This window comes from Alloalcanivorax marinus, from assembly GCF_016785095.1.
Lineage (GTDB): Bacteria > Pseudomonadota > Gammaproteobacteria > Pseudomonadales > Alcanivoracaceae > Alloalcanivorax > Alloalcanivorax marinus_A.
Genome location: NZ_JAEKJB010000010.1, coordinates 1 through 230686 on the forward strand (window position 1 = coordinate 1; position 230686 = coordinate 230686).

The following is a 230686-nucleotide window of genomic DNA, read 5'->3' on the forward strand; positions in this document are numbered from 1 at the left end:
AACAGCCCGGTGGTCCGATCTACGGCACAGGTTCAAGGACCTCAGGAGCGACTCGGGTTGCCACCGGGCTGACAGGGGATGGTAGCTAATCATCTCCCTGCGGAGAGACACAAGGAGCGACTTCAGTCGCGATCCCCCCTTTTTCCTCTCACCCCGACACCAAAAACCCCTCGAAGTCCGCGCCACAATCCGTTAGGCTGCATCGCCTTTCCTCCCCCTCGTGTTTTCGGAATTTCCCACCCTATGGATTTTGCTTCCCTCGGTTTATCCGAACCCCTGCTGCGTGCCGTGGCCGAACAGGGTTATGACCAGCCTTCCCCGATCCAGGCCCAGGCGATCCCCGCCGTGCTGGAGGGCCGCGACGTGATGGCCGCCGCCCAGACCGGCACCGGCAAGACCGCCGGCTTCACCCTGCCGCTGCTGCAGCTGCTGGACGGTGGACGGCGCGCGCCCCGTCAGGCCCGCGCCCTGGTGCTCACCCCGACCCGGGAGCTGGCCGCCCAGGTTGGCGACAGCGTCGCCACCTACGGTCGCCACCTGAACAGCCGCTCCACGGTGGTGTTCGGCGGCGTCGGCATCAACCCGCAAATCCAGGCCCTGAAAGGCGGCGTGGACGTGCTGGTGGCCACCCCGGGCCGGCTGCTGGACCTGCACCAGCAGGGCGCGGTGCGCTTCGATGATCTGGAAATCCTGGTCCTGGACGAAGCCGACCGCATGCTCGACATGGGCTTTATCCATGACATCCGCAAGGTGCTGCGGCTGCTGCCGGCCCAGCGCCAGACGCTGATGTTCTCGGCCACCTTCTCCAACGACATCCGCGCCCTGGCCAAGACCCTGGTGCGCGATCCGGTGGAGGTGGACGTCAGCCCGCGCAACAGCACCGCCGAGCGGGTACTGCAGTGGATCGTGCCGGTGGACAAGAACCGCAAGGCGCCGCTGCTGGTCAAGCTGATCACCGACGGCGGCTGGTTCCAGGTGCTGGTGTTCACCCGCACCAAGCACGGTGCCAACAAGCTCGCCAAGCAGCTCAACGCCCAGGGCATCGAGGCGGCGGCGATCCACGGCAACAAGAGCCAGAGCGCCCGTACCCGGGCCCTGGCGGACTTCAAGAGCGGTGATGTGCGCGCCCTGGTGGCCACCGACATCGCCGCCCGAGGCCTGGACATCGACCAGTTGCCCCAGGTGGTCAACTTCGATCTGCCCAACGTGCCCGAGGACTACGTGCACCGCATCGGCCGCACCGGCCGCGCCGGCGCCTCCGGCCAGGCGGTGTCCCTGGTCAGCGCCGATGAGAGCAAGCAGTTGTTCGATATCGAAAAAGTGATCAGCCGGCCCCTGGAACGGCGTCCCCAGGAAGGCTTCGAACCGGAAGAGAAGCTGCCGGAGAAAGGCGCCGGCGGCGGTCGCTCCTCCGGTGGCGCCGGCCGGAGCCGCAATAACGGCGGCGGCAACCGCGCCCGGGGCGGCGGCGGTGGCGGCGGCAATGGCCGCAACAGCGCTGGCGGTGGGGGCGGCAACGGTCGCGGCCGGGGCAACGGCGGTGGCCGCGCCCAGGGCGGCGGCAATACCAATGGTGGCAATGGTGGCAATGGTGGCAATGGTGGCAATGGCGGCAACGCGGGCGACAACGGCAACAACAATGGCAACGGCACCCGCCGTCGTCGCCGTCGCCGCCCGGCCGCCAACACCGCCTCCTGACCCCCTTCCCCCCTTTTTTCGGTTCACGGCGGCTTCCCGGGACACTTCCCTTGGGAACGCCGCCCGGCCGCTCCTGCCGCAAGGGCCGCCGCCCCGGCGGCCCGATTCGCGACCATGGTCTACTGGCATGACGTTCCCCTCCCTGCTTGCATGAGAGGGTGGCGCCCCCGTGTACACAGGGCGCCGGCACGCAGAACAACAATCATGCAAGGAGCGGGAAATGCGCTATCGGAATGCCTTCGACAAGGCCCGCCAGGAGCCGGATGCCTTCTGGGCCGAACAGGCCCGTGAACTGGCCTGGTACCGGCCCCCGGAACGGATTCTGGAGACCCTCGACGACGGCACCCACCGCTGGTTCGGCGACGGCGAGCTGAACACCAGCTATCTGGCCCTGGACCACCAGATCGAACAAGGGCGCGGCGAGCAGACCGCGCTGATTTACGATTCCCCGGTCACCGGCACTGGCCGCCGCTTCACGTTCCTGGAGCTGCGCGACCGGGTAGCGGAGCTGGCCGGTGCCCTGCGCCGCCTGGGCGTGGGCCGGGGCGACGGCGTGGTGATCTATCTGCCGATGGTGCCGGAGGCGGCCATCGCCATGCTCGCCTGCGCCCGCATCGGCGCGGTGCACTCGGTGGTATTCGGCGGCTTCGCCGCCCATGAGCTGGCGATCCGCATCGACGACGCCCGCCCCAAGGTGATCCTTACCGCCTCCTGCGGCATCGAAATCGACCGGGTGATCGACTACACCGCCCTGGTACGCGGCGCCCTGGACAAGGCCACCCATACGGTGGAACACGTGCTGGTGCTACAGCGCGAACAGGGCCCGGCGGATCTGCAAGCCCTGGGGTTCGAGGACTGGCACGCGGTGGTGGACGGCAGCGAACCGGCGGACCCGGTGCCCCTGGCCGCCAGCGACCCGCTCTACATCATGTACACCTCCGGCACCACCGGTAAGCCCAAGGGCATCGTCCGCGACAATGGCGGCCATGCCGTGGCCCAGCTCTACGCCCTGCGCGAGATCTACGGCATGCAACCCGGGGAGGTGTGGTGGGGCTGCTCCGACGTGGGCTGGGTGGTGGGTCACTCGTTCATCGTCTACGCGCCGCTGATCGGCGGCTGCACCACGGTACTCTACGAGGGCAAGCCGGTGCGCACCCCGGACGCGGGCGCCTACTGGCGGGTGGTGGCCGAGCACGGCGTCAATGGCCTGTTCGCGGCGCCCACCGCATTCCGGGCGATCCGCAAGGAGGACCCGGATGGCGAGCTGTTCCGACGCCACGACGTATCCAGCCTCAAGCACCTGTTCGTGGCCGGCGAGAAGCTGGATGGCCCCACCTACCAATGGCTCAGCGAACTCACCGGCCGCCCGGTCTACGACCACTGGTGGCAGACCGAAACCGGCTGGCCGGTGACCGCGCCGCTGACCCGCCACGGCGAGGCGGAGGTGCGCGCCGGCTCCACCAACCGGGCGGTGCCCGGCTACGAGGTGATGGTGCTGGACCCGGAAACCGGCGAGCCGCTGCCGGCGGACACCGAAGGCGCCATCGCCCTGCGTCTGCCATTGCCACCGGGCTGCGCCCAGACCCTGTGGAACGACCACGACCGCTACCTGGCCGCCTACCTGAACACCTATCCGGGCTACTACCATACCGGCGACGGCGGCTACCTGGACGCGGACGGTTTCGTGCACATCATGGGCCGCACCGACGACGTGATTAACGTGTCCGGCCACCGGCTTTCCACCGGCGTCATGGAGGAGCACATCGCCACCCACCCGGCGGTGGCGGAATCCGCCGTGGTGGGTATGCACGACGAACTGTGCGGCGAGGTGCCGGTGGGGCTGGTGGTGCTCAAGGACGGTGCCGACATCGCCCCGGACCAACTGGAACGGGAGCTGGTGGCGCTGATCCGCGAACAGGTCGGCGCGGTGGCCCGCTTCCGCCGGGCGCTGGTGGTCAAACGCCTGCCCAAGACCCGCTCCGGCAAGACCCTGCGGGCGGCCCTGCGCAAGATGGTCAACGGCCAGGACTTCCCGCTGCCGTCCACCATCGACGACCCGGCGATCCTGGATGAAATCGCCGCCACGCTGATCAATGACGGCCTGGTGGACAAGCCCGGCCGCCCGGCCTGACACGGGAGAGCGACATGGCTTTGAAACAAGGGGTGGCCACCCTGGTGGCCGCCGCCGAGGCGCGCATCGAACGGATCAGCGCCGAGCAGGCCCGGGATCTGCTGGACGACCCGGGCGTGCGCTTCGTGGATATCCGCGACGTGCGCGAGCTCAGGCGCGAGGGCACCCTGCCCGGCGCCCTGCACGCGCCCCGGGGCATGCTGGAATTCTGGGTCGACCCGGATTCGCCCTACCACAAACCCGATTTCGCCAGCGGCCAGCGCTTCGTGCTGTTCTGCGCTCTGGGCCAGCGCTCGGCCCTGGCCGCCGCCCAGCTCCAGGACATGGGATTCGGGCCGGTGTGCGATATCGAGGGCGGGTTCAAGGCCTGGCGGGAGACCGGTGGGGAGGTGGAGGAACCAGGGGGTTAAGGCGGAACCTCGTTACCCGGGCCCGGTTGGCGCGGTGCCTTCGGCGATCGCGACCGGAGTCGCTCCTACGAACAAGACGGCAGGAGCGACTTCAGTCGCGATCCTGTGTCACTCCGCCGGGCGCCGGCGGCAATCCTGGCGCACTTCCTCCAATCCGTCGCGGGCGATCAAGCCTTTCTGGAACGCGTGCTGCGCCATCTCCAGGCTGTCCTTGGCGAGAATCATCTCGCAACCGCCGGCGGCGGCGCGCTCGGCCAGCGCCTGGATGGCCTCGTCCCGGGCGCTGCCCCGGTGCACATGGCGGATGTAGATGGCGCGGATGCGATCCGGGTATTGCTCCACCAGCTCGGCGTAAACTTCCGGATCGCGCTGGCCACTGTCGCCGATCAGCACGAACGGAACCTGGTCGTAAAGCGCCAGCATACGGCGGATCAGCATCGCCTTGTGGTCCTTGGCGCGGATCGGCAGCGGCCGCTGCAGGGTCACGCCCCATTCGCGCAGGAACAGAATCGGGCCATGGGGAATGCGGTTAAGGTGGAAGAACTCCTCGAGCACGTCGTAGATGCTCCAGGGCCCCCGTGACACGTACAGCATGGGCCGGCGGCGCTCGCCGGTGTCGCCGTGAAAGAGCGCGCGATAAAAGGCGGATACGCCGGGGAAGGCGGTGCGGTGGCGGGCCTTGAGCACGAACAGCTGATACATCATGGTCAGCTTGCTGGCCACGCCGGTGTAGATCACGGTGTCGTCGATATCGCTGATCACGGCGTGGTCCAGACCCCGGGGCGGGATGTAGATGTCGGCGCTGGCCTCCACGGGCTCGCGCTCACCCTCGCGCCGCCCCGGGTGCAGGCGCAACCGCGCCTGCTGCCAGAAGGCCTGGTCCGGCCAATCCTCGTCCACGTCCAGGGTGACATGGAAATAACCGTCCCGGTCGGTGATCACATCCACGCTGGCGGCGCCCACGGTCACCGTGAGGCGGGCATCGCGCACCCCCCAGCGCACCGTGCGGCGAACGATGTTGACGATGTCGTCCAGGGGGCCTTCCTTGAGGTTCAGACCGATGCCCGGCTGGCGGAACACCCGCCCGATCAGGAACACCGAGCGCCGCGAGCCATAGCCCCGATAGGTCTGGATCACCCGCCCGCCACGGCGCCCGCCGCGCCGCGCCGGGCGCGCCAGGAAGCGCAACATCTTACGCAGGCCACGATACAGTTTTCGCGGGGTGGGCAGGTTCATCGTTACCTATACGATCGGCGGCTCACCGGCCAGGCCCGGGCCGCGCTCGATGTCCGAAGTGAATACTTCCAGGTTCTGCGCCACTTCACGCACTTCCTCGAAGCGGGCGATGTGGTAGAGCGCCTCGCCTTCGTTGACCAGCGGCAGGTTGTTGCGCCCCACCAGAATGCCGGCGCAGGGCGATTCGATGTTGACGTCCTCACCGCCGAACGGGCTGGAGATACGCCCGATCAACTGGCCCTTGCGCAACCAGGCACCCAGCGCCACCAATGGCAGGAACACGCCATCACGCTCCGCGCGCACCCAGCTGGAAGCGCGCGCGATGTTCGGCTCCAGGGGGGCCCGGGTACGGCGAGTGCCGGTCATGCGCAGATAATGCATGACATTGAGCACGCCCTTGACGCCGGCGCGGATGCAGCTCTCGTCGAAGCGCAGCGCCTCGCCGGCCTCATAGGTAACCACGGGGATACCCTGGGCCTCCGCCACCTCGCGCAGGGTGCCCTCGCCGAGCACCGAATTGATCACCACCGGCACGCCAAAGGCGGCGGCCATGGCGGCGGTGTCGTCGTTGGATAAATCGGCGCGAATCTGCGGCAAATTGGCGCGGTGGATGGCGCCGGTGTGCAGATCCACGGCGTGGGTGGCCCGGTCCAGCACCTGGGTCTTGAACTGCCAGGCCATGCGCGCACCCAGGCTGCCGGTCTCCGAGCCCGGGAAGCAGCGGTTCAGATCGCGGCGGTCGGGCAGATAGCGGGTCTTGTGGATGAATCCGAACACGTTCACCACCGGCACCGCCAGCACCGTGCCGGACAGGCGGCGCAGGGCCGAGTGGCGCAGCAGACGACGGATAATCTCCACGCCGTTGAGCTCGTCGCCGTGGATGGCGGCACTGACCAGCAGCACCGGCCCCGGGCGGCGGCCATGAATCACATGGATCGGTACGTTCAGGGGCGTCTGGGTGTAAAGCTGCGCCAGCGGCAGCTCCACCTTGGCGCGGGTGCCCGGCTGCACGGTGACGCCGTTGATCTCGAACGGGGCCACCTTGTCGTCACGGCTCAACCCTTGGCTCCCTTGGTCTGGGTGCGATTGGGCCGCGCGTTGGTCTCGATGAACTTGATCATCATGCCGGCCACGTCCTTGTTGGTGGCCGCCTCGATGCCTTCCAGCCCCGGCGAGGAATTCACCTCCATCACCAGCGGGCCGTGGTTGGAGCGCAGGATGTCCACGCCGGCCACGTTAAGGCCCATGATGCGCGCCGCGCGCACGGCGGTGGCGCGCTCTTCCGGGGTGATGCGGATCAGGCTGGCGCTGCCGCCCCGGTGCAGGTTGGAACGGAACTCACCGGGCAGCGCCTGGCGTTTCATGGCGGCGATCACCTTGCCGCCGACCACGAAGCAGCGAATGTCGGCGCCACCGGCTTCCTTGATGTATTCCTGCACCATCACCGACACGTTCAGGCCCATGAACGCCTCGATCACCGATTCCGCCGCCTTGCGGGTTTCCGCCAGCACCACGCCGATGCCCTGGGTGCCTTCCAGCATCTTGATCACCAGGGGCGCGCCACCGACCATGTTGATCAGGTCGGGAATGTCGTCCGGGGAGTGGGCGAAACCGGTCACCGGCAGGCCCACCCCCTTGCGCGACAGCAACTGCAGCGAACGCAGCTTGTCCCGGGAACGGGAAATGGCCACCGATTCATTGACCGGAAACACCCCCATCATCTCGAACTGCCGCAGCACGGCGGTACCGTACTGGGTGATGGAGGCGCCGATACGGGGAATCACCGCGTCGAAGCCTTCCAGTACCTCGCCCTTGAAGTGAATCTCGGGCTTGTGCGACACCATGCTCATGTAACAGCGCAGGGTGTCGATCACGTGCATGTCGTGGCCAAGATCCTGCCCCGCCTGCACCATGCGGCGGGTGGAATAGAGGTGTTTGTTCCGGGACAGAATCGCAATCTTCATGGTTGACGCTCGTTGCCGCCGAGTAAAAAGGATGCCTGGGGATGCACCACCAGTTGCTCCATGGCGGTGCGCCCCAACAGCATGCGGAATTTCATGGTTTCCCGATCGGTGAGGGTGATCTCCGCCGGCCAGCGCCGCCCGCCCATTGCCAGCAGCGTGCGGATCACCGGTCGCTCCTCGCGGTGGCCACCGGAATCGGACACCACTCGCCGGTCGAGCAGCGGTGCCTCGCATTCACGGACTTCATCGGAGTCCTGAAACGGGTGGATGCGAAAGCGAATCCATTCGCGACCGTCCCGTTCAAAGCTGCCGACCTCGAAAGCGTGCAGCGCGGAGGTCCGCGCGCCGGTGTCCACTTTCACTTTGATGGCCTTGATACCCAGGTCCGGGAGGCTGGCCCATTCGCGCCAGCCCACGGTGGTTTTATTCATCCGGGGGTTCCTGTTCCCTGCTTTGGCTTACCGGCAGCCTACACAGGGAGCCAGGCCGGCGCTAGCCGCAACGCGCGGCGGGCCGACGGAAGCGATGGATCGCGGTGGGACCACCGCGACCCGACCACCGCCGCGTCAGGACAGCTTGCGGCCGTTCTTGGCGGCGATGCGCAAACGCAGAGCATTGAGCTTGATGAAGCCTTCCGCGTCCTTCTGATCGTAGGCGCCGGCATCGTCCTCGAAGGTGGCGATGGAGGCGTCGAACAGACTGTCATTGTCGGAGCGGCGACCCACCACCGTGGCGGCGCCCTTGTACAACTTCATGCGCACTTCACCGTTGACGTTGTCCTGGGTGGCGTCGATCAGTTTCTGCAACGCCAGGCGCTCCGGGCTCCACCAGTAGCCGTTGTAGATCAGCTCGGCGTACTTGGGCATCACCGAATCCTTCAGGTGGGCGGATTCCCGGTCCAGGGTCAGCGACTCGATGGCGCGATGCGCGGGCAGCATGATGGTGCCGCCGGGGGTTTCATAGCAGCCCCGGGATTTCATGCCCACATAACGGTTCTCGACGATGTCGAGACGACCGATACCGTTGTCGCCGGCCAGCTTGTTGAGCTTGCTCAGCACGTCGGCGGGGCTCAGACGCTCCCCGTCGATGGCGACGATATCGCCCTTTTCATAGGTCAGGGTGATGTAGGTGGGCGCGTCCGGAGCCGCTTCCGGGCTCACGCTCCAGCGCCACATGTCCTCTTCCGGCTCCCACCAGGGATCTTCCAGGTTGCCGCCCTCATAGGAGATGTGCAGCAGGTTGGCGTCCATGGAGTACGGGGACTTTTTCTTCTTGCCGGTGAAATCCACGGGGATCTGGTGGTCCTCGCAGAACTGCATCAGCTTCTCGCGGGAATTCAGGTCCCATTCGCGCCACGGGGCGATCACCTGGATGCCCGGGGCCAGGGCATAGGCGCCCAGCTCGAAGCGCACCTGGTCGTTGCCCTTGCCGGTGGCGCCGTGGGAAATGGCGTCGGCGCCGGTTTCCTCGGCGATTTCCACCAGCCGCTTGGCGATCAGCGGGCGGGCGATGGAGGTGCCCAGCAGATACTCGCCTTCGTAGAGGGTGTTGGCGCGGAACATCGGGTACACATAGTCGCGCACGAACTCCTCGCGCAGGTCCTCGATGTAGATTTCCTTCACGCCCATGGCCTCGGCCTTGGCGCGGGCGGGCTCCACTTCCTCGCCCTGACCGATGTCGGCGGTGAAGGTAACCACCTCGCAGTCATAGGTTTCCTGCAACCACTTGACGATCACGGAGGTATCCAGGCCTCCGGAATAGGCCAGCACCACCTTCTTGATATCCGACATGCCACACTCCACGGACTGATGTTACGAAAGCCGCGTATTGTACCCGCCGGGGTCCGCCGCCGTCACCTGTCCCGGGGGGCGGTTATGGGGTAGCATGAGCGCCGCTTTGATGGGAGATGGCATGAGCGACAAGCACCCTTCCCTGGCCTTGCGGTTCCGGGGATTCCTGCCCGTGGTGGTGGATGTGGAAACCGGCGGCTTCGATGCCCGCAACGACGCGCTGCTGGAAATCGCCGCGGTGTTGCTGGACATGGACGCCCGCGGTTACCTGCGACCGTCCACCCGGGTGCACTTCCACGTGGACCCGTTTCCGGGCGCCAACATCGAACAGGCGGCCCTGGATTTCACCGGCATTGATCCGAACAACCCGCTGCGCGGCGCCGTGGACGAGGACACCGCCCTGAAGGGCGTGTTCGCGCCGGTACGCAAGGCGGTCAAGCAGCATGGCTGCAACCGGGCGGTGCTGGTGGGCCACAACAGCTTCTTCGATCAGGGCTTCCTGAACGCGGCGGCGGAACGCACCGACGTGAAGCGCAATCCGTTTCACCCGTTCTCCAGTTTCGATACCGCCACCCTGGCCGGCCTGGTGTACGGTCAGACGGTGCTGGCCAAGGCCTGCGAGGCGGCGAGCATTCCCTTCAGCCAGCGCGACGCCCATTCGGCGCTGTACGACGCCACCCGCACCGCCGAGCTGTTCTGCTCGATGGTCAACCGGTTCCGGGATCTGGGCGGCTGGCCGCCGCCGCCGGCCGCCGACATGCCCCCCACCCTGGCCAACGCCCTGGATTAAGGACAAAAAAAGGCGCCGGATCGGCGCCTTTTTCGTGGGCGGGGGCGGGAAGACGGTTCAGGCGTCGCCTTCCACCGCCGCGCCGTCCACCAGTTCCTTGAGCTGACCGGACCGGAACATCTCCATCACGATGTCGCAGCCACCCACCAGCTCGCCGTTGATCCACAGCTGCGGGAAAGTCGGCCAATTGGCGAATTCCTTCAGGTTCTGCCGGATCTCCGGGGCTTCCAGAATGTTCACGTAGGCAAACGGTTTGCCCACGTTGGACATGGCTTCCACCACCTGGGCGGAGAAACCGCACTGGGGAAACTGGGGGGTGCCTTTCATGTACAGCAGCACCGGGTTCTTCGCGATCTGGTCCTTGATGACCTGAATCACATCCTCCATAGGAAACCTCTGAGCAATCTGTGTGAGGACCGCGAGTATAGCACCCGTGGCCGCGTTGCATCAGGGTGGGGGCACCACGCCGGCCTTTCAAGAGCCGCGCCGCTCAGCGCGCCACCCGGTACCCGCCGCCCCCCGGTGACGCCAGCGACAAGCGGTCACCGGGACCCGCCTCCGCGCTGTACTTGGGCGGCAGGCTCTCACCGTTAAGACGATTCTCGCCGGCGGCGCCGGGCTCGCCCCCCGCCAGCCCCCAGGGCCGGTGGCGGCGGCGCTCGGTGAGCAAGGTGAAGCGCGCTGGCGCCAGGAACTCCAGCACCCGCTCGATGCCGTCGCCGCCGCGATGCAGGCCAGCGCCGCCACTGCCGCGCCGCAGCGCGTAACGCAGCACCCGCAAGGGGTAATGCGCCTCCAGGCTTTCAATCGGTGTGTTCAGGGTGTTGGTCATGTGGCTGTGCACCGCCGACAGGCCGTCACCGGCGGCATGGGCCCCCATGCCGCCGGCCATGGTCTCGTAGTAATCCCAGGGACACTCACCGCCCGCTCCCATGGCCAGATTGTTCATGGTGCCCTGGCTGGCCGCCGGAATCGCCTCCGGCAGCGCCTCCGCCAGGGCGCCCAGTACCACGTCGACGATACGCGAGCTGGTTTCCACGTTGCCGGCGGCCACGGCACCGGGGCGGCGGGCATTGACCAGGCTGCCTTCCGGCGCCGTCAGGGTGAGCGGCCGGAACAGCCCGGCGCAGGACGGCGCGTCATCGGGCAGCAGGCAGCGGAAGCAGTACCAGGCCGCCGCCGCCGCCACCGACAGCGGGCAGTTGATGTTGCCGGCCACCTGGTCGGCGGTACCGGTGAAATCCAGATGGGCGCGGTCGCCGTCCACGGTCAGGGTGACCGCGATGACGATGTCCTCCTGGCCCTGGCCGTCGTCGTCCATCCAGTCGCGAAAGCGGTAGCTGCCGTCGGCGAGATCGGCGAGACGCTGGCGCATGCGCCGCTCACCGTAATCGTTGAGCGCCGCCAGCGCCCGCTCCAGGGCCACCGGACCTCGCTCGGCGATCAGCTCCGCCAGCCGTCGGGCGCCGGCCTGGCAGGCACTGGCCTGGGCGGCGAAATCGGCGAACCGGGGCACCGACAGGGGCGGCGTGGTGGTGGCCGGGTCCGGTGCCAGCCCGGCCAGTTGCTGGCACAGGGGCAGTTGCCACTGGCCGGCGCGCTTGAGCCATTGGGGCGCGATCACCAGCCCTTCCTCTTCCAGAGTCCTCGACACCGGCATGGAGCCGGGGCTGTGGGCGCCAATGTTGGCGTGGTGGGCACGGGTCACGGTAAAGGCGCGCGGGGCATCGTCCACGAACACCGGCGCCACCACGGTGACATCCGGCAGATGGGTTCCCCCCAGGTAAGGGTCATTGACCACCAGCAGATCGCCGGGCCGCCAGTCGCGGCCGTCCACCAGATCGGCCATGGCGTAGGCCATGGAACCCAGGTGCACGGGGATGTGCGCGGCCTGGGCGCAGAGACCTCCGTCGGCGTCGAAAATAGCGCAGGAGAAATCCAGACGGTCCTTGATGTTCGGAGACAGGGCGCTGGCGCGCAGCAGCGCGCCCATTTCGTCGCAAATGCCGGCCAGGCGGTTAGCGAAAATGCTCAGTTGAATCGGGTCCATGGGGAGCCTCCGTCGCGATCCGGCCAATTGCGTCATATCCCGCGCGCCAGTATTATCCACAATCCACCCGGCAGCCAAGGCTGCCGTTTTTCGTTTGGTGAGAAACAAATGAGCGAGCAGTTTCTGATCCCCACCTACGCCCGTCAGCCGGTCGCCTTCGAGCGCGGCGAGGGAGTATGGCTTTATGACCAGGCCGGCGAGCGTTATCTCGACGCGGTATCCGGCATCGCGGTGTGCAACCTGGGTCACGCCCACCCGGCGGTGACCCGCGCCCTGGCCGACCAGGCCGGACGCCTGGTGCACACCTCCAACCTGTACCGCATCCCGGTTCAGGAAGCCCTGGCCGAGCGTCTTTGCCGCCTGAGCGGCATGGAGAAGGTGTTCTTCTCCAACTCCGGCGCCGAGGCCAACGAGGCGGCGATCAAACTGGCGCGCCTGCACGGTCACCGCCGTGGCGTGGACAAGCCGGTGGTGCTGGTGATGGAAAACAGCTTCCACGGCCGGACCCTGGCGACCCTGTCCGCCACCGGCAACGCCAAGGTGAAGGAAGGCTTCGAACCGCTGGTGGAGGGCTTCCGCGCCCTGCCCTATGGTGATCTCGAGGCGCTGGACCGGGCCCTGGCGGAACCCGACGTGGTGGCGGTGCTGGCCGAGCCGATCCAGGGTGAAGGCGGCGTGCGCCTGCCCGAAGACGGTTTCCTGCCGGCCCTGCGCGAACGCTGCGACCGGCATGGCCTGCTGCTCATGCTCGATGAAATCCAGACCGGCAACGGCCGTACCGGCACCTACTTCGCCTGCCAGGCCCAGGGAGTCACGCCGGACGTGCTGACCACCGCCAAGGGGCTCGGCAACGGCTTCCCGATCGGCGCCTGCCTGGTGGCCGGCGCCGCCACCGAGCTGTTCGGTCCGGGCAGCCACGGCAGTACCTTCGGCGGCAATCCGCTGGGCTGCGCCACCGCCCTGGCGGTGGTGGATGCCCTGGAAGCGGTGATTCCGGACGTGGCGGCCAAGGGTGAGCGGCTGCGCGCCGCCCTGCGCGAGGGCCTCGCCGACCTGCCCATGGTCACCGAGGTACGTGGCCGTGGCCTGATCATCGGCATCCAGCTCGACCGTCCGTGCGTGGAGCTGGTGGGCCGGGCCCGGGAAGCCGGGCTGCTGATCAATGTCACCGCCGGTTCCGTGGTGCGTCTGCTGCCGCCACTGATCATCGACGACCAGGAACTACGCTTCCTCGCCGACACCCTGACCCGGGTGATCCACGATTTCGCCCGCGACCAGGAGGGCTCATGAGTACCCGTCACTTCCTTACCCTGATGGACCTGACGCCCAAGGAACTGGGTTACCTGATCCAGCGTGCCGTGGAACTGAAAACCATGCTGCACACCGGCCAGTTCCACGAGCCGCTGCGCGGCAAGACGCTGGGCATGATTTTCGAGAAATCCTCCACCCGTACCCGGGTGTCCTTCGAAGTGGCGATGACCCAGTTCGGCGGCGCCAGCGTGTTCCTGTCGCCCCGTGACACCCAGCTCGGTCGCGGTGAACCGGTGGAGGACTCCGCCCGGGTGCTCTCGCGCATGGTCGACGTGGTGATGATCCGTACCTTCGATCACGCCACCGTGGAAACCTTCGCCGGCTATTCCCGGGTGCCGGTGATCAATGCCCTCACCGACCAGTTTCACCCCTGCCAGTTGCTCGCCGACATGCAGACCTACGTGGAGCATCGCGGCGCCATCGAGGGCCGCAAGGTGGCCTGGATCGGCGACGGCAACAACATGTGCGCGAGCTACATCAATGCCGCCGAGCAGTTCGGTTTCGAGCTGGTGGTGTCCTGCCCGGAAGGCTTCGAGCCACCGCCGGAACTGGTGGCGGAATTCGCCCACCGGGTGACCCTGGAACCGGACCCGGCCAAGGCCGTGGCCGGCGCCCACCTGGTTTCCACTGACGTGTGGGCCTCCATGGGCCAGGAACAGGAACAGGCGGAACGGGCGCGGCGCTTCGCCGACTATCAGGTGAGCCCGGCGCTCATGGACCACGCCGATCCCGAGGCGTTGTTCATGCACTGCCTGCCCGCCCACCGTGGCGAGGAAATCAGCCACGACATGCTGGATGATCCCCGTTCCGTGGTCTGGGACCAGGCGGAGAACCGGCTGCACGCCCAGAAGGCGCTGCTGGAGTTTCTGGTCGCCGGTCAGAATTAGGAAGGCCTACGACCGCTCTTCGCGGCAAACCCGATCGCGGCCGCCGCTCTTGGCCAGATAGAGCGCGCGGTCGGCCCGGGCCAGCAACTGATCGATGCTTTCCCCTTCCCGGTAGCAGGCCACGCCCGCGGACAGACTCACCTTGGGCGGCCCGTTGAGCGCCCGGAAACTCCGCTCGCCCCAGCGCCGCCGCAGGCGCTCGGCGACCAGTTCGGCGCCGTCCAGGTCGCTCTGCGGCAGCACCAGAATGAACTCCTCGCCTCCCAGCCGGGCCAGATAGTCCCCTTCACGCAGATCCGCCAGCGCGTGTTCGGCGAAATCCCGCAGTACCCGGTCGCCCCAGCCATGGCCGAAGGCATCATTGATCGCCTTGAAGTGATCCAGGTCCACGTAGCACACCGAAAAGGGGTAGATGCCGCTGTCCGCCAGCCCTTTCTGGCGCTCCAGCACCTCCATGATATGGCGCCGGTTGAACAGGCCGGTAAGATCATCGCGGATGGCCAGATCACGGACCTGTTCCAGCGCGTCGGCCAGCGCCAGGTTCTTCACCGCCAACCGTCGTCTCAATCCGTTCACGCCACTGCCGGTGACCGCGAAACTCAGGCTCACCAGGGTGAACACCAGCCATTGCAGCGCCTCCAGCACCGGGCTCATGCGCACGCCGTGATACCACCAGGCCAGCGCCAGCATGGCGGCGTACCCGAGGCCGGCAAGCAACGCCAGCACCAGCAGCGCGCCAGCGCCAAGCCGGAAAGAAACCAGCAACAGCAACGGGAAAAAAAGCATCAGGGCACTAATGCGTGCCTCGTCCAACCCGAAGGCGGTAACCAGGAAGGCGGCCAACAGCAGCAGCGCCATGGGAAAGGACAGACTCGGCTCCGACCACTGCGCGGTCGCCCCGCTTTCCACCAGGGCAAGATACGGTGCCGCCACGGCGACCAGCACCGCCAGCATTCCCAGCAGCACCCGGGGGTCCAGACTCAGCGCGCCCAGCCAACACAACAGCACCGTCAGCAATGCGTGCAGGCCGGCCACCGCCACCAGGGCGCGCCCATGGCGGCTGAGCAGACGCTGCTCATTGACGGTAAGCCGGCCAACCCGGCGCCAATCCCCCGCCTTCATGGCGGCCCCGCCATCACGATCCGGTCGCGACCGCCGGTCTTGGCCTGGTAAAGCAGCCGGTCGGCCCGGGCCAGCACCTGATCCGGGCTCTCCGTCGCCGCCGCCACCGTAAGCCCCACGGACGCGGTGACTTCCAGAGCCGGCGCCGCCATGAAGCGCTGGGCACGCAACGCCGTCATCAGGCCTTCCACCGTGGTCCTGGCCTGGTCCAGATCGAGCACCGGCAACACCAGCAGAAACTCTTCCCCGCCCAGGCGCGCGGCGATATCCTTTTCACCCAGGTAGCGGCGGGTGAGATCGGCGAATCGCATCAATACCCGATCTCCGAACAGGTGGCCGTGGCGGTCGTTGATGCGTTTGAAGTGATCCAGGTCGACGAACGCCACCGCCAGCAGGAAGGCCCCCCGGCGCGCCTGGCCACAGCTTTTGGCCAGCAGCTCCATGGCATGGCGGCGCGAATACAGGCCGGTGAGTTCATCCTTCACCGCCAGATCCTGAATCCGCTCCAGCAGGTCGGTAAGCTGGCCGTTACGCTGGCGCAGACGCAGGCGGATGGTGGATATCTCGCTGGCCAGCAACACCATGGCCAGGGTGGTGAAAGCGAACAGCAGCCACTGACTCCAGGCGGCGGCGGGCCGGGTCAGATCGCCCTGCAGGCGCAAGGTCAGCAGCACCAGGCCATAGCCGGCCACGGCGATGGCGGCGGCCCGCGCCACGGCGCGGCGCCGCACCCGGAACACGCCCTGATGCAACACCGCGAAAAAGAAGGTCATCACCGCCAGTTGGGCCTGCTCCACGAATCCCACCGAAAGAAGCAGCGCCAGGGTGGACCAGATCATCAGGGGTTCGGTCAGGGAGGGGTCGTTCAAACGGCGGTTGGCACCGGCCTGGGCAAAGGCGAGCAGCGCCAGATGGCCGCCCCAGATGACCGCGAACAGACGCCAGAAGGCGGGTTCGCCGCCCCGGAAAAGGCCCCATTGCAGCGTCAGCCAGCACACCAGGGTGTGCGCCGCGCCGCCCGCCAGCAAGGCGAACGCCAGCCGGCGCAGGTAGAATTCCTGGCGCCGGTCAGGCGCCGTGCAGCGCCATCCGCGCATACGCTCCTTCCCCCAAGGCCATGATGCAACGAACCGGCGTTCAACGCATGCGTCCCCGCCGGCGACGACGAGCGTCTCCCGGGGAGAAGGATGATGGATCGACAAGACACCGGCGATTGCCACCGATGATAATTAAAAATGTGCATCAAATCACATTTTTGGTCGGGAATTCACCGCCGACTATCCGAACACACACGCTGCACCGCTTCGCACCAGCCCCGGTAACGACGCTCGCGCTCGACCTCTTCAAGAGCCGGCTCGAACGCGCGCTCGCGCTGCCAGTGCTCGGCCACCGCCGACAGATCATCGAACCAGCCCACTCCCAGACCGGCCAGGTAAGCGGCGCCCAGGGCGGTGGTTTCGGTGACCCGGGGGCGGTCCACACGCACGCCGAGCACATCGGCCAGGGTCTGCCCAAGCCAGTTGTTGACCACCATGCCGCCGTCCACGCGCAGGGCGGTGGGCCGGCGGCCACAGTCCGCCGCCATGGCCTCGAGAAGATCCCGGGACTGGTAGCAAACCGCTTCCAGGCCGGCGGTAACCACCTCGGCGATGCCGGTGTCCCGGGTCAGCCCGAGCAGGGCGCCGCGGGCGTGGGGGTCCCACCAAGGCGCGCCCAGGCCGGTAAAGGCCGGCACCAGGTATACGCCGCCGGCGGACCCCACCCGGCGCGCCAGGGCCTCGGTCTCGCTGGCGTGGGAAATCAGGTTGAGACCGTCGCGCAGCCACTGAATAGCGGCGCCGGCCACGAAGATGGAACCTTCCAGCGCATAGGTGGTACGACCATTGAGCCGATAGCCGACGGTGGTCAGCAGGCGGTTGTCCGAATGCACCGCTTGCCCGGTGTTCATGACCATGAAGCAGCCGGTGCCATAGGTGCTCTTCACCATGCCCGGTTCGAAGCAGGCCTGGCCGACCAGCGCCGCCTGCTGGTCGCCGGCGATGCCCGCCACCGGCACCGGCGCGCCCAGCAGGCCGGTGTCGGTACGACCGAATTCACCGGCGCTGTCGCCCACCTCCGGTAGCAGCGAAGCGGGGATCTGGAACAGCGCCAGCAGGTCCGGGTCCCAACGCTGCTCGTGGATATTGAACAGCAGGGTGCGCGAGGCGTTGGTGGCGTCGGTGGCGTGCACCCGCCCCCCGGTGAGCTTCCACAACAACCAGCAGTCGATGGTGCCGAACGCCAGTTCGCCGGCTTCGGCGCGCCGCCGGGCACCGTCCACGTTGTCGAGCAACCAGCCCAGCTTGGTGGCGGAAAAATAAGGGTCCAGCAGCAGGCCGGTGCGCTCGCGTACCCGGTCCTCGTGGCCGGCCTCCTTGAGCTTCTGGCATTGGTCGGCGGTGCGCCGATCCTGCCAGACAATGGCGCGGGCCAGGGGCTCGCCGGTGCGCCGGTCCCACAGCACCGTGGTCTCGCGCTGGTTGGTGATGCCGATGCCGGCCAGGTCGGCGGCTTCCACCGCCGCGTTTCGCAACGCCTGGCGACACAGCGCCAGGACATCGTTCCAGATCTCCGTGGCATCGTGCTCGACCCAGCCGTCGCGGGGGAAATGCTGGCGGAATTCCTTCTGCGCCTGGCCCACGGCTTCGCCGTCACGGTCGAACACGATGGCGCGGGAACTGGTGGTGCCCTGGTCGATGGCGAGAAGATACGATGGCATGTTCACACTTCCTTTCATGGTCCGGCTTGCCAATCGCGGCGAAGGCCGCTCCTGCCGTTTTGTTATAGGCCGCGGCGGCGGCCGAGTACGTGCTGTTTTTGCTGGTGCCGGGGCAGAATGACACGAAAGCGGGCGCCACCCCATTCGCTTTCGGAAACCTGGATCGCGCCACCGTGCCAATCGACGATGCGTTTGACGATGGACAGCCCCAGGCCGTAGCCGCCACTGGCCCGGTGGCGGCTTTTATCAAGCCGGGCGAACGGCTTGAAGACCCGCTCGCGCTGGTGCTCGGGGATACCCTTGCCGTCATCGTCCACATCCAGCACCACCTGATCGCCCTCCTCGCTCAGGGTCATGCGCACGCGGCTGCTGGCATAGCGCAGGGCATTGGTGACCAGGTTCTGCAGAATACGGTGCAGGTAGCGGGGGTCGCCGTCCAGGGTCAGATCGGTGGCGCCGGCCACCTCCACGGCGATGTCACCGCGAATGTCCTCCAGTTCGGCGGCCAGTTGCTCGCAGATATCACGCACCATCACCGGCTGGAATTCGATGTTGGGAGTGCCCTCCTCCAGGCGCGCGTAGGTGAGGATCTCATCGATCAGGCGGTCGAGCTGGTCGATGTCCTTGTCCAGGGCATTGAGCTTGCCGCGGCGCTCTTCGGCGGATTCGCAGTCCGCCAGCATTTCCAAACCGAAACGCAGCCTCGCCACCGGCGTGCGCAGTTCATGGGATACCGCCCGTGTCAGCTCCCTCTGGGCTTCGATCAGACGCCGGATGTGGGCGGTCATGCCATTGAAGGTGGCGGCCACCTGACCGATGGGGTCGTTACCGGGAATATCCGCGTAGGCACCGAGATCACCGCTGCCCAGGCGTTTCACCGCCCGGTCCAGGCGGCGCAGGCGGGTTTGCAGGGGACGCACCTGAAGGTAGGTGGACACCGCCACCAGTAACAGCGCCAGCACACCGGCGATGCTCAGCAACTGCCAGGGAAACTGATCGAACAGATGCAGCGGGCCCATCACCAGCACGCGCGGATCGGTGGCGCCGTCGTCCACCGGCATCAGCACACGCACGCCGGCGTCACGGCGGGTGCTGTCGGACAACGACAACACCACCTCGTCGCGCCCCAGCCGGCGGCGTTGCTCGCCATCCAGCTCCAGGGAGGATTGCCGCTGTATCACGAGCGGATAACCGAACTGCCGGTTGAGCTCGACCAGCACCTCGTCCCAGCGGGCCCGGGGCTGGTCGCGCAGGTGGTCGAGCACCAGGCGGGCGGTGGCGCGGGCCTGCTGCTCGGACAGGCGGCTCAGGCGCGCGCGCAGATAGAGGTCGGCGTCGGGCAGCGGATACAGCACGGTGACGGCGTTGCCATCCGGCTCGCCGCGCAGCACCACGCGCTGCTCGTCCAGATGCAGGGCTTCCCGGTAGGACAATTCGAGGCTGCTACCGGTGCGCACCTCCACCGGCGCGCCGAATAACCGGGTCAGTTCCAGGGAACGGGCCTCGCGACCGGGCTGGTCCAGGCCCCGGTAGCTGTCCGCCATCAGGTGGAAAGTGCCCTTGGCCATGCGCTCGCGGTACAGCAGGGAACGGTAGTCGTTGACCAGATCCACGCCGGCCCAGGTGAGCGCGCCGATGATCAGCAGCGCGACCAGGATGCCGCCGTAGATGCGGACGAAGATACTGTTCAATTAGCCGGAGCTCATTTCCTTGACGAACAGATAGCCCTTGGAACGCACCGTCTTGATACGCTTGGGGTTCTCCGGATCGTCGCCCACCTTGGGGCGGATGCGGGAAATACGCACATCGATGGAACGGTCCTGGCCGTCGTACTGGATGCCGCGCAACTTTTCGAAGATGGTCTCCCGGGACAGCACGGTGCCGGCGTTGGACGCCAGCAGCCAGAGCAGATCGTACTCGGCGCTAGTGAGGTCCACGGACTCGCCGCGCAGGGTCACCTCGCGGGCGGAGTTGTCGATCACCAGAACACCGAACTCCAGCCGTGACGGCGAGCTGTCGCGCTCGCTGTCGGTTTCCACCCGGCGCAACAGGGCCCGGATACGCGCCAGCAACACCCGTGGCTTGACCGGCTTGGCGACGTAGTCGTCGGCGCCCATCTCCAGCCCCAGCACCTGATCCATGTCGTCGGTGCGGGCGGTGAGCATGAGGATGGGATTCTTGTAGCCGCCGCGCACCTCCCGGCACACGGTGAGGCCGTCGGCGCCGGGCAGCATCAGATCCAGCACCACCAGGTCCGGCTGCTCGGAACGGATGCGGCGGATGGCTTCCTCGCCGTCACTCACCACGGTGACATCAAGACCGTTGGATTGCAGATATTCACAGGTGAGATCGGCGAGACGCTCGTCATCTTCGACGATCATGATCGTCGGCGGGTTATCCTGCACGGTGGTCATCCCGTCCTTGTCCTTTTTGGTTGTTGAGCCGTTCGCATTCTTTTATACGCATACCGGTGCGCGCGGGCAACCGCGCGTGGTGCCGGGCGGCGGCACAATATATAGGGTTTCGGCGCCGGGCCCAAGCACCCCGGGTTTTTGCTCACAAAGACCCACATTCCCCTCACAGATTATCCACAGGATTTCCCCAGCGGGAGGCATTGCAAAAACGCGGCCTCACCTATAAATTGTAGCCTTATCGGGCAGCGACCCCAAGATATTGGGTTTTCAGGCCACTTTCCGGACGGACGGCCCCTCGCTTTACCTTCCCCGGAAAACCCAGCCGGATCAGCCATTTACGGCCCCCGAGGGACCAGAAAAGGCGCCAGGCCCGACCCACGCAGCAGCATACTGAACACTATATATGGTGTTCGCGCCGCCGGAGCGCATCCCCGGCCCCCGCCATCCCGTCCGGTGACCGGCGGCGCGAACCCGAAGCGAACGGCACACAACGCGAACAGTACTCAACACAGACAGCACACAACGCACCGATATCGAACGGAGAGGGCATCATGCAAACGGATATGAATCGTGATCAGGCCGCCTCCGGCGTTCCCGCCGGCGACGACGCGCAGCAGGACGTCACCACCACCGCGCCCGGCCAACTGCGCGTGATCAAGCGCAATGGCAAGGTGGTCTCCTACGACGACGATAAGATCACCGTCGCCATCACCAAGGCGTTCCTGGCCGTGGAAGGCGGTACCGCCGCCGCCAGCTCGCGCATCCACGAAACCGTGGAGCGCCTTACCGAGCAGGTCTCCGCCACCTTCAAGCGCCGCATGCCCTCCGGTGGCACCATCCACATCGAGGAAATCCAGGACCAGGTGGAACTGGCGCTGATGCGCAACGGCGAGCACAAAGTGGCCCGCGACTACGTACTCTACCGTGAGGAGCAGTCCCGCAAACGCGCCGAACGGGAGCGCGAGCTGCCGGAGCCCAAGCATAAGGTGGACATGTCCGTCACCATGGAGGACGGCAGCCGCGCGCCGCTCGACATGGCGCGCCTGGAGCACCTGATCCGCGAGGCCTGCAGCGGCCTGGAAGAGGTCTATCCGGACAAGATCATCGCCGAAACCGTCAAGAACCTGTACGACGGCGTCTCCATCAAGGACGTCAACACCTCCATGGTGATGACCGCCCGCACCATGATCGAGATGGAGCCCAACTATTCCCAGGTCACCGCCCGGCTGCTGATGGACAAGATCCGCGCCGAGGCCCTGCAATACCTGGGCGTGGCCGAGCGCGCCAACCAGGAAGAGATGGAAGACCTCTACGCCAAGGCGCTGGCCGCCTACGTGGAGAAAGGCATCGAGTTCGAACTGCTGAGCCCGGAACTGGCCGAATTCGACCTCAACAAGCTGGGCGCCGCCATCGACGGCAAGCGCGACCTGCAGTTCTCCTACCTGGGCCTGCAGACCCTCTACGACCGCTACTTCATCCACCACAACGAGACCCGCATCGAGCTGCCGCAGTGCTTCTTCATGCGCGTGGCCATGGGCCTGGCGGTGCGCGAGGAGCAGCGCGAGGAACGGGCCATCGAGTTCTACAATCTGCTCTCCAGCTTCGACTACATGAGCTCCACGCCGACCCTGTTCAACGCCGGCACCCTGCGTCCGCAGCTGTCCAGCTGCTACCTGACCACGGTGCCCGATGACCTGTCCGGCATTTACAGCGCCATCCACGACAACGCCATGCTCAGTAAATTCGCCGGCGGCCTGGGCAACGACTGGACTCCGGTGCGCGCGCTGGGTGCCTACATTAAAGGCACCAACGGCAAATCCCAGGGCGTGGTGCCGTTCCTGAAGGTGGTCAACGACACCGCCGTGGCGGTCAACCAGGGCGGCAAGCGCAAGGGCGCGGTCTGTGCCTACCTGGAAACCTGGCACATGGACATCGAGGAATTCATCGAGCTGCGCAAGAACACCGGTGACGACCGCCGCCGTACCCACGACATGAACTCCGCCAACTGGATTCCGGACCTGTTCATGAAGCGGGTGATCAACGAGCAGGACTGGACCCTGTTCAGCCCCAACGACGTGCCGGACCTGCACGACCTCTACGGCGAAGCGTTCGAGAAGCGCTACGAAGAGTACGAGGCGATGACCCGCGACGGCCGCATGAAGCTCTACAAGCGTCTGCCCGCCATCAATCTGTGGCGCAAGATGCTCTCCATGCTGTTCGAAACCGGCCACCCCTGGTTCACCTTCAAGGACCCGTGCAACCTGCGCAGCCCGCAGCAGCACGTGGGCGTGGTGCACTCTTCCAACCTGTGCACCGAGATCACCCTGAACACCAGCGAGGACGAAATCGCGGTGTGCAACCTGGGCTCCGTGAATCTGGCCCAGCACATCGTTGACGGCAAGCTGGACCGCGACAAGCTGGCCAGCACGGTGAAAACCGCGGTGCGCATGCTCGACAACGTCATCGACATCAACTACTACAGCGTGCCCCAGGCGGAACGTTCCAACATGAAGCACCGCCCCGTGGGCCTGGGCATCATGGGCTTCCAGGACGCGCTTTATAAGCAGGGCTACAGCTACGCCTCCCGGGAAGCGGTGGACTTCGCCGACCAGTCCATGGAAGCGGTCAGCTACTACGCCATCCAGGCGTCCGCCAAACTGGCCGAGGAACGTGGCGCCTACCAGACCTTCGAGGGTTCCCTGTGGAGCCAGGGCGTGCTGCCGATCGATTCCATCGACATCCTGGTCAAGCAGCGTGGCGAGGACTACTGCCAGGTGGATCGTAGCCAGACCCTGGATTGGGACAGCCTGCGCGAGACCGCCCGGAAAGGCATGCGCAACTCCAACGTGATGGCGATCGCGCCCACCGCCACCATCGCCAACATCACCGGCGTATCGCAGTCCATCGAGCCCACCTACCAGAACCTGTACGTGAAATCGAACCTGTCCGGCGAATTCACCGTGGTCAACCCGTACCTGGTGAACGCGCTCAAGGAACGCGGTCTGTGGGACAACGTGATGGTCAACGACCTCAAGTACTACGACGGCTCAGTACTGCCCATCGAGCGGGTGCCCGCGGACCTGAAAGAGCGCTTCCGCACCGCCTTCGAGATCGAGCCGCGCTGGATGGTGGAAGCCGCCAGCCGCCGCCAGAAATGGATCGACCAGGCGCAGTCCCTGAACCTGTACATCGCCGAGGCCAACGGCAAGAAGCTGGACGTCACCTACAAGATGGCCTGGCTGCTGGGTCTGAAGACCACCTATTACCTGCGCGCCATCGGCGCCACCCAGGCCGAGAAGTCCACCATCAATGACGGCAAGCTCAATCGCGTTTCTTCCGGTGCCGAGGGTGGCGCGGCCGCCGCCAACGGCGCCGAGGCTTCCGGCGGTGATTTCAGCCAGGCCGCGGACGTGCCGCAGGCCTGTTCCATCGACGACCCGGACTGCGAGGCCTGCCAATAAAAGACGCAAGCACGCTTACACGCCGGCACGCATCACGCCTTTTCGCGTGCCAGCGTGAAGCGTGTTGCGTGCAAGCGGCTTCTTTAAAGAATGCACCATCCGTGACGCCAAGGCGCCACCCTGAAAGAATGGAGAGAGACATGCTGAGCTGGGATGATTTTCATGCGCAAGAGACGCCGAACGCCAAGCAGCCCGGTGGCGCCGGGTCAACGCCGGCGCAATCTGCGCCGGTATCTGAGGAAGCGGCATCTGCACCTCAAGCACCGGCAGCGGGAAGTGGTGCGCATGCAGGAGATGACCGAGGAGCGCAAGCGCACCCTGGACACGAAGAGCTGCGCGGACGAACCGACACAGCGGTGACCGACGCCGTGCTGCGCGCCCAACAGGCCGTGGCCAAGATGGACGACGCCGAGGGCGTGGCGGAGCTGGAAGGCGCCGCCGGCCGCGTGCAGGTCGACGACAAGCGCATGATCAATTGCCGCGCCGACCTCAACCAGCTGGTGCCCTTCAAGTACGACTGGGCCTGGCAAAAATACCTGGACGGCTGCGCCAACCACTGGATGCCCCAGGAAATCAACATGAACGCCGACCTGGCGCTGTGGAAGAAGGAAGGTGGCCTCACCGAGGACGAGCGCCGCATCGTCAAGCGCAACCTGGGCTTCTTCTCCACCGCCGATTCCCTGGTCGCCAACAACCTGGTGCTCGCCACCTACCGGCTGATCACCAACCCGGAGTGTCGCCAGTACATCCTGCGCCAGGCGTTCGAGGAGGCGATCCACACCCACGCCTACCAGTACTGCATTGAGTCCCTGGGCATGGACGAAGGCGAGATCTTCAACATGTACCGGGAAATCCCCTCGGTGGCCAAGAAGGCGCAATGGGGCATCGAGTACACCCGTGAGATCTCCGACCCGTCGTTCACCACCGGCACCGTGGAAACCGACAAGGCGCTGCTCAAGAACCTGATCGCGTTCTACTGCGTGCTGGAAGGGGTGTTCTTCTATTGCGGCTTCACCCAGATCCTGTCCATGGGCCGCCGCAACAAGATGACCGGCGTGGCCGAGCAGTTCCAGTACATCCTGCGCGACGAGTCCATGCACGTGAACTTCGGCGTCGACGTGATCAACCAGATCAAACTGGAAAACCCGCACCTGTGGGACCAGGAAATGCGCGACAAGGTCACCCAGATGATCCTGGAAGGCACCGAGCTGGAAATCCAATACGCCCGCGACACCATGCCGCGCGGCGTACTGGGCATGAACGCCTCGATGATGGAAGAGTACCTGCAGTTCATCGCCAACCGTCGTCTCACCCAGTTGGGCCTGCCCGAGCAGTTCAAGGGCGTCACCAACCCGTTCCCCTGGATGAGCGAGATCATGGACCTGCGGAAAGAGAAGAACTTCTTCGAAACCCGCGTCACCGAGTACCAGGTGGGCGGCGCCCTGTCCTGGGATTGAGTGCCGGCTCCATGGGGCGGGGTTTGTCCCCGCCCCCGTCCTTTGGCACCATAGTAAGGACCATTCACGGAGGCCGCATGAGCGATCAAGACCACGACGATTTCCAGGAGGAAGCCCGGGACCTTATCTCCGCCATCGAGCAGGTCGAGGAAACCCTGGCGATGATGACCACCGTGGTGAGCCAGCTCAAGGAGCAGGTCACCGCCCACATCGACGGCGATGAAGACACCGTGGAAATGAGCGCCGAGGAATTCCTGGAACAGTGCGAGAACATCGAGGGCACCTGGCACTGAGGATCGCCCCGACCAATACCACGCATCAGTATTCACCATACCCGCCCGCGCCATCGACGCGTTATAGTACCCCCCAGCATGACGATCCCCGCCAATCGAAGAATGAAGGGCGCGCGAACCGCGTGCCGGTAAGGAGAGCCTGAATGAAAGCTTCGGATTTGTTCGTCAGGGCCCTGGAAGCGGAAGGCGTGGAATACGTCTTCGCCATCCCCGGCGAGGAAAACCTGGATTTGCTGGAAGCCCTGCGCGGCTCCCGTTCCATCCAGCTGGTGATCACCCGTCACGAACAGGCCGCCGGCTTCATGGCCGCCACCTACGGCCGGCTCACCGGCAAGGCCTGCGCCTGCCTGTCCACCCTGGGCCCCGGCGCCACCAACTTCGTGACCGCCGCCGCCTACGCCCAACTGGGCGCCATGCCGATGGTGATGATCACCGGACAGAAACCGATCAAGTCCAGCAAGCAGGGGCAGTTTCAGATCATCGACGTGGTCGACATGATGCGCCCGCTGACCAAGTTCACCAAGACCGTGGTCAGCGGCGACACCATCCCCGCCCGGGTGCGCGAAGCATTCCGGCTGGCCCAGGAGGAGCGCCCCGGCGCCACCCACCTGGAGCTGCCCGAGGACATCGCCCGGGAGCATTCCACCATGCCGGTGCTGGAGCCGAGCCTGACGCGCCGTCCGATCGCCGAGGACAAGGCCATCTGCCGCGCCGTGGAGGCCATCAAGGGCGCCCGCAAGCCGCTCATCGTGGTGGGCGCCGGCGCCAACCGCAAGCTCACCAGCAAGATGCTGCGCCAGTTCATCGAAAAACTCGGCATCCCCGCCATCACCACCCAGATGGGCAAGGGCGTGGTGGACGAGACCGGCGCCCACTTCCTGGGCAACACCGCGCTCTCCGACGGTGACTTCGTGCACCGCGCCATCGACGCCGCCGACCTGATCATCAACGTCGGCCACGACGTGGTGGAGAAACCGCCCTTCTTCATGCAACCCGGCGGCGCCGAAGTGGTGCACATCAACTTCAACTCCGCCCAGGTGGACCCGGTCTACTTCCCGCAGATCGAGGTGGTGGGCGACATCGCCAACAGCCTGTGGCAGCTCAAGGAACGCCTGGCCCCCCAGGAGCACTGGAGCTTCGCCGATTTCCACCGGGTCCGTGACGCCCTGCAGAAACACATCGCCGAGGGCGCCCGCGACGATCGCTTCCCAATCCTGCCCCAGCGGCTGGTGCGCGAGATTCGCCGGGTCATGCCCAGCGACGGCATCATCGCCCTCGACAACGGCATGTACAAAATCTGGTTCGCGCGCAACTATCCGGCCACCCACCCCAACACCGTGCTGCTGGACAACGCCCTGGCCAGCATGGGCGCCGGCCTGCCTTCGGCCATGGCCGCCAAGATGGTGCACCCGGAACGCCGGGTGATGGCGGTATGCGGCGACGGCGGTTTCATGATGAACTCCCAGGAGTTGGAAACCGCCGTGCGCCTGAATCTGGATCTGGTGATCCTGATCCTGCGCGACGACGGCTACGGCATGATCAAGTGGAAGCAGAAGCAGATGGATTTCCACGACTTCGGCCTGGACTTCCACAACCCGGACTTCGTCGCCTACGCCAAGGCCTACGGCGCCCAGGGGCACCGCGTGGAAAGCACCGGCGACCTGGTGCCCAAGGTGGAGGAGTGCTACGCCACCGGCGGCGTGCACGTGGTCGACGTGGCGGTGGACTACAGCATGAACGACCGTATCCTCAACCAGGAAATCCGCGAGCTCAGCAGCAAGGTCTGAGCCCGCCGGCCCGCCCGCGCGTGACGCTGCCTCGCGGCGTTTCCGCGCGCCGCCGCATTACATTACAGTAGGCCCATTGAGATAACGGGGACCTTTCCATGTGGCGGGATCACTATGCGCGCCTGGCGCGCTACAACCATTGGCAGAACGGCCAGGTCCTGAACGCCTGCGCCACCCTCGACGACGGTGAGCGCAAGGCGGAACGCGGGCTGTTCTTCCATTCCATCCACGGTACCCTGAACCACCTGCTGCTCACCGACCGCCTGTGGCTGGGCCGCTTCACCGGCAGTCCGTTCGCGGTGGAAAGCCTGGCCCAGGAGCTGTACGGCGACTTCCACACCCTGTGCCAGGAGCGCAACCGCACCGACCGGGATCTGGCCGACTACGTAGCCACCCTGGAAGAACCGGGTCTGGACGACGACCTCCACTATCTGACCTCCACCGGTTCGCCGCGCACCCTTCCCCTGCGCCTGTGCCTGACGCACCTGTTCAACCATCAGACCCACCACCGGGGCCAGCTCACCGCCGCGCTCAGCCAGCTCGGTCGGGACTTCGGCACCACGGATCTGATCTTCATGCCCGACGACGTTCAACCATGACCGATACCCTGACCCTGGTGGTGATCCTGCTCGCCACGGCGGTGTTCGCCGTGGTGGTGTTCCGCCGCCTGCATTTGCCCCCCATCCTCGCCTACCTGGGCGCCGGCGTGCTCGCCGGCCCCGGCGGCTTCGGCTGGGTAGGCGACACCTCCGGCATGCGTCACCTGGCGGAGTTCGGCATCGTCTTCCTGCTGTTCTCCCTGGGTCTGGAATTTTCCATCCCACGGCTGCTGGCTCTGCGCCGGGTAGTGTTCGGCGCCGGGCCGCTGCAACTGGTGCTCACCGCCGTGCCGGTGGCGGCGGTGTTATGGCTGGTGGGCTTGTCGCCGGCGGTGGCCCTGATCGGCGGCGGCGCCTTCGCGCTCTCCTCCACCGCCATCGTGATCCGCGATCTGATCACCCGGGGCGCGGTGAACACCGGCTACGGGCGCGCCACCACCGGTGTACTGCTGTTCCAGGACCTGGCGGCGGTGATCATGCTGGTGCTGCTGCCGGTGCTCGCCGATCCCAGCGCCGGCGACCCGCTGATCACCGCCAGCGCCACCCTGGGCAAGGCGGTGCTGTTGTTCGCCGGCATCTATGTGATCGGCAAATGGGTGCTGCCCCGGGCCCTGGAGGAAACCGGCCGCGCCCGTTCCGACGAAGTGTTCGTGATGACCGCCCTGCTGCTGGCGCTGCTGGCCGCCTGGGTGACCCACGCCCTGGGGCTGTCCATGGCCCTGGGCGCCTTCCTGGCCGGCATGATGCTCGGCGAGAGCCACTTCCGCCATCAGATCGAGGCGGACATCCGCCCGTTCCGGGACCTGCTGCTGGGGCTGTTCTTCATGGGCGTGGGCATGCTCATCTCGCCGGCCCTGTTCGCCCAGTACTGGCACTGGATTCTGATCGGCGCGGCCTTGCTGATGGTGTGCAAGCTGGTGCTGATCGCCGGGCTGCTGCGGGTGCTCGGCGAGCGCAAGGAGACCGCCCTGCGCACCGGCATCCTGCTCGCCCAGGGCGGCGAGTTCGGCTTCGTGCTGGTGGCTCTGGCGGTGACCCACGACCTGATCACCAATGAGCAGGCCGGCGTGCTGGTGTCCATCACCGTGCTCACCATGGCCGCCACCCCCGCCCTGCTGGAACACAGCGGCACCCTGACCCGCCGTTTGCTGCGCCAGTGGGAGAAGGAACCGGACACCCCGTCCGTGGACGAAGACACCCACGGCCATGTGCTGCTGTGCGGCTATGGCCGCGTGGGCCAGAACCTGATGCGCTACCTGCACCGCTTCCATCACCAGGCGGTGGCCATCGACACCGACCTGGTGCGCATCCAGGAAGCCAGCCAGGCCGGCGAGCGAATCCTGTTCGGCGACGCCACCCGCAAGGAGATTCTGGAACGGGCCGGCATCCACCGGGCCAGCCTGCTGGTGGTGACCTTCGACGATCCACGCCAGGCGGAACGCATTCTGCATACCGCCCACCAGCTTTGTCCGGATCTGCGCGTGCTGGTGCGCACCCGGGACGACACCCATCTGGACGATCTGCTCGGCGCCGGCGCCGCCGAGGTCGTGCCGGAGGTGCTGGAAGCCTCGCTGATGCTGGTGGCCCATGCCCTGATGATGCTCGACACACCGTTTGGCAAGGTGCTGGCCATGCTGCGTCAGAGCCGCCGTGAGCGTTACAAGCTGCTGCGCGGCTACTACCACGGTGAGTCCCTGCCCACCGCCGACAGCGCCGGCAATCCCTACCGGCTGCTGCACGCGGTCACGGTGAGCGGCCAGGCGGCCTGCATCGGCAAGCGCCTCGATCAGCTCGACCTCAAGGAGGGCAAGGTGGAGGTGCAGTCCCTGCGCCGCGATGACCGCAGCCTGGACTACCCCGCCGGCGACACCGAGCTGCGCGACGGCGACATCCTGATCCTCTATGGTCCCCTGGAAGCCGTGGAAGCCGCCGAGGAGAAACTGCTCGGCGGCTAGAGCGCATCGCGACTGAAGTCGCTCCTACATACCGACCTTGTAGGAGCATACCGACCTTGTAGGAGCGACTTCAGTCGCGATAACCGCCGCCAATCACCACCCTGAAGCGGAGCGCCGGGCCCGCTCCGGCGTGCGCCCGGTCCACTGGCGGTAGGCCCGGCTGAAAGCACTGTGCTCCGAGTAACCCAACAGCAGGGCGATCTCCCCCAGGGTCAGGGACCGGTCCGCCAGGTACTGGTCGGCGAGCTGTTCCCGGGTACGGTCGAGCAGCATTTGCCAGCTCAGGGCCCGCCCCGCCAGGCGCCGCTGCAAGGTGCGCGGCGACACATGCAGGCGCTCGGCCACCCGCCTGAGGCTTACCCGCCCCTCCGGCAACAACCCCACCAGGGTGCGCTGCAGGGCCCGGTCGAAATCATCGGAATCCGGCAGGGCCCGCAGCAACGCCCGGGCCTGATGATCAAGCAACGCCCGGGAGGCGGCATCGCTGCGTGGCAGGCTCAGGCCGAGGAACGACAGCGGAAAACTCACGCTGGTATGGCCCGCGCCGAACGCCACCGGGCAGCCAAGGAATTCCCGGTATGCCCGCCGCACGCCGGCGTCCGGCGCCGCGAACACGAAACTCACCCGCAGCGGCACCAGACGCCGCTCCAGCAGGCGGCGTATGAAAGTGATCATCGCCGCCACCGACACGCTGTCCGCCAGTTCGCCCACCGCTACCGCCGCCGGCCAGCGCATCGTCATGCGGTCCGCGCCGGCCTCCACCTCCACCAGATCCCGACCATAGAACAGGCTCTCGTAACGCTGGTAGGCCAGCATCACCTCGCCCAGGGTCTGGCAGGTCAGGGTCAGATAACCCAGCACGCCCACATGACGCGGCTGCACCAGGGCACCGATCGCCAGGCCTGGCGCCGGCAGCTCCGGGCGCAGCGCCACCGCCCGCGCCAGCAACTCGCGCCACAGCGGTAACGCCACGATGTCCGCCGGGCCCCGGCTATCCAGTATCGAGCGCAATTCCGGCGCCGGCAGATTTTCCTTGTCCAGCCAGTCGGTGAGCAGTTGCACCCAGGCCCCGGTAACCCGCATGGACGTGGCCATGGCGCTTCCCCATGAATGATGGTGAATGGTAATGATGGCATGAATTGTCAAAAACACGGCGTCATTCGTCAATACACCCCTTAGCGTCGCCCGCACAATGGAGGCTCAGCGACCTGGAGACAGAATCGATGCCCCTGATGGAAATGTTCCACGATGTCTGGCGCGACAGTGGCCTGGAGAGCCTGTGGCTGACTCTGTCGCCCTGGCTGGCGCTGGACGAACGACAGATGATCTTCGTCGTCGCGACGCCAGTCTTTATTGGCGTATTCCTGTGGGAATACCTGAAGATCCGCCACGACCCGGCGCGGGTGGAACCGCGGGAATCGCTGCGTAATTTTCTGCTCGGCGCCGGCTACCAGACCACCGAGTTGCTGTTCGCCGGCGTGATTTCCTTTCCGGTGTTCGCCCTCGCCTACCATTACCGGCTGCTGGATATCCCGCTCAACTGGGCCACCGGCGCCCTGCTCTGGGTACTCACCGACTTCTGTTTCTACTGGTTCCATCGTGGTTCCCACCGGGTGCGCTGGCTGTGGGCCGCCCATGTCACCCACCATTCCTCCGAACGCATGAACTTCTCCACCGCCATGCGCCAGAACGCCACCAACATCTTCAACGGCGGCTGGCTGGTCTATGTGCCGTTGGCCCTCATCGGCTTCAATCCGGTGTGGATCGGCGTCTGTTATGCCCTGTCCCTGGTCTACCAGTTCTTTATTCACACCACCCTGGTGGGCCGCCTGCATCCGTGGATCGAGTGGCTCTTCAATACTCCCAGCCACCACCGCGTGCACCATGCCCGCAACCCGGACTACATCGACCGTAACTACGGCGGCGTCTTCATCGTCTTTGACCGCCTGTTCGGCACCTTCACCGAAGAACGGGACGATGAACCGGTGGAGTACGGCATCACCCGCCCGGTGTACAGCCACAGCCTGATCGTCAACTGGTGCCATGAATACCGGGATATGTTTCGCGACATGGCCCAACGCGGCTCGCCGGGCCAGCGGCTCAAACATTTATGGAAGCCGCCGGAGTGGCGCCGGGACGGAAACCGGTGACGGGTTACAAAACAAAACCAATCAAAACATTTACCCCTCAAGAGGCCTGAAACGCCCGTGCCATGGGCGTTTCCCCCGTTGCACAGCAACGCCATCCATAGCCGGGCCGGATTGTTGAGAAAAACTGTCATATTCGAATCATGACCGCGCCGTAGCGTGCCGCCAGATTTTCCATATCGAGGCAGGTCATGAAACGACGCGAATTCCTCACCCGTTCCGCCACCGCCGGGCTGTCCCTGGGCGTGTTGTCCGCCTGCGGGGGCGGCGGCTCCAACTCCTCGGACAACGGCGATACCGGCCAGCCCGGCAACGGCACACCGAACGCTCCGGAGATGCCCGCCTATGACGGCCCGGACCCGTTCCAGCATGGCGTCGCCAGCGGCGATCCGCTGGCCAATCAGGTGATCCTCTGGACCCGGATCAGCGCCGCCAATCTGGACGAAATCCCGGTCATCGTGGAGGTGGCCCGGGACCCGGCCTTTACCACGCCGGTGTACCAGGGCGTCGGCTACGCGCGCTCCCAGAACGATTTCACCGTCAAGCTGGACCCGCTGCTGCCGGACCCGGAGACCACCTATTTCTACCGCTTCCGCAGCCTTGGCTTCACCAGCCCGGTGGGACGCACCCGCACCGCCCCGGCCCCCGGCGCCCGGGTCGATCACCTGCGCCTGGCGGTGATGTCCTGTTCCAACCTGCCCTATGGCTGGTTCAACGCCTACGGCCGGGTGGCGCGGCGCGCCGATCTGGACGCCGTGCTGCACCTGGGCGACTACATCTATGAATACGCCCAGGGGGAATACAACGACCCGGACCTGGCGGCGCTGCGCCCGGTGGACCCGCCCAACGAGATCATCACGCTGGAGGACTACCGCCGTCGCTATGCGTGCTATCGCCGCGACCCGGACCTGCAAGAGTGCCACCGGCAGCACCCCTTCATCTGTGTCTGGGACGACCACGAGATCGCCAACGACGCCTGGATGAACGGCGCCGAGAACCACAACGAAGGCGAAGGCGACTTCGCCGACCGCAAGCGCGCGGCGGTGCGCGCCTACTACGAATGGATGCCCATTCGCATGGGCTTCCCGGACCGGGACATGCGCATCTACCGGCGCTTCGACTATGGCGACCTGCTCACCCTGGTGATGCTCGATACCCGTCTGATCGGTCGCGACCAGCAAGTCAGCAGCCCTTCGGCGGCCCGCGACCGGAACCGCCAGTTGCTCGGCCAGGACCAGCGCGAATGGCTGTTCGAACAACTGGAATATTCCCGGGGACGCGGCGCCCGCTGGCATGTGATCGGCCAGCAGGTGATGCTCTCGCCGCTTACCCTGGGCACCCTGCCGGACATGCCCAACTGGGACCTGGGCGGCGGCGCCCAGCTCAACTACGACCAATGGGACGGTTACGAAACCAGCCGCCGCGCCCTGCTCGGCCGCATCGAGGCCATGGCCCTGGACAACACCGTGGTGCTCACCGGCGACATCCACAGTTCCTGGGCCATGGACGTAAGCACCGACCCGGGCAACGCCCTGGTCTACAACCGCTTCACCGGCGAGGGCTCCCTGGCGGTGGAGTTCGTGACCCCGGCGGTGACCTCGCCAGCGGCGCCCACCAAGGGGCTCTCCGACCTGGCCCGCGCCGCCCTGGTGCCGCTCAATCCGCATCTGAAATGGGTGGACCTGTTCCGCCGTGGCTATCTGGTCCTCGACCTCACCGGTGAACATTGCAAAGCCGACTGGTTCCACCTCAACACGGTCAGCGAACCGGACGACAGCGAGTTCTTCGCCCGCTCCTACCTGACCCGCGATGGCCAGAACCATGTGGAGCGGGCTTCCCAACCCAGCGCTCCGAAACCCGACGCGCCGCCGCTGGCGCCTTCAACCCAAGGGATCAAGCCATGAGCCTGAAACGACGTGACTTTATTCGTAACCTGTTGATCGGCGGCGCCAGCGTACCGGTACTCAGCGCCTGCGGCGGCGGCGGCGGAGGTGGCGGCGACGACCAAGGCGCCACGCCGGGGGGCGGCGAGGAAACCGGCAACACGCCGGATACTCCGGAGGCACCCCGCACGCTGCGTTTTATCGCCGTCGGCGACACCGGCAGTGGCGGCCAGGGCCAGTATCAGGTGGCCGCCGCCATGGAAGCGGTGGTGGCCGAGCGCGGCTGCGACCTGGTGCTGCTCACCGGCGACAACATCTACGAGGCCGGCGTCACCGCCGTGGACGACCCCCAGTTTCTGGAAAAATTCGAGTATCCCTACCAGAACCTGGATCTGCCATTCTTCCTCTGCCTGGGCAATCACGATTGCGCCAGCACCGTGTTCGGCGGCGGCTCGGACAATCAGCGCGGTGATTACCAGGTCATGTACCACTACAGCCGCGACCGCTATTCCAACAAGTGGCACATGCCGGCCCGCTTCTACAGCCAGGCCTTCGACACCTCACGGGAAACGCCCTTTCTGGAACTGTTCGTGGTGGACTCCAACCCGCTCACCAGCTTCTATCTGGACCACGACGAGAACTTCAACTGGAGCAACTACGGCTACCCGCAACAAACCTGGATGAAGCGCGCCGTCGGCAAAAGCCAGGCCCACTGGAAGATCGCCATGACCCATGTGCCCTACCGCTCCAATGGCAAGCACGGCAACGCCGGCGACCTGGACGCCCACCTGCGCTGGATGTTCAATAACCCGGACGCCGATGGCCTGCGCTACAAGGCTTTTCTGGAGGAATGCTTCGCCGACCGGGCCGACCTGTTGCTCACCGGCCACGACCATTCCCTGCAATGGCTGCAACCGGCGCAAGCCATGGGCCGCACCGAACTGATCGTGTCCGGCGCCGGCGCCAAGACCGACGACTTCAAGGACGCCAACCGCAACCCGGTGCGCTACCAGAACGACAGCGACTACGGTTTCGTCTGGGTGGAACTGAACGAGGACAGCATGACCACGGTGTTCTACCAGGTCTCCCCGGATGACGGCAGCGTGCGCATCGGCCACCAGGAAACCCGCGCCAAGCCGGTCACCGCCGATGTTCTGGAACCGGCCTGAGTGGGGGAACCGACCTGAACGGCGAGCCGGCGGCTCAGGCCGCCGGCAACAACAACAACGACAGCGCCGGCACCGCCACCAGCAACACGATGCGCACCAGGTCCGCGCCCAGGAAAGGCACGATGCCACGGCTGACCGCCCCCAGGGAGGTGCGTTCGCTGAACTTCTGCACGATGAACAGATTCATGCCCATGGGCGGGGTAATCAGTCCGATCTCCACCACCATCAAGGCGATGATGCCGAACCAGATGGAAATCTGTGTCTGGGTAAGGTCGAAGAACGGCAGCCCCACCACGATCGGATAGAAAATCGGCACGGTAAGCAGAATCATGGACAGGGAATCCATCACGCAGCCCAGCAGCAGGTAGATCACCAGGATCGAACACAGCACCGCGAACGGCGCCATGCCGCTGGCCTGCACCCAGTTCGCCAGTTCCACCGGCATGCGGCTGAGCGCCAGGCCGCTGTTCAGCAGGTCGGCGCCGATCACCACCAGATAGATCATGGCGGATGCCTCGGCGGTACCGATCAGGCTTTTCACCAGGCCCTCTCCACGCATGCCGCCACGTACCACGGCGAACAGACCGCAGGCGCCGGCGCCGATGGAAGCCGCCTCGGTGAGGTTGGCCCAGCCGCCATAGATGCCGAAGATCACCACCAGGAACACCAGCAGCACCGGCGACACTTCCGCCAGGGCGCGCAGACGCGTGCCCCAGGCCGCCTTGGGGATACGCGGCGCGTCGCGCATGGTGCGCATGGCCACCAGGCGGATCACGATCAAATAACCGAGCATGGCCACCAGGCCGGGGATGATGGCCGCCACGAACAGCTTGCCGATGGATTCCTGGGTGAGCACCGCGTAGACGATCAGTGGCACCGAAGGCGGGATCAGAATACCGAGGGTACCGCCGGCGGCGATGGTGCCGGCCGCCAGCCTGCTTGGGTAGTGGTGTTTCTCCAGCTCCGGCAGCGCCACCTGGCTCATGGTGGCGGCGGTGGCCAGGGACGAGCCGCAGATGGCGCCAAAGCCGGCGCAGGCGCCGGCGGCGGACATCGCCAGCCCGCCCCGCCAGTGGCCGATGAACGCCGAGGCGGCGCGGAACAGGGCCCGGGACAAGCCGCCGTGGATGGCGAACTGCCCCATCAGCACGAACAACGGAATCACCGCCAGGTCGTAATCGGACACCCGCGCGTAGACCAGATTGTTGATGGTGAACAACAGGGCGTTGAGGTTGCCATGGTTGACCAGCACGTAACAGAGAATGCCCGCCAGGAACATGCCGATGCCCACGTGCACGCGCAGAGCCAGCAAGCCCATCAGCACCGCCAGCACCAGCAGGCCGGTTTGCATGCCGCTCATGGTCTGATCTCCCGCGCCGCCCGGTACAGCCCGCAAAGCGCAAGCAGCGCCAGGCTCGGCACCATCAGCCCCTGAGGCCACCACAGCGGCACGCCAAGCATGGTGGAGGTGGAACCGTAATCCTGGCTGTTCTGCATCAGCAGAAAGGTGCGCCAGCCCATCAACGCCGCCACCGCCGCCAACAGCAGATGGCCGATGGCCAGCAGCCCCCGGTTCACCGGCGCCGGCAGAAAGCCCGCTATCAGATCCACGCGAATATGGTTGTCGGTCATCTCGCACAGGGGCAGAAAAGCCGTCACCGCCACGGCGATGGCCATTTGCAGCATTTCAATGTCACCGGGGATCGGCGCGGAAAACAGCTTGCGCCCCACCAGTGACACCAGCGACATGACAATCAGCACCAGGACGATGGCGCCACCGGCCAGGGCGAACCCCAGCGACAACCGACGCAGAATAACGCCCGCCATTGTTCACTCCGCTCACAGGGAGGCGCGCTTCAGCGCGCCAGTTCCGGGGTGTGTTGCTTGACCGTTTTCTGAAGGCCGTCGAACAGGGCCTGGCGGTCCAGGCCGCCGTCGTCGTTGCCCACCCAGTCATCGACCACGCTTTGCGAGGCCTGAACCATGGCCCGATAGGCGGCGTCGTCCAGGGTAACGATGGTGTGCTTGTCGTCGGCGGCGATGCGGTTTTTCACCTGATCGATGGCCTGATCCCAGGCCTTGCCGAAGCGCACGGTAAGCGCCTCGCCACTGTACTCGTCGACGATCTTTTTCAGGTCGTCCGGCAAGCCCTGGTAGCGCTGCTGGTTCATCAGCATGGCCAGGGTGGTCACCGTGGTGGTGGCCTGATCCGGTGCCGTTTGCATGTGATGGAAGGTGGTTTCGTCCAGCTTGGTGGGCGGTACCACTTCCCATACCGCCAGGGCGCCGTCGATCACCCCCTTGGACAAGGTGTCGGCGATTTGCGACGGCGGCATGCTCACCGGCGTGGCGCCCACGGAGGTGAGAAAGCGGGATGCCAGCCGGGTGGAAGCGCGAATCCGCAGGCCCTTCACATCATCCAGGTTGCTCACCGGCTTCTTCGCGGTGTGCAGGGTGCCGCCGCCATCGCTGTACACCGCCAGCACCTTGTAGTCCTTGAAATCATCCTTGGCGTAGGTCGTGGAATAGTCCCAGATGATGCGGCTGGCGGTCTCGCCACCGGCCGGCAAAACGAACGGCAATTCCAGCGCCTCGCTGCGCGGGAAACGGCCGGCGGAGTAACCCAGCGCTGTCCACACCACGTCCACCACGCCGTTGCGCGCCATGTCCGCCAATTGTCCCGGCGTACCGCCGAGCTGCATGGAGGGATAGATCTCGCATTGGATGCGACCGTCCGACGCCGCCTTCATGTCCTCGCACCAGGGTTCGATCACGTTCTGCTGGGCGTTGGAGTTGGCCGGCAGGAAATGCTCGATACGCAGAGTAACGGTGTCGTCGGCGTGGGCACCGGTCAGCCCCAGGGTCAGGCTCAGGGCGGTGCCGGCAATCCAGAGGGGGAGGTTTCTTATGCTTGCTTTCATGATGACCTCGTCTGTCTTTGCTTGTTGTTCTTGATGGCGACGCCCATGCCGGGCACGCCGCAATCCATTAATTTGTTAATGAATACTAAACAGCCTCCGAGCGGCCGGTCAATGCGCCGGCATGAATAAAATCGTTTCCTTCCCGGGTAGGTATACATTCGCGCACCCCGCCGTTGAAAAGTGCAATTTTTCCCTCGGAAAACACCTGGGACTCCCCTCTTCTCTCGCCGATGATGAAAAAAGCAACGCAAACAACGGTTCATCACGGTCGCCTCCGTGGCTTGGAGATTGCGTAGGAGCGACTTCAGTCGCGATGAAGCTGGCAAGGCCGATCAGAAAAACAAAGGAGAAATCCCAGTGCAGTTCCATCATCACGGTTACGTTTCCAGCGACCCCCGCGTCGAGGACGCCGCCGGCACCGGCATCGACCGTCCCGCGGACCTGCCCGAGCACGTCGACGTGCTGATCGTCGGCAGCGGCCCGGCGGGCATGATCGCCGCCGCGCAACTGGCTAAATACCCGAACGTCACCACCCGCATTGTCGAGCGCCGCCCGGGCCGCCTGAAACTGGGCCAGGCCGACGGCATCCAGGCACGCAGCGTGGAGACTTTCCAGGCATTCGGCTTCGCCGGGCGCATCACCGACGAGGCCTACCGGATCACGGAAATGGCGTTCTGGTCCCCGGACCCGGCCAACCCGGACAACATCACCCGCGCCTCGGTGGCGCTGGATGACGGCACCGGCGAGATCAGCGAATTCCCTCATCTGATCGTTAATCAGGCCCGGGTTCTGGATTACTTCGCCGAATTCGCCCGCAACGCCCCGGCGCGCATCACGCCGGACTACGGTCTGGAGTTTGTCGGCCTGGACATCGACCGGGCCGCCGAATACCCGGTCACCGTGACCCTGCGGCATGTGAGCGGCGAACGGGAAGGCGAGGAACGCACCGTGCGCGCCAAATACGTGGTCGGCTGCGACGGCGCCCACAGCAAGGTGCGCGAGGCCATTGGCCGCCAGCACGTGGGCAAGGTGGCCAACCACGCCTGGGGCGTGATGGACGTACTCGCCACCACCGACTTCCCGGACATCCGCACCAAATGCGCGATCCAGTCCGCCAGCGGCGGCAGTATCCTGCACATTCCCCGCGAAGGCGGCCATTTGTTCCGCATGTACGTGGACCTGGGCGAGGTGTCCGCCGACGACAACCGTCAGGTGCGCCAGACCACCCTGGAGACCACCGTGGCCAAGGCCAACCGCATCCTCCATCCCTACACGCTGGAGGTGAAGGACTGTGCCTGGTACACGGTCTACGAGGTGGGCCACCGGGTCACCGACAAGTTCGACGACGTGGACCCGGGTGACGAGGGCCGGCATGCGCCGCGCGTCTTTATCGCCGGCGACGCCTGCCATACCCACAGTGCCAAGGCCGGCCAGGGCATGAACGTCTCCATGCAGGACGGCTGGAACATCGCCTGGAAATTGGGTCAGGTGCTGTCCGGCCAGGCGCCGGCGGAACTGCTGGCCACCTATTCCGAGGAACGCCAGGAGGTGGCCCAGAACCTGATCGACTTCGACCGCGAGTGGTCGAGCCTGATGGCCAGGCCCACCGAGGACTTCGAGGACCCCAAGGAACTGGCGGACTTCTATGTGAAAACCGCGGAATTTCCCGCCGGCTTCATGACCGAGTACCGCCCCTCCATGATCACCGGCGACACCCGCCACCAGTCACTGGCCACCGGTTTCCCGGTGGGCAAGCGCTTTAAATCGGCGCCGGTGATGCGGGTCTGCGACGGCAACGATGTGCACCTGGGCCACCACGCCACCGCTGACGGCCGCTGGCGGATCTATGCCTTCGCCGACGCCGGCGCCGAACGGCTGAACGACTGGGCGGAATGGGTGCTCAACGCCGCCGCCTCGCCGGTGGCGCGCTTTACCCCGGACGGCGCCGATCTGGACAGCCTGTTCGACATCAAGGTGATCTATCAGCAACCCCACGGCGAAGTGGAGTTCGGCCCGTCCATTCCGCCGCTGTTCCAACCCCGGGTGGGCCCCTTCCAGCTCACCGACTACGAAAAGGTTTACGCCATCGACCCGGAGCGCGACATCTTCGAGGCGCGCGGCGTCGACCGTGGCGGCGCCGTGATCGTGGTGCGCCCGGACCACTATGTGTCCCAGGTGCTGCCGTTCGAGGCGGTGGATGAACTGGCGGCGTTCTTCGAGGCCAATACCCGACGCCCGGGCTGAGACGATCAGCCGCGCCGGTTGTGGCGGCGATAGCGCCCCGGCGTCATGCCCGTCTCACGGGTGAAGAAGCGGGAAAAGTAGGCCGGATCGTTGAAACCCAGGCGGTAGCCGATCTCGTTGATGGAAGCGGTGGTGAAGATCAGCAGCCGCCGCGCCTCCTGGACCCGCCGGTCGAACACCAGCCGCTTGCTGGGCTTGCCGGCGGTGCGCCGGCAGATCTCGTTAAGCCGGTTCTCGGTGATATCCAGGGCCTCGGCATACTGGGAGAGCGTCCAATGATGCGCGTGGTGGTCCTCGATCAGCATCTGGAAACGCTGAAACACCGCCAGGTCCTCATGGCGGGCCGGCTGCGACGGCAACGCACTGGAGGACAACCGGAACAGACGGATGAAGATCAGCCGCGCCAGGCTGCGCACCGCCACTTCACGCCCGGGGCCGTCGCTGGCGGCTTCGTCGCCGAGCGCGTCGAACAACCGCTCCAGGCGCTCCAGTTCGGCGTGCCGGTGCGGTTCCAATTGCGCGCGGGCCACGCACAGCGGCCGCACTTCGGTGGGATCGGCGAGATCACCACTTTCCTCCAGCAGGCTCCAAACCAGCTGCTGGCGCACGGTGAGCACGTGGCCGTCGGCGTCCGCCTGGGTCACGAAAGCATGGGTCACCGTGGGCGGCGTAAGAAAGAACAGGGGCCCGTGCTGGTGATGCTGGCGTTCGTCCAGGTAGACGCGCACCAAACCGCTTTTGACGAAGTGCACCTGGAAAAAACGATCGTGGCGATGGGCCGGCATGTTGCGGCCAAAGAAATCCGCCATCGGTCCCAGGGCGTCGTAGTGCACCTCGGCATCGGCGTAGCGCTGGTCGTACACCTGGCCGATGTTGATGTTGGGAATCGGTTCATTGTTCTTCATAGGGCTCTCCGGAACCCAGCATAACCGATCGCGCCGGCCGCTTGAATTCATTAACATCTTAATGTACAAAATCCAGCAAAGAACAAACAGGAGTTCCCATGCGCCACGCTCTCGTGGAAATCAACGGCGACCCGGTCGCCGTCACGGTCGACGACGATGGCCTGCGTCGCGCCAACGGCGACCTGGTCGGCACCGACCGCCTGCGCTGGCTGCCGCCGGTGTCCGGCACCATGTTCGGCATCGCTCTCAATGACCGGGCCTTGCTGGAGTCCCACCTGGACAGCTTCAACCATCCCCCCTACGAAAAGCCGCCGACAAGACCGGTGCTGTTCATCAAGACTCCGAACACCCGTAACGGACATCAACGGGCAGTGTCGCGGCCCGCCGGAGAGCGTCTGCAACCGGGCCCATCCCTGGGCGTGGTGATCGGTAAAAGCGCCAGCCGCGTCCGCGAAACGGATGCCCTGGATTACGTGGCCGGCTACACCGTGGTCAACGAGTTCAGCCTGCCGGAGGACAGCTACTACCGGCCAGCGGTGAAGGCCAAATGCCGGGACGGCTTCTGCCCGCTGGGCCCCTGGGTAACCAGCGCCGACGAAGTGGGCGACCCGGCTGGCCTGGCCGTGCGGCTGTCCGTTAACGGCGAACTCAAACAGGAAGGCAATACCGCCAATTTCGTGCGCCCGGTGGCGCGCCTGATCGCCGAGCTCAGCGAATTCATGACCCTGCACGAAGGCGACGTGCTGATCGCCGGCGTGCCGGCGGGCCGTGTGGACGTCCAGCCCGGCGACGAAGTGGCGGTGGAAATCGACCGGGTCGGCACTCTGGTGTCGTTCGTGACGGAAGAAGGCGCCCCCCGGGAAGGAGACCGCTCATGAAACACGCTCGCATCCGGCATAACGGCGAAGTGCTCGACGTCACCGTCAACGACGACGGCGATATCCTGCTGGCCGACGGCACGCCGCTCGACGCCGGCCAGGTGACCTGGCTGCCGCCGGCCACCGGCACCATGTTCGCCCTGGGCCTCAACTACGCCGACCACGCCGCCGAACTGAGCTTCAAATCGGCACCCAAGGAACCCCTGGTGTTCGTCAAGGCGCCCAACGCCTACACCGGCCACGACGGTTACAGCTGGCGCCCGGACAACGTGGATTACATGCACTACGAGTGCGAGCTGGTGGCGGTGATCGGCAAGACCGCGCGTAACGTCAGCCGCGCCGACGCCCTGGAGTACGTGGCCGGCTACACCCTGTGCAACGACTACGCCATCCGCGACTACCTGGAAAATTACTACCGGCCCAACCTGCGCGTGAAAAACCGTGACAGCACCACCCCGGTGGGCCCCTGGATCATCGACAGGAGCCAGGTTCCGGAGCCCAACAACCTGACCCTGCGCACCTACATCAACGGCGAACTGAAACAGGAAGGCAGCACCGCCGACATGATTTTCGACGTGCCCTTCCTGATCGAATACCTGTCCGGCTTCATGACCCTGCAGCCCGGCGACATGATCGCCACCGGCACGCCCAAGGGCATGGCGGACGTGCAACCCGGCGACGTGGTGGACGTGGAGATCGAGGGCATTGGTCGGCTGCGCAACACCATGCTCAGCGAAAGTGAATTCTTCAAGAACGCGAAGGAGCAGTCATCGTGATCAAGCATTGGATTAACGGCCGGGAAGTGGAAAGCCCGGAAACGTTCGACAACATCAACCCGGCCACCGGCGAAGTGATCGGCCCGGTGGCCAGCGGCACCGAGAAGGAAGTCAACGAAGCGGTGGCCGCCGCCAAGGCCGCCTTTCCCGGCTGGGCCAACACCCCGGCCAAGGAACGGGCCCGGCTGATGCGCCGCCTCGGCGAGCTGATCGACGAAAACGTGCCGCGCCTGGCGGAACTGGAGACCCTGGATACCGGCCTGCCGATCCACCAGACCAGGAACGTGCTGATCCCCCGCGCCTCGCACAACTTCAACTTTTTCGCCGAAGTCTGCACGCGCATGAACGGCCACACCTACCCGGTGGATGACCAGATGCTCAACTACACCCTGCACCAGCCGGTGGGAGTGTGCGCATTGGTGTCGCCGTGGAACGTGCCGTTCATGACCGCCACCTGGAAGACCGCCCCCTGCCTGGCACTGGGCAACACCGCCGTGCTCAAGATGTCCGAGCTGTCGCCGATGACCGCCGCCGAGCTGGGCAAGTTGACCAAGGAGGCGGGCATCCCGGACGGCGTGTTCAACGTGATTCAGGGTTACGGGTCCACCGCCGGCGACGCCCTGGTGCGCCACCCGGACGTGCGCGCCGTGTCCTTCACCGGCGGCACCGCCACCGGCCGCAAGATCGTTCAGAACGGCGGCATGAAGAAATACTCCATGGAACTGGGCGGCAAGTCGCCGGTGCTGGTGTTCGAGGACGCGGATCTGGATCGCGCCCTGGACGCCGCCCTGTTCACCATCTTCTCGCTGAACGGCGAGCGCTGCACCGCCGGTAGCCGCATCTTCATTCAGGAAAGCGTCTACGACGAGTTCGTGAAGAAGTTCGCCGAACGGGCCAAAAAACTGAAGGTGGGCGATCCGGAAAACCCGGACACGCAGGTGGGCTCCATGATCACCGGGCAGCACTACGAAAAAGTCACCGGCTACATCCGCATCGGCATCGAGGAAGGCGCCAAACTGGTGGCCGGTGGCCTGGAGCGTCCCGAGGGTTTGCCCGACCGGGTCGCCAACGGCCAGTTCATCCAGCCCACGGTGTTCGCCGACGTGGACAACAAAATGCGCATTTGCCAGGAGGAAATCTTCGGCCCGGTGGTGTGCCTGGGCAGGTTCACCGACGAGGCCCACGCCCTGGAACTGGCCAACGACGTGCAGTACGGCCTGGCCTCCTACGTCTGGACCGAGAACCTGGCCAAGGCCCACCGGGTGGCGCGCGGCATCGAGGCGGGCATGGTGTTCATCAACAGCCAGAACGTGCGCGACCTGCGCCAGCCGTTCGGTGGCATCAAACAATCCGGCACCGGCCGCGAGGGCGGTGAATACAGCTTCGAGGTGTTCACCGAGGTGAAGAACGTCTGCGTCGCCATGGGCCACCATCACATTCCGCGCTGGGGCGTCTGACCCCGGCACGGCGATAAGGAGAAAAACAATGGGAGAGGTCGTTCTCGCCGCCAAGATCTGCCACGTGCCGTCCATGTATCTGTCCGAACTGCCGGGGCCCCATCAGGGGTGCCGGCAGGCGGCCATCGACGGCCACAAGGAAATCGGCCGCCGCGCCCGCGAGCTGGGCGCCGACACCGCCCTGGTGTTCGACGTGCACTGGCTGGTCAACAGCGGCTACCACATCAATTGCGGTGAACGGTTCGAGGGCATCTACACCAGCAACGAGCTGCCGCACTTCATCAAGGACATGCACTACCAGTACGACGGCGCCCCGGACCTGGGCGAACTCATCGCCGAGCAGGCCAACGCCGCCGACGTGCGCACCCGGGCCCACAATATTCCCAGCCTGCACCTGGAGTACGGCACCCTGGTGCCGATGCGCTACATGCACATGGACGTGCCCCGGGAACAGCATTTGAAGGTGGTGTCGGTGGCGTCCTGGTGCGCCTGGCACCGGCTGGAGGACAGCTTCACCTTCGGCGCCGCCGTGCGCCGCGCCATCGAGGCCAGCGACCGCAAGGTGGCGGTGCTGGCGTCCGGCTCCCTGTCGCACCGCTTCTCCGACGACCGGCTGGCCGACCAGAACCTGCACAAATGGAGCCGCGAGTTCGACCGGCAGATGGATCTGCGCGTGGTGGAGCTGTGGAAGCAGGGCCGCTTCAAGGAATTCTGCGCCATGCTGCCGGACTACGCCGAACACTGTTACGGCGAGGGCGGCATGCACGACACCGCCATGCTGCTGGGGCTGCTTGGCGGCGAGGACTACGACCGGCCGGTGGAAGTGCTCACCGATCTGTACGCCAGCTCCGGCACCGGGCAGATCAACGCCGTCTTTCCGCTGCCCTGGTGAACCCATCGCGGCTAAAGCCGCTCCTACGAGGCTCTGTATATCGCTGTAGGAGCGGCCGGGCGGCGTTCCGCTTTAGCCACGATACCGCCGCGATCATCATTCAAGGAGAACTCTCATGCCCCATTTCATCGCCGAATACAGCGCCAACCTGGAAGACGAAACGGACTTCCCCGCCCTGTTCGAAACCGTGCACCGGGTGCTCGGTGAGTCCGGCGTATTCCCGCTGGGCGGCATCCGCAGCCGCGCCATCCGCCACGATACCTACCGCATCGCCGACGGCGAGCACGACTACGCCTTCGTCCATATGAGCCTGAAGGTGGGCAGTGGCCGCGACCTGGAAACCCGCAAAGCGGTCGCCGAAACCCTGTTCGAGGCGATCAAGGCCCACTTCGCGCCGCTGCAGGAAAAACGCCTGCTGGCGGTGTCCTTCGAGATGACCGAGCTGGACCCGGATCTCAACTTCAAACACAACAACATCCACGCCTTTCTCAAGGGGGAGCGCTGATGCTCGACGATGCTTTCATCCGCCAGGCCGCGCAACGGCTCGACGACGCCGAGCGGCAACGCACGCAGGTCCGCCAGTTCTCCCTGGACCATCCGGACATCACCATCGAGGACGCCTACGCCATCCAGCGCGCCTGGGTGGAAAAGAAAATCGCCGATGGCCGTAAGCTGATCGGCCACAAGATCGGCCTCACGTCACGGGCCATGCAGGTATCGTCGAACATCAGCGAGCCGGATTACGGCGCCCTGCTCGATGACATGCTGTTCGACGAGGGCACCGACATTCCCATCGATCGCTTTATCGTGCCACGCCTGGAGGTGGAACTGGCGTTCATCCTCGGCAAGCCGCTCAAGGGACCGAACTGCACCATCTTCGATGTGTTCGACGCCACCGAGTACGTGATTCCGGCGCTGGAAATCATTGATGCGCGCATCCAGCAGGTGGACGAGGAAAGCGGCGTCACCCGCAAGGTGTTCGACACCATATCCGACAACGCCGCCAACGCCGGCGTGGTGATGGGCGGCCGCCCGATCCGGCCCATGGACCTGGACCTGCGCCGGGTTTCCGCGATCCTCTACCGCAACGGCGTGATCGAGGAATCCGGCGTTGCCGCCGCCGTGCTCAACCACCCGGCCAAGGGCGTGGCCTGGCTGGCCAACCGCCTGGCACCCTACGATGTGGGCCTGGAAGCGGGCCAGCTGATCCTGGGCGGTTCCTTCACCCGGCCTGTGGCGGTGCGCCCCGGCGACACCTTCCACGTGGATTACGACGACCTGGGCGCCATCGCCTGCCGGTTCGTCTAAGGACAGACAGATGGAAATGCCCGTAAACACCTTCAAACAGGCGCTCGCCCAGGGTCGCCCGCAAATCGGCCTGTGGCTGGGGCTGTGCGACGCCTATTGCGCGGAGCTGGCCGCCAACGCCGGCTTCGACTGGCTGCTGATGGACGGCGAGCACGCGCCCAACGACCTGCGCACCCTGCTGGCGCAACTCCAGGCGGTGGCGCCCTACCCGGCCCAGCCGGTACTGCGCCCGCCGGTGGGCGACACCGCCTTGATCAAGCAGTACCTGGACATCGGCGCCCAGACCCTGCTGGTGCCCATGGTGGACAGCGCCGACCAGGCCCGCGGGCTGGTGCGTGCCATGCGCTACCCGCCGGGCGGCGTGCGCGGCGTGGGCAGCGCCCTGGCCCGGGCATCGCGCTGGAACAGCGTGCCCGGCTACCTGGACCAGGCCGATGATCAGATGTGCCTGCTGGTGCAGATCGAGAGCTCCGAGGCCCTGAACAACCTGGACGAGATCGCCGCCGTGGACGGCGTGGACGGGGTCTTCATCGGGCCGGCGGACCTGAGCGCCTCCCTGGGGCACCGGGGCAACCCGGCGCACCCGGATGTGCAGGCCGCCATCGAGGACGCCATCGCCCGTATACGCCGGGCCGGCAAGGCCGCCGGCATTCTCAACGCCAACCGGGACCTGGCAAGGCGCTACCTGGAACTGGGCTGCCTGTTCGTGGCGGTGGGCGTGGACACCAGCCTGCTGATGGGCGCCCTCAAGGGCCTGGCCGCCGAATTCAAGGGCGACGCCGCCCCGGCCCCCGCCGGCCCCTCCGTTTACTGACCGGCGCCCGACGTCATCAAGGAATCGCCATGACCGACTCTCCCCTGGCCCTGGCCGACACCGGCCTGTTGCGCGACCAGGCCTGTATCGACGGCCAATGGCTCGACGCCGACGGCGGCGCCCGTTTCCCGGTGCGCGACCCGGCGGACCAGAGCCTGATCATCGAGGTGGCGGACGCCGGCGCCACGGACACCGACCGCGCCATCGACGCCGCCGCCCGCGCTCTGCCCGCCTGGCGCCAACGGCCCGCCAAGGAACGTTCGCGGCTGCTGCGCCGCTGGTTCGATCTGATGGTCGAGCACAAGGAAGACCTGGCCCGGCTGCTGAGCCGCGAACAGGGCAAGCCGCTGGCGGAAAGCCGGGGCGAGATCGACTACGCCGCCAGCTTCATCGAATGGTTCGCCGAGGAAGCCAAGCGCGTCAACGGCGAGTTGCTGGCCGGCGACCGACCCGGGCGGCGACTGGTCACCCTGAAACAGCCGGTGGGCGTGGTGGCGGCCATCACCCCCTGGAATTTCCCCTGTGCCATGGTCACCCGCAAGGCCGGCCCGGCCCTGGCGGCGGGCTGCACCCTGGTGCTCAAGCCGGACCCAGAAACGCCGCTGTCGGCGCTGGCCCTGGCCGAGCTGGCGCGGCGCGCCGGCCTGCCCGCCGGGGTGTTCAATGTGGTGCCGGGGCGTGACGCCGCCGCCATCGGCGCCCGCCTCACCGGAGACCGGCGGGTGCGCAAGCTGTCGTTCACCGGCTCCACGGCGGTGGGCAAACTGCTCATGGCGCAATGCGCCGACACGGTGAAAAAACTGAGCCTGGAACTGGGCGGCAACGCGCCCTTCATCGTGTTCGACGACGCCAACCTGGACGCCGCCGTGGACGGCGCCCTGGCGTCGAAATTCCGCAACAGCGGCCAGACCTGCGTGTGCACCAACCGCTTTCTGGTGCAGGACGGCATCCACGATGCTTTCTGCGAAAAGCTGGCGCGGGCGGTGGCCGCGCTCAAGGTGGGCCCGGCCAGCGACGCCCACGCGCAACAGGGCCCGCTGATCCACGCCGGCGCGCTCACCAAGGTGCGCGCCCATGTGGACGACGCCATTCAGGGCGGCGCCCGGCTGCTGTGCGGCGGCGGCCCCCACGAACTGGGCGGCGGCTTTTTCCAACCCACGGTGCTCAGCGAAGTGACGCCGGCCATGCACGTGGCCCGGGAGGAAACCTTCGGCCCCCTGGCGCCGGTGTTCCGTTTCCACGACGAAGCGGAAGCCGTGGCCCTGGCCAACGACACCCCTTCGGGCCTGGCGGCCTATCTTTACAGCGGCGATCCGGGGCGTGCCTGGCGGGTGGCGGAGGCGCTGGAATATGGCATGGTCGGCGTCAACGAAGGTATCATCTCGACCGAACTGGCCCCCTTCGGCGGCATCAAGGAATCCGGGTTGGGCCGCGAAGGCTCGCGCCACGGCATCGATGATTATCTGGAATTGAAGTATCTGTGCGTGGCGGACCCGTGAGCCGCCGCGCCGTACCCAAGGAGCATTCCGTACGCATGGCCAAACCCACGCCTTCTTTGACCGTGGCCCTGCTTCAGGCCCGCGAGGCCGCCATGGGCTTTTTCCGCCCGCTGCTCAACGAGCACGGCCTCACCGAACAGCAATGGCGCGTGATCCGCATTCTCAAGGAAGTGCCCGAGCACCAGCTGGAAAGCCGGGAACTGGCGGAGATCGCCTGCATCCTGCGGCCCAGCCTCACCGGCGTGCTGGTGCGCCTGGAGAAAACCGGCTACGTGAAACGCTGGAAGCCGGCCAACGATCAACGCCGCCTGTGCGTGTCGCTCACCGAGCAAGGCCATCGGCTGTTCGACGCCATGAGCGGCGACATGCACAAGCAATACCGCCGCATCAAACGCCAGCTCGGCGCCGACAACTACAAAACCCTAATGGGCCTGCTCGACCAGCTGCAACGCGTGGAGCCCTAGCGGCTCCTGGTGGCCCGCTAGGGCTCCACGGCGGTCGCCTTGCGCTTGGCGCGCAAGCGCAGGTTGAGCATCTCGACGCCGAAGCTAAACGCCATGGCGAAGTAGATGTAGCCCTTGGGAATGTGGAATTCCAGGCCGTCGGCGATCAGCGCCGTGCCCACCAGCACCAGGAACGACAGCGCCAGCATCTTCAGGGTCGGGTGCTCGGTGATGAAGCGGCCGATGGCGTTGGCGAACACCATCATGAAGCCCACCGCGATGATCACCGCGATCACCATCACTTCCAGGTGATTGGCCATGCCCACGGCGGTGATCACCGAGTCCAGCGAGAACACCATGTCCAGCACCGCGATCTGAATCAGGATCACCATGAACGAGGCGCCGGCCTTCGCCTTGGCGAGCTGCGGGGCCTCGCCGGCGTCCTCGATGGAATGGTGGATCTCCAGCACCGATTTGGCGAGCAGGAACAGCCCGCCCAGGATCAGCACCAGATCGCGCCCGGAGATGCCCTGGCCGAGCACGGTGAACAGATCGGCGGTGAGTTTGGTGAGCCAGGCCAGGGAGGCCAGCAACAGCAGCCGCATCACCATGGCCATGGACAGGCCGATAAGGCGCGCCTTGGGGCGCTGCTTCTCCGGCAGCCGGTCCACCAGAATCGACAGAAAGATGATGTTGTCGATGCCCAGCACGATCTCGAGCGCGGTCAGGGTGGCCAGGGCGATCCACGCCTCCGGCGAAGTGATCCATTCCAGCATGGCTTACTCCAATAGCGACCCGGCGAGCCGGGCGGCGACATCACGGTCCAGGTAGGCCAGCCGCACCCGGCGCTTGGCCAGGCCGCCACCGGCGGTGTCGATTTCCAACTCGGTCATGCGGTAGCGCCGGTCGAACGGATTGCGGGCCAGGCGCACGGTCTGAATACGATTGCGCGGCACCACCGCCAGCCGGCGCCACAGCCAGCCCCGGTGGAACAGCAGCAGGTCCGGGGTCAGCGCCCAGCGGGTATAGCGAGCATAAAGATGGCCGTGCAACAGGGCCACCGGCAGGCCGGCGGGCAGCACCGCCAGCCCCGGCCAGCCCCACCACCACAGCGCCGGCGGCAGGCTCAACAGCGCCCAGCACCACAGCCACAGGCGGGTGAGGCGCCGGCGGGTACGCGAGGACAAAGGCCGCCAGTCCGGGGCGGCGCGATCCAGGCCCGGCAGCGCCCGGTCGATCAGGCCACTCACCTGATCCGGGCGGCAGATCGGCGCCAGCGGCCGGGCGCCGCCGCTCTGGCCCGGCTCCGCGGCGCCGCCGGCCAGATCCACCTGCAGCATCACGCGCCGGAACAGGCGGTGCAGCGGCGTGGCCAGCTGGTGCACCACCTGGATGCGGGGCACCCGCAGGGTCACCGTGCGACGGGTGAACAGGCCATGGCGGGCCCGCAGGTCATCGCCGTCCCGATCCAGGGTGTAATCGTGGTACTGCACCAGGGCGGTGATCACCGACAGCAGCTTGGCGACCACCAGCACGCCGACCAGGGTAGCCAGCACCAGAAAAATCTTCAGCGCCAGGCCGAGCTGATTCACGTAGGCCACCCCGGCATCGCGCAGCGCGGGGCCAAACAGCCGCTCCAGGGTCTCCACCCCGGCCACCTGGAACAGCGAACCAATCACCGCCCCCAGCCAGAACAGGTTGCGGTTGTCGATCAGCCCCATGAGGATCAGTTCACTGACCGGCAGCCGCAGCAGCGGCGAGGCAACCGCGTCAGCGGACGGATCATCTTCGTGCTCCTGGCGCTCCTCGTCACCCAGGGCCCGGCGGCGGGCGAACACCGCCTCGCTCAATGCCCGGGCGCCGGCCACCGACAACACCCGGATGGTGGCCTCCGCGCCACCGCCGCTGGAAGTCTCCACCTTGACGTCGGCCACGCCCAGCAAGCGGTGTAATATGGTGCGCTCGGTATCGATGTTCTCAATGCGCCGGTAGTCGATCTGGCGCAGGTTGCGGAACACCAGCCCCTCGCGGATCAGCAGCCCGTCCGGGCCGTAATCGTAGCGATACACCCACTGGTGCCAGAGCCCGGCCAGAGGGCCGAGCAACAGCAGCGGCACCAGCATCCACAAGGCGCCCCCCCACTCGGCGCCCAGGGCGGCGGCGATGCCCAGGGGGATCAAGGCACCCAGCCCACCGACCAGGTGGAACACCCAGCTCAGCGGATGCAGGCGCTGTTCCGGCACCGGGTGGCCGTTCTCATACCGCATCGCCATCGCCCTCGCGGAGCAGCCTTTCACGCAGCGCCAGGGCGGTGTCGTGCTCCAGGCCCGGCAAGGTGGTCACGGTGAAACGGCTACCGGCGGTGTACAAACGCAGGGTGGCCACGCCGAAGACACGCTGCAGCGGTCCCTGGCTGACATCGGAATGCTGCACCCGCACCCGGGGCACGGTAATGCGGTGGCGCCACAGCAGCCCCCGCTCCACGCTCAGGCCCCGTTCATCCAGACAATACCGCAGGCGCCGGTACCAGGCCTCCGGCAACCACCAGCCCAGCGCCGCCAGCACCAACAGCGCCACCAGCCAGGCGATCAACGCCGCCATGGCCAGGGCGCCGCCGGCCAGCAGCGGCGCGAACAACGCCGCCAGCGCCAGCAACGCCACCGCGATCGCGACCAGCGACTGCACTCGCCATACCGCCACGGTGCCCGGATGCACGGCCTCGAACCGCATCGTGTTTCCCCCTTGTTCCACAAAAGCCCCATTACAACGGATTCCTCAATCCCCGGCCAACTGTTCCTTGCGCAGCTCTTCCATGAGGTCACGCAGGCGCCGCCGCTGGCGCCGGCTGGCCAGGCGTTTGCTGTCCCAGGTGTCCGGCACCAGCAGATGGCCCCGCTTGGTTTCGTGGATCAGGAAGCGCCGCTCCACGCCGATCGGAAGATCGTCGGAACCGTAGATCGCCACCACCTGGACGGTCAGGGCCCGGGCCCGCACGATGCGCTCGTCGCCGTCACCCGCTTCCAGGGACACGCCCCGGGCCCGGCAGACCCGCTCGATGACATCCCCGAAAGCGCCGATATGCAGGAATTCGCCGGGCGCCAACGGCCCCTGCCGGGTGCTGTCGCGTAATGAATCCGGGGCCGTGCCGTGACGCTGCTGGCGGTCTTCGTCGCCCTGCTCGTAATCCTGTTCCAACTCGGTGACGTCGGCGCGCAACACTCCCCGGTCGGTTTCCAGCCACGCCACGATGTGCTCCACGAACACCGATTCCGCGCTCATGTTGCTGATCAGGCACAGGGCGTTGACGCTGCGATGCTTGCCCCGGTTGATGACAATGCGCGGCCGCCGCTGGCGGCGGTAGCTCTGGTACAGCAACTGAGCATAGACCAGCCAGATCAGCAGGGTGCCGAAGCTGATCATCACGCTCAGTACTTTCTGGTGTTGTGAAATCCAGTCGAACATGGGTTCCCTCCTCGCTATTTGCGCGCAGCCTAACGCGGCTCACCGGGCCACTTTGCGAAAAGGTGTAAAACCGCGCCGTCCAGGCAGGTCGCCGGCGGGCGCCGCCAGGCCACGGCGGACCTGGCCGCGGCATCGACCGGGACCATCGCGGCGATAGGCGCGACGGCCCGCCGGGCTGGTTCATGTGCCCGCCATAAGGGCGTACTATCATGGAGTTACAACCCCCCAAGCGAACGACTCGCCAACTAAGGAGGTGCGCAGTGACACGGATTGGCCAGGACACCCTGAACAGCGCCAAGACCCTGGACGTCGGCGGCAAGACCTATCATTACTTCGATCTTAACGCCGTCGCCGACAAGGGCTGGGGTGATCTCAGCAAGCTTCCCTTTACCCTCAAGGTTCTTCTCGAAAACCTGCTCCGCCACGAAGACGGCGACACCGTCACCGCCGAGGATATCGAGGCGCTGGTGCGATGGCCCGAGAAGCGCGCCTCCGACCGGGAGATCAACTACCGCCCGGCCCGCGTGCTGATGCAGGACTTCACCGGCGTGCCCGGCGTGGTGGATCTGGCGGCCATGCGCGACGCCATCGCCAAGGCCGGCGGCGACCCGGAGCGGATCAATCCGCTGGCGCCGGTGGATCTGGTCATCGACCACTCGGTGATGGTGGACAAGTTCGGCAACCCGCAGGCGTTCGAGCAGAACGTGGAGAAGGAATACGAGCGTAACAAGGAGCGCTATCAGTTCCTGCGCTGGGGTCAGAAAGCCTTCAATAACTTCCGCGTGGTGCCACCGGGCACCGGCATCTGCCACCAGGTGAACCTGGAGTACCTGGGCCGCGGTGTGTGGTCCAGCGACACCGACGACGGCAAGACCTTCGCCTACCCCGACACCCTGGTGGGCACCGACTCCCACACCACCATGATCAACGGCCTGGGCGTGCTCGGCTGGGGCGTGGGTGGCATCGAGGCGGAAGCGGCCATGCTCGGCCAGCCTGTGGCGATGCTGATCCCCGAAGTAGTGGGCTTCAAGATGACCGGCAAGCTGCGCGAGGGCGTCACCGCCACCGACCTGGTGCTTACCGTCACCGAAATGCTCCGCCAGCGCGGCGTGGTCGGCAAGTTCGTGGAATTCTTCGGCGAGGGCCTGGCGGATCTGAGCCTGGCGGACCGCGCCACCATGGGCAACATGTCGCCGGAATTCGGCTCCACCTGCGCCTTCTTCCCCATCGACGAACGCACCATCGAATACCTGGAACTCACCGGTCGGCCCAAGCAGGACATCGCGCTGGTGGAAGCCTACTGTAAACAGCAGGGGCTGTGGCGCTACAACGACAGCCCGGAACCGGCTTTCAGCGACACCCTGGAGCTGGACCTGGGCGAGGTGGTTCCCAGCCTGGCCGGCCCCAAACGGCCCCAGGACCGGGTGCCGCTCACCGGCATCAAGCAGACCATTACCGACATCATCACCGAGCAGCTGGACAAGGACGACAGCGAAATCGCCAAGCTTGAGGGCGAAGGCGGCCAGACCGCCGTGGGCAACCACGAACCGAGCTCCGGCGTGGAGGTGACCATGGACGGCCAGACCTTCCATCTCGACCATGGCGACGTGGTGATCGCCGCCATCACCTCCTGCACCAACACCTCCAACCCCAGCGTCATGCTGGCCGCCGGCCTGGTGGCCAAAAAGGCGGTGGAGAAGGGACTGACCCGCAAACCCTGGGTAAAAACCTCCCTGGCACCGGGCTCCAAGGTGGTCACCGACTACCTGGCCAAGGCCGGTCTGCAGGAGTACCTGGACCAGATCGGCTATGACCTGGTGGGCTACGGCTGTACCACCTGCATCGGCAATTCCGGGCCGCTGCCCGACGAAATCGACAAGGCCATCGCCGAGGGCGACCTCACCGTGGCCTCGGTGCTGTCCGGCAACCGTAACTTCGAGGGCCGGATTCACCAGAGCGTGCGTACCAACTGGCTGGCCTCGCCGCCGCTGGTAGTGGCCTTCGCCCTGGCCGGCACCGTGCGCATCAACATGGACAAGGACCCGATCGGCCGCGACAAGGACGGCAACGAGGTCTATCTGAAGGATCTGTGGCCCTCCAGCAAGGAAATCCAGGATGCCATGGTGGCGGTGAACACGGAGATGTTCAGTAAAGAATACGCCAGTGTGTTCGACGGCGACGAGACCTGGAAAAGCCTGCCGATTCCGGAATCCAAAACCTACGAATGGAATTCGAAATCCACCTACATCCAGAACCCACCGTTCTTCGATGGCCTCACCGAGGAAGTGGACGACGTGGAACCGGTGAAGAGCGCTCGCATCCTGGCGATGCTGGGCGATTCCATTACCACCGACCACATCTCCCCGGCCGGCGCCATCAAGGCGGACAGCCCCGCCGGGCATTACCTGCAGGGCCACGACGTGGAGCCCATCGACTTCAACTCCTACGGCTCCCGGCGCGGCAACCACGAGGTGATGATGCGCGGCACCTTCGCCAATATCCGCATTCGCAACGAAATGACGCCGGACATCGAGGGCGGCTACACCAAGCACCTGCCCGGCGGCGAGGAAATGCCCATCTACGGCGCCGCCATGCGCTACCAGAAAGACGGCATTCCCACCGTGGTGGTGGCCGGCAAGGAATACGGCACCGGCTCGAGCCGCGACTGGGCCGCCAAGGGCACCCGCCTGCTGGGAGTGCGTGCGGTGATCGCCGAGAGCTACGAGCGCATTCACCGCTCCAACCTGATCGGCATGGGCGTGCTGCCGCTGCAGTTCCCCGAGGGCACCACCCGCAAAACCCTGAACCTGGACGGTAGCGAGGAAGTGGACATCCCCAACCTGGGCAACGACCTCAAACCCGGCCAGGAAATCGAGGTGGTGTTCCGCAAGGAAGGCGGCAAGGAAGAGCGGGTGAACTGCATCAGCCGGCTGGACACCGGTGCCGAGGTCACCTACTTCAAGAACGGTGGCATCCTTCACTATGTGCTGCGGCAGATGATGGAGGGCTGATCCCTCTTCTCACCCCACCCGCAACGACAAGGGGCGCTCCGGCGCCCCTTTTTTCATGGTTCATCGCGCTTTGGCGGAAAACCCGCGAAAGCGCTATCCGGGGCCCATACAGCTCCGCTTCCTTTAAGCGCCAGAGCCGCGCGAGACAAGCCACCCCGCCCGATCCACCTTTGCGCAAGCCGCATAAATCTTGCCGTCTTGGCGAATTTGTTTGGTGGTTTCCCCGACTTTTAAGGACCCTTCAAAACGGGAGCCGGATTCGCTCTGACTTTATATAAAGAGCGAAAACCCTCTTTCCAGGGGGTGCTCTGCATTAATGACCCTGATTTCCAGTATTGCGTTAAAGCAATAAAAAAGGACAAGGACGGAAGTCGGAATCATGAATCAGCCCATGAAAAGAGCACCCCGCGTGCACTCCTTTTTGTACATCTATCGTAATCACACCGGCGAGTTCTGGTGGTGCGCGGTCCCCTGGCTGGACGGCCACGGCCGCCGCCGGCAACGGCGCCGCTCCTTCCGCGACCGCCGCTACGGCAGCAAGGCGGCGGCCCTGGAGCAGGCCCGCCAATGGCGCGACCAAGCCATCCAGGACCCGGCGGTACGCGCCGCCATGGGCGACCGTCGCCCGTTGATGCTGTACGCCAGCGACGACCAGGACGACCCGGCGGAAAATACCCGCAATCCCTTCGGCCTGGTGGGCGTCACCGTGACCTTCCGCGACAAGCCCCTCGGCGGCAACTTCTCGGTAACCGCCAACCGGGGCCGCAAGCGATGGTTTTCGATTCGCCGCTACGGCGGCTTCGGCGCCTTCAAACGCGCGGTGATTCAGCGCTGCCAATGGGTCGGCGCGCCGGTGCCCGACGACCAGGAATTGCGCCAACGCTACCAGCATTGGGCGAACCGCAACCGCCATGTCCTGCGCCGTTACGGACTCGACCCCTGAGCCGCCCCCTCCAGTAGCAGCGTCTCCAGCGCCCGTTCCCCCTCCCCCGGCGAGCGCCGCCGGTGACGCAGAAGATACAGCGGCCGGCGCAGCTCCGCGCCGGCCCCTGGCACCCGCGCCAGACGACCGTCTTCGAGAGCCCGGGCGGCGGCGATCAGGCTCACGTAGCCCACCCCGGCGCCGGCCAGCAACGCCTGGCGCACCGCCTCCCCGGCCCCCAGTTGCAGCAGGCGCTCGGCGGGCGGAAACGCCTCGCCCAGGCGCGCCTCGATCACCGCCCGGGTTCCCGAGCCCGGTTCGCGCATGACCCAGGGCCAGGATGCCGGATCCGGCCCCAGGACCGCCGCCAGCGACGGAGCCGCCACCCGCACCAGGGTGTCATCCCGCCAGCGCCGTACCGCCAGCAGGCGATGGGACACCGGCCCCTCCACCAGCGCCAGTTCGGTTTCCAGGGCCAGCAGGCGGGCCACGGCGGTGCGTGTGTTGACCACGTCCAGCCGCACCCGGGCCGCCGGGTGGCGGGCCCGGAAATCGGCCAGCAAGGGAGGCAGATAGTAATTGCCCAGTGTATGGGTGGCCGATAGCTCCACTTCCAACTCCGGCGTTTCGAACAGACGCTCACAGCGAGCCGCCTGCTCCAGCAGGGCACGGGCTTCCGGTCGCAGGCGCCGCCCCGCCGCGTTCAGGTGCAGCCCCCGCCCGACCCGGTCGAACAGGCGCTCGCCCAACCGATCCTCAAGCTGGGCCAGTGCCTGGCTTACCGCCGGCTGGGTCAGGGCAACCTGGCGGGCGGCGGCGGCGACGCTGCCGCTATCGGCCACGGCGAGAAACAGGCGCCACTGGCGCAAGGTGGTGTCATTCATAAGTTTATTTTAGTTATATCTTTATATTTATTAAATATATTTAAGCCGATCACATTGCCATAGTGGCTTCGAATCCATCACGGAGCCCGACCATGCTGACCCAGGCCCTTCCCCGTCGCCCCGACTGGCCGTTCGTTGCGTTGATCCTGGCCTGCGGGATGGCCGGGATGGGCCTGGCGGCCACGCCCCTGGCCCACGCCTGGGGGCTGGGAGCACTGGCCCTGGCGCTGCTGATCGGCCTGCTGGTGGCGCAGCCCCTGCCGGCACCGTGGCGTGAACGGGCCATTCCGGCCCTGGCCCTGTTCAAGGGCCCGGTGCTGAAAACCGCCATCGTGCTTTACGGGCTGCGCATTCCGCTGGACGCGGTGGCCCGGCTCGGCCCCGGAGTGTTGCTGCTGGACGCGCTGCAGATCCTGGCCAGCCTGCTGCTGGCCGCCTGGCTGGGGCCACTGCTGTTCCGCATGCCACGCAACGCCGCCCTGCTGATCGGTGTCGGCAACGGCATCTGTGGGGCCGCCGCGGTGCTGGCCGCCGAGCCGATACTGCGTGGCCGTGACCGGGACGGCGCCATGGCGGTGGCGGCGGTGGTGGTGTTCGGCACCCTCAACATGCTGTTGCTGCCGGTGATGTTCCATCACTGGCCCGGGTTGTTCGGCGACCCCGCCGACTATGCCCTGTTCACCGGTGCCACCGTGCAGGAGGTGGCCCAGGTGCTGGTGGCGGCCCAGGCCATGTCGCCGGCGCTGCTGGACACTGCCCTGCTGGTGAAGATGGCCCGGGTGATGATGCTGGCGCCGGTACTGATGGGCCTGGCGCTGATGCTACGCGGCGGCGCTGCCGGCGCCACCGCCCGCCGGGTTCCGGTGCCGCCGTTCGCCCTGCTGTTCGCGCTGGCCATGGTGGTCAACGGCTTGATCGGGCTGCCGGACGCCCTGCGCCCGGCCCTGGCCAGCCTGGACAATCTCCTGCTCACCCTGGCCATGGCCGGGCTGGGACTGAGCACCCACCTGAGCCTGCTGCGCCAGGCGGGCTGGCGCCCGCTGGCCCTGGGTGCCCTGCTGTGGGCCATGCTGCTGGCCGTGGCCGGCGCCGCCCTGAGCACCGGCCTGATCTAACGCCGACGACGGGCGGCACTGTCCGGGCACCGAACCTCTGCTAGACTCGACGTTTTAGCCCTGGGGGAAGTCTTCCATGCGTTTGCTCTGGCCATTGCTGCTGATCGCCCTGGCCGCGCCCGCCCTGGGCGCTGAATCCCGGGACGAGGGAGCCACCCGGGCGGCGGCGGAGGAAGCCGGCGACGCCGCCCGCCGCGAGCAGGCGGAACTGCGCGACCGCGCCGAGGCCCTGCGCGAACAGCAGGCCACCACCGACGCCCTGCTGGAAAAACAGGAGGCTTACCTGAAAGCCCTGGAACGCCAGGTGGAGGCCCTGAAACAACAGCGGCGGGACGGCGCCTCATGATCCGCGCCCTGTGGCGGTGGCTTACCGGCGCCACCGCGCCGACCGAGCCAACCCCGGCGAGCCGGGCCGCCGAGCCGGCCAGCGCGCCGGCGCCCGCCGATGCCCCCGATGCCCCCGATGTCGACGATGCCGACGATTCACCCGACGCGCCGGCGGCCCTGCCCGGACTGCCCTTCCTGATCCGCCCCTTCGAGCCCGCCGACGGTCCCGCTCTGGTGGCGGTGTTTCAGGCCGCCGTGCACACCACCGCCGCCGACCACTACGACGCCAACCAACGGGCCGCCTGGGCCGCCGGCGCCGACACCCCCGGTTTCCAGGAAGCGCTCGCGGACGGTCTGACCATGGTGGCGGAATGGGATGGCCGGCCCGCCGCCTTCGCGCAATTGGTGGAACGGCGCGTCACCTTCGTCTACGTGCATCCGGAAGCAGCCCGCCTGGGCATCGCCACCCTGCTCTATCATCATCTGGAGGACGAAGCCCGGATACGGGGGCTCGACGAATTGGTGACCGAGGCGAGCCTGGTGGCGCGGGATTTCTTCACCTTCCTCGGGTTCGAGGTGGACGGCGAGGAAAGCGTGCAACGGCGCGGCGTCTCTCTGCCCCGCTGGCGCATGCGCAAGCGCCTGGCCTGAAACTTCGCCGGCCTCCCGCGCGACTCCGCATGTTGCGGGGGGCGGTTGGATCACGCGGTAGGAGCGAAAACGCGATGAACAAAAAAAACCGCCCGGGGGAGGGCGGTATAAGGGGTAAGAATCAGCGCTATGAGTTCTTACACGAGAGGAAATCTCAGAGTTTCACGGTCAGCTTCGCGACCTGCTCACCCTGGTAACGGGCCAGGGACAATTCCTTGGCACTGGGCTGACGGCTGCCGTCCGGCCCGGCCAGGGTACCCGCCCCGTAGGGCGAGGCACCGTGGGTTTCGCTAATATCGTTCTGCTCCTGGCCCGGGTCCGCGTAACCCAGCGGCACCAGGATGAAGCCGTGGTGGGCCAGGGTCAGCCAGGTGGAAATAATGGTGGTTTCCTTGCCGCCACCGGTGCCGGTGGAAGTAAATACGCTGGCCACCTTGCCGGCCAGAGCCCCCTGGGCCCACAGACCGCCGGTCTGATCCCAAAAGGTGCGCATCTGACCGCTCATGTTGCCAAAACGGGTGGGCGTACCGACGATCACGGCGTCGTAATCCTTGAGTTCCTGCGGACTGGCTTCCGGAGCGTTTTGGTCGGTCTTGCCGCCGGCCGCCTTGAACGCGTCCTCGGGCATGGTTTCCGGCACCCGCTTGATGGTCACTTCCACGCCGTCCACGCCACGGGCGCCCTCGGCCACGGCGTCCGCCAGTGACTCGATGTGTCCGTACATGGAGTAATACAGCACCAGAATCCGTTTCATCGCTCTAAGCCTCGTCCATTTCCGAAAGAGATTAGAACTGTACAGATAAAGCTGGTGTGAAGGGACGAGGGTGAGAAGAACGGATTGATCGGATTTTTTTATAGATCCGCCCGCACCAGCCCGGGATCGCCCTCGGCGAACAGATGGCGCAGGGCGGCGTTCTGTACACGCCGACCATGACGTTGCTGCCAGCGACGCGCCCCCGGCAGGTAACGCAGTAGCATATGGCCGACGAAACGCGGCACCAGGGTGGCGAGCGGAAACCAGGGGCCAACGTTGTCCGGCAGGCCGAGCTGACGCATTTTCTCCCGGTTCAGGAAATAGCGGGTGACGCTCAAGTGCCTCCAGTAGGCCCAGCGCCGGCGCGCCCCGGCCCAGCGCGGGAACGATTGCGACAACGGCTCCCGGGACAGAGCCCGGCCCAGTTCCTGGCTGGTCCAGTCCGGGCGGCTCTGGGTCATCATGGCATGGTGCAACAACACGATGCCATCCCGCTCCCGCTCCACCAGCCAGCGTTCGTCCACGCCCATCAGCCAGCCGGCGTATTTCCACAGGTGCATGACCGCCCGGGATTCCCGCGCCGTCACCGGAATCCCCATCTTGCGCAGCCCGCCCAGCATCACCACGCAGAAGCCCAGATAGGTGGCGGCCATATCCACCTGGTTGAGCGGCAGGCCCCAACGGGCATGCTCCCACTCGTCGCGACGATCCAGGTTACGCCGCACCAGCCCATGCACCATGCGCACATGCAGCGTGCCCCGATACCCTTCCCCACCGGCCAACAGGCCGCCCTCCTCGGTGCAATCGATCCACCATTTTCCAGTCTCCGCCACCCGCCGGGCGGTGCCCTGGCTGAGCGCGCCGGTGAGCACCAGGGACTGGTTGAAGCCGGACAGCAAATAGCCGCCCATCAGCGCCAGATCACGCAGCACGTAAGGCGCGGCCATGCCGGTGGATTGAATGAAACGGGCACCTTCGTCCACCAGGGCCGGGTCCAGCCAGGACGGTGCCGCCACCCGGTCCATGAACGCCTTCAACGGGGCCGGACAATCCGGCACCGCCTCCACGCCCTCGCGCACCGCCGTTTCGAACAGGGGGCGCGCCCGGGCCGGGCCATACTCGTACATCCATTCGATCAGGGCATCCATGGCCGGGTCGCCCACCCACAGATCGTCCAGCGCGGTCTGGTATTCCTCGCGGCTGGGCGCCAGTTCCCGGCCCAGAAGACGGCGCAGCCAGGCCGGAGTCGGCGTGGCGGTCTTTTCGAACGGTCGCGCCCGGGTCGGGGCGGATACTGGCACGGAACAGGTGGTCGAGGGGGCCGGTGCGTTCATGGGGCTCTCCTGGTGGCTTTGGCCTGGTGGCTTTGGCGGGCACTTGCTCATGATCGCACCTTAATGCGAATATCTATTCGCGTTCAATTCGCGTTTCGAGGCCCCATGCGTAAACAGCCACGGCAAAAACGTTCCCGGGAAATGGTGAAAGCCCTGGTGGAAGCCACCGGTCAGTGCATCCAGCGCCACGGCCTGGACGACACCACCACGGCGCGTATCGCCGAACAGGCCGGCGTCAGCGTCGGTTCGCTGTACCAGTACTTCGGCGACAAGGACGCCCTGATCGCGGCACTGCTGGACCGCCTCGCCGAGGACATCGCCGCCGGCCTGCGGCGGCTGCCGCTGATGGCGGTCACCGACCTGGGCGAGATGGTGCACCGCTCGATCCGCTTCGGCTTCTCGGTGCTGCGCTCCCGGGACGGGCTCTATCTGGAGCTGGTGCGCAACTGGCATCGGCTGCCCACCAACCGGGTGGTGGACCTGCTGCAGCAGCATTTCATGGAACTGTCGCGGCTGTATTTTCTGCGCCACTATCGGGATTATCCAATCGAGAACCTGGAGGTGCGCGTGTTCATCGTCACCAACAGCGTGCTGTTCACCATGGTGCGCCACGTCAGCCAGGGCGATCTGATCGATGAAGAAGAGCTGGCCCGGGAACTGACGCGCATGGTGGCCGGGTACCTGGGACAACCCCCGCAAGGTGACCCGCCGTGAGCCCGGATCTGGCGCTTACCTACTGCCGCATGATCGCCGACACCCTGGAGACCAATGACGCCGGGCGGACCATTCTGCTCGAAGGCACCGGCATCAACGCGGCCACTCTGGAGCAAGGCGAGGGTTTCATCGACTGGCCCGGTGCACGCCGGCTGATCGCCAATGCCCTGGCCCTGTCGCCACGGCCGGACCTGGCCCTGCGCACTGGCCTGCGCGCCCTGCCCGCCATGCATGGCCCCATGGGCATGGCGGCCATGGCCAGCGCCACCCTGCGCGACGCCATGCTGCTGTTCGCGCGCTTTAACAACACCCGCACCCGGGTGTTCAGCACTCATCTGGAAGAAGACCGGGAGGCCATTACCCTGCGGCTGGATTTCATCGAGCCCCAGGACTACGCGGTGCGCTTTCTCACCGAATCGGCGCTGGCCTCCGCCTTTGCCTGCCATATCGTGCTGCGTGGCCGCCCCATCAAGGACGGCGCCGTGCATTTCAACTATCCGCCGCCGGAGCACGCCGTCCTGTATCGGGAAGCGTTCGCCGGCATCCGGGTGCAATTCGACGCCCCCCGCGTGGCGTTGACCTTGCCTGCTCACTACGGTGACGAGCCGGTGCCCAGCCACGACCGGGATTTGCTGTGGATGGCGGTGCGCCAGTGCGAGGCCCGCCAGGAAGCACTGCGCCGGCACGGCTCGTTCAGCGACCAGGTGCTGGCGCGGCTACGCGCCGAACCGGAACCGGACCTGGTGGCGGTGGCCGGGACGCTGCACGTCAGCCCGCGCACTCTGATCCGCCGGCTCAAGGCCGAGGGCACCCGTTTCCAGGCCCTGCGCGACCGCACCCGGGCGCAACGGGCCGCCGAACTGCTGGGCCTGCCCCACTACACCGTGGCGGCGGTGGCCCGGGAGTTGGGTTATACCGATGTGGCCAGTTTCCGACGCGCCTTCCGGCGCTGGTATGGCACCCACCCCAGCGACTTCCGCCGTTCCTGAACCCGCGCTGTCACTTTTTATCCCCCTGTTGGCAATTTCCGTGTCTGCCCGTCGTCGCCTTCCTGGTAAACACTGTGTGCACGTAACGAGGCGGAGACCCGTGATGTACAGCGACGCGACCGACACCCTGGAAAAACAACGGCTGGCCCGGCTGCGGCTGTCCCCCACCCTGGCCTGGCCCACGGTGGCGATTCTGATCGGCAGCGTGGCCACCATCGCCGCCAGTTGGGTGCTGACCATGAACCATCTCTGGCCGCTGTGGGTGGGCATGGTGGTCAACGGCGTGGCCGGCTACGCCTTGTTCACCCCGGCCCATGAGGCGATTCACCGCTGCGCCGCGCGCAGCCCGAAAATGAACGACTTCCTGCTGGCGGCGGCCACCTTCGTGGCGGTGCCCTTCGGCCGGGGCCGGTTATTCCGGCTGCTGCACATGCGCCATCACCGCTTCGCCAACGAGGAGAACGACCCGGACCACTGGATGGCCCGCAGCCTCTGGACCATGCCGCTGTGGGGCCTGTGGCCCTACTTCTACGTGATCTTTTTCCTGCGTGATCCAAACCGGGTGCCGGGCCTGAAGGTGTCCGAGGTGGTCCGTGAAATGCTGGTGGCCGGCGCCATCATCGCCGCGCTCTGGGTATGGGCGCCGTTCTATATGCTCACGCTGTGGCTGATCCCCACTTACCTGGCGTTCTTTCTCATGTGTCTGGTATTCATGGTGCTGCCCCACTACCCGCACACCGGCCGCCAGGACCAGGACCCGAACCGCACCGCCCTGATGCGCATAGGCCAGGAATGGTGGCTCACGCCGGTGCTGATGTATCAGAACTACCACCTGATGCATCACCTGTACCCGACCATTCCGTTCTACCGCTACGGCAAGGCCTGGAAGGCGCGGGAAGCGCACCACCGGGCGCACTCCGGCGCCATGATCGTCGGCCCCTTCGACCTGGGCCCGCGTACCCGACCGCGGGCATGACTGGTACAGTGGTCGGATTCCATTGCAAGGAACCGACCATGGCCAACCAAACCGACGCCCCCCAGCAGTTGGCGGTGTTGATCGACGCCGACAACGCAGCGCCGGCGATTGTCGAGGGGCTGTTCGAGGAAATCGCCAAGTACGGCACCGCCACCGTGAAACGCATCTACGGCGACTGGACCAAGCCCAACCTGGGCGGCTGGAAGCAGGTGCTGCTGGATTACTCGATTCAGCCGGTGCAGCAGTTCGCCTACACCACCGGCAAGAACGCCACCGACAGCTCGCTGATCATCGACGCCATGGATCTGCTTTATACCCGGGCACTGGATGGCTTCTGCCTGGTCAGCAGCGACAGCGACTTCACCCGCCTGGCGGCGCGGCTGCGGGAAGGCGGGCTGATCGTCTATGGCTTCGGCGAGCGCAAAACGCCGAAGCCCCTGGTGGCCGCCTGTGACAAGTTCATCTATACGGAAATCCTGCGCGCCGACCACGACGGCGGCGAAGCCGCCGGTAGCGACGGCAAGCCCGCCGGCAAGGAACAGGCCGCCACCGGCGGCAATCAGGAAAAACCGCCGCTGAAACTGATCACCCGGGTGATCGACGATATCGCCGACGAGGAAGACTGGGTGCACCTGGGCGCGCTTGGGCAGAACATCAACAAGCGCCGACCGGAGTTCGACACACGGTTGTATGGCTTCAAGAAGCTTAGCGACCTGCTGCGCGCCTACCCGAAGCAGTTCGAGGTAGCGCCGGTGGGCGGCGGCAACAACGCCCTGAGGGTCAAAAACGTGCGCAAAAGCGGCGGCAAGAGCGGTTAGCGGCAGGCGCCGGCGTGCCGGCGCCCGACCGGTTCAGTCCCGCGGGGGGCGGCGCATTTTGCAGGTGGTGGGCATGGCCACGTCCTCGGCGGGAATCAGCGCCACCTTGGCGAAATTGTAATCGGTGCCTTCGGCGCCATAGGGCATGTCGCCCTTCATCACCGACAGCACCATCGGTTGCTGAATCTGGTGGTCATCCTTACGCATGGTGTAGGTACCCGTATCCATGTCCACGGACAGGCCCTCCATGGCGAAAGCGATGTCCACCGGGTCCACGCTGCCGGTCTCATCGGCGGCTTTCTTGAGCATCTCCATCATCGTGGTCAGACGCGGGTAGAACAGGAAATAATCCCAATCGGTTTGCTGGTACATATCCTTCTGGCGCTGGCCGATTTCCGGGTCCTCGGTATCGCCGTAATAGGCGTAGATTTCATAGATCCTGTCCACGCCGCGATCGCCGACCTGGGTCACGGTGCCTGGGCTGCCCGCGTAATAGGTCAGGAACGGCGCGTCGATGCCGAAGTCCGCCAGCGTCTTGGCCAGCAACACCATGTCCTGCCCCCAGTTACCACTGATGATCGCGTCCGCGCCGGAGGCCTTGATCTTGGAGGCGTAGGGAGTGAAATCCTTGACCTTGGCCAGCGGATGGAAATCGTTGCCGACGATTTCAATGTCGGGGCGCTTTTCCTTGAGCATTTCGCGGGCCATGGACGACACCGAATGACCAAAACTGTAGTCCTGGTTGATCAGATACACCTTCTTGATGTCCTTCTGATCCTTGATCCAGTTGGTCAGGGCATTCATCTTCATGTCGGAGCCGGCATCGAAGCGGAAATGCCAGAACGAACAGCGTTCGTTGGTGAGCACCGGGTCCACCGCGCCATGATTCAGATACAGCATCTCCTCGCCGGGATTGCGGCGGTTGTGTTTATCGATCGCCGAGATCAGCGCCGACCCCACCGATGAGCCGTTGCCCTGCACGATATAACGGATGCCGTCGTCCGCCGCCTTTTGCAACTGCACCAGGCTTTCCTGGGGGCTGACCTTGTTATCCAAACCGACAATGCGGAACGGATGGCCATCCATGCCGCCTTCGGCGTTAAGACGTTCCGCCTCGAACTTCATATGCGCCACCAGCGGCAGCCCCACGCCGGCCATCGGCCCGGTCAGCGGATCGATAATGGCGATGGTGACCGGTTCCTTGTCGGCGGGCGCGGCGTGACCTGGAGCGATAAACAAAAACGAAAGGAAAATAGCGGTGACCGTGGCTTTCCACGGTGTTTTCTCTGCGAACATGGCTCTCTCCCGAGTTGTTATATTATTGATCGAAACCACATACCCTGGAGTATGTGCACAGGAGAAACGCCGTGTCCAGTAGGGAGATCACGGCTGAAACGCAACGCCGCGGTGGGCCTAACGCACCAGCCAGAGACTCAGAGCGGGAATATAGGTGATCGCCAGCAGTGCCACGATCAGCACCAGCATGAACGGAATGGTGGCGGCGAACAGCTCGGTGATCGACTTGCGGAACCGGTAACTGGCGATGAAGAGGTTCATGCCCACCGGTGGCGTGATGTAGCCGATCTGCATGTTGGCCACGAAGATAATGCCCAGGTGCATCGGATCGATGCCATAGCGCAGCGCCACCGGCAGGATCAGCGGCACCATGATCACCAGGGCGGCGAAAATATCCAGCATGGCGCCGAGCACCAGCAACAGAATGTTCAGCAGAATCAGGAAGGCGATCTTGCCATGCACATGGGTCTGGATGAACTGGAACAGTTGCTCGGGCACCTCGGCGTACACCAGGTAATCGGCGAACGCCTGGGCCACCGCCAGAATCAGCAGGATGCCACCCACCATCACCATGGCTTCGCGGGTAATGCCCGGCAGCCGCCGCAGGGGAATCTCCCGGTACAGCCACACTTCCGCGATCAGCACGTAAAGCGCGGTCACCGCCGCCGCCTCGCTGACCACCAATACGCCGGAAAACACGCCGCCCAGCACCACCAGTGGCAACGGCAGTTCCCAGCGCGCGTCCCATAGGGCGGCACGCAGTTCCCGGCCACTGAACGCCTGGCGCGGCACCGCGGTGGCGCCCCCGGCGTCGCCGGCCCGGGTCGCCCACAGGCAATACAGGTACAGCAGCACCACCATCAGCAACGCCGGACCCACGCCGGCCAGATAAAGATCGACGATCTCCACCGGCGGCATGGCCAGTTGCTGGGAGAGCTGCTGGGCGATGATGCCGTAGATCAGCAGCGGCACCGAGGGCACCAGCAACAGCCCCAGGCTGCCGGAGGAAGTCACCAGCCCCAGGCTGAAGCGTTGCGGGTAGCCGGCCTTCACCAGCGCCGGCAGCAGCAAGGCGCCCAGCGCCACGATGGTCACCCCGGAGCCACCGGTAAGAGCGGTGAAGAAGGCGCAGGCGATCAGCGCCACGAACGCCATGCCGCCGGGCATCCAGCCAAACGCCGCCTGGCTGAGACGCATCAATCGATCGGCGGTGCGGGATTCGCTGAGCAGAAAGCCAGCGAAGGTGAACAGCGGCAGCGCCATCAGTACCACCGAATCCGCCAGCTGATAGATATCGATGTGCAGCACCGCCAGCGGCGAGCCCAGCGCATAAAAACCGAGAGCGGCGGCGCCCAGCAGCACCGCGAACAGGGGCGCGCCGAGCAGCGCCAGCAAAATCAGGATCAGGGCACCGGCCAGGATCATGCCACCGGCTCCCGCATGCGCGGCCGGCGGCCCACCAGGCCCAGGCCGAACAGAATCAGATAACGCAGCGCCATCACCGAGAAGCCGAGGGGAATCACCGCCTGCAGCAACCAGCTGGGGATGCCGGCGAAGGCGGCGCCGCCGAACTGGCGTTCCTCGATCACGAAGCCCAGGCCATACCAGGCGGTGAGCAGGCAGATGCCGGCGGTGAACAGATCCACCAGGCCGGTGATCCAGGGCAGCAGACGCTCGGGCAGGAAGTTGGCGGCCAGGTCGATGCGGATGTGTTCATCCTTGCGCGACGCGATCATGGCGCCCAGCAGGCCAATCCACAAAACCGCGTTGCGCAGCAGTGGATCGGCCCACACCAGGCTGGTGCCGACCAGATTGCGCAGCACGATCTGCGCCACCGCCAGGGCCACCATCATCAGCACCACGAAGACAATCAGGCCGTCCTCGAAACGGTGAATCCAGCCCAGCAGGCGTCGCATCAGGAGCCGCTGTTCCGGTAGGCCTCGAGAATGGCGTGCAGCCGGTCAAGCATGTCCTGGCTGAGCTGGCCGTCCCGCACCAGCTTTTGCGTGGCCTTGTCGGCGTAGCGCTTCCACTCCGCGCGTTGCTCGTCATCGGGCGACACCAGCTCCAGCCCCTGGTTGCGCACCGCCTTGAAGGCGGCCTTGTTCTGCTCGCGGCTATCCTTGTCGATGCCTTCGAAGGCACCTTCCAACACCCGGCGCACGACCTTCTGATCGGCCTCGGAGAGCCGCTCGAAGTGGCGCTTCTGAATCGCCAGCAAGCCATAGGTGTAAAGCAGCGGCAGGTCGGTGATGTAGTTGACCCGGGAGTACCACTGCAGGGTCAGAGCCGCCACCGGCGGCGCCGCGTAGGCATCGATGGCACCGGTTTGCAAGGAGGTGAGCACGCTGCCGATATTCAGCACGATGGGCGACAAATCCAGCGTGGCGGCGGCGTTGGCCGAGGCGCTGTCGCCGGACGGCAGCCACAGTTTCTGGGCACGCAGGTCGTCCAGGCCACGCACCGGCTTGTCGGACATGATGTAGGCGAAACCACCGTCCACCAGCCCGAAGCTGACCCAGCCGTTGTCCTCCAGCCCCTGCTTGATCAGCGGGTCCAGCTTCTCGCGGGCGGCATCCACCTCGGCGTAATTGTTGAACGTCAGCGGCACATTGAGGATCTGGCTGTCCCGGTAGTAACGGGCGAAAGCACCGCCCTGGGCCATCTGTCCGTGCAACTGGCCAACGCGGATCTTGCGCTGCACCGCCTGGTCATCGCCCATCACGCCACCGGGGTAGATTTTCAGCGATACCCGGCCATCGGTTTCCTGCTCAATGGTGTCACCGGCCTGCTTGAGCGCCTTGACCACGGCGGTGCCGTCCGGATACAGCGTGGAAATTTTCAGGGTAGTGGCGAAGGCCAGCATCGGCATCAGAGCCAGCAGGGCCACGGCGGTTCTCAACATCATTGTCTCCTAGAAATACTCGTCGGCGCTGTCCAGCAGCCGACGCGCCTCGCGCTTGGCGTAGGCATTCTGCAAGGTGAGGTCGGCCACGTCCACGTCGGCGTCCAGCACCTGGCGCAGTTGCCGGTCGTGCAGTTCGCGGTCGAATACCAGGCGCGCGTAGTGCTCGGCGTAGAACACCCGGGCCAGCAGGTTGTCGCCGTCGGACAACGCAATGGCACGCAGGAAGTGCTCGCGGGCCTGCTCCGGCTGACCGCCCAGGGTGGCTGGCAGCAGGCTGTTGAGCACCCCCAGGTACATGTGTGCCTGGCCGTGCTGATAGCCTTCGTCCAGGACCACCACCCGCTCCATGAGCAGGCGCACCCGGGACAGCTCGGCCACCGCGTTCCAATCGTCGGAGTGGGTCTGGATGTAGCCGGCCCAGGCGGCGCCCAGGGTGAACAGCGCCGGCACGTCTCCCTTGTCGGCCCCGGCTACCAGGGTCTCCAGCGCCGGCACGTCCATCTCCCGGGCCCGGCAGTAGGCGTGATCGTGGGCGCAAGCGGCGCGCAGACCATAGTCCAGGGCCTTGGCATTGAGGCGGGCGGCCCGTCGCGGATCGTCCACGAACAGACCGGCGTAGGCACCGTAGAGGTCGGCGCCGGTGGCGAGCAGGGATTCACGCTCCGGCCAGTTGACGATCAGGCCGTCGATCATCAGCAGATAACTGGGCAGACCCGCTTCCACCGTGGCCAGATCGCCGTTCTGGCGCACACCCTGACCCAGACTGTCGCCGACCCGGGCCAGGCCACAGCCCTGCAGAGCAAGGGTCAGGCCAGCCAGCGCCGCGATGGCAATTGTCCGTTGCTTCAAACCTCTCTCCATTCGTTGCGCGCCCTGTCGCGGCTTCAGCCGCGACCCCACGTCAGCGGCGATAATAGCGCATGCGACGGTACAAACCGACCAGCACGCCGAGCGCGCCGCCACTGAGCAAACCGGTCAGGTGGGCGGTGTTGGCGACCACGCCGGACAGGCCCACGTAGCAGATCACCAGCCAGACCAGCATCAATACCACAATCTCCTTGCGCAATTGATACCCGGCCGCCGGATTGACCTTGCCATACAGCCACAGATAGCCCAGCAGGCCATACACCACACCGGACAGACCACCAAAACGCGGGCCCGTATCGAGGTACTGCGCGAAGTTGGAAATCGCCGCCACCACCAGGGTGATGGCCAGCAGTTGAAGGCTGGACTGGAAACGCTCGATCAGGCGCCCCAGGTCGCACCACCACAGCAGGTTGAAGATGATGTGCAACACCGAGAAGTGCAGCAGCATGGGCGTCAGCAGCCGCCAGGGCTGGGCCGCCAGCCCCTGCACCGTGTCCGGGAACATCAGCGCTTCGTAGAGCCCCGGCCCGATCACATAGGGAGAAAGAAAGATCAGCACGCAGGCAATCAGCCCGGTGCGGGTCACCGGCCCCAGGCTGGCGAACCAGCCACCGGAGAACACCCGCTCCCGGGGCAGCCCGGTGACCGGTTCGCTGGCCTGCCAGGCGTCATCCTGCCACTTGCCGGCCAGCGGGTTATTAAGAAACTCACGGGCCAGTTCCCGGGCCTCGTCCTGGCGGGCGGCGTCGAGGAGAAACAGGGTGTAGTGCCCGTCCCGTTCCTCGGTGCGCGTGTCGATGCCGCGCCGCGCCAACAGGTCGGCCAGACGTTTAGCCAGGGAGGCGTTATTGATACGGACCAGTTCCCGCATGGGTTTCCTCGTTGTGAATCGCGGCTCCAGCCGCTCCTACGGGTTGGGTACGGCGCGCGGAGGGAATGCCTTCGGTCGCGACGCTCACTCAAGCTCCTCGGCCAGCGCGTCCACCCGCTCCCAGAAGCAAGGCCACTGCCCGCCGCAGCTTAGCAGTATTTTCTGGAAGTCCCCCACCAGGCCGTAATAATCATGGACTCCGTTAAGGCGGGCATTGTTCAGCGTGCCCTCGAAGAACCCGCCGTAGGCGTCCAGGCCCGGCACCGCCTCGGCACGGGCACGGAAGGCGCGGCGCAATTCCTCGATCAGGGCCGCCTTGCGTGCCGCCATGGTGTCCGGGGGCAGCTCCCCGGCGTACAGGGCGGCCAGTTTATCGCGGGTATCACCCACCAGATCCAGGAACGCATCCCTGGCACGGTCCCGGCGCCGCCAGCGGTCCAGATCCACGGTCAGGTCATGGTGGGCCAGATAACGCAGAGTGCCCTCCCTGGCCACCATGGTGGCCAGGGATTCGTTGAAGCGGGTATGGTCGGCGATGTACAGGCGCCGGTGTACCAGTTCGTGGAGCAGCAGTTCCACCAGCGCCGGACCGGAGCGATTGATCATGGGCGTGGTCAGAGGATCGTCGAACCAGCCCAGGGTGGAATAGGCGATGGCGCCGCCCACATAGGTATCCCACCCCTCGCCGGCCAGTTTGTCGGCTTCCTCGCGGGCCGCCTGTTCCTGAAAATAACCGCGATAGCTGAGGCACCCGACGAACGGAAAGCACCAGGTCTTCGGCTCGAAGGAAAAACGCGGCGCCGCCATCACGTTCCACACCACCGCATCGCGATCCAGGTGAACATAGCCGCGGTACACCCCATCGGCGGGCAGTGCCATGTCGCGGTCGGCGAAGCGCAATACGTCCTCGGCCAGGATCAGTTGTTGGCGCACCGGAGCCGGCGTGTCCGGATCGGCCACCACCCGCTCCACCGGCTCGCGCTGATGCATCAGGCTGAAATGCCCCTTCACCGCCTGGCCGTAGTAGCCAAGCTGGCAACCGGATAAAAGCAGATACAAGATGCAGGCTACAGGGTACAGCGTGAGGCGCCTGCCGGCATGACGGAGAGCAGCGCCCCCCGCGCTGCCGGCCCCGCGAGCGCGGGCACGGCTTTTGGCGCGGCACGGCACGATACCCGCTGTATCCTTTATCCTGAATCCTGTCTCCATCTTTACGCCCGGGACATGAATTTCCGTTCCGCGGTATTGATGCGCACCTTCTCGCCTTCCTGCAGGTACTCCGGCACCTGCACCACCAGGCCGGTTTCCAGGGTGGCGGGCTTGGTGCGGGCGCTGGCCGAGGCCGCCTTCATGGCCGGCGCCGTTTCGGTGATGGTGAGCACCACCGAGGCGGGCAGCTCCAGGCCGATGACCGTTTCACCCACGCGCAGGGCCAGCAGGCCGTCGCCATCCTCGGTGATGAAGGCCAGTTCGTCGGCGATGTCGTCACCCTTGATCGGGTACTGGGAGAAATCCTCATCGTCCATGAACACATAGTCGTCGCCGTCGAGGTAGGAGAAATGCACCGGTCGGCGCACCAGCGACACCGTGGGGACATCGTCGTCGCCTTTGAAGCGCTCTTCGAATTTGGAGCCACCGCCTACCTGTTGCGCGCGTACCCGGTAGAGGGTGGCGGCGCCCCGGGCGGAGGGGGATTGGACATCGATCTGGCGGATCACGAACAGGCCGCCGTTGTGCTCGATCACATCGGCTTTCTTCAAGTCACTGGCTCGGGTCACGGGCCTTCCTCATGGTGGACGAAACGGGGCTCATGGTAGCAAAAAAACGGTTCGTCGCGATTCGGGCGTGGCGCGGGTTTCAACCGAGGCCGGCGATGATCTGTTCGCGGGCCAGGCGGGCCCGTTCGCGGGGTTCGGCGGCGGGCACCGGCGGGCCGAAGGTGAGGTCCACGACGATGCGTTCGCGGCCCAGCAGGCGCCACAGATGGTGGTGCAGTTCATCATCGTCGATGAAGGCCAGGGCCGGGTCCGCCCGCCCGACGGCGTCCCGGTAACGCAGCGCCACCGTCTGCACCGGCATGCCCTCGGCGGCGGCGAACAGCTGGGGGAAGAAACGACGCACGCTTGCGCCGTCCGTGGTGGTGCCTTCCGGGAACACCAGGATGGCGCGCCCAAGGCCAAGGTGCTCGCGGATTTCCCCGGCCTTGAGCCGGGATTCACCGGCGCCGCGACGAATGAACAGGGTGCCCACGGAACGCGCCAGCCAGCCGATCACCGGCCACCGCGCCACCTCCGCCTTGGACAGAAAGTGGCAGGGCCGGGCCGCCGCGATCACCGGGATATCCAGCCAGGAGACGTGGTTGGCCACCAGGAACAGCGGGCCACCACGCAGCGCCCCATGGACGCGCAGTTCGACGCCCATGATCGCCAGCAAGCGCAGGCACCAGCGCTGCTTGGCAAGCAGGATCTCCGGTCGATGAGGGTCGCGGGCGGCGCGCCGCCAGGCCGCCTCCACCACCCCGGCGATCAGATGGCCGACAATGCGTACGGCCCGCCACAGACGGCGGGCCAGTATCAGCGGGCGGCCTTGCGCCGCGCCCTCCAGGGACCAGTCCCGTTCGTTCATACCATCGCGACCGCGCGCTCCGCCACCCCGGCCTGGCCGGTCTGCAGAAAGTGCTGCACATAGCGGGCCGGCAGGCGGTCCACCTCCATCAGGATGAAGTAATCCAGGCAATTGAATGCCGGGTCCCAGCATGGCTCGCCACACACCCGGGCGCCCATGCGCAAATATGCCTTCAGTAGCGGCGGCATCCTAACCTTGGCGGCCACCGCGTCGCCGGGCATCGGCGCCAGCCGGCAGCGGGGTGTGACCCGCAACCCGGCGGGCGCCAGATGGTCCTCGCGAATACGCTGGTCAATGGCCGCCACGTTGTAGTCCTCGCCGAGGGCAATGCTGGCGCAGCCGATCAGATAGCGCACCTCGTTCTCGAGCATGTAGCGGGCCAACCGGGCCCACAGTACCGTGATCACGGCCCCGCCGCGATGGTCCGGGTGAATGCAGGTGCGACCGATTTCCGCCACGCCGCCAGAGAGCGTGTCCACCAACGGCATGTGGAACTCACTGGCGGAATAGAAACCGCCGGTGCGCGCCACCCGGTCACCGGGTAGCACGCGGGTGTAACCGACCAGCTCGCCGGTGCGGTTGTCACGCACCACCAGGTGCAGGCAATGGCGGTCGAAACGGTCCCGGTCCAGGCCGAAGGGGGCGCTGAAACTGGCGCCGTACTCCTGGGAAAAAATCCGGTAACGCAACCGTTGCACCTTGAGGATCTCCCGCCGCGACCGGGTAAAGTAGGCACTGAAGCGACTGCCCTCCTCCGCGTCCCTGGGCCGGTTTCTGGGTCGGAACGGCGGACGCAGGGCTTTGATCCTTCCAGCGGCTTGCGCAAGCATAACGGGCTCCCAACATTATTTTCCGGCCAGTCTGGGAGCCGCCGGTTGCCGCGCGGTGACAAAAACATGACCATCCCGCGACAGCCTGGGAGCCTTTGGAAGCACCTCGCGCCTCCGGGCTTACGGGCGGGCCCACGATCAGGACGCCCTTTTGGGAAGGAATAAAAATGAGAGATGAAGCCGCGGCGGAGCCGCGCTACCCGCAACCGGTCAGAATGCAGCCCGGCGAAACCCGCTACTGGTGCGCCTGCGGGCACAGCGACGCGGCGCCCTTCTGCACCGATGAGCGCTGCCCGGCAAGCGACCGGGTGCCTTACAGTGCCACCAAGGAAGAGATCGTGCTGTTTTGCGGGTGTGGCGCCACCAGCCGCCCGCCCCATTGCGACGGCGCCCATGTCGGCCTGAAAAAAAGAACGCCCTGGTGGCGGCGCTGGCGTTAAACCAGCTCTGAGTAACGCTTTAAAACCGATTAAAATCCATATCCGGAACGGGCCGGACAACCGGCTTTCCCTTTATGTTCAAACCTGAATGGGTTGTATTTCACCCGGTAGGGTGTGTCGATGTTAGTCGCGGCGGCGGCGTGGCCGCCCGCGGCCCCGGTTACTGACACGATGGCCGGTCAGGGCTTCCACCTCATCGGTGAAGCCGGGGTCGCCGGTGAGCTGATTGCGCTCCACGGCATCGTGAATCAAAGCCGTTTCCGAAGCCTTGGGAGTCTGTTGCGCGTAACGTTCATAGATAATACGGCGATGCAGCTCATCGTCCGCCAGAGCCAGGTAATCCGGGTCCAGATCCAGAATCGGCTTGGCACCCCGCTGCATGCGCTCCGAGTAGCTGCTCCAGGGATACCACTCCACGCTCCGGGCCCTGCCTAGACGCACCGGCAGTTGCTCCAGATACCGATCACAGGCCAACAGCCAGCTCGGTTGAACCGGGCTGGAACGATAACGGCTTTCCCACAGGGTGCCGCGCCGCTCCTCACGCCGGTTGCGATGCCGGGTCATGCGGGCCGCCAGTGATTTCATGAAACTCCCAAGAGCCCCTTCGTCGGGCCCGGGATTAATCAGCAAGTGAACTTCTTCGGGCAACAAACACCATGCGTAAACATCAACCCCGAAACTATGTTTTAGTTCTTTTACGTCCGCCAGATATTTAAGGTAGTCCTCTTCTTCCTTGAATACAGCCTGGCGATTATGGCCCCGGTGAAGTATATGGTGGGGGTAACCCGGAAGAACAACGCGCCTCTTCCTCGGCATGCTATCCCTCTAATAACGCTTTATTATTGGACGATAGTCTAGCCGCAAAACCCTGCGAAATAAATTAGTTACAGCACTTTTAAAATATGTCCGTCCCCTTTTTCTGATTAACATGTTGCTCACGCAAAAAGGGGACGTAACTAATATCTAATAAACCTTCTTTTAATCACCAAATCTGATACCGAGGCCATTGACTCGCCACAATGTGTACATGTGTTTATTTTTCTTCCAGGGTTTGCTGAAAGAACCGCAGTACCCGTCGCCAGCTATCCTCGGCGGCGTTCGGCTCATGGTAGGCGCGAAGGGGGCTGTAGCCGGACAGGCGCTTGAAAACAAAGGTCTGGTGATCATTCATGAAGGAGTGGCCCGCGTCGGGATAGGTTTTGACATCGTGGGGCACACCCAGCTCGGAGAGGTGCCGGGCCAGGCGTTCACCGTGCCCGCCATAAACCAGATCCTGTTTCCCCCAACCGCCCACCACTGGGCAGATGCCGGTCAATGCCGTGGCCTTGCGCGGCACGCCACCGTAGAACGGCGCCACCACCCGGAGGCCACCCCGGGCGGCGTAAAGCAGCGCGAAGCGTCCGCCCATGCAGAACCCCATCATCGCAACCTTGGTCACCGGCTGTTGGTCCTGCTCCAGCAGCCAGAGGCGGCAGGCCTCAAGCTGCTCGAAGGCCGCGCCGTGACCGAGTTCGTGGTCACGAAGGGTGCGAACCACGCACAGTGAGCGGGCCCCGGCGCGATCGTAGAGATCCGGCGCCAGCACCGGGTAGCCGTTATCCGCCAGACGCCGGGCAATGCGCGCCTGGTCGTCGCTGAAACCGAAGATATCGTGGATCACGATCACCGCAGCATTCAGCCCGTTAGGCTGTTGGGGCACAAACCAGCGGGCACGCATGCGGTGGCCATCCGGCAGGGTGACGTGGGTCAGGTGAGGGTCCTTGGCGTTCATGGTCGCTCCTTGAGTGGTGTTTTTTTCACCAGCCTACCGCAACCCCATGGTTCTGCCAGCGCGCCGCCGCCGATTGGCCCGGCCGACCGAATCCGGCACGATGCCCCGTTTTCTTTCCGCCTTTTATGGAGGACCCGAATGTATTCCTTTTCGTCCGCCCTGCCGGCGCTGTTCGGCGGCCTGTTCCAATGGGACGCGGCGGTGGCCGCCCAATTCGGTTATTTGTTGATGGCGGTGCCCGGCGTGCTGCTGGGCGCCCTGGTGGGCCTGTTGCCGGGCTGGTTGCTGGGACGCGGGCCGGCCCGGCGACCGGCGGTGGCCGCCGCTCTGGCGATGGTGCCCTGGCGGACGCTGCTGATCGGCTGGCTGGTGGCTCTGCCGGTGTTCGGTCTGGCGCTGCTGGGCATCGGCGAGAAAGCCACCGCCTGGCTGATGCCGCAGGCGGGGTTCACCGCCGGCCTGTGGCTCACCGCCAGCGGCGCCACCCGTGCCGGCGGGCCGCGTAGCCTGCCGTTAAGCGCGGTGCGTGCCGGCCGCACCGCCTTGATGGTAATCAGCGGGTTGATCATGGCCAACGCCGTGGTCGGCGCTGGCGGTCTCGGCAGGCCCTGGCTGGAGGGCATGCAGACGCTGGAGATCGAGCAGACCCTGCGCGCCACCGGCCAGCACTTCTCCGTCCTACTGGTGGTGGACTGGGTGCTGGCCGTGCCGCAGGCGCTGCTGGTCTGGTTCGCGGCGCGACGGAATCCTTGATTCGTGGCCGGCGGGCCTTGATCGATCGCGCCTCAAGCCGCTCCCGCCGCCGCCCGATACACGCGGCAGGGGCGGCTTCAGCCGCGATACTCAGCCGGTGTTGCGCATGCCGGCGGCGATGCCGGCGATGGTCACCATGAGGGCGCTTTCCAGGGTGTCGTCTCCGTCGCGGTCACGCAGACGGGCCATCAGCTCCGCTTGCAACAGATGCAGTGGGTCGGTGTAGGGGTCACGCACGCGGATCGACCAGCGCATCACCGGGTTGTTGACCAACAGGTCGTCGCGGCCGGTGAGCCGGTGCAGGGCGTCCACGCTGGCGGCCAGGCGCTGGCGCAGGGTATCGCCCAGACGCTTGAGGTCCGGGTCGTCGGTGAGGCGCTCCTCGTACCAGGCGGCCACCCGCGGATCGGCTTTGGCGAGCACCATCTCCAGCATGTCGATGACGCCCTGGAAGAACGGCCATTGCTCGGCCATGGCCCGCACCGTGGCGGTTTCCTCCGGGCTGTCCAGGGCCGCTTCCAGGGCGGCGCCGGTACCCAGCCAGGCGGGCAGCATCAGGCGGATCTGGGTCCAGGCGAACACCCAGGGGATGGCGCGCAGGGTTTCCACGCCACCGCCGGGTTTGCGGCGCGCCGGACGGCTGCCCAGAGCGAGCCGGCTGAGTTCGGTTTCCGGGGTAACGGTGCGCAGGTAGCCGACCAGAGCCGGGTCGTCCCGCACCACCTGGCGGTAGCCGTCCACGGACACATCGGTAAGCGCTTGCATACGTTCGCGCCAGGCATCCTCGGGCTCACCGGGCGGCAGCAGCGTGGCCTCCAGGGTGGCGGCCAGGTACTGCTCCAGGTTGTAGGCGGCCACCGAGGGACGACCGTACTTGAAGCGGATCACCTCACCCTGCTCGGTAACACGGATGCGCCCGGCCACCGAGCCTGGCGGCTGCGACAGCAGCGCCATACGGGTCGGTGAGCCCCCCCGGGAGATGGAGCCGCCCCGACCGTGGAACAGGGTCAGCGGCACGCCATGGTCACGGAACAGGCCGGTGAGTTTTTCCTGGGCGCGGAACTGGGCCCAGGCGGCGCCCAGGAAACCGGCGTCCTTGGCGGAATCGGAGTAGCCGATCATCACTTCCTGACCGTCCACCACCCGCTGTTTATAGAGCGGGATGCCGAGCAGGGCGGTCACGGTGTCGCCGGCATTGTCCAGGTCGTCCAGGGTTTCGAACAAGGGCACCACGCGCATCGGGTGGCGCACTCCGGCAATCTTCTGCAGCAGCATTACCGCCAGCACATCGGACGGCCCCCGGGCCATGGAAATCACATAGGCGCCCAGGCCTTCCGGGCCCTGCTCGGCGATCACCTTGCAGGTGTCCAGCACCTCGCGCACGTCGCCGTCGCACAGATCGGAGCGGTAGAACGCCTCGTCGATCAACGGGCGACGGCTTTCCAGTTCGCTGAGCAGGAAGGCCTGCTTCTGATCCTCGTCCCAGTCGCCGTAGCCGCCCAGGCCCAGATAGCGGGTGATGGCATCCAGAGCGGCGGTGTGGCGGGTGGATTCCTGGCGGATGTCCAGACACAGCAGCGTGATACCGAAGCAGTTGAGGCGGCGCAGGGTATCCTTGAGCTCACCGTCGGCGATGGCCGCCAGACCCACGGCACGCAGGGAACGATCGATGAGCAGCAGCTCGTCAAGCAACTGCCGGCCCTCGATGAAGCCCTCGCCGTCGGGTACCGGGCTCCCCTCCACCAGGGCCTCCATACGCCGGCGGGTGATCTTGAGGCGGTCGCGCACATCGCGCAGCACCACCCGGTAGGGTTCATGGCTGGGGCCGGTGCGGGCCAGCAACTCCTCGCTGGCGCGGTGCATGGACAAATCCGCGAGCAGGTTTTCCACGTCGCGCAGATACAGGTCGGCGGCCATCCAGCGGGCCAGCAGCAGCACTTCCCGGGTCACCGAGGCGGTGACATTGGGATTGCCGTCCCGGTCACCGCCCATCCAGGAGGCGAAGCGCATCGGCACCCAGGCGGATGGCGGCGCGTCCAGACCGGCCACCGCCAGCTCCGCTTCCACGTCACGCATGGCGCGCGGTACCGCCCGCCACAGGGACTGCTCGATCACCGCGAAACCCCACTTGGCTTCGTCCACCGGGGTGGGCCGCTCGCGGCGGATTTCGTCGGTGCTCCAGGCGGACAGGATCAGTTCGCGCAGGCGCTGGCGCAGGCCATGCTCTTCCTCGGTGGTGAGGTCCGGCCGGTCCCGTTCGGCGAGCAGGTCCGCCATCTGATCGTATTTGCGGATCAGGGTGCGCCGGGTCACCTCGGTGGGGTGGGCGGTGAGCACCAGTTCCACGGACAGCGGCGCCAGGGTTTCCTGGATGCGCTCCGGGGAAACACCCTGTTTTTTCAGCTCCGCCAGCACCTGACGCAGGCCCTGGTCGGTGTCCGGGTCGCCGGGGTAACGTTCGTGGCGCCGGTGCAGGCGCTCGCGGTGATGCTGCTCGGCGATGTTGGCCAGGTTGAGGAACTGACTGAAGGCGCGCGCCACTTCCAGCAGGGTGGCGTCGTCCAGGGGCCCGAGCAGTTCGCGCAGGCGCGTCAGTTCCACCTCACCCTGGGAGCGGCTTTCCACCGCCGCCTGGCGAATCGTTTCCACGGTGTCGAACAACCGCTCGCCGGCTTGCTCGCGCAGCACCGCGCCCAGTTCCTCGCCCAGCAGGCGAACGTCATCGCGCAATGGCGCGTGTGGGTCCTGATCCATAGTCACTCTCTATGAAGCGCTTCGATGAAGCGCTTTTTTACAACAAGGGTCCACCGGATATCTTTATTCCATGGCGGGGCTGACGCAACATAGCGCGGATCGGATCGAGGAAACAGCTTCATGGAAACCCCAAGCCGCATGTCCACGGAACAGGGCGTGATCATCCTTCAATATGTCGCCAGAGCACTGTTCGCCGTTCTCGCGGTGATCTACTTCAATCATTCCGACGGCTTCTTTTTCGCCCTGCCGGCGGTGACGCCCTGGGTGCTGGCCGGCAGTTATCTGGGGCTGCAGCTGCTGTTCCTGCTGGCACGCGTCCCCCATGCCACCCTGCTCGCCTCCGGGCTGGATGTGGTGATCCTGGGCGTGGTGATTCTGATCGACGCCGGTCAGCCACCGCCGACCATGGCGCTGTTGTTTCTGGCGGTGCTCAGCAACGGGCTGCTGTACGGGCTGCGACGTTTCCTGATCATGCTGGCCGCCGCCGAGGTGGTGCTGGCCATCGTCATGCCGATCCGTCTGGGCTATGGGGATGACAGCGGCGCGCTGCTCAACCCGGCGGCCTCCGCCAGCCTGTTTCTGCTGGCGGCGCTCACCGTGTGCATGCTGTATTTCGGCCTGATGATCTGGCGCAATCAGGTACTGGCCCGGCAGTCGGTGGAGAATGCCTGGCGTGATCCGCAGACCGGCTTCATCAGCCGCGCCGCCCTGTCCAGCACCGCCGGCTGGTTGATTCCCCTGCACGATCGGCTGTCCTCGCCGCTGACTCTGGTGCTGGTGCACGACGACGACCTCAACGCCCTGGCGGACGCGGTGGCCCAACGGCTGCGGCGCAGCGATATCGTCGCCCGCTACGATGAGGAGCACCTGGCCCTGCTGCTGCCGTGTACCGCCACCGGCGCCGCCGAGCAGTTGCTCGCCGACCTGCGCGGTTCGCGGCCCGGGCTGCGCGCCGCCCTGCTCACCCTGCACAGTGCCAACGCCGCCCTGGAGCAGGTGCTGCACCACCTGCAGACCGCGATGCCGCGCACCCGGCCGGACGACGGGCACTGGCTGGCTCACGCCACGCCCCTGGCCTGATGGTGAAGGCCTTAACCAAACGGTAACGGTTTCCTCACTTTTTCATCGCGCCGTTGGCGTATGCTCGGGTGGACAACAATGACCGGGGGAAACCCATGATTCGTTGGACGCCCGTCCTTCTCTCCTTGCTGTGCACGCCGCTCTGGGCCCAGACCGCCGCCCCCCGCATCATCGGCGGCGACGACGCCCAACAGGGGCAGTGGCCCTGGATGGCCCAGGTCGACATATTTTTCTCCGCCAGCAGCCAAGTGGGGCTGTGCGGCGGCACCCATCTGGCCCGGAACTGGGTCGTCACCGCCGGCCACTGCGTGGTGAACGAAAACGACCAAAGCGTGACCGCCGGCGATGTGCAGGTACGGCTCGGCAGCGTGTTCCTGGACGGTGGCACCGCCTACACCGGTACCGCGCTGTATATTCCGAGCGGTTTCCGGCGCACCCAGGGTCGCGAGTTCGACAACGACATCGCCCTGGTGCGCATTAACGGCCCGACCATGAGCGAGCGCCCCAGCCTGATCGGGGATGCCCAGTTCCAGGATCTGCAGAATCGAGCCGCCGCCGAACGGGACGAGGCGCTGACCGCCCTCGGCTGGGGCGTTACCCAGCCCGGCGGCGACACCCCGGCGTCCCGGCTTCAGGAAGTGCAACTGGACTATGTGCGCACCGACAGCTGCCTGGCCCAGTGGGGCAGCGGCAACTTCAATACCGCCACCATGGTGTGCGCCGATGAACTGAACCCGCCGGACGGCCAGCAGCAGGATACCTGCATCGGCGACAGCGGCGGCCCGCTGTTCATCGGCCAGGACAGCGATCCCTATGTGGTCGGCCTGACCAGCTATGGTCAGGTCAACTGCGCCGACGAATTGCCGTCGGTGTACACCAAACTGAGCAGCCAGATCGGCTTCGTGGAAGCAGCCACCGCCGATGCCGGCGACCCGCTCGTGGACCTGGCTCTGGAGAATACCGGCGAGCGGCTGTACACGGCGGCGGCGGGCACCCTCTCGCGCACCCTGACCCTGGCCAACCGCGGCCAGAGCAACAGCGTCACCGGCGCCAACATCGCGGTCAGCGGTGGCGGTGATCTGGACGTGCGCCTGGACGGGCAAAGCTGCACGCTGCTGAACAACACCTGCTACACCTCCTCCAACACCCTGGGCACCACACTTATCAACCGCGCCGAGCAGGTGGAGCTGACCGCCCGCTACGACGGCCTGGCCACGCCGGCCCGGGCCACCCTGACGCTGGACGCCGGCGCCGACCAGGAAGAATACCGCAGCAAGAACAATCGCCACGAACTGACGCTGATTTTCTCCGACCAGGCGGACCTGTCGGTCAGCGGCCAGGTCACCGAGGCCAGCCGCGACGGCGACGGCCAGGGCGTGGCGCGGGTACGGGTGACGGTGAGCAACCTGACCACCGTGAACGGCGCCGCCGCCAGCCAGGTGGCGGTGAGCCTGTCCCTGCCGGCCGGCACCACCGTGCGCGACAGCTCGGTGCCCTGCGACACGGTGTGCAGCCCCGGGAATCTGGCCCCCGGCGAAAGCACCGACTTCACCCTGACCCTGGCCACCGGCACCGCCGAGAACGGCACCCTGGGGCTGAGCGTGGACGCCAACGGCGGCGACTTCCCCACCGACAACAATCAGGACGCGGTGGCGTTGTCCTATTCCGCCACCACCGACACCGATAGCGGTGGTGGCGGCGGCGGTGGTGGTGGCGGCACCCTGGGTTTGGCGGCCCTGGCGCTGGCGCTGGCCGGAGCGCTGCGCAAGCGCGGCTGAGGCTTCGCGACTGAAGTCGCTCCTACCGCCGATGCGGCCCGCTGTAGGAGCGACTTCAGTCGCGATAACCACCCATCTTCCTACCCGCGCGGCTCAGACCCCGCGCAGCATGCGCTCCAGATAGGCAAGCAGATAATCCGCGTCGGTGAGCGGCGCCCGGTAGGCCAGATGGCCATCCGGGCGCATCAGCCACAGCCGGCTGCCGGGTCCGAACGCGGCCTGGAATTCGCCGTGCTCGTCCCGCCAGCGATGCACCGCCTTGGCCATGGCACCCTGGGGCGGGTCCAGCTCCAGATCACCACGACCGATCAGCGTCACCCGCAGTTCGTTGAGATACTCGTCGGGCAGCCGTGACAACAGCGCGTGCAGAATCACCCGGGTGCGGTGATCCGGCGCTTCATCCAACTGCAGCAGGAGATGGTGCAGCGGCTGGCGCAGCAGCCCCTGCACCCGCCTTGGCCCACCGTCGCGCAGCGACACCAGGGCGGCGTCCGGCACCCGGTCACCGGGCAGCGGGCCCTGGCGGCGGCGGCCCACCTCGGCGTCCGGGCCCGCCTCCACCAGCGGTGAATGGCGGTAATGCACGTCCAGCTGGCTGGCCCGGCGCACCAGCCGGCGAGCCAGCTGTGGCCGGCCACCGGCCAGACGCAGCAGGGAATCACGGGCGCCGCGCAGCGCCCGGGCGCGCACCAGGGAAGCCCGCGACAGAGCATCCACGCCGCGCAGCATGTCCTCGGCCACCGGCCGGCGCTCGCGCTGGTAGCTGTCCAGTAGCGCGCCGCCGCCCCTACCCCGGCAGAACAGCACCAGTTTCCAGGCCAGATTGAAAGCGTCGGCGATGCCGGTGTTCATGCCCTGGGCGCCCAGCGGGCTCTGCACATGGCAGGCATCGCCGGCGAGCAGGATACGGTTGCGCCGGTAGTGGCTCACCAACCGCCGCTGGATGGTGAAGCGGCTCAGCCAGCGGGCCTGCTCCGGCAGCGGCGTCTCCGGCCCCAGGGCGGCGCGCAGGCGTTCGTGAAAATCCTCCAGGGTGGGTTCGCCGGCCTCCTCGTCCGGCTCGCCGTTTTCGCTGATCACCAGGCGCCAGCCATCGGGCATGGGTATCGCCGCCAGGTTGCCGTCGGCGAGCAGGAAGCCGTGGAAAGCGTCGTCGGCCAGGTTGGGTGCCCAGTCCACATCGGCAAGCAGGAAATGCTCCCGATAGTCATGGCCTTCGAACGGCAGGCCGAGCAGCTCCCGGACCTTGGAGTGGGCGCCGTCGGCGCCCACCATCAGTTGCGTGCCAATGGCCACTTCGTCGCCGTCATGGCGCACCACGGCGGTGACGCCGGAGCCATCCTGTTGCGCCTGCAGCAGCTCGGCGCCACGCCACAGGTCGCCGCCCAGGCGCCGGTAGCGCCGCTCCAGAATCACTTCAAGGCGTGGTTGCGGGCAGCACAGCAGATAGGGAAACGGCGAGGCCAGCGCGCCGAAATCCAGGTCCATGAGCGGCCCTTTTTCGCCATGCACGCGGATCATGGACAAGGGCCGCCCCTCGGCGAGCACCGCGTCCAGCACGCCCATGGCATCGAAAATCTCCAGGCTGCGGGCATGCAGCCCCAGGGCCCGGGAGTGCTCGGAGCGTTCCTCCTGCCGGTCGATGATCCGGCAGGGCACGCCGGCGCGCAGCAGGTTGATGCCCAGGGTCAGGCCGGTGGGCCCGGCGCCGACGATCAATACCTTGGGGGCGTTGGATCCCGTCATCATGATCGTGGTGCTACCATGGTTGCCTGGAACCGGGATCGAGCTTCCCGATGAAAACCCGTCATGCGCAATTGACTCCTTACATTACCCGCGACCATACCGGACTTCCGTGAGCCGCAAGATCATCCACGTGGATTGTGATTGTTTCTACGCCGCCGTCGAGGTGCGCGACGACCCGCGCCTGCGCGGGCGACCGGTGGCGGTGGGCGGCGATCCCAACCGGCGCGGGGTGATCGCCACCTGCAACTATCCGGCCCGGGAATTCGGCGTGCGCTCGGCGATGTCCTCGTCCCAGGCCCTGAGGCTGTGTCCCGAACTGGTGATTCTGCGCCCGGATTTCGATAAATACCGCCGGGTCTCCGGGCAGATTCACGATATTTTTCGCACCTTTACCAACATTATCGAGCCCCTCTCCCTGGACGAAGCGTTTCTGGATGTGTCGGAGAGCCCGCTGCACGCCAACAGCGCCACCCGCATCGCCGAGGCGATCCGCGCCAAAGTGCGCGACACCCTCCATATCACCGTGTCCGCCGGCGTGGCCCCGAACAAGTTCCTGGCCAAGGTGGCCAGCGACTGGAACAAGCCGGATGGCCTGTTCGTGATTCCACCGGAGCAGGTCGAGGCCTTCGTCGCGGCCCTGCCGGTGAAACGCATTTCCGGGGTAGGCCGGGTCACCGGTGAAAAGCTGGCGGCGCTGGGCATTCATACCTGCGGAGACCTGCAGGGCATCAGCCGGCTGGACCTGGCCCACCACTTCGGCAGCTTCGGCGAGCGCCTCTACCACCTGGCCCGGGGCGAGGACGACCGGCCGGTGCAGACCAGCCGGCGGCGCAAGTCAGCCAGCGTGGAGAAAACCTACCATGAGGACAAACGTACCCTGGCGGAATGGCTGCGGGAACTGGACGATCTTCTGGAGCGGTTGCGCCAGCGCATCGACCGGCTGGACGCCAATTACATTATCCAGGGTTTGACGGTGAAGGTGCGCTACAACGACTTCCGCATCGTCAGCACCGACCAGGGTGGCGACCGGGTCGAGCGGGAACCCTTCGAGCGGATGCTGACCCAGCTGTGGGAACGCCATCCGGCGCCGGCGCGACTGCTGGGCGTGGGCGTGCGGCTCAGGGACCTGAAGAGCCCGCGACAGCCCGATCTGTTCCCCGAGGAACGGGAGAAGGCCCTGCGCCAGCACCGCGGGCCCTGAGGCCAGCCGCGATGGCGAGGCGCTTTCAGCCGGCCACCCGCGCCACCGGGGTCGCGCCCTCGCCCACCGGCGTCGGCAGGCGGGCCAGGGACTGGGCCATGATCTCGCGGCCACGCCGGGCCACCGGCTCCATCTGCGTTTCCAGGTATTGGTCCAGTACCCGCACGCACTCGTTGCATCGTGTCAGGGCATCCGGGTCCGGGCGCGCCAGCAGTTCATGCACCGCGTCATCGAGTTGATTCAGATACTTCAGCAACATGCCAGACTCCAGCGATCGTCACAGCCTAGGGGGCGGGAATGACGCCCCCATGACAGGGCCTCCACGCCAATGGGTCCATAGTGACCCAGTTGGCGGGTTTTGGCAGCGACTCCGGCAGTCTCCGGGCATGAAATCCTGTAAAAACTGATTTCCATCAAACGAGACGGGAGTCACGGCCCTGGGGTTATACTGCCCGCCTTTCACTTTCAACACACACTGGATTCCATGACTTCGACCGTATCCACCATCGTCGCCCCGGAAGGCAGCCTGGAAGTTCTCAGCCAGCAAGAGGTGGAGCGCCTGCGCGATACCTCCACCAAGGGGCTCCATGACCTGCTGCGCCGCTGCGCCCTGGCGGTGCTGAACGCCGGCACCCCCACCGACGACAGCCGCCAGGTGCTGGAAACCTATCGAAACTTCGAGATTCAGGTGATTCAGGAGGACAGGGGCCTGATGCTCAAGCTGGACAACGCGCCGGCCGGTGCTTTCGTGGACGGCCGCATGATTCGTGGTATTCGCGAGCACCTTTCGGCGGTACTGCGCGATATCGTCTACGTGGCCAACGAAATCGAGCATGGTGGCCGCTTCGATCTGGAGGACACCGACGGCATCTCCAACGCGGTGTTCCACATCCTGCGCAACGCCGGTGTGCTGCATGCCGGCGTGCTGCCCAACCTGGTGGTGTGCTGGGGCGGCCACTCCATCTCCCGCGAGGAATACGATTACTCCAAGAGCGTGGGCTACCAGCTCGGCCTGCGCGGCCTGGACATCTGCACCGGCTGCGGCCCGGGCGCCATGAAGGGCCCGATGAAAGGCGCCCATGTGGCGCACGCCAAGCAGCGCAACCGCCAGGGCCGCTACCTGGGCATCTCCGAGCCGGGCATCATCGCCGCCGAAGCCCCCAACCCGATCGTCAACGAACTGGTGATCATGCCGGACATCGAGAAACGGCTGGAGGCGTTCCTGCGCATGGCTCACAGCATCATCGTGTTCCCCGGCGGCGTCGGCACCACCGAGGAGATTCTTTATTTGCTGGGCGTGCTGCTGCACCCGAGCAACCGGGACATCCCGCTGCCGGTGGTCTTCACCGGCCCGGCGGAAAGCGCCGAGTACTTCCGCCAGATCGACACCTTCATCCGCTACGCCCTGGGCGACGACGCCGCCAAACGCTACCGGATCATCGTCGACGACCCGGAGGCGGTGGCGCTGGCGGTGCGCGAGGGCGTCGACGACCTGACCGCCTTCCGCCGCAAGCAGGACGACGCCTTCTACTACAACTGGCGCCTGACGGTACCACTGGAATTCCAGAAGCCGTTTCAGCCCACCCACGCCGCCATGACGGCGCTGGCCCTGCGCAAAGACCTGCCGGTGTTCGATCTGGCCGCCAACCTGCGCCGCGCCTTCTCCGGCATCGTCGCCGGCAACGTCAAGGAAGCCGGCATCCAGGCCATCGAGGAACACGGCCCCTACCGGCTCACCGCGGAGCCGGGCCTGATGGCCCAGCTGGACATCCTGCTGCAATCGTTCGTGGCGCAGAGCCGCATGAAGCTGCCGGGCAGCCATTACCAGCCCTGCTACGTTTTGGAATGATCGAGAAGCGGAATCGCGGTGGTTCCACCGCGATGCACCGGCCGCTTAGCGGGGCTGCATGCGGATGCCGCCGTCCAGGCGGATGGTCTCGCCGTTGAGGAAGGTGTTCTCCGCCATATGGCACACCAGGGCGGCGTACTCCGGCGGTTCACCGAGCCGTTTCGGGAACTGGGTCATCTCGATCAGCGGCATTTTCACCTTGTCCGGGGCGGCGTTCATCAGCGGGGTGTTGAAAATGCCCGGGGCGATGGTGTTCACCCGGATGCCCAGCTTGGCCAGGTCCCGGGCCATGGGCAGGGTCATGCCCACCACGCCGCCCTTGGTGGCGGCGTAGGCCACCTGACCCACCTGACCGTCGAAGGCGGCCACCGAGGCGGTGTTGACGATCACGCCGCGCTCATTGTCCTCGCCGGGTTCGTTCTCGGCCATCACCGCCGCCGCCAGCCGCGCCACGTTGAAGGTGCCGATCAGGTTGATTTGCACCACCATGTTGAACACGCCCAGATCATGGGGCTGGTTGTCCCGGCCCACGGTCTTCATGGCGGACCCCACGCCGGCGCAATTCACGCACAGGTGGATGGCACCGAACCTGTCCCGAGTGGCGTCGATGGCGGCCTTCACCGAGGCTTCGTCGGTGACGTCGGTGGCCACGAAACCGGCGGCCTCGCCCAACTCGGCGGCGGCCTGGGCGCCCTTTTCCTCGTCCCGGTCCAGGATCATCACCTTACCGCCCTTGGCGATCAGCGCCTCGGCGGTGGCCCGGCCCAGGCCGGAGGCGGCCCCGGTGATCACGGCGACTTTACCTTCAATGTTCATACTGACTCCTTGTTTTATGGCCCGGCGGCGTTTCGCTTCAGCCGCGATCAAAGGTTGTTAAAAGCACACTATAACGAAGCGCCGGTGTGCCGACATTGTTGCTTCCGCTCAACGGTGTGCGCATTCTGGATACCATCCGGCACCAGCAAGGGGATTGCCCATGAGCCAGCCTGACAGCCCGCCAAACCACCCCGGCCTCGCCGACCGGCTGGCCAACACCCGGCGTTTCAGTGAAACCCTGTGCCAACCCTTGAGCGTCGAGGACATGGGCCTGCAGGCTTGCCCGGAGGTAAGCCCGCCACGCTGGCATCTGGCGCATACCACCTGGTTCTTCGAGACCTTCATCCTCAAACCCCACTGCCCGGATTACCACCCCTTCGACGAGCGTTTCGAATACCTCTTCAACAGTTACTACAACGGCATCGGCGCCCAATACCCGCGCCCGCGCCGGCACCTGCTATCGCGCCCGGACACCGCCACCGTGTACCGCTGGCGGGCCCGGGTGGACGACGCCATGCAGGACCTTCTGGCCCGTGATGACAACCCGGCTCTACTGGCGCTGGTGGCCCTGGGCATCGAGCACGAACAGCAACATCAGGAACTGCTGCTCACCGACATCAAACACAGCTTTTCCTACAACCCGCTGTGGCCGGTCTACCAGGATCGGGAGGATACGGACGCCCGGGCAGCGGAGTTCGCCTGGATCAACCACCCGGGCGGCCTGGTGGAAATCGGCGCCCGGCCCGGCGACGGCTTTCACTTCGACAACGAGACCCCACGCCACCGCCAGTGGCTGGAACCCTTCGCCCTGGCCAACCGGCCCAGCACCTGCGCGGAGTACCTGGCGTTCATCGAGGACGGCGGCTACCGCCGCCCGGAGCTGTGGCTCTCCGACGGCTGGGACTGGGTGCGCCAGGCCGGCGCCGAGGCGCCTTTGTACTGGTTTCTGGACGATGGCGCCCCGCAATACTACACCCTGGCCGGGCGGCGCCCGATCCGGCTCAACGAGCCGGTCGCCCACCTCAACCATTACGAGGCGGACGCTTTCGCCCGCTGGTGCGGCAAGCGGTTGCCCACCGAAGCGGAATGGGAACATGCCGCCAACGGCCTGCCGGTAGCTTCCGGCGGCTTCGTGGACAACCGCCGGTTTCACCCCTCCGTGGCCCGCGCCGACGCGCCGGGCACCCTGCTGCAGATGTTCGGCGACGTCTGGGAATGGACCGCCAGCGCCTACCTGCCCTACCCGGGTTTCGCCCCGGAAGAAGGCGCCGTGGGGGAATACAACGGCAAGTTCATGAGCAACCAGATGGTACTGCGCGGCGGCTCCTGCGCCAGCAGCCGCGACCATCTGCGCGCCAGTTACCGCAATTTCTTCCAGCCCCACCTGCGCTGGCAGTTCAGCGGCGTTCGTCTGGCCCAAAGCATGGAGGCGCCCCGTGGCCCATCCCCAACAGCTATTGCCTAATCTGACCTTCCTGGACCTGCGGCCACCGGTGACCGACGCCGCCCGGGAGGTGGCGGCCTCGTTGTCCGCCCCCTCGCCAAGCCTGGACCCGAAGTACTTCTACGATCAGCGCGGCTCCGCCCTGTTCGACGCCATCACCCGCACCCCGGAGTACTACCCGACGCGCACCGAGGCGGCCCTGCTGACCGAGCACGCCGATGCCATGGCCGCGCAACTGCCCGGCGAGCTGGTGATCGCCGAGCCCGGCGCCGGCGGCTGCGACAAGGCGCGCCTGCTGCTGGACCGCTGGCGGCCGAGCGGCTATATGCCCCTGGAGATCTCCCGGGAATGCCTGCTCGGCGCCACCCGCGCACTGGCGCCGCGCCACCCCTCGGTGCACTTTACCGCCGTGTGCGCGGACTATTCCCAGGCGCTCAGCTTCCCCGCCGACGACCAGGGCCGGCCACGGCTGGTGTTTTTCCCGGGTTCCACCATCGGCAACTTCGAACCGGTCGCGCGGGCGGACTTCCTGGCCGGCCTGCGGCGCCTGGCCGGTGACGACGGTTTCCTGCTGATCGGCGCCGACCTGCAAAAGGACCCGGGCCGCCTCAACGCCGCCTACAACGACGCCGAGGGCCACACCGCCGCCTTTAACCGCAACGCCCTGCACCACCTCAACCGGCGGCTGGACTGCGGCTTCGAGCCGGACGCCTTCGAGCACCTGGCTTTCTATAACGAGACCGCGCAACGCATTGAAATGCACCTGGAATGTCTCCGCGACCAGACCGTCAGCGTGGCCGGGCGACGGATCGCGCTGCCGACGGGCACCCGCATCCACACCGAAAGCTCCTACAAGTTCACCGTGGAGGGGTTTTCCCGGGAGCTGGTGGAGGCCGGTTTCGCGCCGTTGTCGAGCTGGGTGGACGACGAGGAGCTGTTCAGCATTCATCTGGCCCGCGCGGCCTGAGCCCCATCGGGGAACCGTCCGGTAATTCTCGAACGCTGTAGGAGCGGCTTCAGCCGCGATAGCCCGGCGGTTGGCCGCGGCGAAAGCGAGCGCCGCCGCGCGGTGTGGCCGCCCGCGCTGTATCCTGTATCCTGAAGTCTGTACCGCGCCGGACCGGCGGCGCCACCGGGGAAGGAACGAGCATCCATGCTGGAACTGATCAGCGCGGCACGGCGCCGCAAGAGAACGCCGACCCACGACCTGTTCGACACGGTGCGGATGGAATTCCGCGTCGGGCTGCTCGACATCGACCTGAACCTGCAACTCAATACCGGCAAATACGTCAAGATCATGGACCGCTGCCGGCTGGAACACGCCGTGGTCACCGGCCTGCTGAACCGCGCCGTCGAGGCACGCACCAGCACCGTGGTGGCCAACACCGAAATCGCCTACATCCGCGAACTGCGCCCCTACCAGCGCTTCCAGGTGCACACCCGCATGCTCGGCTGGGACGACAAATACAGCTACTACGACCAACGCTTCGAATCACAGCGCAAGCTGCATACCCACGCCCTGCACCGGCTGGCGCACATGTACGGCGGCAAGACCATCAGCCCGCAGGCGTTCCAGGAAATGACCGGCCTGAATCTGGTGTCCCCGCCGCTGCCGGAATACGTGCAGGACTGGAAGACCCTGTTGCAGAACAAGCGGCGCCTCACCGAACGGGATATCGATCCGGAGCGTTTCTGATCGCGCTTGATCGCGACTGAAGCGGAACGCCGCCCGGTCGCTCCTACAGCGGAAGGCTTCGGTGGCGCGCGTCGTCGGAACGACTTCAGTCGCGATTCACGCCAGCAGCACCCCCACCGCCAGAGCCACCATCAACACGGCGGCGACGCGCTCCACCCAGGGCCCGTGGCGCAGTGCCCCCGCCGGCGCCCGGCCCCGGACGATCAGCAGCCGCGCCACCAGCAGATCCCAACACAACACCACCAGAAACATCCACAGCCCGTAAAGCGCCTGCACGGCGGTGGGCGTGCCCCGGGCGGCCAGCACCGAAAACAGGCTCATGTAGAACAGCCCGTTCTTGGGGTTGAGCAGCGCCGAGGCCAGCCCGGCCAGGAGCCCCGCCCGGGGGTCTGTGATGGCGCCGCCCACCCCGATCATGCCACCACGTGCCGCCGAGGCCGCCTGCCAGAAACGCATGCCCAGGTAGAGCAAATAGCCGGCCCCCGCCCACTGCACCACCCGGAACAGCAGCCCGCCGGAATCCAGCAGCGCGAAGCCGCTTACCGCCAAGGCGATGAAGATGCCGTTGCCCAAAGCCACGCCCAGGCAAACCGCCACCGACGCCCGCCACCCGGACACCAGGGCGCTGCGCGCGATCAGAATGAAATCGGGGCCGGGGCTCAACAGGGCAAGAAAATGGGCACCGGCGACGGGAATGAACGAATCCAGCATGGGCCTCTCCGTGCACGGAGAGGGCACCTTAGAGAAAAGCGGCACGGCGGGATTGAAGAAAAGTGCGCTCAGCGCGGCCGCTGATAGGCGCCCGGCGTCATCGCCACGCGCTCCTTGAAAGCACGCTGAAAATGGCTCTGGTCGGCGAAGCCGAGATCATGGGCCACCTCGGTAAGCGCCGCGCCCTCGCGAAGCAGGCGCCTTGCCCGGTCGATGCGCCGGTCCAGCCGGTAGGCGTGGGGGGTCATGCCGGTGGCGCCCTGGAAACGGCGATTCAGTTGATAACGGCTCAACCCCAGCCGCGCCGCCAGCGCCGGCAGCGAAGGCGTCTCGGCGAGGGGCGCCGCCAACCAGCGGCGTACCGGTTCCAGCTCCGGCGCCGCCGGCGGCGGGCCCACCAGGGGCTCGCCACGCCAATCGTTCCGGCTCAGAAACGCCGCCAGCGCCGCGGCCTTGGCATCGGCGCCACGACGTGAAAACAGGCAATCATTGAGGTGCTGGAAACGCTCATAGGCGGACCGGTCCCGGCGCACCTCGACCCCGGTGGGCAACGTGCCCGCCCAACGCCGCATCCAGGCCACGTCCACATACAGCATCTGGTAGCCCCAAGTGCGCCCCGGCAAGGGGTTACAGGCGTGCGGCAGCCAGGCTGGAATGCTGATCAAGGTGCCCGGCTCCAGAACGCGGCCGGCGCCAGGGCAGCTGAAATCACTGCGACCGCGATCGACCACACCGATGGACCAGGTGGAGTGGCTGTGCGGGCGGTAACAGGCGTGGCTGTCCGTGGCGCGCCGGCTCTCAACGAACGGCAGGCGCGGGTCGCGCCACAATCGGGCGGAAGACTGGGTCATGATCGATCCGTTGGATGGCAACGATTCCATTTTACCGTGGCCGGCCCGATGCACGATACCGTCGACCCCCTCCCCGCTTCCCCGTTACAATCCGGCCCATGAGTAAAACCCGTATCGGCACCCCCTGCATTGGCGTCTGTTCCACCGTCTTCGGCGACACGGTCTGTCGCGGCTGCCGCCGCTTCAGCCATGAAGTGGTGGACTGGAACGCCTACTCCGAGGAACAGAAACGGCTGGTCTGGCAGCGTCTCGACGAACTGCTCACCCTGGTGGTACGCAACTACTTCGAGGTGGTGGACGCGACCGCCCTGGCCGCCCAGCTGGACTATCAGAATCTGCGCTACCAGACCCAGCTCTCGCCGGAGGGCTGGGTTCCGGAACTGCTCAAGGCGGCCGGCCGCCAGCGGCTTGATTACGCCGTATTCGGGCTGCGACCACTGGCCGAGGCCCAAGGCCTGGCGCCCCGGGAGCTGTATGACCAGATCAGCAAGGAATGCCACGCCCTGAACCAGGCCCATTATGACCGTTCATTCGGGCGACCGGTGGGCATCACCGGGGAGCTGGTGCGCCACGCGGCGCGCGAAAACGGGTTGTTTTAGAGGCTGGATCAGGCGCAGTCCCGGCAGCGGCCGTGTATCTCCACCGGTTGCGGGCCGGCGCGAAAACCTTCCTGCCCCAGGCTGCGGTTAAGCTGCCGGCGCAGCGCCGCGTCCATGGGCGCCTCGCGCACGGTGCCGCATTCATCGCACACCAGAAACAGCGTGCCAGCGTCGTGGCCATGATCGCAGGCCAGGTGATCGCAGGCCAGGTAGCGATTGGTGGAGGCCAGGCGGTGCGCCAGGCCGGCGGACACCAGGAAATCCAGAGCCCGGTAAATGGTGGGCGGCTTGGCGCCCGGCTGGTGCTCGCGCTGCAGCTCGTCGAGCAGGTCATAGGCGCTCACCGGGCCCTGGTGGCCAAGCAGCAGCGACATCACCTGACGGCGCTGGGGCGTCAGCCGCAGGCCCTGCTCCTGGCAGCGCCGTTGGGCAATATCCAGTTGTTCTTCCTGCGTGTACGGCATGTTCTCTCCCGACCCGGTGCACTCCGCCCGACACCGGGCGGAGTGTTACATTATCCGGTCATCCGGAGCGCTTGAACAGGCCGTTCATACCGCCTCGGCCAACCCCCAGTCAGGGAACGGGTCCTCCAGGGTGCGCCAGTACTCCACCCCGGCCAGCATCTCCTTCTCGTCCAACAGACAGGCGTCCAGAGCCGCGCGTGCAAGAGCCGGGTCCATGTCCTGGCCGATGAACACCAGTTCCTGGCGCATGTCGCCGAACGGCTCCTCCCACTTCTCAAGGATGAAGGCCCGGGTCTCGGCGTCCTCCGGCCAGCGCGCCTCGGGCACCGCCTTCCAGAAGAAGCCGGCCACCCCATGGTGGGCGACACCGCCGGCCTGGCTCCAGGTGCCGGCCAGTCTCGGTCGCGTGGCGAGCCAGAAATACCCTTTCGAGCGCAGCAGCTTACCGTTGTCCCACTGGCGGTGCAGGAAGTCATAAAAACGTTTCGGGTGAAACGGCCGGCGCGCCGTGTAGGTGAAGCTGGAAATACCGTATTCCTCGGTTTCCGGCGTATGCTCACCGCGCATTTCCTTGAGCCAGCCCGGCGCCAGGCTGGCGCGCTCGAAATCGAAGCGCCCGGTGTCGAGCACCTTGTCCAGGGGCACCGCGCCCTGGCGGATGGGAATGATCTCCGCTTCCGGGTTGAGCGCTCGCAACGTGCCGATGACCGACCGCCGCGCGGCTTCGTCAATCAGATCGGTCTTGCTCACCAGCAGCACGTCGCAGAACTCGATCTGATCCACCAGCAGATCGGCCACGTTGCGCTCGTCGTCCTCGCCCAGGCTCTCGCCGGTGTCACGCAACTCCGCCGCGCGCCGGTAATCGTTGGCGAAGTTGGCGCCGTCCACCACGGTCACCAGGGTATCCAGCCGCGCCACCGCCGACAGGCTTTCGCCGTTTTCATCCTCGAAGGTGAAGGTTTCGGCCACCGGCAACGGCTCGGAAATACCGGTGGACTCGATCACCAGGTAATCGAACCGGCCTTCGGCGGCCAGCCGCCGCACCTCCAGCAGCAAATCCTCGCGCAGGGTGCAGCAGATGCAGCCGTTGCTCATCTCCACCAGTTTTTCCTCGGCGCGATTCAGGCTCACCTGCTGGTTCACCAGGCTGGCGTCGATGTTGATTTCGCTCATGTCGTTGACGATCACCGCCACCCGGCGGCCATCACGATTATTGAGAATGTGGTTAAGCACCGTGGTCTTGCCGGCGCCAAGAAAGCCGGACAGCACGGTCACCGGCAAGCGGTGGTCGGTCATGGGAGGTCTCCCGGGAAATCGTTTGGGGATAAATATGTTATAACATAACAACAGCAAAGCAAAAGCTATCGCGAACCGGGTCATTTTCTTTCCCCGCCGCGCCGGTCACCATGCGTGTTTGGATGCCCACAGCGGAGACCCTCCATGAGCTTCAAAGGCAAGACCATCGTGCTCACCGGCGCGTCCAGCGGGATCGGCGAGGAAGCCGCGAGACAACTGGCGCGCCGGGGCGCGCGGTTGTGCCTGCTGGCCCGCCGTGAGGAGGAACTGGCCAGGGTACAGGCTGATATCCACGCCGAAGGCGGACGGGCCTGGATCTATCCCACGGACCTGACCCACCCGGACAGCGTCGACACCGCCCTGGACGCCCTGCTCGCCGAGCACCCCCGGGTGGACGCCCTGGTCAACAACGCCGCCCACTCCATCCGCCGCCCCATCGTCGAGGCCCTGGACCGCATCCACGACTACGAACGCACCATGCAGCTCAACTACTTCGGCGCCCTGCGCATGACCATGGGGTTGATCCCGCGTTTTCTGGAACAGGGCCACGGCCATGTGGTGAATGCCTCCACCCTGTCCGCCCAGGTGCCGATCCCCCTGTTCTCCGCCTATCTGGCCAGCAAGGCGGCGCTGGAATCCTACTCCCGCTCGCTGAACGCGGAGTTGGGCCACAAGGGCATCCATGCCACCGTGGTGTACTTCCCCATGGTGCGCACGCCCATGTCCGATCGCACGTCGATCTACAAGCATATGCGCATGATGAAGGTGGAAGACGCCGCCGGCTGGATTCTCAAGGCCCTGCGCGACCAGCCGGCGCGGGTCGGCAGCCCCCTGGGCACGGTGGGCAGCCTAGTGCTGGCCGCGGTGCCCGGCCCGGCGGTGAAGTACACCCAGCCATTTTTCCGGCGCATGGACAAGCGACTCAAGGCGAAGCTCAAACGCCCATAATTGTAATAAAAACCATTCTCATTCATAATCCGCCCTTCACGCGAATTCATGCCTGGGGGCGGAAATCATGTCCGGGGTGGCAAAACCCCACCAAACGGTGGAGACCCTCTACACCGAGCATCACCGCTGGCTGCGCCAATGGCTCAGCCAGCGCGTGGGCTGCCCGGCGCTGGCCGCCGATCTCGCCCACGACACTTTCGTGCGCCTGCTGGCGCGGCCCCGTGGCCTGAACAATACCCACGGTGCCCGTGGCTATCTGCGCACCGTGGCCGAGCGCCTGTGCATCGACCTGTGGCGACGCCGGGCGGTGGAGCAGGCCTGGCTGGAGGTACTCGCCGCACGCCCCGAGGAAGTGGACATCTCGCCGGAAGACCAGGCGGTGATCGTCGAAACCTTCTGTGAAATCGACGAAATGCTACGCCGCCTGCCGCCCAAGGTGGCCCGCGCCTTCCTGCTTTCCCAGATCGACGGACTTACCTACAAGGACATCGCCCACCGCCTGGAGGTGTCCGAACGCACCGTGAAAAGCTACATGGCCAAGGCCATGCTCGAATGCATGAAGATCAACGCCCGCTTCCAGGACGCCCGTGGATAACAGACCCGAGCACGCGCCCCCGCTTCCCGAGCCGCACATCCTTGAACAGGCCGCGGAATGGTTCGCCACCCTCGGCGACGAAGACACCGGCCCGGAGCAGCACGACCGCTGGCGCGAGTGGATCGAGGACCACCCGGAGCACCGCCGTGCCTGGCGCTACGTGGAACAGATCAGCGCCCGCTTCCAACAGGCCCGCGATGGCGCCGGGCGCGACGGTGCCGGGCGTATTCTGCGGCACACCCGTGGCGAACGCCTCACCCGGCGGCGCCTGCTGACCGGCGGCGCCGCCGGTCTCGCCGCCTGGCTGGTGTGGAGCCGCACACCACTGCCGGAGGCCGGCGGGCGCCTGATGGCCGAATTGAGCGCCGATCAGCGCACCGCCACCGGCGAAATCCGCGACCTGGCCCTGCCCGACGGCGGGCACCTCTGGCTGAACAGCGCCAGCGCCGTGGACCTGGCCTACGGCGAAGCCCTGCGCCGGCTCACCCTCCATGATGGCGAGGTCCTTATCCAGACCGCCCCGGACCCGCGCCAGCGCCCGTTCGTGGTGGACACCCGGCACGGCCGTCTGCGTGCCCTGGGCACCCGCTTCACCGTGCGCCGACATGCGGATCACAGCTTTCTGGCGGTCTATGAGGGCGCCGTGGCGATCCGCACCGGCAACGGTCGGGAGGCGATCATCAATGCCGGTCGGCAAACCACCTTCCAGACCGATTCGATTCATTCCGCCGGCCCCGCCGACCCGGCCCGGCAAGCCTGGTCCCAGGGGCTGATCGTCGCCAACGACCTGCCCCTGGGCGAACTGGTCGCGGAGCTGGCCCGCTACCGCCACGGTCACCTGGGCGTGGACCCGTCGGTGGCCCAGCTGCGCGCGCTGGGCACCTACCCCACCGGACGCCCGGAACAGGCCCTGGCGATGCTGGAAAACGCCCTGCCGGTGCGTGCCCGGCGACTGCTGCCCTGGTGGGTAACCCTGGTTCCGGCGTAACCGCGAAACTTTTTCTTCCCCTTTTTCCGGCTCATCCGTGTTGAGAGGTAGAACGCCGACATTGAAACCGGAGGAAGGCACGACATGCCCTCGACACCCACTTTGTTCATCCCTCGCCGGGCCGGCTCGCTGGCCCTGGCGATTCAACTCAGCGTCACCGGCCTGGCCGGGATCGCCGCCACCACCCTGCCGGCACTGTGGTCCGCGCCCGCCCACGCCCAGGCCCAAGCCGCCCGCGTGCGCGTGGACATTCCCCCGGGCCCGTTGTCCGAGGCCCTGAACCGCTTCACCGAACGGGCCGGCGTTTACCTCAGCGGCGACAGCAGCCTCACCGCCGGCAAGCGCAGCCCCGGCCTGAACGGCGAGTTCACCGTCCGCGAGGGCCTCGACACCCTGCTCCAGGGCACCGACCTGAGCTACCGGGTGGAAGCCGACGACAGCATCACGCTGATCAAGGCCGGCGGCAACGTGCTGGCGCCAGTGAACGTGCACGACGTGGCCCTGACGCCGATGACCGAAGGCTCCGGCGGCTATACCGCCAACGCCATCAGCACTTTCAAGGGCACCCAGTCGGTACGCCGCACGCCGCAACCGGTGACCGTGGTCACCCGCCGCAGCCTGGACGACCGCGCCCTGCTGGATATGCACGACGTACTCAGCGCCACCCCCGGCGTCACCGTGGACTACACCGACAGCGAACGGGTCAACTATTACTCCCGAGGCTACCGGATCGAATCCCTGCAGATCGACGGCGGCCGCGTCGACCAGGGCGGCTCCATCTTCATCCAGCCGGACATGGCCACCCTGGACCGGGTGGAAATCCTGCGCGGCTCCGCCGGCCTGCTCAAGGGCACCGGCAACCCCTCCGCCACCGTGAACATGGTCCGCAAGAAACCCACCGAGGCGTTCCAGGCCTCCGCCAAGGCCACCTACGGCTCCTGGGAACGCCAGCGCATCGAAGGCGACATCTCCGGGGCCCTGATCCCCTCCGGCCGGCTGCGTGGCCGGCTGGTGGCGGTCTCCGATGATCGGGAATTCTTCCAGGACGCCCGCCAGGAAGACCGCAAGGTGTTCTACGGCGTGCTGGAAATGGACCTCACCGACCGCACTACCCTGGCCTCCGGCTACCAGTACACCCACCTGGACGCCACCGGCTCCTGGGGCGGCCTGCCCGCGGACTTCGACGGCAGCCAGCTCGACCTGCCCCGGGACACCTATCTGGGCGCCGACTGGAACCAGTGGAACCGCTTCAACGAGCAACTGTTCCTGGAGCTGGACCATTACTTCGAGAACGGCTGGCACCTGGAAGCCTCCGCCACCAAGACACGCTTCCGCATGGAGGACGAGGGCTTCAAGCAAACCTACTTCGAGCCCGCCAGCGCCACCAACCCCTATCTGATGAACGTCTCCACCTCCATCTATGATGGTGACGCCAGCGACCAGCGCTTCTACTCGGTCACCGCCGACGGCCCGTTCCGCCTGTTCGGCCGCGAGCATGAACTGGTGATCGGCGCCGACCACCAGCGCGTGCGCACCCGGGGCACGTCCGGCGTCTGGACCCCCAACGTGCTCACCAACGTGGACATCCGCGACTGGGACCCCTACCACGACATTCCGGAACCCTACGCCAACATCACCACCTCCGGCCGCGTGACCTACACCCGCCAGCACGGCGTCTACGGTACCGCCCGCTTCTCGGTAACCGACCCGCTCACCGTGATCGCCGGCGCCCGCGCCACCTGGTGGGAGTTCGAAGTGCCCAGCGACCCGGACAGCGATTACGACGTGGACAAGGAACTGACCCCCTATTTCGGGCTGGTCTACGACCTCAACGACACCTACAGCGTCTACGCCAGCTACACCGACATTTTCCAGCCCCAGGATGAATACAGCGCCAGCGGCAGCCTGCTCGACCCCATCGTCGGCAAGGACTACGAAGCCGGCCTCAAAGGGGAATTCCGCGACGGCCGCCTCAACGTCACCCTGGCCGCCTTCCGCATCAACAACGAAGGTGCCGCCGTCGAGGACGCCAGCAGCCCCGACCCCTGCACCCCCTACTACACCAACGGCCACTGCCGCGTCGCCGACGGTGAAACGCAAAGCGAAGGCTGGGAACTGGAACTCGCCGGCGAAGTGCTGCCCGGCTGGCAACTGCTGGCCGGTTACACCAACAACCGCACCGAATACGTGGAAGACGACGACCCGGACAACATCGGCGACCCGATCCGCACCGCCGACCCGCGCCACCTGTTCCGGCTGTTCACCAGCTACAACCTGAACAAGCGCCCCCAGGGCCTCACCGTGGGCGGCGGCGTGCGCGCGCAAAGCGATATCTACACCACCGGCTCCGGCGACGTGAAATACCGCCAGGCCGGCTACGCCGTCTACGACCTGATGGCCAGCTACGACTTCGGCAACGGCCTGCGCCTGCGGCTCAACGCCAACAACATCCTCGACAAGGAGTACTACAAGAAAGTGGGCAGCGGGGTGAACAACTACTACGGCGACCCGCGTAACTACATGGCGTCCGTGGAAGTAAGCTACTGAGGAAAAGCGGGCCTGGGTGCGCGACGTTCACTGAATCACGTTCAGCATCAACGCGACACCCAGGCAAAACGCCAGCAAACCCGCGGGCAGGGCCACCAGAGTGATTCGATCGATGGCGGCGGAATAGCGAATCACGGCACCAAGGTCCTGCCTGTCCGCGGCGCTTTTTCGCGCGAAGACCGGCGCCAGGCACAAAACATTGCCCAGCACCGCGATCGCCCCGGCGCTCACCTTCAATAGATAGAAGCCCGTCAAACGGTCCATGTCGACCATCATGACGCCGGTGATCAGAACCAGCACAAAGGCCGGCATTTCGAGAAAAAGATCAATGCGTTCATGAACGCGGGCCACCAGAAAGCCTTGTTCCCGGCTGGCCGCGCGCTGCCTCTCAACGATGAACTCCACACCGACCACACCGAACCAGAACGCCACGCCGAACAGGTGCAGTTTCAGCAGTATCGAATCGCTCATGAGCATGTCTCCTTTATTATTCTGCTTCCCGGCGTGGTTCAGTGACCCCTGAATTGAGGTTCGCGCTTTTGCATCATCGCGGCGATACCTTCCTGCACGTCCTGTGTTTTCATCAGCCCCAGCAGCGTATTGTTCAGTTGCGACAACGCCGCCGCCTCGCCCTCATCCCGGGCCTTGAAGGCGGATTGCAAGGTGGCCTTGACGCCAAGCGGCGCCGCCTTGGCGATACGCTCGGCGTACACCAGCGCCCTCTGAAGTGCTTCACCGGTCGCCACCACCTCGTTCACCAGACGCATGGATAAGGCCCGCTCGGCGGTGAACGCCTCACCGGTCAGCATGTAGAGCATCGCATTGTGCCAGCCGGCGGCTTGCACGAAGCGCGCCGTGGCGCCCCCCACCGGAGCGATACCACGCAGCACCTCCACCTGAGCGAAGCGGGCCTCCTCCGAGGCCACCACGATGTCGGCGTTCAACATCAACTCAATGCCCGCCGTCCAACATTCCCCCTGGACCGCGACCACCACCGGTTTGGTCCTGCGCGGCGGCTCCACGCCCCAAGGATCGACGCCATTGTCGGGATAGCCAAACCCGGACATCAGTTTCGGCGCCAGTTCCATCAGATCCAGGCCGGCGGTGAATACATCGCCATGACCAAAAATCACCGCGCAGCGCAAATCGTCATCCCGCTCATACTCCCCGAGCGCCAGGGAGAGATCCGTGATCATGGCACTGTCGAAGGCGTTGCGCTTGCCAGCGCGATCCAGGCCAATCAGGAATACCGCGCCTCGTTTTTCCCGGCTTACCCGACCTGCTCCACTATTGAGTTCCGACATCTTTCTCTCCTAGAACGAACAAGTTACTTACCGAACGTTTAGTTTATAAATGAACGTTTGGTAGACTTCAAGTTGTGAATACGAGGACGCTGTTCTAGCATGCCTTTCCCACTTACCCCGGAGACCTTCCATGCGCCCGCAAAAGCTGCCCCGCGCGGAACTGTTGTCCCGCTGCGCCAACACCCTGAAACAAAGCGGCTATCACGGTACCAGCATGGACGCGCTCGCCACCGCCTGTGGGCTGACCAAGGCCTCCTTCTACCACCATTACAGAAGCAAGGAAGCCCTGGTACACGACGTTCTGGCCTGGACACACGAACAGATTCGCGATGGCCTGTTCAGCATTGCCTACCAGGATGACGCCCCACGGGATCGCCTGACGAAACTCGGACGCAAGGGGAAAAAGCTCTTCATGAACCCTACCATCGGCTGCCTGATGGGGATCATCTCGGTGGACGCGATGGGCGATGCCCCCGAACTGATGGAGCAGGTGCGGGATTTCATGGACGAATGGGCCCAGGCCCTGGCCCATATCCTCGGCAGCCAGCTTCCCCGGAAGGCGGCACGGGAAATTGGCCGGCAAGCGGTGTCGGACTATGAGGGGGCCATCCTGATGGCTCGTATTTATGGCGACACCGGCTATTTCGACAGAGTCACGGAACGGCTTCTGGGCCTGCTCTCCGACGCCTCCGCCGCCTGATCCAGCCGTTCCGGAACAACACGGCAATAACAGCCCTTCGAGAGCCAGTTGAACACAGTGCCGTCGGTGACGCTCCGGTACGCGGCGAGAGGTGGCGAGAATCGCGCTTCCCGGGAGCAAAGGTTACCGGTGACCAGCGGGCCGACATAACGGAGCTTTCCGGATTTCACCACCAGTGCGGTGGGCACGGCAGGCAGATAGCGGACCAATGACGACAAACCGTCTTGGTCGGCCCGATCCCGGTAGAGGTCATGGACCCGCACCGGCACATCACCATCCAGCGCACGGTTCATTTTTTTCAAAACGGGTCTGGCGCAGGGACACTGACTATCGGTGATCACATAGACCGCGTCGCCTCGCTCGGCCACCTTGCGCAGCCATTGTCGGGCAGCCTGTTCGAAGCCCGTGTCGAAGTAATCCAGGCGATTCTCGCCCCAGGGCACATACCAGGTATCCAACGAATAGGACCATTTATAAAGCAGCATCGGCACCAGTGGAACAACGACAATGGCGACCAGTAAAAGCCGGTCATACATTCTGGACACGACCGACGCCTATCGTGGGAACAGTCGGCAGGCTGGCCATGGTACCGTTGCCACAGCAGGTATCGGCCAGAGCAAGCACCGAGGCGGTATGCAGAAACCCGTTGGGAGCCATCAGTTTACCCGCCACCGGCAGCTCCGCTTCGACTCTTCCAGTCCGGTCGTCGATACGGGTCATCCGCGCGCCCACCAGGCCCGGCAACCCGCTACTACCGTGACCATTGTATTGTTCCGCTTTCTGTTCCGGAGTCATCGGTTATTCCCCCAGGGCCTGCCTGATCAGCGCTTCAAGTTGCATCGATACCTGCTCCAGAGGCTCGACGCTGCGCCGCGCACGGCACAGCGCGATGGTCCCCTCCACCGAGGCAACCACCAAGATGGCCAATTGCTCAGCCTTCTGTTCCTCGACCCCCTGATTGACCAGAGAGCGTGTCAGAAGACCGATCCAGTCGGCGAAAACGGCCTTAGCCACCGCCAGCGCCGCCATCCCCTCCTCATTGTCCGGCTCCTCCACCGCCACCGACAGCACCGGGCAACCGGCGCGATAATCCGAGCGCACCACTTCCCGGCGCCATAACGCCAGAAACTCCTGGAGCCCGGTGACAGGCCCTTGCTGAAGGGAGCTCGCCAATACCTCGCTGACCTTATCGCCGATAAAACGCACCGCCTCGGTGACCAGTTGAGCCTTGCCACCGGGAAAGTAGTGGTACGTGGAACCCAGAGGGGCCCGGGCATGCTTGGCCAGTTCGCGGATACTGGTGGCCTTCACGCCTCTGCGACTGAGCAAATCCGCGGCACCGGCGACCAGCCGCTGCCGTGACGCCTTTTCTCTCATCTCCATCACTTCCGGCCATTGATATAACGATCGTCATAGAATACCGTCCGGCCATGACTTATAACAACCGTCATAAGGACCGACTATGCAACCCGATTCAAAGTACTTCACGATTTTCAAGGTGCTGATCTGGCTGACCCTGGCCGGCTGTACCCTGCATTTCTTTGACAACGTGGTGTTTTTCGATCAGTACCCGGAACCCGCCTGGCTGAACGCCCCCATTGTCGCCGCCCTGTGGATTCCGCTGGCCCTGGCCGCCTGGCGCGCCTCCAGCACGGTGTCCGGGGATTACCCCGACCATGTCTACACGCTGATCCAGGGCTTCGTGGTCGGTAACTGGTTGTCCTTCGGCCACTACCTGTTCGCCAGCCCCGTCGATGTTCTCCCTCGCATCAACCTGATCATCGCCATCCAGGTCACGCTCGCCACTGTTCTCTTTTTCTACTCGCTGTGGATGCAGCTGCGCTTCCACCGGGAGTCCATGCCCTACTTCACCAGAATCTGGGCCAAACTCATCGCCTTCTATGGCGTCACCATTTTCACTCTGGAATGGTTCTGGCCCTCCGACTTCCAGACCTGGTGGCTATAAGCCCGATCCTGTTTTCACACTCGAAAGGAAAGACCCCATGACCAAGAACGCCGCTGATCACGACTTTCACACGCTCCGGCTCACCCGCCAGGGCGCCGTTGCCGTGGTTCTACTGGATCAACCGGAGCGCCTCAACGCGCTTTCACCATTGATGCTCAAGGAAATGCGCCAGGCGATCGGCTCGGTGGCCGAAGACGCCTCCTGCCGCGCCCTGGTACTCAGTGGCAATGGCCGCGGCTTTTGCGCCGGTGCCGATCTGGGCCATTTCAAGGGCACGGACAGCGCCGGCGAAGACGCCACCGACCTGGGAACCGCCCTGCATCAGAGCTATCACCCCATCATTCGCCTGCTACGCGGCATGCCAAAACCCGTTATCGTCGCCGTCAACGGTGTTGCCGCCGGTGCCGGCTGCAACCTCGCCCTGGCCGGCGACATCGTCCTCGCCGCCCGATCCGCCACCTTTATCCAGGCATTCATCAAGCTCGGGCTGATCCCCGATGCCGGCGGCACCTGGACCGTACCGCGCCTGATCGGTCGCGCCAGGGCGTTACAGTGGATGATGAGTGGCGATGCCTTGAAAGCGGAGACCGCTCTGGATTGGGGCCTGATCAATGCCGTGCACGACAACGACCAGCTGATGGACAACGCCATGTCGCTGGCTTTTAAGATGGCGGCACAACCCACCCGTGCCTTGGCGGGCATCAAGTCCTTGATCGACCGAAGCACGGAACAGGATCTGGAGGCACAGCTTCACGCCGAAGCGACGCTGCAAAGTGAGCTTGGACAGGGTCGGGACGCCCAGGAAGGCATCAACGCCTTTCTCGCCAAACGCGAGCCCGGATTCACTGGAGAGTAAGGCGATGCCAATCCGGACGGGGCATCGGCTGAAGAAAGGGAATGGTGCGCCAGGAGGGACTTGAACCCCCACACCTTGCGGCATCAGGACCTAAACCTGACGTGTCTACCAATTCCACCACTGGCGCAGGCCGGCCATTGTAGCAGCCGGCCGACGGAATACCACCGGAACGCTTTTGAAGCCGTTCTTACGGTGGGCGGCGTTATCGTTCCAGGCTGTCCAGGCGGTTGTTCACCTGCAGGCGGTACTGGTCGAAGGCGCGGATGGCGTCCTCGATTTCGGAGAGGCGCTGGTCGAGCTGGGCGGCGGCGCTCTGGTTGTTTTTCAGGCTGGCGATGGCCTGCTTCTGGGTCTGGTTTTGTTGCTCGAGCTGCTTGACGGTGTCGACCACCACATCGACCTGGGTTTCCACCTGGTTGATCTGGGTGCGCCACTGGTCGCTGCTGTCGTTGACCGCTTCGATGGCGCTGGCGACTTTCTTCTGCAGTTCGTCGATCTGGCCGCGCACCTGTTTGATGCTCTGATCGTAGCCACCGACGGTCTTCTTGAGATCAGCCAGGGCGTTCTGGTTGCTCTTGAGAGCTTTCTCCACGCTATCCAGGGTTTTCTGGTTTTCCTGGATCCATTCCTTGTTGCGTTTGTTGCTGACATCCCAGAGTTTGCGGATTTCGTCGCCGTTGGTGTCGATGGCCTTGCTATGCTCGCTGAGCGTGTCGCGCAGTTTGCCGGAGGATTGGTCCAGGGATTCATCGGTGGCGGAAAGCCGTGCCTGGAGGTTTTCGAGTTGCTCGGAGGACATGCCCATGCGGGTTTCCATCTGCCCTTGCAGGCGGCTGATCTCGCGATAGAAGTAAGTGCACGCTACCGCCAGCACCACGGCCAGCACCAGGGTCAGGAAGACCCAGCCGCCTCCACCGCCGCCCCGGCGTGGTTCCGGCTGGCGCGGCGCGGGCCGGCGACCGCCTTTGTCATTGCCATTGCCGCCACCGTTGCCACCTCCGCCGCTTTTTGGCGGGCGCGGTTGTTCGCCGGCGGGCCGGCGGCGGGGTTCGTCCACGGGGACGTCGTCGATATCACCCAGTTTGACGTCGCGCTCTCGGGTCATGGCGGATTCCTGTGTGATTGGATGAAAACACGCATCTTACCTGTCCGCCGGAGTCGGCGCACGGCGGTGGGGCTTGGTGTGGGGAAAGCGGGGGAAAGTTCCACCCCAGCCGTCACGACCGTCCGGTCGACGAGATGTCAGGCGGCGGGGAGTAAAATAAGGATCGTTGATTGCGCCGGAACCTTCGGGCGCTTCCCAGCACCCGTTCCGGCGTCGAGAGCGGTTCGCAATCAAGGCGCGGCCTCGCCGGCGTAGCAGCGCTACGTCAAGAGGCCGCAACGCGGAGTGCGGGCCGCTCTCGACGCCCCGCAGGGCGGCCGCCAACGGCGGCCGCGGAACGGGTGATGGGGAGTGTCCGGAAGTTCCTTTACCCGAAGTTCTTGGCGGCGAAGTCCCAGTTGATCAGGTTCCAGATGGATTCCAGATACTTGGGACGCGCATTGCGGTAGTCGATGTAGTAGGCGTGTTCCCACACGTCCACGGTCAGCAGCGGGGTGTAGCCGTTGTCGTGGGCGATCGGGGTGTCGGCGTCGTCGGTGTTGACGATGTCCACGCCACCATCGGCGGTTTTCACCAGCCAGGTCCAGCCGGAGCCGAAGTTGCCGGCGGCCTTGGCGTTGAACTCTTCCTTGAATTTGTCGAAGGAACCGAACTTGGCGTTGATGGCGTCGGCCACGGCGCCGGACGGCTCGCCGCCGCCGTTGGGGCTGAGGCTGTTCCAGTAGAAGGTGTGGTTCCACACCTGTGCCGCCTGATTGAACAGGCCGCCCTTGGCGCTTTTGATGATGTCTTCGAGGGATTTCCCTTCGTCATCCGTGCCCTTGATCATGTCGTTGAGCTTGGTGACGTAGGCGTTGTGGTGCTTGCCGTGGTGGTATTCGAGGGTCTCCGCGGAAATGTGCGGTTCGAGAGCGTCTTTCTCGTACGGAAGCGCCGGAAGTTCAAAAGCCATAGTCATATCCCCTGACTGTTGGTCGAAAAACCATTCGGACTGTGAAATGTGGAAGCATCATAACAAGCGTCCGGGGGGTGAACCACTGAGTACACAGTGCTTCGCGGCCCGCGTTTTACCTTCTTTGACGCCTATTTGAGAATGATTGCTTTTCAAAAAAGTCCGAGTACGTATGCAAGGGGCACATGGGGACGTTCCCTCGCTTCTCAAGTAGAATGACGCCGTTTTTTCGCGTGGAATTCCACGCGGGCCCAATTTGTTTTCCGGAGGTAACAGCATGTCCAACGACGCCATCGTGATCGTAAACGGTGCCCGCACCGCCATGGGAGGCTTCCAGGGTGCCCTGGCGCCGATGAGCGCACCGCAATTGGGAGCGGCCAGCATCCGTGAAGCGGTGGCCCGCGCCGGCCTCCAGGCCACCAACATCGAGGACGTGGTGATGGGCTGCGTGCTGCCCGCCGGTCTCAAGCAGGGCCCGGCCCGCCAGGCCATGCGCCTGGCCGGCCTGCCCGATGGCACCGGCGCCACCACCGTCAATAAACTGTGCGGCTCGGGCATGCGCGCCACCATGTTCTGTCACGACATGATCAAGGCCGGCAGTCACGACATCGTGGTCAGCGGCGGCATGGAATCCATGAGCAATGCCCCCTACGTGCTGGACAAGGCCCGCGCCGGTTACCGCATGGGCCACGGTCAGGTGTTCGACCATATGTTCCTGGATGGTCTGGAAGACGCCGAAACCGGTCGCCTGATGGGCGCCTTCGCCCAGGACGTGGCGGACCAGCGCGGCATCACTCGCGAGCAGATGGACGACTTCGCCATTGAGTCCCTGAAGCGGGCCCAGGCGGCCATCGCCAATGGCTGGTTCGCCGACGAGATCGTGCCGGTGACGGTGACCACCCGCAAAGGCGAAATCGTGGTGGACACCGACGAACAACCGGGCAACGCCAACATCGATAAGATCCCGGGCCTGAAGCCGGCGTTCAAGAAGGACGGCTCCGTTACCGCCGCCAACGCCAGCTCGATTTCCGATGGCGCCTCGGCGCTGGTGCTGGCCCGGGAAAGCGTGGCCGAACAGCGCGGCCTGCAACCGCTGGCGCGGATGCTCGGCCACGCCACCAACAGCCGCCATCCCAGCGAGTTCACCGTGGCCCCCATCGGCGCCACCGAGAAACTGCTCAAGAAAGTGGGCTGGAGCGTGGACGACGTGGATCTGTTCGAGATCAACGAGGCGTTCGCCATGGTGGCGATGATGCCGATGCTGGATCTGGGCATTCCCCACGAGAAACTCAACATCCATGGCGGCGCCTGTGCCCTGGGTCATCCGATTGGCTCCACCGGTTCGCGCATCATTCTGACGCTGATCCACGCGCTCAAGCGCACCGGCGGCAAGCGCGGCGTGGCGAGCCTGTGCATCGGTGGCGGCGAGGCCACGGCGGTGGCGGTGGAAATCATCTGAGCGGCGGGTGGCGGCGGCCGTAATATCCGGTTGCAACATCAACCCCTCTGACCAATACGCAAAGCCAGCGTGGACGCCTAGAATTGACCGTTCAGTCACATTCTGGGGAGTTCTATGTCCGCCCTGCCCGTCATTACCGCCATGGGTGGCATCAATGCCGCCGGCCGTACTTCCATGCACCACGGTTTCCGTCGCCTGGTGTTCGATGCCCTGGATTCGGCCCGGCAGGAGAGCACCCTGGGCGCCCTGGCGGCGCTGACCGGTGCCTCCGGGCGGCAGGCGCTGCTCGACGGCACGCTGATCCGTGGCCTGCCCGAGGACCGGCGCCTGAACCTGGCGGTGAACGGCCATAGCGATGGGCCGGTGACCCTTGAGATGCGCAACCTGGATCTGCCGGACCCGCTGCCCGCCGGCTGGCGGGTGGAAGCAATCAACCGCCAGCGTAGCCGGGTCACGGTGCCCGCCGGCGCTGATTTGCGTGTGCCCACCCCCATCGCTCGCCGGGTGAGCGCCGCCGGCCAGTTGCCGGACGGTTTCGACCCGAGTGCCCTGTATGCGTCGCGCAACCATCCCCGGGCTCTGCAGATGGCCATCTATGGCGTCAGCGATGCCTTCGGCATGCTCGGCATTCCCTGGGAGCAGTTGCGCGGTCGGCTGGCGCCGGACCAGGTGGCGGTGTTCGCCTCCAACGCCATGGCCCAGCTCGACGATCAGGGCCTGGGTGGCATGATGCGCGCCCCCGCCCTGGGCCAGCGCACCACCTCCAAGCAATGCCCGTTGGGCCTCGGCGAGATGACCGCGGACTTCATCAACGCCTATGTGCTACGCAGCGCCGGCGGCACCGGCGGCCTGCTGGGCGCCTGCGCCACCTTCCTCTATAACCTGGAGCGCGCGGTGCACGCGATCCGCGCCGGTCGCGCGCGGCTGGTGGTGGTCGGCACCAGCGAGGCGCCGCTGGTGCCGGAGGTGATGGAAGGCTACCGGGCCATGGGCGCCCTGGCCGAGGACGAGGCCCTGGCGGCATTGGACGGCGCCGCCACCGCGGACCTGCGCCGGGCCTGTCGGCCGTTCGGCGCCAACTGCGGCTTCACCATGGCGGAATCCGCCCAGTTCGCGGTGCTGATGGACGATGAACTGGCCCTGGAGCTGGGCGCCGACATCCTGGGCGCCGTGCCGGACGTGTTCGTGCACGCCGATGGCGCCAAGAAATCCATTTCCTCCCCGGGCATCGGCAACTATCTGACCCTGGGCCGTGGCGCTCACCTGGTCCGCCAGTTGCTGGGCGAGGACGGCCTGCGCCAGGGCACCCTGGTGCACGCCCATGGCACCGGCACGCCGCAGAACCGGATTACCGAATCCCACGTCATCAACCAGGTGGCGGAGGCGTTCGGCATCCGCGATTGGCCGGTGGCGGCGATCAAGGCCTATGTGGGGCATTCCCTGGGCAGCGCCGGCGGCGACCAGCTGGCCGCCAGCCTGGGTACCTTCAACGATGGCATCCTGCCGGGCATCGCCACCGTGGACCGCTTCGCCGATGACCTTCACGCCGACCGGCTGTCGCTGTCGATCACCCATCAGGAACGACGCCCCTCGGCGGCACTGCTCAACTCCAAGGGCTTCGGCGGTAATAACGCCACCGCCGTGGTGTTGTCGCCGGACAGTGCCACCGAGCTGCTGCGCCGACGCCACGGCAAAGCGGCGCTGGACGGCTGGCGCGACCGGGTGGCCGCCACCCGGGACGCCGCCGCCGACTACGACCGCCGTGCCCTGGCCGGCCAGGTGGTGCCGGAATACCATTTCAACGACGGCGTTCTGAACGGCGACGACCTGACCGTCACCGACAAGGACATTCGCCTGCCGGGCTGGGACCAGCCGCTGACGTTCCAGGACGACCGCGGCTTCGACGAGTACCGTTGAATCGCGGTCGGACGACCGCGATACGCCATGATCACATCCCCACCTGAAACGCCGGCGCGGCCCAGCCGTCACGGGAGTCGCCGGCGCTTTCGTCTTTCATCGGTTCACCGCCGGTGATCACCTTGTCGGCATCGCCGTAGCCCAGCCAGGTCAGGGTCGGTACCCGGCCCACCGGCGGTTGTGAGTAGTCGCAGACACCGTCCGGAAAGATTTCACTGACGCGGGCCGCGAACGCCTCGGAACTGAACACCCCTGTCAGCGGATTGACCGGATAATCCGCCGGGTCCACCGGTCGCAGGGCGCATTTGTTGGTGAGCGTGGTGACGTCGTCGCCGGCCACGGTGCGCGGCGTGCCGAAGCGGGTTTGCACCAGCAGTTGTTGCAGGTCCACCACCGGGTCGGTGAGCGCCAGCAGCGGGTCCGCCAGCTCCAGCAGTGGATTGAGAATCGGGCCCAGCAGGCCGTCCAGGCCCAGGGACCCGCCCACCGTGTCCACCAGCCCGTCCACGTCCAGGCCGCACAGTTGCCCGGTGACCGCGTCCACCACCACGCCCAGCTCCGAGGGCGGCGGCGGCAGCAGGCCCGGGTCGAGGCCCGGAAGGATCGGGTCCGGGTACAGCAGATTGCCGGTGAACGGCACGATCGGCCCGTCGGCGCCCAACAGCGATGACACCGACAGGCAGCGGTCGCGGGCCTGGATCGGCTTGTGCGCCACCACCTTGTCCGCCACCGGCGCCTCGCCATCGTCCGCTTCGATGTCGGCCAGCCAGCGGTCCATCACCAGTAGCGCCTCGGTGGTGTAAACGGTGTCGCCGGCCAGCGGGAAGGCGCCGTACCAGATCACCTGATTGTCGGCATGGCCCTGGGCGGCTTCCAACCGGGCGCGCATTTGCCAGGAATGGTAGGCGTCGTGGGCCAGCCCCGGGTCCGGCCCGCGCAGATCGATGATCGGCACGCTGGCCAGGTGCTCGGCGGTGTTGATGGCGCCGGTGCGGTAGGCATTTTCCAGGGTTTGCGGGTCGGCCAGGGTGCGCGCCGGCTGCGGATCGATGTCCACGTCCAGGCCGCCGATATCCCGGTTCAGATTGATGAACTGGTCGCCGCTGATCAGCCCCTGCTGCAACGCGCGCAGCCCATACTGCACGCCGGTGTTATCCAGCGGTATACCGGTGAAGCCCCGCGACAGCAGCGACTCGTTGGCGCTCCACACTTCCGGCGGGCGGGTGCCGAACTGGTTCTTCATGTAATCCAGCAAGCCGCAGCGCAGCCCGTCCGGAGCTTCTTCCTTGTCATACACGGTGACGCCTTCCTCCAGCCCCGGGCAGTCGTCCTGGTCCGGATAGGCGGACGGGAAAAACGCCAGATCGGACACCACCGGATTGAGCGGCAGATGGCCGTAGAAAGCGGACCACTGGGCCACCGGGATCACGCCGGAGCCGAGCAGCCGGCTGATCACCGAGACGAAATCCTCCGGCCCTTCCGGGATCTGGTTGCCGAAGTAACGACTGAGCAGGTTGTAGTCGGCGAACTGAGAAGCGGTGGTCCACACATCCGGGTAGGAGCACTGCACGATCAGCCCCTGGTAGATACCGGGGTAGGCGTTGGCGATATGCTGCTGGGCGATGGCGCCGCCGGAACAGCCGGTGCCGATGGTGTAGCGCAGCTCACCGTACTGCTCGACGATCCGTTCCTTGGCCATCATCAGCGATTCGGCGGCGGTCACCAGATTGACGTTGTGGCCCAGATTGGCCTGGGCTGTGGACAGGGTCATGAAGCCGCGCCCCAGCGCCACGCTGATGCTGTCGCCCAGCAGCAGCTCGGCGCCGTCCGGGGCGGTGCCGGCGATATCGCCGTTGGGCGGCGAGCCCATGCCGAAGCTGACGCCCACGTTGCCACCGTGATGGATCAGCAATTTTCCGTTCCATTGATCCTGGGGCGCGGTGGCGGTCCAGGGTTCACCAGGCCGGTAAAGCGTCATGATCTGGTAGCGGTCGCGGTTCTGCACACCGGTTTCCACGCGCACGATGAACGGCACCTCCACGCCTTCGTCGGTGGTCACCGTGGCGATGTCCCCGGCGGCCGGCGGCTGTGCCGGGTCATAGTCCAGGAAGCTGGCGGGCAAGCCCGGGTTCATCGGATCGAAGCCGGTGATCAGTGCCTGCAGACGATCGGCGGGCACGTACTTGAAGCGGTACTCCGCCGGCTGATTGCACTGCGCGTCCACCGCCGCCTCGTTGGTACAGCGCCAGGGCTGGACCTGCGGCCCGGAAAACACCGGCCCGCCATTGGGGTGATTGATCACGGTGCGGTCGAGCACGGTGTCGTCGGCGAGCACCATGCGCAACCGGTTCTCGCCCAGGGCGAGGCCGCTGACCAGGCCCTTGACGGCGCCGTCGGTGCCGGTCGCCCAGGTCACCGTGGCCGGTTCACCGTTGACCAGCAGGCGGGCGCCTTGCAGGTTGGCCGGGTCCCCGGCTTCCACGCGAATCAGGGCGTCACCGCCGCTGATCAGATCCGCGCGGTTGGAAAGCACCTGGACGCGGCCCTCGCCGGCCTCCGGTTCCGGGTCCGGCTGCGAGGGGGTCGGCGTGCCGCCACCGTCGTTACCGCCGCCGCTTGCAGCGCCGCTGGAGGAACCTCCCCCGCCGCCACAGGCGGTCACCGTGAAGAGCGCCGCCAGCAGGGCGGCCATGGTCGTTTTTTTCATTGTTATGACTCCTGGATTCAGGCCGGTCACCCGGCAGAATTCCAGTGTCGGCGGCGGGCGATAGGAACACTATTGCGCAACCGTTGCGTCCTGGTTACACCGGTTAAAGCTGTGTTACACGGCGACGGCGGCAAATTTAAAAATTGGTTAAAAAGCGGGAACCCGGCGGAAGCGTATAAGGTGTTGACCCTCTTTCGTGGTTACAGTGACCGGCTAAGGATGGCCCGGAAACAAACAAAGGAAGGAGTCGCATCATGGCCGATCACGCTCGCAAGCGGGACCTCCCCCTGATGTTCATCGGCGTTCTGGTGGCCCTGGTCGGCGCCGCCTTTATTGGCGGTGGTGGCTGGCTGGCATCGCTGGGCGGCAGTTGGTACTACCTGATCGCCGGCCTGGGGATGCTGTTTTCCGGCGGCTTGCTGGCCGCCGGCCGGCGTCTCGGGGTCACTCTGTACGCCCTGGTGTTCGTCGGCTCCCTGCTCTGGACCCTGTGGGAAGCCGGCGCCAACGTCTGGGGCTGGATTCCGCGCATGGACGTGATCGCTGGCCTGGCGGTGCTGGTCGCCCTGGTGGCGCCACGGGTGCGCGACGGGGTGGCCCGTGGCGCCAGCTACGGCGTCGCCGGGCTGCTGGTGCTGGCAGTGGTGGCCGGTTTCGGCCTGGTGTTGATGCCGTTCGGAGTGAGCCACCCGAACCCGGTGCCGGCGCCAGGCAGCGCCGCCCTGGGCACCCATGTCGGCCAGGACCAGACCGCCGACCGCCCGGAACCGGGCGACTGGCCGGCCTATGGCGGCGACCACGCCGCCCAGCGCTATTCCACTCTGGAGCAAATCAACCGCGACAACGTGGGCGAGCTGAAACGGGCCTGGACCTATCGCACCGGCGACCTGCTGGAGGAACGCTGGGGCGCGGAGACCACGCCCTTGAAAGTGGGCGACGATGTGTTCCTGTGTACATCACGCAACATCCTGATCTCCTTGGACGCCGCCAGCGGCGAGGAAAACTGGCGCCATGACCCCGAGGTGTCCAAGGACGCCATCCCCTACACCGCCGCCTGCCGGGGTGTTACCTACTATGAGGTGCCGCCGGGCGGTCGCGACGGCAATGAAGCCGGCGGCGACGCGCCGGACAACGACGGCGACCACCTGGTGGCGGCCAGCGGCGAAGCCGCCGCCCGGCGCACCGGTAACGTCGACGACGGCGGCGCCTGCGCCAAGCGCATTTTTTCCGGCACCCTGGACGGCCGCCTGATCGCCGTGGACGCGGCCACCGGCGAACCCTGCCAGGACTTCGGCGACGGCGGCCAGGTCGACATCAAGAACAACATGGGCGAAACCCCACCGGGTTACGTGTCCATCAACTCGGCGCCGGTGGTCGTCCGCGACACCCTGATCACCGGCCATCAGGTGCTCGACGGCCAGCGCCGCGACGCGCCCTCCGGCGTCATCAAAGCGTACGACGCCATCACCGGTGAACTGAAATGGGCCTGGGACGCGGGCCGCCCGGACCACAGCGAACCGCTGACCGGCGATGCGATTTATACTCGCGGCTCTCCCAATATGTGGACCACCGCGGTGGGCGACAACCAACTGGGCCTGGTCTATCTGCCGATGGGCAATTCCGCCGCCGATTACTGGAGCACGCCGCGCAGCGACGCGGAAAATGAATGGGGCACGTCCCTGGTCGCCCTCGACGTAACCACCGGCAAGCCGGTGTGGCATTTCCAGGTGGCGCACAAGGACGTGTGGGATTACGACCTGGGCTCCCAGCCCACCCTGCTGGATTTCCCCACCGACGACGGCCCGGTGCCGGCCCTGCTGCTGCCCACCAAGCAAGGCGAGGTGTACGTGTTCAACCGGCGCACCGGTGAACCGCTGGTGGACATCGAGGAGCGACCGGTGCCCCAGGGCGGCGCCGAGCCGGAACAACGCAGCGCCACCCAGCCGTTCTCCAACTATCACTCGCTCAAACAGCCGGACCTCACCGAACATGACACGTGGGGCATGACGCCCTTCGACCAGATGTACTGCCGCATCCAATACCGCCAGGCCGACTACCGGGGCATGTACACACCGCCCAACGCCAACCGGCCCTGGATCGAATTCACCGGCTACAACGGCGGCTCCGACTGGGGCAGCGTGGCGCTTGACCCGAACCGGGGCGTGATGATCGCCAACTACAACATCACCCCCAACTACAACCGGCTGGTGCCCCGGGAAAAGGCCGATGAATACGGCTGGGTACCGCGTGAGGAAAAGGAAGGCGGCGACCACGGCGGCGCCGAGGGCCAGGGCGACCCGCAGGCCGGCACGCCCTACGCCATCGACGTCAACGCCGGCTGGCGCGTCAAATGGACCGGCCTGCTGTGCAAGCAGCCGCCCTATGGCGGCATCCGCGCGGTGGACGTGAAAACCGGCGAAACCCTGTGGGACCGCCCGTTCGGCACCGCCCGCGCCAACGGCCCCTGGGGCATTCGCAGCGGTCTGCCGATCACCATCGGCACGCCCAATAATGGCGGCGCCGTGGTCACCGCCGGCGGCCTGATCTTCATCGCCGCCGCCACCGACGACCTGATCCGCGCCATTGATATCGAAACCGGCGAGACCGTCTGGCAGGACGCCCTCCCCGCCGGCGGCCAGGCCAACCCGCTGATCTACGAGGCGGACGGACGCCAGTACCTGATGATCGTCGCCACCGGCCACCATTTCATGGAAACCCCAAGCGGCGACTACGTCATCACCTACGCCCTCCCGGATCGGTAGGAGCGGCATCGCCACTGAAGCGGAACGCCGCCCGGCCGCTCCTACACCAACCCCCACCCTACGGAGCCGCACGGGACGCTACCTCGAAGCGTCTCGGTGTGGGCCCCTTTCCGGGAACGCCGTGAACCCGTCCCTGGGGGCTCCCGGTTTGACATCCTGTCAAACAGGGTCCCGGAAAGGGGCCCACACCGAGACGCGGCCCGGATGGAGAACCCAGGACGCGGGCGCTTGCGGCCCACACCCCCGAACAGGTAGCTTTACCCCCTTCGCCCGCTGGCCCCAAAAACCCATGAAAAAACGCCACCCGATCCGCGTGCTTCTGCTTCTACTGCTTTCCGCCTGGCTGCTCACCGCCCTCTATCACCGCTACAAGCCGCTCCCGGAGGACGTGGGCCGGGCCTGGCCGGCGCGCGACGCGCGAAACCTGGCGCTGCTGGCCGACGACACCTGGGTCGACGCGAACGCCGACGACGACCCGGCACGCCATTATGACCAGGCGATCTTCGATGAATTCTTCCGCCTTATCGGCCAGGCGGAAAAACTGGTGGTGGTGGACATGTTCCTCTACAACAACATGGCCGGCGCCACCACCGACAGCCTGCGACCACTCAGCGAGCAGCTCACCGAAGCCCTGGTAACCCGCAAACGCCAGCGCCCGAACCTGCGCATGGTGCTGATCACCGATCCCTTCAACACCCTGTACGGTGGCGTGGCCGCGCCGCATCTGGAGCGCCTGCGCCAGGCCGGTGTGGAGGTGGTGTTCACCGATCTCAACCGGCTGCGTGATTCCAACCCCACCTGGTCCGGCCTGTGGCGGCTGTGCTGCCAGTGGCTCGGCAACACCACACAGGGCGGTTGGCTGCCCAACCCCACCGGCGACGGCAAGGTAACCCTGCGCACCTATCTCACCCTGATCAACTTCAAGGCCAACCACCGCAAGACCCTGGTGGTGGACGAGGGCGACCGGTGGACCGGCCTGGTGACCTCCGCCAATGCCCACGACGCCAGCAGTGCCCACTCCAATCTGGCGCTGCGCTTCAGCGGCCCGGCGGCGCTGGACCTGCTCCATTCGGAGTTGGCGGCGGCACGTTTCTCCGGCGCCCGGCTGGGGGATGACTGGCCCATGCCGCCGGAACAAGACGCCCCGGAAAACGGCGCCCGCCTGCGGGTGCTCAGCGAAGGCGCGATCCGCGACGCCCTGCTGGACGCGGTGAACGGCGCCCGCGCCGGCCAGCAGCTGGAGGTGGGCGTGTTCTACTTGTCCCACCGACCGCTGGTGGAGGCCCTGGCGGCCGCCCGGGAACGGGGCGTACGGCTGCGTCTGCTGCTGGACCCCAACAAGGATGCCTTTGGCCGCGAGAAGAATGGCGTGCCCAACCGCCAGGTGGCCTGGGAACTGCACCGCGCCGGCGTGCCGATACGCTGGTGCGCCACCCACGGCGAGCAATGCCACACCAAGATGCTGTTGCGCCACGGTGGCCAGGGGCCGGCCATGCTGATCCTGGGTTCGGCCAACTACACACGCCGCAACCTGGACAATCTGAATCTGGAAACCAGCGTGGAGCTGGTGGCGGATGCCGCCAACCCGGCGATTCGCGCGGCCCGGGAGACGTTTCAAAAACGCTGGTCGAATCCGGACGGCGAGGTGTTCAGCCTGCCCTACGAGGCATTCGCGGACGACTCCCGCTGGCGCTACGGGCTGTACAGAGTGATGGAGTTCACCGGCTGGTCCACGTTCTAGTCGTGGCGCCAAAGGCGGGCGCTGACGGCGCCGTTGATCAGCCAGGCCAGGACCACCAGGGCCCAGGCCGCCGGCCAGCGCTGGGGCTCGGGCAGCAACTCTCCGGCGGGCACCGCCAGCAGGAACAGCGCGCTTTCGACCGCCGCCAGAGCCAGCGGCGCGGTCAGGGCGGCGCGGCGGTGCAAGGTCACGCCCAGGGCGCCGAGCAAGGCCCGGCCGCCGCTTAACGCCAGCCAGATCACGATGATGCCGCCCGCCAGTACCGCCGCCATGAATGCCTCTCCTTCCGCTGGTCACGCCGAATTCACGCCGCGCCCCCGTCCGCCGGGGCCGCGCGGCGCCCATGATGGGGCCAACGCCCGCCGCCGGCAAGTACGATAAAAACTGCTAAATCTTTATCTCACCCCCTTACGGACCGCCTCCATCAGCGCATACTGAAGGCTCCGAAATCGTTACCGCATGGAGGTAGTAATGAACAGCGACACGCTGAAAGGCCAGTGGAAACAGTTGAAAGGCGATGTGAAAAAACAGTGGGCCAAGTTCACCGATGACGACCTCAAGCAGATAGAGGGTCACAAGGACAAGCTGGTGGGCAAGATCCAGGAGCGTTACGGCTCCACCCGCGAGGACGCGGAACGTCAGGCCGATGAATGGCTGGGCAAGAAAGGCTGACGGGAGCGGACATACAGGAACGGCTGAAGAAACCGCAGGAGCGACCGTAGGAGCGACTTCAGTCGCGACTGAAGTCGCTCCTACAGCCTCTCCCAGGGCGCGTTAGCACGGCTTTCACAGCCTGAACCAAGCAACATAAAAAAAGGGCGGGGTCCGAGGACCCCGCCCTTCTTTTTTAACACCGAACCGTATTAGCCGAACTGGTTCATGGTGTTGTCTTTACCCGCTGCTTTCAGAGCGGCTTCACCAGAGAAGTACTCTTTGTGGTCATCACCGATGTTGGAACCGGCCATGTCCTGGTGCTTCACGGTGGCGATGCCACGGCGGATTTCCTTGCGCTGAACGCCGGCGGCGTAGGCCAGCATGCCTTCCTCACCGAAGTAGCCTTCCACCAGCTGGTCGGTGGACAGAGCAGCGGTGTGGTAGGTCGGCAGCGTGATCAGGTGGTGGAACACACCGGCTTCACGGGATGCCTTGGCCTGGAACTCCTGAGTCCAGCGGTCGGCTTCGGCGGCCAGATCGCTGTCGTCGTACTTGGCGTTCATCAGGTCGGCACGGTCGTAACCGGATACGTCCTTGCCTTCTTCCTTCCAGGCATCGAATACCTGCTGACGGAAGTTCAGGGTCCAGTTGAAGGACGGGCTGTTGTTGTACACCAGCTTGGCGCTCGGCTCTTGCTCGCGGATGCGATCGACCATGTGCTTGATGTGAGCCACGTTCGGGGTCGGGGTTTCGATCCACAGCAGGTCGGCGCCGTTTTGCAGGCTGGTGACACAGTCCAGAACCACGCGGTCGATGTTGGTGCCTTCGCGGAACTGGAACAGGCCGGAAGCCAGACGGGTCGGCTTGAGCAGCTTGCCTTCGGATTTGATCACCACGTCGCCGTTGTTGATCTGCTCGGGCGAGTCGATGAACTCGCCATCCAGGAAGCTGTTGTACTTGTCGCCCAGGTCGCCCGGCTCGTTGGTCACGGCGATCTGCTTGGTCAGGCCGGCGCCTTCGGAGTCGGTACGGGCAACGATCACGCCATCGTCAACGCCCAGTTCCAGGAACGCGTAGCGAACGGCGTTCAGCTTGGCGATGAAGTCGGCATGGGGAACGGTCACTTTACCGTCCTGGTGACCGCACTGCTTCTCGTCGGAAACCTGGTTCTCGATCTGGATGCAGCAAGCACCGGCTTCGATCAGCTTCTTGGCCAGCAGGTAGGTGGCTTCCGGGTTACCGAAGCCAGCATCGATGTCGGCGATGATCGGCACAACGTGGGTTTCGAAGTTGTCGATCTTGCTGATGATTTCTTTCTGCTTGGCTTCGTCGCCCGCTTCCTTGGCGGCGTCCAGGCCACGGAACAGGTGGTTCAGTTCCCAGGCGTCGGCTTGCTTGAGGAAGGTGTACAGTTCACGGATCAGGTCGGCGACGGCGGTCTTCTCATGCATGGACTGGTCGGGCAGCGGACCGAACTCGGAACGCAGCGCGGCGACCATCCAACCGGACAGGTACAGGTAGCGGCCCTTGGTGTTGCCGAAGTATTTCTTGATGGAAATCATCTTCTGCTGACCGATGAAACCGTGCCAGCAACCCAGGGACTGAGTGTACTTGGAGTTGTCCGCGTCATACGCCGCCATGTCCTCGCGCATGATCTTCGCGGTGTACTTGGCGATATCCAGATGCGTGTTGAAACGGTTCTGCAGACGCATGCGGACAGCGGATTCCGGGTTGATGTCGTGCCAGGTTTTGTTGGCACCAACCACGGAGCTCAGTGCTTCGATCTCTTTGAGGTACTGTGACATGGTCAATCCTTGTCAGTAGAAGAATGAACACCGAAGCCGCCGGTCACGCGGGGGCATGCCCCGCCCGACGCCGACTACCGATGCCGCGCATTCTAGGAGCGCGTTTCTCATAAAAACAATCAATCTTGATGATAACCGGTATTCGCGCGATGAATGTCACCTCAGAATCAGGTGCGGCACCCGGGCATGGCGGATCAGCCGGTCGGTGGTGCTGCCAATCAGGAACTCACGGATTCGCGAGTGCCCGTAGGCGCCCATCACCACCAGGTCGAGATCGTGCTCCTCCTGGTAAAGGTGCAACTCCGTTTCCACATCCCCCTTCAGGGCCGCGACGGTCACCGGGTGCCCGTTGTCCTCCAGGCGCCGCGCCGCCCAGGCCGCGCCTTCCCGATCCCGCTCGGAACCGTTCACCTGCACCAGGTGACAAGGCAGCTCGCGCAGCAGCGGGCTGCTGGCGATCAGGCGCACGCCGTCGCGCATGGAGGGACTGTTGTCGTAGGCGAGCATCAGCCCGGTGGGCGCCTTGAACGCTCCCACCGCCACCAGCACGGAGCGGTCCACGCCACGAATCAGTTTCTCCACATTGTCGCCGATCCGGTCGTGGCCGGGGTGATCGGTGCCCTGTTTGCCGATCACCAGCAGGCGGGTCTCATCGTCCAGCTCGCGCACCGCGTCGAGCAGCTTGCCATGGCGCTGGCGCAGCACCGGCGTCGGCTGGCCGGCCGACGCCAGCCGCTCCTTGGCCGCCTCCAGCAGCGCCTTGCCCTCCTCCAGGGCCAGCCGGTTGCGGCGTGCATCCAGGTCCGCCAGCTCCTTGAGCAGGGCTTCCCGGGTGCCCAGACCAATGCTGCCGCTCAGGTTGGGCTCGCTGGGGTAGCGTTCCTCGTCCAACACGTGCAGCAACATCAGGGGGGCGTCCAGGCGCCGGGCCGCCCAGGCGGCGTGGTCGCAAATGGTGTCCGCCGCGGCGGAACCGTCGATGCAGGCAATCACATGACTCATGGTCGATCCTCGAATCCGGGGGTGGCTCAGTGGCCGCCCATCATTTTTTCCACGGCGTCGGGCTTGTCGTGGACGGCGTACTTATCCACCAGAGTGGCGCTGGCCTCGTCCAGGCCGATCACTTCCACCTCGGTGCCTTCGCGGCGGAACTTGATCACCGCCTTGTCCAGGGCGCCGATGGCGGTGATGTCCCAGAAGCGGGCCCGGTGTACGTCGATGGTGACTTTTTCCAGCCCTTCCTTATAGTCGAACGCCGCCAGGAAACGGTCCGCCGAGGTGAAGAACACCTGCCCCACCACCTGGTAATGGCGCTGGTAACCGGCGTCGTCCGCCTCGCTGGACACATAGAACACCCGGCCCACCTTGTTGGCGTAGAACAAAGCGCTGAGCAGCACGCCGATGCCCACCCCGATGGCCAGGTTGTGGGTGAACACGGTCACCGCCACGGTGACCAGCATCACCACGCTGCTGCTCGGCGGGTGGCGACGCAGGTTAAGGATCGACTCCCAACTGAAAGTGCCGATGGACACCATGATCATCACCGCCACCAGGGCGGCCATGGGAATCCGCGACACCCAGTCGCCCAGGAACACCACCAGCACCAGCAGCACCACCCCGGCGATCAACGTGGACAGCCGGGTGCGACCGCCGGATTTCATGTTGATCACCGACTGACCGATCATCGCGCAGCCGGCCATGCCGCCCAGGAAGCCGGAGGCGATGTTGGCCATGCCCTGGCCCCGGCATTCGCGGTGCTTGTCGCTGTCCGTGTCGGTGATGTCGTCGACGATGGTGGCGGTCATCATCGACTCCAGCAGCCCCACCACCGCCATCGTCAGCGACACCGGGAAGATGATGCGCAGGGTCTCCAGGGACAGGGGAATATCCGGCAGCAGGAACACCGGCAGGCTGCTGGGCAACTCGCCCTTGTCACCCACCGTGGGCATCTCCAGGCCGAAGTACACCGCCACGGCGGTGAGCACCAGAATGCACACCAGCGGCGACGGCACCGCCCGGGTCAGCAGCGGGAACAGATAGATGATGCCCAGGCCGGCGGCGGTCATGGCATAGACGTGCCAGGTGACGCCGATCAGCTCCGGTATCTGGGCCATGAAGATCAGAATCGCCAGGGCGTTGACGAAGCCGGTGACCACCGAGCGCGACACGAAGCGCATCACCGTGGCCAGCTTGAAGAGGCCGAAAATGATCTGCAGCACCCCGGTGAGGATGGTGGCGGCGAGCAGATACTGCAGGCCGTGCTCGCGCACCAGGGTCACCATGAGCAACGCCATGGCGCCGGTGGCGGCGGAGATCATTCCCGGCCGGCCACCGGCGAAGGCGGTGACCACGGCGATGCAGAACGAGGCGTACAACCCCACCTTGGGGTCCACCTCGGCGATGATCGAGAAGGCGATCGCCTCCGGAATCAGGGCCAGCGCCACCACGATACCGGAGAGCACATCACCACGGAGATTGGAAAACCAGTTTTCTTTCAACGGCAGCAAAACGGAATCCTTTTAACAGCACGGAACACGACGACGGCCACGCCGACGCGGCAAACCATAAACAACAAAAATGACGGCCGGGCGGCCGGGATACGCCGTCACGGAAGGACGGCCGACGATAGCCACTCAGAGTGGCCGGGGGGCGGGAACGCTAGGGCGGATTGGACGCCATGAACATATCGAAATCGGGGTCGGTGCAAAAGAGGGCGGCGAGTCTAGCACAGCACGCGGGCATGCAACATGCTTGCGCGCATACACGCTTGCACGCTAAACCCGGAGCTGGAAGGTTCGGTGTGTTTCCTGAACGGCAGGAAACACACCCCACCGCTCAGGATGAGGGGGTAGCGTGCAAGCGTGTATGCGTGCAAGCGTGTTGCTCGCGCTTGCGCCTCAGATCTCGCGGGTTTCCCGGAAGCGGATTTCCGGGTGGCGTTCCTGGGCAAGCTGCAGGTTGACGCGGGTCGGCGCCAGATAGGTGAGGTGGCCTGCGCCGTCCCGGGCCAGGTGCTCGTAGGCCTTGCGCTCGAAGGCTTCCAGCTCGCGGTCGCTGTCCGCCTCGGTCCAGCGGGCGGTACTCACGTTGACCGCCTCGTAGCGACAGTCCACGCCATACTCCGCCTTCAGGCGGGCGGCCACCACATCGAACTGCAGGGTGCCCACGGCGCCCAGAATCACGTCGTTGTTGCGCAGTGGGAAGAACACCTGGGTAGCGCCTTCCTCCGCCAGCTGGGTGAGACCCTTGTGCAGTTGCTTGCTCTTGAGCGGATCATTGAGCACCACCCGCTGGAACAACTCCGGCGCGAAGTGCGGGATGCCGGTGAAGCGCAGCTCCTCGCCTTCGGTGAAGGTGTCGCCGATCTGGATGGTGCCGTGGTTGTGCAGGCCGATGATGTCGCCGGCGTAGGCTTCCTCCACGTTGTCGCGCTCCCCGGCCAGGAAGGTCAGGGCATCGGCGATGCGCACATCCTTGCCGGTGCGGCACTGCTTGAGCTTGATGCCCTTCTGGTACTTGCCGGAGCAAATGCGAAGGAAGGCGATGCGATCCCGGTGGCGCGGGTCCATGTTGGCCTGGATCTTGAACACGAAGCCGGTCATTTTGCCTTCGTCGGGTTGCACCTGGCGGGCGCCGCCGTCGCGGGGCTGGGGCGGCGGCGCCCAGTCCACCAGGCCGTCGAGCATATGATCGACGCCGAAGTTACCCAGGGCGGTGCCGAAAAACACCGGCGTCAACTGGCCGGCCAGGAACCGCTCAAGGTTGAATTCGTGGCTGGCGCCCTGCACCAGCTCCAGGGTGTCACGCAGTTCCTGGGCATAGTCGGCGCCCACCGCCTGGTCCAGCTCCGGGTTGTCCAGCCCCTTCACCTCGCGCACTTCCTGCACGGTGTGGCCCTGGCCGGTCTTGTACAGCACGGTGGTATCGCGTAACAGGTTGTAGACACCCTTGAAGCTCTTGCCCATGCCGATCGGCCAGGTTACCGGCGCGCACTCGATCTTGAGCACGTCCTCGATTTCATCAAGCACCTCGATGGGATCGCGCACGTCCCGGTCCAGCTTGTTGATGAAAGTGAGGATCGGCGTGTCGCGCAGCCGGCACACCTCCATCAGCTTGACGGTCCGTTCCTCCACGCCCTTGGCGGCATCGATCACCATCAGCGCCGAATCCACCGCCGTCAGGGTGCGGTAGGTGTCCTCGGAAAAGTCGGCGTGGCCGGGAGTATCGAGCAGGTTCACGGTGGCGTCCCGGTAGGGGAACTGCATCACCGAGGTGGTCACCGAGATGCCCCGTTCCTTCTCCATCTCCATCCAGTCGGAGGTGGCGTGCACGCCGCTCTTCTTGCCCTTGACGGTGCCGGCCATGCGAATCTGGTTGCCGTACAGCAGCAACTTCTCGGTAATGGTGGTCTTACCGGCGTCCGGGTGGGAAATGATGGCGAAAGTGCGCCGCTGGTGAATCTCGTCGCTGGGGTTCATAGAATCCTCGGTCTGCGTCGGCGCGCATTGTACAACCGGGCCGGGAAATCTTGTAGGAGGGGGGATGCCGGACGCCCCACCTCAACCAGATTCGGCGAGCCGGGCGCGCAGGCGACTGACCGCCTGGCTGTGCAGCTGACAGACCCGGGATTCGGTAACACCGAGCACGGCGCCGATTTCCTTGAGGTTAAGCTCCTCCTGGTAGTACAACGCCACCAGCAGCTTCTCGCGCTCCGGCAGGGCCTCGATGGCGGCGGTCAGGCACTCGCGTTGCCGGCCGTCCACCAGGGCGGCGAACGGCGACGGCGGCGCGCCGCTGCCGGCTTCCGGCTCACCCCGCTCTTCCACCATTTCCTCATAGGGCAGCAGGTAGCCGTTATTGGTGTCGGTGAGCAGTTGCTGGTAGTCGGCCAGCTCCATGCCCATCTCGGCAGCGATTTCGCGTTCCTCCGGCGGGCGCCCGAGACGCTGCTCCAGACGGTGCACGCATTGGTCCAGGTTGCGGGCATTACGACGCACGCTGCGCGGCAACCAGTCACGGGTGCGCAGTTCGTCGATCATGGCGCCACGAATGCGCTGGCTGGCGAAGGTGGAAAAGCTGGCACCGGCGTGGGGGTCGAAACGACGCAGGGCGTCCAGCAAACCGACGGTACCGGCCTGGATAAGATCGTCCAGGTCGATACCGGCGGGCAGCTTGACCTGCAGGGCCAGCGCCTGGCGTCGCACCGCCGGAAGATGCTGTTCCAGCAGCGCCTGGTGATCGATTTTACCCTGTGCCGTGTACATGAAGTTCTCCGCAAGGGGCGCCGGTGACTGCTTTCATTATTGGGATATGGCGGGCTTTGGAAGCGGGGAATAACGCCCGTTGGGCGGGCTTATTTGTCGGATCGATCCATACCGGCGCGCGCCTGGTAAGCCAGCGTCAGGCGCAGATCGCGCACCCGCAGCGGCTGCCGGGCGCCTTCGGCGAGCCGGAACCGGAACCGCAGTGGCCGGTCACCGCGCCAGTCGGCGGGCACCGGGGCGCGCCCCCGGGGTTGATCCAGGGCCAGACAATGCCGCCCCTGGCACAGCCAGGCCCGCGGCGCCGGCCCGATGGGCAGCCGATAGCGCCAGCTCACCTGGGTCGGAGTGGCCCCGGCGGCCAACGGTGGCGGTGTCAGCGGCCGGCTGAGGTAATCCCGGTCCGGGCCGGCCACGCGCACCGCCGGCGCGCTGGCGGTCCAGCTTCCCGGCGCCGCCGGTGCCAGCCCGGCCAGCAACAGCAAAGCGGCGCCGAGGGCTTTCCTCACGCTGAGGGCTCCAACCCCAGATCGTGGCCCAGATCGCGCAGGCTGTGGCGGGCGCGCAGCAGGGCCAGCAGGGCATCGAGCAGGGTCTCCGGCTTACGCCGGCGCGGCCCGCCGAGCAGGGCCAGTAACTGACCACGGGCGTCCAGGGCCCAGTCGCCGTCGTCCAGGTCCAGGCGCAGGGCCAGGGACGCCAGCAGCCCGGCGGCACCGCCCGGGGCGGCCAACCCTTCCCGCTGCAACGCCAGGCGGGCGCGCCGCTCCAGGGACACCAGCCCCTCGGCGCTGAGCGACGCCACCAGCAACGAAAGGGTGCGTTCACGGTCCTGGTCGCCGGGCGCCAGCCAGTAGCGGCGGCCCAATTCGGCGCCGGTATCCAGGTCATGCAGGCTGGCGAACCAGGCGCCAAGCCGGGCGCTGAGCGGCGCCCCACCGCCGCCGGCCACCGGCGCCGCCACCTCCAGACGGCGCAGGCGCGCCTGCACGGCGCGGCCCCGGTGGCGCAGCAAGCGGCTGTCCCAGGCCATGGCCTGAGCCTGGCTTTCTTCCAAAGCGCGCCGTTCACCACGATGCCAGACACGGCTATTGCCCCGCGCGGTGGCCAACCAGGGGCGGTTGTCCAGGCGATGCCACAGGGCCGCGTCGGGCAGCGACGGCAATAACCGGGCGCCATCGCCATGGTCGCTCACCGGGCCCAGGGGCAGGCCGCCGGGGTCCAGGGCAAGGCGTACCCGGGCGTCCTCGGCACCCTGCACGATGGCGTCCGGGCCGGCGGTGGCCAGGCCGCCACCGGGGGCCGCCTCGAGCAATTCGCGGAACGCCGGCACGCCTTCTCGCAGCAGACGGCTGGCGGCGTCCAGGGCCCGGCTCTGATCCAGCAGCCGGGCCGCCCAGCGGCGGTCGCCCACCGCCGGTAACCGGTCTTCTCCATCGCCGTCCGGCGTCGCCAGCAGGTCGTCAAGCAACGCGTCGGCGCGGGCCGGGGTCAGGTCCTCGGGAATGCGCTGGCCACCGCTCACGTAATGCAGGCGCAAGCCGTGGCGTATCACCAGATCCAGCAACGGCCCCAGGCGAGCGGCGTCGTCCCGCCCGGTAACGACGATATCGTCCAGCCGCAGACCGGCGGCACGGGCCAGGCCCCGGTGCACCGCCAGGGTTTCTTCCAGAGTTTCCAGAGCGGTGCCGACCGCCAACACCAGGAGCGGGCGCGCATTCGGCCCCAACCGGTGCAGCAGCGCGCCCTGGTCTGGATCACGCAAGCCCAGGCCACGGGTATCGATCAGGCAGAGGGTGGCGTCATCCACGGCGGGAGACTGACCGTGTTCCAGAACCTGGCAGGTCAGGCCTAAATGCTCCGCCCGGCGCGCCAGGATGGGCGGCGGCGGTGTTTCCATCCACAGCCGCGCGCGGGTGGCGCCGGCGCGGGCGGCCAGCTTCAGGGCGATGCTGGTTTTGCCAACCCCGGCCGGGCCCAGCAGAACCAGGGTGCCGGCCCGTTCCAGACGGTCTCCGATCAAGAGACGGCGCTGCAGTTGCCGGCGCAGCCAGGGCTCGATGCCGGCGACGCCGGCTTCCTCCGGCCAGCCGGCCAACAGATCGTCACTCAGGGCGGCGCTGAAGCCGAGCGCCGCCAGGCGGCGGCGCAACGCCCGGCGCGCCGGCGCCTCCTGCTCGCCGCCGGCGTCCAGCCTGGCGCGTAGTTCGCGCACCTCGCGCAGCAGTTGTTCGTCGGGACCGGCGTCGCCGGCGGGCGCGCCGGCGGACGATCGGGGCGCCGCCGGTCGGCGCGGCGGGGCCGGGCCCGCGTCTTCCTCCAACACCGCCAGGATCTCCACCCCTTCCGGGGTGCTGCGGTTGGCCAGGATCAGGGCATCGTCGCCGAGGGCGGCCCGCACCCGGCCCATGGCCTCGCGGTTATTGGCGCCGGTGAATCTCTGTACGCTCATGCAGGCTCCCTCAGGACGGTCCGCCGATCAGTTGGGTCACGCGCACCCCCCGGTCGTCGGGGATCTCCGCCTGGGACATCACCGCCAGGTGACGCAGACGACGGCGCAGGAAGTGGGCCAGCAATGGCCGCAGATTGTGGGGCACCACCAGCACCGGAGGATCGCCGGCGGCTTCCTGACGCTCCAGGGCGACGGCGGCCTGATTCATGAGCGTGTCCGCCAGGCCGGGCTCCAGGGCGCCACCGCCATTGAGGGCCTGGTTGAGCACCTGTTCGAGCTGGTTGTCCAGGCCGATCACGCGCAACTCCTCCTGGCCAGGGAAATACCGGTGGGTGATGGCCCGGCCCAGGGCCACCCGCACCAGGGCGGTAAGATCATGGGCCCCGGCACCTTCCGCCGCGTGCTCCGCCAGGGTGTCGAGGATGGTGCGCAGATCGCGAATCGAGACATCCTCGTCGAGCAGGTTCTGCAAAATGCGCTGCAGGGTGGTGAGCGAGACCACCTTGGGCACCACATCCTCCACCAGCCCCTTGTTGGCGTCGCCGAGCTTGTCGAGCAGTTGCTGCACTTCCTGGCGGCCGAGCATTTCGGCGGAGTGGCCGTGCAGCAGGTGATTAAGATGGGTAGCCACCACGGTGCTGGCGTCAACCACCGTGTAGCCATACACCTGGGCCTGCTCCCGTTGTTTTTCCTCGATCCACACCGCCGGCAAGCCAAAGGCCGGGTCGCGGGTGGCGGTGCCATTGACCTCGCCGGACACCTGGCCCGGATCGATGGCCAGCCACTTGCCCGGATAGGCCTCGCCACGCCCTACTTCGGCCCCCTTGAGCGTGATCACATAGGTGTTGGCGCCCAGTTCCAGGTTGTCGCGAATGTGCACCACCGGCGGCAGGAACCCCACCTCCTGGGCGAATTTCTTGCGCACGCTCTTGATGCGACCGAGCAATTCCCCCTGCTGGCGGTAATCGACCATGGGGATCAGGCGGTGCCCCACTTCCAGGCCCAGGGTGTCGATCAACTGGACGTCGTCCCAGCTCGCCTCCGGCGCCTCCGGCTGGGGCGGCGGCTCGGCCTGGATCCGTTCTTCCACCAGGCGCTGGTCGTTGCGCCGGCTCAGATACCAGGCGGCGCCGGCCAGCCCGGCGGTGAACAGCAGGAACACGAAGTTGGGCATGCCCGGCACCAGGCCCAGCAGGCCCATGACACCGGCGGACAGGATCAACACCTTGGGATTGACCAGCAGTTGCTCGATCATCTGCTGGCCCACGTCCTGCTCGGTGTTGACCCGGGACACGGTGACGCCGGCGGCGGTGGAGATCACCAGTGCCGGGATCTGCGCCACCAGGCCATCGCCGATGGTGAGCAGGGTATAGGTACGGCCGGCGTCGGCGAACGACAGGTCGTGCTGGACCATGCCGATAATCAGCCCGCCGATGATGTTCACCGCCATGATCACCAGGCCGGCCACGGCATCGCCACGCACGAACTTGCTGGCGCCGTCCATGGAGCCATAGAAGTCCGCCTCCTGGGACACCTCGGCGCGCCGCTGCTTGGCCTCCTCCTCGCCGATCAGGCCGGCGTTGAGGTCGGCGTCGATGGCCATCTGCTTGCCGGGCATGGCGTCGAGCATGAAGCGCGCGCCTACCTCGGCGATACGGCCGGCGCCCTTGGTGATCACCATGAAATTGATCACCACCAGGATCAGGAACACCACCAGACCGACGGCGAAGTTGCCGCCCACCAGGAACTGGCCGAACGCCTCGATCACCTTGCCGGCGGCGGCGCCGCCTTCGTGGCCTTCCATCAACACCACCCGGGTGGAGGCCACGTTGAGCGCCAGGCGCAGCAGGGTGGTGAACAGCAGCACCGCCGGGAAGGCGGAGAAATCCAGGGCGCGCAGGGTGAACATGCTGACCAGCAGCACCATCAGCGACAGCGCGATATTGAAGGTAAAGAACAGATCCAGGGCGAACGGTGGCAACGGCAGGATCAGCATCGCCATGATCAGCAGGATCAACAGCGGGCCGGCCAGCAGCTTGCCGTCGGCGCCGGCCAGGCCGCGCATCGGTCCCAGATAAGGGCTCAGCGCTTTCATGGCGCCACCTCCAGCTCCGGCGGTACGGTCAGGCCGCTGGGGGTAACCGGAGTCTCGGTGCCCTCTTCCCGGGCCCGCTTCAGGCGGAACGCCCACACCAGCACTTCCGCCACGGCGGTATAGAGCGGACCGGGAATTTCCCGGTCCAGGTCCACGTGACGGTACAGGGAACGCGCCAGCGGCGGCGCTTCCAGTAGCGGCACCCGGTGCTCGACACCCAGCTCACGGATGCGCGCCGCCACCGCGTCGGCGCCCTTGGCCACGACACGGGGCGCGTTCATGCTCCGCTCCTCGTATTTCAGCGCCACCGCATAGTGGGTGGGGTTGGTGACGATGACATCGGCGTCCGGCACCTTGGTCATCATGCGGTTGCGGGCCATGGCCTGCTGCTGGCCACGAATGCGGGCCTTGAGCTGGGGATCGCCCTCGCTCTCCTTGTGCTCGCGCTTGATCTCTTCCTTGCTCATGCGCAGCTTCTTGGCGTGGCTCCAGAGCTGGTAGGGCACGTCTATCAGGATCACCACGATCAGCGACAGCACCATCAGGCCACAGGCCATGGCGGCCAGGCGCAGGGCGTCCGCCAGGGCCTGCCGCAGGGGCTGATCCATGAGCGACATGAATTCGCCCCGGTGGGCAATCATGAAACTCACCGCCACCACCCCCACCAGCACCGATTTGGCGATCGCCTTGGCCAGTTCCGCCAGGGCCTGTGATGAGAACAGGCGTTTCAAACCCTTGACCGGGTTGAGCTTGCCGGGTTGCGGCTTAAGGGACTTGGCCGAGATCAGGAAACCGCCGAGCAGATTGGGGGCGATCAGGGCGGTCACCGCCAGCAAAAGGAAAAGGGGCAACAGGCCGAACAAAGCCCGTGCCCCCAGGTCGCCGGCGTGGGTCAGCATCACGGTGGCGTCGAACGCCTGCTGGCGGTCGAACAGGAAGGACTGCTCCATGACCAGACCGACCCGGCCAAACAGGGCCGGCCCCAGTGCCCACAGGCCGCCCACCCCGGCGAACAGCAGCAGTACCGTGGTGAGCTCCCGGGAACGGGCCACCTGCCCCTCTTCGCGGGCTTTCTCGCGCCTTCGGGGCGTGGCCTCTTCGGTTTTTTCCTGGTCTTCGGTCTGATCGGCCATGATGGCGACGTCCGCGCGCTATTGCTCTCGCGGAGCATTGTCGGCCAGGCCGGCGAACAGCAAACCGCCGATAAGCGACCGCTATCGGCGGCTATTCCTGGGAAGCGCGGTCGCTAGAAACCCAGTTCGTCGAGCAGATCGTCGACCTGATCCTGGCTGCTGACCACATCCTCGCCCTCGGGCTTGATTTGCGGGCCGTTCATCAAACCGGCTTCCTCGCGCTGGCGGGCTACCTCGGCGGAGCTGTTGTCCATGCGCTGGCGCATGGCTTCCCGCTCCTCGCCTTCCGGAACACTCTCCAGAAGAACCTGCAGCAGCTGACGCTCGACCTCCTGAATCACCTCCATCATTTTCTTGATCACCTGGCCGGTCAGGTCCTGGAAATCCTGGGCCATCATGATCTCCAACAACTCCTTGTTGGTATCCCGGGCCATGGCCGGCACCGCGCCCAGGTAGCGGCGGGTTTCGGTGACCAGTTCGCGGGCGTCATCCAGCTCGATCGGGTTCTCGAACCAGGCGCCCCACTTTTCATCCAGCGCCTGGGCACGGCTTTCCATCTCGTCCTGGAGCGGCTGAGCGCGATCCACGGCATTGAGAGCCCTGTTGGCGGCCTGCTCGGTCATCGAGGCTACATAATTGAGCCGCGCGCGGGCATCCGGGATCGCCTCGGCGGCTTTCTCCACTTCCTTGTCCAGCCCCAGCTCTCGCATGCTGTCGCGTAGCATGCGGGTCAATTGGCCGATCCGCTGCACCAGATCGTCATTATGCGTCTGCTCGTTCGTCGGCCGCGCGTCACCACTCATAGTCGCTTCTCCTATCGCGAAGACCGGGCGTTATTTGCCCAGCTTCTCGAAAATCTTGTTGAGCTTCTCTTCCAGGGTCACGGCGGTGAACGGCTTGACGATGTAGCCATTGGCACCGGCCTGGGCGGCGGCGACGATGTTGTCCTTCTTGGCCTCGGCGGTGACCATCAACACCGGCAGGGATTTCATCGCGTCATCGGCACGGATCTGCTTGAGCATTTCCAGACCATCCAGGTTGGGCATGTTCCAATCCGACACCACGAAGTCGAACCCACCGGCTTTCAGCTTGGTCAAGGCTTCCTGGCCGTCCTCGGCTTCCTCCACGTTGGTGAAGCCCAGTTCCTTGAGCAGGCTGCGAACGATGCGCCGCATGGTGGGGAAGTCGTCCACCACCAGAATACTCATGCCCTTGTCCATCATTTCCTCTCACTGCGTCGCGGCGCCGGGCGGTGGCCCGGCGCGTTAAGGTTCAGAATTCTTCCCAATCGTCCTCGGTGGTGACCGCCTCCCGGCGCGACGTCTCACGCACCGGGCGGGGCTCGGCGCGGGCATCGCGGCGGGGCCCGGCCTGCTCTTCATCGTCCACCGTCGGCGCCCATGCCTGCTCTTCGGGTTCCAGCGCCGCGCCGGGTTCAGCGACCACCGGTGGGCGGTCGTTGTCATCATCGGCAAGGGACACCATCATCGGCGCCGCTTCCGGGCCGGTGGCGTCGGCCAGGCGAAAGATCGCCACCGCCCGCTCCAGACGCTTGGCCTGCTCTTCCAGGGATGCCGCCGCGGCACCGGCCTGTTCCACCAGCGAGGCGTTCTGCTGGGTGGCTTCGTCCATCTGGCTGACCGCCTGGCTGACCTGTTCGATGCCGCCGCTTTGTTCCTGGGAGGCGGCGGAGATCTCGTCCATGATGTCGGTGACACGCTTCACCGCGGCCACCACTTCCTTCATGGTTTCACCGGCCTGCTCCACCAGCGCGGAGCCTTCCTGCACCTCCACCGCGGAACGTTCGATCAGTTGCTTGATCTCGCGGGCGGCGTCGGCGCTGTTGCCGGCCAGATTGCGTACTTCCCCCGCCACCACCGCGAAGCCCCGGCCCTGCTCACCGGCACGGGCCGCCTCCACGGAGGCGTTGAGCGCCAGAATGTTGGTCTGGAAGGCGATCGAGTCGATCATCCCGGTGATCTCCGCCACCTTGCGGGAGCTTTCATTGATGCCCTGCATCTTGACGGTAACCTGATCCATCACGTCACCGCCCCGGGACGCGGTGCCGGAAGCGTCGTTGGCCAGACTACTGGCCTGGCGCGCGTTGTCCGCGTTTTGCTTCACCGTGGCGGTGAGCTCTTCCATGCTGGTGGCGGTCTCCTCCAGGGAGGCGGCCTGCTGTTCGGTACGCGAGGACAAATCGATGTTGCCCCGCGCGATCTCGGAGCTGCCGACCAGGATCGAGCCGCTGCTGGCGCGTACGTCGGTAACGATGCCGCCAAGGCTGTCCTGCATGTCTCGCATCGCGGCGAACAGCTTGCCAACCTCGTTACGGCCATACACCGGGATGCGCTCGGACAGGTCGGCCCGGGCGATCCGCTGCAGGGTATCGACCGCTTTCTCCAGGGGCTGAACGACGATACGACGCAGACCCAGGTAGATGAACAGCATCACCAGCGCGGCACTGATCACCGCGCCCAGGGCAATGCGCGAAAACAACGTGGATTCCTGGTGGTAACCGTCCATCACCTCGCTGCCGCGCTGATCGGCGTAGTGGGTGAAGTCGGTGAGGCGCTTGTTGAGGTTGGTGCCCGGCCCCAGCAACTGCTGGCGCAGCGCGCGATAATCACTAAGCGAGCCATCCTTGAGGGTGTCGAGTTGCTGACGGGTAAGCTCCATTACCTTGCCGAAGGCGGTGCTCAGTTCCACGGCGAGCTCGCGCCCGGCCTCGGTGGTCTCGGTTTCACTGAAACGTTTGAAACGCCCTTCGGCACGGTCCAGCAAGCCGCCCACGTTCTGCACCTGATCGGCCGCGATCATGCGCATTCCCATGTCCAGGTAATCGGCGGCCAGATCCATTTCGATGCGCGCCTGGTTGAGTAGCGTGGTGGCGCGACTCACCTGATTAAGCTGCTCAACGTTGACCTGGTTGAGGGTGCCGATGGCATCGTCGGCCATGCGGTTGTTAAGCAGGCGCAGGCCGAACAACAGAGCGATCAGCAGGGCGCATACCACCAGCGCGCCGGCCACCGCTGTATTGATCTTCAGGTTACGAGGGAGATTAAGCATAACCAGGGTTTCCTCTGTCAGGGATTCTCGTCGTTGTTCACACCCGTTGGGCGCGGCCGGAAGCGGCCACCAGCGCCATCAGGCGCGGCGCCATCTGATCCAGGGGCAGCACCTCGGTGGCGCCGTCCCGGGCAATCGCCTCGCGGGGCATGCCGAACACCAGCGAGCTGTCCTGGTCCTGCGCCAGGGTGTGGGCGCCGGCGCGGCGCATGGTCAGCAACCCTTCGGCGCCATCCTTGCCCATGCCTGTAAGCAGGATGCCGATGGCGTTACCGCCGGCCTGCCGGGCCGCCGATTCAAACAGCACGTCCACCGATGGCCGATGCCGGTTCACCGGTGGCCCGTCGTCCAGGCGCACCACGTAATTGGCGCCGCTGCGAACCAGCTTCAGGTGGTGATCCCCCGGCGCCACGTAGACATGACCGGGCAGCACCCGCTCGCCATCCTCGGCCTCCTTCACCGACACCCGGCACAACCGGTCCAGGCGCTGCGCGAAGGAGCGCGTGAAGCCGCCGGGCATATGCTGAGCGATCAGGATCGCCGGCGAGTTCGGCGGCAACGGCTCCAGCACCTGACGAATCGCTTCCGGGCCGCCGGTGGACGCCCCCAGAATCACCAGTTTTTCACTGGATACCATTACCGGCTTCAGTTGCGGTGCCGCCGCGGCGGGCGCCGTCTGTAAACGGCGGGGCCGCGACTGCGCGGCGGCGCGTATCTTGTCGGCGATGCAATTGGCGTACTCCAGCATGCCGGTGCGAATGCCCAGCGCCGGCTTCTGCACGAAATCCACCGCGCCCAGTTCCAGCGCCCGCAACGTCACTTCCGAACCGGCCTGGGTCAGCGAGGACACCATCAGCACCGGCATCGGCCGCAGCCGCATCAGCCGTTCCAGAAAATCCAGACCGTCCATGCGCGGCATTTCCACGTCCAGGGTCAGCACATCCGGGTCGTGACGCTTGATCAGGTCCCGGGCCACCAACGGGTCCGGGGCCACCGCCACCACTTCCATGTCATCCTGGTCGTTGATGATTTCGGTCATCAGGTCACGGATCAGCGCCGAATCATCGACGCACAGCACCGTTATTTTTTTCCCGCCCAAGATCAGTCCCCCCTGCTACGGACGCCGGCACGTGGCGAGCGTCTTCCATGCTGTGGTTATCGGCGGCGTCGCCAGGTTCTTTAGGGCCTGCCCCAGGGAGCCTTAACGCACCGGCGTGTAAACGGTCTGGCCGCGCAACCGGAAGCGGTCGCTGATATAGGAAAAACTCTCGGAATGGCCGGCGAACAGCAGGCCATCCGTTTTCAGGAGCGGCGCGAAGCGCTCCAGGATGCGAGCCTGAGTGTCACGGTCGAAGTAGATCATCACATTGCGGCAGAAGATGGCATCGAACGGCGGCGTCACCCGCCAGCCCGGGGCGACCAGATTGAGAGGCTCGAAACGCACACGGGCCGCCACCTCCGGGCGCACCCGGGCAAAGCCGGCGCGCCGGCCGCTGCCGCGTTGGAAAAAGCGCCGGCGGCGGCTTTCCTCGAGCTTGTTGACCTGGGCCAGTGGGTACACCCCCAGGCGGGCCCGGTCCAGGGCATCGGTATCGATGTCGGTGGCCAGCACCTCGATGTCGGCGCGGTCGCCCAGGGTTTCCAGCAACGCCATGACGATGGAATAGGGTTCCTCGCCGGTGGAGGCGCCGGCGCTCCATACCCGCACCGGCCCGGTACGACCACGCAGGTGGTCGGCGAGCAACGGGAAGTGGTGGGCCTCACGGAAGAAGGCGGTGAGATTGGTGGTCAGCGTATTGGTGAAGGCTTCCCACTCGGCGCCGCCGGGGTCCTGCTCCAGCCGGGTCAGATAGTCCTGGAAGCGGGTCAGACCCTGCTGGCGCACCCGCCGCCCCACCCGGCTGTAGACCATGTCCCTTTTGTGCCCGGCGAGTACGATTCCGGCGCGCCGGTAAATCAACGCCCGGATGCGGTCAAAGTCGGCGTCGCGGAACACCAGATCCCGGTCCGGGGTAACCACGGCTTCGGTACTTTGACGTTCAGCGTTATCGCTCAAGATGGGTGGGCTCCTCATGGGCGACCGCGACGCGGCGCCCGGTAGCGGTGCGCGGCGCCGTCTCCGGGCCACCGTGCAGGCGGAACACGCCCATGGAATGGGTCAGGGTCCTCACCTGCCGTTCCAGGGAGGCGGAGGCGGTGGCGGAAGCCTGAACCCGGTCGGCGTTCTGCCGGGTCACCGCGTCCATCCGCGCCACCGCCTGGTTGATCTGGTTGATGCCGGTGTTCTGTTCCTCGGAGGCGGCGCGGATATCATCCATGATGTCGTTGACCCGGGTCACCGAAGCCACCACCGATTCGACGGCGCTCTCCGCCCGCCGTACCAGGCCGGCGCCGCTTTCAATTTCGCGACCGGAACCATCGATCAACTCACGGATCTCCCGGGCCGCCTCGGCGGAGCGACCCGCCAGGTTGCGCACTTCCTCGGCCACCACCGCGAATCCCTTGCCGTGCTCACCGGCGCGGGCCGCCTCCACCGAAGCGTTGAGAGCGAGAATATTGGTCTGGAAGGCAATACCGTCGATGGTGCCGATGATCACCGCCATGCGCTCGGAGCTGGTGGTAATACGCCCCATGGTCTCGACCACCTGACCCATTACCCGACCGCTCTCGGACACCGCCCTGGAGGCGTCGGACGCCAGCTCGCTGGCCTGGCGGGCACTGTCCGCGTTCTGGCTGACGGTGGCGGTCATCTGCTCCATGCTGGCGGCGGTCTGCTGCAGGGAACTGGCCTGCTGCTCGGAGCGGGAGGAAAGGTCCTCGTTGCCCTGGGCGATGTCGTGGGCCGCCGGCGCCACCACGGCCATGCCCCGGTGCATATGGCCGACGATGCTGCCAAGACTTCGACGCATCAGCTTCAGGCCCATGACCAGCATGCCCAACTCACCGCCCATGCGCTCCGGCGGGCGCGCCGCCAGATTGCCGGCGGCGATCTGCAGCGTGAAGCGGCCCGCCGTCAGCACCGGCGCCAGCACCGAGCGAGTTACCAGGCGAAAGCCCAGCGCCAACAATGGTAGGCCGCCACAGACCAGGGCGATCAGCCAGGCGCGCGCTACCGCTTCGCCGTCGCCGAGACCGCGCAGCCCGACGCCGGCGGTGGCCAGCACCAAAGCGGCGGCGGCGATGAACAGGAAGCCCATGCGGCTGCTCACCGAATGCGGATTCCAACGCCGCAGGGCGGCCAACGGGCCGCGACGGCGCACCTCCCCCTTGTGCAGATAGAGATGCCGGCCCCGGCCCTCGCGAATCGCCGTGTAATCACGTTCTGCGGCTTCGATGGAGGGGCGGTCCGCCTTCAGGCGCACCGACACGAAGCCGACGATCTCACCGTCCTCGGTGATCGGCGTCACATGGGCACGCACCCAATAATGATCCCCGTTTTTGCGGCGGTTCTTGACCAGGCCGATCCAGATGTCGCCGGCCTTGATGCACTCCCAAAGGTTCTCGAAGGCGGCTTCCGGCATGTCCGGATGGCGCACGATATTGTGCGGCGCGCCCACCAGCTCGTCCTTATCGAAGCCACTGACCGTGACGAAAGCCGGATTGGCGTAGGTGATGCGTCCGCGCAGATTGGTGCGAGAGATCAGGAAGTCCTCGGATTCAAGCTGATACTCTCGTTGTGTCACCGGCTGATTGTCACGCATCAGGGCTCCTTTTCTCGTGGTTGTCGTTCATGCGCCGGGGCTTTACTCGCTGGCCTCTTCCACCAGCGCCATCTCCTCGCTGGTCAGCAATTTCTCGATATCCACCAGCACCAGCATGCGCTCGTCCAGGTTGCCCAGACCGTGGATGTAATCCAGCGGCAGATTGACACCGAACTCCGGCGCCGGCTTGCGCTGCTCGGCGGTCAGCGTCATGACGTCGGAGACCCGGTCGACCACGATACCCACCACGCGGTCGGCGATGTTCACCACGATCACCACGGTCTGGTCGTCATAGTCCGCCTTGGCAAGGCGGAATTTGATGCGCAGATCGACGATTGGCACGATCACGCCACGCAGATTGGCCACGCCCTTGATGAATTCCGGCGCATTGGCGATGCGCGTGACATTGTCGTAGCCACGGATTTCCTGAACCTTGAGGATGTCGATGGCGTACTCTTCGTCGCCCAGGGAAAACACCAGGAATTCCTGGCTGCCGGCTTCCGCGGCGACGGTGTGTTCCAAAGCGGTGGCGTTGCTCATGACGGTTCTACCTCTTTTTGCAAAGGTTGGGAGCGATTCCCGAAAATACGGTTTTCCTTCTTGCTTTGACTAAGCCGGTGCAGGTCGGCCACGTCCAGAATCAACGCCACGCGGCCATCGCCGAGAATGGTCGCGGCGGACACGCCAGGCACCTTTCGGTAATTGGTCTCCAGGTTCTTGACCACCACCTGCTGCTGGCCCACCAGTTCATCCACCAGCAGCGCGTAACGGCGCCCCTCCCCTTGCACGATAACGGCGATGGCGCGGGTCGGCTCGTCGATGGCGCCGGCCACGTCCATGGCCTGGTGCACCGCCACCACCGGCAAATAGTCCTCGCGAACCTTGAGCAGGGTGTCGTCGCCGGCCATGGCATAGAGGTCACCGGCGGCGGGCTGCAGGGACTCCACCACCGCGCTCACCGGCAGGATGAAGGTCTCCGTGCCAACCCGGACCGACATACCGTCCAGGATCGCCAGGGTCAGAGGCAGCACGATACGGGTGGTGGTGCCCTGTCCCGGCTGTGACAGGATTTCCACATGGCCGCCCATGGCCTGGATATTGCGCTTGACCACATCCATGCCGACGCCACGTCCGGATACGTCGCTGACCTCCTCGGCGGTGGAAAACCCCGGCGCGAAGATCAGTTGCCAGACTTCATCGTCGCTCATCGAATCGGACACCGGCAGCCCGTTGCTGCGCGCCTTGGCGAGCAGCTTCTCGCGGTTCAGGCCGGCGCCGTCATCAATCACCTCGATGAGAATATTGCCGCCCTGGTGCTGGGCGGACAGGGTAAGCTTGCCGGTGCGCGGCTTACCGGCGGCCTCGCGGCGTTCCGGGGTTTCGATGCCATGGTCCAGGCTGTTGCGCACCAGGTGGGTGAGCGGGTCGATGATCCGTTCGGTGAGACCTTTGTCCAGTTCGGTGGATTTACCCTCGGTGACCAGCTCCACATCCTTGCCAAGCTTTCCGGCCAGGTCGCGCACCAAACGCGGGAACCGGCTGAACACATAGTCCATGGGCACCATGCGCACCGACATCACCGCTTCCTGCAGATCCCGGGCGGTGCGTTGCAGGAGGTTGAGACCGTTGACCAGGGCGCCATCGTCCAGGGTCTCGGAGTCCTCGGCGACCTGATTGAGCATGGACTGGGTGATGATCAACTCGCCCACCAGATTAATGATCTGATCCACCTTGGTGACCGGCACGCGAATGGAAGTGGATTCACCGCCCTTGGCGGTCTTGGCCGGTGCCTTTTCGGCGGGCGCCGGCGGTCTGTCGCCGCCGGCCTTGGCCTCGCCGGGCTCCGGGCTCGCCGTGGCCGTGGCGGAAGCGGCTTCGGCGGCGGCGGGTTGCGCAGCGTGGGCAGGTTCGGCGGGGGCCACGTCAAGCGCCTTAATCTCCAACTGCTCGGGCTCCGCGATGAAGCACATCACCGCCTCGATGTCGTCCGCGCTCAGGGACGACGACAGGATCACCCGATAGCGCTCCGCGTCACCGTCGCGGGTCTCGATGTCACCAAGCTGCCCCAGCTCCTCGATCAGCAGATCCCGGTCCTTGTCTTCCACCTCCAACAAGGCCACCTCGAAACGTCCTCCGCTGGCGGACGCCACCGGCGCGGCTTTCGGTTCCGGCGCCTTGGACGTGGTGGTGGGCGCGGTTTCCACGTCCGCCTCCTCGCCGATTTCCTCCAGGGCCAGCCGCCGCAGGGTTTCGCAGATCCGCTCCAGGGCCTCCGGGTCCGGCTCGCCGCCCTGACGATAGGCTTCCAGTTGGTCGTTCAACATGTCTTTGGCTTCCAGAAAGGTATCGACGATGTCACGGCGCAGGGCCAGTTCCCCGCGCCGGGTGTAGTCGAGCAGGTTCTCCAGCATGTGGGTGGTGCGCTGCAGCGCTTCGAACCCGAAGGTACCGGCACCACCCTTGATCGAGTGGGCGGCGCGAAAGATGGCGTTGAGCCGTTCCTGATCCGGGTTGTCCACGTCCAGCTCGAGAAGATGGGACTCCATCTCCGCCAGCAGTTCGTCCGCTTCCTCGAAAAAGGTGTCGTAGAAATCGGTGATATCCATGATCACTCCACAACCGGTTGTGTGGGGGTGCCCAGGCTGTCCGGGCGACTCGCCGCGCTCAGACGTCGCGCCGCCTGATCGGTAAGCACCTCCAGGGTGATGCGGCGGTTGACCGGGTCGCCGGGGTTGCTGCCCGGCACCGGCACGCGATCCCCCATGCCGGTGACGCGCAGCAATTTGTCCGGGTCCAGGCCGGCCGCCACCAGTGCCCGGCGCGATGCATTGGCCCGGTCCGCGGAAAGCTCCCAGTTGCTGTAGCCGGTGCCGCCACCGGCGTAACGCAGGCTGTCGGTATGGCCGCTGATGCTGAGCCGGTTGGGCACGTCGTTGAGAATCGGCGCCAGGGAACGCAGTACCCGGCGCATGGCCTCGGACAACCGGTCACTGCCGAGCTCGAACATGGGCTTTTCCTGGGTGTCCATAAGCTGCACACGCAGGCCGTCCGGGGTCATCTCGAAGCGCATCTGCTGGCGCATGTCGCGCAGGTTGGGATCGCTCTGGATAACGTTTTCCATGCGCCGACGCAGGTCGATGAAGCGCTGCCTTTCCTGAGCCGGGCGACTTTGCCGGCGCAGATCGATGCGCGCTTGCTCGCCGTCGGAATGAACCGGGTCGGGTCCGCCGCCGGGAATCGCGCTGGTGCTGGAGGAATCGCGGTCGCCATCGGTGAGCGCCACCTTCAGAGGCGTGCGAAAGTATTCCGCCAGCCCCTGCAACTCCGCCGGCGAGGCGGTGGAAAGAATCCACAGCACCAGGAACAACGCCATCAAGGCGGTCATGAAATCCGCCAGGGCGATTTTCCACGCGCCGCCATGATGAACCGGCTGGTTACGCCGCGGGCGCCGGATGACGATGGCGCGCTGGCTGTTGCTCATGCCTGGCCGCCCCCGCCGGAGCGCGCTGAACGCACATGCTCCTCGAGTTCATCGAAGGAAGGCCGTTCGGCGCTGTGCAGCGCCTTGCGCCCGAACTCCACCGCCAACTGCGGCGCGTAACCGTTCAGGTTGGCGAGCAGGGTGACGCGCACGCACTGCAGCATTTTCACGCCTTCCGCCACCTGGCGGTCGATGCGGCTGGCCACCGGATTGACGAAGCCGTAGGCAAGCAGAATGCCCATGAAGGTGCCCACCAGCGCGTGGGCGATCATCATGCCCATTTCGTCGGCACCGGAATCCGCGGAGGCAAGCGCCTTCACCACCCCCAGCACCGCCGCCACGATGCCAAAGGCGGGCAAGGCATCGCCCACCTTGAGCAGGGCGTCGGCGGGAATGTGCGCCTCGTGTTCGTAGGCCTCGATCTCGTGGGTCATCAGCTCATCCAGCTCGAGCGGGTCGACACTGCCGCTGATCATCAGGCGCAGATAGTCGGTCAGGAAGCCCATGATCAGCGGGTCGCTGGCAATGCGCGGGTGCTCGGTGAACAACACGCTTTCGCCGGGATTCTCGATGTCCTTTTCCACCCCCAGCACCCCCTCGCGACGCATCTTGGTAAGCAGTTTGTACTGCAGCGCCATGAGTTCCATGTACATGTCCTTGTCGTAGCGCTTGGTGCGCTTCAGACGACTGGCGGAACGCAGAGTGGATTTGATCGCCTTGCCATTGTTGGCGGCCACGAAGGCCCCCACGGCCGAGCCGACGATCATCAGGATCTCGGTGGGCTGATAGAGCGGCCCCAGATGTCCGCCGGCCAGGGAGAAGCCACCGAACACGGAAATCGCGACGATCAGAAAACCTAGAGCTATCAGCACAACGGGTGTCCTTCCTACAGCGTGTATCGCATTACCGTGCGTATCGGCGGAAACACCCGGGACTTGAGGAAAACGGACAGGAATTTATCGGTGGCCGGGCCGCTAGCGGCCCGTCACCCGCCGCGCGGGCGCGCGGCGGGCGGCTCGGACAACGCCGGTCTCAGGCACCAATGGCCTTACCGGCGACCGACTTCTTTCGCGTTTTGCCGGCCCGGGACGGCGGCTGGCAAATACCACACACGAAGTCCTGGCTGGGCGTGTGGGCATGGTTGACGAACCGGCCACCACAGCAGGTGCATTCGGACAGTTCGAACAAACCGCTTTCGAAGAAACGGATCAGGGTCCAGGCGCGGGTCAGCCCGAGAACCGGCTCCGCTTCGTCCAGGGCCACCTGCTCCAGGTACAACCGGTAAGCCTTGACGAACCCCTCCATGCGCTCACAGCCGTGCTGGACGGTAAGCTGACGGTAATAACCATAGAACAGCGATGAGTGGATGTTCGGCAACCAGGTAATGAACCAGTCCGTGGAAAACGGCAGCATACCCTTGGGCGGCGAGGCACCCCGCACCTCCTTGTACAAACGAATCAACCGCCCCCTGCTCAATCCGATCTCCGACTCCAGTACCTGAAGCCGTGCCCCCAGTTCAATCAGTTCAATGGCGAGCTGCACCTGCTGCATTTCGCCGACCAGACTCTTCTCCACCATGACGCCCCCTCAGTAGTCGCAGGCTGCCATGAGCAGGGAGGCGTGGGTCTGGCCCAGCCCCTGTTCACGCTTGTCACGGGTAAGCTGGGTGACCTGGTCGGCGTCATCGAGGTGCATGCGGAACAGCAGTTGATTGGTGCGCGCCATGCGCGCCAGCTGCTTGGCGGACAATGACACCAGCACCCGCGCCAGCGATTCGTCGATCTTCAGCCGGAAAAGGGCGGTGGCGTAGTCCTCGTTAAGAAGACGCTGCGCCAGCAGCATGTAGGACAGATTCAGATCCTGGATTTCATTGAGAACGCCGTCGATGTTCATGGGTGCGCTTGCTCCTTCGATAACCCCAACCGGGTAGAACCCGGTTCCCATTGAAATGAAAGCCTCTGGCTTCCATCCGGCCCCATCCGTCCATGTGGTGACGGGCACCGGGTGATACGAAAAAATCATTAGACCAGACCAATGTCTAGTCACTTTGGGTTGGCATTTTATGGTTGAAACGTATCACAGTTTTGGCGTGAAGCTCATACTTTATTGTGAATAAAATCACATATCGATTGTTTTTTTGTGACGCAATTCACATTAAAGGATTTTGTCAAAATAGAGACCTGTTAGTGCCACGTGAAGGAGTTGAAGGGCGGGAAAATCATGCTTTTAACCTATCAGCGGGAACGCTCCCCCTCCCGCTCGTCCAGGTCTCTGACCCAAACCAGCAGCTCGGCGATTACCTGGTACAGCGCCGATGGAATACGCTCATCCACATCCAGTTGCATCAGCAACGCCACCAGTTCCGGGGCGTCATGCACGAAGATATCGCGTTGCCGCGCCTCGGCGATGATGCGCTCGGCCAGTTCCCCATAGCCCCGGGCCAGCACCCGGGGGGCGTCATCGCCATCCCGGTAGGCCAGCGCCACGGCGCGGCGACGGCCCCCCTCGGGGCCTCGTTCATCGCTCATCGGCGCCCTCCTCCACAACCCTGAGGTGGACGCCGCCCAACCCCAGATTGACCAGCCGCTCCCGCAGACGGGCACTGCCGGCGCGCAGCCGCCGGGCCGTGTCCTCGGCGGCGCCGAGAGTCAGATCGAGACGGTCCCGCTCCAGCGCCAGGCGTACCCGCACCTCCCCCAGGGCGGGCAGACTCAGGGTCAGGCCGGTGCGCCAGGGCTGGCCGGCTTCGTCCCCACCGGCTTCCTCTCCGGAGGCATGCTCCCGGTGTTGCGGCGGTTTCTCGGGAAGCTGGATCATCAACGCCATGAAGATGCCGGACCAGACATCCCCCTCCCAGCGCAATACCGGCGCGGCGAGCATTTCCAACTGGTGGCGCAACACGCCGTGCAGGACATCCCGCTGGGTCTCGGAAAAGGCTGGCGCCGCGGAGCGCGCCGGCTCATCGCCAGGGAGCGCTCGCCCGACCGCCTCCACGCCGGGAGACGTGGACCCCGGGGCGGAGCGGTCACCGACTCCGGAAGGCGTCGTCGATGACGAGCCGCCCACCGTCGGGGCGGCCACGTTCACCGGGCGAGCGGGTACCGCGCCACCCGGTGCCGGATCGACCCCGGCGCCCTCCGGCTGAAGCGGGGCCGGTGAAACACCACGGGCTTCCAGGAAAACGCGCATCTGCGGCTCCCGGACCAGGGTGGCGGCGTCCCGTCTCCCCTGGAACCAGCCTTGCAGATGGGACTCGTAGAACAGACCGCTTTGTTCCAGGCTGCCGCGTAGCCGGGTTGCCAGCTCCGGCGCCCCTTGCTGGCCGGCCGGCATCAGCGGGGTGGGCTGACGGACCGCCGACGGCGGCGCCGGATAACGGGCCAGCAGATCGGCGATGGTGCGCGCGGCGGGGCTGAAATGAGTACGAGTGGAGCCGCTGACGGGGTCGGCCTTCGCTGGCGGCGGCCGGCCGGCCTCGCCCTCGGTGGCGGGCGCGCCGCCTTCCCGGGCCGGCAACGCCCGTGGATCAAGACGGGAGTCACTACGCACCGCGGTGAGCGCCTCAGCCCCCAACAGCGGGCGCACCGGGTCTGGCTGAGGGCGCACCAGAGGCACGTCCACCCGTTTGCCCAGTACCTGGTGCAACAAGGTGTCGAGAATCGGCGTAATGCCGCTCACGAGCGCCCTTTATCGAAGCGCCCGTCCACCACGGCGGCCTCCTGGGCACCGTAGGAGCGGTTCAAATCCCGTCGGCGACGTGACAGCCCGATCAACTGATCCAGTTCCTCGCGACGGGTTTCCAGGCAGAGACGCACACCGCGCTCTCTCTCCAGAATCCGTTCCAGCAGTTCCGCCTTGCGGTGGCGCTGACGTTCATTGAGCCGCACGGACACTTCCCCCCGGGCCAGACGCTCCACGTCCAGCACGTACAGGCTTTCTTCCTCGATCAGCGCGTTCCAATCCTGCCCCCGGGCGTGTTCGAGCATGCGTCCGGTGCGCACCAGCAACCCTTCATAGGCCTGCAGAACCTGTTCGCCGGTACTGGGAGCCCGGCTCGGCGCGGTCTTCGTCATTCGCCCCCCTGGGCCTTCGCGGGCTCGATCTGGCGCCAGGCGGAGGCGATGTCCTCAAGCAGACGGCCAGCCTCTTCCAGGCTGGCCGGGTCGTTGCGAAGGTTGGCGTTGAGCAGCAGCCTGGCGATGTAGTCGTACAAGGCCGCCAGCCGTTCCGCCACCTCGCCGCCCTTGTCCCGGTCCAGCGCCGCCAGCAGGCCGTTATTGACGATGTCGAGGGCTTTGGAAATGGCTTCGCCTTTGCGGGCCGGGCGCTGGTTCTCCATGTGCAGCCGGGCGGTACGGATCGCCGAGGCCGCGCCGTCGAACAACATGGTAATCAGTTGATGGGGACTGGCGGACAGAACGCCGCTTTCCACTCCCACCCGGGCATAGGCCCCGGCGCCGCGACCGTAGGCGGCCGCTCCATGCGATGTTGTCATAACCCCTTCCTTCCGACGTGGCGGTTTATTGGCCCAGCTGTGCGTTGAGGGCGTCGAATTGCTGCGTGAGGTAGGAACTGGTGGAGTTCATCTCCGCGATCATGCTGTCCAGTTTCTGGAATTGTGTCCGGTAACGAGCCAACGTGCTGTTGATGCGGTCCTCGGTACGGAGGTACTGGGTCTGCAGGGTCTCGATGCTGGTTTCCAGCCCCTCGGTGGCATCGTCCAGGGTGCCGCCGTCATCCACCATGTCGGCAAGCGCGTCATCGAGGCGCACGGCCAGGCCATCCTTGCCGGCGCGTCCGGTGAAGAAATCAGCCAGCGCGCCAAGCTGGTTGTCGACGGCGTCGTCCACCGCTTCCTCATCCACCTCCAGGGTTCCATCCACCTTGAGGGTGATGCCGATGTCGGCAAGGGTATTGAATGCCCCGCCGGCGCCGCCACCGCTGACCACGGAACGCAGCCGGGACTCAATACCACGTAAGGTGGCGTCGCCCAGCAGAGCGCCACTCTCTCCGGTGTCCTGATTGAAACGGGTCAGGTTATCGAGGGTTTCCTGCAGGGTGTTGTAGGCATCGGCGAAGCTCTTCACCGCTTTTTTGATACCGGCGCCGTCACGGGTTACGTCCAGGGTGGCGGTGCCGGTTTCCTTGAGGTTGAGGGTGACCCCCTGAATGGCATCCTCCACCTGGTTGCTCTGGCTGGTCACGGCGATGCCGTTGATGGTGAGCCGCGCGTTCAGCGCCGGCACCTCGGAATCCGGGTCCAGGGCCAGGGACGGGCCCAGCCCGCCGCCGAAGGTCACCGAATCGATGGCGGCCTCGGTGCCGGTGGCCGTGGAGGAAAGCACCAGGCGATAAGGGGTATCGCCGCCGTCGTTCATCAGCGACGCTTGGATACCACCGTCGGCGTCATTGATGGCATCGCGAATGCCCTCCAGCGTGCTTTGTTTCTCGCCGATTTCCAGATCCAGGGTGTCGCCGTTGGCAAGCGTGATGTTCAGCGTACCGGCGCCCAGGGCTTCATCCGCGGCGGCGATGCCCTGGGTGGCGATGCTGTAGCCCCGGGCGCGCTGGCTGACGTCCAGATCGTAATTCCCGGTCAGCGCGTCATCACCCAGAGTGGCGCTCAGCGCATCACCGGAGACCTCTTTTTTTACCGCCTCGAACTGCTTACCGTCGGCGAGCTTGGCGACCGCGTCCTGAAAGCTGGTAAGCGCGCTCTCCAGCTTGCCATAGGCGGAGATTTTCGCCTGATAACTTTGCTGCTTGAGGGTAATGGGTGTCAGTTGCTGGCGCTCGGAGGCTTCCAACTGATCCAGCAGGCTGTTGAGGTCGAGCCCGGAACCGATACCCAACGAGGAAATTGAGGCCATCTGACTGTGCTTCCTGTGTTCGCCGGGGAGTATTGTCGCCGGACCGGCCGCCCCGGTAGCGGCGGAATAACGCCCGGCAAGGGTCGCTTTTCCAGGCTATCGGCGTATCCACACAGGACTTTAGGAAGCATTTCAATCCGCCGGCGCCGGCAACGAGCTCTCCGGTTCGCCGCGCCGCGTCAGCGCCTCGCCATCCAGCCAGCCACCGTCGTCGGAGCGCAACCGGACCCGCACGGGAAGCCCCTGTTCGTCGAGTGACGCCACGCGACCGATCAGGCCGTCCGGGTAGCGCACCAGACATCCCACCGGCCAACGGCCAAAATGCGCCTGGTAACGCGACACCCATTGCGCGTCGAAGCGGCTGTCGTTCTTTTCCAGCCAGCGATGAATATCCGTGATCGACCAGGGTTCGCGCCCGGGCCGCTGGCGAGACAGAATGTCGGCCACGTCCACCACCGAAGCCAGCCGCGCCAGGTCGCTCAGTTCGTCGCCGTCGCGACGATGAGGGTAACCGCTGCCATCAAGCCGTTCATTGATATCACGCACCACGGCCTGCACCACCGGCGTGGACAGCCAGCCACAGGTGTCGAGACGCTGCAGCAACAGGGGCACATGGCCCTGCACCCAGCGATGCTGACGCTCGTCCAGCACCGGCAACGCCAGCAATTCCCTGGGCAACAGGGCCTTGCCCAGGTCATGCACCATGGCCGCCGCCGTCAGCGCCTTGCAAAGCGCCCGGGGCATATCACGGGCACGGGCGAAATCCAGCAAATGCACCGCCACGCCCAGGCCGTGGCGCACCAGAAGCGGTTCATTGTTCAAACAGCGGGTGGCGAACAGCAGCCCTTCCCGGTCTTCTTCCTGCAGTTCCAGCAGCCGCTCGGCCTGACGGGAAAGCTGCACCGCGTCGACATGCTCCCCCTGGCGCAACGCCAGCATCTGGGTGTCCAGCCAGGCGGCGCTGGGGGCCAGGCGGTCGACCATCGGCGGTACCGGGAAACGGGAATTCGGGTGCGCTCTCAGCGGCGCCGGCGCCGCCGGGCGGAATAGTGACGAGGCGGCCAGGTCGGTTCGGTCGCCACCGGCCACCCGGGCGGCCTCCCGCTCCACCTCCCGCACCATGAACCACAGGCGCCGTTCCTGGGCCGGATCCGGTGTCTCGAACTCAAACCCCGCGCTGACCGTGCCACGACCGGGATCGGCCTTGAGGTGACGGGCCCGGGCGGCGCTCTTGAAGCGGCTGCCATCGGGAAAGGTGATCTCCAACAACAGTTGCCGTTCGTCCTCAAGCTCGTCGTTAAGACCGCCGGCCACCAGTTCCACCCGGCATCCGGTCAGCGAAAGGTCACGCAGATCACCAAGCCCGGAAACGCCGCTTTCCTCATGACGCACCAGCACCGACGCCTCCATGCCCACGCGCAGAGCGGCCCGGAAGGCATCCCGGCGCTGCTGCCACTCCAGCTCACCGGGGTAGGCGCAGTGCAACCAGTGGCGCCCGGACTCTTCCTGCACACGAATGGCCTTTAGTAACGGCGTGCGCACCATGCCTCCATCACCCTGGCCCACCAGTCGGAAGCCCAGCCCACGACGCAGCTTGCCAACCCGTTCGCCGAGCGCGGTGACATCCAGCACCAGCACGCGACCAGGCTCGAATTCCGCCAGCACCACCGGTAACGGATCGCTGTCGCGCCCTTCCAATGCCAGCGCGGCCCCGCCGGGGCGAGCCAGTGCGTTCAGCAATTCCTCAATGCGGCCCGGATGCTCGACCCGGTCGAATTCTTCTGGAGAGGGTGTCATGGCCAATGTCCTCGAATAACGCCTGAAATCAGTGTATCGGTTCCCACTCCGCATCCTTTATATGCAAATTTTGCCGGCCCGCGTCAGGCGAAGGGCAGGCTGGCTGAATGCGTTTTTTTTCGGTCAACCCTAAAGCCTGACCGGTCGCCGCCGAAAAACGGGGTAACGGCCCGCGCCGTTGCTCTCAATCCAAACGGTGAAAAACCAGAGAAGGACATCGCTATGTCAGTCATCAACACCAACATCACGGCCCTGATCGGCCAGCAGAACCTGGGCAAATCCCAGAGCGCGCTGCAAACCTCCATGGAGCGCCTGTCCTCCGGCCTGCGCATCAACAGCGCCGCCGACGACGCCGCCGGCCAGGCCATCGCCAACCGCATGACCGCCCAGACCACCGGTCTGGCGCAGGCTCAGCGCAACGCCAACGACGGCATCTCCGTGGCCCAGACCGCGGAAGGCGCCCTCAACCAGGTCAACGACAACCTGCAGCGGATTCGTGAACTGACCGTACAGGCTCAGAACGACACCAACAGTGAATCCGACCTGTCCTCCATCCAGGACGAGATCAACCAGCGCCTGGACGAAATCGACCGTGTTTCCCAGGAGACTAACTTCAACGGCGTGAAGGTTCTGGCATCAAACCAGGAATTCTCCATCCAGGTAGGCGCCAACGATGGTGAGCAAATCACCATGAACCTGAAGGAAATCAACGCCGAAACCCTGAACCTGGACAGCTTCGACGTCACCAAGGAATCCGTGCAATCCGCCAACTTCGGCGCCACCGCCGCCGATGGTGATTCCGTTACCGCCAAGTTCAGCGCCTCCGGCCTGGCCGACCTCACCGACAGCACCGGCGGCACCGCCCTGGCCGACGTAAGCGCGGAAGGCAATATCTACGAGAAAGCCGACGGCACCGGCTACGTGGCCCTGGCCGCGGACGGCAACTACTACGCAGTGGACACCACCGACGCGTCCGCCCTGACCTTCGATAGCTCCGGCACCGCCGTGGACGCCGCCGACGTGGACACCGAGAACGGTCCGGTGGAAAGCGTGATGGCCGACGTGACCCTGGACACCGCCACCAGCCTGGACAGCGCCGACATCACCGAGATCAATGACGCCAAAGGCAACGGTACCGGTGAGTACCTGCGTGACAACGGCGACGGCACCTACAACAAAGTCGTCATCGCCGACGACGGCACCGTTACCGAAGGCGAAGCCGTGAACGTGGACCCGCTGAAGGCCCTGGACGGCGCCCTGAGCAGCGTCGACAGCCTGCGCTCCGAGCTGGGTGCCATGCAGAACCGCTTCGAGTCCGCGATCACCAACCTGAGCACCACGGAAACCAACCTGACCGCGGCCCGCTCTCGCATCGAGGACGCCGATTACGCGGTGGAAGTGTCCAACATGACCCGCGCCCAGATCCTGCAACAAGCGGGCACCTCGGTACTGGCCCAGGCCAACCAAGTACCTCAGGGCGTGCTGTCCCTGCTCGGCTAAACCGGTTCCATCCGGTCGCCATGAAGGGCCCCGTTCGGGGCCCTTTTTTATTTCCACACCCTCGACCGTTCGCGCCGGGCAGGTAATTAAAGTCCGCGACGCCGTGGCCGATATCAGCGGAAGACTATGCTGAATATTGCAAAGGCCCTGCCATGAGTTACCCCATTGACGGTTCCGCCTCCTCCACGCAGGCGTCCCAGTTTTCCTATCTCGCCGCCCGGCAACGGGTGGAAAAGGTGCTCCAGCAGCTGGCCGTGCGGCCGGATGCCGACCACACCACCGCCACCGAGGCGCGCGCCGTCGCCCAGGAGGAGCTGGTGCGCCCGGTGCAACAGGTCAATGAGGTGCTGCGCCGTTACGGCGTGCAGTTCGATATCAGCGAGGATTCCGGGCGTACCCTGATCCGGCTGGTGGATCGGGATACCGGTGAATTGATTCGTCAGATTCCGCCGGAGGAGGCGCTCAACGCCGCCCAGCGTCTGGATGAGATCAAGGGTTTGTTGCTGAGCGAAGTGGGCTGACGGCCCGCCGCCCTTACACCTGCATGTTCATGATGTCCTTGTAGGCGGTTACCAGCCGGTTGCGCACCTGCTTACCCATCTCGAAGGCGATGCTTGCCTTCTGCCCGGTGATCATCACATCGTGCAACTCCACCCCCGGCTCGCCGGCCTGGAAGGCACGGGCCTTGTCGCCGGATTCAATCTGCAACTGATTAATGCGCTCCAGACTGGACTGCAGGGCGTCGGCGAACCCGCCGCTGCCCACGGTAGCGTCGAGTCGCTCGCCGGCGGGCCGGGCGCCGGCCTGGGCGGACAGTTCCTGCATCTGGTTGAGGGCCGCCTGCATGGCGGGGGACACGGCCGGTGCGCTCATCCGGGACTCCCTGGGGTTCATCATTAAGGTAGGCAAAGACTAGCAGCGCCGGGGCGCTCGCCAAGCGCTCAATTGACGGCAAAAAGCCGGGCTTTTCTTTCCTTTGCCAGGACCACCGGTGCCGATAATGGCAAGGGTCGCATTACCGTCCGGGCCGGGGATCGCCCGGCGGTCGAGCCAGATAAAGAGATGACGCAGCAATGCCCTTTCAGCATCACAGCCGCTACACCCGGGGAATGGCATGAGCACCGGCGCAGCCAACCCCGCCTCGCAAGCCACCGGTGATGGCGCCGGTGCGCAAGGCATCGAGCAGCTATGGGCGCGCCTGCGCGCCAACCCCCTGGTGCCCCTGCTGGTGGCCGGTGCCGCGGTCATCGCGGTGGTGGCGGCGCTGACGCTATGGGCCAGCGCCCCGGAGTACCGGGTTCTGTACAGCAATCTGAGCGAAGCGGATGGCGGGCGCATCATCAGTGAACTGGAAAGCCGCGCCGTGCCCTATCGTTTCGCCGAAGGCGGGCAGGCCCTGATGGTGCCCGGCGACCAGGTGCACCGGCTGCGCCTGCAACTGGCGGAACAGGGCCTGCCGGAGGGCGGCAACGCGGGCTTCGACATCATGGACCGGCAGGCGTTCGGCATCAGCCAGTTCGCCGAGCGGGTCAACTTCCAGCGTGGCCTGCAGGGCGAGCTGGCCAGCACCATTGAATCCCTGGGCCCGGTATCCGGCGCCCGGGTGCATCTGTCCATGGCCAAGCCTTCGGTGTTCATTCGCGACCGCGAACCGGCCAAGGCCTCGGTGGTGCTGACCCTGGCGCCGGGCCGCACCCTGGGCGAAGGCCAGGTCAACGCCATTGTTCACCTGGTCTCCAGCAGCGTGCCGGAACTGGCCATCGAGGACGTCACCGTGGTTGATCAGGCGGGCCGGCTGCTGTCCAGGCCGGACGATGGCGGCGCCGGCCTGGACGGCACCCGGCTCGACTATGTGCGTGAGTTGGAACGCGGCTACCGCGAACGCATCGAAAGCATCCTGGCGCCGATCCTCGGTCGCGACCGGGTGCGCGCCCAGGTCGTCGCGGATGTGGATTTCTCCCGCCGCGAGGAAACCAGCGAGCGCTACGGCCCCAACCAGGACGACAATCCGGCGGCGGTGCGCAGCCGGCAAATGAACAGCAATTATCAGGGCGACCGGGCCCTGGCCGCCGGCGTGCCGGGCGCGCTCAGCAATACGCCGCCCGGCGCCGCGCCATCGCCGGTGCAGGACCCGGCCGGCGATGAAGACGGCGACAACGCCGGCACCGACGATGGCGAGGCCGACAACACCACCGGCAGCCTGCGCCGCGAAAGCGTCATCAATTACGAAGTGGATCGCAACGTCACCCACGTGCAGCACCAGCGCGCCCGCCTGCAACGGCTGTCCGTGGCCGTGGTGGTGGACTACCAGAATGGCGTCGACGACCAGGGCAAGCCGGTCAACGAACCGCTCGACCCGGAACGTCTGGAACGCATCCGCCAATTGGTGCGCCAGGCGATGGGATATTCCGAGGCCCGCGGCGACGGGCTGGAAGTGGTCAACAGCCCGTTCACCAGGGAAACCGAGGTGGTAGCCGATCGCGACTGGTGGCGTGACCCGTTCTGGCAGGGGCTGTTGATGTCCGTGGGGCGCTGGCTGCTCGTGGCCCTGGCCGCCCTGCTGCTGTACACACTGCTGCTGCGCCCGATTCTGCGCCGCTATCAGGACCAGCGCCCGACGCCGGCGCCGCAGGCCGCCCCCGCGCCGGTGGCCGCCGCCCCCTATGCGCAGCCCGAACGCGACGAGGAGCAGCCGGAACCGCCACCACGCCGCCGCCGGCGTCGCTCCAGCGCCCATGAACAGAACCTCAAGGATCTGCAGGAGATGGCCCAGGAAGACCCTGCCATGGTGGCGATGATCGTACGCGGCTGGATGAACCGCCATGACTGAACTGACCAATGCCCGCCGCGCCGCCATCCTGCTGCTGGCCCTGGACGAGGACTGCGCCGCGGAAGTGTTCAAGCACCTGTCCGCCCGGGAAGTACAGGACGTAAGCCAGGAGATGGCCACCCTGGGTCATGTGTCCCAGGATGAAATGCGCCAGGTGCTGGACGACTTCTATGATGAATCCGACCAGTTCGCCGCGCTCAATCTTTATTCCAGTGATCACATCCGTTCGGTACTGACCAAGGCGCTCGGCAACGAACGCGCCTCCAGCCTGCTTGAGGACATTCTCGAACAAAGCGGCGCCAACTCCGGGATCGACGCGCTCAACCTGATGGAAGCGAACATCGTTTCGGAAATGATCCGCGACGAGCATCCGCAGATCATCGCCACCATCCTGGTGCACCTGGAACGCCGCCAGGCCGCCGACGTGCTGGAGTACTTCGACGACAAACTGCGTAACGACGTGGTGCTGCGCATCGCCACCTTCAGTGGCGTGCAGCCGGCCGCCCTGCAGGAACTCACCGAAGTGCTGGGCGGCATGCTCGACGGCCAGAACCTCAAACGCAGCAAGATGGGCGGCGCGCGCACCGCCGCCGAGATCCTCAATCTGATGAATTCCAGCGCCGAGGAGAGGGTGATCGAGACGGTGCGTGCCCACAGCGAGGATCTGGCGCAAAAGATCATCGACGAGATGTTCCTGTTCGAAAACCTGCTGGACATCGACGATCGCGGTATCCAACTGCTGCTCAAGGAAATCAACAGCAACTCCCTGGTGATCGCGTTGAAAGGCTGCGACGACGCCCTCAAGGAAAAATTCCTGCGCAACATGTCCACCCGCGCCAGCACCCTGCTGCGCGAGGACCTGGAGGCGAGCGGTCCGATCCGCGTATCCCAGGTGGAGAACGAACAGAAAGCCATCCTGCAGGTGGTGCGGCGCCTGGCCGACAACGGCGAGATCGTGCTGAGCGGCGGGGACGACGCCTATGTCTGAAACGCGCTTCTCCAATCTCGCTGGCTGGCGCCCCTGGCGCATGGGCGAGCTGGACGACCGCCACCGCGCCGGCGCGGTGATGGACGACGACCGCGATGCCACCTTCGATCACCAGTCGGAGCTGCGCGCCTTGCGCGACAAAGTACGCGAGCAAGCGCGCCAGGAAGGTTACCGGGCCGGCTTCGAGGAAGGCCACCGGGAGGGCCATGCCCAAGGCCTGCAAGAGGGCCGTCGCCAGGGCGAGGAAGAAACTGATCGCCAACGTGCCGAGACCCTGGCCCCGCTGGCGGAGCTGGCCCGGGGCTTCGGTGACGCGCTGGCGAGCCTGGACGAGGGCGTCGCCGAGGAGCTGGTGGAGCTGGCGTTGACCACCGGCCGGCAACTGGCCGGCGATGCCCTGCGCGAGCGCCCGGAGCAGGTGCTCGCGGTGGTCCGCGAATTGATCCACGACGAACCCAGCCTCAATGGTAAAACCCGGCTGTGGCTGCACCCGGACGATCTGACCCTGGTGGAACGGGAACTGGGCGCGGAACTGGCGGCGGCGGGCTGGAAACTGCATCCGGACGACCAGCTTGGCCGTGGCGGCTGCCGCGTCACCAGCCCCAGCGGCGAGCTGGACGCCACCTGGGAAAGCCGCTGGGCGGCGGTCAGTGGCCGGGTGCGCCGGCGCCGCCGCCCGGGCCAGGACAGCGGGGAACCGACATCGTGAGTGCCGCCCGCCACCACCAGCACTGGCGCGCCACCCTGAGCAGCGTCGCCGGTCGGGTCGCCACGGTGCCCACCTACCAGGCCAGCGGTCGGGTGGTACGCGCCGCCGGCCTGGTGCTGGAAGCGGTGGGGCTGCGCGTGCCCCTGGGCAGCGCCTGCCGTATCGAGCTGTCCGCCGGTGGCGGTGAACCCGCCGGCTTCGCCGAGGCGGAAGTGGTGGGCTTCTCCGGCGACAATCTGTTCCTGATGCCACTGGCGGAAATCAGCGGCCTGACCCCGGGGGCACGGGTCTTCCCGCTCGGCCAGGACGGCGCCGGAGCACGCCGGTTCCCGCTGGGCGACGACCTTCTGGGACGGGTGGTGGATGGCAATGGCCGCCCCCTGGACGACGGCGAATCGGTGGACGAAGCCCCCCACGGCACCCTCACCGCACCGCCCCTGAACCCGCTGTCCCGGGCCCCCATCGATCAGTGCATCGACGTCGGCATCCGCGCGCTCAACAGCCTGCTGAGCATCGGTCGTGGCCAGCGCATGGGGCTGTTCGCCGGCTCCGGCGTGGGCAAATCCGTGCTGCTGGGCATGATGGCCCGCTACACCAGCGCCGACGTGATCGTGGTGGGGCTGATCGGCGAGCGGGGCCGCGAGGTAAAGGACTTCATCGACAACATTCTCGGCGACGAGGGCCGGCGCCGTGCCGTGGTGGTGGCCGCGCCGGCGGACACCTCGCCACTGCAGCGCCTTCAGGGCGCCGCCTATGCCACCCGGGTGGCGGAATATTTCCGCGACACCGGCCGCGATGTGCTGCTGATCATGGATTCGCTGACCCGCTACGCCATGGCGCAGCGGGAAATCGCCCTGGCCATTGGCGAGCCGCCGGCCACCAAGGGCTATCCGCCCTCGGTGTTCGCCAAGCTGCCCGGCCTGGTGGAACGGGCCGGCAACGGCGAGGCCGGCGGCGGATCGATCACCGCCTTCTATACCGTGCTCACCGAAGGCGACGACCAGCAGGACCCGATCGCCGACGCGGCCCGCGCCATCCTTGATGGCCATGTGGTGCTGTCCCGGGATCTGGCCGAGGCCGGCCACTACCCGGCCATCGACATCGAGGCTTCGATCAGCCGCGCCATGAACCACATCGTCGACGATCACCAGTGGCGGCTGGCGCAGCGCTTCAAACAGTTGTTCTCCCGCTACCAGCGCAACCGCGACCTGATCAGCGTGGGCGCCTACAGCGCCGGCAACGATCCGCTGCTGGACCAGGCGATGCGTCTGTACCCGGAGATAGAAGGCTTTCTGCAACAGGCAATCGGCGAACGCGCCGACATCGAGCACTCGCGACAGGCGCTTGACGCCCTGATGGGGGACCCATGAATCCACTCGATACGCTCATTGATCAAAGCCGCCAGGCCCGCGACAACGCCGGCCGGACCCTGGCCGAGGAACGCCGCGGCCAGCAACACAGCGCCGAGCAATTACGTGCCCTGGAGCAATACCGCGCCGACTACCAGCGCCAGCTCCAAGACGCCATGCGCGCCGGCATCGATGCCTCCAGCCTGGACAACTACCGGCGCTTCATCCGCTCCCTGGACGACGCCATCGAGCATGCCCGCCGGGCTCTGGAACAGCAAAGCGAAAGGGTGATGGCCAGCCGCGACCAGCTCCAGCAGCGGCAGCGGCGGCTGTCCTCCTATGACACCCTGGCCAACCGCCGGGCCCGCCAGGAGCGGACCCGGGAAACCCGCCGCGAACGCCGCGACACCGATGAAATGACCACCCACGCCATGGCCCGCCGGCCCCGTTCCCGCTGACCCCGCGTCGCAAGGAGTTCCCATGGACATCAATGCACTGCTCAATGTGAGCGCCAACGGCACCACGCCCCGCCAGGCGGAAAACACCTCCGGCGAGGGCTTCCGGGACACCCTGGAAACGGCGCGGGCCCAGGCCATGCCAGCCGGCCTGGCCATGCGAACCGCTACTCTGAATCCGCGAAGCGGCCAGACGGTGCCGGTTCCATCCGCCCTGCCCCTCACCCTGCTGGCCGGCGACGCCGCCACTCTGCTGGCACCGGGCGTGGCCACCACCGGCCAGGCAACGCCCGGCGACGAATCCGAGCCCCCCGCCGCGCAAGCGGGCGACGAGGATAGCCCGGCAGCGGAGGGGCTGACGATCCTGGCCGGTGCCCCGGCGCCAACCACCAGCCCGGCCTCCACCGTGGCGGACGCCCCCCCGGCGACGCCGGCGGCGTCCCACGGTGACACCGGCACCAACCCGGCCGCCCTGGCCCGCCAGGCAGGTCCCCGGGAAGGCGAGGCCAACGGCCAGCCACCCACCCTGGCGGAACGTCCGCCGTCATTGAGCAGAAGCGACACCCAGCAAGCCCCGGCGGCGCCGGTGATGGCGGAAACGCAACGCGCCGCCGACCGCCCTGGTGCCAGCGCGGAGCCCGCCACGCCGACCGCGCCAACCATGCAGCACGTCACCACCAACTCGTCATCCGCTCCCTCCCCGGCGACAACCACCACCGTGACCACCCTGCACACTCCGGTGGCGGCCTCTGGCTGGGGCCAGGAACTGGGCCAGCAAGTCGTAAGCCTGACCCGACGCGGCGACCAGCACATGGAGCTGCACCTCAACCCCCGCGACCTGGGCCCCTTGAGTGTGTCCCTGAAACTGGATGATCACGGCGCCCAGGCCCACTTCTTTTCCAGCCACGCGCCGGTACGCGGCGCCGTGGAACAGGCCATCCCGCAACTGCGCGAGGCGCTGGCCGAACAGGGCATCGCCCTGGGCGAAGCAATGGTCGGCGACCAGCCCCAGCAGCAATTCAACGGCCAGACCGGTGACGGCCAGGCCAATGGCGCCCCGGCCCCCGCCCTCGCCGACACCGGTGACGACACCACCGTGACCGGCGCCGAACCCGTGCGCGCCGCCGCGCTGCCCACCAGCGGCGTGGATCTCTACGCCTGACGGCAGGCGCGGTAGATAGGGGCCGTAGGGACGACCGGGCGGCGCTCCGCTTCAATCGCCATCAAATGGCGGTGCCAGACCCCATCGCGACTGAAGTCGCTCCTACAGCACAATCCAACCGTCAGCGCACCACGGAGCCGCGCGGGATGCTACCTCGAAGCGTCTCGTCGTGGTCCTGATGGAGAGCAACCACCATCCCGTTAAAACACCACGAACCGAAAATAAGCCCTTTATCAGGCGCTTTTCTCCCCATGCGCCCAGGCACCACCCCGGCATACTCCCCCCAAGACACTCACAGCTCAGGCAAGGACATTCCCCGCAATGGCAGATTCCCCGAAGCGGTCGCGCAAAACCGGCGTCTTGATCGCCCTGATGGTGGTCCTGGTGGCCGCGCTGGTGGCGGTCAACCTGTACCTGCTGCTTGGCAATGACGACGCTCCCTCACCGGAAGCGGAGACCTCCGTCGACAACAAAACGCCAGAACCCACCCGGCTGGTACGACTCGACCCCTTCACCGTCAATATTCAGGGCGAACTGTGCGGCCAGCGGCTGCTCTACGTGGGCCTCTCCCTGGAAGTGGCCGACGCCGCCACCGAGAGCTACCTGCTCGAGCACCTGCCACAACTGCGCAGTCGCCTGCTGATGCTGCTCTCCAGCCAGGACTCGGAAACCGCCGCCACCGTCGAGGGCAAACACGCCCTGGCCCGGCAGGTCCTGGCCAGCTTCGAGGAACCGCTCACCGCCTCGCAGCCGGACCTGGCGGTGCGGGATGTGCTGTTCACCGAGTTCATCGTGCAGTAACGGGGACGGGCCCATGGCACAAGACGACCTGCTTTCCCAGGAAGAAATCGACGCGCTGCTCAACGGTCCCGGCGAGGACCAGGAGGCACCGCAGGCGGAATCCAGTCCGCGGCCCTACGACCCGGCCTCCCAGCATCGGGTGATCCGCGAGCGTCTGCACAGCCTGGACATCATCAACGAGCGTTTCGCGCGCCAGTTCCGCGTCAGCCTGTTCAACCTGATCCGGCGCAGCGCCGACATCACCGTGGATTCGGTGCGCTACCAGAGTTTCAAGGATTTCGCCCGCAATCTGCCGGTGCCCACCAACCTTAACCTGATCGCCATGAAGCCGCTGCGCGGCACCGGCCTGATGGTGTTTCCGCCCAGCCTGGTGTTCATGGTGGTGGACAACCTGTTCGGTGGCGACGGGCGCTTCGTGACCAAGTCCGAAGGGCGCGAGTTCACCAACACCGAGCAACGCATCATCCAGCGTATCCTGCGGCTCGCCATCGATGCCTACCAGGACGCCTGGAAATCGGTGTATGCCCTGGACATCAGCTACCTGCGGTCAGAAATCCAGGCCAAGTTCGCCAACATCACCAACTCGCCCAACGAGATCATCGTCAACACCACCTTCCATCTGGAAGTAGGCAACCTGGCCAGCGATTTCCAGGTGTGCATGCCCTACTCGATGATCGAGCCGCTGCGCGAGCAACTCAACAACCCGGTGGTGGACGGCCACGACAGTGGCGATCACGCCTGGAGCCAGCGCATGGCCGGCGAGATTCGCCAGTCCGAGGTGGAACTGGTGGCGGAGTTCGTCACCGTGTCCAGCCGCATCTCCGAAATGATACGCCTGCAGCCCGGCGACGTGCTGCCCATTGAACTGCCGGCCACCGTCACCGCCCGCGTCGACGGCGTACCGGTGCTGGAATGCGAGTACGGCAGCCGTGACCAGCAGCGCGCGCTGCGAGTGTCGCGGGTGATCGACCACGCCAATGCCCACACGGCCACCAACGCCGGTTTCGTGAAGAGCAAGGACCCCGACCATGAGTGACCCCAACAAACCCGATCACAACGCCAGCGACGACGACTGGGACAAGGCCCTCGCGGAGCAGCAAGGCGACGGCGGCGAAGACGCCGATCCCTGGGCCGAGGCCCTGGCCGAGCAGGGTGCCGGCGACAGCGGCGCCCAGGCCGCCGGCGACCAGGTGTTCAAGCCGCTGGATGGCGGTGGCGTGGGCGCCGACCGTGGCGGAGATGCCCGTGACCTGGAAATGATCATGGACATTCCAGTCAAGCTGAGCGTGGAGCTGGGCCGCACCCGTATCACCATCAAACAGCTGCTGGAACTGGCCCAGGGCTCGGTGATCGAGCTCGACGGCCTGGCCGGCGAGCCCATGGACATCCTGATCAACGGCTATCTGGTGGCCCAAGGCGAAGTGGTGGTGGTGGAGGACAAGTACGGCATCCGTATCACCGAGATCATCACCCCGTCCGAGCGCGTGCAGAAGCTGAACCGATGAGCACCGACGCCACCCGCGAAGCCGCCCTTCAGGCCGTCAGCACCGGCGGCGAGGCGATGATCGGCCTGGCCGCCCTGGGCAAGACCGCCCTGGTACTGGCGCTGCTGGTGGGCATGATCGTGCTGTTCGGCTGGCTGGTACGCCGGCTGGGGCCCGGCCAGGGCCAGGACACGCGCTTGCTGCGGGTGGTGGCCAGCAAGGCGGTGGGCGCCAAGGAGCGGGTGGTGGTGGTGGATGTGGACGGCACCCGGCTGGTGCTGGGCGTGGGCGGTGGCCGGGTCACCCGTCTCCATGAAAGCACCGCGCCACCGACCGCGCCGCCCGATGAAATGGCGCGGAGCGAACGCTTCGCCACCCGCTTTGCCGAGGCCCTTAAACAGAATCTCGGCGGGGGCCGCTCATGACGGCCCGCCGCGCCCTGCCCTGGCTGATCCTGGCCACGGGGTTGCTGCCCGCCCTGGCCTGGAGCCAGGCGACCCTGCCCGGCATCGTCACCGAACCCACCGCCGGCGGTGGCCAGCAATGGTCGATCAAGCTGCAGACGCTGCTGCTGCTCAGCAGCCTGGCCTTCATCCCCGCCATTTTGCTGATGATGACCTGTTTCACCCGCATCATCATCGTGCTCAGCCTGCTACGTACCGCCATGGGTACCCAGGCGGCGCCGCCCAACCAGGTACTGCTGGGCCTGACCCTGTTCCTTACCTTCTTCGTCATGTCGCCGGTGTTCAACCAGGTGTATGACGATGCCTGGGTGCCGCTGGAACAGGGTGACATCGAGTTCGCCGAGTTCGCCGAGCGCGGCGTGCAACCGTTTCGCGAATTCATGCTTGGCCAGACCCGGGAACCGGACATCGCCCTGTTTGCCCGGCTGGCGGAAACCGGTCCGCTGCAGGGACCGGAGGATCTGCCCCTGCGGGTACTGTTGCCGGCGTTCGTCACCAGCGAGTTGAAAACCGCCTTTCAGATCGGCTTCACCATCTTCATCCCGTTTCTGATCATTGACCTGGTGGTGGCCAGCGTACTGATGGCACTGGGCATGATGATGGTGCCACCGGCCACGATTTCCCTGCCTTTCAAGCTGATGCTGTTCGTCCTGGTGGACGGCTGGCAACTGATCATCGGTTCCCTGGCGCGGAGCTTTTTCGTATGACTCCCGAAACCGTTATGTCGATCGCCTATCAGGCGATGATGACCACGCTTTACCTGGGCGCGCCGCTGCTGATCACCGCGCTGGCCATTGGTTTGCTGGTGAGCCTGTTCCAGGCCGCCACCCAGATCAATGAGATGACGCTGTCGTTCATTCCAAAGATTCTGGGCGTGTTCGCCGTGCTGGTAATCACCGGCCCCTGGCTGCTGGCTCTGATCACCGATTTCACCCGTACTCTGTTTCAGAACATCCCGTTCCTGGTGCAATGATCGGGATTTCCTTCGATCAACTGCACGCCTGGCTGACGGCGTTTCTGTGGCCGTTCATGCGCCTGTCCGCGTTTTTCATGGCGGCGCCTCTGCTCGGCCACAGTGCCGTGCCGCGCCAGGTCAAGGTGGGCCTGGCGGCGCTGCTCAGCGTGGTCGTGGCGCCCCTGCTGCCGCCCATGCCGGCGGCGCCGGTGTGGTCCTGGACCGGCCTGGGCATCATGGTGGAACAGACACTGATCGGCGTCGCCATGGGGCTGGCGCTGCGCGTCACCTTCACCGCGGTGCAGGCGGCGGGGGAGTTCATCGGCCTGCAGATGGGCCTGGCATTCGCCACCTTCGTGACGCCGGACGGGGTCAACACCATGATCCTGTCACGGCTGTTCTACATGATCACCCTGCTTATGTTCCTGGCGGTGAACGGCCATCTCGTGGTGATCGATATCCTGGCCACCAGTTTCCGCACTCTGCCCATCGACACCCTGGGCCTGAACCCGGGCGCCTTCGAAATGCTGGTGCGCTATGGCGGCACCATCTTCGTGTCCGGTTTGCTATTGGCGTTGCCGCTGGTGGCGCCGTTGCTGATCGTCAACCTGTCGCTGGGTATTCTCAACCGTTCGGCGCCGCAGCTCACCGTGTTCTCGGTGGGGTTCCCGACGTCCCTGACCCTGGGGCTGTTCCTGTTGATGGTGCTGATGACCGACTTCGGGCGCTTTCTGCAGGGATTGTTCGGGCAAGGGCTGGGGTTCCTGGAACAGTTGGTGGCGGCGCTGGCCTGATCGCGACTGAAGTCGCTCCTACGGGGCAGGGCCGCAGTGTAGGAGCGACCGGGCGGCGTACCGCTTCAGTCGCGATCATCACAGACGGTCGAACAGGCTGGTGCCCTTGATGTCGACGAACGCCTTGCGGGCCGCTTCCAGGCTCACCTGACGCAGGCTGTACTCCGAGATCACCTCGGCGAAGGTGGCCGGATCACTGAGATCGCCGATCAGGTTGGAAAGGTTTTCGGTGTAGTTGAGCTTGCGGTTGCCGCCCACCGCGTCCACCACGTCCAGCTCGTTAAGCCGGGCGCCCACCGAGGCACGCACGGTGAGCACGTTATCCAGGCTGTTATCGAGCTCGCGCATCACCGTGTTCAGGGTGTTCTTGCGGGCTGCTTTTTCAGCGTCCGTGCCGGCGGGCTGTTCCAGCACCGCCAGGGCTTTCTCGAAGGTCTTGAACAGGTCGGTGTTCATGTTGGCGGCGCGGTCCATGGTCAGGCTGTCGCCGTCCGCCGGGGCACCATCCAGGGTGATGGACAACCCTCCGGTGGTGATCGGGGTGCCCTCTTCATAGGGCTGGGGCGCGCCGCCGTTGATGGTGTAGGTGGTGACGCCGGCGCCGACCTGGAAATCGATCTGGAACGCGTTGCCAAACGCCGGGTCGCTTTCGTCGATGATCAGCGGGCCGGTGAAGGTCATGTCGCCACCGTTGCCGGCGGCGGCCTCGGCCACATAGCCGGCGCTGCCGTGAACGCTCTGGAATATGGTTTCACCATTATCGGTGACCGGCATGACGCGGGAGGCGTCGATACGCTGCTGTCGAACGTTGCCATCACCGACATAATCGACGGTGCCGTCGGCGGCGCGCACGAAAGGCTCACTGGCATCCTGGTAACCGCCGAACAGGTGACGGCCGTTGCCGTCGGTGGCGTTGGCCTGGCCGATCAGGGTTTCGTAGATGCCGCGCAGGTCACTGGCCACGGAATCCCGATCGGCGTCGCTGAGGGTGTCGCTGGCGGCACGGATGATCTGGGTCTTGGCGCTGGCGATGGCATCGCCCACGCTATTGAGCACGCTCTCTTCCTGGGACAGCGCATTGCGCGCGCTGACCCGGGCGTCGGCGTACTGCTCGGTGACGGCCAGGGACTGGGACACCTGCACCGCCCGGGAGGCGGCCTGGGGATCGTCGGAGGGATTGACCACCCGGCGGCCGGTGGCGATCTGCTGCCCGACCCGGGTGAACTCCCCCTGCTGGCGGTTCATGGCGGTGAGGCTCTGTTCATACATGGTTACGGTGCTGATGCGCATCTTCGATCTCCCGGCGCTGGCGCTTAGCGCAGACCCAGAATGGCGTCCATGATGGCCGAGCCGGTCTGAATCACCTTGGCGTTGGCCTGATAAAACTGCTGGTAACGGATCAGGTTGGCGGCCTCCTCGTCCAGGTTGACCCCGGATTCGGATTGCTGCACCTCCCTGAGTTGTTCGCTCAACCCTTGCTGGGCTTCCAGGTTCACCTGAACGATGTTGGTGCGGTTACCCACGTCGCCGACCATGGAGGCATAGGCGCCGTTGAGGGTGGCGCTGCCGCCCACCAGGAGAGCGTCCTGGAGATCCTGCATGGCCAGCGCGTTTTCATTGTCCCCGCTGCCACCGCCCTGGCCGGCGGCGATCAGGCCGGCCTCGTGGATGCGGTTTTCCAGGCCGCTGGCGGCTTGCCGGGTAGGCTGCAACTGGAAACGGTCGCCATCCACCAGGGTCGCCGCGCCGCCAATGGTGATCACGGTGCCACCGATCGCCATTTCACCGCTGGCGTCCAGGGTGGCGGTGAAGGTTTCGCCGCTATCTCGACGGGTGACCTGGAATTCACCGGCGGCGGCGTCGCTCACCACCAGGTCGTAGTCGCTGGCGGTGAGCTGATCCACGTCGCCGTAGGCGGCGCTGATGGTCGCGCCGCCGGCGTTGCCGTCATTCACGAAGGCTCGGGGCTGGCCCACGTCGAACAGCGCCTGGCCCGGATCGCCGTTGAGATCGGTACCGGCCTGGTGCTGATCATTCAGCGCCGTGGCCAGGGACACCGCCAGGCGCCCCAACTGGTTCTGGGTTTTATCCAGGGTTTCATCACGGAAAGTGAGCAAGCCGCCCAGGCTGCCACCGGCAAGGGTGTCCTGATCCAGTTCCACCTGGTTGCCGGCGGAATCGTTGTAGCCGATCACCAGACGGGTGGGGTCCTCGGCGGAGGCCTGGGTGGTCAGCGAGAAGCTGCGCGAGCCGGCCACCAGGGGCTGGCCGTTGCCGATGGACAGGTTGTAGGTGCCACTTTCCTGAATGGTCAGGGACACATCGAGCCGCTCGCTAAGTTCGGCCACCAGTTGATCCCGCTGGTTGAGCAGGCTGTTGGGCGCCTCGCCATTCTTGGCCTTGGCCAGGGCGATTTCCCGGTTCAGGCCGGCGATCTGCTCGGCACTGTTGTTGATCTGGGTGACCTCGTCCTGGAGTTTTCCTTTCAGGCCATCCCGCAGGTCCTGGAGGTAGCCGTCGAAGGCGCGGAACTGGGCGGCCAGGGTATCGGCGGCGCCCATCACGCCCTGGCGGGCGGCCGGGTCCGATGGCGTGGAGGCTAGATCCTCCAGGGAGGAGAAAAAGTTCTGCATCAGCGGCGCCAGGCCGGCTTCACGATCGGCGAGCAGGTTATCGATCTGGCTGATCTGGGTATGGTAACTCTGCAGGGCGCTGGCTTTGCTGGTGGCGGCGTTGAGCTGGCCGGCCACGTAATAGTCGTACTGCCGCTGAATATCGTTGACCTGAACACCGCCGCTGACATTACGCTCGCCCAGCAGGGTCAGTTCCCGGTTGTAACCGGGCGTATAGACGTTGCTGATGTTGTTGCTGGTGGTGTTGAGCGCGTTCTGGGCGGCGTTCAGACCGCTCAGACCGATGGAGAAAAGACTCATGGTCGCCTTCCTTTAACCGTTATGCCCGTTATCGGCGGCGGGCGGGTTTTCTTTAGTTTCATCGCGCTTTTAGTGCGTGCTCTCCAGCCGGGCCGCTTCGAGGTAGCGTCACGGGCGGCTCCGTAGCAGTGGCGGCGTTGCGCTTCAGTCGCGATGAAGCTGGCACGGCGATGATCGCGACTCAAGTCGCTCCTACGGTGCCAATCGATCATGGCGGGAGCGACCGGGCGGCATGCTGGCCAGCCGCTCCGCCGCAATACCTCCGATGCGATCCATCACCGCCACCAGTTTGTCCGCGTAGGCCGGGTCGGTGGCGTAGCCGCCGTCCTGCAGGGCGCGGGCGGCCTGGTCGGCGCTGTCGGCGCGCAGCACGCCGGCGTAGCGGCCGTTGCCGGTAAGCAGACGGCCATGGTCGGCGAACGCCTCCTGATAGGAGTCGTAAACGCGGAAGCGTTCCACGCGCTTGACCCTCTGGCCGTCGATGTATTCGTGGGTGGTGACGTCGGTGGTCTTGCCTTGCCAGCCGGTACCGGCCTTGATGGCGAACAGGTTGTGGCTGTCGGCGCCGTCCTCGGTGGTGATGCGGTGGCGGCCCCAACCGGTTTCCAGGGCGGCCTGGGCCAGAATCAGCGGCGCCGGCACGCCGGTGCGGCGCTCGGCGTCCCGGGCCGGGCCGGCCAACTGGTCGACGAAGGCTTCCGGGGTGGCCGGCGGGTTGGCCGCCGCCAGCAGCGGCGGCCGGGGTGCTTCGGCGCGCGCGGATCGATCGGCACGGTCGGTGCCAGCGAGTTCGCGCCCGGTCGCTGCCCCGTCGGTGGCAGGCTCCGTGGCCGCGCCGCCCTCCGCCCGCGATACGCCGGGCAGCGCCCGGGGCGTGCCCTTGGGAATGCCGGCACGGTCGGAGAGCTGGGCCACCAGTTGGTCCGCCAGCCCCACGCCGCGCCCGGCCAGGTGCTGGGAAAGCTGCTGGTCGAACAGGGATTCATAGAAGCGGGTCTGGCTGCTGTCGAGCAGGTCGGCCCGTGGTCCGGCATCGCGCATGGCCTTGATCATGCGGTGCAGAAACAGCGACTCGAACTGTTCGGCGGTTTCCCGCAGGGCGCCGCCGGGGTCCCGGGCGGCGCCCCGTTTAAGGCGATCGAGCCCCTGCACATCGAGAGCGAAACCGCCCTGTACGCCATCGGAGCTCATCACAGTATCTCCAGTTCCGCGCGCAGGGCCCCGGCGGCCTTAAGCGCCTCAAGAATGGACATAAGATCCTGGGGGGTGGCGCCCAGGGCATTGAGGGCATCGACCACCTGCATCAGGTCGGCGCCTTCCACCACCCGCAGAGCGCCCTGCTGCTGGCGTATGCTGATATCGCTGTTCGGCACCACGGTGGTATCGCCCTGGCCGAACGGTGCCGGCTGGCTGACGCCGTAATTGGTATCGATCACCACGGACAGGTTGCCGTGGGCTACCGCCGCCGGCTTCAGGGTGACGCGCCCGTTGAGCACCACCGAACCGGTGCGGGCGTTGATCACCACCTTGGCGGGCGCTTCGGTGGGGGTCACATAGACGCGCTCCACACGGGCCATGAAACTGACCCGCTCGTTGGCGCTGGTGGGCCCCTGCAAACGGAGGGTGCGGGCGTTGGCGGCACTGGCCACGGAGCGCCCGAACTCGGTGTTGATGGCACGTACCGCCCGTTCGGCGGTGCCGAAATCGGCGTCCTTGAGTTGCAGTTCCAGCACGCCGTTGGCCTCACCCAGCGCCAACGGCACTTCCCGTTCCACCAGGGCGCCGTTGGCGATGCGACCACTGGCCTGTTGATTGATCTGCACGCTGCTACCGCCGGCCTCGGCGCCGGCGCCGCCGATCAGCAGGTTGCCCTGGGCCAGGGCGTAGGTGGCGCCGTCGGCGCCCTTGAGGGGCGTCATCAGCAGGGTACCGCCGCGCAGGCTGCGCGCGTTGCCGATCGACGACACCACCACGTCGAGGCGCTGGCCGGGGGCGGCGAAAGGCGGCAGGTCGGCGGTGACCATGACGCCGGCCACGTTACGCAACTGCATGTTGGTGCCTTCGGGGATGGTGATGCCGAGCTGGCTGAACATATTGCGCAGGCTCTGGGTGGTGAACGGCGTTTGCATGGTCTGGTCGCCGCTGCCGTCGAGCCCCACCACCAGGCCATAGCCAACCAGCACGTTGTCGCGCACGCCGGCGAAATCCGCCAGTTCGCGCAGTGGCTCGGCACGCAGCGACGCCGGCAGCAGAGCCGCCAGCAACACCACGATGCCGGCACGACGAACCAATTCCACGATAAATGCCATGCTCCCGGGGCCTCGCCGTCAGAAGGGGGAAATGTTCAGGAAGAAGCGCTGCAGCCAACCCATGGTCTGCGCCTCGTTGATGTAACCATCGCCGACGTACTCAATGCGCGCGTCCGCGACCTGGGTCGAGGCAACCCGGTTGCCAACGCTGATTTCCCGGGGGTCCACCACGCCGGAAAAACGAATGAACTCGGTGCCCTGGTTGATCAGGATCTGCTTCTCGCCACGCACCCGCAGGTTGCCGTTGCCCAGCACTTCCAGCACCGTCACCGTGATGGTGCCGGTGAAGGTGTTGCGCGCCTGGGAACCACCGCCGCCCTGGAAGGTGTTCTCGCCGGCCAGGTCGAAACCGTAATCGCTCAGGTCCTCCAGACCCTTGGGCACGGCGGTGGGGGTCAGGGCGGCGGAGCCGTTACGGTCGGCGTTGCTTTGCGAACTTTTCGAGGCGCTGACCTGCTCGTCGAGCAGCACCGTGAGTACATCGCCCACCATGACCGGGCGGCGGTCCTCGAACAGCGGTCGATAACCGCGCCGCGCCTGAAACAGGGAGCCATCGGGCCGTGCTGGTGGCGGTTGCGGAATCGCCACCTTCTCCTGCTCGCCGACCACCGAGGGCCGCGGTAGCTGGGCACAGCCGGACAGCGCCAGGACGGCGATCATCAAGGCCAGCAAAAGACGGCGCGGCACGAGGTTCATCAGGCTCTCCCGGGATCGGTTACAGCTGCGCCAGCCGGGACAGCATTTCGTCGGAGGTCTGCACCGCCTTGCTGTTGATCTCGTAGGCGCGCTGGGTCTGGATCATGTTCACCATCTCCTCCACCACGTTGACGTTGGAGGTCTCCACGTACTTCTGGTAAAGGCTGCCGGCGCCGTTCATGCCGGGCATGCTTTCGGTACGCAGACCGGAGCTGGTGGTCTCCAGATAGAGATTCTCGCCAATGCTCTCCAGGCCCGCCGGATTGACGAAAGTGGACACGGTGAGCTGGCCCACCTCCACGCTTTCGCTGGAACCGGGCTCGGTGACCGACACCAGCCCATCCTTGCCGATGGTCACCTGCAGGGCGTTCTCCGGGATCATCACCGCCGGCTCCAGGGGGTAACCGCTGGAGGTGACCATCTGGCCGTTCTGGTCAAGCTGGAAACTGCCGTCACGGGTGAAAGCCACGTTGCCATCGGGCAAACGGACCTGGAAGAAACCCTTGCCGTTGATGGCCAGATCCCGGGAGTTGCCGGTGTTCTCCAGCCCCCCCTGGCTGTGCAGGCGTTCGGTGGCCACCGGGCGCACGCCGGAGCCCACCTGCATGCCCGAAGGCAGCGAGTTCTGCACGTCGTTGGCGCCGCCGGGTTGCCGCAGGTTCTGATACAGCAGGTCCTCGAACACGGCGCGGGATTTCTTGAAACCGTTGGTGCTGACGTTGGCCAGGTTGTTGGCGATCACGTCCATCTTCACCTGTTGGGATTCAAGGCCGGTTTTCGCGGTCCACAGGGATTTGATCATGGTATTTCCTCGTGGTTAACGGGGCTCAGTTGATCGACAGCAGACTGTTGGCCCGCTGGTCGTTTTCGTCGGCGCTTTCGATCACCTTCATCTGCATTTCGTAGCGACGACCGTTGTCGATCATCGCCACCATGCCGTCGATGGCGCTCACGTTGCTGCCTTCCAGGGCGCCGGAGATCATCCTCGCCTCTTCATCCAAAGCCAGTTGGCCTCCGTCGTCGGGACGGAACAGGCCGTCCTCGCCCCGGGTCAGGCCGGCGTCGGCGCCGCTCACCATCTTCAACCGAGCGACGCGGACCAATGCATCCGGGTCCTGCCCGGGACCGATGGCACTGAGAGTGCCGTCGGCGCCCATGGACAACCGCGCGCCCAGCGGCACCATGATCGGGCCGCCTTCGCCAATCACCGGACGGCCGGCGCTGTTGAGCACGCCGTCGGCGTCCACCTGAAGATCGCCGCGCCGGGTGTAGGCCTCGCCGCCGTCGTCGCTCTGCACCGCCAGCCAGGCATCGCCCTGCAGGGCCACATCCAGATCGCGGCCGGTGGCGTTCATCGGCCCGGCGGAAAAATCCGAGCCCGGCGTGCTGGCCACCACCGAGGCGCGGGTGGCCAGCACGCCGTCACCTTGCACCGGCACCGCGCGCATCGCATGCAGCTGCCCCCGGAAGCCGGCGGTGGAAACGTTGGCCAGGTTGTTGCTGACCACCGCCTGGCGATCCATGGTCTGCTTGGCCCCGCTCATGGCGGTGTAGAGGATGCGGTCCATCGTGGCGGCCCCCTATCAGCGCAGGTTGACGGCGCTTTGCAGCACCTCGTCCTGCACCTTGATGGTCTGGGTATTGGCCTGGTAGTTGCGTTGCGCGACGATCAGGTCCACCAGTTCCGAGGTCAGGTCCACGTTGGACTTCTCCACGGTGCCCGACTCGAGCCCGCCAAACTGCCCTTCGCCGGCCAGCCCCAGCAGTGGCTGGCCGGAGGTGCCGGTTTCCTTCCAGGCGTTGTCGCCGGCCATCTCCAAGCCTTCCGGATTACGGAAATTGGCCAGCGCTATGGTGCCCAGCACCTGGGATTTTTCGTTGGAGTAATTACCGATGATGTTGCCCGCCTCATCGAAGGTGATGCCCACCAGGGAGCCGGCGGCGGCGCCGTTCTGGGTCAGGGTATCCATGGCGAAACCATTACCGAACTGGGTGGTGCCGTCGAAGTCGATGGTGAAGTTGAGCGGGTCCGCGCCGCCGCCCGGAGTGAAGGCGTAGGTGGGGAAGGTGCTGGCCCCCTCGTCGAGCACCCCGTTGCCGTCGAACACCAGTTCGCCCACGTTGGCGGGGTCGGCGGTACCGTCCAACGCCACCCGTACTTCCCAGGTGTTGTCGGCGGTCTTGGTGAAATAGGTGGTCATGGTGTGCTGCACGCCCAGGGAATCGTAGGCGGTGCCGGTGTTGGCGTAGGAGTAGCTGTCACCGTCGGCGGCGTCGAAGGGTGTAGTGGCCCGGTCAATGGTGTCGGCGGTGGCGTCCATCTGGAACGAGGCCTGCACCGCGCTGGTGGCCACCGCCGGCATGGCGCCGGCGGGCACGCGCAGGGTCTCCGGCTGGCCACCGGTACCGACACCGGCGGGAAAGCCGGTTAGCCGCGCGCCCTGGGCGTTGACCAGGTAGCCGTCGCTGGTCAGTTTAAGCTGGCCATTGCGGGAATAGACGATTTCCTCACCTTGCTGGAAGCGGAAGAAACCGGCGCCGTTAATACCCAGATCCAGGTTACGGCCGGTGGCTTCCAGCGTACCGTTGGAGAAATCTTGCAGCACCGCCGCCACGCGCACGCCCTGGCCGGCCATGGCACCGGTATAAACGTCGGCGAACTGGGTGCTGGCGCCCTTGAAGCCCACGGTCTGGGCGTTGGCGATATTGTTGCCCACCACGTCCAGGTTGATGGCGGCGGAGTTAAGACCACTGAGTGCCTGTGAAAAGCCCATTTGTTTGCTCCTCGAGAGTGTGCGGGTCAGAGGATCTGGCGGATGTCCGCCAGAGCCACGGGTTCGGAAATGCCGCCCAGATCCAGACGCGGCGCCCCTTCCTGGTCCAGGCTGACGCCGTTCACCAGGGCATAGTTGAGTTGCGTGGCATCGACGCTGTCACCATCGGCGGTGGCTTCCACGGATACCGTGTAGGCGCCCTTGGGCGCGGTTTCGCCGTTGTCCATTTCGCCGTTCCAGGTGAACGATTCCACGCCGGCTTCCATGGGGAAGCTGTCGAAGCGACGCACGACTTCGCCGCTCTCATTGCGAATGGTGATGGTCACCTCATCGGCGCCACGGCCGAGCTCCACGCCAAACGGCGTGGTGGTGCCGTCCTCTCCCACCAATACCCGCTGCCCGGGCACCAGCACGCCCTTGCCGATCAGACCGGCGGCCTGGATCGCCTGGCCAGCATCGATCTGCCCGGTGATGGATTCCAGGGTGGCATTGAGATCCTGGATTCCGCTGACCGTGTTGATCTGCGCCAGCTGAGAGGTCATCTCGGCGTTTTCCATCGGATTCATCGGGTCCTGGTTCTTGAGCTGAGCAACCAGCAGCGTCATGAAACTGTCCTGCAGATCGGCGGCCTGATCAGCGCCGCCGTTGGGCGCGACGCCGTTGATCCCGTTCAGGACGCTGGTATCAATGGTCGAGGCCATCAGTTTTCTCCCAGGGTCAGTGTCTTCATCATCAGTTGCTTGCCAGTATTGAGGACTTCCACATTGGCTTGGTAGGAACGTGACGCCGAGATCATGTTGACCATCTCGTGGACCGGCTCCACGTTGGGCATGGTCACGTAACCCTGGTCGTCGGCCAGCGGATGGTGGGGCTGGTATTCCTGACGCATGGGCGCGTCGTCCTCCACCACCCCGCGCACCGCCACGCCACCGATGCCGCCGTCCTGACCGCGCGCTTCGAACAGAACCTGCTTGGCACGGTAGGCTTCACCGTTCGGGCCGGCCACGCTGTCGGCATTGGCCAGATTGCTGGCGGTGACGTTCATGCGCTGCGACTGGGCCGCCATGGCCGAGCCGGAAATATCGAAAATCGAAAACATGGACATGGAATCTCCTCGCACCTCTATTCGGGCTGCCTCTATTCAGACTGCATGGCGGATTTAAGACCCTGGATACGACCGTTGAGCAGGCTGAGCGCGGCCTGGTAGCGCACCGCGTTGTCGGCGAACCGGACCCGCTCCACATCCATGTCCACGGTGTTGCCGTCCAGGCTGGGCTGAGCCGGCACCCGGTACAGCAAATCACCCACGGCGCTGGCGCGGCCCCGGGCCGGGATGTGACCGGCCGCGGTAGTGCGCAGCGCCAGACCACCCTCGCCGCCACCGTTATCCATGGCCCGGGACAGCTCCCGACCGAAGTCGAAATCGCGGGCCTTGAAGTTGGGGGTATCCGCGTTGGCGATGTTATTGGCCAGCACCTGTTGCCGTTGGTGGCGCAGTCCAAGCGCCTCCTGGTCATAATTCAGGGCGGCGGCGAGCCGGTCGATCATGCCGAAACTCCAAGAAAATACGGTCGATGGCAGACTAACCAGGAGCCGGAAACAACAAAGGCGCGAACAGGGCACGGTTTCGGCCCCATTTCGATTCTTCGCCACGCTGACGGCGCTCTAGAATGGCGGAATGGATACACGATGGGAGCGCCACCGGTGATGATCGCCCGATTCCTTCAACGCCGGCGGCGGTCCGCCCTGCTACTGACCGGGCTGCTGCTGGCACCGACCGCCAGCATGGCGGCGGACGACCTCCTGGCGGCGCGGGTGCGCGCCTTTCTGGCGCAACGCGCCGCCGGCCTTGATGGCCAGGTGTCGGTGACGGTGGCCCCGGCCACCGCCGAGCTGCCGCCCTGCCCATCTCCGCGCCCGTTCATGCCAGGCCGGGACCAGCCGCTGGCGGGCCGGGTGACGGTGGGCATCCATTGCGATGACCTCGGCGCCATGGTGCGGTACCGGCGCGCCAGGGTGTCGGTGATCGGCGATTACTGGGTGACCGCCCGCCGCCTGGAAGCCGGCACGGTGATTGACGACGGCGCCCTGGAGCGCCGCCACGGCGACCTGGCGGCCCTGCCCGACCAGGCGGTGCTGAGCAAGGAGGCCCTGCTGGGCCGGGAGGCACGGCGGACCCTCGCCGCCGGCCAGGTGCCAAGGGCCCATCAGATCCGTCGCCCGCCCCTGGTGGCGCGGCGCCAGACCGTGAACCTGGTGGCCGGCGGCGAGGGCTTTCGCATCAGCCGGGAGGGCCGCGCCCTGGACGAAGCCGGCCTGGGCGATCCGGTAAGAGTGCGCCTGCCCAACCGGGAAGTGGTGACGGCGCGGGTCACCGGGCCCGGCGAAGCGCGGGTGGACTATTGAAAATGGGACCGTCATCACGGATTGGGACTAAAGTTCCCACCGGCCACGCCGATAGTCCGGGATGACAGCGTGATGGAGGGTTTCCCTTGAAAATCGACAACATTTCCCACCTGTATCCGTCGACCACGGTGAATCAGGGCAAGGCCGGCGAGCGGGTCGGCAGCGACGGCCAGCGCCCCGACGCCACCGAGGCCGGCGAGGTGGCGCACCTGCGCGCGCCCGCCGGTGACGGCCAGGACATCGATCGGGCCCGGGTGGAAGAAGTGCGCCAGGCGATCGCCGAAGGGCGCCTGGAAATCCGCGCCGACCGCATCGCCGACGGTCTGATTCAAAGTGTCCGGGACCTGCTCGGCGAGGATCACTGACATGAGCCTGGCGGTCCACCTGCGGCGCCACCGTGAGCGCCTGGACGAATTGGTGACCCTGCTGGAACAGGAACGCGCTCACCTGGCGGCGGGGCCGGTGGATGGCGCGGAACTGGGCCGCCTGGCGGAACGCAAACAGGCTTGCCTGACGGCGCTGAATGAGTTCGAGCAGCGCCGCCGGGAGGTTCAGCGCCGCCTCGGTTACCGCGACGATCACGAAGGCGACCGTCGCGCCGCCCGCCAGGCCGGCTGCGCCGACCTGTGGGCCGCCATCCTGACCACCGCGCACCGTGCCGCCGACCTCAACCGCACCAACGGCGTGCTGATCGGCGTGCGCATGGAAAGCAATCAACGCCTGCTCAACGGCCTGCGGGAATGGGCCGGGCGCGGCCTGTACGGACCGGACGGCCAGGCGCGGACCGGCGGCGGGCGGGTCGACCAGCACGCCTGACCCCCTTCCATCACCACGACAAGCCACACCATCACAGGAACACCAATCCGTGAAAACCCAGGACATGCTCGACGAGGACGAAAAAATCGATGTCTTGCTGGCCTGCCGGCCGGTGTTCAACCGCGGCCAGGACGTGGCCGCCATCCAGTTGTTGCTGGATCAGGAGGGAGGCGACCAGGGTGCCTCGCTGTCCGACCTGGAGCACTCCTCGCCGGTGATCCTCGGCACCTACGCCTCGCTGTTTCAGAATGGCCGGGTGGAAGCGGTGCCCAGCTTTCTGCGCGTTAGCGAGGAAGTTCTGCTCGCGCCCCAGCTCACCGCGTTACCCAAAAAGCAGTACATCCTGGAAATCCCCGGCGACCTGCTGCTTACCTCCGACCTGGTGGAGCGGTTGCGCGGTCTGGCCCGGCGCGGCTACCGCCTGGCGCTGGCGGACTATGATCCGGATGATGACGAACTGGACGTGCTGCTGGAGGTGGTGCACATCGCCAAGGTCAACACCCGCCATCTGGACCACGACGGCGTACGGCGCGCCACTCAGCGGCTGCGCCGCCACGGCGTGGAAATGCTGGCCGATTACCTGGACGACCGCATCGCCTTCCGCCAATGCGTGGAACTGGGCTTCGACTACTTCCAGGGCGACTTCCTGCGTGAACCGGAACCGGTCAGGGGCAAGAAAATCGCCGGCAACAAGCTGCTGTTACTGCAGCTTCTATCGGAACTGCACAGCCCGGACGCGTCCCCGGCGCGGCTGGAGGAAATCGCCATCAAGGATGCCCAGTTGACCTGGCGTATTCTGCGCACGGTGAACTCCGCGGCCACCGGGCTGCGCCGGGAAGTGAATTCCATTTCCCACGCCATCGCCCTGCTCGGCCTCAACGAAATCCGCCGCTGGGCCAACCTGTTCCTGGTGGAGGGCGCGCCGGACAAACCGGAGGCCCTGACCCGGGACATGCTGGTGCGTGGCCGCATGTGCGAAGCGCTCGCGGAGTTGTGCGAACGTGACAATCCGGTGGACCACTTCATCGTCGGCCTGCTTTCACAGCTTGATGCCCTGCTCGACATCGGCATGCCGGAACTGATGGAGCAGGTACCGCTCAGCCAGGAGGTAAAGACCGCCCTGCTCAACCGCGCCGGCGGCCCCGGCGAGATCCTCACCGAAGTGGAGGCTTACCAGGCGGGCCGCTTCGACGCTCTGCGCCTGCTCGACGACCGCCGCTACTACGAAGTGGCTTACCGCCACAGCGTGGCCTGGGCCCGCCAGGTGCAGCAGGCCATGGTTCCCGAATAAGGGTGTTTCCCGAATAACGGACGACAAGTGAACACCCGTGCTACAGTAGCGCGCGACCGGAGTCCCATAATCGATAACAAGGATGCCCCATGCGCGCGCTTTTTATTGCCCCCTTGCTGGCCGTGTTCGCCCTGCTCGCCGCCTGCAGTAATACCCCAGACGACGATGTCATCCGTGATGCCCTGGAGCAGGAGCTGAAGCAGGCTCATCTGGCTGAGCTGTTCACCGTCACCGAGGTGGAGATTCTCCAGGCCTACCCCCAGGAAGGCGACGACCAGATCACCCTGGATGTACGCTACACCATGGAAGCGCGCCAGGGGCTGTCCGAGTACAGCCGGACGGTCAAGAATGACGAGGAGCGTGACGCCATGGACCGCTTCGCCATGGTCATGGCCCTGGCGGCGGTGCGGGTGGAATTCGGCGATTTCGAGCAGGGCGACACGTTCAACCAGGAGCGCCGCCTGGACCTGCAACGCACCGAGGACGGCTGGCGCATCCCACGCCCGTAGCGGTAGCGGCGCCCGCCACGTCCCCGTAGGAGCGACTTCAGTCGCGATGCCGGCGGCACGGCCCATGATCGCGACTGAAGTCGCTCCTACAGCAATATCCAACCAGCATTGCCACACTCGTAGCCGCACGTGACACCACCTCGGAGCGTCTCGTCGCGACCCGGCTGGAGGGTTCGACCCTACTTATGGCTGCCGGCGATCTCGGCCATCATCAGCACCGCGTCCTCCCGGCCCTCGCCCCGGGTACGGTAATAGCCCTTGCGGCGGCCGGTCTCCTCGAACCCCAGCGCCCGGTAGAGACACTGAGCGCCGACATTGCCGGCGCGCACCTCCAGAAACATCACCGCCATGTCCTCGGCCTCCGCCTCCGCCAAGGCCCGACCCAGCATCCAGCGGGCCAGCCCACGGCGCTGCCAGGCCGGAGCCACGGCGATGTTAAGCAGATGGCATTCATCGAGCACGCTGGAAAGAATCATGAAGGCCACCGGCATTCCCTCCACGGTGGCCACCTGGCAGCGATAGCCGCTGCGCAGGCAATCGCGGAAGTTGCCGCTGCTCCAGGGCGTGACCTGGCTGGCCTCTTCAATGGCCTGCACCCGCTCCAGATCAGCGCTGGTGAGAGCGCGCAACCGCGCGCCGGCCGGGCCGGTCGCCCGGGGCTTGCCCGCCGTGCCCATCATCAACGACCGCCAAACCCCTCGGCCACCATGGCCCGCCAGCTATCGCGCTTGTGACGCACCGGCTCGGCAAGCATCTCTTCCAGGCTGCTCACCACCAGGGCCGGCAGTTCGCCGAACCGGAACGGTTGATAGCGCGGTTGCTCGAACAGGGCGCCGGCAAGTGCCTCGTCGAGGCACATCAGCACCCGCTTACCACCCTGACGACCGGCCAGGCCGGCGAGAAAAGCCCCCAATGCCTGGACCGCCTCGCCGGCGGCGGTGGGCTGGCCGGCCAGCGGGCAGTAGAAACGACGGGGCCGCTCCCGGCCCGCTCCGAACACCGCCAGCAAGGCGCCGGCCAGGGAACCGGTATGGCGGCCCAACTCCGGCGCGCTCGGGTCTTCCTGCTGGAACACCACCCAGGTGTCGCCGGCCAGGTGCGCCTCCAGGGTGAACACCAGGATGCCCGCGCGGCCGCCCTCCTCCGCGAAGGCGTTGCGGGTCTCGGGCGCGCGCGTGTTCTCCCGGGTCCGGGGCGGCTCTTTAACTGGCGCGGAAGGCTTGTCGAGCGCTGAAGGCTCTTGCAAGTGCGCTGAAGGCTCGTCCAAGCGCGCTGAAGGCTGATCCAAGCGCGCTGAAGGCTGATCTAAGAGCGCTGAAGGCTCTTCCTCCGCCGGGGCCTGGGGCAACCGTACCGGGCGCGGCACCACGGAGGCGGGTACCGCGTCGGCCATGGGCGTGGGCTGGCCGTCGCTTTCCGCCTCCCAGTCCAGCGTCTCACTGGGCGCCGCGCCGGGCAGGGGCACCCGCGCCACCCAGGGTGTCAGCCCCAGGGCCCGCAGATAGCTTTGGCGTTGCGCTTCGTTCATGGTCGGCTCGGTGAAAAAACGGATGAGACGCAGCTTAGCAAATTCACGCCGGCGGCTGTATCGCGGGACGCGCAAAGCGGGCCGTCAGCCCCTGAACGGCGGCCAGCAAGGCGCCGCTCAGCGCACCATACAGGTGTGCGTTCACATAAACCCGACCGTGAATCCAGGCACGCAGATAATCCAGATCGTAGCCCGGGGTCTGCTCCCAGATCAGACGCCCCGCCACCAGCGCCAGCACCAGGGAATGCAGCACCGGGTTACCGCGCCAGCCGATCAGCAGGCAGTACACCAGCAGCCCCTGCAACAGGCCGGAGAGGCCCACGTACCAGTCCAGGTCCCGATCAATCAGGAACATGGCCAGGCTCACCAGGGGCGCGCTGACCAGAAACCACAACCAGAACCGGCGGCGGTCCAGCAGGTCCCGGAAGAACCACAGGATCAGCCCCAGCCCGGCCAGGTTCATCAGCGTGTGCCAGTGATTCAGATGCACCAGATGGGCGCTGAACAGCCGCCAGATTTGACCCGCCTCAAGGGCTACCCGGTCATAGCGCAACGTCGAATTGACCCACGGATGCGCCACGCCCAGGATCAGAACCAGAGCGGAGAAGGCAGCGGCATGGACAAACAGCTTGGGGTCGCGGGCGGTCATGGGCGCAGCATACGCCGGCCGGCCGGAATTGCCCACTGCGCCCAGGCCCCGCCTTGGTTAAACTAACCCGCTTCCCGGTGCCCCCCGCGCCATCCACGCACTTCAATCAGCAATCACCGAGACGCCATGTCCTCTCCGTCTTCTTCCCCCATTACCCAACCCGGGCGCGCCGCCGTGATCGGCCTGTGGCTCGGTCCCCTGTGGCTGATCATCACCCTGGTGGCACCACCGCCGGCGGGCATGCCGGACCCGGCCTGGGCCTGCGTGGGTCTGGCCTTGCTGATGGCCACCTGGTGGGCCACCGAGGCGTTGCCGATTCCAGCCACCGCCTTGCTGCCGCTGGCCCTGTCGCCGGCCCTGGGGATCACCGACATGTCCCGCACCGCCAGCGCCTATGCCAATCCGGTGGTGTTTCTGTTCTTTGGCGGCTTCCTGCTCGGCCTGGCGATGCAGCACTGGCACCTGCACCGGCGGCTGGCGTTGCACGTGCTGCGGCTGGTGGGGCCGCAACCACGCCGCCAGATCGGCGGCTTCATGATCGCCACCGGCTTCCTCAGCATGTGGGTCTCCAACACCGCCACCGCGATCATGATGCTGCCCATCGGCATGTCCGTGATCAGCCTGCTGGACGACGGCGGCGGCGACCGTCGCGAGGTGAACCGCTACGCCACCGCCCTGCTGCTGGCCATCGCCTACTCCGCCAGCATCGGTGGCGTGGCCACCCTTATCGGCACCCCGCCGAACTCCCTGCTGGCCGGCTATCTGCATGACAACCAGGGTATCGATCTGGGCTTCGCTCAGTGGATGATCGTGGGCGTGCCGATCAGCATTTCCATGATGCTGGTGGCCTGGTGGTGGCTGACCCGGGGCGGCTTCAAGCTCGGCACCGGCGGTGACAGTGCCACCCTGATCAACGAAGAGCTGACCAGGATGGGCCCCATCGACAGCGCCGAGAAGCGGGTGGCGGCGATCTTCGTGCTGGCCGCCGTGGCCTGGATCGGCCGGCCTTTCCTGAGCAGCCACCTGGGCCTTACCTGGCTCAGCGACACCGGCATCGCCATCGCCGCCGGTCTGATCATGTTTCTGGCGCCCAGCGGTCGTATGCGGGGGGAACGGCTGCTTACCTGGGACAGCGCCCGGGACCTGCCCTGGGGCGTGCTGCTGCTGTTCGGCGGCGGCCTGTCCCTGGCGGCGGCGATCTCCGATTCCGGGCTGGCGAAATGGATCGCCGAGCAGTTGCAGGTGCTGCATGGCTTCCCGATCCTGATGATCGTGGGTCTGGTGGTACTGGTGATCCTGTTCCTTACCGAGGTCACCTCCAACACCGCCACCGCCGCCGCCTTCCTGCCCTTGCTGGGCGCGCTGGCGGTGTCCCAGGACATCTCTCCGCTGCTCACCACCATCCCGGCGGCGGTGGCCGCCAGCTGCGCCTTCATGATGCCCGTGGCCACGCCACCTAACGCCATCGTGTTCGCCGCCGGCCACATGCGCATCCAGTCGATGATCCGCGCCGGCCTGGTGCTCAATCTGGTCGGCGTGGTGCTGATCACCCTGCTGGCGCTGCCGCTGATGAAGTTGATGTAGGGTCTGGGTCCGGCCTTCGCTTCCCGCTCAAGGACAAGCAAACATAAAAAAACCCCGCCGAAGCGGGGTTTTTTATAGGGGGTCGGTATGACCGGGAGGCTTACATCATGCCGCCCATGCCACCCATACCGCCCATGCCACCCATGTCCGGGGCACCGGCGCCGGCGTTTTCTTCCGGCTTGTCGGCCACCATGGCTTCGGTGGTGATCATCAGGCCGGCGATGGACGCCGCTGCCTGCAGCGCGGAGCGGGTTACCTTGGCGGGGTCCAGGATACCCATTTCCAGCATGTCACCGTACTCGCCGCTGGCGGCGTTGTAGCCGTAGTTGCCGGAACCGTTACGCACTTCCTGTACCACCACGGACGGCTCGCCGCCGGCGTTGTGGACGATCTGGCGCAGCGGGGACTCGAGGGCGCGGATCACCAGCGCGATGCCGGCGTTCTGCTCTTCGTTGTCGCCTTTCAGGTCACCGATGCTGGTCAGGGCACGTACCAGGGCCACGCCACCGCCAGGCACCACGCCTTCTTCAACGGCCGCACGGGTCGCGTGCAGGGCGTCGTCGACGCGGGCTTTCTTCTCTTTCATTTCCACTTCGGTGGCGGCACCGATCTTGATCACGGCCACGCCGCCGGCCAGCTTGGCCACGCGCTCTTGCAGCTTCTCGCGGTCGTAGTCGGAAGAGGAGTTGTCGATTTCCTTGCGGATCTGCTCGACGCGGGCGTCGATGTCGCCCTGCTCGCCCTTGCCACCCACCACGGTGGTGTTTTCCTTGTCGATGTTGACCTTCTTGGCGGAACCCAGGTCTTCCAGGGACACGTTTTCCAGGCTCAGGCCCACTTCCTCGGAAATCACGGTACCGCCGGTAAGGATGGCGATGTCCTGCAGCATGGCTTTACGGCGGTCGCCGAAGCCCGGTGCTTTCACGGCGGCGCACTTGATGATGCCGCGCATGTTGTTGACCACCAGGGTGGCCAGCGCTTCGCCTTCGATGTCCTCGGCGATGATCATCAGCGGACGACCGGCCTTGGCCACGTTCTCCAGTACCGGCAGCAGCTCGCGGATGTTGGAGATTTTCTTGTCAACCAGCAGGATGTAGGGGTCTTCCAGCTCGACCTGCATCTTTTCCTGGTTGTTGATGAAGTACGGGCTCAGGTAGCCACGGTCGAACTGCATGCCTTCCACGACTTCCAGTTCGTTGACCAGGGACTGGCCTTCCTCGACGGTGATAACACCTTCCTGCCCCACTTTCTCCATGGCCTGAGCGATGATTTCACCCACGGACTTGTCGGAGTTGGCGGAGATGGTGCCCACCTGCTCAATGCTCTTGGTGTTGTCGCACGGGGTGGACAGGGACTTGAGCTGCTCGACCACGGCGTCGGTGGCTTTGTCGATGCCGCGCTTGAGGTCCATCGGGTTCATGCCGGCGGCGACCGCCTTCAGGCCTTCGTTGACGATGGACTGGGCCAGCACGGTGGCGGTGGTGGTGCCGTCACCGGCTTCGTCGTTGGCCTTGGAAGCCACTTCCTTCACCAGCTGGGCGCCCATGTTCTCGAACTTGTCTTCCAGCTCGATTTCCTTGGCCACGGACACGCCGTCCTTGGTGATGGTGGGCGCGCCGAAGGATTTCTCCAGCACCACGTTGCGGCCTTTCGGGCCCAGGGTTACCTTGACCGCGTCGGCCAGGGTGTTCACGCCCTTGGCCATGCGCTGACGGGCGGAGTCACGGAACAATACTTCTTTCGCCATTGTGTCTTACCTCTGCAAATTCGTTATTACCGGCACCAATCGGCACTGGCACGACCGGACGGTCCGGCGGCCTCGCCTTGGCGGTCGATCAGCCTTCGATGACGGCCAGAATCTCGGCTTCGCTCATGATCAACAGCTCTTCGCCATCCACCTTCACGGTGTTGCCGGAGTACTGACCGAAGATCACCTTGTCGCCCACCTTCACGTCCAGGGGGCGCACTTCGCCGCTGTCCTGGATCTTGCCGTTGCCGGCGGCGATCACTTCGCCACGGGACGGCTTCTCGGCGGCGGAACCCGGCAGCACGATACCGCCGGCGGTCTTGGTTTCTTCCTCCTCGCGGCGCACCAGCACGCGATCATGCAAAGGACGGATTTTCATGGTCTCCATTCTCCAAGGTCGTAATCAAAGGTTAGCGGGGTCACCCGAGAACCGGATTAGCACTCTCACGGTTTGAGTGCTAATCATAGTTACCGCGACTTTTCAGTCAATAGGCGCGGGCGGGAAATGCCGCTCCGGCACCGTGTTCAGCGAGATGGGGACGTGAAGGCGGGTTTCAAGGGACCGTTGCGTCATTGGCCCGGCCCGGTTCGATGGGCATACTCCGGGTTTTCCTCGACAAGGAGCGACCCATGGATCTCAACGACAAAGTAGTGGTGGTCACCGGTGCCGGTCGCGGCCTGGGCCGCGCCATCGCCGAGAATCTGGCCGGCCAGGGCGCGCGTATCGCCTGCGTGGACCTCAATGAGGACGACCTGCGCGACACCGTGGCGCGCTGCGAGGGCGCCGGCGGCGACGCCAAGAGCTACCTCGCCAACGTGGCCCGGGAAGAAGAGGTAACCGCCCTGTTCGACGAGGTGGTGGCGGATTTCGGCGCCGTGCACGGCCTGGTCAACAACGCCGGCATCACCCGCGATGGCCTGCTGATCAAATACAAGGACGGCGAGCTGCAATCCACCATGAGTCTGCAGCAATGGCAGGCGGTGATCGACGTGAACCTGACCGGCGTGTTCCTGTGTGGCCGCGAGGCGGCCCGCTGCATGCTCGAAGCCGGCGTCGACGAGGGCGTGATCGTCAATATCTCATCCATTGCCCGCCATGGCAGCTTCGGGCAGACCAACTACGCCGCCGCCAAGGCCGGCGTGGTGGCCATGGCCGAGGTGTGGGCCCGGGAACTGGCCCGCTACAACATCCGCACCGGGGTGGTGGCGCCGGGCACCATCAACACCGACATGATCGCCGCCATGAAACCGGAGGCCCGTGACCGGCTGGTGGCCGGCGTACCGCTCAAGCGCCTCGGCGAGCCGGAGCACATCGCCTTGTCAGTGCGTTTCATCTTCGAGAACGACTACTTCACCGGTCGGGTGATCGAGACCGACGGCGGATTGAGGTAGGAGCGGTGGTTCCACCGCTCCTACGGGAGAGGCGGAGATGAACCAGGAATTCCGCGACGCGGTCTACCAGATCGTGGCCGCCATCCCGGCCGGCACGGTGGCCAGCTACGGCCAGGTGGCGCGGCAGGCGGGCTGGCCCCGCCACGCCCGCTTCGTGGGGCGCTTGATGAGCCAGCTGCCGAAGGGCACCGTCCTGCCCTGGCACCGGGTGATTCGCGGCGACGGCGGGTTGCCCCTGGCGGGCACGCCCAGCGGCGAGGTCCAACTGCGCCGGCTCGCCGAGGAAGGGGTGGCGGTGGTCGGTAACCGGGTGCCGAAGCGCTGCTTCTGGGCGCCCGGTGAGGATCGCCGGAGCTGACGGTGGCGAACGCCGCCTCCACCATTTCGCGGCTGAAGCGGATCGCCGCCCGACCGCTCCTACCCCATCCTGCCACCGCCGTAGGAGCGACTTCAGTCGCGATTCCCTGCAGCCGCGACCCTGGTCCGCCCCCGCCGCATCCACCACAGGGTCAGCAATATCGCCGGCACGCCCAGCAGGGCCGCGTAGTTGAAGAAGGTCGGGTAACCGGCGGCCTTCACCACCTCGCCGGAAAAGCCGCCGATGAACTTGCCCGGCAGGGTCATCAGCGAACTGAACAGGGCGAACTGGGTGGCACTGAAGTTGCGGTTGGTGAGGCTGGACATGAAGGCGATCAGGGCCACGTTGGCGAAGCCGCCGAACAGATTGTCGGCGCTGATCACCGCCGCCAGCCAGGCCAGGGCCAGCCAACGCACCTGCTCCACTGGCACCTCGGTGACCGGCAACGGTGTCACCGGTGAATAGGTGGCCATCACCGCGAACAGCACGTTGGTGAGCGCCACGCCCACCGCGCCCATCAGCATCGAACGCCCCAGCCCCCAGCGCAGCACCGCCAGGCCACCCACGGCGGAACCCAGGATGGTCATGAAGAAGCCGAAGAACTTGGCCACCGTGGCGATCTCGTTCTTGGTGTAGCCGATGTCCAGATAGAAGGGATTGGCCATCACCCCCATGGTGATGTCGCTGATCCGATAGATCGCCACCAGCGCCAGCAGCCCCAGGGCCAGGGCGCCGTAGCGGCCGAAGAAATCCCGGAACGGGGCGATCAGGGCGGTTTCCAGCCACTGCGCCGGGTGCCGGCCGAAGCTCTGCCGGGGCGGCGTGTCCGGCTCGCGGATAATCAGGGTGGTGACGATGCCCACCGCCATCAGCCAGGCCATCACGTGGTAGGCGCCGTTCCAGGAGTCGTAGCTGGCGATGTAGAAGGCGCCGGCGCCGGCCACCAGCATCGCCACCCGGTAGCCGAGGATGTAGGTGGCCGCCATGGCGCCCTGGAAGGAATCGTCGGCGGAATCGATGCGGTAGGCATCGATGCAGATGTCCTGGGTGGCGGAGCAGAACGCCACCAGCAGCGCCAGTTGCGCGAAGCGCTCCAGGTGCCCCACCGGCTCCACCAGCGCCATGGCCGCCAGGGACAGGCCGATGCCGATCTGGGCGAGCAGCAACCAGCTACGCCGCTGGCCCAGGGCCCGCCCCAGCAGGGGCAGCTTGAGGCGATCCACCACCGGCGCCCAGAACACCTTGATGGAAAACATAATGCCCACCCAGCTGAAGTAGCCGATGGCGGCCCGGTCCACGTCGGCGTCGGCGAGCCAGGCGGACAGGGTGGAAAACACCAGCAGGTAGGGCAGCCCGGCGGAAAAACCCAGGAACAACATCACCAGCACCCTGGGATGGCTGTAAAGCCGCCAGGCGGTGCGCAGGGTATCAAGCAGATCGGGCATCGGGGCTCCGTCCCGTTACGACCGGAAAACGCACATGGTCCCGGTTTCAGGGACGCGGCACAACCGGAGTTCGCCGCCGGAGAAGGTAATGCAAAGCGGCGGAACAGGCCCTAGTATGGCCCGATGACCACGCCCGACTCCCCTATCTGGTATCTGGCCGGCGCCGGCAACATGGGCACCCTGGCCGCCGGCTATTTACTGGCCGCCGGCCTGCCTGTGATGGTGTTGCGCCGCCATGCCGGCGCCACCCTGGACAAGACCCTGAGCTTCGAGGACGGCCGGCCCGCGCGCGCGCTGAGCCTGCCGGTGGCGATGCCGGCGGCGCCGATCCGGCGCCTGGTCGTGGCCTGCAAGGCGCCCTGGTCCGCCGCCGCGCTGGACGGGCTGCCACTGGCCCCGGACGCCACCGTGCTGCGCTTGCAGAATGGCCTCGGCAGCCTGGATGGTCTGCTCCCCGAGGGCGCTGATCTGATCGAGGTGGTCACCACCTCGGCGGTGAAGGGCCAGCATCCGGAACACCGGCTGGTGGCGGAGAACGAGACCTGGATGGGGCGCGCCGGGGTCGGGCCGGCTCCAGACTGGTTTCCGCGCCTGGCGGCGGCCTGGCCGGGCCTTGAGTGGACGTCGCCGATCCGCCCCCGGCAATGGCGCAAGCTGGTGGCCAACGCGGTGATCAATCCGCTCACAGGGCTGTACGACGTGCCCAACGGGCAGCTGCTGGAGGCCCCGGACCTGACGGCCCGGGCGGCGCGGCTGGCGGACGAGGCGGACACCCTGCTACGCGCCCTGGACCCGGCCTGGCCCGGCGACTCCCGGGCCCAGGTGATGGCGGTGGCGCGGGCCACCGCCGGCAATACCTCTTCCATGCGCGCGGATATGCAGCGCGGCGCGATCACCGAAATCGAGGCAATCAACGGCTGGCTGCTGCGGGAAGCGGACCGGCTGGGCCTGGAGTTGCCGGCCCACCGGGAAATCGTCGCCGCCGTTCGCCAACGCCACCCCTCTCCCCAGTAGGAGCACCGGGCGGCCCCCCCGTGCTCCGCCTTAGCGGTCCCGGCGTTGCACCCACTGCGGTTCCGGGGTGCCGGTACGCTGGTTGATCAGCCGGGCCATCACGAACAGCAGGTCACCGAGGCGGTTGAGCAGCGCCCGGCTTTCCGGATTGACGGTATCGTCGCCGGTGTTAGCCAGCGTCACCAAGTCGCGCTCGGCGTGACGCGCCAGGGTCCGGCAGTGGTGGCACCAGGCCGCCGCCGGATGGCCGCCGGGCAGCACGAACTCCCGCAGCGGTGGCAGTTCCGCGTTGAGGGTATCGGCCTGGGATTCCATCTCCACCAGGTCTTCCTCGGTGAGGGTCACGGTGCCCGGTACCGCCAGTTCACCGCCCAGATCGAACATCAGTTGCTGCACGGTTTCCAGCAGGCCGTCCAGGTCCGGGTCGAGGCCCTTGGCACGCAACACGCCCAGGGCGCTGTTGAGCTCGTCCAGACTGCCCAGGGCCTGAATCCGGGGGTGGTCCTTGGCCACCCGGGTTCCGTCGGCCAGGCCGGTGCGCCCATCATCGCCGCTGCGCGTGATCACCCGGTTGATGCGGGTCTTGCCATTGCCGTCATCGCTCATAAATCACCGTCCGGATTGGCTTGAGATAAGGGCCTCATTAGAACCGGGCGAAGCGGGAGTTGAAAGTCCAAAGTTGCCGGATGACGGTCCGTGCACGAACCCCGCCGGTGACGATCTTGAAAGAATGTGCAAGACACTGGGTCCGCCGGCGCCGGGCTCGTAAACTGGCGGCTCACTTCCCGGCAAGGCCGCCGCCGTCATGGGCATTCGCAATAAACTCTTCGTGACCTTCCTGGCCACTTTCCTGGTGCTGATCCTGGCGGCCAGCGGTTTCTTTTTCTTCGCCTTCGAGCGCAGCCTCAGCAAATACATCGATGAGCGCCAGCAAGCTCAGGTGGAGCGCCTGGCCGAGCACCTGGGCGTGCTCTACAGCCAGCGCGGCAGCTGGCGCTTCCTGCTGGAGGAGCCCCGCCTGCTGGGGCGGCTGTACTGGCTGGCCGGCGACCGTGAGACGCGCCGCGAGCGCGGCGACGACAAGCGCCCGGATGCCCCCCCCCGCCACCTCACCCTGCTGACGCCGAACAAACGCCCGCTGCTGGGCCCGCCGCCGCCATCACGGCTGAGCCAGCAAGTGCCGATCCACGCCGGCGGCGAGCTGGTGGGCTGGCTCGCCTACCCGGACCAGGAGGCGATCCGCGACAAGCTGGACCGTCGCTTTCAGGAACGCCTGCTGCGCTTCATGGCCACCATGGCGGTGGTCGGCCTGGTGCTGTCGCTGCTGGTGTCCTGGTTACTGGCGCGTCACCTGGTGGCACCGGTCACCGCGCTGACCCGCCACACCCGGCGTCTGCGAGAAGGGGAGTACGAAGCGCGGCTGACCAGCCAGCGCCGCGATGAGCTGGGCGAGTTGATCCGCCATGTGAACGGCCTGGGTGAGCGCCTCGACCAGGGCCGGCGCGCCCGTCAGCGTTGGTTTTCGGACATCGCCCATGAGCTGCGCACGCCGCTGTCGGTGCTGCAGGGTGAACTGGAGGCCATGGTCGATGGCGTGCGGCCGCTCAACCAGGACGGCATCGCCGCTCTGGAAGCCCAGGTGCGCCAGCTCACCCACCTGGTCAACGACCTGCATGATCTGGCCCTCGCCGACGGCGGCAATCTGCGCTACCACTTCCGCCCGCTGGACCTGGACAGCCTGTGCGAGGACGCCGTGGACGCGGTGCGCCCCGCTCTGGAGCGACGCCAGGTGAGTCTGGAGACGACGCTGCCCGCGGCGCCCATCAGCGGCGACCCGGTGCGGCTGCGCCAGTTGTTGGATAATCTGCTGCAAAACAGCCTCAAGTACACCGACCCGGGCGGTCGAGTGCGGCTGGAGCTGGAGGCCGAAGGCGACCAGTGGCGGCTGACCCTGGACGACAGCGCGCCCGGGGTGCCGGACGAGGCACTGCCGCGCCTGTTCGACCACCTCTATCGGGTGGAAAGCTCGCGCAACCGGGACACCGGTGGCGCCGGCCTGGGGCTGGCCATCGGCCAGCGTATCGTGGAGGCCCATGGTGGCACGATGAGCGCGGCCCACAGCCCGCTGGGCGGGCTGCGTATCATCGTGCGCCTGCCGAGCGGCTCGTAGGAGCGGCTACAGCCGCTCCTACGGGGCTGGCGGAACCCTGCGCGGCAGGGCGCCCCAGGCAAAGGGGCTCAAATAAAGGAAACCGGAATGACGAACATTCTGATCGTGGAGGACGAGCCCCGGCTCGCGGAGTTGCTGGCCGATTATCTGCGCCACAGCCATTTTCAGCCCGAGCACACCGCCAGCGCCGTGGAGGCGGAACGGCGGGTGCGCGAGGGCCACTTCGACGCCGTGCTGCTGGACCTGATGCTGCCCGATGGCGATGGCATGGAGGTGTGCAAGGCGATCCGCCGCTTCTCCGAGGTGCCGGTGTTGATGATCACTGCCCGGGTCGAGGAGGTAGACCGTCTGCTGGGCCTGGAGATCGGTGCCGACGACTACATTTGCAAGCCGTTCAGCCCCCGCGAGGTGGTGGCCCGGGTCAAGGCGGTGCTGCGCCGCGCGCGGGGTGAACCCCGCGACCAGGAAGCCGGGCTGACCCTGGACCGGCACCGCTTCGAGGCGGTGCACGGCGAAGCCCGGGTGGCGTTGACCGCCATCGAATTCGAACTGCTCGCCACCCTGGCCCGCCAACCCGGTCGGATCTGGAGCCGCGACCGCCTCATGGACGTGATCTACCCGGACCACCGGGTGGTGTCCGACCGCACCATCGACAGCCACATCCGCAAGCTACGCCGCAAGCTGAGCGAGGGCCTGGGCGGTGATCACGATTGGATCGGCAGCGTGTACGGGGTCGGTTACCGGTTGCAGACGCCGGAGGAAAACGCCTAGCGGGCTATCGCGACTGAAGTCGCTCCTACCGCGAAGCTTCCACGGTTCGTGCATCCTTGATGCACATTGCCGGGCGATACTGATTACAACGCCGGCATGGGCCGGCCTTGAACAGCATCACCCAAGGAGGTTCACCATGAAAAAAGTCACGACCCTCGCCCTGGTTCTCCTCACCGGCGCCACCCTGGCCGGCACCGTCAGCGCCGAGCCGCCCCGCGGCCCGCAACCGGAACGGATGGTGGAGCACATGAGCCGCCAGTTGGACCTCACCGAGGACCAGCAAGCCCGCATGAAGACGATCTTCGAGGAGCAGGGCGAAAAAATGCGCGCCCTGCATGAGGAAACCCGCCAGCGCATCGACGGCGTGCTCACCAAGGAGCAGCGCGCCAAGGCGGAGGAACTGCGCGAGGAGCGCAAGGAAAAATGGGAAGCGCGCAAGGACAAGATGAAGGAGCGCCGCGACCCGCGCTGATCGACAACCTTGCTGAAACGAGAAAGCCCCGACCGTCAGGCCGGGGCTTTTTTCGTGGCGGGTGCCCCGCGGGTACACGTTACAGCAACGCCCGCCGCATATCACTCAACAGCTGACTCAGATAGCTGGTGAAGCGGGCCGCGTCGGCGCCATCGATCACGCGGTGATCGTAGGACAGCGACAACGGCAGCGTCAGGCGCGGCTGGAACGTCTTGCCGTCCCACACCGGCTTGGTGTCGGAACGGCTGACACCCAGGATCGCCACCTCCGGCCAGTTGACGATGGGGGTAAAGGCGGTACCGCCGATACCACCCAGCGACGAGATGCTGAAGGTGGCGCCCTTCATGTCCGCCGGTGACAGCTTGCGGTCCCGGGCCTTGCCGGCCAGCTCGCCCATTTCCAGGGCGATGTCCTTAAGCCCCTTCTTGTCGGCGTCGCGAATCACCGGCACCACCAGACCATTGGGCGTGTCCACGGCGATACCAATGTGCACGTAGTCCTTCATGATCAGGGCTTCGCCGCCCAGCTCCAGGGAGCTGTTGAAGCGCGGAAATTCCCGCAGCGCATTGGCGCATGCCTTGACCAGGAACGCCAGCATGGTGAGCTTGACGCCCTCCTTCTCCAGCGCCTTGTTCTGGCTCTTGCGGAAAGCTTCCAGCTCGGTGATGTCGGCTTCGTCGAACTGGGTCACATGGGGAATCGTGATCCAGCTTCGGTGCAGGTTCTTGGCCGCCACCTTGCGCAGCTTGTTGAGCTCCTGGCGTTCCACCGGGCCGAACTCGCTGAAGTCGATCTCCGGCAGGTCCGGCATGCCCGCGCCACCGGCAGCGGGCGGGTTCTCCAGCCGCTGCTTGATCAGCGCGTGCACATCTTCCTTGAGAATACGTTCCTTGGGCCCGCTGGGCGTGACGTCGGCCAGATCGATGCCGGTTTCCCGGGCCAGCTTGCGCACCGCCGGGCCGGCATGCACCGAGGCCGAAGGCTTGCCCTCGACCCGCTCCGGGGTTTCCGGCGCGACGCTCTGGCGGCCGGCTTCCGAGGGCTTCTCGTCCAGGTCGGATTTGCGGGAGCGGGCCGCTTTCGCGTCACGGTCTTCCTTCGCGGCGGATTTTTCCGAGGACTGTTTCTCCGACGCCGGTTTCCGCGAAGCGCCTTTGTCGGAGGCTTGTTCCCCGGAGCCACCGGCGGTTTCCAGCTCCATCAGGTCGCTGCCGGTGCCGATCTTGTCACCCACCTTCACCAGCAGCTTCTTCACCGTGCCCGCCTCCGGCGAGGGCACTTCCAGGGAGGCCTTGTCGGATTCGATCACCAGAATGGTCTGCTCGGCCTCGACGCTGTCGCCCTCGGCCACGTTGATCTCGATGATCTCGGCGGCATCGATGTCGCCCAAGTCCGGCGCCGCCACCGTGCGGGTGCCGCCCTTGGAGGCCGGGGCTTTTTTGGCGTCGTCGTTGTCGGCGGCGGCGTCATCGGCGGTGCCGCTTTCGGCCTCGTCGTTTTCGCGACTAAAGTCGCTCCTACCGGCCTGCTCATCGGCTCCGGACTCTTCTGTAGGAGCGGCGATATCCGCCTCACCGGCGTCGTCACCGGCCACGTCCAGGTCCAGGAGCGGGTCGCCCTCCTTCACCTGGTCGCCGGCTTTGACTTTCAATTCCAGTACCGTGCCCGCCTTCGGGCAGGGCACTTCCAGCGACGCCTTGTCGGACTCCAGCACCACGATGGTGTCTTCGGCCTCGACGGTATCGCCTTTTTTTACGGACACCTCAATGACGTCAACAGGATCACTGCTGCCGACATCGGGTACCCGGATGGTTTCCTTGCTCACAGGTCACTCCTTCTGAGAGTTCAGTGCGTCACCGGATAGGGTTTTTCCGGATCAATGCCATATTTCTTGATCGCCTCCTTGACGGTGGCGGCGTCCAGTTCGCCTTGGTCACGCAGCGCGCTGAGGGCCGCCAGCACCACGAAGTAACGGTCCACTTCGAAAAAGCTGCGCAGCTTGGCGCGGGAGTCGCTGCGACCATAGCCGTCGGTGCCGAGCACCGTGTAGGGCGCTTTCACCCAGGGGCGGATCTGGTCGGCATAGGCCTTGATGTAGTCGGTGGAGGCGATCACCGGGCCCTGGCGCTTGTCCAGGCACTGCTCCACCCAGGTGGGAGCCACTTTCATATCCGGCTTGAGCATACGGTCGCGGTCGGCGCGCAGCCCTTCGCGGCGCAGTTCGTTGAAGCTGGTCACGCTCCACACGTCGGCGGCCACGCCGAAGTCCTCGCGCAGCAGCTCGGCGGCCGCTTCCACCTCACGCAGGATGGTGCCGGAACCCAGCAGTTGCACGCGCTTGGCTTTCTTACCGCTCTTGTCCTTGCCTTCGCGCAGCAGGTACATGCCCTTGCGGATACCTTCCTCGGCGCCCTTGGGCATGGCGCCGTGCTGGTAGTTCTCGTTCATCAGGGTGAGGTAGTAGTACACGTTCTCATGGTCCTGATACATGCGGCGCAGGCCGTCCTGCAGAATCACCGCCAGCTCGTAGGCATAGGTGGGATCGTAGCTCACGCAGTTGGGGATGGTGCTGGTCAGGATATGGCTGTGGCCATCCTGATGCTGCAGGCCCTCGCCGTTCAGCGTGGTACGCCCGGCGGTACCGCCCAGCAGGAAGCCCCGGGCCTGGCTATCGCCGGCCGCCCACCACAGGTCACCGGTGCGCTGCGGTCCGAACATGGAGTAGTAGATGAAGAACGGGATCAGCGTGAAGTCATGCACGCTGTAGCTGGTGGCGGCGGCGATCCAGGCGCTCATGGCGCCGGCTTCGTTGATGCCCTCCTCCAGAATCTGGCCCTTCTTGTCTTCCCGGTAGAACATCATCTGGCCGGAATCCTCCGGCTCGTACTGCTGGCCCTTGGAAGAATAGATGCCCAATTGCCGGAACATGCCTTCCATGCCGAAGGTACGGGCTTCGTCCGGGACGATCGGCACCACGCGCTTGCCCAGATTCTTGTCCTTGATCAGGGCGCTGAGCATGCGCACGAACGCCATGGTGGTGGACAGCTCACGGTCGCCACTGCCCTCCAGGAAGTTCTGGAAGATATCCAGTTCCGGCACCGTCAGCGACTGGCTGGCCTCGCGCCGGCGCACCGGCATGTAGCCGCCCAGCTTCTCGCGCTGCTCGTTCATGTAGCGCAATTCCGGGGAATCGACGCCCGGGTGGTAATAGGGCAGCTCCTTGAGCTGATCGTCATCGAGGGGTATGTCGAAGCGGTCGCGGAATTCCTTGAGGCTGTCCAGATCCATCTTCTTCATCTGGTGGGCCTTGTTGACCGCCTCGCCGGCGCCGGTGGCGTAGCCCTTCACGGTTTTCGCCAGAATCACCGTGGGCTTGTCGCTGTTCACCGCCTGGTGGTAGGCCGCGTAGACCTTGAACGGGTCGTGGCCGCCACGGTTGAGGCGATACACGTCTTCATCGCTCATGTGCTCGACCATTTTCTTCAGCTCCGGGTACTTGCCGAAGAAATGCTCGCGGGTGTAGGCGCCGCCTTCTTTCTTGTAGACCTGGTACTCACCGTCCACCGCTTCTTCCATGCGGCGGCGCAGCAGACCTTGGGAATCCTTCTCCAGCAGCGGGTCCCAGAGCCGGCCCCAGACCACCTTGATCACGTTCCAGCCGGCGCCACGGAACAGGCTTTCCAGCTCCTGGATGATCTTGCCGTTGCCGCGCACCGGGCCGTCCAGGCGCTGCAGGTTACAGTTAACCACGAACACCAGGTTGTCGAGTTGCTCACGACCGGCCATGGACAGCGCGCCCAGGGATTCCGGCTCGTCCATCTCGCCATCGCCCAGGAACGCCCAGACTTTGCGTTTGCGGTCCGGGATCAGCTCCCGGTTCTGCAGATACTTCATGACGTAGGCCTGGTAGATGGCCTGCATCGGGCCGAGCCCCATGGACACCGTGGGGAATTGCCAGAAGTCGGGCATCAGCCAGGGGTGCGGGTAGGAGGACAAACCTTCGCCATCCACCTCGCGGCGGAAGTTGTCCATCTGCTTCTCGCTGATGCGCCCTTCCAAATAGGCCCGCGCATAAATACCCGGCGCCGAGTGGCCCTGGTAATAGACCAGGTCACCGGGATTGTCGTCGTGCGGAGCGCGGAAAAAATGACTGAAACCGATGTCGTAGAGGGTGGCCGAGGACGCGAAGCTGGCGATGTGCCCGCCCAGTTCATCGTCGTTGAGGTTGGCCTTGGCCACCATGGCCAGCGCGTTCCAGCGAATCAGGGAACGGATACGGCGTTCCATGTAGATATCACCGGGAATCGGCGCTTCGTCCTTGGGCGCGATGGTGTTCAGGTAGGGGGTGTTGAGGTGGGTCCGAATCGCGCCCTGTTCCTGGGCTTCGTTGGTGAGGGTTTCCAGCAGCCAGGTGGCCCGTTCCGGCCCCTCCCGCTCGAGCACCGATTCCAGGGCCTCGAGCCACTCCCGCGTTTCCGCCGGATCGACATCGTCGAAGAAGTTTCTTTTCTGCATGGGCGTGCGTCCTTTATCGCGTTGCCAAAGCCGGCGCGGGATCGCCACGCCGACATGGGTAAGAAAAACGGCCGGGGTAAATAGGCCGTCTCTCGGTATCTTAACAGGTCCCGTGACCGGGCAGCCACGGAGGCCCGGGCGCCAAATTGCAACAGAGCATGGCTCCGGGCGGCGACGGCCTCAAGCCGCCAGCAGGGTCCACAGGGCGGCCAGGATCAGCCACACCGCCAGGGCCCGCAATAACAGGCCCTGCAGCGCTTCCAGGCGGTCCACGCCGTGCTGGAAGCCATCGTCGTCGGGGGAGGTTTCACGTTCCAGGCCGGCCTCGGCGACGGCGGCCAACAAGGCACCGCCGTCATCCAGGCGCCACAGTCGCCCCGTGGCGGCGGCGGTGACGGCGCCGAAGTGGCCTACCAGCGCCAGGGCCAGGGTGGTCAGCCGCGCCGGAATCCAGCACAGGGCGGCGTCCAGGCTGCGCGCCCAATCGCCACCGTCCGGGTGCCGCCACAACCAGGCCCGGTTGAGCACCAACAACAAGGCGGCGCCGAAGCCCAGCACCGTGACCCAGAACACCACGGCGAACAGCAAAGCGGCGCGTCTCAATACGCATTGCTCCAAGCCCTGAAACCAGGCCCGGTCGCATTCGCCGGCGGGTTGCCCGAACGCCTCATCGGCGCCCCGGGCCAGCGCCTGACGATCGTTCATGCGGCCACGGACCAGCAGGGTATCCAGGCGGCGGAACTCGCTCTCCACGCCCACCATCCAGAGCACTAGGGCGGTGCCCAACACCAGCGTGGCCAGCGCCCCCAGGACACCGTCGAACCAGCTGAACAGCAGAGCCACCAACAACGCCGGCAGCGCCACCGCCAACCACCAGCCCAGGGCGCCCTCCCCCGCCGACAACGAGGCCAGCAGACGCCGGTGCCTGTCATCGCGGCTCAACCAGGCCGGCCAGCCACCATCGCGGCGGCGCAGGGCCAGCGCCAGAAGCAATACCAAGAACTTCATCCCGGTTCCTCCCAACAGCGTTCACTCCGCATCATACGGGAGCGGCGGGCACGTCGCGATCACGGCCACACCACCGGCAGCGGATTCCCCCACCGCCGTAGGAGCGACTGGGCGGGGATGAGGCGGCGGTGGGAAATCAGGATGGCAGGCGGGACCAGTCAAACGCCGGGCCCGGGTCGGTCTTGCGGCCCGGGGCGATGTGTTCATGGCCGGTGATGGTGTCCCGCGAGAGCCTGGGGTAATGGGCGATTAGCGTGTCCAGCAGCGCGTTCAGGCGACGGTACTGGGCCTCCTCGTAGGGAATATGGTCGGCACCTTCCAGCTCGATGCCCAGGGCGAAGTCGTTGCAGTTGTCCCGGCCTCGCCAGCTCGACACCCCGGCGTGCCAGGCGCGGCGGTCGCAGGCCACGAACTGCACCAGCTCGCCGTCGCGGCGGATCAGGAAATGCGACGACACCTTGAGGTCACGGATGGTCTGGAAATAGGGATGGGCGTCCGGGTCCAGGCGGTTCTGGAAGAACGCTTCGATGTGGGCGCCGCCAAAACGCTCCGGCGGCAGGCTGATGTTGTGGATCACCACCAGGGCGATGTCGTCCGGGTCCGGCCGTTCATTGAAATTCGGCGACGGCACCCGGCGTGCCTGGTCGATCCAGTGGTCGGTGAGGGTGAGCATGGTCGGTAGTGTCCGACCGTTGGCGGCGGACCGCAAGCGGGAGTGTCGCGGCGGATGTCAGTCCTGCCAAGCGAGGTGGATGCGGCGGGGCGTGGATCGCGGCTAAAGCCGCTCCTACCGCACCAGGGTGGCCCTGGGGGCACCGCCCGGGTTAGCCGTCGTGGCGACGGCGCAGGTCGCCGATGACCGCTTCCAGGGCACGGTCGAACAAGGCGCCGTCCTCGATCAGCCGCGCATCACCGGCTTCCAGGGCGGTACCCAGTTCCCGGGCTTCGTACTCACGCACCTTGATGCCTCGGCGATTGATGAATACCAGCTTGGCGCCGTCGCGCAGGTTGGCGGCCAGCTTGACCCGCTGGGCCTCCTCGCCGTATCCCAACTCCAGCCACTGGCCGGCGCGCAGTTGCCGCGCCGCGACCACCCGCTCGTGGTCCTCCGCCAGCAGGGGACGCTCGGCCTCGGCCCGCGGCGCCTCCTGCCGCGCCACTCTGGGCACCGTCACGCGCTCGGTTTCCAGCCCTTCGAGCAGCGCTTCGTGCACCCGGGCAAGATCGTCCAGCACGGCGCGGCGCTCGACCACGTCGTACTCGATGCTCTCCAAACCGTGTTCCAGAGCCCGCCGCAGCTTGGGCGCAAGATCACGCAGCTTCGCCAGAGCCGCCTGGTCGCGCGGCGCCAGCACGCTCCAGATCAAGGCGTCCACCACCTTGGTCTGACGCCGCCAGGCGTCGCTGTCCTCTCCCTCGCGCAACCAGGTCAGGTAGAGCACCTGTTGCCAGCCCTGGCTCAATAACCGCACCACCACGTCGGGTACCGAGCGGCCCGCCAGGCGGGTATCGATATAGGCCTGCACCGCTTCACCGGCCTGTTCGGCGCGGGCGGCGCCCTCCTCCGCCTCGCGGACCCGTTCAGCGACGCGCTCGGCGCGGTCGCGCTGGGCGCTGAAATAACGGTCAAAATCGTCCAGCAGGGCACGGAACAGACCCGCGTCCTCGTCATAGTCATCGATGATCGCGTGCACCGCCCCTTCGATGCGCTGGAACAATTCGTCGTCGCGCCCCTGTTGCGGGTCCCACTGGCTGCCGGCCCGGGCCAGCATGTTGAGCAGCAGGCGCGCTTCATGGCTGTCGTTACTGAAGAAGGTCTTGTCGGCGATGGCCACCTTGAGCAGCGGAATCTGCAGGCGACCGATCAACGCCTTGATCTCCGAAGGCAGGCCATCGTCATCAAGGATGAAGTCGAACAGCATGGAGACCAGGTTGATGACGTCGTCATCGGCCTGCTCCAGAGCATGGATGGCCTCGCCGTGTTCGCTGTCGAGCAGCTCACTGAGCTCCTCGCGGACGTTGCGCTCACTCTGCTCGGGCCCTTCCAGGGCCTGCTCCAGACGCTGCAGCCGGGTGAGCATGCCGAACAGATCCCGGGTGCTGAGTGACTCCACCCGGGCATCGGCGGCAAGTGGCGCGCCGTCCATATAGGGCACGCCGTTGTACATCACCGCCATGCCGGACGACGGCGTCGGCGCGGCGGGCACGCCACCGGCGGCCGGGGTTCCGCTCGCCGACGCGGCGCCGCCCAGGCCTCGCAGCGTGGTCAGCAGCTCCTGCAGCAGGCCGAACATCTGGTCATTACCGGCGGCGGCTCCGGCTTCTCCAGCCGATGCGGTTTCGTTCTGGCGAATCGAGGCGTCGGCGTCCTGATCGCGACCGGGCCCACTCCTGGCGCCCATCTGGCGAGGGCGGCCCACCGGGACGCTTTTCAGATCCGGCAGCACGCCGGCGTCGGCCAGCATCTGGTTGGCCTCGGACACCAGGGCGCCAGCCTCGTCCATGACCACCCGTTCAAACAGTTTAAGCACGATCAGGCGGGCACGAATATCCAACTGCAGGCGTTCCAGGCAGGCGGCGAAGCAGGCCGCCAGATTACGTGGCTCCAGGGGATTGGTCTTCTCGGTGACCGGGCGCTGCCCCTCGAACAGATACTCCAGCCGGTGCCGGAGCACGCCCAGGGCATCGTCGCAGCCCTGCCGGGCGCGACGCGCCAGGTTGTCCAGGGCCACGGAGATTTCCAGCTCGTCGTGCTTGACCAGCGACAGGTTCTCCACATCAACCCGGTCGCTCACGGTTTCGGCGGCCTCCGGCTCGCGCACGACGCCCTGGAACAGATTATCCAGTGCCTGGCGGAAACCCGCCTCAATGCCGGCGCGCTGGATACGCAATTCACGCATGGCGTCGAAATAGCGGTCGCGCTCGCTGTCGGTCTCTTTCTCGGCCAGGTCGAACAGGGTGTCGTCCGCGCCATCAAGCATATCCGACAATAACGTCGCGGCGCGGCCACGCACATGCTCTCGCACCTGCTCCAGCGGCCGGGGCAGGCCTCGCGCGGGCTGTTTTCCGCCGCCCACCGGTGTCAACCGCGTCACTTTGGCCATGGGACTCTCGACTCTGTCGACTGCTCGACTCTGGATTGCCTGGTTCGGATAAGGGTGCCGGCGGAAAGTCGGCCAGCACGGGGACTCTCGGCAAACTCTGCCAGCAAACTCAGAAAACTCAACTCTTCCTCACCCGAATACGACGCTATCACGACCCGGGTATCGGAATTTTGAACCAGTTTGCAGCTTCGGCATTTACCCGGAATGACGTAGCGGGGCGCCCCGCCTGGCGGGACGCTTCCATGGACCAGTCTATTTCCCTACCCTTGAGCGCTGTGTGAAGGCGCGCCGGCGGTCCGGCACGCTCCCTGCAAGACCGATAACAACCAACATCACGGGGAACCGCCCTCATGAGCGAAGCCGTCGTTATCCTGAAAGCCATCAGCGAGGTGCTGTGGGGCTGGCCCGCCCTGGTGCTGATCGCCGGCACCGGGCTCTATCTGACCGTGCGCCTGACCTTCCTGCCCCTGCGCCGGCTCGGTTTCGGCTTCCGGCAAGTTTTCGGCCCGGCCAGCGGCGAGGGCACCATCGGCGCCGGCGCCGCCCTGGCCACGTCCCTGGCCGCCACCATCGGCACCGGCAACATCGTCGGCGTGGCCACCGCCATCCACTCCGGCGGCCCCGGCGCCCTGGTCTGGATGTGGATGATCGCCCTGGTGGGCATGGCCACCAAATACGCCGAGGCGGTGCTCGCCGTGCATTATCGGGAGAAGGACAGCCTCGGCCAGTATGTCGGCGGGCCCATGTACTACATTCGCAACGGCCTGGGCCGTAACTGGACCTGGCTGGCGGTCGTGTTCGCCTTTTTCGGCATGTTCGCCGGCTTCGGCATCGGCAATACCGTGCAGGCCAACTCCGTTGCGGACGGTCTCCACGACAGCTTCGGCGTCCCCACCTGGATCACCGGCCTGACTCTGGCGGTGCTGGTGGGCCTGGTGGTGCTTGGCGGCATGAAACGCATCGCCCGGGTCGCCACCTTCATCGTGCCGTTCATGGCCATCACCTATCTGCTGGCCGGCCTGTTCGTTCTGTTCGACCACGCCGCCGCGCTGCCCGACGCCCTGACCCTGGCGTTCAGCGACGCCTTCACCGGCACCGCCGCCGCCGGCGGCTTCGCCGGGGCCGCCGTCAAGGAGGCGATCCGCTTCGGCATGGCCCGGGGGATCTTCTCCAACGAGGCCGGCCTGGGCAGCGCCCCCATCGCGCACGCCTCCGCCAATACCGACCACCCGGCCCGCCAGGGCACGATCGCCATGCTGGGCACCTTTATCGACACCATCGTGGTATGCTCCGTCACCGGCCTGGCGATCATCGCCAGCGGCGCCTGGACCAGCGGCGAAAAAGGCGCGCCCCTCTCCGCGCTGGCCTTTTCCAGCACCTTTGGCACCCTCGGCGATATCGTGGTGGCCTGCGGTCTGGCGGTGTTCGCCTTCACCACCCTGCTGGGCTGGAGCCTCTACAGCGAACGCTGCACCCAGTACCTGTTCGGCGACAAGGCATTGCTGCCGTTCCGGTTGATCTGGGTGATCGTGGTGCCGGTGGGCGCCATCGTCGGCCTGGACCTGGTCTGGGCCCTGGCGGACATCATGAACATCCTGATGGCCGTACCCAACCTGATCGCCCTGTTACTGTTGGCACCCGTGGTGGTGCGCCTGAGCAAAGAGTTTTTCGATACCCATGGATAACGCCGCACCGCAACTGCCGGACTACGCCCGCGAACATCTGCATCAAGTGGTGGCCTTCGCCATCGAGGAAGACCTGGGCGACGGCGACCTCACCGCCGGGCTGATCCCGGAAGACGCCACCGCCACGGCCACCATCCTCACCCGCGAAGACGCCGTGCTCTGCGGCACCGCCTGGGCCGAGGAAGTGTTCCGCCAACTCGGCGGCGTGGACCTGGAATGGCACGCCCACGACGGCGACCGGCTCTCCGCCGGCGCCACCTTCTGCACCCTGCGCGGCAACACCCGGCGCATCCTCACCGGCGAACGAACCGCGCTCAACTTCCTGCAGACACTGATGGCCACCGCCACCACCGCGCGCCGCTACGCCGACGCCGTGGCCGGTACCCGGGTCACCGTGCTGGATACCCGCAAGACCCTGCCCGGCCTGCGCGCCGCCCAGAAATACGCGGTTCTCTGCGGCGGCTGCCGCAACCACCGCCTCGGCCTCCACGACGCCTTCCTCATCAAGGAAAACCACATTGCCGCCTGCGGCTCCATTACCGGCGCCATCCGCGCCGCCCGCGAGCAAGGCCCCGGCAAGAAAATCATCATCGAGGTAGAGAACCTGGACGAACTCCGCGAAGCCGCGGCCCTGGCCCCGGACCAGATCATGCTCGACAACTTCAGCCCGGACATGATCGCCCAGGCCATGGACCTGGCGCCGCAATCCGCCCTGGAGATCTCCGGCAACCGCACCCTGGAAGACGCCCGCGAACTGCCCGGCAGCCGCGACCTCTACCTGTCCTCCGGCGCGCTCACCAAGCACGTGCAGGCCGTGGACCTCTCCCTGCGCCTCGGCTGACGCACTGGCCCCGGGCTCGACGGCCTCCTAGAATGAAAGCAATCGTCCGGCCGGCCATGCCAAGGAGCCCCCAATGATGCGCCTGACCCACCCCCGCACCGCCGCCCTGGGCCTCAGTGCCCTGCTACTGGCCGCCTGCGCCTCCACCGACCGCGTCATCGTCGACAAACAGAACGTGGATGAAGCCCGGTACCAGCAGGACCTCAGCGACTGCCGCGCCATCGCCGACCAGGTCGGCACTGGCCGCGATGCCGCCGAAGGCGCCGTCGGCGGCGCGCTCATCGGCGGCGTGCTCGGCGCCATCTTCGGCAACTCCGGCACCGCCGGTCGCATGGCCGGCGGCGGCGCGGTGGTCGGCGCCGCCGGCAAGGCCGGCGATGCTCAGCAAGAAAAGGAACAAGTGCTCAAGAATTGTATGCGCGGGCGGGGTTATCGGGTTTTGAACTGAGTCCGCATCGGCGGCTATCCGCGGCTCCCCACCAAGCATTAAGATACGAGTAAATAAGTAGAGAACGCTTCCGAACATCGGGTGGGGAATACTCTTGGATATGCATTGCACCCTGCTTAGCAAGCTGGAAAGCCGCCAGGCACGCATCGGCATCATTGGTCTCGGCTATGTCGGGCTACCGCTCGCCCTTGCCTACGGCAAAAGTGGCTTCAAGGTGCGAGGATTCGATATAGACTCCGGCAAGGTGCGCACCCTCAACCATGGCGGCTCTTACATTGAAAGGATCACACCAGAACAAATCGCCCAGGCTCGCGAACAAGGTTTTGAAGCCACCGGCGATTTTGAAAGAGCCGCTGAATGCGATGCACTGATTATCTGCGTCCCCACGCCTCTCAACCGATACCGAGAGCCGGACCTCAGCTTCGTCACCAGCACCGTGGATGCACTCAGCCCTCACCTGAAACCGGGCCAGATTGTCTCCCTGGAAAGCACCACTTACCCCGGCACCACCGAAGAAGAACTCCTGCCACGTATCGAAAGCCAGGGCTTTTCCGTCGGCGAGGACATCTTCCTTGTCTACTCACCGGAACGGGAAGACCCCGGCAATACACAATACCAAACCCAGAACATTCCAAAAGTGGTAGGCGGCCACACCAAAGCTTGCCTGCAAGCCGGCATCGCCCTCTATCAAGGCTGCATTACCAAAGTGGTCCCCGTAGGTAGCACCAAGGTCGCCGAAATGACCAAATTACTGGAGAACATTCATCGCGCGGTCAACATCGGCCTGGTGAACGAAATGAAAATCGTCGCCGACAAGATGGGAATCGACATCTTCGAGGTTATCGACGCCGCCGCGACCAAGCCCTTTGGTTTCACACCCTACTACCCAGGGCCCGGACTTGGAGGCCACTGCATCCCCATTGACCCGTACTACCTCACCTGGAAAGCCAAGGAGTACGGCGTCAACACGCGCTTTATCGAACTCTCCGGGGAAGTGAACCGCGCCATGCCCGAATACGTGGTAGGCAAACTGATGGATGGCCTGAACCAACAGGGCAAGGCGCTCAAGGGCAGCCGAATATTGATTCTCGGCATCGCTTATAAAAAAAACGTCGACGACATGCGTGAGTCACCAGCCGTGGAGATTATGCAGCTAATTGAATCGAAAGGCGGGATTATTGAGTACAGCGACCCGCATGTACCTGTTTTTCCAATGCTAAGAAAGAAACAGTACAAATTAAATAGTACCCCGCTAAATGACCAGACCCTTCCTCTTTTTGACGCGTCCATTCTATGTACCGAGCACGACGCCTTTGATTACAATCTTATAAAAAACAACAGCGCACTCATAATCGACACACGCGGCAAGTTCCGCACGGAGTCATCGAGTAAAGTTGTTCATGCTTAAAAAATTGCTCTTTTGGGCAAAGGGCCCCATTGCCAGATCAAGCATCCACACCACCTTCATATTTGGCTTTAGGGTTCTTTTCCAAGCCATCCACATAATACTGCTTGCTCGCTTGCTAGGGGCCAGCCAATTCGGTGTTCTCGCCGCCATAATGGCATCTGCTCTTCTGCTCGGAAAATTGGCGACAATGGGCACACAGTACCCTCTCCTTCGTGCAGCGGCAAAAGAAAACGAATCAGAAGAAAAAACTCTCAGCTACGCAATACCCACGACAATTTTTTCTGGTCTTTTTATTTTCATCATTTTTTTTACAGCCACACATTACCTAACATCCGACTATAATAATTTGGAAATATGGCCAGTGATTGCGATAGGCCTGGCCGAATTAATTGGCGCACCACTGATAACTCTGTTCGCGATGACCCAACTAGGCAAAAACAACGTAGCCGCATCGCAAGCCATCCAGTCCGCTCCTTTGGGATTCAGGGTTCTCGCCATTTCTCTTATTTTTATATCACCCCCAACCAACCCCCTAATGGTATATGCCGGACTTTACCTCCTTGCCCCCCTTTTCGTTCTTTCAACCATTATTTACACTAGGCCCACAGAAATTCCACGCCCCCGACTCTGGCGTTGCCCAACCTCAGGAGAGCTGAGGGAGTCCATTTCCTTTTCGATAATGGACATAACATCCGCCGCACCATCAGAAATCGACAAAGCTATCGCTCCTTCTCTGATAGGAGCCGGCCTTTCCGGTGTTTATACCGTCGCCGCACGCACAACAGCGGCTTTAACCATGCCGATAACCGCGCTGATGCTCTCAGCACTACCTCGGCTTTTACGTGGAGAGAATGAAAACAGACTGCTAACTCTTACTATATTGAGTGCAACCGCATACTCGATCATCATCTCCCTGCCATTATGGATTGCCGCCCCATGGGTGCATCTTTTATTCGGCCCCGGTTACGCAGGAATAGAAGAAATACTCCGGATACTTTGCTTTGGCGTTCCCGCCATGACGCTACGAATAGTAAGCAACAATACACTTTTATCACTCAGCAAACCAGCAAGCCGTACCTGGTGCGAAGCCGCGGGGATAGTTTTCTTTTTAGGGGCTTCGATACCACTTACACTGCACCTGAAAGCTGTGGGACTGGCTACATCCTATATGTTGTCTCAATGGATAACCGCCACCACAGGACTTTTAATCATTGTTATTACAATAAGAAGGAAAAGCGAGGACTGACTCAACCCTCCCCGCTGGACCTGGCATTAAATGGGCCAACAAGCCCTTTCCACAAAGCAATATCCTTCCCGTATATTTTTTGAAAAAAACAGCTATCAATAAAACTCTCTATATCCGCATTTGTTTTATCCAAATCCGGATAAAAAGTTTCATTTACCCGTTCAAGCTCCTTTTTTATACCGATATTCTGCGACATCCATGTTTCAATTTTTTCAGGCTGCTCAAGCGGCAGCAAATCACCTACGATAACATCCCCAAAGCAATCCGTGACGTACCACACCTGGGGGAGAAAATGCTTTATTAGTAGAACCCGACATGAGAACAACAGATCCGATTCCAGCCTCTCGACGAAATCCGAGAACTCCATACGGTGAAGTCCAAGTCGGCGAGAAACTTTACGATCCCTATCGGTCAACCCTCCATTTTTCATAAAAAAAAATGCTGACCTAAACCTTTTGGCAGGATCTCTGATTATGGAAAAAACTTTGACCTTTTTGTATTCCTTACCTAAAGCAGATCGCCAGTAAACGGCCGGCAAATGCCCCCTCAAAACCTCATCGGAAAAATAAATTTTCCGTATAGCCAAACCCGCCGATTTAGGCGGATGCACAAACAGCACGCCGTGGTCAGTCAGCTCGGGGTTTCTTTTTCTAGAGAAAAAGCCCTTCAAAAACATATATACTTTAAAAGTAAAAACAACCGCCTGCCAAACAATCAAGCGAAGCTTCATCTTAACCTCGAAACAACAACTCTTCGTAACAACGGATGTAACTGGAAACCATCTTATCCAAAGTGAAATTTTCCCTTATTTTTTTTCTGGAATTATCAGATCTCAACACGTATGCGTCGCCATCCTCAAGGGAAAGCTTTTTCAGTTTGCTAACAAAATCCGAAACATTATCCTTTTGGCACAATACCCCATCGGAGTTCCCAACAATCTCGGGCAGTGATGACGTATTCGACGCAATGACCGGAACGCCGTTTATCATAGCTTCAGCCGCTACAATGGGCAGCCCCTCCAGCCTGGAAGGGAACAACAAAAAATCCATCTCCGAATATTTACATAACACCTCATCGTGATCGAGGCGCCCGAGAAAAAAACAATTACCCGGCATATTACTTTTATCCACACTGTCAGACACGATAAATAGTTCAGCATAGCCCCGCAGCTCTCTCATTATTGGAAAAAGCATATCAACGCCCTTGCGCCGAGCCCATGTGCCCACAAACAGCAACTTAAGCGGCTTGTTCCTTATTTTTTTCAACCCACTTCGCCCAAAGCTTTCAGGAACCCCATTTCTAATGGTAAGCACACTTTCTATATTAAACGCTTCTTTTGTCTTAAGTGCCGTATAGTCACTCACCGCAACGACACGTGATGCACGCGACATCCATGCAGCTTCTAGACTTTTAATCCACAGCCTGTGGTACAGGCTTTGGGCCATGCTTTTGTATTCTTTCAGCGCCGGGTCGTGGACGCACAAATGAGAGGTGGCGACAACAGGCAGCGTTTGACTCGGGACAAAGCGGTGATGGAGCCAAGTATTAACATGTACCACGTTCACCCACGGCGGAATAGCCGGAGTCTTTATGCGCCACGGAAAAAATTCCGCCGCATGGGGAATCCAATGAATTTCCGCCCTGACACCTCTGGCAGACAAACCATCGCAGAGCATTTTTGTGAATGTATCCACGCCGGTTCCTGTTTTAATGGCGGGAAACCAAACACCAAGACCACCTTTTGCCAACATGGACACCTTATCTCTTTTCAAAGAGAGCTTCGTACCTTCTTCCTGCCACACACCAATCAAATTTATTTAGAACAAAAATTCGATTTTTCTTTCGAGCCTTCCGTGCATCCACCTTGTTCAAGCTTAACGTTTCTATAATTCGATGCGCCAGACCGTCACTATCACCCGGAGCACACAGCCTTTCAGAATTGCCCGCCTTCATAGTATCTTTCATAGCCTTAACCTCAGAGGCAACGACCAGGCAGCCGCACCCCATAGCCTCGACCACGACTAAACCAAACCCCTCCTGATCCCCATCTTCTGCTTCCAGGAATGGGAAAACCGCCACATCCGCGCCACCGAAAATATCACGAAGACCGGCATGACTAACGGCGCCTCTAAAAAAAACCGCGTCATCCAGATCCAAAGCCGAAACAATACCATTCAAATTTTTCCTTAAAGGCCCGTCGCCAACGATATCAAGAGAGGCATCGGGAAAGATACTTCTAACCTTTGGAAAAGCCCTTAATAAACACTCCACCCCTTTTTTCTCGACTAACCGGCCGACAAAAACCAGCTTACGCCCCCCCGAACCCTCGGGGAAATTAGTATTTGGAAAAAAGGTGTCTATCAAGTCCACTCCCATTGGCGCAACATGCGTCTTCTCTTCTAAGGAAGGCGATATGCGAGCGACCTCCTCAACCATTGGCGAGCTCATCACTGTAATGGCATCGGAGTTCTCGAGAACCCACTTCTTTAGTACTCCCCACGCTTTGCCTCTTAAAGAAAACAGGTCAGCACCGTGAGAAGTAGTTACAACCATCACCCCCCTCCGCCTGAATATCTTCTTTATCGCGACGGCCGCCACGCCCTGCGGAATAATCCAATGAGCATGAATAACATCAATTTTATTTTTAAAAACAAGAAACGTTGCGCGAAAAAACATGGACATGAAGAAAACGGGAAGAAGCAAAATACGAAAAGGGGCTTCTCTGAGTCGGTTAATCATGCCTCCATCGTAAGCAAGATTTTCAAAGCAAGGTGGAGCGTAGCGGAATCGAACAACATCAATACCTTCCAGATTCTCTTTCGTCTTAGCCTTCTCGCAATGCGGGACCAGCACTGTCAGATCAAACCGGCCTCGCAGCGTCTTACATAAGTCCAAGACAAATCTCGGCTGATGATCTCCCAACCAGCGAGGAAAGGTAGAAGCCATCACCAGAATGCGCCTCCTCTTACTAGACATGCCAGACCTCAACGTCGACTTTTCGCCTGATACATCAGTGCGGTTATTTGCTCGGAAACCAGCCCTACGAGGAAAACCTGTACAGCAGACACCATGAGAAGCGCGGACATGTTTGTAAAGGTACCCATTGTCGCATAGGTGTAAATATAACGAACCAGCCCAAGCAAAAAGAGCAAAGAGGAAATGGGGATAAACACTTTTAGTGGTGAGTACAGGGTCGCGACTTTAAAAATTATCAATAGAAATCGCATTCCGTCCTTGAAAACCCTGATATGACTTCTTCCCTTTCTTTTTAAAACATCAACACCAACATACCTCACGACATAACCGCTCCTCATGAAAGCCATCGTTGATGTCGTGGGATATGAAAACCCATTAGGGAGCAAATCAAGCACTTCAGAAAAACGGCTGGCAACAACAATTCTGAGGCCCGAAGTAAGATCTCGAATCTTGTTCCCCGTCACGAAACTGGCAAAGCGGTTATAGAACGCATTAGCCAGATGGCGCCATTTACTGGCCTGCCCATCGGAAGATCGCGCCCCAACCACCATAGCCGCCTCTCCTTTCTTCATCTCCTGCAATATGGCAATGACGCTTTCAACCCGATGCTGGCCATCTCCGTCCATGAACAAAACCCATTCGCCTGTAGCCTCACGAAAGCCATTCTTAATGGATGCTCCATTTCCCATGCTTTCATTGTGAACTATAACTTTAGCCCCGTAAGACCTTGCAACTTCAGCCGTTGCATCTGATGATCCGTCACTGACCACTATCAATTCATCATATCCGGCCCAATCCACAAGCTCTGGCAGAAGTATGCCTAGGCCCTCTGCTTCATTTTTGGCCGGAATGACGATGCTCAATCTTATCTTTTCCATCTTTTTTTACTGCTTCTATAAACACATTGATGTCAGAAAGCTGGGGAGCTTCCCCCAACGCCCTGCCGTGTAGATTGCCTGATTCGACGATTTTTTTCGCGCGCTCAGCGTATTCCAAAGCCTTACCCAAAACCCCGAACGTGGCCAAGTAAGCTGCCGAGGACATTAATTTCTGAGCATCCTCCCGGCTCGATACCGAGGCATTCAAATACTCTACAGACACATCTATTTTTCCAGCATACAACTGCGAAATTCCAAACAAATAGGTAAGCTGTGCATACGACTGTGTATTACTTGGATAACGACCCTGATCGAGAAAATTCTTGGAGAGCTCACCAACGAAAACTGGAGACAGCCCTATGCAGCTATCTTTTGAAGACCAGTCGATGGACCTTTGCATTAAATTAAACCATGTATGCGAATATTTTTGGCTATTTGATAATTGAACTAAAACATCTCTATCTTCTTTGCTCACCCGATCCGTTCGACACCGGGTCAGCATTTGACTAAATCTTAACGGAAAATCTTGGGGGATTCGCTGGGACGCCCTGTCCAGCCATGCCGCTGCCTGCAGATGATTCCCAGTTTCATACAGCATTCGCGCCACCTCTATCTGGGCTCTGGCGGAATCAGGGGCTTTCTCAGCCCAAACCATTATCATGGTAGGGTAATGCCCCCAAAGCATGGCCCCTCGCCAGCAGAAGGAAGCCAATACCATCAGGGCTATACCGCCGCAAATCGTGAACTTCCATGGTTTTGCATACAGTGATCCATAATACACCGCAGGAAGAAATAGGAACCCTCCCCCCATATACATCCTGTGTTCAAAAAGCATTTCCAGGCCCACGGTGCTGGACTCAATCAGAACGCTTCCAAGCCAAACGAACAACGACATAGCAAGCAGAGGCAGTCGTCTTCTGAGCTTCCATATTACAAAAATAGTACCTAACCACCCAATCACCGACAATAAAGTTGTCCAGGGCTTAATTATTGATTGGCTTACCAAAATCTGGTCATGGAAAACGCCAGTCGTGGTCATTTTAGGCACAAACCAATGAAAGATATAAATCCAAAGAACTCTAAATTGCGTAAGCAACCTCTCCCAAGGAGAAAAGTCCCTGGATACATAATCAGAAAAAAGACCATTCCTCATTGGAATGTACACAAGGTAAGAAAGGATAATTAAAGTAGGAAGCAACAAAAATGTGGCCTGCCAAAGCATGGCCGGGCGCTTTAGGTTTTTCAGATCCCTAAGCAGGAAAAATTCCATTGCTAGCGCCAACGCAGGCAGAATCGCGCCGTTCTCTTTTGACAGGACGGCCAATACCGAAAAAACAAAAAGTCCCAAGCTCATCAAACAGTATGCCAGCCTTGGTTTTTGGCCCAGCAGCATTCTGCCTTTCAGCCAGGTTATCAACCCGAAGAAAACGAATAATGTGGATAATATTGCCATCCGCTGGACGACATACAATGTCGTTGACACGAGATAGGGATGGAAAAGCCATAGCGCGGCAACGATCAAAGCAACGATTTTTTTCTTTGTTGACGACAATCCGTCATCCATGACGGACACCAGCAAATGCGTCAACCAAAAAAGGAGGCAACCATTTAGTAAATGGAGGAGTATATTTGTTCTTTTAAATGGTTCAGGCGGAGCAGGCCAGTTGTTCGCATCTATCAAAAAGCTAAGCAATGATAGAGGCCTCCCTGTTGGTCCAGAGAAACCACTTCTTATGTAATTAGTAAAGCTCTGCCAATCCACTACCCCTGCATTGCCCCCCAAAGGCGCAAGGTTTGTTAGATCGTCGAAAATGAAGCTGCCAGTGAGCCCAGGCTGATATATCACCCATGCGACAGAAAGAGCTGAGTAGAAAAGCGCAATAATGCCTAATGCAATGGCCGTTTGACGAGTCATAATGCCAACCATAAAAAAGCCCGCCTTCGGCGGGCTTTTCGTGACTAACTTCTAATTAATTGCGACAGCTAGTGGGAACATACTTTTCGTCGATGGAACCGCCAGTCTTACATTTCCACTTAATGCTACCCGCCGTAGTGATAGCAGAAATAAGCAGGGTTGATTGGTCAATATTAGCGTTGACATCATTGCCGAACTTGACCTGAATAACGCCGCCGGTGCCATAAGCTGCATCCACTTCGTCGACGTAACTGCCTTGAATATCACCAGCATCAGCCAATCCTGCCGACGCGTTGGTGCTTGGGAAAGCCCCTTTCTGGTTGTAGTACTCAGCCACGGCAGTTTTCGCGCCAGCCGCCAGATTCAGGCCCTCGGAAACTTGCGAACGGATGGTGTAATCCTGGTAAGCAGGAATCGCCACGGCCGCCAGAATACCGATAATCGCGACCACGATCATCAGTTCGATAAGAGTAAAACCCTTCTGCACTTGTTTCATAACAGTCTCTCCACACTGGAAACTTTTTATGTGTGCTCACCCCCGAGGCGAGCGCCTGCACCCCTTTTATGCAGCTATTGGGCCAAGTTTTGCAGCACCCGGTTTGCCCTTGTTTCAGAGCTTTTGTGATACGGTTCCCATGCCCTTTTTTGTCACCGTGTGACAGCTTGCGTCAGCCCAGCTGCCCTTCTTTGTCAGTTTAAGAAGCGGTCGCAGCTGTTTGCGCCAACTGCCTGATTCAGCGCTCTTTACAGGGCCGGGGAAGGCTGCCAATCTCTTTCCGGGGGTAGGCCCTTCTTCTCATAACCACAATGATCGTCCTGACTATGACCCATGACTAATTCGGTATCGTCCTTGAGCGGCCTTGCCCGCCGTTTGGTGAAGGAAGGGCACCTCTCCATGGAGGCGGCCCAGGCCGCTGCGTCGGAGGCACGGGAAGCGCGGGTGGCGCTGGTTCATCATCTGGTGGCTGGGGGTCGTGTATCGGCGGCGGTGGTGGCCCGCTCCGCCGCTGAAGAGTTCGGTGACCCTCTCGTGGATCTGGACGCGATCGCGCGGGATTCCGTGGTCAAGGACGTGGTGGACCCGAAACTGATCACCAAACACACCATCCTGCCACTGTTGCGCCGTGGCAGCCGCCTGTTCGTGGCGGTGTCGGACCCCACCAACCTGCCGGCTCTGGAAGAGATTCGCTTTAATACCGGTCTCAATGTGGAGACCGTGATCGTCGAGGACGATAAGCTGCGCCGGCGGATCGAGCTGCTGGAATCCGAGCAGGAGGGCAAGGCGTTCGAGGATCTGGATGACGATCTGGATAACCTGGAAACCGCGGATACCGAGACGGCGCCGTCCGGCGGCGACGATGCCAGCTCCGGCTCGGATGACGCGCCCATCGTTCGCTTCGTCAATAAGCTGCTGCTGGACGCGATCAAGGGCGGCGCCTCGGATTTGCATTTCGAACCCTATGAAAAGGCCTACCGGGTGCGCTTCCGTCAGGACGGCATTCTGCAAACGGTGTCGAAGCCGCCGGTGAATATCGCCAGCAAGCTGGCGGCGCGCTTGAAGGTAATGGCGCGGCTGGATATTTCCGAGCGGCGGGTGCCCCAGGACGGGCGCATCAAACTGAAGATTTCCAAGACTCGGGCCATCGATTTCCGGGTGAATACCTGCCCAACCCTGTTCGGGGAGAAAATCGTACTGCGGATTCTGGATCCGGAGAGCGCCAAGATGGGCATCGACGCCCTGGGCTATGAGCCGGAGCAGAAGCAGATGTATCTGGACGCGCTCGAAAAGCCCCAGGGCATGATTCTGGTGACCGGCCCCACCGGCTCCGGTAAGACGGTGTCTCTGTACACCGGGGTGAATATCCTCAATACGCCGGAGCGTAATATTTCCACGGCGGAGGACCCGGTGGAGATCAACCTGGAGGGCATCAACCAGGTCAACGTGAACCCCAAGCAGGGTATGGATTTCGCCACCGCGTTGCGGGCTTTTCTGCGTCAGGACCCGGACGTGGTGCTGGTCGGCGAGATCCGTGACCTGGAGACCGCGGAAATCGCCGTGAAGGCGGCGCAAACCGGTCACCTGGTGCTTTCCACCCTTCACACCAACAGTGCGCCGGAGACGCTGACCCGTTTACGCAATATGGGCGTGCCGTCGTTTAACATCGCTACCTCGGTGATCCTGATCATCGCTCAGCGTCTGGCGCGGCGGTTATGCGAGCACTGCAAGGAGACGGTGGACGTGCCGGAGCAGTCATTGCTTGAGATGGGTTTCACGGACGCCGACCTGCAAACCGGTTTTACTGTGTACGCGCCCCACGCCGAGGGATGCGACAAGTGTCGGGGCGGCTACAAGGGGCGCGTGGGGATTTACGAGGTCGTCCGTATTACCGATGGCATCAGCCGGATCATCATGGAGGAAGGGAATTCCATCCAGATCGGCGATCAATGCCGCAAAGAGGGGTTCAACGATTTGTACCGTTCCGGCCTGGTCAAGGTCATGCAGGGCGTCACCAGTCTTGAGGAGGTGAGCCGCGTGACCAGCGGCCACTGACGGCGACGGCGGGGACAAGCATTATGGCGAAAACAGCGGCTCAAGAAAAAACGGCCACGTTCACCTACGAGGGGATCGATCGCAAGGGTACCCGCGTAAAGGGGGAAATCTCCGGCAAAGGCCCGGCCCTGGTGCGCGCCGAGCTGCGCAAGCAGGGCATCCAGGCCAAAAAGGTGGTCAAGAAGCGGGAAATTTCCATTCTGGGCGGCAAGAAGAAAATCAAGCCCGCCGATATCGCCCTCTTCACCCGGCAGATGGCCACCATGATGAAAGCCGGGGTGCCCTTGGTGCAGGCCTTTGAGATCGTTGCCGACGGCCTGGACAATCCATCCATGCGCGACGTGGTGATGCGCCTTAAAACGGATGTGGAAGGCGGTAACAATTTCGCCGGCGCCCTGCGCCAGCATCCACGCCTGTTCGACGATCTCTACTGCAGCCTGATCGAATCCGGCGAGGCCTCCGGCTCCCTGGAAACCATGCTCGACCGGGTGGCACTCTACAAGGAAAAGACCGAGGCTCTGAAGGCCAAGATCAAGAAGGCGGTGAAATACCCCATCGCGGTCGTCGTGGTGGCGGTGATCGTCACCGGCATTTTGCTGGTGAAGGTGGTACCCACCTTCCAGGAACTGTTTCAGGGGTTCGGCGCCGAATTACCCGCCTTCACTCAATTCGTGATCGGGCTATCCGAAGGACTGCAAGCCAACTTCCTTCCCATTCTTCTTATCACGGCGGGGTTGATTTTCGGCTTCGTGGAGGGCCGCAAGCGCTCCAAGGGCTTCCACGACGCGGTGGACCGCCTGCTATTGCGGCTGCCGATCATCGGCCCCATTACCCACAAAGCCACGGTGGCCCGCTTCGCGCGGACGCTGTCCACCACCTTCGCCGCCGGCGTTCCCCTGATCGAGGCGCTGGACGCCTGTGCCGGGGCCACTGGCAACGTGGTGTATCGCAAGGCGGTGTTGCAGGTGAAGGAAGACGTGGCCACCGGCCAGCAGTTACAGTTCGCCATGCGCGCCACCGGGGTGTTTCCCGCCATGGCGCTGCAGATGACCGCCATCGGTGAGGAATCCGGTTCCCTGGACGCCATGCTGGCCAAGGTGGCGACCTACTACGAGGATGAAGTGGACAATATGGTGGATGGTCTGACCAGTATGCTGGAACCCTTGATCATGGCCGTGCTCGGCGTGCTGATCGGCGGCTTGATCATCGCCATGTACCTGCCCATCTTCCAGCTCGGCCAGGTAGTGTAAGGCATGGGGGTAATGGAGCCGCTGGCGGCTTATCCGGTCGCCCTGATCACCGTCTGCGCGTTGTTCGGGCTGCTGGTGGGCAGCTTTCTGAACGTGGTGATCCACCGGGTGCCACGCATGATGGAAGCGGGCTGGCGCCGCGAGGCCCGCGAACTGCTGGAGCAGCCGGCGGAGGACGAGCCGGCGTTCAACCTGGTGGTGCCACGGTCGCGCTGCCCCAAGTGCGGCCATGGCATCCGCTGGCATGAAAACATTCCCGTGCTGAGCTGGCTGCTCCTGAAAGGCCGTTGCAGCCAGTGTGGCGCCGCGATCAGCAAGCGCTATCCGATTATCGAGCTGCTCACCGCCCTGGTGGCGGCCCTGTGTGCCTGGCGCTTTGGCTATGGCCCCTGGTTGCTGTTCACCCTGGGGGCCAGCTTCACGCTGCTGGCTTTGGCGGTGATCGATCTTGATACCACGCTGCTGCCCGATGATCTCACCTATCCCCTGCTCTGGGCGGGCCTGCTGGCCTCGTTGCTGGGAGTATCGCCGGTGTCCTTGCCGGACGCGGTGATCGGCGCCATGGCCGGGTACCTGTCCCTGTGGAGCCTGTATTGGGTGTTCAAGTTGCTCACCGGCAAGGAGGGCATGGGCTACGGCGATTTCAAACTGCTCGCCGCGCTGGGGGCCTGGCTGGGCTGGCAGTTCCTGCCACTGGTGATTCTGCTTTCGTCGCTGGTGGGGCTGGTATTCGCGCTCTCCATGATGGCCTCCGGTAGCGTCAAACGTGATCAGGGCATCCCGTTCGGGCCGTATCTGGCCATTGCTGGCTGGATCGCGCTTCTGTGGGGCGAGGAGATCGTCAGCTCCTATCTGGGGCTGTTCGCGCTTTAGCAGCGTGGGTGATCGCGGCTAAAGCGGAGCCCTACCGCGACAAGAGTGCCGTAGGAGCGGCTTCAGCCGCGATCAAGCGCCCGACTCGCGCACACGATTCGCCCCTGTATCCTGTACCCTGCATCCTGTATCGTCTTCCGCTTTCCAAGGAGCGATTATGTTCGTAGTGGGCCTGACCGGTGGTATTGGTAGCGGCAAGACCGCGGCCACGGACTATCTCGCAAGGCGCGGCATAACCGTGGTGGACGCGGATCTCGCCTCCCGGGTGGTGGTGGAGCCGGGACAACCGGCCCTGGACGCCATTGTCGACCGTTTCGGCCAGCCGGTACTCCAGGACGACGGCACTTTGAACCGCCGTGCGCTGCGTGAGATCGTGTTCAGTGACGAGGCCGCGCGCCGCGATCTGGAGGCAATCACGCACCCGGCCATCGGCGACGAGTTGCGCCGTCAGATCAGGGGTAGCCGCACGCCTTATACGGTGCTGGTGTCACCTCTGTTGCTGGAAGGTTCGCAAAAGGACATGACCCATCGGATCCTGGTGATCGATGCGCCGCCGGAGGTACAGGTGGCGCGCACCATCGCCCGTGACCAGGTGCCCAAGGAGCAGGTGGCGGCGATCATGCGGGCGCAGATGGCGCGGGAGCGGCGCCGTGCCCAGGCCCATGACGTGGTGGAAAACCACGGCCCGTTACCTCTGCTCCACGATCAGCTTGAGCACCTGCATCAAAAATATCTGAAACTCGCGGAACATCATGCCGGATAAACCCACTCGGATTTACCCCTGCCCACAATGCAAGAAGCCCACCCGTTGGGATGACAATCCCTGGCGGCCGTTCTGCAGCGAACGTTGCAAACTGATTGATCTGGGGGATTGGGCGTCGGAGCGCCACGGCATTCCCGGTGACCCGGATGCACCGACGGACGACCTGGACGATCTGTCGTAGGGAGGGTCGTTCGACCCCGATGCGGCGTTTCCGGTAATCGCGGTCGAACGACCGCTCCTACAGATCGGTGGGAGCGGGCCAGAAGCCGCGAATACCCGCCACCCCGTAAGCGCCATGGGCGCGGGCAGTGGCCAGGTCGCCCGGGCCGACGCCGCCGAGGGCATAGAACACCAGCGGGTTGCCCGCGATCAGATCGGCCAAGCCTTCCCAGCCCAGGGGTGCCGCTTCCGGATGGGTGGGCGTGGCGCGCACCGGCGACAGGGTGGCCATATCCGCTCCCAAGGCCATAGCCCGCTCGATTTGCGCGGCGTCATGGCAGGCCACCGACAGCAGACCGCCGAAGGTCGGCGCCCCATCCCGTTCCGCCCGCGTCAGCCCCTCGCCGCTGAGATGAAGTCCGAACGCTCCTTCCCGGCGGGCCGCCCCGGCGTCGTCGCGAATCCAGAACCGCAATCCCCGGGCGCGGCAGGCCGCGGTCACCGCCGGGCGGTCACTCCAGCCGCGCAGATAAACGCCCTGGCGCGCCGGGTCCAAACGCGCCAGCCCCTCGATGACATCGGCTTCGTCCAGGTCTTGCGGCGGAATTACCCACTCCGCTGGTAATTGCAGCGCCACCGCCACCGGTCGGTTAGCCTCCGGGAAGGCACGGGCGGAAAGCTCGCTTCGGGGCACCCACTCCACGGGCTGGCCTTCGCGACCGTGAGCGACACCACTGTAAGCGGTCACTTCGCGGAAATGCAGGGTCACCGCCAGATCCGGGTAGCGATGACGGACGGTAAGAAAAGGCGTCGAGCGGACGCCGTCCAGGCCCAGCTCCTCATGAAGCTCCCGGGCCAGGGCGTGGTCCAGGGCTTCGCCGGCCTCCACCTTGCCGCCGGGGAATTCCCAGAGGCCACCCTGGTGCTTGTGCTCCGGGCGGCGACTGAGGCAGAGACGGTCGTCGCCGTCCGGGATGATCGCCGCGACGACGACGATTTCGGCGAGGGGGGACGACATCCGCGTCAGGTCCGGTATTCGGCGTTGATCTTCACATAGTCGTAGCTGAAATCGCAGGTCCACACCTGGCCCCGGCCATCACCGGCTCCCAGGTCCACGCGGATGGTGATGTCCGGCTGCGCCATGACCCGCGCGCCCTGCTCTTCGGTATAGCTGTCGGCGACACCACCCTCGGCGACGATCTGCACGTCATCCAGCCACACCGCCACTTTCTCCACATCCAAACGCTCAATGGGAGCACGCCCCACGGCGGCAAGGATACGTCCCCAGTTCGGGTCGGAGGCGAACAGGGCCGTCTTCACCAACGGCGAGTGGCCGATGGTTTCCGCCACGAGCTGGGCATCCTGGTCGCTGCACGCGCCGGATACTTCGATGGAGACGAACTTGGTGGCGCCTTCCGCGTCGCGGATCAGTGCCTGGGCCAATTCCACGAACACCGCTTCCAGCGCCTGGTAAAGCAGCACCGCCGGGCGGTCGTCACCGTCATCAATTTCCTCACCCACCTGGCCGGAGGCGATCAGCATGCAGGCGTCATTGGTGGAGGTATCGCCGTCCACGGTAATGCGGTTGAAGGAGGCATCCGCCAACTGCTTGACCCACTGGTCCAGCAACGGCTTGGCCACCTTGGCGTCGGTGGCGATGAAGCCCAGCATGGTGGCCATGTTCGGCTTGATCATGCCGGCCCCCTTCGCCATGCCGGTAACGGTGACGGTGTCGCCACCCAGCTCGATGCGTCGACTGGCTACCTTGGGCACCGTATCGGTGGTCATGATGCCTTCCGCGGCACGGCCCCAGCCGTGCTCGTCAAGCGCGCCCAGGGCCTTGGGAAGCCCTTCCTCGAACGGCTTCATGGGAAAGGTCTGGCCAATTACCCCGGTGGAGAATGGCAGCACCGCCGCCGGCGGGCAGTGAGCCAGCTCCGACAGCAGCAGGCAGGTTTCCTCGCAGTAAGCGAAACCCTTGTCACCGGTGCCGGCGTTGGCGTAGCCGGTGTTGATCATCAGATAGCGGGGCGCGGCCTCGGCCAGGTTCCTACGCGCCACGCGCACCGGTGCGGCCTGGAAACGGTTGGTGGTGAACACCCCGGCCACCCGGGCGCCTTCGGCCACCTCGACCACCACCAGGTCCTTGCGATTGGCTTTCTTGATGCCCGCCTCGACGGCGGCCAGCTTGACGCCGGCCACCGGAAACCACTGCGTCTGCGTCATGATCAGGATTCCAGCTTCCCGCAACACTGCTTGTATTTCTTGCCGGAGCCGCACGGACACGGCTCGTTACGGCCCACCTTGCGGCCTTCACGCACCACGGTGCGCGGCTTCTCCGGCTGCCGTGAAGGCGGCGCGGCGCCACCGGTGCTTTCGTCGGCGGTGGGTGCCGCCAGTTGTTCCTGCCGGGCGTTCATCTTCTCGGCCTGCTCGCGGGCTTCCTCGCGGCGCTGGGCCTCCAGACGTTCCACCTCATCGTCGCGGCGTACCTCGAAGCTGTGCAGAACACGGATCAGTTCATGCTGAATCTGGTTAAGCATGGTCTGGAACAGCTCGAAGGCTTCCTTCTTGTATTCCTGTTTGGGGTTCTTCTGCGCGTAACCACGCAGGTGGATGCCCTGCCGCAGGTGATCCATGCTCGCCAGGTGTTCTTTCCAGTGCCGGTCGAGGATCTGCAGCATCAGATGCTTCTCGATCTGGCGCAGCGTGTCTTCACCGATCTCGGCGCGTTTACCCTCGTAGAGCTGCTCCATGCGCTCAATGACACGCTCGGTAATGCCTTCGATGTGCAGGTTCTTATCGTCCTCCAGCCAGTGACGCAGCGGCACGTCACAGCCGTACTCCGCGTACAGGGTCTTTTCCAGGCCCTCCACGTCCCACTGGTCTTCCACGGAACCCGGTGGCATGTAGCTGTGTACCACCTCGGGAATCACGTCGCGACGGATGCTTTCCACGGAAGAGGACAGATCCTCGCTTTCCAGAATCTGCTCGCGCTGGCTATAAACCACCTTGCGCTGATCGTTGGCGACATTGTCGTATTCGAGCAGATTCTTACGGATATCGAAGTTGCGGGCTTCCACCTTGCGCTGGGCGTTTTCGATCGCGCGGGTTACCCAGCGGTGCTCGATGGCTTCACCATCCTTGAGCCCGAGGGAGCGCATCATGTTGCGCACCCGGTCGGAAGCGAAGATGCGCATCAGATCATCTTCCATGGACAGGAAGAAACGGGTGTAGCCCGGGTCGCCCTGACGACCGGCACGGCCTCGCAACTGGTTGTCGATGCGGCGGGATTCGTGGCGCTCGGTGCCAATGATGTGCAGGCCGCCGGCCTCCAGCACCTTCTTGTGGTTCTCCTCCCACTCGGAGCGGATCTTTTCCGCCAGCTCCTCGGAAGGCTCCTCCATGTGCTTGATCTCTTCCTCGGGGTTGCCGCCGAGCATGATGTCGGTACCGCGGCCCGCCATGTTGGTGGCGATGGTCACGGTCCCGGGGCGACCCGCCTGGGCGATGATCTGCGCCTCCCGCTGGTGCTGCTTGGCGTTCAGCACCTGGTGTTTGATCTTGTCCTTGGTGAGCCGCTGCGCCAGGTATTCGGATGCTTCGATGGTGGCGGTCCCCACCAGTACCGGGGCACCCCGCTCCACGCAGTCGCGGATTGCCTCGACGATGGCGTCGAACTTCTCCTGCAGGGTCAGGTAGACCAGATCGTTGGCATCCTTGCGGACCATGGGCCGGTTGGTGGGAATAACCACCACGTCCATGCCGTAAATCTGCCGGAACTCCACCGCCTCGGTGTCGGCGGTACCGGTCATGCCGGCCAGTTTCTCGTAAAGACGGAAATAGTTCTGGAAGGTGGTGGAGGCCAGGGTCTGGTTCTCCTGCTGGATGCGCACCCCTTCCTTGGCTTCCACCGCCTGGTGGATACCCTCGGACCAGCGCCGGCCCGGCATGGTGCGGCCAGTGTGCTCGTCAACGATCACGATCTGCCCGTTCTGCACCACGTACTCACGATCCTTATGGAACAGGGCGTGGGCCTTGAGCGCGGCGTGCACGTGGTGCAGCAGATTCAGATTGTGGGCGGCGTAAAGGCTCTCGCCCTCCTCCAGCAGCTTATTGTCCACCAGCAGCGATTCGATCAACTGGTGGCCTTCCTCGGTGAGCTCCACCTGACGCTGCTTCTCGTCGATGAAATAGTGGCCCTCATCCTCTTCGGTCTGCGCCTTGAGTTTCGGGATCAGCACGTTCATCTGCTTGTACAGCTCGGAGGAATCCGCCGCCGGGCCCGAGATGATCAGAGGCGTGCGCGCCTCGTCGATCAGGATTGAGTCGACCTCGTCGACAATGGCGAAGTAAAGCGGACGCTGCACCCGATCTTCCAGCCGGAAGGCCATGTTGTCGCGCAGGTAGTCAAAACCGAATTCGTTGTTGGTGCCGTAGGTGACGTCGCAGCCATAGGCCTCGCGTTTCTGCTCCTGGGGCTGTTGGGAGAAGATCACCCCCACGCTCAGGCCCAGAAACTCATACAACGGGCGCATCCAGTTGGCGTCACGCTCGGCCAGATAGTCATTCACCGTCACCACGTGCACACCCTTGCCGGTGAGCGCGTTCAGGTAGGTGGGCAGGGTGGCGGTCAGGGTCTTGCCCTCGCCGGTGCGCATCTCGGCGATGCGCCCCTCATGCAACGCGATCCCCCCCATCAACTGGACATCGAAGTGTCGCATGCCCATCACCCGCGTGGCCGCTTCCCGCGCCACGGCGAAGGCCTGGGGCAGCAACTCGTCCAGCGTCTTGCCGTCGGCGTAGGCGGCTCTGAACTCGGCGGTCTTGGCCTGGAGCGCCGCATCGTCCAGTTGCGCCATTTCGTCGCCGTGGGCGTTCACCGACGCCACCAGGCGGCTGATCCGCTTGAGCTCGCGGTCATTCTTGGTCCCGAAGACTTTCTTGACGATGGTAGCCAGCATGAAACGTCCGTTTCCGATCAATGGGTGGGGCGAAAGGATGCCATTCTAAACACAATAGACCAGGGAGATAAGGTGCGGGGGGCGACTATTCAAGGGCCGGGAATCGCGGCTGAAGCCGCTCCTACGGTGCTCAGGATGCGGTATGAGCGGCTTCAGCCGCGATCAACCCGCTCCCCCATCAGCGGCGGGCGCGGTAGATATAGGGGTGCGGATTGACCTGACGGCCGTTCTTGAGCACTTCGTAATGCACGTGTGGGCCGGTGGAGCGGCCGCTGGACCCCATTTTGGCAACCACGTCGCCGGTGCGCACGATATCCCCCACCTCCACCAGTACTTCCTTGGCGTGGCCGTAGCGGGTACTGATGCCGTTGCCGTGATTGATCTCCACCAGACGACCATAGCCGGTTCGTTTGCCGGCGTAGGTCACCACGCCGGCGGCGGTGGCGACGATGTCGGAACCGTCCTTGCCGGCGAAATCCACGCCCTCGTGCCAGGCCAGCTTGCCGCTGAACGGGTCCGTGCGACGACCGAAGCGGCTGGACATCCAGCCCTGCGCGATGGGGCGACCAGCCAGGAAGGTCTCATTCTGCAGATGACGGTTGGCAAGCAGGTTCTCGAGAATGTTCAACTGCTGCTCGCGGCGTTCCAGGGTGGTGGTGAGAGACTCCAGCTCGGCCATGAAGGACGGCGGCGTGAAGGCACTACTCTCCGCCGGTTCCGGGCCACCCACGGCCAGATCGGCGCCGAAATCAAATTCATCGCTGTCGATGCCGGCCACATCCACCAGCCGCTCCCCCAGGGCATCAAGTCGGGTAAGCCGGGCCTGGGCGTCCGCCAGCTTCAGGGTCAGGGCGCGAATCTGTTCCTCGCTGAGGCGTTTGAGCTCGGCCACTTCGTCGGCCTGAACCCGCAGATTGTCCTGAAAGCGTTCCGCGACGGCGTCGGTGTAGGACGGCGGCGCCACACGGTAGCTGATCCAGTAGGCCCCCACGCCCACCAGCACCGGCAACGCCACCAGCACGCCCAGCGCGATCAGCGGCAGGAAGCGCGGCAGCGAAAAGGTGCGGGAGTGGCCCCGCTTGCTGTTCAACAATATGATGTTCATGGTGATAAGGACGTCCGATAATCCGGGTCGCAAAAGGCCCCGGGCTCCGCGTGTAAGCGGGCTTTTACGGATTGATCAAGGGTTCCTTAAAATATTTTTACAATCGCAGGGTAGCGTAAGGATTTGGCATGAGCAAGAAAACCCTGCCCGATGAACTCCAGGGCCTGATCCGCGCCACGCCGGGATTGGCGCGCTTGGCGCGGGCAGCCCGCGCCCATGGTCCGGCACCCGCCGAGGACCCTCGTGACTGCCTGCCACCGGCCCTGCGCGACAGGGTACGCCTGGTGGAGGCCGAACATCGCTGGCTGGCCCTGGTGGCAACCAGCGCCACCGCCCAGCTGCTGCGCTTTCACCTGCCCCGCCTGCGACGGGCCCTGCCACCGGGCGGTGATTTGAAGATCGTGGTCACCGGTAAGAGGGAGGTGGGTATCGCGACCTCGAAGCCGGCCCAGGCCGACGCGGGGCCGGTGCTGGATGCCAGCAGCGCCGCGCATCTGCGTCAGGCCGCGGACTATATAGAGGACGCGGATCTGGCGGCGGCGCTGCGGCGGCTGGCCGGGCGGGCTGATGGCGGCTGAAGCCGCTCCCGCGGTGAACCGCACCGCCGTAAACGAGAGCGCCCCGGTCGCGGGAGACGACCGGGGCGCACAGGGAGGCATCCACCGCGATCCATCGCGGCGATACAAGTGGCGCGGTTACTCCGCGGCCATGATCGGTTTCACGTAGGAGATCGGCGCGGTATCCGCGTCCTCGAACGTGACCAGTTCCCAGGCGTCCTCCTGCTTGAGCAACTCACGCAGCAGGGCGTTATTCAGGGCATGGCCCGATTTATGGCCCACGAATTCGCCAATCAGGCTGTGGCCAAGCTGATACAGGTCGCCGATGGCGTCCAGCATCTTGTGCTTGACGAATTCGTCGTCATAGCGAAGCCCGTCCTCGTTGAGGATACGGAACTCGTCCACCACGATAGCGTTATCCACGCTGCCGCCGAGCGCCAGATTCTGGCTGCGCAGGAACTCGATGTCGCGCATGAACCCGAAGGTCCGGGCCCGCGCCACTTCCTTCACGAAGGACGTGGAGGAAAAATCGATGCTGGCCAGTTGGTTGCGCTCTTCGAACACCGGGTGGTCGAATTCGATGGAGAACGTCACCTTGAAGCCGTCGAACGGTACGAAGGTGGCCACCTTGTCGCCCTCGCGAACGGTGACTTCCTTCTTGATCCGCACGAACTTCTTGGCGGCTTCCTGCTCCCGAATACCCGCGGACTGCAACAGGAACACGAAGGGACCGGCGCTGCCGTCCATGATCGGCACTTCCGGCGCCGACAACTCCACGTAGGCGTTATCGATCCCCAGACCAGCCATGGCCGAGAGCAGATGCTCGACGGTCCCCACCTTGACGCCATCCTTCACCAGGGTGGTGGACAGGGTGGTCTCGCCCACGTTCTCGGCGCCGGTGGAAATCTCCACCACCGGATCCAGGTCCACCCGCCGGAACACGATGCCCGTGTCCGCCGGTGCCGGACGCACCGTGAGATAAACTTTTTCACCGGTGTGCAAACCCACGCCGGTGGCGCGGATGACGTTCTTGAGGGTTCGTTGTCTGATCATTGATCCGTCACAAAATTGCCGGTATCCGCGAGGATACGTCCATCCTCAACGCGAAATAAGGGGGCGATGATAGCAAAAATCCCCTTTTCGCACCACGTATCCGCCGCCGTCAGTCAGCCTGACGGCGGAGGAAGGTCGGAATATCGATAAAATCGAGGTCTTCCGCGGTGTTCACCGCCTGCCGACCGCCACCCGCGGCCTGCTGCTGGGCGCGTTTACGCTCCACGGCGGGGCGGTCCAGGTCATTGTAATCCACCCGACCGTCAGCGCCGACGGGGGTTTGACGCCCACGCACCACCTTCAGTTCCTGTTGGGCGGCGCCCAGCCCGGTGGCGACCACGGTCACGCTGATATTGTCACCCATATCCGGATCGATGGCCGTGCCGATGATCACGTTGGCGTCCTCGCTGGCCAGCTCGCTGACGATATCACCCACCTCGGAGAATTCGTCCAGGGCGATGGACTCGTTGGCGGTGATGTTGATCAGGATGCCACGGGCGCCGCGCAGGTCCACGTCCTCCAGCAACGGGCTGGAAATCGCCGCCTGGGCCGCCTCGGCGGCACGATTGTCGCCGCTGGCCACGCCGGTGCCCATCATCGCGGTGCCCAGCTCGCTCATCACGGTGCGCACGTCGGCGAAGTCCACGTTGATCATCCCGGGACGCACGATCAGGTCGGCAATGCCCTTGACCGCGCCCTGCAGCACCTCGTTGGCCGCCTTGAAGGCGTCCAGCAGGGTGGTGGAGCCGCCCAGCACCGACTGCAGCTTCTCATTGGGAATGGTGATCAGGGAGTGAACGTGCTCCTTGAGCGCCTCGATGCCTTCCTGGGCGGAGCGCATGCGCTTTTTGCCCTCGAACGGGAACGGCTTGGTAACCACCGCCACGGTGAGGATACCCAGTTCCTTGGCAATCTCGGCCACCACCGGCGCCGCGCCGGTACCGGTGCCGCCACCCATGCCGGCGGTGACGAACACCATGTCGGCGCCGTCCAGCAGCTCGGCGATGCGCTCACGGTCTTCCAGAGCGGATTGCCGACCGATGTCCGGGTTGGCGCCGGCACCCAGGCCCTTGGTGACCTGGCTGCCGAGCTGGATCACGGTCTTGGCCGAGGAGTTGCGCAAAGCCTGCGCGTCGGTATTGGCGCAGATGAAATCCACGCCTTCCACGTTTGAGCGCACCATGTGGTCCACGGCGTTACCGCCACCACCACCGACACCCACTACTTTGATCACCGCGCCATGGGGTACGGAATCTTCAAGTTTGAATTGCATGGTTGATCTCCCGTTAATGCTTCCCTGTTTACTGCTTTTTCCAATCCCGACCGGACCACCCGGACGGGTTTGAAACCTCTAAGCCGCTTGCACGCTTGCATGCTCCACGCAACACGCGAAAACCACTCCGATTCAGCGTGTTGCGTGCTGGCGTGTTGCGTGCCCGCGTCTTCATCATAAATTGCCCTGGAACCACTTCTTGAAGCGTTCCATCCAGTTCACTTCGCCGCCGCCGGCCTGGGCCCGCGGGCTGCGTCCTTCCTTCTCCATCCGGTGGCCGTACAGCAGCAGGCCCACGGAGGTGGAATAAATCGGGTTGCGCACCACGTCGGTGAGGCCCGCCACGCCCTGGGGCGTACCCAGCCGCACCGGCATGTGGAATATCTCTTCCGCCAGTTCCACCGCGCCCTCGATCTTCGAGGAGCCGCCGGTGAGCACGATGCCGCCGGGGATCATGTCCTCGAACCCGGAGCGGCGGATTTCCGCCTGAATCAGGGTGAACAGCTCGTCGTAGCGCGGCTCCACCACCTCGGCCAGGTTCTGGCGGCTGAGGGTGCGCGGCGGCCGGTCACCGACACTGGGCACCTTGATGGTCTCGTCGGCGCCGGCCAGTTGGGTCAGCGCGCAGGCGTACTTGATCTTGATCTCATCGGCGTGCTGCTTGGGGGTGCGCAGCGCCATGGCGATGTCGTTGGTGACCTGGTCGCCGGCGATCGGGATGTTCGCCGTGTGGCGGATCGCCCCTTCGGTGAAAATGGCGATGTCGGTGGTGCCGCCGCCGATGTCGACGATGCACACACCCAGCTCGCGTTCGTCCTCGGTGAGGGTGGAGTGCGCGCTGGCCAGTTGCTCGAGGATGATGTCCTCCACCTCCAGACCGCAGCGGCGCACGCACTTCTCGATGTTCTGGGCGGCGTTCACCGCGCAGGTCACCAGGTGCACCTTGGCTTCCAGCCGCACGCCGCTCATGCCCACCGGCTCGCGCACCCCTTCCTGGTTGTCCACCACGTATTCCTGGGGCAGCACATGCAGGGTCTTCTGGTCCGCCGGGATCGCCACCGCCTGGGCCGCGTCGATCACCCGGTCGATGTCCGCCTGGGTCACTTCCCGATCACGGATCGCCACGATGCCGTGGGAATTGAGGCTGCGCACATGGGAGCCGGCGATGCCCGCGTACACCGAATGGATCTGGCAGCCAGCCATCAGCTCCGCTTCTTCCACGGCACGCTGGATCGAGCGCACGGTGGCCTCGATGTCCACCACCACACCCTTCTTCATCCCCCGCGACGGCTGGGAGCCGAGGCCCACCACCTCCACGGTGCCCTCCTCGGTGACCTGGCCGACGATGGCCACCACCTTGGAGGTGCCGATGTCGAGGCCCACGATCATGTTGTCCACTGCGTTCGCCATTAGAGGTACGTCCTCTGTTTGCTCATGCCTTTTGATCCCGCCAGGTCACCGCGATGCCATCGGCATAGCGCAGGTCGACCCGGGCCACTCCGCGACTGTCGCTGCTCAGCACGCCACGGTAGAGCCGCGTGAAGCGGCGTAACTTACCCACGTAATTTTCCCGGTCCACCACCACCTGCATCTGGTTGTCCAGGGTCAGCCGGGCGGTGAGCCGCGCGTTCACTTCCATCCGCTCGATGCCCAACCCTACTTCCCGCAACAGCTTGCTCATGCTGTGGTAGAAGCCCATCACCGCCTCCAGTCGCTGGTCCGGCCCGTTGAGTCGCGGCAGACCGGTCAGGTCGTACTGTTTCAGCGCCTTGAACGGCTCGCCGTTACGCGACACCAGCACGGTGTCGTTCCACACCGCCACCGGCTCACGCTCGGTGATCACCAGTTTGACCGTGTCCGGCCACTGCCGGCGCACCGACACATCGGACACCCAGCTCAGACTGGCGGCGCGCTGGTAGATATCTTCCAGCGGCGCCGAAAAATAGTTGGCGTCGCGCACCAGAGCCGCCAGGGCGGTTTGCACCTGCTGCTGCCGGCGCACATCGGTAACGCCATCCACGCCCACTTTGCGGATCGGATAGTGATCCAGCACCCGGGGCAGCCAGATCACCCCGGCCACCAGCACCGCCGCCACCAGTGACGCCAGCACCCCGGGCAGCGCCGCCGCCAGCCGCTCGCGCAGCGGCGCACGCTGCGGTTTGGCGACGCGGCGGCGGGCACCGCGCTGCGGTACCGTGTTGCGCGCGCCCCGCTTGGTCACCGGGCGCTTGGCGGCGTGTTGGCGTGTCACGTCCGTTGCTCCCTGTCACGGTCGGCGGCGAACCGGTCCACCGCCTCCAGAAGGATGCGCGCCACCAGGGTGGCGAAGTCGTCACCGGCGGCCTTGGCGGCCATCGGCACCAGGCTGTGATCGGTCATGCCGGGCACGGTGTTCACTTCCAGCAGCTGCCAGCGGCCCTGCTCGTCGCGCATCACGTCGACCCGGCCCCAGCCCTGGCAGCCCACTACCCGGAAGGCGCGCAACGACAGCTCGCGCAAGGCCTGCTCATCAGCGTCATCCAGGCCCGCCGGGCACAGATACTCGGTGGTGTCGGACTGGTATTTGGCCTCGAAGTCATAAAAGGCATGGGGCGTGCGCAACCGGATCGCGGGCAGCGCCTGATCGCCGACCACCGCCACCGTGTATTCCGGGCCGTTAACCCAGGCTTCCACCAGTACTTCGCTGTCATAGCGGCGTGCTTCAGCCAGGGCGGCGGCCAGTTCCGTCTCGTTGTCCACCTTGGCCATGCCGATGGAGGAACCCTCGTGGGAGGGCTTCACCATGCGCGGGAAACCCATCGCCGCCGGCGCCTCGGACACACCGTCCACGTAAAAATCCGGGGTCGGCAGACCGGCGCCTTTCCAAAGCTGCTTGGTGCGCACCTTGTCCATGCCGATCGCCGAGGCCATGACCCCGGAGCCGGTGTACGGCACGGCCAGATGATCGAGCACGCCCTGGATCACGCCATCCTCGCCGCCACGGCCATGCAGGGCGACAAAGGCCACGTCGAACCCCTTGAGGGTGGCGACGCCGGTGTCCGCCGGGTCCACCAGCTCGGCGATCAGGCCCAACTGGCGCAACGCCTGGTGCACCGCGGCGCCGCTCTTCAGCGATACCGAGCGCTCGGCGGAATCACCGCCGGCCAACACCGCCACCCGACCGATACGGGCCAGACGCTGCTTCATTGCGCTGTCCAGGCGATTAACCACGATCCGGTTCTCCTTTCACTTGCCCTTTCACCTGTTCCGCCAGTTCCCGGGCGATGGCGCCCACGTTGCCGGCGCCCTGGGTCACCAGCAGATCACCGTCGCGAAGAATGGTATCCAGCAAACCCGGCAGCTTGGCGGGATCGTCCACATACACCGGCTCAACCCGGGCCCGCTGGCGCAGGCTGCGCATCAGCGCGCGGCTGTCGGCACCGGGGATCGGCGCTTCGCCGGCCCCATAGACCTCCAGCATCAGCAATTGATCCACATCCCCGAGCACATCGACGAAATCCTCGTAGAGATCCCGGGTACGGGTGTAACGGTGCGGTTGGAACAGCATCACCAACCGCCGCTCTGGCCAGCCCTCGCGGATCGCGGCGATGGTCGCCGCCACCTCGCGGGGATGATGACCGTAGTCGTCCACCAGGGTGGCGCTGCCGCCGTCGGCGCAGGGGTATTCACCAAGCACGTCGAAGCGCCGGCCGACACCACCGAAGCCACTCAGCCCGCGCACGATGGCATCGTCGTCGGCGCCTTCGTCGGCGGCCACGGCGATTGCCGCCAGGGCATTGAGCACGTTGTGGCGACCGGGCATGTTGAGGGTGATCTGCAACGGTTCGCCCTCGGTACGCACTACCCGGAAGGTGGTGCTCATGCCGTCCTGGGTGAGGTTCTCGGCGCGCAGGTCGGCATCGTCGCTAAAACCGTATCGAATCACCTGGCGATTGACCCGGGGCAGCAACTTACGCACCACCGGATCGTCCACGCACATCACCGCCACGCCATAGAAAGGCAGGTTGTGGAGGAACTCGATGAAGGTGTTTTCCAACTGCGCGAAATCACCGCCATAGGTATGCATGTGGTCGGCGTCGATGTTGGTGACGATGGCGCTCATCGGCTGCAGATGCAGGAAACTGGCATCGGATTCATCCGCCTCGGCCACCAGGTAACGGCTCTGCCCCAGGCGCGCATTGGCACCGGCGCTGTTGAGGCGACCGCCAATCACGAAGGTCGGGTCCAGCCCGGCTTCCGCCAGAATCGACGCCACCATGGAGGTGGTGGTGGTCTTGCCATGGGTTCCGGCCACGGCGATGCCATGACGGAAGCGCATCAGCTCGGCGAGCATTTCCGCCCGCGGCACCACCGGCACCCGGCGCTCGTGGGCGGCGGCCACTTCCACGTTGTCGGTATTCACCGCCGTGGAGGTCACCACCACGTCGGCATCCTCGATGTTCTCCGCGCGATGACCAATATCCACCCGCACGCCCAGTTCGCGCAGGCGAGCCACCACCGGTGATTCCTTGATATCACTGCCACTTACCGCATAGCCCTGGTTGGCCAGCACCTCGGCGATGCCGCACATGCCGGCGCCGCCGATACCCACGAAGTGGATACCACGGATGCGGCGCATCTCCGGCACGGTATGTTTAATCGCCATGGGCCACCTCCTCACACAGTTTCGCCACCCGCGCGGCGCTGTCCGGCACCGCCAGTTGGCGGGCGCGGCGCGCGATCTGCGCCAGGGCGTCCCGTTCCGTCATGCCGGCCAGGCTGCGCGCCAGGGCACCGGCGTTCATGTCTCGCTGGGCCATCATCAAGGCCGCGCCGCGATCCACCAGCCAGCGCGCATTCAGCGTCTGGTGGTCATCCACCGCGGTCGGCAAGGGCACGAACAGGGCCGCCACTCCGGCGGCGGCCACCTCCGCCACGGTCAGGGCACCGGCCCGGCATACCACCAGATCCGCCCAGGCGTAGGCCTCGGCCATGTCGTCGATGAATTCGCTGACCCGTGCATTCAGTCCCAGCGCCTTGTACACCGGCGCCGCCTCTTCCTCGCGACCGGCGCCGCACTGGTGGCGCACTTCCAGATGGCTGCCCAACGCCGCCATCAGCAACTCCGGCAGATCCTGGTTGAGCGCCAGCGCGCCCTGACTGCCACCCAGCACCAGCACCCTCAGAGGGCCCCGGCGCTGTTCGTAGCGTTCGTCAGGCGACGGCAGACCGGCAATTTCCGCGCGCACCGGGTTGCCCACCCAGACGCCACCCACCAAGGCACCCTCGAAGCCCTCCAGGGCCTCCTGGGCAAAGCGCGCCAGCATGCGGTTGGTGAGGCCGGGCACGGCGTTCTGTTCGTGGATCACCAGGGGCACGCCGGCAAGCCGCGCGGCCAGGCCGCCCGGGGCGCTGACGAAACCGCCAAAGCCCACCGCCAGCACCGGCTTCACCCGACGAATCAGGCGCCGTGCCTGCCACAGAGCACGCAACAGCTGCAGTGGGCCGAGCACCTTGCGCTTGAGCCCGCCGCCACGCAGCCGTCCCACCCCCAGGGTGGCCACTTCGAAACCGTGCTTGGGCACCAGCCGGGTCTCCATGCCGCCTTCAGCGCCCAGCCAGAGAATGCGGTAACCGGCATCGGCCAGTTCGCGGGCCACCGCCAGCGCGGGGAACACGTGGCCGCCGGTGCCGCCGGCCATGATCAGAACCGTCCCGGTCATGATTTCGCCCTCCCCCTGGCCTTGAGGCGGGTTTGCTCGGCGCCGGCGCGCAGCACCAGCCCGATCATGGCCGCCGAGATCAGCAGGGATGAGCCGCCGTAGCTGACGAACGGCAGGGTCAGCCCCTTGGTGGGCAGCAC

Annotated in this window: 216 protein-coding genes and 1 tRNA gene (1 of these 217 cut by a window edge); 94 read left to right on the top strand and 123 right to left on the bottom strand. The window is 65.1% G+C overall.

All coding sequences use genetic code 11. The features are described from left to right. The first annotated feature begins 243 nt into the window (after positions 1-243). The 3 genes from JF515_RS13645 to JF515_RS13655 all read left to right on the top strand — a co-directional run bounded on the left by JF515_RS13645 (position 244) and on the right by JF515_RS13655 (position 4239). Entirely contained in the window at positions 244-1698 is a 1455-nt protein-coding gene (locus tag JF515_RS13645) for a DEAD/DEAH box helicase (RefSeq protein WP_203105009.1), read from the top strand. 220 nt (positions 1699-1918) lie between these two features. Further along, entirely contained in the window at positions 1919-3829 is a 1911-nt protein-coding gene (locus JF515_RS13650) for an AMP-binding protein (RefSeq protein WP_203105010.1), read from the top strand. A gap of 14 nt (positions 3830-3843) precedes the next feature. After that, positions 3844-4239 carry a rhodanese-like domain-containing protein gene (locus JF515_RS13655; protein ID WP_203105011.1) on the top strand — a complete coding sequence of 132 codons (396 nt, stop codon included), beginning with the start codon at positions 3844-3846 and terminating at the stop codon, positions 4237-4239. A gap of 108 nt (positions 4240-4347) precedes the next feature. Here JF515_RS13655 and JF515_RS13660 read toward each other — a convergent pair whose 3' ends face one another. The 5 genes from JF515_RS13660 to JF515_RS13680 all read right to left on the bottom strand — a co-directional run bounded on the left by JF515_RS13660 (position 4348) and on the right by JF515_RS13680 (position 9241). Further along, positions 4348-5475, bottom strand: coding sequence for an App1 family protein (locus JF515_RS13660; RefSeq protein WP_203105012.1), 1128 nt, complete (start codon positions 5473-5475; stop codon positions 4348-4350). A 6-nt stretch (positions 5476-5481) separates the two neighbouring features. After that, entirely contained in the window at positions 5482-6534 is a 1053-nt protein-coding gene (locus JF515_RS13665) for a succinylglutamate desuccinylase/aspartoacylase family protein (RefSeq protein ID WP_203105013.1), read from the bottom strand. Continuing rightward, the gene (gene rimK, locus JF515_RS13670) at positions 6531-7439 is read right to left on the bottom strand and encodes a 30S ribosomal protein S6--L-glutamate ligase (protein ID WP_203105014.1); all 909 of its coding nucleotides are present in this window, start codon (positions 7437-7439) and stop codon (positions 6531-6533) included. The genes JF515_RS13665 and rimK overlap by 4 nt, the downstream gene beginning before the upstream one ends. Next, positions 7436-7870 carry an ATP-dependent zinc protease family protein gene (locus JF515_RS13675; RefSeq protein WP_203105015.1) on the bottom strand — a complete coding sequence of 145 codons (435 nt, stop codon included), beginning with the start codon at positions 7868-7870 and terminating at the stop codon, positions 7436-7438. Before JF515_RS13675 ends, rimK begins: the two co-directional genes overlap by 4 nt. Before the next feature lie 135 nt (positions 7871-8005). Then, positions 8006-9241: an argininosuccinate synthase gene (locus tag JF515_RS13680; RefSeq protein ID WP_338015225.1), complete on the bottom strand. Its 1236-nt coding sequence runs from the start codon at positions 9239-9241 to the stop codon at positions 8006-8008. 97 nt (positions 9242-9338) lie between these two features. Between JF515_RS13680 and rnt the strand changes: the two genes are divergently transcribed. After that, complete coding sequence (gene rnt / locus JF515_RS13685) at positions 9339-10019, top strand: ribonuclease T (protein WP_410298941.1); 681 nt, start codon at positions 9339-9341, stop codon at positions 10017-10019. Between the two features lie 57 nt (positions 10020-10076). Here rnt and grxD read toward each other — a convergent pair whose 3' ends face one another. Further along, on the bottom strand, positions 10077-10406 hold the full coding sequence (gene grxD, locus JF515_RS13690; protein ID WP_203105018.1) for a Grx4 family monothiol glutaredoxin: 330 nt from the start codon (positions 10404-10406) through the stop codon (positions 10077-10079). Positions 10407-10509: 103 nt separating this feature from the next. Beyond that, positions 10510-12069, bottom strand: coding sequence for a hydantoinase B/oxoprolinase family protein (locus JF515_RS13695; protein WP_203105019.1), 1560 nt, complete (start codon positions 12067-12069; stop codon positions 10510-10512). A gap of 108 nt (positions 12070-12177) precedes the next feature. Here JF515_RS13695 and JF515_RS13700 point away from each other — a divergent pair, with 108 nt between their 5' ends. Both JF515_RS13700 and argF read left to right on the top strand, forming a co-directional pair. Continuing rightward, the gene (locus JF515_RS13700) at positions 12178-13359 is read left to right on the top strand and encodes an aspartate aminotransferase family protein (RefSeq protein WP_203105020.1); all 1182 of its coding nucleotides are present in this window, start codon (positions 12178-12180) and stop codon (positions 13357-13359) included. Then, positions 13356-14267: an ornithine carbamoyltransferase gene (gene argF, locus JF515_RS13705; RefSeq protein ID WP_203105021.1), complete on the top strand. Its 912-nt coding sequence runs from the start codon at positions 13356-13358 to the stop codon at positions 14265-14267. Before JF515_RS13700 ends, argF begins: the two co-directional genes overlap by 4 nt. 6 nt (positions 14268-14273) lie before the next feature. Here argF and JF515_RS13710 read toward each other — a convergent pair whose 3' ends face one another. From JF515_RS13710 to JF515_RS13730, 5 genes are all read right to left on the bottom strand, one after another. Further along, on the bottom strand, positions 14274-15389 hold the full coding sequence (locus JF515_RS13710) for a GGDEF domain-containing protein (protein WP_203105022.1): 1116 nt from the start codon (positions 15387-15389) through the stop codon (positions 14274-14276). Beyond that, complete coding sequence (locus tag JF515_RS13715; RefSeq protein WP_203105023.1) at positions 15386-16486, bottom strand: GGDEF domain-containing protein; 1101 nt, start codon at positions 16484-16486, stop codon at positions 15386-15388. The genes JF515_RS13710 and JF515_RS13715 overlap by 4 nt, the downstream gene beginning before the upstream one ends. Before the next feature lie 170 nt (positions 16487-16656). Continuing rightward, positions 16657-18147, bottom strand: a complete 1491-nt coding sequence (gene glpK / locus JF515_RS13720) for a glycerol kinase GlpK (RefSeq protein WP_203105024.1) — start codon at positions 18145-18147, stop codon at positions 16657-16659. Between the two features lie 62 nt (positions 18148-18209). Then, the gene (locus JF515_RS13725) at positions 18210-19838 is read right to left on the bottom strand and encodes an ATP-binding protein (protein WP_203105025.1); all 1629 of its coding nucleotides are present in this window, start codon (positions 19836-19838) and stop codon (positions 18210-18212) included. Then, the gene (locus JF515_RS13730) at positions 19839-20561 is read right to left on the bottom strand and encodes a response regulator (RefSeq protein WP_203105026.1); all 723 of its coding nucleotides are present in this window, start codon (positions 20559-20561) and stop codon (positions 19839-19841) included. It lies immediately after the preceding gene. Between the two features lie 551 nt (positions 20562-21112). Here JF515_RS13730 and JF515_RS13735 point away from each other — a divergent pair. The 6 genes from JF515_RS13735 to JF515_RS13760 all read left to right on the top strand — a co-directional run bounded on the left by JF515_RS13735 (position 21113) and on the right by JF515_RS13760 (position 30113). Beyond that, the gene (locus JF515_RS13735; RefSeq protein WP_203105027.1) at positions 21113-24022 is read left to right on the top strand and encodes a ribonucleoside-diphosphate reductase subunit alpha; all 2910 of its coding nucleotides are present in this window, start codon (positions 21113-21115) and stop codon (positions 24020-24022) included. Between the two features lie 140 nt (positions 24023-24162). Beyond that, positions 24163-25479, top strand: coding sequence for a ribonucleotide-diphosphate reductase subunit beta (locus tag JF515_RS13740; RefSeq protein ID WP_203105028.1), 1317 nt, complete (start codon positions 24163-24165; stop codon positions 25477-25479). Between the two features lie 77 nt (positions 25480-25556). Then, on the top strand, positions 25557-25772 hold the full coding sequence (locus JF515_RS13745) for a hypothetical protein (RefSeq protein ID WP_203105029.1): 216 nt from the start codon (positions 25557-25559) through the stop codon (positions 25770-25772). A 143-nt stretch (positions 25773-25915) separates the two neighbouring features. Further along, the gene (locus JF515_RS13750; protein ID WP_203105030.1) at positions 25916-27559 is read left to right on the top strand and encodes an acetolactate synthase large subunit; all 1644 of its coding nucleotides are present in this window, start codon (positions 25916-25918) and stop codon (positions 27557-27559) included. A 98-nt stretch (positions 27560-27657) separates the two neighbouring features. Continuing rightward, positions 27658-28158, top strand: coding sequence for a DinB family protein (locus tag JF515_RS13755; protein ID WP_203105031.1), 501 nt, complete (start codon positions 27658-27660; stop codon positions 28156-28158). Further along, positions 28155-30113: a monovalent cation:proton antiporter family protein gene (locus JF515_RS13760; protein WP_203105032.1), complete on the top strand. Its 1959-nt coding sequence runs from the start codon at positions 28155-28157 to the stop codon at positions 30111-30113. Before JF515_RS13755 ends, JF515_RS13760 begins: the two co-directional genes overlap by 4 nt. Before the next feature lie 93 nt (positions 30114-30206). Here the strand turns inward: JF515_RS13760 and JF515_RS13765 are convergent, their stop codons facing one another. Then, positions 30207-31208 (bottom strand): helix-turn-helix domain-containing protein, encoded by a 1002-nt coding sequence (locus tag JF515_RS13765; protein WP_203105033.1) that lies wholly within the window; start codon positions 31206-31208, stop codon positions 30207-30209. Positions 31209-31336: 128 nt separating this feature from the next. On the opposite strand from JF515_RS13765, the gene JF515_RS13770 reads away from it, so the two are divergent. The 3 genes from JF515_RS13770 (at position 31337) to JF515_RS13780 (ending at position 35312) form a co-directional block, all read left to right on the top strand. Continuing rightward, positions 31337-32263, top strand: coding sequence for a sterol desaturase family protein (locus JF515_RS13770; protein ID WP_203105034.1), 927 nt, complete (start codon positions 31337-31339; stop codon positions 32261-32263). A gap of 188 nt (positions 32264-32451) precedes the next feature. Beyond that, positions 32452-34164 carry an alkaline phosphatase D family protein gene (locus JF515_RS13775; protein WP_203105035.1) on the top strand — a complete coding sequence of 571 codons (1713 nt, stop codon included), beginning with the start codon at positions 32452-32454 and terminating at the stop codon, positions 34162-34164. After that, the gene (locus JF515_RS13780) at positions 34161-35312 is read left to right on the top strand and encodes a metallophosphoesterase (RefSeq protein ID WP_203105036.1); all 1152 of its coding nucleotides are present in this window, start codon (positions 34161-34163) and stop codon (positions 35310-35312) included. Before JF515_RS13775 ends, JF515_RS13780 begins: the two co-directional genes overlap by 4 nt. Before the next feature lie 34 nt (positions 35313-35346). On the opposite strand, the gene JF515_RS13785 is transcribed toward JF515_RS13780, so the two are convergent. From JF515_RS13785 to JF515_RS13795, 3 genes are read right to left on the bottom strand one after another with little or no spacing between them, the layout of a single operon-like run. Then, on the bottom strand, positions 35347-36672 hold the full coding sequence (locus tag JF515_RS13785) for a TRAP transporter large permease (RefSeq protein ID WP_203105037.1): 1326 nt from the start codon (positions 36670-36672) through the stop codon (positions 35347-35349). Beyond that, on the bottom strand, positions 36669-37139 hold the full coding sequence (locus JF515_RS13790) for a TRAP transporter small permease (protein ID WP_203105038.1): 471 nt from the start codon (positions 37137-37139) through the stop codon (positions 36669-36671). Before JF515_RS13790 ends, JF515_RS13785 begins: the two co-directional genes overlap by 4 nt. A gap of 29 nt (positions 37140-37168) precedes the next feature. Next, positions 37169-38233, bottom strand: coding sequence for a TRAP transporter substrate-binding protein (locus JF515_RS13795; RefSeq protein WP_203105039.1), 1065 nt, complete (start codon positions 38231-38233; stop codon positions 37169-37171). 357 nt (positions 38234-38590) lie between these two features. Between JF515_RS13795 and JF515_RS13800 the strand changes: the two genes are divergently transcribed. Then, positions 38591-40477, top strand: coding sequence for an FAD-dependent monooxygenase (locus JF515_RS13800; protein ID WP_203105040.1), 1887 nt, complete (start codon positions 38591-38593; stop codon positions 40475-40477). A 5-nt stretch (positions 40478-40482) separates the two neighbouring features. Here the strand turns inward: JF515_RS13800 and hpaA are convergent, their stop codons facing one another. Continuing rightward, a complete protein-coding gene (gene hpaA / locus JF515_RS13805; protein ID WP_203105041.1) occupies positions 40483-41382 on the bottom strand; it encodes a 4-hydroxyphenylacetate catabolism regulatory protein HpaA in 900 nt (299 codons plus the stop codon). Positions 41383-41480: 98 nt separating this feature from the next. Between hpaA and JF515_RS13810 the strand changes: the two genes are divergently transcribed. The 9 genes from JF515_RS13810 (at position 41481) to hpaR (ending at position 49470) form a co-directional block, all read left to right on the top strand. Next, positions 41481-42260 carry a fumarylacetoacetate hydrolase family protein gene (locus JF515_RS13810; protein ID WP_203105042.1) on the top strand — a complete coding sequence of 260 codons (780 nt, stop codon included), beginning with the start codon at positions 41481-41483 and terminating at the stop codon, positions 42258-42260. Continuing rightward, positions 42257-43036 (top strand): fumarylacetoacetate hydrolase family protein, encoded by a 780-nt coding sequence (locus tag JF515_RS13815; RefSeq protein WP_203105043.1) that lies wholly within the window; start codon positions 42257-42259, stop codon positions 43034-43036. Before JF515_RS13810 ends, JF515_RS13815 begins: the two co-directional genes overlap by 4 nt. Next, positions 43033-44493: a 5-carboxymethyl-2-hydroxymuconate semialdehyde dehydrogenase gene (gene hpaE / locus JF515_RS13820; RefSeq protein ID WP_203105044.1), complete on the top strand. Its 1461-nt coding sequence runs from the start codon at positions 43033-43035 to the stop codon at positions 44491-44493. The genes JF515_RS13815 and hpaE overlap by 4 nt, the downstream gene beginning before the upstream one ends. A gap of 28 nt (positions 44494-44521) precedes the next feature. After that, positions 44522-45385, top strand: a complete 864-nt coding sequence (gene hpaD, locus JF515_RS13825; RefSeq protein ID WP_203105045.1) for a 3,4-dihydroxyphenylacetate 2,3-dioxygenase — start codon at positions 44522-44524, stop codon at positions 45383-45385. Positions 45386-45500: 115 nt separating this feature from the next. Further along, positions 45501-45890: a 5-carboxymethyl-2-hydroxymuconate Delta-isomerase gene (locus JF515_RS13830; RefSeq protein ID WP_203105046.1), complete on the top strand. Its 390-nt coding sequence runs from the start codon at positions 45501-45503 to the stop codon at positions 45888-45890. Continuing rightward, complete coding sequence (gene hpaH, locus JF515_RS13835; RefSeq protein WP_203105047.1) at positions 45890-46693, top strand: 2-oxo-hept-4-ene-1,7-dioate hydratase; 804 nt, start codon at positions 45890-45892, stop codon at positions 46691-46693. Before JF515_RS13830 ends, hpaH begins: the two co-directional genes overlap by 1 nt. 10 nt (positions 46694-46703) lie before the next feature. Next, a complete protein-coding gene (gene hpaI / locus JF515_RS13840) occupies positions 46704-47507 on the top strand; it encodes a 4-hydroxy-2-oxoheptanedioate aldolase (protein ID WP_203105048.1) in 804 nt (267 codons plus the stop codon). A 29-nt stretch (positions 47508-47536) separates the two neighbouring features. Then, complete coding sequence (locus JF515_RS13845) at positions 47537-49006, top strand: NAD-dependent succinate-semialdehyde dehydrogenase (protein WP_238401081.1); 1470 nt, start codon at positions 47537-47539, stop codon at positions 49004-49006. Between the two features lie 35 nt (positions 49007-49041). Further along, positions 49042-49470 (top strand): homoprotocatechuate degradation operon regulator HpaR, encoded by a 429-nt coding sequence (gene hpaR, locus JF515_RS13850; protein ID WP_203105049.1) that lies wholly within the window; start codon positions 49042-49044, stop codon positions 49468-49470. 17 nt (positions 49471-49487) lie between these two features. On the opposite strand, the gene JF515_RS13855 is transcribed toward hpaR, so the two are convergent. The 4 genes from JF515_RS13855 to JF515_RS13870 are packed head-to-tail and all read right to left on the bottom strand — an operon-like array spanning position 49488 to position 52911. After that, a complete protein-coding gene (locus JF515_RS13855) occupies positions 49488-50225 on the bottom strand; it encodes a TerC family protein (RefSeq protein WP_203105050.1) in 738 nt (245 codons plus the stop codon). A 3-nt stretch (positions 50226-50228) separates the two neighbouring features. Then, on the bottom strand, positions 50229-51716 hold the full coding sequence (locus JF515_RS13860; protein WP_203105051.1) for a PH domain-containing protein: 1488 nt from the start codon (positions 51714-51716) through the stop codon (positions 50229-50231). After that, positions 51706-52179, bottom strand: a complete 474-nt coding sequence (locus JF515_RS13865) for a PH domain-containing protein (RefSeq protein ID WP_203105052.1) — start codon at positions 52177-52179, stop codon at positions 51706-51708. The genes JF515_RS13860 and JF515_RS13865 overlap by 11 nt, the downstream gene beginning before the upstream one ends. A gap of 45 nt (positions 52180-52224) precedes the next feature. Further along, positions 52225-52911, bottom strand: coding sequence for a hypothetical protein (locus JF515_RS13870; protein WP_203105053.1), 687 nt, complete (start codon positions 52909-52911; stop codon positions 52225-52227). Positions 52912-53171: 260 nt separating this feature from the next. Between JF515_RS13870 and acnA the strand changes: the two genes are divergently transcribed. Together acnA and JF515_RS13880 are read left to right on the top strand one after the other, a co-directional pair. Further along, positions 53172-55922 (top strand): aconitate hydratase AcnA, encoded by a 2751-nt coding sequence (acnA, locus tag JF515_RS13875; protein ID WP_338015226.1) that lies wholly within the window; start codon positions 53172-53174, stop codon positions 55920-55922. 391 nt (positions 55923-56313) lie between these two features. Beyond that, positions 56314-56865, top strand: coding sequence for a hypothetical protein (locus JF515_RS13880; RefSeq protein WP_203105055.1), 552 nt, complete (start codon positions 56314-56316; stop codon positions 56863-56865). Here the strand turns inward: JF515_RS13880 and JF515_RS13885 are convergent. Further along, positions 56847-57728 carry a LysR substrate-binding domain-containing protein gene (locus tag JF515_RS13885; protein ID WP_203105056.1) on the bottom strand — a complete coding sequence of 294 codons (882 nt, stop codon included), beginning with the start codon at positions 57726-57728 and terminating at the stop codon, positions 56847-56849. The two genes, JF515_RS13880 and JF515_RS13885, sit on opposite strands and share 19 nt — an antisense overlap. 92 nt (positions 57729-57820) lie before the next feature. On the opposite strand from JF515_RS13885, the gene JF515_RS13890 reads away from it, so the two are divergent. The 3 genes from JF515_RS13890 to JF515_RS13900 all read left to right on the top strand — a co-directional run bounded on the left by JF515_RS13890 (position 57821) and on the right by JF515_RS13900 (position 59821). Continuing rightward, positions 57821-58843 carry a YeiH family protein gene (locus tag JF515_RS13890; protein WP_203105057.1) on the top strand — a complete coding sequence of 341 codons (1023 nt, stop codon included), beginning with the start codon at positions 57821-57823 and terminating at the stop codon, positions 58841-58843. Between the two features lie 76 nt (positions 58844-58919). Beyond that, positions 58920-59189 (top strand): hypothetical protein, encoded by a 270-nt coding sequence (locus JF515_RS13895; protein WP_203105058.1) that lies wholly within the window; start codon positions 58920-58922, stop codon positions 59187-59189. After that, positions 59186-59821, top strand: a complete 636-nt coding sequence (locus JF515_RS13900; protein WP_203105059.1) for a GNAT family N-acetyltransferase — start codon at positions 59186-59188, stop codon at positions 59819-59821. The genes JF515_RS13895 and JF515_RS13900 overlap by 4 nt, the downstream gene beginning before the upstream one ends. A 154-nt stretch (positions 59822-59975) precedes the next feature. On the opposite strand, the gene wrbA is transcribed toward JF515_RS13900, so the two are convergent. Then, complete coding sequence (gene wrbA, locus JF515_RS13905) at positions 59976-60575, bottom strand: NAD(P)H:quinone oxidoreductase (RefSeq protein ID WP_203105060.1); 600 nt, start codon at positions 60573-60575, stop codon at positions 59976-59978. Between the two features lie 98 nt (positions 60576-60673). Continuing rightward, positions 60674-61909 carry an oxygenase MpaB family protein gene (locus tag JF515_RS13910; RefSeq protein ID WP_203105061.1) on the bottom strand — a complete coding sequence of 412 codons (1236 nt, stop codon included), beginning with the start codon at positions 61907-61909 and terminating at the stop codon, positions 60674-60676. A 105-nt stretch (positions 61910-62014) separates the two neighbouring features. On the opposite strand from JF515_RS13910, the gene JF515_RS13915 reads away from it, so the two are divergent. The 4 genes from JF515_RS13915 (at position 62015) to JF515_RS13930 (ending at position 65406) form a co-directional block, all read left to right on the top strand. Then, positions 62015-62623, top strand: a complete 609-nt coding sequence (locus tag JF515_RS13915; RefSeq protein WP_203105062.1) for a TetR/AcrR family transcriptional regulator — start codon at positions 62015-62017, stop codon at positions 62621-62623. Next, complete coding sequence (locus tag JF515_RS13920) at positions 62620-63612, top strand: AraC family transcriptional regulator ligand-binding domain-containing protein (protein WP_203105063.1); 993 nt, start codon at positions 62620-62622, stop codon at positions 63610-63612. Before JF515_RS13915 ends, JF515_RS13920 begins: the two co-directional genes overlap by 4 nt. A gap of 103 nt (positions 63613-63715) precedes the next feature. Then, on the top strand, positions 63716-64588 hold the full coding sequence (locus JF515_RS13925) for a fatty acid desaturase (protein WP_203105064.1): 873 nt from the start codon (positions 63716-63718) through the stop codon (positions 64586-64588). Positions 64589-64626: 38 nt separating this feature from the next. Next, positions 64627-65406 (top strand): NYN domain-containing protein, encoded by a 780-nt coding sequence (locus JF515_RS13930; RefSeq protein WP_203105065.1) that lies wholly within the window; start codon positions 64627-64629, stop codon positions 65404-65406. Between the two features lie 33 nt (positions 65407-65439). On the opposite strand, the gene JF515_RS13935 is transcribed toward JF515_RS13930, so the two are convergent. The 10 genes from JF515_RS13935 to JF515_RS13980 all read right to left on the bottom strand — a co-directional run bounded on the left by JF515_RS13935 (position 65440) and on the right by JF515_RS13980 (position 74803). After that, positions 65440-66702 (bottom strand): branched-chain amino acid ABC transporter substrate-binding protein, encoded by a 1263-nt coding sequence (locus tag JF515_RS13935; protein WP_203105066.1) that lies wholly within the window; start codon positions 66700-66702, stop codon positions 65440-65442. A 117-nt stretch (positions 66703-66819) separates the two neighbouring features. Continuing rightward, complete coding sequence (locus tag JF515_RS13940; protein WP_203105067.1) at positions 66820-68127, bottom strand: TRAP transporter large permease; 1308 nt, start codon at positions 68125-68127, stop codon at positions 66820-66822. Continuing rightward, positions 68124-68618: a TRAP transporter small permease gene (locus tag JF515_RS13945; RefSeq protein ID WP_203105068.1), complete on the bottom strand. Its 495-nt coding sequence runs from the start codon at positions 68616-68618 to the stop codon at positions 68124-68126. The genes JF515_RS13940 and JF515_RS13945 overlap by 4 nt, the downstream gene beginning before the upstream one ends. Beyond that, positions 68618-69610, bottom strand: a complete 993-nt coding sequence (dctP, locus tag JF515_RS13950) for a TRAP transporter substrate-binding protein DctP (RefSeq protein ID WP_238401082.1) — start codon at positions 69608-69610, stop codon at positions 68618-68620. Before dctP ends, JF515_RS13945 begins: the two co-directional genes overlap by 1 nt. Positions 69611-69616: 6 nt before the next feature. Next, on the bottom strand, positions 69617-70459 hold the full coding sequence (locus JF515_RS13955; RefSeq protein WP_238401083.1) for a TRAP transporter TatT component family protein: 843 nt from the start codon (positions 70457-70459) through the stop codon (positions 69617-69619). A gap of 52 nt (positions 70460-70511) precedes the next feature. After that, positions 70512-71348: a rhomboid family intramembrane serine protease gene (locus JF515_RS13960; RefSeq protein WP_203105070.1), complete on the bottom strand. Its 837-nt coding sequence runs from the start codon at positions 71346-71348 to the stop codon at positions 70512-70514. An 84-nt stretch (positions 71349-71432) separates the two neighbouring features. Then, complete coding sequence (locus tag JF515_RS13965; RefSeq protein WP_238401084.1) at positions 71433-72407, bottom strand: aminopeptidase; 975 nt, start codon at positions 72405-72407, stop codon at positions 71433-71435. 152 nt (positions 72408-72559) lie between these two features. Further along, positions 72560-73126 (bottom strand): elongation factor P-like protein EfpL, encoded by a 567-nt coding sequence (yeiP, locus tag JF515_RS13970; RefSeq protein WP_203105072.1) that lies wholly within the window; start codon positions 73124-73126, stop codon positions 72560-72562. A 79-nt stretch (positions 73127-73205) separates the two neighbouring features. Next, the gene (locus tag JF515_RS13975; RefSeq protein WP_203105073.1) at positions 73206-73973 is read right to left on the bottom strand and encodes a lysophospholipid acyltransferase family protein; all 768 of its coding nucleotides are present in this window, start codon (positions 73971-73973) and stop codon (positions 73206-73208) included. Beyond that, the gene (locus JF515_RS13980; RefSeq protein ID WP_203105074.1) at positions 73970-74803 is read right to left on the bottom strand and encodes a GNAT family N-acetyltransferase; all 834 of its coding nucleotides are present in this window, start codon (positions 74801-74803) and stop codon (positions 73970-73972) included. Before JF515_RS13980 ends, JF515_RS13975 begins: the two co-directional genes overlap by 4 nt. Positions 74804-74970: 167 nt before the next feature. Between JF515_RS13980 and JF515_RS13985 the strand changes: the two genes are divergently transcribed. After that, positions 74971-75243, top strand: a complete 273-nt coding sequence (locus JF515_RS13985; protein ID WP_203105075.1) for a CDGSH iron-sulfur domain-containing protein — start codon at positions 74971-74973, stop codon at positions 75241-75243. A gap of 123 nt (positions 75244-75366) precedes the next feature. Here JF515_RS13985 and JF515_RS13990 read toward each other — a convergent pair whose 3' ends face one another. Continuing rightward, positions 75367-76059 carry a transposase gene (locus tag JF515_RS13990; protein WP_203105076.1) on the bottom strand — a complete coding sequence of 231 codons (693 nt, stop codon included), beginning with the start codon at positions 76057-76059 and terminating at the stop codon, positions 75367-75369. 217 nt (positions 76060-76276) lie between these two features. Continuing rightward, the gene (locus JF515_RS13995; RefSeq protein ID WP_203105077.1) at positions 76277-77014 is read right to left on the bottom strand and encodes a dienelactone hydrolase family protein; all 738 of its coding nucleotides are present in this window, start codon (positions 77012-77014) and stop codon (positions 76277-76279) included. Positions 77015-77152: 138 nt separating this feature from the next. Between JF515_RS13995 and JF515_RS14000 the strand changes: the two genes are divergently transcribed. Then, the gene (locus JF515_RS14000) at positions 77153-77767 is read left to right on the top strand and encodes a hypothetical protein (protein ID WP_203105078.1); all 615 of its coding nucleotides are present in this window, start codon (positions 77153-77155) and stop codon (positions 77765-77767) included. Positions 77768-77857: 90 nt separating this feature from the next. Here JF515_RS14000 and ppc read toward each other — a convergent pair whose 3' ends face one another. After that, a complete protein-coding gene (ppc, locus tag JF515_RS14005) occupies positions 77858-80521 on the bottom strand; it encodes a phosphoenolpyruvate carboxylase (protein WP_203105079.1) in 2664 nt (887 codons plus the stop codon). Between the two features lie 120 nt (positions 80522-80641). Between ppc and JF515_RS14010 the strand changes: the two genes are divergently transcribed. Then, positions 80642-81601 (top strand): GGDEF domain-containing protein, encoded by a 960-nt coding sequence (locus tag JF515_RS14010; protein ID WP_203105080.1) that lies wholly within the window; start codon positions 80642-80644, stop codon positions 81599-81601. A 95-nt stretch (positions 81602-81696) separates the two neighbouring features. Then, complete coding sequence (locus JF515_RS14015) at positions 81697-83379, top strand: trypsin-like serine protease (RefSeq protein ID WP_203105081.1); 1683 nt, start codon at positions 81697-81699, stop codon at positions 83377-83379. 93 nt (positions 83380-83472) lie between these two features. Here JF515_RS14015 and JF515_RS14020 read toward each other — a convergent pair whose 3' ends face one another. Further along, positions 83473-85128, bottom strand: coding sequence for an FAD-dependent monooxygenase (locus tag JF515_RS14020; protein WP_203105082.1), 1656 nt, complete (start codon positions 85126-85128; stop codon positions 83473-83475). Between the two features lie 106 nt (positions 85129-85234). On the opposite strand from JF515_RS14020, the gene dinB reads away from it, so the two are divergent. After that, positions 85235-86326 (top strand): DNA polymerase IV, encoded by a 1092-nt coding sequence (gene dinB / locus JF515_RS14025; RefSeq protein ID WP_338015227.1) that lies wholly within the window; start codon positions 85235-85237, stop codon positions 86324-86326. A gap of 25 nt (positions 86327-86351) precedes the next feature. Here the strand turns inward: dinB and JF515_RS14030 are convergent, their stop codons facing one another. Continuing rightward, positions 86352-86585, bottom strand: a complete 234-nt coding sequence (locus tag JF515_RS14030; protein WP_203105084.1) for a hypothetical protein — start codon at positions 86583-86585, stop codon at positions 86352-86354. Between the two features lie 225 nt (positions 86586-86810). Here JF515_RS14030 and ppnN point away from each other — a divergent pair, with 225 nt between their 5' ends. Beyond that, positions 86811-88175 (top strand): nucleotide 5'-monophosphate nucleosidase PpnN, encoded by a 1365-nt coding sequence (gene ppnN / locus JF515_RS14035; RefSeq protein ID WP_203105085.1) that lies wholly within the window; start codon positions 86811-86813, stop codon positions 88173-88175. Positions 88176-88220: 45 nt separating this feature from the next. Here the strand turns inward: ppnN and JF515_RS14040 are convergent, their stop codons facing one another. Next, positions 88221-88991 (bottom strand): 3-hydroxyacyl-CoA dehydrogenase, encoded by a 771-nt coding sequence (locus tag JF515_RS14040; protein WP_203105086.1) that lies wholly within the window; start codon positions 88989-88991, stop codon positions 88221-88223. A 160-nt stretch (positions 88992-89151) separates the two neighbouring features. Here JF515_RS14040 and egtB point away from each other — a divergent pair, with 160 nt between their 5' ends. The 3 genes from egtB to JF515_RS14055 all read left to right on the top strand — a co-directional run bounded on the left by egtB (position 89152) and on the right by JF515_RS14055 (position 92131). Continuing rightward, entirely contained in the window at positions 89152-90456 is a 1305-nt protein-coding gene (gene egtB / locus JF515_RS14045) for an ergothioneine biosynthesis protein EgtB (protein WP_203105087.1), read from the top strand. Beyond that, complete coding sequence (egtD, locus tag JF515_RS14050; RefSeq protein WP_203105088.1) at positions 90428-91402, top strand: L-histidine N(alpha)-methyltransferase; 975 nt, start codon at positions 90428-90430, stop codon at positions 91400-91402. Before egtB ends, egtD begins: the two co-directional genes overlap by 29 nt. A 186-nt stretch (positions 91403-91588) precedes the next feature. Then, the gene (locus JF515_RS14055) at positions 91589-92131 is read left to right on the top strand and encodes an acyl-CoA thioesterase (protein WP_203105089.1); all 543 of its coding nucleotides are present in this window, start codon (positions 91589-91591) and stop codon (positions 92129-92131) included. A 96-nt stretch (positions 92132-92227) separates the two neighbouring features. Here JF515_RS14055 and JF515_RS14060 read toward each other — a convergent pair whose 3' ends face one another. Together JF515_RS14060 and JF515_RS14065 are read right to left on the bottom strand one after the other, a co-directional pair. Beyond that, the gene (locus JF515_RS14060; RefSeq protein WP_203105090.1) at positions 92228-92842 is read right to left on the bottom strand and encodes a LysE family translocator; all 615 of its coding nucleotides are present in this window, start codon (positions 92840-92842) and stop codon (positions 92228-92230) included. A gap of 68 nt (positions 92843-92910) precedes the next feature. Then, the gene (locus tag JF515_RS14065) at positions 92911-93693 is read right to left on the bottom strand and encodes an AraC family transcriptional regulator (RefSeq protein ID WP_203105091.1); all 783 of its coding nucleotides are present in this window, start codon (positions 93691-93693) and stop codon (positions 92911-92913) included. Positions 93694-93791: 98 nt separating this feature from the next. Between JF515_RS14065 and JF515_RS14070 the strand changes: the two genes are divergently transcribed. Next, positions 93792-94292: a DUF1289 domain-containing protein gene (locus tag JF515_RS14070; protein ID WP_203105092.1), complete on the top strand. Its 501-nt coding sequence runs from the start codon at positions 93792-93794 to the stop codon at positions 94290-94292. 8 nt (positions 94293-94300) lie between these two features. Here JF515_RS14070 and JF515_RS14075 read toward each other — a convergent pair whose 3' ends face one another. Continuing rightward, positions 94301-94756, bottom strand: a complete 456-nt coding sequence (locus tag JF515_RS14075; RefSeq protein WP_203105093.1) for a Fur family transcriptional regulator — start codon at positions 94754-94756, stop codon at positions 94301-94303. An 84-nt stretch (positions 94757-94840) separates the two neighbouring features. After that, a complete protein-coding gene (gene zigA / locus JF515_RS14080) occupies positions 94841-96052 on the bottom strand; it encodes a zinc metallochaperone GTPase ZigA (RefSeq protein ID WP_203105094.1) in 1212 nt (403 codons plus the stop codon). A 144-nt stretch (positions 96053-96196) separates the two neighbouring features. Here zigA and JF515_RS14085 point away from each other — a divergent pair, with 144 nt between their 5' ends. The 4 genes from JF515_RS14085 to JF515_RS14100 all read left to right on the top strand — a co-directional run bounded on the left by JF515_RS14085 (position 96197) and on the right by JF515_RS14100 (position 101130). Continuing rightward, positions 96197-97000 carry an SDR family NAD(P)-dependent oxidoreductase gene (locus JF515_RS14085; RefSeq protein WP_203105095.1) on the top strand — a complete coding sequence of 268 codons (804 nt, stop codon included), beginning with the start codon at positions 96197-96199 and terminating at the stop codon, positions 96998-97000. A 67-nt stretch (positions 97001-97067) separates the two neighbouring features. Next, entirely contained in the window at positions 97068-97595 is a 528-nt protein-coding gene (locus tag JF515_RS14090) for a sigma-70 family RNA polymerase sigma factor (protein WP_203105096.1), read from the top strand. Next, positions 97588-98583: a FecR domain-containing protein gene (locus JF515_RS19690; RefSeq protein ID WP_203105097.1), complete on the top strand. Its 996-nt coding sequence runs from the start codon at positions 97588-97590 to the stop codon at positions 98581-98583. The genes JF515_RS14090 and JF515_RS19690 overlap by 8 nt, the downstream gene beginning before the upstream one ends. An 84-nt stretch (positions 98584-98667) precedes the next feature. After that, entirely contained in the window at positions 98668-101130 is a 2463-nt protein-coding gene (locus JF515_RS14100) for a TonB-dependent siderophore receptor (protein WP_203105098.1), read from the top strand. Positions 101131-101157: 27 nt separating this feature from the next. On the opposite strand, the gene JF515_RS14105 is transcribed toward JF515_RS14100, so the two are convergent. Together JF515_RS14105 and JF515_RS14110 are read right to left on the bottom strand one after the other, a co-directional pair. Then, positions 101158-101601 carry a hypothetical protein gene (locus JF515_RS14105; protein WP_203105099.1) on the bottom strand — a complete coding sequence of 148 codons (444 nt, stop codon included), beginning with the start codon at positions 101599-101601 and terminating at the stop codon, positions 101158-101160. Between the two features lie 38 nt (positions 101602-101639). After that, positions 101640-102434, bottom strand: coding sequence for a crotonase/enoyl-CoA hydratase family protein (locus JF515_RS14110; protein WP_203105100.1), 795 nt, complete (start codon positions 102432-102434; stop codon positions 101640-101642). A gap of 130 nt (positions 102435-102564) precedes the next feature. Between JF515_RS14110 and JF515_RS14115 the strand changes: the two genes are divergently transcribed. After that, the gene (locus JF515_RS14115) at positions 102565-103134 is read left to right on the top strand and encodes a TetR/AcrR family transcriptional regulator (RefSeq protein ID WP_203105101.1); all 570 of its coding nucleotides are present in this window, start codon (positions 102565-102567) and stop codon (positions 103132-103134) included. Here the strand turns inward: JF515_RS14115 and JF515_RS14120 are convergent. The 3 genes from JF515_RS14120 to JF515_RS14130 are packed head-to-tail and all read right to left on the bottom strand — an operon-like array spanning position 103074 to position 104511. Next, positions 103074-103670 (bottom strand): DUF6436 domain-containing protein, encoded by a 597-nt coding sequence (locus tag JF515_RS14120; protein ID WP_203105102.1) that lies wholly within the window; start codon positions 103668-103670, stop codon positions 103074-103076. The genes JF515_RS14115 and JF515_RS14120 overlap by 61 nt on opposite strands. Then, positions 103663-103929, bottom strand: a complete 267-nt coding sequence (locus tag JF515_RS14125; RefSeq protein ID WP_203105103.1) for a PaaI family thioesterase — start codon at positions 103927-103929, stop codon at positions 103663-103665. The genes JF515_RS14120 and JF515_RS14125 overlap by 8 nt, the downstream gene beginning before the upstream one ends. Before the next feature lie 3 nt (positions 103930-103932). Beyond that, the gene (locus JF515_RS14130; RefSeq protein WP_203105104.1) at positions 103933-104511 is read right to left on the bottom strand and encodes a TetR/AcrR family transcriptional regulator; all 579 of its coding nucleotides are present in this window, start codon (positions 104509-104511) and stop codon (positions 103933-103935) included. An 85-nt stretch (positions 104512-104596) separates the two neighbouring features. Between JF515_RS14130 and JF515_RS14135 the strand changes: the two genes are divergently transcribed. Both JF515_RS14135 and JF515_RS14140 read left to right on the top strand, forming a co-directional pair. Next, complete coding sequence (locus tag JF515_RS14135) at positions 104597-105100, top strand: hypothetical protein (RefSeq protein WP_203105105.1); 504 nt, start codon at positions 104597-104599, stop codon at positions 105098-105100. A gap of 37 nt (positions 105101-105137) precedes the next feature. Then, positions 105138-105956, top strand: coding sequence for an enoyl-CoA hydratase-related protein (locus JF515_RS14140; protein ID WP_203105106.1), 819 nt, complete (start codon positions 105138-105140; stop codon positions 105954-105956). Between the two features lie 42 nt (positions 105957-105998). On the opposite strand, the gene JF515_RS14145 is transcribed toward JF515_RS14140, so the two are convergent. The 3 genes from JF515_RS14145 to JF515_RS14155 form a co-directional block, all read right to left on the bottom strand. Beyond that, positions 105999-106083: transfer RNA gene (locus JF515_RS14145), tRNA-Leu, on the bottom strand. A gap of 75 nt (positions 106084-106158) precedes the next feature. Continuing rightward, complete coding sequence (locus tag JF515_RS14150; protein ID WP_203105107.1) at positions 106159-107061, bottom strand: hypothetical protein; 903 nt, start codon at positions 107059-107061, stop codon at positions 106159-106161. A 367-nt stretch (positions 107062-107428) separates the two neighbouring features. Continuing rightward, positions 107429-108013 (bottom strand): superoxide dismutase, encoded by a 585-nt coding sequence (locus JF515_RS14155; RefSeq protein ID WP_203105108.1) that lies wholly within the window; start codon positions 108011-108013, stop codon positions 107429-107431. Positions 108014-108290: 277 nt separating this feature from the next. On the opposite strand from JF515_RS14155, the gene JF515_RS14160 reads away from it, so the two are divergent. Together JF515_RS14160 and JF515_RS14165 are read left to right on the top strand one after the other, a co-directional pair. Further along, the gene (locus JF515_RS14160) at positions 108291-109472 is read left to right on the top strand and encodes an acetyl-CoA C-acyltransferase (RefSeq protein ID WP_203105109.1); all 1182 of its coding nucleotides are present in this window, start codon (positions 108291-108293) and stop codon (positions 109470-109472) included. Positions 109473-109586: 114 nt separating this feature from the next. Further along, the gene (locus JF515_RS14165; RefSeq protein ID WP_203105110.1) at positions 109587-111389 is read left to right on the top strand and encodes a beta-ketoacyl synthase; all 1803 of its coding nucleotides are present in this window, start codon (positions 109587-109589) and stop codon (positions 111387-111389) included. A 31-nt stretch (positions 111390-111420) separates the two neighbouring features. Here the strand turns inward: JF515_RS14165 and JF515_RS14170 are convergent, their stop codons facing one another. Continuing rightward, entirely contained in the window at positions 111421-114096 is a 2676-nt protein-coding gene (locus JF515_RS14170; RefSeq protein WP_203105111.1) for a DUF6351 family protein, read from the bottom strand. Between the two features lie 254 nt (positions 114097-114350). On the opposite strand from JF515_RS14170, the gene JF515_RS14175 reads away from it, so the two are divergent. Together JF515_RS14175 and JF515_RS14180 are read left to right on the top strand one after the other, a co-directional pair. After that, complete coding sequence (locus JF515_RS14175) at positions 114351-116858, top strand: membrane-bound PQQ-dependent dehydrogenase, glucose/quinate/shikimate family (RefSeq protein WP_203105112.1); 2508 nt, start codon at positions 114351-114353, stop codon at positions 116856-116858. 289 nt (positions 116859-117147) lie between these two features. Then, the gene (locus tag JF515_RS14180; protein ID WP_203105113.1) at positions 117148-118599 is read left to right on the top strand and encodes a phospholipase D-like domain-containing protein; all 1452 of its coding nucleotides are present in this window, start codon (positions 117148-117150) and stop codon (positions 118597-118599) included. Here the strand turns inward: JF515_RS14180 and JF515_RS14185 are convergent. Then, a complete protein-coding gene (locus JF515_RS14185) occupies positions 118596-118871 on the bottom strand; it encodes a hypothetical protein (protein ID WP_203105114.1) in 276 nt (91 codons plus the stop codon). The genes JF515_RS14180 and JF515_RS14185 overlap by 4 nt on opposite strands. Positions 118872-119070: 199 nt before the next feature. Between JF515_RS14185 and JF515_RS14190 the strand changes: the two genes are divergently transcribed. After that, on the top strand, positions 119071-119271 hold the full coding sequence (locus tag JF515_RS14190) for a CsbD family protein (RefSeq protein ID WP_203105115.1): 201 nt from the start codon (positions 119071-119073) through the stop codon (positions 119269-119271). Between the two features lie 191 nt (positions 119272-119462). Here the strand turns inward: JF515_RS14190 and JF515_RS14195 are convergent, their stop codons facing one another. From JF515_RS14195 to JF515_RS14325, 27 genes are all read right to left on the bottom strand, one after another. Then, positions 119463-121058, bottom strand: a complete 1596-nt coding sequence (locus JF515_RS14195; RefSeq protein WP_203105116.1) for an isocitrate lyase — start codon at positions 121056-121058, stop codon at positions 119463-119465. Between the two features lie 156 nt (positions 121059-121214). Then, entirely contained in the window at positions 121215-122060 is an 846-nt protein-coding gene (locus JF515_RS14200) for a universal stress protein (RefSeq protein ID WP_203105117.1), read from the bottom strand. 26 nt (positions 122061-122086) lie between these two features. Next, a complete protein-coding gene (locus tag JF515_RS14205) occupies positions 122087-123565 on the bottom strand; it encodes a SulP family inorganic anion transporter (protein ID WP_203105118.1) in 1479 nt (492 codons plus the stop codon). 390 nt (positions 123566-123955) lie between these two features. Then, positions 123956-125536: a peptide chain release factor 3 gene (prfC, locus tag JF515_RS14210; protein ID WP_203105119.1), complete on the bottom strand. Its 1581-nt coding sequence runs from the start codon at positions 125534-125536 to the stop codon at positions 123956-123958. A gap of 81 nt (positions 125537-125617) precedes the next feature. Beyond that, positions 125618-126322, bottom strand: a complete 705-nt coding sequence (locus tag JF515_RS14215; RefSeq protein ID WP_203105120.1) for an RNA polymerase sigma factor FliA — start codon at positions 126320-126322, stop codon at positions 125618-125620. An 89-nt stretch (positions 126323-126411) separates the two neighbouring features. After that, positions 126412-126828 carry a flagellar protein FlhE gene (locus tag JF515_RS14220; protein WP_203105121.1) on the bottom strand — a complete coding sequence of 139 codons (417 nt, stop codon included), beginning with the start codon at positions 126826-126828 and terminating at the stop codon, positions 126412-126414. Continuing rightward, the gene (locus tag JF515_RS14225) at positions 126825-128771 is read right to left on the bottom strand and encodes a hypothetical protein (RefSeq protein WP_203105122.1); all 1947 of its coding nucleotides are present in this window, start codon (positions 128769-128771) and stop codon (positions 126825-126827) included. Before JF515_RS14225 ends, JF515_RS14220 begins: the two co-directional genes overlap by 4 nt. 10 nt (positions 128772-128781) lie before the next feature. Continuing rightward, a complete protein-coding gene (gene flhA / locus JF515_RS14230) occupies positions 128782-130866 on the bottom strand; it encodes a flagellar biosynthesis protein FlhA (RefSeq protein WP_203105123.1) in 2085 nt (694 codons plus the stop codon). Then, positions 130863-131999, bottom strand: coding sequence for a flagellar biosynthesis protein FlhB (flhB, locus tag JF515_RS14235; RefSeq protein ID WP_203105124.1), 1137 nt, complete (start codon positions 131997-131999; stop codon positions 130863-130865). The genes flhA and flhB overlap by 4 nt, the downstream gene beginning before the upstream one ends. A 113-nt stretch (positions 132000-132112) precedes the next feature. After that, the gene (cheZ, locus tag JF515_RS14240) at positions 132113-132802 is read right to left on the bottom strand and encodes a protein phosphatase CheZ (protein WP_203105125.1); all 690 of its coding nucleotides are present in this window, start codon (positions 132800-132802) and stop codon (positions 132113-132115) included. 30 nt (positions 132803-132832) lie between these two features. Then, positions 132833-133222 (bottom strand): chemotaxis response regulator CheY, encoded by a 390-nt coding sequence (gene cheY / locus JF515_RS14245; RefSeq protein ID WP_203105126.1) that lies wholly within the window; start codon positions 133220-133222, stop codon positions 132833-132835. 49 nt (positions 133223-133271) lie between these two features. Further along, on the bottom strand, positions 133272-135068 hold the full coding sequence (locus tag JF515_RS19640) for a methyl-accepting chemotaxis protein (protein ID WP_203105127.1): 1797 nt from the start codon (positions 135066-135068) through the stop codon (positions 133272-133274). Positions 135069-135105: 37 nt separating this feature from the next. Further along, positions 135106-136107, bottom strand: a complete 1002-nt coding sequence (locus JF515_RS14255) for a protein-glutamate methylesterase/protein-glutamine glutaminase (protein ID WP_238401106.1) — start codon at positions 136105-136107, stop codon at positions 135106-135108. A 162-nt stretch (positions 136108-136269) separates the two neighbouring features. Further along, positions 136270-137124, bottom strand: coding sequence for a CheR family methyltransferase (locus JF515_RS14260; RefSeq protein ID WP_238401085.1), 855 nt, complete (start codon positions 137122-137124; stop codon positions 136270-136272). Continuing rightward, positions 137114-138769: a methyl-accepting chemotaxis protein gene (locus JF515_RS14265; protein WP_203105130.1), complete on the bottom strand. Its 1656-nt coding sequence runs from the start codon at positions 138767-138769 to the stop codon at positions 137114-137116. Before JF515_RS14265 ends, JF515_RS14260 begins: the two co-directional genes overlap by 11 nt. Before the next feature lie 42 nt (positions 138770-138811). Then, a complete protein-coding gene (locus JF515_RS14270) occupies positions 138812-139309 on the bottom strand; it encodes a chemotaxis protein CheW (protein WP_203105131.1) in 498 nt (165 codons plus the stop codon). Then, the gene (cheA, locus tag JF515_RS14275; protein ID WP_203105132.1) at positions 139306-141375 is read right to left on the bottom strand and encodes a chemotaxis protein CheA; all 2070 of its coding nucleotides are present in this window, start codon (positions 141373-141375) and stop codon (positions 139306-139308) included. Before cheA ends, JF515_RS14270 begins: the two co-directional genes overlap by 4 nt. Positions 141376-141377: 2 nt before the next feature. Then, a complete protein-coding gene (gene motB / locus JF515_RS14280) occupies positions 141378-142250 on the bottom strand; it encodes a flagellar motor protein MotB (protein ID WP_203105133.1) in 873 nt (290 codons plus the stop codon). Next, positions 142247-143122: a flagellar motor stator protein MotA gene (motA, locus tag JF515_RS14285; protein ID WP_203105134.1), complete on the bottom strand. Its 876-nt coding sequence runs from the start codon at positions 143120-143122 to the stop codon at positions 142247-142249. The genes motB and motA overlap by 4 nt, the downstream gene beginning before the upstream one ends. Before the next feature lie 160 nt (positions 143123-143282). Beyond that, positions 143283-143828 (bottom strand): flagellar transcriptional regulator FlhC, encoded by a 546-nt coding sequence (gene flhC / locus JF515_RS14290; RefSeq protein WP_203105135.1) that lies wholly within the window; start codon positions 143826-143828, stop codon positions 143283-143285. A 9-nt stretch (positions 143829-143837) separates the two neighbouring features. Further along, entirely contained in the window at positions 143838-144143 is a 306-nt protein-coding gene (gene flhD, locus JF515_RS14295; RefSeq protein ID WP_203105136.1) for a flagellar transcriptional regulator FlhD, read from the bottom strand. A 341-nt stretch (positions 144144-144484) separates the two neighbouring features. After that, the gene (locus tag JF515_RS14300; protein ID WP_203105137.1) at positions 144485-144778 is read right to left on the bottom strand and encodes an EscU/YscU/HrcU family type III secretion system export apparatus switch protein; all 294 of its coding nucleotides are present in this window, start codon (positions 144776-144778) and stop codon (positions 144485-144487) included. Beyond that, a complete protein-coding gene (locus JF515_RS19695) occupies positions 144768-145928 on the bottom strand; it encodes a flagellar hook-length control protein FliK (protein WP_203105138.1) in 1161 nt (386 codons plus the stop codon). The genes JF515_RS14300 and JF515_RS19695 overlap by 11 nt, the downstream gene beginning before the upstream one ends. After that, positions 145925-146323, bottom strand: coding sequence for a flagellar protein FliT (locus JF515_RS14310; protein ID WP_203105139.1), 399 nt, complete (start codon positions 146321-146323; stop codon positions 145925-145927). Before JF515_RS14310 ends, JF515_RS19695 begins: the two co-directional genes overlap by 4 nt. Then, positions 146320-146745 (bottom strand): flagellar export chaperone FliS, encoded by a 426-nt coding sequence (fliS, locus tag JF515_RS14315; protein ID WP_203105140.1) that lies wholly within the window; start codon positions 146743-146745, stop codon positions 146320-146322. The genes JF515_RS14310 and fliS overlap by 4 nt, the downstream gene beginning before the upstream one ends. 25 nt (positions 146746-146770) lie before the next feature. Next, the gene (fliD, locus tag JF515_RS14320; RefSeq protein ID WP_203105141.1) at positions 146771-148120 is read right to left on the bottom strand and encodes a flagellar filament capping protein FliD; all 1350 of its coding nucleotides are present in this window, start codon (positions 148118-148120) and stop codon (positions 146771-146773) included. 132 nt (positions 148121-148252) lie between these two features. Next, positions 148253-149917, bottom strand: a complete 1665-nt coding sequence (locus JF515_RS14325) for an HD domain-containing phosphohydrolase (protein WP_203105142.1) — start codon at positions 149915-149917, stop codon at positions 148253-148255. A gap of 222 nt (positions 149918-150139) precedes the next feature. On the opposite strand from JF515_RS14325, the gene JF515_RS14330 reads away from it, so the two are divergent. Continuing rightward, positions 150140-151417, top strand: coding sequence for a FliC/FljB family flagellin (locus JF515_RS14330; protein WP_203105143.1), 1278 nt, complete (start codon positions 150140-150142; stop codon positions 151415-151417). A gap of 152 nt (positions 151418-151569) precedes the next feature. After that, positions 151570-151938 carry a flagellar protein FlaG gene (locus JF515_RS14335; protein WP_203105144.1) on the top strand — a complete coding sequence of 123 codons (369 nt, stop codon included), beginning with the start codon at positions 151570-151572 and terminating at the stop codon, positions 151936-151938. Between the two features lie 13 nt (positions 151939-151951). On the opposite strand, the gene fliE is transcribed toward JF515_RS14335, so the two are convergent. Beyond that, a complete protein-coding gene (gene fliE, locus JF515_RS14340; RefSeq protein ID WP_203105145.1) occupies positions 151952-152290 on the bottom strand; it encodes a flagellar hook-basal body complex protein FliE in 339 nt (112 codons plus the stop codon). A 241-nt stretch (positions 152291-152531) separates the two neighbouring features. Between fliE and fliF the strand changes: the two genes are divergently transcribed. From fliF to fliR, 13 genes are all read left to right on the top strand, one after another. Next, a complete protein-coding gene (gene fliF, locus JF515_RS14345; protein WP_203105146.1) occupies positions 152532-154247 on the top strand; it encodes a flagellar basal-body MS-ring/collar protein FliF in 1716 nt (571 codons plus the stop codon). After that, positions 154240-155235, top strand: coding sequence for a flagellar motor switch protein FliG (gene fliG / locus JF515_RS14350; protein WP_203105147.1), 996 nt, complete (start codon positions 154240-154242; stop codon positions 155233-155235). The genes fliF and fliG overlap by 8 nt, the downstream gene beginning before the upstream one ends. Then, the gene (fliH, locus tag JF515_RS14355) at positions 155228-155944 is read left to right on the top strand and encodes a flagellar assembly protein FliH (RefSeq protein ID WP_203105148.1); all 717 of its coding nucleotides are present in this window, start codon (positions 155228-155230) and stop codon (positions 155942-155944) included. The genes fliG and fliH overlap by 8 nt, the downstream gene beginning before the upstream one ends. Beyond that, positions 155941-157314: a flagellar protein export ATPase FliI gene (fliI, locus tag JF515_RS14360; protein ID WP_203105149.1), complete on the top strand. Its 1374-nt coding sequence runs from the start codon at positions 155941-155943 to the stop codon at positions 157312-157314. Before fliH ends, fliI begins: the two co-directional genes overlap by 4 nt. Beyond that, positions 157311-157751 (top strand): flagellar export protein FliJ, encoded by a 441-nt coding sequence (gene fliJ / locus JF515_RS14365; RefSeq protein WP_203105150.1) that lies wholly within the window; start codon positions 157311-157313, stop codon positions 157749-157751. Before fliI ends, fliJ begins: the two co-directional genes overlap by 4 nt. A gap of 22 nt (positions 157752-157773) precedes the next feature. Continuing rightward, complete coding sequence (locus JF515_RS14370; protein WP_203105151.1) at positions 157774-158910, top strand: flagellar hook-length control protein FliK; 1137 nt, start codon at positions 157774-157776, stop codon at positions 158908-158910. A 321-nt stretch (positions 158911-159231) separates the two neighbouring features. Next, the gene (locus tag JF515_RS14375; protein WP_203105152.1) at positions 159232-159711 is read left to right on the top strand and encodes a flagellar basal body-associated FliL family protein; all 480 of its coding nucleotides are present in this window, start codon (positions 159232-159234) and stop codon (positions 159709-159711) included. 13 nt (positions 159712-159724) lie between these two features. Continuing rightward, positions 159725-160747 (top strand): flagellar motor switch protein FliM, encoded by a 1023-nt coding sequence (gene fliM / locus JF515_RS14380; RefSeq protein ID WP_203105153.1) that lies wholly within the window; start codon positions 159725-159727, stop codon positions 160745-160747. Continuing rightward, entirely contained in the window at positions 160740-161216 is a 477-nt protein-coding gene (gene fliN, locus JF515_RS14385) for a flagellar motor switch protein FliN (protein WP_203105154.1), read from the top strand. The genes fliM and fliN overlap by 8 nt, the downstream gene beginning before the upstream one ends. Further along, complete coding sequence (fliO, locus tag JF515_RS14390) at positions 161213-161620, top strand: flagellar biosynthetic protein FliO (RefSeq protein ID WP_203105155.1); 408 nt, start codon at positions 161213-161215, stop codon at positions 161618-161620. The genes fliN and fliO overlap by 4 nt, the downstream gene beginning before the upstream one ends. Continuing rightward, the gene (gene fliP, locus JF515_RS14395) at positions 161617-162366 is read left to right on the top strand and encodes a flagellar type III secretion system pore protein FliP (RefSeq protein ID WP_203105156.1); all 750 of its coding nucleotides are present in this window, start codon (positions 161617-161619) and stop codon (positions 162364-162366) included. Before fliO ends, fliP begins: the two co-directional genes overlap by 4 nt. Then, positions 162363-162632 (top strand): flagellar biosynthesis protein FliQ, encoded by a 270-nt coding sequence (gene fliQ / locus JF515_RS14400; protein WP_203105157.1) that lies wholly within the window; start codon positions 162363-162365, stop codon positions 162630-162632. The genes fliP and fliQ overlap by 4 nt, the downstream gene beginning before the upstream one ends. Continuing rightward, a complete protein-coding gene (gene fliR, locus JF515_RS14405) occupies positions 162629-163408 on the top strand; it encodes a flagellar biosynthetic protein FliR (protein ID WP_203105158.1) in 780 nt (259 codons plus the stop codon). Before fliQ ends, fliR begins: the two co-directional genes overlap by 4 nt. Before the next feature lie 78 nt (positions 163409-163486). Here the strand turns inward: fliR and flgL are convergent, their stop codons facing one another. The 11 genes from flgL to flgB all read right to left on the bottom strand — a co-directional run bounded on the left by flgL (position 163487) and on the right by flgB (position 173668). Then, positions 163487-164698 (bottom strand): flagellar hook-associated protein FlgL, encoded by a 1212-nt coding sequence (flgL, locus tag JF515_RS14410; protein WP_203105159.1) that lies wholly within the window; start codon positions 164696-164698, stop codon positions 163487-163489. 23 nt (positions 164699-164721) lie between these two features. Then, positions 164722-166341: a flagellar hook-associated protein FlgK gene (flgK, locus tag JF515_RS14415; RefSeq protein ID WP_203105160.1), complete on the bottom strand. Its 1620-nt coding sequence runs from the start codon at positions 166339-166341 to the stop codon at positions 164722-164724. 192 nt (positions 166342-166533) lie between these two features. After that, positions 166534-167532, bottom strand: coding sequence for a flagellar assembly peptidoglycan hydrolase FlgJ (flgJ, locus tag JF515_RS14420; RefSeq protein WP_203105161.1), 999 nt, complete (start codon positions 167530-167532; stop codon positions 166534-166536). Next, on the bottom strand, positions 167532-168650 hold the full coding sequence (locus JF515_RS14425) for a flagellar basal body P-ring protein FlgI (RefSeq protein WP_203105162.1): 1119 nt from the start codon (positions 168648-168650) through the stop codon (positions 167532-167534). Before JF515_RS14425 ends, flgJ begins: the two co-directional genes overlap by 1 nt. An 18-nt stretch (positions 168651-168668) precedes the next feature. Then, positions 168669-169346: a flagellar basal body L-ring protein FlgH gene (locus JF515_RS14430; RefSeq protein ID WP_203105163.1), complete on the bottom strand. Its 678-nt coding sequence runs from the start codon at positions 169344-169346 to the stop codon at positions 168669-168671. A gap of 19 nt (positions 169347-169365) precedes the next feature. Further along, a complete protein-coding gene (gene flgG, locus JF515_RS14435) occupies positions 169366-170148 on the bottom strand; it encodes a flagellar basal-body rod protein FlgG (RefSeq protein WP_203105164.1) in 783 nt (260 codons plus the stop codon). A 25-nt stretch (positions 170149-170173) separates the two neighbouring features. Next, a complete protein-coding gene (locus tag JF515_RS14440; protein ID WP_203105165.1) occupies positions 170174-170914 on the bottom strand; it encodes a flagellar basal body rod protein FlgF in 741 nt (246 codons plus the stop codon). 15 nt (positions 170915-170929) lie between these two features. Next, complete coding sequence (flgE, locus tag JF515_RS14445) at positions 170930-172120, bottom strand: flagellar hook protein FlgE (protein ID WP_203105166.1); 1191 nt, start codon at positions 172118-172120, stop codon at positions 170930-170932. A 26-nt stretch (positions 172121-172146) separates the two neighbouring features. Next, positions 172147-172821: a flagellar hook assembly protein FlgD gene (gene flgD / locus JF515_RS14450; protein WP_203105167.1), complete on the bottom strand. Its 675-nt coding sequence runs from the start codon at positions 172819-172821 to the stop codon at positions 172147-172149. Next, positions 172821-173225 carry a flagellar basal body rod protein FlgC gene (flgC, locus tag JF515_RS14455; protein ID WP_203105168.1) on the bottom strand — a complete coding sequence of 135 codons (405 nt, stop codon included), beginning with the start codon at positions 173223-173225 and terminating at the stop codon, positions 172821-172823. Before flgC ends, flgD begins: the two co-directional genes overlap by 1 nt. Positions 173226-173257: 32 nt before the next feature. Further along, positions 173258-173668, bottom strand: coding sequence for a flagellar basal body rod protein FlgB (gene flgB, locus JF515_RS14460; RefSeq protein WP_203105169.1), 411 nt, complete (start codon positions 173666-173668; stop codon positions 173258-173260). A gap of 159 nt (positions 173669-173827) precedes the next feature. Between flgB and flgA the strand changes: the two genes are divergently transcribed. The 5 genes from flgA to JF515_RS14485 all read left to right on the top strand — a co-directional run bounded on the left by flgA (position 173828) and on the right by JF515_RS14485 (position 177142). Continuing rightward, on the top strand, positions 173828-174526 hold the full coding sequence (gene flgA, locus JF515_RS14465) for a flagellar basal body P-ring formation chaperone FlgA (protein ID WP_203105170.1): 699 nt from the start codon (positions 173828-173830) through the stop codon (positions 174524-174526). Between the two features lie 86 nt (positions 174527-174612). Then, a complete protein-coding gene (flgM, locus tag JF515_RS14470; RefSeq protein ID WP_203105171.1) occupies positions 174613-174891 on the top strand; it encodes a flagellar biosynthesis anti-sigma factor FlgM in 279 nt (92 codons plus the stop codon). 1 nt (position 174892) lies between these two features. Continuing rightward, a complete protein-coding gene (locus tag JF515_RS14475; protein WP_203105172.1) occupies positions 174893-175342 on the top strand; it encodes a flagella synthesis protein FlgN in 450 nt (149 codons plus the stop codon). A gap of 49 nt (positions 175343-175391) precedes the next feature. After that, positions 175392-176633 carry an EAL and HDOD domain-containing protein gene (locus tag JF515_RS14480; protein ID WP_338015228.1) on the top strand — a complete coding sequence of 414 codons (1242 nt, stop codon included), beginning with the start codon at positions 175392-175394 and terminating at the stop codon, positions 176631-176633. An 89-nt stretch (positions 176634-176722) separates the two neighbouring features. Then, positions 176723-177142 carry a hypothetical protein gene (locus tag JF515_RS14485; protein ID WP_203105173.1) on the top strand — a complete coding sequence of 140 codons (420 nt, stop codon included), beginning with the start codon at positions 176723-176725 and terminating at the stop codon, positions 177140-177142. 179 nt (positions 177143-177321) lie between these two features. On the opposite strand, the gene rimI is transcribed toward JF515_RS14485, so the two are convergent. Genes rimI through rrtA form a run of 3 tightly spaced genes read right to left on the bottom strand, consistent with a single transcriptional unit; the run spans position 177322 to position 179319 of the window. After that, positions 177322-177822: a ribosomal protein S18-alanine N-acetyltransferase gene (rimI, locus tag JF515_RS14490; RefSeq protein WP_238401086.1), complete on the bottom strand. Its 501-nt coding sequence runs from the start codon at positions 177820-177822 to the stop codon at positions 177322-177324. Next, a complete protein-coding gene (locus JF515_RS14495) occupies positions 177822-178670 on the bottom strand; it encodes a hypothetical protein (protein ID WP_203105174.1) in 849 nt (282 codons plus the stop codon). Before JF515_RS14495 ends, rimI begins: the two co-directional genes overlap by 1 nt. 43 nt (positions 178671-178713) lie before the next feature. After that, entirely contained in the window at positions 178714-179319 is a 606-nt protein-coding gene (gene rrtA, locus JF515_RS14500; RefSeq protein ID WP_203105175.1) for a rhombosortase, read from the bottom strand. 126 nt (positions 179320-179445) lie between these two features. On the opposite strand from rrtA, the gene JF515_RS14505 reads away from it, so the two are divergent. Continuing rightward, positions 179446-180903, top strand: a complete 1458-nt coding sequence (locus tag JF515_RS14505; RefSeq protein WP_203105176.1) for an SLC13 family permease — start codon at positions 179446-179448, stop codon at positions 180901-180903. 100 nt (positions 180904-181003) lie between these two features. On the opposite strand, the gene groL is transcribed toward JF515_RS14505, so the two are convergent. After that, a complete protein-coding gene (groL, locus tag JF515_RS14510) occupies positions 181004-182650 on the bottom strand; it encodes a chaperonin GroEL (RefSeq protein ID WP_203105177.1) in 1647 nt (548 codons plus the stop codon). A gap of 88 nt (positions 182651-182738) precedes the next feature. After that, complete coding sequence (locus tag JF515_RS14515) at positions 182739-183029, bottom strand: co-chaperone GroES (protein ID WP_138774085.1); 291 nt, start codon at positions 183027-183029, stop codon at positions 182739-182741. 251 nt (positions 183030-183280) lie between these two features. Between JF515_RS14515 and JF515_RS14520 the strand changes: the two genes are divergently transcribed. Both JF515_RS14520 and JF515_RS14525 read left to right on the top strand, forming a co-directional pair. Continuing rightward, a complete protein-coding gene (locus JF515_RS14520) occupies positions 183281-184042 on the top strand; it encodes an SDR family oxidoreductase (protein ID WP_203105178.1) in 762 nt (253 codons plus the stop codon). Positions 184043-184079: 37 nt separating this feature from the next. After that, a complete protein-coding gene (locus tag JF515_RS14525; protein WP_203105179.1) occupies positions 184080-184400 on the top strand; it encodes an MGMT family protein in 321 nt (106 codons plus the stop codon). A gap of 92 nt (positions 184401-184492) precedes the next feature. On the opposite strand, the gene JF515_RS14530 is transcribed toward JF515_RS14525, so the two are convergent. Continuing rightward, entirely contained in the window at positions 184493-185845 is a 1353-nt protein-coding gene (locus tag JF515_RS14530; RefSeq protein WP_238401087.1) for an AmpG family muropeptide MFS transporter, read from the bottom strand. Positions 185846-185968: 123 nt separating this feature from the next. Between JF515_RS14530 and JF515_RS14535 the strand changes: the two genes are divergently transcribed. Continuing rightward, complete coding sequence (locus tag JF515_RS14535) at positions 185969-186859, top strand: ketopantoate reductase family protein (RefSeq protein WP_203105180.1); 891 nt, start codon at positions 185969-185971, stop codon at positions 186857-186859. 30 nt (positions 186860-186889) lie between these two features. Here JF515_RS14535 and JF515_RS14540 read toward each other — a convergent pair whose 3' ends face one another. Next, positions 186890-187465, bottom strand: a complete 576-nt coding sequence (locus tag JF515_RS14540; RefSeq protein ID WP_203105181.1) for a cob(I)yrinic acid a,c-diamide adenosyltransferase — start codon at positions 187463-187465, stop codon at positions 186890-186892. Between the two features lie 199 nt (positions 187466-187664). Between JF515_RS14540 and JF515_RS14545 the strand changes: the two genes are divergently transcribed. The 3 genes from JF515_RS14545 to JF515_RS14555 all read left to right on the top strand — a co-directional run bounded on the left by JF515_RS14545 (position 187665) and on the right by JF515_RS14555 (position 190272). Beyond that, complete coding sequence (locus JF515_RS14545; protein ID WP_203105182.1) at positions 187665-189029, top strand: ATP-binding protein; 1365 nt, start codon at positions 187665-187667, stop codon at positions 189027-189029. An 87-nt stretch (positions 189030-189116) separates the two neighbouring features. Continuing rightward, the gene (locus JF515_RS14550; RefSeq protein WP_203105183.1) at positions 189117-189800 is read left to right on the top strand and encodes a response regulator; all 684 of its coding nucleotides are present in this window, start codon (positions 189117-189119) and stop codon (positions 189798-189800) included. Positions 189801-189936: 136 nt separating this feature from the next. Beyond that, positions 189937-190272: a Spy/CpxP family protein refolding chaperone gene (locus JF515_RS14555; protein ID WP_203105184.1), complete on the top strand. Its 336-nt coding sequence runs from the start codon at positions 189937-189939 to the stop codon at positions 190270-190272. Positions 190273-190351: 79 nt separating this feature from the next. Here the strand turns inward: JF515_RS14555 and aceF are convergent, their stop codons facing one another. The 5 genes from aceF to JF515_RS14580 form a co-directional block, all read right to left on the bottom strand. Beyond that, positions 190352-192097, bottom strand: coding sequence for a dihydrolipoyllysine-residue acetyltransferase (gene aceF, locus JF515_RS14560; RefSeq protein ID WP_203105185.1), 1746 nt, complete (start codon positions 192095-192097; stop codon positions 190352-190354). Between the two features lie 20 nt (positions 192098-192117). Further along, positions 192118-194787 (bottom strand): pyruvate dehydrogenase (acetyl-transferring), homodimeric type, encoded by a 2670-nt coding sequence (gene aceE, locus JF515_RS14565; protein ID WP_203105186.1) that lies wholly within the window; start codon positions 194785-194787, stop codon positions 192118-192120. 180 nt (positions 194788-194967) lie between these two features. After that, complete coding sequence (locus JF515_RS14570) at positions 194968-195795, bottom strand: hypothetical protein (RefSeq protein ID WP_203105187.1); 828 nt, start codon at positions 195793-195795, stop codon at positions 194968-194970. Positions 195796-195931: 136 nt separating this feature from the next. After that, positions 195932-196468 (bottom strand): 1,6-anhydro-N-acetylmuramyl-L-alanine amidase AmpD, encoded by a 537-nt coding sequence (gene ampD / locus JF515_RS14575; protein WP_203105188.1) that lies wholly within the window; start codon positions 196466-196468, stop codon positions 195932-195934. A 151-nt stretch (positions 196469-196619) separates the two neighbouring features. Beyond that, positions 196620-198899, bottom strand: coding sequence for a DUF1631 domain-containing protein (locus tag JF515_RS14580; RefSeq protein ID WP_203105189.1), 2280 nt, complete (start codon positions 198897-198899; stop codon positions 196620-196622). 350 nt (positions 198900-199249) lie between these two features. Here JF515_RS14580 and JF515_RS14585 point away from each other — a divergent pair, with 350 nt between their 5' ends. From JF515_RS14585 to JF515_RS14605, 5 genes are all read left to right on the top strand, one after another. Then, positions 199250-200584, top strand: coding sequence for an alanine/glycine:cation symporter family protein (locus tag JF515_RS14585; RefSeq protein WP_203105190.1), 1335 nt, complete (start codon positions 199250-199252; stop codon positions 200582-200584). Beyond that, on the top strand, positions 200577-201425 hold the full coding sequence (gene nadC / locus JF515_RS14590; RefSeq protein WP_203105191.1) for a carboxylating nicotinate-nucleotide diphosphorylase: 849 nt from the start codon (positions 200577-200579) through the stop codon (positions 201423-201425). The genes JF515_RS14585 and nadC overlap by 8 nt, the downstream gene beginning before the upstream one ends. A gap of 73 nt (positions 201426-201498) precedes the next feature. Beyond that, positions 201499-201873 carry a glycine zipper family protein gene (locus JF515_RS14595; RefSeq protein WP_238401088.1) on the top strand — a complete coding sequence of 125 codons (375 nt, stop codon included), beginning with the start codon at positions 201499-201501 and terminating at the stop codon, positions 201871-201873. Between the two features lie 100 nt (positions 201874-201973). Then, the gene (locus JF515_RS14600; protein WP_203105192.1) at positions 201974-203281 is read left to right on the top strand and encodes a nucleotide sugar dehydrogenase; all 1308 of its coding nucleotides are present in this window, start codon (positions 201974-201976) and stop codon (positions 203279-203281) included. After that, on the top strand, positions 203274-204527 hold the full coding sequence (locus JF515_RS14605) for a lipopolysaccharide biosynthesis protein (RefSeq protein WP_203105193.1): 1254 nt from the start codon (positions 203274-203276) through the stop codon (positions 204525-204527). Before JF515_RS14600 ends, JF515_RS14605 begins: the two co-directional genes overlap by 8 nt. A gap of 1 nt (position 204528) precedes the next feature. Here the strand turns inward: JF515_RS14605 and JF515_RS14610 are convergent, their stop codons facing one another. The 6 genes from JF515_RS14610 to JF515_RS14635 are packed head-to-tail and all read right to left on the bottom strand — an operon-like array spanning position 204529 to position 210792. Further along, the gene (locus JF515_RS14610; protein ID WP_203105194.1) at positions 204529-205257 is read right to left on the bottom strand and encodes a hypothetical protein; all 729 of its coding nucleotides are present in this window, start codon (positions 205255-205257) and stop codon (positions 204529-204531) included. A gap of 1 nt (position 205258) precedes the next feature. Then, on the bottom strand, positions 205259-206278 hold the full coding sequence (locus JF515_RS14615; protein WP_238401110.1) for a glycosyltransferase family 4 protein: 1020 nt from the start codon (positions 206276-206278) through the stop codon (positions 205259-205261). Between the two features lie 7 nt (positions 206279-206285). Next, positions 206286-207473, bottom strand: coding sequence for a glycosyltransferase family 4 protein (locus tag JF515_RS14620; protein WP_203105196.1), 1188 nt, complete (start codon positions 207471-207473; stop codon positions 206286-206288). Positions 207474-207511: 38 nt separating this feature from the next. Next, positions 207512-208366: a glycosyltransferase family 2 protein gene (locus tag JF515_RS14625; RefSeq protein ID WP_238401089.1), complete on the bottom strand. Its 855-nt coding sequence runs from the start codon at positions 208364-208366 to the stop codon at positions 207512-207514. After that, positions 208338-210308, bottom strand: coding sequence for a hypothetical protein (locus JF515_RS14630; protein WP_203105197.1), 1971 nt, complete (start codon positions 210306-210308; stop codon positions 208338-208340). Before JF515_RS14630 ends, JF515_RS14625 begins: the two co-directional genes overlap by 29 nt. Before the next feature lie 43 nt (positions 210309-210351). Next, on the bottom strand, positions 210352-210792 hold the full coding sequence (locus tag JF515_RS14635; protein ID WP_203105198.1) for a pilin: 441 nt from the start codon (positions 210790-210792) through the stop codon (positions 210352-210354). Between the two features lie 333 nt (positions 210793-211125). Here JF515_RS14635 and pilB point away from each other — a divergent pair, with 333 nt between their 5' ends. From pilB to JF515_RS14660, 5 genes are all read left to right on the top strand, one after another. Further along, positions 211126-212847: a type IV-A pilus assembly ATPase PilB gene (pilB, locus tag JF515_RS14640; protein WP_203105199.1), complete on the top strand. Its 1722-nt coding sequence runs from the start codon at positions 211126-211128 to the stop codon at positions 212845-212847. A 23-nt stretch (positions 212848-212870) separates the two neighbouring features. After that, a complete protein-coding gene (locus JF515_RS14645) occupies positions 212871-214097 on the top strand; it encodes a type II secretion system F family protein (RefSeq protein ID WP_203105200.1) in 1227 nt (408 codons plus the stop codon). A gap of 3 nt (positions 214098-214100) precedes the next feature. Next, positions 214101-214970, top strand: coding sequence for a prepilin peptidase (locus JF515_RS14650; RefSeq protein WP_203105201.1), 870 nt, complete (start codon positions 214101-214103; stop codon positions 214968-214970). A gap of 157 nt (positions 214971-215127) precedes the next feature. Next, the gene (coaE, locus tag JF515_RS14655; protein ID WP_203105202.1) at positions 215128-215733 is read left to right on the top strand and encodes a dephospho-CoA kinase; all 606 of its coding nucleotides are present in this window, start codon (positions 215128-215130) and stop codon (positions 215731-215733) included. Further along, the gene (locus JF515_RS14660; protein ID WP_203105203.1) at positions 215723-215914 is read left to right on the top strand and encodes a DNA gyrase inhibitor YacG; all 192 of its coding nucleotides are present in this window, start codon (positions 215723-215725) and stop codon (positions 215912-215914) included. The genes coaE and JF515_RS14660 overlap by 11 nt, the downstream gene beginning before the upstream one ends. A 57-nt stretch (positions 215915-215971) precedes the next feature. On the opposite strand, the gene JF515_RS14665 is transcribed toward JF515_RS14660, so the two are convergent. The 4 genes from JF515_RS14665 to JF515_RS14680 all read right to left on the bottom strand — a co-directional run bounded on the left by JF515_RS14665 (position 215972) and on the right by JF515_RS14680 (position 221961). Continuing rightward, complete coding sequence (locus tag JF515_RS14665; RefSeq protein WP_203105204.1) at positions 215972-216910, bottom strand: Nudix family hydrolase; 939 nt, start codon at positions 216908-216910, stop codon at positions 215972-215974. Between the two features lie 5 nt (positions 216911-216915). Continuing rightward, positions 216916-218118 (bottom strand): bifunctional glutamate N-acetyltransferase/amino-acid acetyltransferase ArgJ, encoded by a 1203-nt coding sequence (gene argJ / locus JF515_RS14670; protein ID WP_203105205.1) that lies wholly within the window; start codon positions 218116-218118, stop codon positions 216916-216918. A gap of 2 nt (positions 218119-218120) precedes the next feature. Further along, a complete protein-coding gene (gene secA, locus JF515_RS14675) occupies positions 218121-220856 on the bottom strand; it encodes a preprotein translocase subunit SecA (RefSeq protein ID WP_203105206.1) in 2736 nt (911 codons plus the stop codon). A 178-nt stretch (positions 220857-221034) separates the two neighbouring features. Beyond that, a complete protein-coding gene (locus JF515_RS14680; protein ID WP_203105207.1) occupies positions 221035-221961 on the bottom strand; it encodes a M23 family metallopeptidase in 927 nt (308 codons plus the stop codon). Positions 221962-222089: 128 nt separating this feature from the next. On the opposite strand from JF515_RS14680, the gene JF515_RS14685 reads away from it, so the two are divergent. Beyond that, positions 222090-222539, top strand: coding sequence for a hypothetical protein (locus JF515_RS14685; RefSeq protein ID WP_203105208.1), 450 nt, complete (start codon positions 222090-222092; stop codon positions 222537-222539). A gap of 117 nt (positions 222540-222656) precedes the next feature. Here the strand turns inward: JF515_RS14685 and lpxC are convergent, their stop codons facing one another. The 8 genes from lpxC to ftsW form a co-directional block, all read right to left on the bottom strand. Next, a complete protein-coding gene (gene lpxC, locus JF515_RS14690; RefSeq protein WP_203105209.1) occupies positions 222657-223571 on the bottom strand; it encodes a UDP-3-O-acyl-N-acetylglucosamine deacetylase in 915 nt (304 codons plus the stop codon). Positions 223572-223680: 109 nt separating this feature from the next. Beyond that, positions 223681-224844 carry a cell division protein FtsZ gene (ftsZ, locus tag JF515_RS14695; protein WP_203105210.1) on the bottom strand — a complete coding sequence of 388 codons (1164 nt, stop codon included), beginning with the start codon at positions 224842-224844 and terminating at the stop codon, positions 223681-223683. Between the two features lie 174 nt (positions 224845-225018). Further along, entirely contained in the window at positions 225019-226254 is a 1236-nt protein-coding gene (gene ftsA / locus JF515_RS14700) for a cell division protein FtsA (RefSeq protein WP_203105211.1), read from the bottom strand. 22 nt (positions 226255-226276) lie between these two features. Next, positions 226277-227095 carry a cell division protein FtsQ/DivIB gene (locus JF515_RS14705; protein ID WP_338015229.1) on the bottom strand — a complete coding sequence of 273 codons (819 nt, stop codon included), beginning with the start codon at positions 227093-227095 and terminating at the stop codon, positions 226277-226279. Further along, entirely contained in the window at positions 227092-228030 is a 939-nt protein-coding gene (locus tag JF515_RS14710) for a D-alanine--D-alanine ligase (protein ID WP_410298865.1), read from the bottom strand. Before JF515_RS14710 ends, JF515_RS14705 begins: the two co-directional genes overlap by 4 nt. Positions 228031-228046: 16 nt before the next feature. Then, entirely contained in the window at positions 228047-229489 is a 1443-nt protein-coding gene (gene murC / locus JF515_RS14715) for a UDP-N-acetylmuramate--L-alanine ligase (protein ID WP_203105212.1), read from the bottom strand. Then, positions 229479-230546 (bottom strand): undecaprenyldiphospho-muramoylpentapeptide beta-N-acetylglucosaminyltransferase, encoded by a 1068-nt coding sequence (gene murG, locus JF515_RS14720; protein ID WP_203105213.1) that lies wholly within the window; start codon positions 230544-230546, stop codon positions 229479-229481. Before murG ends, murC begins: the two co-directional genes overlap by 11 nt. Beyond that, positions 230543-230686: the end of a putative lipid II flippase FtsW gene (gene ftsW, locus JF515_RS14725; protein ID WP_203105382.1), read on the bottom strand. 996 nt of this gene lie beyond the right edge of the window; 144 of the gene's 1140 nt are visible here — the last part of the coding sequence; its start codon lies off the right edge, out of view; the stop codon is at positions 230543-230545. Before ftsW ends, murG begins: the two co-directional genes overlap by 4 nt.

Coding starts and splice junctions, on each gene's coding strand:
- JF515_RS14130 (WP_203105104.1), bottom strand. CDS start 104,511: ATGAGAGAAAAGGCGTCACGGCAGCGGCTGGTCGCCGGTGCCGCGGAT.
- JF515_RS13890 (WP_203105057.1), top strand. CDS start 57,821: ATGCTGACCCAGGCCCTTCCCCGTCGCCCCGACTGGCCGTTCGTTGCG.
- flgA (WP_203105170.1), top strand. CDS start 173,828: ATGATCGCCCGATTCCTTCAACGCCGGCGGCGGTCCGCCCTGCTACTG.
- JF515_RS13695 (WP_203105019.1), bottom strand. CDS start 12,069: ATGGACCCGATTCAACTGAGCATTTTCGCTAACCGCCTGGCCGGCATT.
- cheA (WP_203105132.1), bottom strand. CDS start 141,375: ATGGATATCACCGATTTCTACGACACCTTTTTCGAGGAAGCGGACGAA.
- JF515_RS14190 (WP_203105115.1), top strand. CDS start 119,071: ATGAACAGCGACACGCTGAAAGGCCAGTGGAAACAGTTGAAAGGCGAT.
- flgL (WP_203105159.1), bottom strand. CDS start 164,698: ATGCGCATCAGCACCGTAACCATGTATGAACAGAGCCTCACCGCCATG.
- JF515_RS14520 (WP_203105178.1), top strand. CDS start 183,281: ATGGATCTCAACGACAAAGTAGTGGTGGTCACCGGTGCCGGTCGCGGC.
- JF515_RS14175 (WP_203105112.1), top strand. CDS start 114,351: ATGGCCGATCACGCTCGCAAGCGGGACCTCCCCCTGATGTTCATCGGC.
- JF515_RS14075 (WP_203105093.1), bottom strand. CDS start 94,756: ATGCCGTACACGCAGGAAGAACAACTGGATATTGCCCAACGGCGCTGC.
- JF515_RS14335 (WP_203105144.1), top strand. CDS start 151,570: ATGAGTTACCCCATTGACGGTTCCGCCTCCTCCACGCAGGCGTCCCAG.
- JF515_RS14300 (WP_203105137.1), bottom strand. CDS start 144,778: ATGAGCGATGAACGAGGCCCCGAGGGGGGCCGTCGCCGCGCCGTGGCG.
- JF515_RS14120 (WP_203105102.1), bottom strand. CDS start 103,670: ATGTATGACCGGCTTTTACTGGTCGCCATTGTCGTTGTTCCACTGGTG.
- JF515_RS13735 (WP_203105027.1), top strand. CDS start 21,113: ATGCAAACGGATATGAATCGTGATCAGGCCGCCTCCGGCGTTCCCGCC.
- secA (WP_203105206.1), bottom strand. CDS start 220,856: ATGCTGGCTACCATCGTCAAGAAAGTCTTCGGGACCAAGAATGACCGC.
- flhB (WP_203105124.1), bottom strand. CDS start 131,999: ATGGCCGATCAGACCGAAGACCAGGAAAAAACCGAAGAGGCCACGCCC.
- JF515_RS13780 (WP_203105036.1), top strand. CDS start 34,161: ATGAGCCTGAAACGACGTGACTTTATTCGTAACCTGTTGATCGGCGGC.
- JF515_RS14595 (WP_238401088.1), top strand. CDS start 201,499: ATGATGCGCCTGACCCACCCCCGCACCGCCGCCCTGGGCCTCAGTGCC.
- JF515_RS14255 (WP_238401106.1), bottom strand. CDS start 136,107: ATGACCGAAATCATCAACGACCAGGATGACATGGAAGTGGTGGCGGTG.
- JF515_RS13895 (WP_203105058.1), top strand. CDS start 58,920: ATGCGTTTGCTCTGGCCATTGCTGCTGATCGCCCTGGCCGCGCCCGCC.
- JF515_RS14195 (WP_203105116.1), bottom strand. CDS start 121,058: ATGTCACAGTACCTCAAAGAGATCGAAGCACTGAGCTCCGTGGTTGGT.
- fliF (WP_203105146.1), top strand. CDS start 152,532: ATGAGCACCGGCGCAGCCAACCCCGCCTCGCAAGCCACCGGTGATGGC.
- JF515_RS14525 (WP_203105179.1), top strand. CDS start 184,080: ATGAACCAGGAATTCCGCGACGCGGTCTACCAGATCGTGGCCGCCATC.
- JF515_RS13915 (WP_203105062.1), top strand. CDS start 62,015: ATGCGTAAACAGCCACGGCAAAAACGTTCCCGGGAAATGGTGAAAGCC.
- JF515_RS14600 (WP_203105192.1), top strand. CDS start 201,974: ATGCATTGCACCCTGCTTAGCAAGCTGGAAAGCCGCCAGGCACGCATC.
- JF515_RS14040 (WP_203105086.1), bottom strand. CDS start 88,991: ATGAACATTGAAGGTAAAGTCGCCGTGATCACCGGGGCCGCCTCCGGC.
- JF515_RS14680 (WP_203105207.1), bottom strand. CDS start 221,961: ATGAACATCATATTGTTGAACAGCAAGCGGGGCCACTCCCGCACCTTT.
- JF515_RS14605 (WP_203105193.1), top strand. CDS start 203,274: ATGCTTAAAAAATTGCTCTTTTGGGCAAAGGGCCCCATTGCCAGATCA.
- dctP (WP_238401082.1), bottom strand. CDS start 69,610: ATGATGTTGAGAACCGCCGTGGCCCTGCTGGCTCTGATGCCGATGCTG.
- flhC (WP_203105135.1), bottom strand. CDS start 143,828: ATGGTGGAGAAGAGTCTGGTCGGCGAAATGCAGCAGGTGCAGCTCGCC.
- JF515_RS14325 (WP_203105142.1), bottom strand. CDS start 149,917: ATGACACCCTCTCCAGAAGAATTCGACCGGGTCGAGCATCCGGGCCGC.
- flgB (WP_203105169.1), bottom strand. CDS start 173,668: ATGATCGACCGGCTCGCCGCCGCCCTGAATTATGACCAGGAGGCGCTT.
- JF515_RS13790 (WP_203105038.1), bottom strand. CDS start 37,139: ATGGCGGGCGTTATTCTGCGTCGGTTGTCGCTGGGGTTCGCCCTGGCC.
- ftsA (WP_203105211.1), bottom strand. CDS start 226,254: ATGGCGAACGCAGTGGACAACATGATCGTGGGCCTCGACATCGGCACC.
- JF515_RS14660 (WP_203105203.1), top strand. CDS start 215,723: ATGCCGGATAAACCCACTCGGATTTACCCCTGCCCACAATGCAAGAAG.
- JF515_RS13795 (WP_203105039.1), bottom strand. CDS start 38,233: ATGAAAGCAAGCATAAGAAACCTCCCCCTCTGGATTGCCGGCACCGCC.
- prfC (WP_203105119.1), bottom strand. CDS start 125,536: ATGAACCCCAGCGACGAGATTCACCAGCGGCGCACTTTCGCCATCATT.
- JF515_RS14710 (WP_410298865.1), bottom strand. CDS start 228,030: ATGAAGCAGCGTCTGGCCCGTATCGGTCGGGTGGCGGTGTTGGCCGGC.
- wrbA (WP_203105060.1), bottom strand. CDS start 60,575: ATGAAACGGATTCTGGTGCTGTATTACTCCATGTACGGACACATCGAG.
- JF515_RS13985 (WP_203105075.1), top strand. CDS start 74,971: ATGAGAGATGAAGCCGCGGCGGAGCCGCGCTACCCGCAACCGGTCAGA.
- JF515_RS14200 (WP_203105117.1), bottom strand. CDS start 122,060: ATGAGTCATGTGATTGCCTGCATCGACGGTTCCGCCGCGGCGGACACC.
- ppc (WP_203105079.1), bottom strand. CDS start 80,521: ATGGATCAGGACCCACACGCGCCATTGCGCGATGACGTTCGCCTGCTG.
- fliQ (WP_203105157.1), top strand. CDS start 162,363: ATGACTCCCGAAACCGTTATGTCGATCGCCTATCAGGCGATGATGACC.
- JF515_RS14425 (WP_203105162.1), bottom strand. CDS start 168,650: ATGGCATTTATCGTGGAATTGGTTCGTCGTGCCGGCATCGTGGTGTTG.
- JF515_RS13935 (WP_203105066.1), bottom strand. CDS start 66,702: ATGTTCGCAGAGAAAACACCGTGGAAAGCCACGGTCACCGCTATTTTC.
- JF515_RS13815 (WP_203105043.1), top strand. CDS start 42,257: ATGAAACACGCTCGCATCCGGCATAACGGCGAAGTGCTCGACGTCACC.
- JF515_RS14440 (WP_203105165.1), bottom strand. CDS start 170,914: ATGGACCGCATCCTCTACACCGCCATGAGCGGGGCCAAGCAGACCATG.
- JF515_RS13995 (WP_203105077.1), bottom strand. CDS start 77,014: ATGAACGCCAAGGACCCTCACCTGACCCACGTCACCCTGCCGGATGGC.
- argJ (WP_203105205.1), bottom strand. CDS start 218,118: ATGACGCAGACGCAGTGGTTTCCGGTGGCCGGCGTCAAGCTGGCCGCC.
- fliJ (WP_203105150.1), top strand. CDS start 157,311: ATGAATCCACTCGATACGCTCATTGATCAAAGCCGCCAGGCCCGCGAC.
- JF515_RS14630 (WP_203105197.1), bottom strand. CDS start 210,308: ATGGTTGGCATTATGACTCGTCAAACGGCCATTGCATTAGGCATTATT.
- JF515_RS13760 (WP_203105032.1), top strand. CDS start 28,155: ATGACCGATACCCTGACCCTGGTGGTGATCCTGCTCGCCACGGCGGTG.
- rnt (WP_410298941.1), top strand. CDS start 9,339: ATGGGAGATGGCATGAGCGACAAGCACCCTTCCCTGGCCTTGCGGTTC.
- JF515_RS13870 (WP_203105053.1), bottom strand. CDS start 52,911: ATGTTCGACTGGATTTCACAACACCAGAAAGTACTGAGCGTGATGATC.
- JF515_RS14135 (WP_203105105.1), top strand. CDS start 104,597: ATGCAACCCGATTCAAAGTACTTCACGATTTTCAAGGTGCTGATCTGG.
- murC (WP_203105212.1), bottom strand. CDS start 229,489: ATGGCGATTAAACATACCGTGCCGGAGATGCGCCGCATCCGTGGTATC.
- JF515_RS14015 (WP_203105081.1), top strand. CDS start 81,697: ATGATTCGTTGGACGCCCGTCCTTCTCTCCTTGCTGTGCACGCCGCTC.
- JF515_RS14115 (WP_203105101.1), top strand. CDS start 102,565: ATGCGCCCGCAAAAGCTGCCCCGCGCGGAACTGTTGTCCCGCTGCGCC.
- JF515_RS14495 (WP_203105174.1), bottom strand. CDS start 178,670: ATGAACGAAGCGCAACGCCAAAGCTATCTGCGGGCCCTGGGGCTGACA.
- JF515_RS14110 (WP_203105100.1), bottom strand. CDS start 102,434: ATGTCGGAACTCAATAGTGGAGCAGGTCGGGTAAGCCGGGAAAAACGA.
- JF515_RS14180 (WP_203105113.1), top strand. CDS start 117,148: ATGAAAAAACGCCACCCGATCCGCGTGCTTCTGCTTCTACTGCTTTCC.
- JF515_RS14010 (WP_203105080.1), top strand. CDS start 80,642: ATGGAAACCCCAAGCCGCATGTCCACGGAACAGGGCGTGATCATCCTT.
- JF515_RS14000 (WP_203105078.1), top strand. CDS start 77,153: ATGTATTCCTTTTCGTCCGCCCTGCCGGCGCTGTTCGGCGGCCTGTTC.
- grxD (WP_203105018.1), bottom strand. CDS start 10,406: ATGGAGGATGTGATTCAGGTCATCAAGGACCAGATCGCGAAGAACCCG.
- JF515_RS13940 (WP_203105067.1), bottom strand. CDS start 68,127: ATGATCCTGGCCGGTGCCCTGATCCTGATTTTGCTGGCGCTGCTCGGC.
- JF515_RS14685 (WP_203105208.1), top strand. CDS start 222,090: ATGAGCAAGAAAACCCTGCCCGATGAACTCCAGGGCCTGATCCGCGCC.
- fliN (WP_203105154.1), top strand. CDS start 160,740: ATGAGTGACCCCAACAAACCCGATCACAACGCCAGCGACGACGACTGG.
- JF515_RS14225 (WP_203105122.1), bottom strand. CDS start 128,771: ATGAGCGTACAGAGATTCACCGGCGCCAATAACCGCGAGGCCATGGGC.
- JF515_RS13650 (WP_203105010.1), top strand. CDS start 1,919: ATGCGCTATCGGAATGCCTTCGACAAGGCCCGCCAGGAGCCGGATGCC.
- fliS (WP_203105140.1), bottom strand. CDS start 146,745: ATGACAACATCGCATGGAGCGGCCGCCTACGGTCGCGGCGCCGGGGCC.
- JF515_RS14100 (WP_203105098.1), top strand. CDS start 98,668: ATGCCCTCGACACCCACTTTGTTCATCCCTCGCCGGGCCGGCTCGCTG.
- JF515_RS14485 (WP_203105173.1), top strand. CDS start 176,723: ATGCGCGCGCTTTTTATTGCCCCCTTGCTGGCCGTGTTCGCCCTGCTC.
- JF515_RS13865 (WP_203105052.1), bottom strand. CDS start 52,179: ATGCGGTTCGAGGCCGTGCATCCGGGCACCGTGGCGGTATGGCGAGTG.
- JF515_RS13980 (WP_203105074.1), bottom strand. CDS start 74,803: ATGCTTGCGCAAGCCGCTGGAAGGATCAAAGCCCTGCGTCCGCCGTTC.
- JF515_RS13750 (WP_203105030.1), top strand. CDS start 25,916: ATGAAAGCTTCGGATTTGTTCGTCAGGGCCCTGGAAGCGGAAGGCGTG.
- JF515_RS13770 (WP_203105034.1), top strand. CDS start 31,337: ATGCCCCTGATGGAAATGTTCCACGATGTCTGGCGCGACAGTGGCCTG.
- JF515_RS14150 (WP_203105107.1), bottom strand. CDS start 107,061: ATGACCCGAGAGCGCGACGTCAAACTGGGTGATATCGACGACGTCCCC.
- JF515_RS14090 (WP_203105096.1), top strand. CDS start 97,068: ATGTCCGGGGTGGCAAAACCCCACCAAACGGTGGAGACCCTCTACACC.
- JF515_RS14550 (WP_203105183.1), top strand. CDS start 189,117: ATGACGAACATTCTGATCGTGGAGGACGAGCCCCGGCTCGCGGAGTTG.
- JF515_RS13775 (WP_203105035.1), top strand. CDS start 32,452: ATGAAACGACGCGAATTCCTCACCCGTTCCGCCACCGCCGGGCTGTCC.
- JF515_RS14165 (WP_203105110.1), top strand. CDS start 109,587: ATGTCCGCCCTGCCCGTCATTACCGCCATGGGTGGCATCAATGCCGCC.
- JF515_RS13910 (WP_203105061.1), bottom strand. CDS start 61,909: ATGAACGCACCGGCCCCCTCGACCACCTGTTCCGTGCCAGTATCCGCC.
- JF515_RS14515 (WP_138774085.1), bottom strand. CDS start 183,029: ATGAAAATCCGTCCTTTGCATGATCGCGTGCTGGTGCGCCGCGAGGAG.
- JF515_RS14540 (WP_203105181.1), bottom strand. CDS start 187,465: ATGAGCGATGACGGCAATGGCAAGACCCGCATCAACCGGGTGATCACG.
- JF515_RS14635 (WP_203105198.1), bottom strand. CDS start 210,792: ATGAAACAAGTGCAGAAGGGTTTTACTCTTATCGAACTGATGATCGTG.
- JF515_RS14170 (WP_203105111.1), bottom strand. CDS start 114,096: ATGAAAAAAACGACCATGGCCGCCCTGCTGGCGGCGCTCTTCACGGTG.
- JF515_RS14555 (WP_203105184.1), top strand. CDS start 189,937: ATGAAAAAAGTCACGACCCTCGCCCTGGTTCTCCTCACCGGCGCCACC.
- JF515_RS14430 (WP_203105163.1), bottom strand. CDS start 169,346: ATGAACCTCGTGCCGCGCCGTCTTTTGCTGGCCTTGATGATCGCCGTC.
- flgJ (WP_203105161.1), bottom strand. CDS start 167,532: ATGAGCTCCGATGGCGTACAGGGCGGTTTCGCTCTCGATGTGCAGGGG.
- JF515_RS13960 (WP_203105070.1), bottom strand. CDS start 71,348: ATGCGGGAACTGGTCCGTATCAATAACGCCTCCCTGGCTAAACGTCTG.
- JF515_RS13655 (WP_203105011.1), top strand. CDS start 3,844: ATGGCTTTGAAACAAGGGGTGGCCACCCTGGTGGCCGCCGCCGAGGCG.
- JF515_RS13700 (WP_203105020.1), top strand. CDS start 12,178: ATGAGCGAGCAGTTTCTGATCCCCACCTACGCCCGTCAGCCGGTCGCC.
- JF515_RS13660 (WP_203105012.1), bottom strand. CDS start 5,475: ATGAACCTGCCCACCCCGCGAAAACTGTATCGTGGCCTGCGTAAGATG.
- JF515_RS13830 (WP_203105046.1), top strand. CDS start 45,501: ATGCCCCATTTCATCGCCGAATACAGCGCCAACCTGGAAGACGAAACG.
- hpaA (WP_203105041.1), bottom strand. CDS start 41,382: ATGAAGAACAATGAACCGATTCCCAACATCAACATCGGCCAGGTGTAC.
- JF515_RS14610 (WP_203105194.1), bottom strand. CDS start 205,257: ATGAAGCTTCGCTTGATTGTTTGGCAGGCGGTTGTTTTTACTTTTAAA.
- groL (WP_203105177.1), bottom strand. CDS start 182,650: ATGGCGAAAGAAGTATTGTTCCGTGACTCCGCCCGTCAGCGCATGGCC.
- fliH (WP_203105148.1), top strand. CDS start 155,228: ATGTCTGAAACGCGCTTCTCCAATCTCGCTGGCTGGCGCCCCTGGCGC.
- argF (WP_203105021.1), top strand. CDS start 13,356: ATGAGTACCCGTCACTTCCTTACCCTGATGGACCTGACGCCCAAGGAA.
- JF515_RS13930 (WP_203105065.1), top strand. CDS start 64,627: ATGGCCAACCAAACCGACGCCCCCCAGCAGTTGGCGGTGTTGATCGAC.
- rimI (WP_238401086.1), bottom strand. CDS start 177,822: ATGATGGGCACGGCGGGCAAGCCCCGGGCGACCGGCCCGGCCGGCGCG.
- JF515_RS13740 (WP_203105028.1), top strand. CDS start 24,163: ATGCTGAGCTGGGATGATTTTCATGCGCAAGAGACGCCGAACGCCAAG.
- JF515_RS13645 (WP_203105009.1), top strand. CDS start 244: ATGGATTTTGCTTCCCTCGGTTTATCCGAACCCCTGCTGCGTGCCGTG.
- fliE (WP_203105145.1), bottom strand. CDS start 152,290: ATGAGCGCACCGGCCGTGTCCCCCGCCATGCAGGCGGCCCTCAACCAG.
- flgG (WP_203105164.1), bottom strand. CDS start 170,148: ATGATCAAATCCCTGTGGACCGCGAAAACCGGCCTTGAATCCCAACAG.
- fliM (WP_203105153.1), top strand. CDS start 159,725: ATGGCACAAGACGACCTGCTTTCCCAGGAAGAAATCGACGCGCTGCTC.
- JF515_RS14265 (WP_203105130.1), bottom strand. CDS start 138,769: ATGCGTGACAATCAGCCGGTGACACAACGAGAGTATCAGCTTGAATCC.
- JF515_RS14160 (WP_203105109.1), top strand. CDS start 108,291: ATGTCCAACGACGCCATCGTGATCGTAAACGGTGCCCGCACCGCCATG.
- JF515_RS19640 (WP_203105127.1), bottom strand. CDS start 135,068: ATGCTTAATCTCCCTCGTAACCTGAAGATCAATACAGCGGTGGCCGGC.
- nadC (WP_203105191.1), top strand. CDS start 200,577: ATGGATAACGCCGCACCGCAACTGCCGGACTACGCCCGCGAACATCTG.
- glpK (WP_203105024.1), bottom strand. CDS start 18,147: ATGCCATCGTATCTTCTCGCCATCGACCAGGGCACCACCAGTTCCCGC.
- JF515_RS14505 (WP_203105176.1), top strand. CDS start 179,446: ATGTCCTCTCCGTCTTCTTCCCCCATTACCCAACCCGGGCGCGCCGCC.
- flhD (WP_203105136.1), bottom strand. CDS start 144,143: ATGAACATCGACGGCGTTCTCAATGAAATCCAGGATCTGAATCTGTCC.
- JF515_RS14215 (WP_203105120.1), bottom strand. CDS start 126,322: ATGTACACGGCACAGGGTAAAATCGATCACCAGGCGCTGCTGGAACAG.
- fliP (WP_203105156.1), top strand. CDS start 161,617: ATGACGGCCCGCCGCGCCCTGCCCTGGCTGATCCTGGCCACGGGGTTG.
- coaE (WP_203105202.1), top strand. CDS start 215,128: ATGTTCGTAGTGGGCCTGACCGGTGGTATTGGTAGCGGCAAGACCGCG.
- lpxC (WP_203105209.1), bottom strand. CDS start 223,571: ATGATCAGACAACGAACCCTCAAGAACGTCATCCGCGCCACCGGCGTG.
- JF515_RS14105 (WP_203105099.1), bottom strand. CDS start 101,601: ATGAGCGATTCGATACTGCTGAAACTGCACCTGTTCGGCGTGGCGTTC.
- JF515_RS14375 (WP_203105152.1), top strand. CDS start 159,232: ATGGCAGATTCCCCGAAGCGGTCGCGCAAAACCGGCGTCTTGATCGCC.
- JF515_RS14030 (WP_203105084.1), bottom strand. CDS start 86,585: ATGTTGCTGAAGTATCTGAATCAACTCGATGACGCGGTGCATGAACTG.
- JF515_RS14570 (WP_203105187.1), bottom strand. CDS start 195,795: ATGAAGTTCTTGGTATTGCTTCTGGCGCTGGCCCTGCGCCGCCGCGAT.
- ampD (WP_203105188.1), bottom strand. CDS start 196,468: ATGCTCACCCTCACCGACCACTGGATCGACCAGGCACGCCGGGTGCCG.
- JF515_RS14645 (WP_203105200.1), top strand. CDS start 212,871: ATGGCGAAAACAGCGGCTCAAGAAAAAACGGCCACGTTCACCTACGAG.
- JF515_RS14055 (WP_203105089.1), top strand. CDS start 91,589: ATGCTGGAACTGATCAGCGCGGCACGGCGCCGCAAGAGAACGCCGACC.
- JF515_RS14060 (WP_203105090.1), bottom strand. CDS start 92,842: ATGCTGGATTCGTTCATTCCCGTCGCCGGTGCCCATTTTCTTGCCCTG.
- pilB (WP_203105199.1), top strand. CDS start 211,126: ATGACTAATTCGGTATCGTCCTTGAGCGGCCTTGCCCGCCGTTTGGTG.
- JF515_RS13975 (WP_203105073.1), bottom strand. CDS start 73,973: ATGAACGAACGGGACTGGTCCCTGGAGGGCGCGGCGCAAGGCCGCCCG.
- JF515_RS13900 (WP_203105059.1), top strand. CDS start 59,186: ATGATCCGCGCCCTGTGGCGGTGGCTTACCGGCGCCACCGCGCCGACC.
- JF515_RS14310 (WP_203105139.1), bottom strand. CDS start 146,323: ATGACGAAGACCGCGCCGAGCCGGGCTCCCAGTACCGGCGAACAGGTT.
- JF515_RS14140 (WP_203105106.1), top strand. CDS start 105,138: ATGACCAAGAACGCCGCTGATCACGACTTTCACACGCTCCGGCTCACC.
- JF515_RS13785 (WP_203105037.1), bottom strand. CDS start 36,672: ATGAGCGGCATGCAAACCGGCCTGCTGGTGCTGGCGGTGCTGATGGGC.
- rrtA (WP_203105175.1), bottom strand. CDS start 179,319: ATGACCGCCCGCGACCCCAAGCTGTTTGTCCATGCCGCTGCCTTCTCC.
- JF515_RS14545 (WP_203105182.1), top strand. CDS start 187,665: ATGGGCATTCGCAATAAACTCTTCGTGACCTTCCTGGCCACTTTCCTG.
- JF515_RS14125 (WP_203105103.1), bottom strand. CDS start 103,929: ATGACTCCGGAACAGAAAGCGGAACAATACAATGGTCACGGTAGTAGC.
- JF515_RS14535 (WP_203105180.1), top strand. CDS start 185,969: ATGACCACGCCCGACTCCCCTATCTGGTATCTGGCCGGCGCCGGCAAC.
- hpaI (WP_203105048.1), top strand. CDS start 46,704: ATGGAAATGCCCGTAAACACCTTCAAACAGGCGCTCGCCCAGGGTCGC.
- JF515_RS13675 (WP_203105015.1), bottom strand. CDS start 7,870: ATGAATAAAACCACCGTGGGCTGGCGCGAATGGGCCAGCCTCCCGGAC.
- JF515_RS14065 (WP_203105091.1), bottom strand. CDS start 93,693: ATGACCCAGTCTTCCGCCCGATTGTGGCGCGACCCGCGCCTGCCGTTC.
- JF515_RS14615 (WP_238401110.1), bottom strand. CDS start 206,278: ATGTTGGCAAAAGGTGGTCTTGGTGTTTGGTTTCCCGCCATTAAAACA.
- flgE (WP_203105166.1), bottom strand. CDS start 172,120: ATGGGCTTTTCACAGGCACTCAGTGGTCTTAACTCCGCCGCCATCAAC.
- motB (WP_203105133.1), bottom strand. CDS start 142,250: ATGAGCAACAGCCAGCGCGCCATCGTCATCCGGCGCCCGCGGCGTAAC.
- flgD (WP_203105167.1), bottom strand. CDS start 172,821: ATGGCCTCGACCATTGATACCAGCGTCCTGAACGGGATCAACGGCGTC.
- ppnN (WP_203105085.1), top strand. CDS start 86,811: ATGACTTCGACCGTATCCACCATCGTCGCCCCGGAAGGCAGCCTGGAA.
- fliO (WP_203105155.1), top strand. CDS start 161,213: ATGAGCACCGACGCCACCCGCGAAGCCGCCCTTCAGGCCGTCAGCACC.
- JF515_RS13945 (WP_203105068.1), bottom strand. CDS start 68,618: ATGCGACGCCTGCTGGGCTGGATTCACCGTTTCGAGGACGGCCTGATT.
- JF515_RS13730 (WP_203105026.1), bottom strand. CDS start 20,561: ATGACCACCGTGCAGGATAACCCGCCGACGATCATGATCGTCGAAGAT.
- JF515_RS14185 (WP_203105114.1), bottom strand. CDS start 118,871: ATGGCGGCGGTACTGGCGGGCGGCATCATCGTGATCTGGCTGGCGTTA.
- aceE (WP_203105186.1), bottom strand. CDS start 194,787: ATGCAGAAAAGAAACTTCTTCGACGATGTCGATCCGGCGGAAACGCGG.
- JF515_RS13715 (WP_203105023.1), bottom strand. CDS start 16,486: ATGCGCGGATGGCGCTGCACGGCGCCTGACCGGCGCCAGGAATTCTAC.
- fliG (WP_203105147.1), top strand. CDS start 154,240: ATGACTGAACTGACCAATGCCCGCCGCGCCGCCATCCTGCTGCTGGCC.
- ftsZ (WP_203105210.1), bottom strand. CDS start 224,844: ATGCAATTCAAACTTGAAGATTCCGTACCCCATGGCGCGGTGATCAAA.
- JF515_RS14155 (WP_203105108.1), bottom strand. CDS start 108,013: ATGGCTTTTGAACTTCCGGCGCTTCCGTACGAGAAAGACGCTCTCGAA.
- JF515_RS14270 (WP_203105131.1), bottom strand. CDS start 139,309: ATGAGCAACGCCACCGCTTTGGAACACACCGTCGCCGCGGAAGCCGGC.
- JF515_RS13765 (WP_203105033.1), bottom strand. CDS start 31,208: ATGGCCACGTCCATGCGGGTTACCGGGGCCTGGGTGCAACTGCTCACC.
- JF515_RS14020 (WP_203105082.1), bottom strand. CDS start 85,128: ATGATGACGGGATCCAACGCCCCCAAGGTATTGATCGTCGGCGCCGGG.
- JF515_RS14475 (WP_203105172.1), top strand. CDS start 174,893: ATGAGCCTGGCGGTCCACCTGCGGCGCCACCGTGAGCGCCTGGACGAA.
- JF515_RS13855 (WP_203105050.1), bottom strand. CDS start 50,225: ATGCTGGAATGGATCACTTCGCCGGAGGCGTGGATCGCCCTGGCCACC.
- JF515_RS13755 (WP_203105031.1), top strand. CDS start 27,658: ATGTGGCGGGATCACTATGCGCGCCTGGCGCGCTACAACCATTGGCAG.
- cheZ (WP_203105125.1), bottom strand. CDS start 132,802: ATGAGTGGTGACGCGCGGCCGACGAACGAGCAGACGCATAATGACGAT.
- JF515_RS13925 (WP_203105064.1), top strand. CDS start 63,716: ATGTACAGCGACGCGACCGACACCCTGGAAAAACAACGGCTGGCCCGG.
- egtB (WP_203105087.1), top strand. CDS start 89,152: ATGAGCCAGCCTGACAGCCCGCCAAACCACCCCGGCCTCGCCGACCGG.
- murG (WP_203105213.1), bottom strand. CDS start 230,546: ATGACCGGGACGGTTCTGATCATGGCCGGCGGCACCGGCGGCCACGTG.
- JF515_RS13745 (WP_203105029.1), top strand. CDS start 25,557: ATGAGCGATCAAGACCACGACGATTTCCAGGAGGAAGCCCGGGACCTT.
- flhA (WP_203105123.1), bottom strand. CDS start 130,866: ATGAAAGCGCTGAGCCCTTATCTGGGACCGATGCGCGGCCTGGCCGGC.
- JF515_RS13710 (WP_203105022.1), bottom strand. CDS start 15,389: ATGAAGGCGGGGGATTGGCGCCGGGTTGGCCGGCTTACCGTCAATGAG.
- JF515_RS14620 (WP_203105196.1), bottom strand. CDS start 207,473: ATGGCTTCTACCTTTCCTCGCTGGTTGGGAGATCATCAGCCGAGATTT.
- hpaR (WP_203105049.1), top strand. CDS start 49,042: ATGGCCAAACCCACGCCTTCTTTGACCGTGGCCCTGCTTCAGGCCCGC.
- JF515_RS13860 (WP_203105051.1), bottom strand. CDS start 51,716: ATGCGGTATGAGAACGGCCACCCGGTGCCGGAACAGCGCCTGCATCCG.
- flgC (WP_203105168.1), bottom strand. CDS start 173,225: ATGTCCATGTTTTCGATTTTCGATATTTCCGGCTCGGCCATGGCGGCC.
- fliR (WP_203105158.1), top strand. CDS start 162,629: ATGATCGGGATTTCCTTCGATCAACTGCACGCCTGGCTGACGGCGTTT.
- JF515_RS13990 (WP_203105076.1), bottom strand. CDS start 76,059: ATGCCGAGGAAGAGGCGCGTTGTTCTTCCGGGTTACCCCCACCATATA.
- fliD (WP_203105141.1), bottom strand. CDS start 148,120: ATGGCCTCAATTTCCTCGTTGGGTATCGGTTCCGGGCTCGACCTCAAC.
- JF515_RS13880 (WP_203105055.1), top strand. CDS start 56,314: ATGAAAAGAGCACCCCGCGTGCACTCCTTTTTGTACATCTATCGTAAT.
- JF515_RS14530 (WP_238401087.1), bottom strand. CDS start 185,845: ATGCCCGATCTGCTTGATACCCTGCGCACCGCCTGGCGGCTTTACAGC.
- JF515_RS14665 (WP_203105204.1), bottom strand. CDS start 216,910: ATGTCGTCCCCCCTCGCCGAAATCGTCGTCGTCGCGGCGATCATCCCG.
- JF515_RS14585 (WP_203105190.1), top strand. CDS start 199,250: ATGAGCGAAGCCGTCGTTATCCTGAAAGCCATCAGCGAGGTGCTGTGG.
- flgK (WP_203105160.1), bottom strand. CDS start 166,341: ATGAGTCTTTTCTCCATCGGTCTGAGCGGTCTGAACGCCGCCCAGAAC.
- JF515_RS13885 (WP_203105056.1), bottom strand. CDS start 57,728: ATGAATGACACCACCTTGCGCCAGTGGCGCCTGTTTCTCGCCGTGGCC.
- hpaD (WP_203105045.1), top strand. CDS start 44,522: ATGGGAGAGGTCGTTCTCGCCGCCAAGATCTGCCACGTGCCGTCCATG.
- rimK (WP_203105014.1), bottom strand. CDS start 7,439: ATGAAGATTGCGATTCTGTCCCGGAACAAACACCTCTATTCCACCCGC.
- JF515_RS14330 (WP_203105143.1), top strand. CDS start 150,140: ATGTCAGTCATCAACACCAACATCACGGCCCTGATCGGCCAGCAGAAC.
- hpaH (WP_203105047.1), top strand. CDS start 45,890: ATGCTCGACGATGCTTTCATCCGCCAGGCCGCGCAACGGCTCGACGAC.
- JF515_RS14085 (WP_203105095.1), top strand. CDS start 96,197: ATGAGCTTCAAAGGCAAGACCATCGTGCTCACCGGCGCGTCCAGCGGG.
- JF515_RS14650 (WP_203105201.1), top strand. CDS start 214,101: ATGGGGGTAATGGAGCCGCTGGCGGCTTATCCGGTCGCCCTGATCACC.
- zigA (WP_203105094.1), bottom strand. CDS start 96,052: ATGACCGACCACCGCTTGCCGGTGACCGTGCTGTCCGGCTTTCTTGGC.
- JF515_RS13845 (WP_238401081.1), top strand. CDS start 47,537: ATGACCGACTCTCCCCTGGCCCTGGCCGACACCGGCCTGTTGCGCGAC.
- JF515_RS13810 (WP_203105042.1), top strand. CDS start 41,481: ATGCGCCACGCTCTCGTGGAAATCAACGGCGACCCGGTCGCCGTCACG.
- cheY (WP_203105126.1), bottom strand. CDS start 133,222: ATGATGGACAAGGGCATGAGTATTCTGGTGGTGGACGACTTCCCCACC.
- JF515_RS14370 (WP_203105151.1), top strand. CDS start 157,774: ATGGACATCAATGCACTGCTCAATGTGAGCGCCAACGGCACCACGCCC.
- JF515_RS14580 (WP_203105189.1), bottom strand. CDS start 198,899: ATGGCCAAAGTGACGCGGTTGACACCGGTGGGCGGCGGAAAACAGCCC.
- JF515_RS14070 (WP_203105092.1), top strand. CDS start 93,792: ATGAGTAAAACCCGTATCGGCACCCCCTGCATTGGCGTCTGTTCCACC.